General features: G+C 73.3%; 207 protein-coding genes, 4 tRNA genes and 1 riboswitch. Of the genes, 79 read left to right on the top strand and 132 right to left on the bottom strand.

Annotated elements, in window-relative coordinates:
- Positions 1-224 precede the first annotated feature (224 nt).
- Entirely contained in the window at positions 225-434 is a 210-nt protein-coding gene (locus K0V08_RS01290) for a hypothetical protein (protein WP_043560700.1), read from the bottom strand.
- A gap of 128 nt (positions 435-562) precedes the next feature.
- On the opposite strand from K0V08_RS01290, the gene K0V08_RS01285 reads away from it, so the two are divergent.
- On the top strand, positions 563-1,723 hold the full coding sequence (locus tag K0V08_RS01285) for a type II CAAX endopeptidase family protein (protein WP_079532467.1): 1,161 nt from the start codon (positions 563-565) through the stop codon (positions 1,721-1,723).
- Here the strand turns inward: K0V08_RS01285 and K0V08_RS01280 are convergent.
- The 4 genes from K0V08_RS01280 to K0V08_RS01265 all read right to left on the bottom strand — a co-directional run bounded on the left by K0V08_RS01280 (position 1,605) and on the right by K0V08_RS01265 (position 3,948).
- On the bottom strand, positions 1,605-2,294 hold the full coding sequence (locus K0V08_RS01280; RefSeq protein WP_079532464.1) for a GNAT family N-acetyltransferase: 690 nt from the start codon (positions 2,292-2,294) through the stop codon (positions 1,605-1,607). The two genes, K0V08_RS01285 and K0V08_RS01280, sit on opposite strands and share 119 nt — an antisense overlap.
- 53 nt (positions 2,295-2,347) lie before the next feature.
- A complete protein-coding gene (locus K0V08_RS01275) occupies positions 2,348-3,034 on the bottom strand; it encodes a uracil-DNA glycosylase (RefSeq protein WP_079532461.1) in 687 nt (228 codons plus the stop codon).
- Positions 3,035-3,044: 10 nt separating this feature from the next.
- On the bottom strand, positions 3,045-3,767 hold the full coding sequence (locus K0V08_RS01270) for a Type 1 glutamine amidotransferase-like domain-containing protein (protein ID WP_079532459.1): 723 nt from the start codon (positions 3,765-3,767) through the stop codon (positions 3,045-3,047).
- 105 nt (positions 3,768-3,872) lie between these two features.
- A tRNA-Glu gene (locus K0V08_RS01265) sits at positions 3,873-3,948 on the bottom strand.
- 169 nt (positions 3,949-4,117) lie between these two features.
- Here K0V08_RS01265 and K0V08_RS01260 point away from each other — a divergent pair.
- From K0V08_RS01260 to K0V08_RS01250, 3 genes are all read left to right on the top strand, one after another.
- Positions 4,118-4,756, top strand: coding sequence for an MBL fold metallo-hydrolase (locus tag K0V08_RS01260; protein ID WP_079532456.1), 639 nt, complete (start codon positions 4,118-4,120; stop codon positions 4,754-4,756).
- Between the two features lie 42 nt (positions 4,757-4,798).
- Positions 4,799-5,218, top strand: coding sequence for a DUF3592 domain-containing protein (locus K0V08_RS01255; protein ID WP_079532453.1), 420 nt, complete (start codon positions 4,799-4,801; stop codon positions 5,216-5,218).
- A gap of 238 nt (positions 5,219-5,456) precedes the next feature.
- Positions 5,457-6,560, top strand: a complete 1,104-nt coding sequence (locus tag K0V08_RS01250) for a TerC family protein (protein WP_079532451.1) — start codon at positions 5,457-5,459, stop codon at positions 6,558-6,560.
- 68 nt (positions 6,561-6,628) lie between these two features.
- Here K0V08_RS01250 and K0V08_RS01245 read toward each other — a convergent pair whose 3' ends face one another.
- On the bottom strand, positions 6,629-7,426 hold the full coding sequence (locus K0V08_RS01245) for an SDR family NAD(P)-dependent oxidoreductase (RefSeq protein ID WP_012037801.1): 798 nt from the start codon (positions 7,424-7,426) through the stop codon (positions 6,629-6,631).
- Between the two features lie 55 nt (positions 7,427-7,481).
- Between K0V08_RS01245 and K0V08_RS01240 the strand changes: the two genes are divergently transcribed.
- The 3 genes from K0V08_RS01240 to K0V08_RS01230 all read left to right on the top strand — a co-directional run bounded on the left by K0V08_RS01240 (position 7,482) and on the right by K0V08_RS01230 (position 10,340).
- Positions 7,482-8,096: a TetR/AcrR family transcriptional regulator gene (locus K0V08_RS01240; RefSeq protein ID WP_079532448.1), complete on the top strand. Its 615-nt coding sequence runs from the start codon at positions 7,482-7,484 to the stop codon at positions 8,094-8,096.
- A gap of 67 nt (positions 8,097-8,163) precedes the next feature.
- Positions 8,164-9,174, top strand: a complete 1,011-nt coding sequence (locus tag K0V08_RS01235; protein ID WP_079532445.1) for an aldo/keto reductase family protein — start codon at positions 8,164-8,166, stop codon at positions 9,172-9,174.
- Positions 9,175-9,329: 155 nt separating this feature from the next.
- The gene (locus K0V08_RS01230) at positions 9,330-10,340 is read left to right on the top strand and encodes an aldo/keto reductase family protein (RefSeq protein WP_079532443.1); all 1,011 of its coding nucleotides are present in this window, start codon (positions 9,330-9,332) and stop codon (positions 10,338-10,340) included.
- Between the two features lie 140 nt (positions 10,341-10,480).
- On the opposite strand, the gene K0V08_RS01225 is transcribed toward K0V08_RS01230, so the two are convergent.
- The 7 genes from K0V08_RS01225 to K0V08_RS01195 all read right to left on the bottom strand — a co-directional run bounded on the left by K0V08_RS01225 (position 10,481) and on the right by K0V08_RS01195 (position 16,934).
- Positions 10,481-10,552, bottom strand: a tRNA-Gln gene (locus K0V08_RS01225).
- 88 nt (positions 10,553-10,640) lie between these two features.
- On the bottom strand, positions 10,641-11,591 hold the full coding sequence (locus K0V08_RS01220; RefSeq protein ID WP_079532441.1) for an NAD(P)/FAD-dependent oxidoreductase: 951 nt from the start codon (positions 11,589-11,591) through the stop codon (positions 10,641-10,643).
- Complete coding sequence (gene gltX / locus K0V08_RS01215; protein WP_079532436.1) at positions 11,584-13,104, bottom strand: glutamate--tRNA ligase; 1,521 nt, start codon at positions 13,102-13,104, stop codon at positions 11,584-11,586. The genes K0V08_RS01220 and gltX overlap by 8 nt, the downstream gene beginning before the upstream one ends.
- Positions 13,105-13,117: 13 nt before the next feature.
- Complete coding sequence (locus K0V08_RS01210; protein ID WP_079532432.1) at positions 13,118-13,876, bottom strand: hypothetical protein; 759 nt, start codon at positions 13,874-13,876, stop codon at positions 13,118-13,120.
- Between the two features lie 2 nt (positions 13,877-13,878).
- A complete protein-coding gene (locus K0V08_RS01205; protein WP_079532429.1) occupies positions 13,879-14,652 on the bottom strand; it encodes a fumarylacetoacetate hydrolase family protein in 774 nt (257 codons plus the stop codon).
- Between the two features lie 57 nt (positions 14,653-14,709).
- On the bottom strand, positions 14,710-15,858 hold the full coding sequence (locus K0V08_RS01200; RefSeq protein ID WP_169716120.1) for a branched-chain amino acid aminotransferase: 1,149 nt from the start codon (positions 15,856-15,858) through the stop codon (positions 14,710-14,712).
- Between the two features lie 8 nt (positions 15,859-15,866).
- Positions 15,867-16,934: a 3-isopropylmalate dehydrogenase gene (locus tag K0V08_RS01195; RefSeq protein WP_079532427.1), complete on the bottom strand. Its 1,068-nt coding sequence runs from the start codon at positions 16,932-16,934 to the stop codon at positions 15,867-15,869.
- Positions 16,935-17,046: 112 nt separating this feature from the next.
- On the opposite strand from K0V08_RS01195, the gene K0V08_RS01190 reads away from it, so the two are divergent.
- Positions 17,047-17,301 carry a DUF6458 family protein gene (locus tag K0V08_RS01190; protein ID WP_012037789.1) on the top strand — a complete coding sequence of 85 codons (255 nt, stop codon included), beginning with the start codon at positions 17,047-17,049 and terminating at the stop codon, positions 17,299-17,301.
- A gap of 77 nt (positions 17,302-17,378) precedes the next feature.
- Here K0V08_RS01190 and K0V08_RS01185 read toward each other — a convergent pair whose 3' ends face one another.
- A complete protein-coding gene (locus K0V08_RS01185; RefSeq protein WP_079532424.1) occupies positions 17,379-18,920 on the bottom strand; it encodes an MFS transporter in 1,542 nt (513 codons plus the stop codon).
- 121 nt (positions 18,921-19,041) lie between these two features.
- Here K0V08_RS01185 and K0V08_RS01180 point away from each other — a divergent pair, with 121 nt between their 5' ends.
- Complete coding sequence (locus K0V08_RS01180; RefSeq protein ID WP_079532423.1) at positions 19,042-19,659, top strand: TetR/AcrR family transcriptional regulator; 618 nt, start codon at positions 19,042-19,044, stop codon at positions 19,657-19,659.
- A gap of 78 nt (positions 19,660-19,737) precedes the next feature.
- On the opposite strand, the gene serA is transcribed toward K0V08_RS01180, so the two are convergent.
- The gene (gene serA / locus K0V08_RS01175) at positions 19,738-21,327 is read right to left on the bottom strand and encodes a phosphoglycerate dehydrogenase (RefSeq protein ID WP_012037786.1); all 1,590 of its coding nucleotides are present in this window, start codon (positions 21,325-21,327) and stop codon (positions 19,738-19,740) included.
- A gap of 65 nt (positions 21,328-21,392) precedes the next feature.
- On the opposite strand from serA, the gene K0V08_RS01170 reads away from it, so the two are divergent.
- Positions 21,393-21,794 (top strand): DoxX family protein, encoded by a 402-nt coding sequence (locus K0V08_RS01170; protein WP_012037785.1) that lies wholly within the window; start codon positions 21,393-21,395, stop codon positions 21,792-21,794.
- Positions 21,795-21,803: 9 nt separating this feature from the next.
- Here the strand turns inward: K0V08_RS01170 and K0V08_RS01165 are convergent, their stop codons facing one another.
- The 15 genes from K0V08_RS01165 to K0V08_RS01095 form a co-directional block, all read right to left on the bottom strand.
- Complete coding sequence (locus tag K0V08_RS01165) at positions 21,804-22,172, bottom strand: hypothetical protein (RefSeq protein WP_012037784.1); 369 nt, start codon at positions 22,170-22,172, stop codon at positions 21,804-21,806.
- Positions 22,169-22,702, bottom strand: a complete 534-nt coding sequence (locus tag K0V08_RS01160; RefSeq protein WP_079532422.1) for a hypothetical protein — start codon at positions 22,700-22,702, stop codon at positions 22,169-22,171. The genes K0V08_RS01165 and K0V08_RS01160 overlap by 4 nt, the downstream gene beginning before the upstream one ends.
- A gap of 134 nt (positions 22,703-22,836) precedes the next feature.
- The gene (gene ilvC / locus K0V08_RS01155) at positions 22,837-23,862 is read right to left on the bottom strand and encodes a ketol-acid reductoisomerase (protein WP_012298794.1); all 1,026 of its coding nucleotides are present in this window, start codon (positions 23,860-23,862) and stop codon (positions 22,837-22,839) included.
- Between the two features lie 168 nt (positions 23,863-24,030).
- Positions 24,031-24,540 carry an acetolactate synthase small subunit gene (ilvN, locus tag K0V08_RS01150; RefSeq protein ID WP_012037781.1) on the bottom strand — a complete coding sequence of 170 codons (510 nt, stop codon included), beginning with the start codon at positions 24,538-24,540 and terminating at the stop codon, positions 24,031-24,033.
- Positions 24,537-26,372, bottom strand: a complete 1,836-nt coding sequence (locus tag K0V08_RS01145) for an acetolactate synthase large subunit (RefSeq protein ID WP_172401791.1) — start codon at positions 26,370-26,372, stop codon at positions 24,537-24,539. Before K0V08_RS01145 ends, ilvN begins: the two co-directional genes overlap by 4 nt.
- Before the next feature lie 44 nt (positions 26,373-26,416).
- Positions 26,417-28,111 (bottom strand): dihydroxy-acid dehydratase, encoded by a 1,695-nt coding sequence (gene ilvD / locus K0V08_RS01140; protein ID WP_012037779.1) that lies wholly within the window; start codon positions 28,109-28,111, stop codon positions 26,417-26,419.
- Positions 28,112-28,176: 65 nt separating this feature from the next.
- Positions 28,177-28,749 carry a monovalent cation/H(+) antiporter subunit G gene (mnhG, locus tag K0V08_RS01135; RefSeq protein WP_012037778.1) on the bottom strand — a complete coding sequence of 191 codons (573 nt, stop codon included), beginning with the start codon at positions 28,747-28,749 and terminating at the stop codon, positions 28,177-28,179.
- Complete coding sequence (locus K0V08_RS01130; protein ID WP_012037777.1) at positions 28,746-29,021, bottom strand: MrpF/PhaF family protein; 276 nt, start codon at positions 29,019-29,021, stop codon at positions 28,746-28,748. Before K0V08_RS01130 ends, mnhG begins: the two co-directional genes overlap by 4 nt.
- Positions 29,018-29,692, bottom strand: coding sequence for a Na+/H+ antiporter subunit E (locus K0V08_RS01125; protein WP_012037776.1), 675 nt, complete (start codon positions 29,690-29,692; stop codon positions 29,018-29,020). Before K0V08_RS01125 ends, K0V08_RS01130 begins: the two co-directional genes overlap by 4 nt.
- Positions 29,689-31,281 carry a Na+/H+ antiporter subunit D gene (locus K0V08_RS01120; RefSeq protein ID WP_079532421.1) on the bottom strand — a complete coding sequence of 531 codons (1,593 nt, stop codon included), beginning with the start codon at positions 31,279-31,281 and terminating at the stop codon, positions 29,689-29,691. Before K0V08_RS01120 ends, K0V08_RS01125 begins: the two co-directional genes overlap by 4 nt.
- On the bottom strand, positions 31,278-31,838 hold the full coding sequence (locus K0V08_RS01115) for a Na(+)/H(+) antiporter subunit C (protein ID WP_012037774.1): 561 nt from the start codon (positions 31,836-31,838) through the stop codon (positions 31,278-31,280). Before K0V08_RS01115 ends, K0V08_RS01120 begins: the two co-directional genes overlap by 4 nt.
- Entirely contained in the window at positions 31,835-34,843 is a 3,009-nt protein-coding gene (locus tag K0V08_RS01110; protein ID WP_086503491.1) for a Na+/H+ antiporter subunit A, read from the bottom strand. The genes K0V08_RS01115 and K0V08_RS01110 overlap by 4 nt, the downstream gene beginning before the upstream one ends.
- Before the next feature lie 73 nt (positions 34,844-34,916).
- Complete coding sequence (gene otsB / locus K0V08_RS01105; protein WP_079532419.1) at positions 34,917-35,744, bottom strand: trehalose-phosphatase; 828 nt, start codon at positions 35,742-35,744, stop codon at positions 34,917-34,919.
- A gap of 5 nt (positions 35,745-35,749) precedes the next feature.
- Positions 35,750-37,345, bottom strand: coding sequence for an alpha,alpha-trehalose-phosphate synthase (UDP-forming) (locus K0V08_RS01100; RefSeq protein WP_012037771.1), 1,596 nt, complete (start codon positions 37,343-37,345; stop codon positions 35,750-35,752).
- A 100-nt stretch (positions 37,346-37,445) separates the two neighbouring features.
- A complete protein-coding gene (locus K0V08_RS01095) occupies positions 37,446-38,270 on the bottom strand; it encodes a fructosamine kinase family protein (protein ID WP_079532417.1) in 825 nt (274 codons plus the stop codon).
- 148 nt (positions 38,271-38,418) lie between these two features.
- Here K0V08_RS01095 and K0V08_RS01090 point away from each other — a divergent pair, with 148 nt between their 5' ends.
- Positions 38,419-39,294 carry a sugar phosphate isomerase/epimerase family protein gene (locus K0V08_RS01090; protein WP_079532414.1) on the top strand — a complete coding sequence of 292 codons (876 nt, stop codon included), beginning with the start codon at positions 38,419-38,421 and terminating at the stop codon, positions 39,292-39,294.
- Between the two features lie 174 nt (positions 39,295-39,468).
- The gene (locus K0V08_RS01085; protein WP_012037768.1) at positions 39,469-39,771 is read left to right on the top strand and encodes a putative quinol monooxygenase; all 303 of its coding nucleotides are present in this window, start codon (positions 39,469-39,471) and stop codon (positions 39,769-39,771) included.
- Between the two features lie 74 nt (positions 39,772-39,845).
- On the opposite strand, the gene K0V08_RS01080 is transcribed toward K0V08_RS01085, so the two are convergent.
- The 5 genes from K0V08_RS01080 to K0V08_RS01060 all read right to left on the bottom strand — a co-directional run bounded on the left by K0V08_RS01080 (position 39,846) and on the right by K0V08_RS01060 (position 47,978).
- Positions 39,846-41,156, bottom strand: a complete 1,311-nt coding sequence (locus K0V08_RS01080; RefSeq protein WP_169716121.1) for a hypothetical protein — start codon at positions 41,154-41,156, stop codon at positions 39,846-39,848.
- A gap of 119 nt (positions 41,157-41,275) precedes the next feature.
- Complete coding sequence (locus tag K0V08_RS01075; protein ID WP_079532408.1) at positions 41,276-43,171, bottom strand: YhgE/Pip domain-containing protein; 1,896 nt, start codon at positions 43,169-43,171, stop codon at positions 41,276-41,278.
- The gene (locus tag K0V08_RS01070; protein WP_079532405.1) at positions 43,168-46,116 is read right to left on the bottom strand and encodes an MMPL family transporter; all 2,949 of its coding nucleotides are present in this window, start codon (positions 46,114-46,116) and stop codon (positions 43,168-43,170) included. The genes K0V08_RS01075 and K0V08_RS01070 overlap by 4 nt, the downstream gene beginning before the upstream one ends.
- Before the next feature lie 46 nt (positions 46,117-46,162).
- On the bottom strand, positions 46,163-46,741 hold the full coding sequence (locus tag K0V08_RS01065) for a TetR/AcrR family transcriptional regulator (protein ID WP_079532403.1): 579 nt from the start codon (positions 46,739-46,741) through the stop codon (positions 46,163-46,165).
- An 82-nt stretch (positions 46,742-46,823) separates the two neighbouring features.
- Positions 46,824-47,978 (bottom strand): SLC13 family permease, encoded by a 1,155-nt coding sequence (locus K0V08_RS01060; RefSeq protein ID WP_079532401.1) that lies wholly within the window; start codon positions 47,976-47,978, stop codon positions 46,824-46,826.
- Between the two features lie 162 nt (positions 47,979-48,140).
- Between K0V08_RS01060 and K0V08_RS01055 the strand changes: the two genes are divergently transcribed.
- Positions 48,141-48,329, top strand: coding sequence for a hypothetical protein (locus tag K0V08_RS01055; protein ID WP_043560687.1), 189 nt, complete (start codon positions 48,141-48,143; stop codon positions 48,327-48,329).
- Positions 48,330-48,392: 63 nt separating this feature from the next.
- On the opposite strand, the gene K0V08_RS01050 is transcribed toward K0V08_RS01055, so the two are convergent.
- The gene (locus tag K0V08_RS01050) at positions 48,393-49,622 is read right to left on the bottom strand and encodes a mechanosensitive ion channel family protein (RefSeq protein ID WP_079532400.1); all 1,230 of its coding nucleotides are present in this window, start codon (positions 49,620-49,622) and stop codon (positions 48,393-48,395) included.
- A gap of 212 nt (positions 49,623-49,834) precedes the next feature.
- Between K0V08_RS01050 and K0V08_RS01045 the strand changes: the two genes are divergently transcribed.
- On the top strand, positions 49,835-50,482 hold the full coding sequence (locus tag K0V08_RS01045) for a hypothetical protein (RefSeq protein ID WP_079533706.1): 648 nt from the start codon (positions 49,835-49,837) through the stop codon (positions 50,480-50,482).
- Between the two features lie 31 nt (positions 50,483-50,513).
- Here K0V08_RS01045 and K0V08_RS01040 read toward each other — a convergent pair whose 3' ends face one another.
- Positions 50,514-51,896 carry a glucose-6-phosphate dehydrogenase gene (locus K0V08_RS01040; protein WP_079532399.1) on the bottom strand — a complete coding sequence of 461 codons (1,383 nt, stop codon included), beginning with the start codon at positions 51,894-51,896 and terminating at the stop codon, positions 50,514-50,516.
- A gap of 57 nt (positions 51,897-51,953) precedes the next feature.
- Here K0V08_RS01040 and K0V08_RS01035 point away from each other — a divergent pair, with 57 nt between their 5' ends.
- Complete coding sequence (locus K0V08_RS01035; protein WP_079532398.1) at positions 51,954-53,822, top strand: glycoside hydrolase family 15 protein; 1,869 nt, start codon at positions 51,954-51,956, stop codon at positions 53,820-53,822.
- A gap of 49 nt (positions 53,823-53,871) precedes the next feature.
- Here K0V08_RS01035 and K0V08_RS01030 read toward each other — a convergent pair whose 3' ends face one another.
- Both K0V08_RS01030 and K0V08_RS01025 read right to left on the bottom strand, forming a co-directional pair.
- Positions 53,872-54,705, bottom strand: a complete 834-nt coding sequence (locus K0V08_RS01030; RefSeq protein ID WP_079532396.1) for an alpha/beta fold hydrolase — start codon at positions 54,703-54,705, stop codon at positions 53,872-53,874.
- A 104-nt stretch (positions 54,706-54,809) separates the two neighbouring features.
- Positions 54,810-54,986, bottom strand: a complete 177-nt coding sequence (locus K0V08_RS01025) for a hypothetical protein (protein WP_167604165.1) — start codon at positions 54,984-54,986, stop codon at positions 54,810-54,812.
- A 187-nt stretch (positions 54,987-55,173) separates the two neighbouring features.
- On the opposite strand from K0V08_RS01025, the gene K0V08_RS01020 reads away from it, so the two are divergent.
- Together K0V08_RS01020 and K0V08_RS01015 are read left to right on the top strand one after the other, a co-directional pair.
- Positions 55,174-55,596 carry a MarR family winged helix-turn-helix transcriptional regulator gene (locus K0V08_RS01020; protein WP_043587762.1) on the top strand — a complete coding sequence of 141 codons (423 nt, stop codon included), beginning with the start codon at positions 55,174-55,176 and terminating at the stop codon, positions 55,594-55,596.
- Positions 55,593-56,921 (top strand): MFS transporter, encoded by a 1,329-nt coding sequence (locus K0V08_RS01015; protein ID WP_079532393.1) that lies wholly within the window; start codon positions 55,593-55,595, stop codon positions 56,919-56,921. Before K0V08_RS01020 ends, K0V08_RS01015 begins: the two co-directional genes overlap by 4 nt.
- A gap of 48 nt (positions 56,922-56,969) precedes the next feature.
- On the opposite strand, the gene K0V08_RS01010 is transcribed toward K0V08_RS01015, so the two are convergent.
- The gene (locus K0V08_RS01010; protein ID WP_079532391.1) at positions 56,970-57,545 is read right to left on the bottom strand and encodes a hypothetical protein; all 576 of its coding nucleotides are present in this window, start codon (positions 57,543-57,545) and stop codon (positions 56,970-56,972) included.
- Between the two features lie 96 nt (positions 57,546-57,641).
- Here K0V08_RS01010 and K0V08_RS01005 point away from each other — a divergent pair, with 96 nt between their 5' ends.
- Entirely contained in the window at positions 57,642-59,174 is a 1,533-nt protein-coding gene (locus K0V08_RS01005) for an amino acid permease (RefSeq protein ID WP_012037753.1), read from the top strand.
- Between the two features lie 10 nt (positions 59,175-59,184).
- On the opposite strand, the gene K0V08_RS01000 is transcribed toward K0V08_RS01005, so the two are convergent.
- From K0V08_RS01000 to K0V08_RS00980, 5 genes are all read right to left on the bottom strand, one after another.
- Positions 59,185-59,565 (bottom strand): hypothetical protein, encoded by a 381-nt coding sequence (locus tag K0V08_RS01000; protein WP_079532388.1) that lies wholly within the window; start codon positions 59,563-59,565, stop codon positions 59,185-59,187.
- A 107-nt stretch (positions 59,566-59,672) separates the two neighbouring features.
- Positions 59,673-60,500 (bottom strand): HNH endonuclease family protein, encoded by an 828-nt coding sequence (locus K0V08_RS00995; RefSeq protein WP_079532386.1) that lies wholly within the window; start codon positions 60,498-60,500, stop codon positions 59,673-59,675.
- Between the two features lie 147 nt (positions 60,501-60,647).
- Positions 60,648-60,878 (bottom strand): hypothetical protein, encoded by a 231-nt coding sequence (locus tag K0V08_RS00990; RefSeq protein ID WP_012037750.1) that lies wholly within the window; start codon positions 60,876-60,878, stop codon positions 60,648-60,650.
- Positions 60,879-61,002: 124 nt separating this feature from the next.
- Positions 61,003-61,497 carry a CarD family transcriptional regulator gene (locus K0V08_RS00985; protein ID WP_012298114.1) on the bottom strand — a complete coding sequence of 165 codons (495 nt, stop codon included), beginning with the start codon at positions 61,495-61,497 and terminating at the stop codon, positions 61,003-61,005.
- Positions 61,498-61,769: 272 nt separating this feature from the next.
- Positions 61,770-61,845, bottom strand: a tRNA-Lys gene (locus tag K0V08_RS00980).
- A 153-nt stretch (positions 61,846-61,998) separates the two neighbouring features.
- On the opposite strand from K0V08_RS00980, the gene bcp reads away from it, so the two are divergent.
- Positions 61,999-62,478, top strand: coding sequence for a thioredoxin-dependent thiol peroxidase (gene bcp / locus K0V08_RS00975; RefSeq protein ID WP_079532384.1), 480 nt, complete (start codon positions 61,999-62,001; stop codon positions 62,476-62,478).
- Positions 62,479-62,508: 30 nt separating this feature from the next.
- Here the strand turns inward: bcp and K0V08_RS00970 are convergent, their stop codons facing one another.
- The gene (locus K0V08_RS00970) at positions 62,509-62,940 is read right to left on the bottom strand and encodes a hypothetical protein (protein WP_079532379.1); all 432 of its coding nucleotides are present in this window, start codon (positions 62,938-62,940) and stop codon (positions 62,509-62,511) included.
- 245 nt (positions 62,941-63,185) lie between these two features.
- Between K0V08_RS00970 and K0V08_RS00965 the strand changes: the two genes are divergently transcribed.
- On the top strand, positions 63,186-63,434 hold the full coding sequence (locus K0V08_RS00965) for a WhiB family transcriptional regulator (protein ID WP_012037746.1): 249 nt from the start codon (positions 63,186-63,188) through the stop codon (positions 63,432-63,434).
- Between the two features lie 93 nt (positions 63,435-63,527).
- On the opposite strand, the gene K0V08_RS00960 is transcribed toward K0V08_RS00965, so the two are convergent.
- The 4 genes from K0V08_RS00960 to K0V08_RS00945 all read right to left on the bottom strand — a co-directional run bounded on the left by K0V08_RS00960 (position 63,528) and on the right by K0V08_RS00945 (position 67,960).
- Complete coding sequence (locus K0V08_RS00960; protein WP_012037745.1) at positions 63,528-65,033, bottom strand: sensor histidine kinase; 1,506 nt, start codon at positions 65,031-65,033, stop codon at positions 63,528-63,530.
- Positions 65,034-65,042: 9 nt separating this feature from the next.
- Entirely contained in the window at positions 65,043-66,650 is a 1,608-nt protein-coding gene (locus tag K0V08_RS00955; protein ID WP_227325189.1) for a CpaE/TadZ family protein, read from the bottom strand.
- On the bottom strand, positions 66,647-67,285 hold the full coding sequence (locus K0V08_RS00950) for an SAF domain-containing protein (protein WP_012037743.1): 639 nt from the start codon (positions 67,283-67,285) through the stop codon (positions 66,647-66,649). The genes K0V08_RS00955 and K0V08_RS00950 overlap by 4 nt, the downstream gene beginning before the upstream one ends.
- A 69-nt stretch (positions 67,286-67,354) precedes the next feature.
- Positions 67,355-67,960, bottom strand: a complete 606-nt coding sequence (locus K0V08_RS00945) for a hypothetical protein (protein WP_012037742.1) — start codon at positions 67,958-67,960, stop codon at positions 67,355-67,357.
- 382 nt (positions 67,961-68,342) lie between these two features.
- Between K0V08_RS00945 and K0V08_RS00940 the strand changes: the two genes are divergently transcribed.
- Complete coding sequence (locus K0V08_RS00940) at positions 68,343-68,753, top strand: Rv3235 family protein (RefSeq protein WP_227325188.1); 411 nt, start codon at positions 68,343-68,345, stop codon at positions 68,751-68,753.
- Between the two features lie 127 nt (positions 68,754-68,880).
- On the opposite strand, the gene secA is transcribed toward K0V08_RS00940, so the two are convergent.
- The 6 genes from secA to mtrA form a co-directional block, all read right to left on the bottom strand.
- Positions 68,881-71,706 carry a preprotein translocase subunit SecA gene (secA, locus tag K0V08_RS00935; RefSeq protein ID WP_012037740.1) on the bottom strand — a complete coding sequence of 942 codons (2,826 nt, stop codon included), beginning with the start codon at positions 71,704-71,706 and terminating at the stop codon, positions 68,881-68,883.
- 200 nt (positions 71,707-71,906) lie between these two features.
- Positions 71,907-72,596 carry a ribosome hibernation-promoting factor, HPF/YfiA family gene (hpf, locus tag K0V08_RS00930; RefSeq protein WP_012037739.1) on the bottom strand — a complete coding sequence of 230 codons (690 nt, stop codon included), beginning with the start codon at positions 72,594-72,596 and terminating at the stop codon, positions 71,907-71,909.
- A gap of 154 nt (positions 72,597-72,750) precedes the next feature.
- Positions 72,751-73,563 (bottom strand): ComF family protein, encoded by an 813-nt coding sequence (locus K0V08_RS00925; RefSeq protein WP_227325187.1) that lies wholly within the window; start codon positions 73,561-73,563, stop codon positions 72,751-72,753.
- A gap of 61 nt (positions 73,564-73,624) precedes the next feature.
- Positions 73,625-75,352: a lipoprotein LpqB gene (lpqB, locus tag K0V08_RS00920; RefSeq protein ID WP_079532373.1), complete on the bottom strand. Its 1,728-nt coding sequence runs from the start codon at positions 75,350-75,352 to the stop codon at positions 73,625-73,627.
- Complete coding sequence (gene mtrB / locus K0V08_RS00915) at positions 75,336-76,970, bottom strand: MtrAB system histidine kinase MtrB (protein ID WP_012037736.1); 1,635 nt, start codon at positions 76,968-76,970, stop codon at positions 75,336-75,338. Before mtrB ends, lpqB begins: the two co-directional genes overlap by 17 nt.
- A 4-nt stretch (positions 76,971-76,974) precedes the next feature.
- Complete coding sequence (gene mtrA, locus K0V08_RS00910) at positions 76,975-77,655, bottom strand: MtrAB system response regulator MtrA (RefSeq protein ID WP_012037735.1); 681 nt, start codon at positions 77,653-77,655, stop codon at positions 76,975-76,977.
- A 111-nt stretch (positions 77,656-77,766) separates the two neighbouring features.
- On the opposite strand from mtrA, the gene K0V08_RS00905 reads away from it, so the two are divergent.
- The 5 genes from K0V08_RS00905 to K0V08_RS00885 are packed head-to-tail and all read left to right on the top strand — an operon-like array spanning position 77,767 to position 83,168.
- A complete protein-coding gene (locus K0V08_RS00905; RefSeq protein ID WP_079532370.1) occupies positions 77,767-78,963 on the top strand; it encodes a DUF7847 domain-containing protein in 1,197 nt (398 codons plus the stop codon).
- Positions 78,960-79,646: a DUF4129 domain-containing protein gene (locus tag K0V08_RS00900; protein WP_079532368.1), complete on the top strand. Its 687-nt coding sequence runs from the start codon at positions 78,960-78,962 to the stop codon at positions 79,644-79,646. The genes K0V08_RS00905 and K0V08_RS00900 overlap by 4 nt, the downstream gene beginning before the upstream one ends.
- The gene (locus K0V08_RS00895) at positions 79,643-80,896 is read left to right on the top strand and encodes a DUF4350 domain-containing protein (protein WP_079532365.1); all 1,254 of its coding nucleotides are present in this window, start codon (positions 79,643-79,645) and stop codon (positions 80,894-80,896) included. Before K0V08_RS00900 ends, K0V08_RS00895 begins: the two co-directional genes overlap by 4 nt.
- Positions 80,893-81,846 carry an AAA family ATPase gene (locus K0V08_RS00890; protein ID WP_079532363.1) on the top strand — a complete coding sequence of 318 codons (954 nt, stop codon included), beginning with the start codon at positions 80,893-80,895 and terminating at the stop codon, positions 81,844-81,846. Before K0V08_RS00895 ends, K0V08_RS00890 begins: the two co-directional genes overlap by 4 nt.
- 14 nt (positions 81,847-81,860) lie before the next feature.
- Positions 81,861-83,168 carry a DUF58 domain-containing protein gene (locus K0V08_RS00885; RefSeq protein ID WP_079532360.1) on the top strand — a complete coding sequence of 436 codons (1,308 nt, stop codon included), beginning with the start codon at positions 81,861-81,863 and terminating at the stop codon, positions 83,166-83,168.
- A gap of 22 nt (positions 83,169-83,190) precedes the next feature.
- Here the strand turns inward: K0V08_RS00885 and K0V08_RS00880 are convergent, their stop codons facing one another.
- Positions 83,191-83,832 (bottom strand): TetR/AcrR family transcriptional regulator, encoded by a 642-nt coding sequence (locus K0V08_RS00880; RefSeq protein ID WP_079532357.1) that lies wholly within the window; start codon positions 83,830-83,832, stop codon positions 83,191-83,193.
- 216 nt (positions 83,833-84,048) lie between these two features.
- On the opposite strand from K0V08_RS00880, the gene K0V08_RS00875 reads away from it, so the two are divergent.
- Complete coding sequence (locus K0V08_RS00875; protein WP_228511094.1) at positions 84,049-85,224, top strand: MFS transporter; 1,176 nt, start codon at positions 84,049-84,051, stop codon at positions 85,222-85,224.
- A 53-nt stretch (positions 85,225-85,277) separates the two neighbouring features.
- Positions 85,278-87,764: a beta-glucosidase family protein gene (locus K0V08_RS00870; protein WP_079532352.1), complete on the top strand. Its 2,487-nt coding sequence runs from the start codon at positions 85,278-85,280 to the stop codon at positions 87,762-87,764.
- Positions 87,765-87,817: 53 nt separating this feature from the next.
- On the opposite strand, the gene K0V08_RS00865 is transcribed toward K0V08_RS00870, so the two are convergent.
- Positions 87,818-88,813: a stage II sporulation protein M gene (locus K0V08_RS00865; protein ID WP_012037726.1), complete on the bottom strand. Its 996-nt coding sequence runs from the start codon at positions 88,811-88,813 to the stop codon at positions 87,818-87,820.
- A gap of 16 nt (positions 88,814-88,829) precedes the next feature.
- Between K0V08_RS00865 and K0V08_RS00860 the strand changes: the two genes are divergently transcribed.
- Positions 88,830-89,699, top strand: coding sequence for an RDD family protein (locus K0V08_RS00860; protein WP_079532349.1), 870 nt, complete (start codon positions 88,830-88,832; stop codon positions 89,697-89,699).
- 95 nt (positions 89,700-89,794) lie between these two features.
- On the opposite strand, the gene ahcY is transcribed toward K0V08_RS00860, so the two are convergent.
- The 6 genes from ahcY to K0V08_RS00830 all read right to left on the bottom strand — a co-directional run bounded on the left by ahcY (position 89,795) and on the right by K0V08_RS00830 (position 96,129).
- The gene (gene ahcY, locus K0V08_RS00855; RefSeq protein ID WP_079532346.1) at positions 89,795-91,279 is read right to left on the bottom strand and encodes an adenosylhomocysteinase; all 1,485 of its coding nucleotides are present in this window, start codon (positions 91,277-91,279) and stop codon (positions 89,795-89,797) included.
- Positions 91,280-91,341: 62 nt separating this feature from the next.
- On the bottom strand, positions 91,342-93,801 hold the full coding sequence (locus tag K0V08_RS00850) for a heavy metal translocating P-type ATPase (RefSeq protein WP_079532344.1): 2,460 nt from the start codon (positions 93,799-93,801) through the stop codon (positions 91,342-91,344).
- A gap of 1 nt (position 93,802) precedes the next feature.
- Complete coding sequence (locus K0V08_RS00845; RefSeq protein WP_012037722.1) at positions 93,803-94,018, bottom strand: heavy-metal-associated domain-containing protein; 216 nt, start codon at positions 94,016-94,018, stop codon at positions 93,803-93,805.
- A gap of 43 nt (positions 94,019-94,061) precedes the next feature.
- Complete coding sequence (locus tag K0V08_RS00840; RefSeq protein WP_015489737.1) at positions 94,062-94,343, bottom strand: metal-sensitive transcriptional regulator; 282 nt, start codon at positions 94,341-94,343, stop codon at positions 94,062-94,064.
- 140 nt (positions 94,344-94,483) lie between these two features.
- Positions 94,484-95,911, bottom strand: coding sequence for a phosphomannomutase/phosphoglucomutase (locus K0V08_RS00835; protein ID WP_012037720.1), 1,428 nt, complete (start codon positions 95,909-95,911; stop codon positions 94,484-94,486).
- A gap of 2 nt (positions 95,912-95,913) precedes the next feature.
- Positions 95,914-96,129 (bottom strand): DUF3499 family protein, encoded by a 216-nt coding sequence (locus K0V08_RS00830; RefSeq protein WP_012037719.1) that lies wholly within the window; start codon positions 96,127-96,129, stop codon positions 95,914-95,916.
- A 45-nt stretch (positions 96,130-96,174) separates the two neighbouring features.
- Here K0V08_RS00830 and K0V08_RS00825 point away from each other — a divergent pair, with 45 nt between their 5' ends.
- Complete coding sequence (locus K0V08_RS00825) at positions 96,175-96,618, top strand: metallopeptidase family protein (protein WP_012037718.1); 444 nt, start codon at positions 96,175-96,177, stop codon at positions 96,616-96,618.
- Between the two features lie 86 nt (positions 96,619-96,704).
- Here K0V08_RS00825 and K0V08_RS00820 read toward each other — a convergent pair whose 3' ends face one another.
- The 5 genes from K0V08_RS00820 to manA all read right to left on the bottom strand — a co-directional run bounded on the left by K0V08_RS00820 (position 96,705) and on the right by manA (position 104,142).
- Positions 96,705-98,222, bottom strand: coding sequence for a DUF5719 family protein (locus K0V08_RS00820; RefSeq protein WP_079532341.1), 1,518 nt, complete (start codon positions 98,220-98,222; stop codon positions 96,705-96,707).
- Positions 98,209-101,286, bottom strand: a complete 3,078-nt coding sequence (locus K0V08_RS00815) for a glycosyltransferase family 2 protein (protein WP_079532338.1) — start codon at positions 101,284-101,286, stop codon at positions 98,209-98,211. Before K0V08_RS00815 ends, K0V08_RS00820 begins: the two co-directional genes overlap by 14 nt.
- A gap of 93 nt (positions 101,287-101,379) precedes the next feature.
- Positions 101,380-101,697, bottom strand: a complete 318-nt coding sequence (locus K0V08_RS00810; protein WP_079532336.1) for a WhiB family transcriptional regulator — start codon at positions 101,695-101,697, stop codon at positions 101,380-101,382.
- A gap of 149 nt (positions 101,698-101,846) precedes the next feature.
- On the bottom strand, positions 101,847-102,815 hold the full coding sequence (gene galE, locus K0V08_RS00805) for a UDP-glucose 4-epimerase GalE (RefSeq protein WP_079532333.1): 969 nt from the start codon (positions 102,813-102,815) through the stop codon (positions 101,847-101,849).
- A 34-nt stretch (positions 102,816-102,849) separates the two neighbouring features.
- Entirely contained in the window at positions 102,850-104,142 is a 1,293-nt protein-coding gene (gene manA, locus K0V08_RS00800; RefSeq protein WP_079532331.1) for a mannose-6-phosphate isomerase, class I, read from the bottom strand.
- A 165-nt stretch (positions 104,143-104,307) separates the two neighbouring features.
- On the opposite strand from manA, the gene K0V08_RS00795 reads away from it, so the two are divergent.
- The 3 genes from K0V08_RS00795 (at position 104,308) to K0V08_RS00785 (ending at position 108,374) form a co-directional block, all read left to right on the top strand.
- Positions 104,308-105,486, top strand: coding sequence for an acyl-CoA dehydrogenase family protein (locus K0V08_RS00795; RefSeq protein WP_079532328.1), 1,179 nt, complete (start codon positions 104,308-104,310; stop codon positions 105,484-105,486).
- Between the two features lie 101 nt (positions 105,487-105,587).
- On the top strand, positions 105,588-107,033 hold the full coding sequence (locus K0V08_RS00790) for an O-antigen ligase family protein (protein ID WP_227325178.1): 1,446 nt from the start codon (positions 105,588-105,590) through the stop codon (positions 107,031-107,033).
- 48 nt (positions 107,034-107,081) lie between these two features.
- On the top strand, positions 107,082-108,374 hold the full coding sequence (locus K0V08_RS00785; RefSeq protein WP_079532324.1) for an O-antigen ligase family protein: 1,293 nt from the start codon (positions 107,082-107,084) through the stop codon (positions 108,372-108,374).
- Between the two features lie 27 nt (positions 108,375-108,401).
- On the opposite strand, the gene K0V08_RS00780 is transcribed toward K0V08_RS00785, so the two are convergent.
- The 7 genes from K0V08_RS00780 to K0V08_RS00750 all read right to left on the bottom strand — a co-directional run bounded on the left by K0V08_RS00780 (position 108,402) and on the right by K0V08_RS00750 (position 118,467).
- Positions 108,402-108,872 carry a GtrA family protein gene (locus K0V08_RS00780; RefSeq protein ID WP_079532321.1) on the bottom strand — a complete coding sequence of 157 codons (471 nt, stop codon included), beginning with the start codon at positions 108,870-108,872 and terminating at the stop codon, positions 108,402-108,404.
- Positions 108,873-109,031: 159 nt separating this feature from the next.
- Positions 109,032-110,861 (bottom strand): hypothetical protein, encoded by a 1,830-nt coding sequence (locus K0V08_RS00775; RefSeq protein WP_079533702.1) that lies wholly within the window; start codon positions 110,859-110,861, stop codon positions 109,032-109,034.
- Positions 110,862-111,005: 144 nt separating this feature from the next.
- Positions 111,006-113,024, bottom strand: coding sequence for a glycosyltransferase (locus K0V08_RS00770; RefSeq protein ID WP_012037707.1), 2,019 nt, complete (start codon positions 113,022-113,024; stop codon positions 111,006-111,008).
- Complete coding sequence (gene glf / locus K0V08_RS00765; RefSeq protein ID WP_012037706.1) at positions 113,024-114,187, bottom strand: UDP-galactopyranose mutase; 1,164 nt, start codon at positions 114,185-114,187, stop codon at positions 113,024-113,026. The genes K0V08_RS00770 and glf overlap by 1 nt, the downstream gene beginning before the upstream one ends.
- A 67-nt stretch (positions 114,188-114,254) precedes the next feature.
- Complete coding sequence (locus tag K0V08_RS00760) at positions 114,255-115,103, bottom strand: glycosyltransferase (protein ID WP_079532318.1); 849 nt, start codon at positions 115,101-115,103, stop codon at positions 114,255-114,257.
- Between the two features lie 191 nt (positions 115,104-115,294).
- On the bottom strand, positions 115,295-116,257 hold the full coding sequence (locus tag K0V08_RS00755; RefSeq protein WP_079532315.1) for a glycosyltransferase: 963 nt from the start codon (positions 116,255-116,257) through the stop codon (positions 115,295-115,297).
- Positions 116,254-118,467, bottom strand: a complete 2,214-nt coding sequence (locus tag K0V08_RS00750; protein WP_012037703.1) for a hypothetical protein — start codon at positions 118,465-118,467, stop codon at positions 116,254-116,256. Before K0V08_RS00750 ends, K0V08_RS00755 begins: the two co-directional genes overlap by 4 nt.
- Before the next feature lie 272 nt (positions 118,468-118,739).
- On the opposite strand from K0V08_RS00750, the gene K0V08_RS00745 reads away from it, so the two are divergent.
- From K0V08_RS00745 to K0V08_RS00735, 3 genes are read left to right on the top strand one after another with little or no spacing between them, the layout of a single operon-like run.
- The gene (locus K0V08_RS00745) at positions 118,740-119,594 is read left to right on the top strand and encodes a glycosyltransferase family 2 protein (protein ID WP_079533700.1); all 855 of its coding nucleotides are present in this window, start codon (positions 118,740-118,742) and stop codon (positions 119,592-119,594) included.
- Positions 119,591-120,622 carry a glycosyltransferase gene (locus K0V08_RS00740; RefSeq protein ID WP_079532313.1) on the top strand — a complete coding sequence of 344 codons (1,032 nt, stop codon included), beginning with the start codon at positions 119,591-119,593 and terminating at the stop codon, positions 120,620-120,622. Before K0V08_RS00745 ends, K0V08_RS00740 begins: the two co-directional genes overlap by 4 nt.
- Complete coding sequence (locus tag K0V08_RS00735) at positions 120,619-121,596, top strand: NAD-dependent epimerase/dehydratase family protein (RefSeq protein WP_012037700.1); 978 nt, start codon at positions 120,619-120,621, stop codon at positions 121,594-121,596. Before K0V08_RS00740 ends, K0V08_RS00735 begins: the two co-directional genes overlap by 4 nt.
- Positions 121,597-121,644: 48 nt before the next feature.
- Here the strand turns inward: K0V08_RS00735 and rfbA are convergent, their stop codons facing one another.
- The 3 genes from rfbA to K0V08_RS00720 are packed head-to-tail and all read right to left on the bottom strand — an operon-like array spanning position 121,645 to position 123,595.
- The gene (gene rfbA, locus K0V08_RS00730) at positions 121,645-122,508 is read right to left on the bottom strand and encodes a glucose-1-phosphate thymidylyltransferase RfbA (protein WP_012037699.1); all 864 of its coding nucleotides are present in this window, start codon (positions 122,506-122,508) and stop codon (positions 121,645-121,647) included.
- 3 nt (positions 122,509-122,511) lie between these two features.
- The gene (locus K0V08_RS00725; RefSeq protein ID WP_012037698.1) at positions 122,512-123,117 is read right to left on the bottom strand and encodes a dTDP-4-dehydrorhamnose 3,5-epimerase family protein; all 606 of its coding nucleotides are present in this window, start codon (positions 123,115-123,117) and stop codon (positions 122,512-122,514) included.
- Positions 123,118-123,142: 25 nt separating this feature from the next.
- Positions 123,143-123,595, bottom strand: a complete 453-nt coding sequence (locus tag K0V08_RS00720) for a GtrA family protein (RefSeq protein WP_012037697.1) — start codon at positions 123,593-123,595, stop codon at positions 123,143-123,145.
- A 180-nt stretch (positions 123,596-123,775) separates the two neighbouring features.
- Between K0V08_RS00720 and rfbB the strand changes: the two genes are divergently transcribed.
- The 5 genes from rfbB (at position 123,776) to K0V08_RS00695 (ending at position 128,542) form a co-directional block, all read left to right on the top strand.
- Positions 123,776-124,765: a dTDP-glucose 4,6-dehydratase gene (gene rfbB / locus K0V08_RS00715; RefSeq protein ID WP_079532310.1), complete on the top strand. Its 990-nt coding sequence runs from the start codon at positions 123,776-123,778 to the stop codon at positions 124,763-124,765.
- Positions 124,762-125,616 (top strand): dTDP-4-dehydrorhamnose reductase, encoded by an 855-nt coding sequence (gene rfbD / locus K0V08_RS00710; RefSeq protein ID WP_079532308.1) that lies wholly within the window; start codon positions 124,762-124,764, stop codon positions 125,614-125,616. The genes rfbB and rfbD overlap by 4 nt, the downstream gene beginning before the upstream one ends.
- Positions 125,617-125,711: 95 nt before the next feature.
- Complete coding sequence (locus K0V08_RS00705) at positions 125,712-126,581, top strand: ABC transporter permease (RefSeq protein WP_079533698.1); 870 nt, start codon at positions 125,712-125,714, stop codon at positions 126,579-126,581.
- Entirely contained in the window at positions 126,565-127,311 is a 747-nt protein-coding gene (locus K0V08_RS00700) for an ABC transporter ATP-binding protein (protein WP_079532305.1), read from the top strand. The genes K0V08_RS00705 and K0V08_RS00700 overlap by 17 nt, the downstream gene beginning before the upstream one ends.
- Positions 127,312-127,402: 91 nt before the next feature.
- Entirely contained in the window at positions 127,403-128,542 is a 1,140-nt protein-coding gene (locus K0V08_RS00695) for a glycosyltransferase family 4 protein (RefSeq protein ID WP_079532303.1), read from the top strand.
- 15 nt (positions 128,543-128,557) lie between these two features.
- Here the strand turns inward: K0V08_RS00695 and K0V08_RS00690 are convergent, their stop codons facing one another.
- Genes K0V08_RS00690 through K0V08_RS00680 form a run of 3 tightly spaced genes read right to left on the bottom strand, consistent with a single transcriptional unit; the run spans position 128,558 to position 131,611 of the window.
- Complete coding sequence (locus tag K0V08_RS00690) at positions 128,558-129,907, bottom strand: LCP family protein (protein ID WP_079532300.1); 1,350 nt, start codon at positions 129,905-129,907, stop codon at positions 128,558-128,560.
- Positions 129,904-130,428, bottom strand: a complete 525-nt coding sequence (gene purE / locus K0V08_RS00685) for a 5-(carboxyamino)imidazole ribonucleotide mutase (RefSeq protein ID WP_012037690.1) — start codon at positions 130,426-130,428, stop codon at positions 129,904-129,906. The genes K0V08_RS00690 and purE overlap by 4 nt, the downstream gene beginning before the upstream one ends.
- Positions 130,429-130,483: 55 nt before the next feature.
- A complete protein-coding gene (locus K0V08_RS00680; protein WP_167435194.1) occupies positions 130,484-131,611 on the bottom strand; it encodes a 5-(carboxyamino)imidazole ribonucleotide synthase in 1,128 nt (375 codons plus the stop codon).
- Between the two features lie 136 nt (positions 131,612-131,747).
- Between K0V08_RS00680 and K0V08_RS00675 the strand changes: the two genes are divergently transcribed.
- Positions 131,748-132,266, top strand: a complete 519-nt coding sequence (locus K0V08_RS00675) for a GtrA family protein (protein WP_012037688.1) — start codon at positions 131,748-131,750, stop codon at positions 132,264-132,266.
- A 19-nt stretch (positions 132,267-132,285) separates the two neighbouring features.
- Here K0V08_RS00675 and K0V08_RS00670 read toward each other — a convergent pair whose 3' ends face one another.
- Entirely contained in the window at positions 132,286-133,080 is a 795-nt protein-coding gene (locus K0V08_RS00670; protein WP_012037687.1) for a PH domain-containing protein, read from the bottom strand.
- Between the two features lie 3 nt (positions 133,081-133,083).
- Entirely contained in the window at positions 133,084-133,866 is a 783-nt protein-coding gene (locus K0V08_RS00665) for a biotin--[acetyl-CoA-carboxylase] ligase (RefSeq protein ID WP_079532295.1), read from the bottom strand.
- 149 nt (positions 133,867-134,015) lie between these two features.
- On the opposite strand from K0V08_RS00665, the gene K0V08_RS00660 reads away from it, so the two are divergent.
- Together K0V08_RS00660 and K0V08_RS00655 are read left to right on the top strand one after the other, a co-directional pair.
- Complete coding sequence (locus K0V08_RS00660; RefSeq protein WP_043560653.1) at positions 134,016-135,587, top strand: acyl-CoA carboxylase subunit beta; 1,572 nt, start codon at positions 134,016-134,018, stop codon at positions 135,585-135,587.
- A complete protein-coding gene (locus K0V08_RS00655) occupies positions 135,584-135,817 on the top strand; it encodes an acyl-CoA carboxylase subunit epsilon (protein ID WP_012037684.1) in 234 nt (77 codons plus the stop codon). Before K0V08_RS00660 ends, K0V08_RS00655 begins: the two co-directional genes overlap by 4 nt.
- Before the next feature lie 287 nt (positions 135,818-136,104).
- Here the strand turns inward: K0V08_RS00655 and K0V08_RS00650 are convergent, their stop codons facing one another.
- The 4 genes from K0V08_RS00650 to K0V08_RS00635 all read right to left on the bottom strand — a co-directional run bounded on the left by K0V08_RS00650 (position 136,105) and on the right by K0V08_RS00635 (position 140,511).
- Entirely contained in the window at positions 136,105-137,127 is a 1,023-nt protein-coding gene (locus K0V08_RS00650; RefSeq protein ID WP_012037683.1) for a hypothetical protein, read from the bottom strand.
- Positions 137,124-138,425, bottom strand: a complete 1,302-nt coding sequence (locus K0V08_RS00645; protein WP_227335139.1) for a sensor histidine kinase — start codon at positions 138,423-138,425, stop codon at positions 137,124-137,126. Before K0V08_RS00645 ends, K0V08_RS00650 begins: the two co-directional genes overlap by 4 nt.
- 34 nt (positions 138,426-138,459) lie before the next feature.
- A complete protein-coding gene (locus K0V08_RS00640) occupies positions 138,460-139,164 on the bottom strand; it encodes a response regulator transcription factor (protein ID WP_012037681.1) in 705 nt (234 codons plus the stop codon).
- A 99-nt stretch (positions 139,165-139,263) separates the two neighbouring features.
- On the bottom strand, positions 139,264-140,511 hold the full coding sequence (locus K0V08_RS00635) for a class I SAM-dependent RNA methyltransferase (protein WP_043560649.1): 1,248 nt from the start codon (positions 140,509-140,511) through the stop codon (positions 139,264-139,266).
- Positions 140,512-140,734: 223 nt separating this feature from the next.
- On the opposite strand from K0V08_RS00635, the gene K0V08_RS00630 reads away from it, so the two are divergent.
- A complete protein-coding gene (locus K0V08_RS00630; protein ID WP_079532291.1) occupies positions 140,735-141,406 on the top strand; it encodes a Maf family protein in 672 nt (223 codons plus the stop codon).
- Positions 141,407-141,427: 21 nt separating this feature from the next.
- On the opposite strand, the gene K0V08_RS00625 is transcribed toward K0V08_RS00630, so the two are convergent.
- A complete protein-coding gene (locus K0V08_RS00625; protein WP_079532288.1) occupies positions 141,428-141,955 on the bottom strand; it encodes a hypothetical protein in 528 nt (175 codons plus the stop codon).
- A 122-nt stretch (positions 141,956-142,077) separates the two neighbouring features.
- Between K0V08_RS00625 and K0V08_RS00620 the strand changes: the two genes are divergently transcribed.
- Positions 142,078-143,847, top strand: coding sequence for an acetyl/propionyl/methylcrotonyl-CoA carboxylase subunit alpha (locus K0V08_RS00620; protein WP_079532285.1), 1,770 nt, complete (start codon positions 142,078-142,080; stop codon positions 143,845-143,847).
- A 78-nt stretch (positions 143,848-143,925) separates the two neighbouring features.
- On the opposite strand, the gene K0V08_RS00615 is transcribed toward K0V08_RS00620, so the two are convergent.
- On the bottom strand, positions 143,926-145,368 hold the full coding sequence (locus tag K0V08_RS00615) for an NAD(P)H-quinone dehydrogenase (protein WP_012037676.1): 1,443 nt from the start codon (positions 145,366-145,368) through the stop codon (positions 143,926-143,928).
- A gap of 90 nt (positions 145,369-145,458) precedes the next feature.
- Here K0V08_RS00615 and K0V08_RS00610 point away from each other — a divergent pair, with 90 nt between their 5' ends.
- The 4 genes from K0V08_RS00610 (at position 145,459) to K0V08_RS00595 (ending at position 149,707) form a co-directional block, all read left to right on the top strand.
- Positions 145,459-146,286 (top strand): purine-nucleoside phosphorylase, encoded by an 828-nt coding sequence (locus tag K0V08_RS00610; RefSeq protein WP_012037675.1) that lies wholly within the window; start codon positions 145,459-145,461, stop codon positions 146,284-146,286.
- Complete coding sequence (locus K0V08_RS00605; RefSeq protein WP_079532282.1) at positions 146,283-147,986, top strand: phospho-sugar mutase; 1,704 nt, start codon at positions 146,283-146,285, stop codon at positions 147,984-147,986. The genes K0V08_RS00610 and K0V08_RS00605 overlap by 4 nt, the downstream gene beginning before the upstream one ends.
- A gap of 87 nt (positions 147,987-148,073) precedes the next feature.
- Positions 148,074-148,700, top strand: coding sequence for a MerR family transcriptional regulator (locus K0V08_RS00600; protein ID WP_012037673.1), 627 nt, complete (start codon positions 148,074-148,076; stop codon positions 148,698-148,700).
- Positions 148,697-149,707, top strand: a complete 1,011-nt coding sequence (locus K0V08_RS00595) for a hypothetical protein (RefSeq protein WP_079532279.1) — start codon at positions 148,697-148,699, stop codon at positions 149,705-149,707. The genes K0V08_RS00600 and K0V08_RS00595 overlap by 4 nt, the downstream gene beginning before the upstream one ends.
- Here K0V08_RS00595 and K0V08_RS00590 read toward each other — a convergent pair.
- The 3 genes from K0V08_RS00590 to K0V08_RS00580 all read right to left on the bottom strand — a co-directional run bounded on the left by K0V08_RS00590 (position 149,656) and on the right by K0V08_RS00580 (position 151,561).
- A complete protein-coding gene (locus K0V08_RS00590; RefSeq protein WP_012037671.1) occupies positions 149,656-149,928 on the bottom strand; it encodes a PTS sugar transporter subunit IIB in 273 nt (90 codons plus the stop codon). The two genes, K0V08_RS00595 and K0V08_RS00590, sit on opposite strands and share 52 nt — an antisense overlap.
- A complete protein-coding gene (locus K0V08_RS00585) occupies positions 149,925-150,374 on the bottom strand; it encodes a PTS sugar transporter subunit IIA (RefSeq protein WP_012037670.1) in 450 nt (149 codons plus the stop codon). The genes K0V08_RS00590 and K0V08_RS00585 overlap by 4 nt, the downstream gene beginning before the upstream one ends.
- Before the next feature lie 68 nt (positions 150,375-150,442).
- Complete coding sequence (locus K0V08_RS00580; RefSeq protein ID WP_079532276.1) at positions 150,443-151,561, bottom strand: adenosine deaminase; 1,119 nt, start codon at positions 151,559-151,561, stop codon at positions 150,443-150,445.
- A gap of 102 nt (positions 151,562-151,663) precedes the next feature.
- Here K0V08_RS00580 and uriH point away from each other — a divergent pair, with 102 nt between their 5' ends.
- A complete protein-coding gene (gene uriH, locus K0V08_RS00575) occupies positions 151,664-152,599 on the top strand; it encodes a uridine-preferring nucleoside hydrolase UriH (protein ID WP_079532273.1) in 936 nt (311 codons plus the stop codon).
- 55 nt (positions 152,600-152,654) lie between these two features.
- Here uriH and K0V08_RS00570 read toward each other — a convergent pair whose 3' ends face one another.
- The 8 genes from K0V08_RS00570 to K0V08_RS00535 form a co-directional block, all read right to left on the bottom strand.
- Positions 152,655-153,953: a thymidine phosphorylase gene (locus K0V08_RS00570; RefSeq protein WP_079532269.1), complete on the bottom strand. Its 1,299-nt coding sequence runs from the start codon at positions 153,951-153,953 to the stop codon at positions 152,655-152,657.
- Entirely contained in the window at positions 153,950-154,381 is a 432-nt protein-coding gene (locus tag K0V08_RS00565) for a cytidine deaminase (protein ID WP_079532266.1), read from the bottom strand. The genes K0V08_RS00570 and K0V08_RS00565 overlap by 4 nt, the downstream gene beginning before the upstream one ends.
- Positions 154,378-155,682, bottom strand: coding sequence for an ABC transporter permease (locus K0V08_RS00560; protein ID WP_079532263.1), 1,305 nt, complete (start codon positions 155,680-155,682; stop codon positions 154,378-154,380). Before K0V08_RS00560 ends, K0V08_RS00565 begins: the two co-directional genes overlap by 4 nt.
- Positions 155,679-157,055, bottom strand: a complete 1,377-nt coding sequence (locus tag K0V08_RS00555) for an ABC transporter permease (RefSeq protein ID WP_172405419.1) — start codon at positions 157,053-157,055, stop codon at positions 155,679-155,681. Before K0V08_RS00555 ends, K0V08_RS00560 begins: the two co-directional genes overlap by 4 nt.
- Positions 157,052-158,593 (bottom strand): ABC transporter ATP-binding protein, encoded by a 1,542-nt coding sequence (locus K0V08_RS00550; protein WP_079532260.1) that lies wholly within the window; start codon positions 158,591-158,593, stop codon positions 157,052-157,054. Before K0V08_RS00550 ends, K0V08_RS00555 begins: the two co-directional genes overlap by 4 nt.
- Positions 158,594-158,674: 81 nt before the next feature.
- Positions 158,675-159,769 carry a BMP family lipoprotein gene (locus tag K0V08_RS00545; RefSeq protein WP_012037662.1) on the bottom strand — a complete coding sequence of 365 codons (1,095 nt, stop codon included), beginning with the start codon at positions 159,767-159,769 and terminating at the stop codon, positions 158,675-158,677.
- A gap of 150 nt (positions 159,770-159,919) precedes the next feature.
- Positions 159,920-160,996, bottom strand: a complete 1,077-nt coding sequence (locus K0V08_RS00540) for a BMP family lipoprotein (RefSeq protein WP_079532256.1) — start codon at positions 160,994-160,996, stop codon at positions 159,920-159,922.
- Between the two features lie 74 nt (positions 160,997-161,070).
- Positions 161,071-162,192 (bottom strand): mannose-1-phosphate guanylyltransferase, encoded by a 1,122-nt coding sequence (locus K0V08_RS00535; RefSeq protein WP_079532253.1) that lies wholly within the window; start codon positions 162,190-162,192, stop codon positions 161,071-161,073.
- A gap of 117 nt (positions 162,193-162,309) precedes the next feature.
- On the opposite strand from K0V08_RS00535, the gene K0V08_RS00530 reads away from it, so the two are divergent.
- From K0V08_RS00530 to K0V08_RS00510, 5 genes are all read left to right on the top strand, one after another.
- Positions 162,310-163,485, top strand: a complete 1,176-nt coding sequence (locus K0V08_RS00530; RefSeq protein WP_043560645.1) for a glycosyltransferase family 4 protein — start codon at positions 162,310-162,312, stop codon at positions 163,483-163,485.
- 140 nt (positions 163,486-163,625) lie between these two features.
- Positions 163,626-164,060: a succinate dehydrogenase, cytochrome b556 subunit gene (gene sdhC / locus K0V08_RS00525; RefSeq protein ID WP_012037658.1), complete on the top strand. Its 435-nt coding sequence runs from the start codon at positions 163,626-163,628 to the stop codon at positions 164,058-164,060.
- 2 nt (positions 164,061-164,062) lie between these two features.
- A complete protein-coding gene (locus K0V08_RS00520) occupies positions 164,063-164,527 on the top strand; it encodes a succinate dehydrogenase hydrophobic membrane anchor subunit (protein WP_012037657.1) in 465 nt (154 codons plus the stop codon).
- 32 nt (positions 164,528-164,559) lie between these two features.
- The gene (gene sdhA / locus K0V08_RS00515) at positions 164,560-166,383 is read left to right on the top strand and encodes a succinate dehydrogenase flavoprotein subunit (protein ID WP_012037656.1); all 1,824 of its coding nucleotides are present in this window, start codon (positions 164,560-164,562) and stop codon (positions 166,381-166,383) included.
- A gap of 57 nt (positions 166,384-166,440) precedes the next feature.
- Positions 166,441-167,202 carry a succinate dehydrogenase iron-sulfur subunit gene (locus tag K0V08_RS00510; RefSeq protein ID WP_012037655.1) on the top strand — a complete coding sequence of 254 codons (762 nt, stop codon included), beginning with the start codon at positions 166,441-166,443 and terminating at the stop codon, positions 167,200-167,202.
- Positions 167,203-167,290: 88 nt separating this feature from the next.
- Here K0V08_RS00510 and ptsP read toward each other — a convergent pair whose 3' ends face one another.
- Positions 167,291-168,895, bottom strand: a complete 1,605-nt coding sequence (gene ptsP, locus K0V08_RS00505; RefSeq protein ID WP_174240205.1) for a phosphoenolpyruvate--protein phosphotransferase — start codon at positions 168,893-168,895, stop codon at positions 167,291-167,293.
- Between the two features lie 175 nt (positions 168,896-169,070).
- Between ptsP and K0V08_RS00500 the strand changes: the two genes are divergently transcribed.
- From K0V08_RS00500 to K0V08_RS00440, 13 genes are all read left to right on the top strand, one after another.
- Positions 169,071-170,180 (top strand): YihY/virulence factor BrkB family protein, encoded by a 1,110-nt coding sequence (locus K0V08_RS00500; protein ID WP_079532246.1) that lies wholly within the window; start codon positions 169,071-169,073, stop codon positions 170,178-170,180.
- Positions 170,181-170,190: 10 nt separating this feature from the next.
- Positions 170,191-171,036, top strand: a complete 846-nt coding sequence (locus K0V08_RS00495) for an exodeoxyribonuclease III (RefSeq protein WP_079532242.1) — start codon at positions 170,191-170,193, stop codon at positions 171,034-171,036.
- 92 nt (positions 171,037-171,128) lie between these two features.
- Positions 171,129-172,142, top strand: coding sequence for a tryptophan--tRNA ligase (trpS, locus tag K0V08_RS00490; protein ID WP_079532240.1), 1,014 nt, complete (start codon positions 171,129-171,131; stop codon positions 172,140-172,142).
- A complete protein-coding gene (locus tag K0V08_RS00485) occupies positions 172,139-172,903 on the top strand; it encodes an HAD family hydrolase (RefSeq protein WP_079532236.1) in 765 nt (254 codons plus the stop codon). Before trpS ends, K0V08_RS00485 begins: the two co-directional genes overlap by 4 nt.
- Before the next feature lie 65 nt (positions 172,904-172,968).
- Positions 172,969-173,113: riboswitch (FMN riboswitch) on the top strand.
- 70 nt (positions 173,114-173,183) lie between these two features.
- Entirely contained in the window at positions 173,184-174,254 is a 1,071-nt protein-coding gene (gene ribD / locus K0V08_RS00480) for a bifunctional diaminohydroxyphosphoribosylaminopyrimidine deaminase/5-amino-6-(5-phosphoribosylamino)uracil reductase RibD (protein WP_079532232.1), read from the top strand.
- Positions 174,254-174,904 (top strand): riboflavin synthase, encoded by a 651-nt coding sequence (locus K0V08_RS00475; protein WP_079532230.1) that lies wholly within the window; start codon positions 174,254-174,256, stop codon positions 174,902-174,904. Before ribD ends, K0V08_RS00475 begins: the two co-directional genes overlap by 1 nt.
- Positions 174,901-176,235 (top strand): bifunctional 3,4-dihydroxy-2-butanone-4-phosphate synthase/GTP cyclohydrolase II, encoded by a 1,335-nt coding sequence (locus K0V08_RS00470; protein ID WP_012037647.1) that lies wholly within the window; start codon positions 174,901-174,903, stop codon positions 176,233-176,235. The genes K0V08_RS00475 and K0V08_RS00470 overlap by 4 nt, the downstream gene beginning before the upstream one ends.
- Entirely contained in the window at positions 176,232-176,714 is a 483-nt protein-coding gene (gene ribH, locus K0V08_RS00465) for a 6,7-dimethyl-8-ribityllumazine synthase (RefSeq protein WP_079532226.1), read from the top strand. The genes K0V08_RS00470 and ribH overlap by 4 nt, the downstream gene beginning before the upstream one ends.
- Positions 176,715-176,815: 101 nt before the next feature.
- Positions 176,816-177,676: an ATP-binding cassette domain-containing protein gene (locus K0V08_RS00460; protein WP_079532223.1), complete on the top strand. Its 861-nt coding sequence runs from the start codon at positions 176,816-176,818 to the stop codon at positions 177,674-177,676.
- On the top strand, positions 177,673-178,500 hold the full coding sequence (locus K0V08_RS00455) for an ABC transporter ATP-binding protein (protein ID WP_079532220.1): 828 nt from the start codon (positions 177,673-177,675) through the stop codon (positions 178,498-178,500). Before K0V08_RS00460 ends, K0V08_RS00455 begins: the two co-directional genes overlap by 4 nt.
- A complete protein-coding gene (locus K0V08_RS00450) occupies positions 178,497-179,921 on the top strand; it encodes an MFS transporter (protein ID WP_079532218.1) in 1,425 nt (474 codons plus the stop codon). The genes K0V08_RS00455 and K0V08_RS00450 overlap by 4 nt, the downstream gene beginning before the upstream one ends.
- Positions 179,911-181,452 carry an ABC transporter substrate-binding protein gene (locus K0V08_RS00445; protein WP_079532215.1) on the top strand — a complete coding sequence of 514 codons (1,542 nt, stop codon included), beginning with the start codon at positions 179,911-179,913 and terminating at the stop codon, positions 181,450-181,452. The genes K0V08_RS00450 and K0V08_RS00445 overlap by 11 nt, the downstream gene beginning before the upstream one ends.
- Entirely contained in the window at positions 181,452-183,245 is a 1,794-nt protein-coding gene (locus K0V08_RS00440) for an ABC transporter permease subunit (protein ID WP_079532212.1), read from the top strand. Before K0V08_RS00445 ends, K0V08_RS00440 begins: the two co-directional genes overlap by 1 nt.
- Here K0V08_RS00440 and K0V08_RS00435 read toward each other — a convergent pair.
- Entirely contained in the window at positions 183,242-183,538 is a 297-nt protein-coding gene (locus K0V08_RS00435; protein WP_012037640.1) for a hypothetical protein, read from the bottom strand. The genes K0V08_RS00440 and K0V08_RS00435 overlap by 4 nt on opposite strands.
- 216 nt (positions 183,539-183,754) lie before the next feature.
- Between K0V08_RS00435 and K0V08_RS00430 the strand changes: the two genes are divergently transcribed.
- Together K0V08_RS00430 and K0V08_RS00425 are read left to right on the top strand one after the other, a co-directional pair.
- Positions 183,755-185,170 carry an MFS transporter gene (locus K0V08_RS00430; protein WP_079532210.1) on the top strand — a complete coding sequence of 472 codons (1,416 nt, stop codon included), beginning with the start codon at positions 183,755-183,757 and terminating at the stop codon, positions 185,168-185,170.
- Positions 185,171-185,275: 105 nt separating this feature from the next.
- Positions 185,276-186,682, top strand: a complete 1,407-nt coding sequence (locus K0V08_RS00425; RefSeq protein WP_079532207.1) for an MFS transporter — start codon at positions 185,276-185,278, stop codon at positions 186,680-186,682.
- A 46-nt stretch (positions 186,683-186,728) separates the two neighbouring features.
- Here the strand turns inward: K0V08_RS00425 and K0V08_RS00420 are convergent, their stop codons facing one another.
- On the bottom strand, positions 186,729-187,445 hold the full coding sequence (locus tag K0V08_RS00420) for a hypothetical protein (protein ID WP_227267107.1): 717 nt from the start codon (positions 187,443-187,445) through the stop codon (positions 186,729-186,731).
- Positions 187,446-187,552: 107 nt separating this feature from the next.
- On the opposite strand from K0V08_RS00420, the gene K0V08_RS00415 reads away from it, so the two are divergent.
- Both K0V08_RS00415 and K0V08_RS00410 read left to right on the top strand, forming a co-directional pair.
- Positions 187,553-188,107 (top strand): MOSC domain-containing protein, encoded by a 555-nt coding sequence (locus K0V08_RS00415; RefSeq protein WP_079532204.1) that lies wholly within the window; start codon positions 187,553-187,555, stop codon positions 188,105-188,107.
- An 11-nt stretch (positions 188,108-188,118) separates the two neighbouring features.
- The gene (locus K0V08_RS00410; protein WP_227267106.1) at positions 188,119-188,316 is read left to right on the top strand and encodes a hypothetical protein; all 198 of its coding nucleotides are present in this window, start codon (positions 188,119-188,121) and stop codon (positions 188,314-188,316) included.
- Positions 188,317-188,326: 10 nt separating this feature from the next.
- Here K0V08_RS00410 and K0V08_RS00405 read toward each other — a convergent pair whose 3' ends face one another.
- The 7 genes from K0V08_RS00405 to K0V08_RS00375 all read right to left on the bottom strand — a co-directional run bounded on the left by K0V08_RS00405 (position 188,327) and on the right by K0V08_RS00375 (position 196,142).
- On the bottom strand, positions 188,327-189,466 hold the full coding sequence (locus K0V08_RS00405; protein ID WP_079532201.1) for a LacI family DNA-binding transcriptional regulator: 1,140 nt from the start codon (positions 189,464-189,466) through the stop codon (positions 188,327-188,329).
- A gap of 102 nt (positions 189,467-189,568) precedes the next feature.
- Positions 189,569-191,437: a glycoside hydrolase family 3 protein gene (locus tag K0V08_RS00400; RefSeq protein WP_079532197.1), complete on the bottom strand. Its 1,869-nt coding sequence runs from the start codon at positions 191,435-191,437 to the stop codon at positions 189,569-189,571.
- Between the two features lie 32 nt (positions 191,438-191,469).
- Positions 191,470-192,381, bottom strand: coding sequence for a carbohydrate ABC transporter permease (locus K0V08_RS00395; protein ID WP_012037632.1), 912 nt, complete (start codon positions 192,379-192,381; stop codon positions 191,470-191,472).
- Between the two features lie 11 nt (positions 192,382-192,392).
- Positions 192,393-193,334 carry a carbohydrate ABC transporter permease gene (locus tag K0V08_RS00390; protein WP_094182708.1) on the bottom strand — a complete coding sequence of 314 codons (942 nt, stop codon included), beginning with the start codon at positions 193,332-193,334 and terminating at the stop codon, positions 192,393-192,395.
- A 3-nt stretch (positions 193,335-193,337) separates the two neighbouring features.
- Entirely contained in the window at positions 193,338-194,606 is a 1,269-nt protein-coding gene (locus tag K0V08_RS00385; RefSeq protein ID WP_079532194.1) for an extracellular solute-binding protein, read from the bottom strand.
- Between the two features lie 136 nt (positions 194,607-194,742).
- Entirely contained in the window at positions 194,743-195,312 is a 570-nt protein-coding gene (locus K0V08_RS00380) for a hypothetical protein (protein ID WP_079532192.1), read from the bottom strand.
- Positions 195,313-195,317: 5 nt separating this feature from the next.
- Positions 195,318-196,142 (bottom strand): ribokinase, encoded by an 825-nt coding sequence (locus tag K0V08_RS00375; RefSeq protein WP_172405418.1) that lies wholly within the window; start codon positions 196,140-196,142, stop codon positions 195,318-195,320.
- A gap of 148 nt (positions 196,143-196,290) precedes the next feature.
- Here K0V08_RS00375 and K0V08_RS00370 point away from each other — a divergent pair, with 148 nt between their 5' ends.
- On the top strand, positions 196,291-197,640 hold the full coding sequence (locus K0V08_RS00370) for an MFS transporter (protein ID WP_079532187.1): 1,350 nt from the start codon (positions 196,291-196,293) through the stop codon (positions 197,638-197,640).
- Here the strand turns inward: K0V08_RS00370 and K0V08_RS00365 are convergent.
- Genes K0V08_RS00365 through K0V08_RS00355 form a run of 3 tightly spaced genes read right to left on the bottom strand, consistent with a single transcriptional unit; the run spans position 197,603 to position 200,198 of the window.
- Positions 197,603-198,445: an ABC transporter permease gene (locus K0V08_RS00365; protein WP_012037626.1), complete on the bottom strand. Its 843-nt coding sequence runs from the start codon at positions 198,443-198,445 to the stop codon at positions 197,603-197,605. The genes K0V08_RS00370 and K0V08_RS00365 overlap by 38 nt on opposite strands.
- Positions 198,442-199,275, bottom strand: a complete 834-nt coding sequence (locus K0V08_RS00360) for an ABC transporter permease (protein ID WP_079532184.1) — start codon at positions 199,273-199,275, stop codon at positions 198,442-198,444. The genes K0V08_RS00365 and K0V08_RS00360 overlap by 4 nt, the downstream gene beginning before the upstream one ends.
- Positions 199,272-200,198, bottom strand: a complete 927-nt coding sequence (locus K0V08_RS00355) for an ABC transporter ATP-binding protein (RefSeq protein ID WP_079532182.1) — start codon at positions 200,196-200,198, stop codon at positions 199,272-199,274. Before K0V08_RS00355 ends, K0V08_RS00360 begins: the two co-directional genes overlap by 4 nt.
- A 204-nt stretch (positions 200,199-200,402) precedes the next feature.
- Here K0V08_RS00355 and K0V08_RS00350 point away from each other — a divergent pair, with 204 nt between their 5' ends.
- Positions 200,403-202,322: an ABC transporter ATP-binding protein gene (locus tag K0V08_RS00350; RefSeq protein ID WP_079532179.1), complete on the top strand. Its 1,920-nt coding sequence runs from the start codon at positions 200,403-200,405 to the stop codon at positions 202,320-202,322.
- 83 nt (positions 202,323-202,405) lie between these two features.
- Here the strand turns inward: K0V08_RS00350 and K0V08_RS00345 are convergent, their stop codons facing one another.
- From K0V08_RS00345 to K0V08_RS16145, 14 genes are all read right to left on the bottom strand, one after another.
- The gene (locus K0V08_RS00345) at positions 202,406-202,774 is read right to left on the bottom strand and encodes a DUF2834 domain-containing protein (RefSeq protein ID WP_079532177.1); all 369 of its coding nucleotides are present in this window, start codon (positions 202,772-202,774) and stop codon (positions 202,406-202,408) included.
- A gap of 133 nt (positions 202,775-202,907) precedes the next feature.
- Positions 202,908-203,255: a DUF2834 domain-containing protein gene (locus tag K0V08_RS00340; protein ID WP_012037621.1), complete on the bottom strand. Its 348-nt coding sequence runs from the start codon at positions 203,253-203,255 to the stop codon at positions 202,908-202,910.
- A 66-nt stretch (positions 203,256-203,321) separates the two neighbouring features.
- Positions 203,322-204,122, bottom strand: a complete 801-nt coding sequence (locus K0V08_RS00335) for a TrmH family RNA methyltransferase (protein ID WP_012037620.1) — start codon at positions 204,120-204,122, stop codon at positions 203,322-203,324.
- On the bottom strand, positions 204,122-205,597 hold the full coding sequence (locus tag K0V08_RS00330) for an NAD-dependent succinate-semialdehyde dehydrogenase (protein WP_079532174.1): 1,476 nt from the start codon (positions 205,595-205,597) through the stop codon (positions 204,122-204,124). Before K0V08_RS00330 ends, K0V08_RS00335 begins: the two co-directional genes overlap by 1 nt.
- Before the next feature lie 78 nt (positions 205,598-205,675).
- On the bottom strand, positions 205,676-206,266 hold the full coding sequence (locus K0V08_RS00325; RefSeq protein WP_079532171.1) for an isochorismatase family protein: 591 nt from the start codon (positions 206,264-206,266) through the stop codon (positions 205,676-205,678).
- Between the two features lie 64 nt (positions 206,267-206,330).
- On the bottom strand, positions 206,331-207,812 hold the full coding sequence (gene dacB / locus K0V08_RS00320) for a D-alanyl-D-alanine carboxypeptidase/D-alanyl-D-alanine endopeptidase (RefSeq protein WP_227325152.1): 1,482 nt from the start codon (positions 207,810-207,812) through the stop codon (positions 206,331-206,333).
- 140 nt (positions 207,813-207,952) lie between these two features.
- A tRNA-Thr gene (locus tag K0V08_RS00315) sits at positions 207,953-208,028 on the bottom strand.
- A 120-nt stretch (positions 208,029-208,148) separates the two neighbouring features.
- The gene (locus tag K0V08_RS00310) at positions 208,149-209,726 is read right to left on the bottom strand and encodes an alpha/beta hydrolase (RefSeq protein WP_079532168.1); all 1,578 of its coding nucleotides are present in this window, start codon (positions 209,724-209,726) and stop codon (positions 208,149-208,151) included.
- Positions 209,723-210,967, bottom strand: coding sequence for a DNA polymerase III subunit delta' (locus K0V08_RS00305; RefSeq protein ID WP_370527938.1), 1,245 nt, complete (start codon positions 210,965-210,967; stop codon positions 209,723-209,725). The genes K0V08_RS00310 and K0V08_RS00305 overlap by 4 nt, the downstream gene beginning before the upstream one ends.
- Positions 210,964-211,599: a dTMP kinase gene (gene tmk, locus K0V08_RS00300; RefSeq protein WP_079532165.1), complete on the bottom strand. Its 636-nt coding sequence runs from the start codon at positions 211,597-211,599 to the stop codon at positions 210,964-210,966. Before tmk ends, K0V08_RS00305 begins: the two co-directional genes overlap by 4 nt.
- Positions 211,596-214,550, bottom strand: a complete 2,955-nt coding sequence (topA, locus tag K0V08_RS00295) for a type I DNA topoisomerase (protein ID WP_079532163.1) — start codon at positions 214,548-214,550, stop codon at positions 211,596-211,598. Before topA ends, tmk begins: the two co-directional genes overlap by 4 nt.
- A gap of 341 nt (positions 214,551-214,891) precedes the next feature.
- Positions 214,892-215,251, bottom strand: coding sequence for an Rv3654c family TadE-like protein (locus K0V08_RS00290; protein WP_012037612.1), 360 nt, complete (start codon positions 215,249-215,251; stop codon positions 214,892-214,894).
- On the bottom strand, positions 215,241-215,642 hold the full coding sequence (locus K0V08_RS00285) for a TadE family type IV pilus minor pilin (protein WP_079532160.1): 402 nt from the start codon (positions 215,640-215,642) through the stop codon (positions 215,241-215,243). The genes K0V08_RS00290 and K0V08_RS00285 overlap by 11 nt, the downstream gene beginning before the upstream one ends.
- A complete protein-coding gene (locus K0V08_RS16145) occupies positions 215,639-215,905 on the bottom strand; it encodes a DUF4244 domain-containing protein (RefSeq protein ID WP_079533688.1) in 267 nt (88 codons plus the stop codon). The genes K0V08_RS00285 and K0V08_RS16145 overlap by 4 nt, the downstream gene beginning before the upstream one ends.
- Before the next feature lie 99 nt (positions 215,906-216,004).
- On the opposite strand from K0V08_RS16145, the gene K0V08_RS00275 reads away from it, so the two are divergent.
- Positions 216,005-216,145: a hypothetical protein gene (locus K0V08_RS00275; protein WP_153259845.1), complete on the top strand. Its 141-nt coding sequence runs from the start codon at positions 216,005-216,007 to the stop codon at positions 216,143-216,145.
- Positions 216,146-216,189: 44 nt separating this feature from the next.
- Here the strand turns inward: K0V08_RS00275 and K0V08_RS00270 are convergent, their stop codons facing one another.
- Both K0V08_RS00270 and K0V08_RS00265 read right to left on the bottom strand, forming a co-directional pair.
- Positions 216,190-217,215, bottom strand: coding sequence for a type II secretion system F family protein (locus tag K0V08_RS00270; RefSeq protein ID WP_012037609.1), 1,026 nt, complete (start codon positions 217,213-217,215; stop codon positions 216,190-216,192).
- Complete coding sequence (locus tag K0V08_RS00265; protein ID WP_043560634.1) at positions 217,212-218,480, bottom strand: TadA family conjugal transfer-associated ATPase; 1,269 nt, start codon at positions 218,478-218,480, stop codon at positions 217,212-217,214. Before K0V08_RS00265 ends, K0V08_RS00270 begins: the two co-directional genes overlap by 4 nt.
- A gap of 337 nt (positions 218,481-218,817) precedes the next feature.
- Between K0V08_RS00265 and acs the strand changes: the two genes are divergently transcribed.
- Positions 218,818-220,857, top strand: a complete 2,040-nt coding sequence (acs, locus tag K0V08_RS00260) for an acetate--CoA ligase (protein ID WP_086503574.1) — start codon at positions 218,818-218,820, stop codon at positions 220,855-220,857.
- A gap of 81 nt (positions 220,858-220,938) precedes the next feature.
- On the opposite strand, the gene K0V08_RS00255 is transcribed toward acs, so the two are convergent.
- Both K0V08_RS00255 and K0V08_RS00250 read right to left on the bottom strand, forming a co-directional pair.
- Positions 220,939-221,403, bottom strand: coding sequence for a RidA family protein (locus K0V08_RS00255; RefSeq protein ID WP_045529137.1), 465 nt, complete (start codon positions 221,401-221,403; stop codon positions 220,939-220,941).
- Entirely contained in the window at positions 221,403-221,585 is a 183-nt protein-coding gene (locus tag K0V08_RS00250) for a Sp36 family protein (RefSeq protein ID WP_012297657.1), read from the bottom strand. Before K0V08_RS00250 ends, K0V08_RS00255 begins: the two co-directional genes overlap by 1 nt.
- Positions 221,586-221,690: 105 nt before the next feature.
- Between K0V08_RS00250 and K0V08_RS00245 the strand changes: the two genes are divergently transcribed.
- Together K0V08_RS00245 and K0V08_RS00240 are read left to right on the top strand one after the other, a co-directional pair.
- A complete protein-coding gene (locus K0V08_RS00245) occupies positions 221,691-224,231 on the top strand; it encodes a transglycosylase domain-containing protein (protein WP_079532157.1) in 2,541 nt (846 codons plus the stop codon).
- A complete protein-coding gene (locus K0V08_RS00240; protein ID WP_079532155.1) occupies positions 224,231-225,175 on the top strand; it encodes a metallophosphoesterase in 945 nt (314 codons plus the stop codon). The genes K0V08_RS00245 and K0V08_RS00240 overlap by 1 nt, the downstream gene beginning before the upstream one ends.
- Positions 225,176-225,238: the final 63 nt, after the last annotated feature.

Below are 225,238 nucleotides of genomic sequence, written 5' to 3'. Positions count from 1 at the left end.
TGAGCACTAACTGTAGCGAAAGAGTCGAGAGTGGCTGCGTGTCGCTCTGACAGGCCCTATTCGCCCGGCAGGACGAAGTGATTTGCGCCATGCGAAGGCGCGTCAAGCCGCGCTGTCAATTGCTCATCGAGACGCGCGTCGCCGCATTCCATCCGCCGGTGCCGCACGAGAGTCACGTCACCTTGACGCGAAGTGTCGCGATGCGTTTTCGGCGTCTGTGCCGCTCACGACTCGCGCGCCTCCGTCGTCTTCCCGGGCCGCACCGACGCCGTGTCCGCCACGTCGATGCGCGTCACGCCGCCATCCTGCTCGGTCACGTCGACGCGCGGCGCCGCGTCCGAATCCACCGCCTTCGGGGCCGTCGTCAGCTGCTCGCGCCGCTTCTCCGCGAAGTCCGGGTCGCGGTCCTCGTCGTGCTCCTGGTCCTGCTGCATGGGTGCGCCTCTCGTCCCGACCACCGTACGCGGGCGGGCGACCGCCCCGCCGCACCCTCCGCCCTCCGCCGCGCGCCCTCCGCCGCCGGGTGGATCCCCGGCCGCCCGCCCCCGCGTACCGTGGCGGCATGAGCGCACAGGAGCCCACGACCCCCGACCTGCCCCCGGCAACCGGTATCCCGATCGCGCCGCCCGTCGTCCCCGGCGCTCCTCCCGCCGCCGGCGGGGCCGGAGCACCCGGCGCGACGCCCGGCGCGTTCCCGCCCGAGCTCCCGCCGCTCCCCGAGCGCCCGCCCGTCCCGTACCACCACGGCCTCCGCGACACGGGCGGCCCCTGGCGCGGGATCCTCGCGCTCGTGCTGTTCGGCGTCGCCTTCCTCGTGCTCTCCCTCGTCTTCGGCGGCGCCGCGATCCTCATCGAGATCCTCACGGGCCGGATGGACCCGTCCGACGAGGCATCCCTCACGACCATGACGCCGATCGTCCTGCTCGCCACGAACCTGTCGCTCGCCGCCCTGATCCCCGTCTCGATGCTCCTGCAGCGCTGGCTGTTCGGCGTCCGGATGGGCGCGATGTCCTCCATCGCCGGCTGGTTCCGCTGGCGTTGGCTCGGCCGGGTCGCGCTCGTGATGGTGCCCGTCTTCCTCGTCTACATCGGCGTCACGTTCGCGCTCGACCCCTCGGGCGAGGTCCGGTTCGACGGCGAGGTCTGGCTCTACCTGGCCATCGTCCTGCTCACCACCCCGCTGCAGTCGGCGGGCGAGGAGTACGGGTTCCGCGGCCTCGTCCAGCGCTCCGTCGGATCCTGGTTCCGCAGCACCCGCGTCGCCCTCGTCGTCGGCGCGGTGATCTCCAGCTCGCTCTTCGCCCTCGCCCACCTCGCCGAGGACCCGTGGCTCATCGCCTACTACTTCGTCTTCGGCCTGTCGGCGCCCCTCTCGGCGCGGCACACGGGCGGCCTCGAGGCGCCCGTCCTCATCCACGCGCTCAACAACACGCTCCTGTTCATCCCCACGGTGATCCTCGGCCAGATGTCCCAGAGCTTCGACCGCAGCGCCGGCACCGGCGGACCGTTCATGCTCCTGCCCATGGCCGTCGTGCTGGGATCCGCGCTGCTCACCGGCTGGTGGGCCCGCCGTCACCGCGTGGAGACGGTCGCGCCCCGCCCGCTCACCGCGAAGGAGGAGCGGCGGGAGCGGGAGCGGGCGTGGTGGGAGCAGGAGCGGCAGCGCCAGGCGTCGCTCGCCGCATGGTCCGCGCCCACAGGCCCGGCTGCGCCGTCGGCTTGAGCGTCAGCTGCATCGTGACGGTGCCGAGCCAGCGCCCGAACTTCCAGCCTACGCGGCCCATCCGGCCGCTCTCCGTGAAGCCCAGCGAGGCGTGCAGCCGGATCGACGCGTCCGCGCCCTGGTCGGCGATGACCGCGATGACCTCGCGGATCCCGGCCTCGCGGCACGCGTCGACGAGCGCCTCCAGCAGCGCGCGGCCGAGGCCCTTGCCCGTGGACGCCGCGCCCAGGTAGATCGAGTCCTCGACCGTCGTCCGCGACGACCGCCGGTTGCCGACGGGCTCGACGAGCGCGTAGCCGAGCACCTGCCCCGACGGCGAGACGGCGACGAGGAACGGCATCCCCATCCGCTCGAGCTGGCCGAACCGGCCGCGCCACCTGGCGAGCGTCATCCGCGTCTCGTCGAAGGTGACGGTGCTGTTCATCACGTAGTGGTTGTAGACCTCGCGGATGTCCGGGAGGTCGTCGGCCGTCGCGCGCCGGATCTCGTAGGAGAACACGGGCAGCGGCGGCGCGGGCTTCCGGAGGTGGGCGGGCAGGCGGCGCCGCCGCTGGTATTCCTCCTCGAGCATGCCGCGATCCTACGGGGACGGCCGCGCGCGCGGACGACTCCCGCGGGACCGGCTCAGAGCCGCCAGTCGACGGGGTCGGCGCCCTGCTCGGCGAGGAGCGCGTCCGCCCGGCTGAACGGCTTCGAGCCGAAGAACCCGCGCGACGCCGACAGCGGGCTCGGGTGCACGGAGGTGATCGACGGCACGGGGGCGAGCAGCGGCGCGAGCGATCCCGCGTCCTTGCCCCAGAGGATCGCGACGAGGGGGCCGCCGCGCGTCGCCAGGCCGCGGATCGCGCACTCGGTCACGGCCTCCCAGCCTTTGCCGCGGTGCGACGCGGGCGCGCCCGGCCGCACGGTGAGCACGCGGTTGAGCAGCAGCACGCCGCTGCGGGTCCACGCGGTGAGGTCGCCGTGCGCGGGGGTCGGGATGCCGAGGTCGTCGCGCAGCTCACGGTGGATGTTGACGAGGCTCCGCGGCACGGGCCGCACGTCGGGCTCGACCGAGAAGGACAGGCCGACGGGGTGGCCGGGCGTGGGGTACGGATCCTGCCCGACGATGAGCACGCGCACGTCGGCGAGCGGCTGCTGGAACGCGCGCAGCACGCGGTCGCCCGCGGGGAGGTAGGGGCGGCCGGCGGCGACCTCGGCGCGCAGCCACTCCCCCATCCGCGCGATGTCGTCGGCGACGGGAGCGAGGACCTCGGCCCAGCCGGCGTCCATGAGGCCGCGCTCGACGAGGGCGGGCAGGGTCAGCGCCACGGGCGGAGGATCATGACGCGCCGGCGGAGCTGACGGTGACGCCCGTCTCCGAGCCGATGACCGACCAGACGCTGCCGCGGCCCTCGACGACCAGCTGGCCCTCGCCCACGATGAGCACGGTGCCCTCGTCGATGGCGACGCCGCCCTCGACGAGCCCGGCCTCGGTCGCGGCGATGAGGCGGGTGAGGGTGCCCCACTGGGCGGCGTGCACGTCGACCGAGACGTCGATGAGGCCGATGCCCTGCTCCACGGTGACCTCGTCGAGGTCCTCGCTGGCGGACTCCTGCACGACCTCGACGTCGCCGATGCGCCAGCCGCCGACGATGGCGGTCTCGGCGGCGACCGCCGCGCCCGCGGAGAAGCCGAGGTACGGGACCCCGGCGGTGACCTGGCGGCGGATCTCGCCGAAGACCGGCTCGAGCGCCTGGCGGTACGCGGGGGTCAGCCCGCCGCCGACGACGATGCCGTCGACGTCCTGCAGCTGCGCGACCTGGATGGATCCGCCCTCGGGCGCCAGCACCGCGACCGGCTCGCACGCGCCCGCGGCACGGAGAGCTGCGGCGTACTGGTCGAACCACTCGGCGCCCAGCCCGTCGTGCACGAGGACCACGGCGATGCGGGCCGGCTCCAACCGGGCGGCATCCGTCGCCCTCGTCGTCGCCTCGGACAGGAACCGCGCGAGGAGGGGGGTGTCGTCATCCGACAGGCCGCCTCCGACCAGGTGCACACTCACCCCTCGACGGTACAGGGCCGAGCCGTGCGCCCGGGCCCCGCGGGCGACGCGGGCAAGAAGAAAGCCCGGCACCTCCGTGAGGAGGAGCCGGGCCGGATGATGCGGTGGTGACCCCAACCGGATTCGAACCGGTGTTACCGCCGTGAGAGGGCGGTGTCCTAGGCCGCTAAACGATGGGGCCGTTTTTGCAACTCGTCGAGTATGCCACAGCGCGCACAGCCCGACCAAATCGAGCCCCGACCGGGCCGGATCCGCCCGCGGGCATGCCGATCGCGCGCCCTCGATCGCCCCCGGACGACGCCCCCGCGCGCCGGTTTGCCCCTGCCGCCCGGACGGTGTTGGCTCCTCTCATGCGATTGACGAAGCTCGAGCACGCCGCCCTGGTCCTGGAACTCTCGGGGCGCAAGCTCTTCATCGACCCGGGCTCCTTCACCACCCCCATCACGGAGGCGATGAACGCCGACGCCATCGTCATCACGCACGAGCACGCGGATCACTGGACCCCGGAGCAGCTCAAGCGGATCCTCGACAAGAACGAGGGCGTGCCCATCTACGCGCCGTCCGGGGTCGCGGCCGCGGTCGGCGACTTCGACGTGACCGTGGTCGAGGCCGGCGACACCATCGAGGCCGGCCCCTTCACGCTGCGCTTCTTCGGCGGCACGCACGCCGTGATCCACGAGTCCATCCCCGTGGTCGACAACCTCGGTGTGCTCGTCAACGACACGCTCTACTACGCGGGCGACTCGTTCACGATCCCGGAGGGCGTCGAGGTCGACCTGCTCGCCGCTCCCGCGGGCGCGCCGTGGATGAAGATCAGCGAGTCCATCGACTACGTGCTCGCGGTCGGGCCCCGCCGCGCGTTCCCCACCCACGAGATGGTGCTCTCCACCGCGGGCAAGGCCATGTCGAACGGGCGCCTGCAGTGGGCGACCGAGCAGGGCGGCGGCGAGTTCCACGCCCTCGAGCCCGGCGATAGCATCGACCTCTAGGCCCTGTTCGGGCTCTCGACGAGCGGACGCGGGGTCATCGGCATGGACGGTCTCGCCGCGGCGTCGCTCATCATCGAGTTCCTCACGTGGATCGCGCTCGTCCCCGGCGTCCTCCTGTACGTCGCCGGGCTGTCGATCCGCCTGCTGGGCCGGCGCTGGACGGCGACCGAGGGCCTGGTCGCGGAGGGGTCCGCGCGCGAGGACGGCGCAGCACCCGGGCGCGTCCTCCGCTGGTTCGACGGCGACGGCGACGTGCACGAGGCGCCCGCCGACACCCCGGAGACCCACGACCTCGCCGCCGGATCCGACGTGCGCGTCTGGTTCTCGCCGCGCTCCCCGTGGCGCGTCCGCACGCACGCACCGGAGCTCGACGGCCGCGCGCTGCGCGTGACCGGGCTCGTGCTCATCGGCATCGGCGCCCTGGCGGCCGTCGCGGGGATCGTGCTGCTCTTCCTCGAGTAGCGCGCCTGCCCGCGGTCGCCGCGCCTGGGGATCCGCCCGCGCGGTCCAGGGCGCTCCATGCGGCCGTATAGAGTGTTCCCTCGAAGGGGAGTACTCCCATCCGGCGGTCGTGTCGTCAATACGGTCGGACCACTCCGACCCGTACGACCGGTTCCGCGAGCAGCAGCTCGCGGGGTGGAGGAGACCTTCAGTACCCCACCGGACCCGTCAGCGGTCCGAGTACTGGAGAACCCCCGAAATGGATGTCCCCTTCTGGCTCTGGGCCGCGACCATCGCGGCCGTCCTCGGCTTGCTCGTCTTCGACTTCTTCGCGCACGTGCGGAAGGCGCACGAGCCGACGCTCAAGGAGTCCGCGACCTGGTCGGTCGTCTACATCGTCATCGCGCTCGTCTTCGGCGTCGGCGTCGGCGTCTTCTCGAACTGGACCTTCGGCGGCGAGTACTTCGCCGGCTACGTGACGGAGAAGGCGCTGAGCGTCGACAACCTCTTCGTCTTCCTCATCATCATGTCGAGCTTCGCCGTGCCGCGGGCCTTCCAGCAGAAGGTGCTGCTCGTCGGCATCGCGATAGCGCTCGTGATGCGCGGCATCTTCATCGCGATGGGCTCCGCGATCATCGACAACTTCTCCTGGGTCTTCTACCTCTTCGGCGCCCTGCTGCTCGTCATGGCCTACAAGCAGATGAAGGAGACGCACGACGAGGACGAGTCCGACTCGAAGCTCATCCGCGTGCTCCGCCGCTTCATCCCCACATCGGACCACTACGACGGCGACAAGCTGACGACGCGCGTCGACGGCAAGAAGCTCTTCACCCCGATGTTCCTGGTGATGCTCGCCATCGGCCTCACCGACGTGCTCTTCGCGCTCGACTCCATCCCCGCGATCTTCGGCCTGACGCAGGAGGCCTACATCGTCTTCACCGCCAACGCCTTCGCGCTGCTCGGCCTCCGCCAGCTGTACTTCCTGATCTCGGGCCTCCTCGAGCGCCTGATCTACCTCTCGCAGGGCCTCGCGGTCATCCTCGGCTTCATCGCGGTGAAGCTCGTGCTGCACGCGATGCACGTGAACGAGGTGCCCTTCATCAACGGCGGCGAGCCGATGCTGTGGGCGCCCGAGATCCCGATCTGGTTCTCGCTGTCGTTCATCCTCCTCACCATCACGGTGGCCACCGTCGCGAGCCTCGCGAAGACGAAGCGCGACGCGTCCGCCGTCGAGGGCACGGATTCCGCGGCCTCCGTCGCGGGCGAGAACGCCCCGGCCGACGCGGACGACGACGCGGCCCGCGGCTCCGGCCGCAGCGTCGAGGCGACCCGCGACGCGGATGCGGACGCCCCGCGCCGCTAGCGCTCCCCCGCACCACCACGACGCCCGCTACGGGATCCGGGGGCGGGCGTCGTCGTGCGCGGAGCGGGTCAGGCGAGGCGCGTGCTCGCGATCCCGCCGTCGACGTCGAGCCGTGCGCCGTGGACGAACGCCGCCTCGTCCGAGACGAGGAAGCGCACCGCGAACGCGATGTCGACCGGACGCACGGGCACGCCGGCGACGGTGCCCGCGGTCATCGCGGCGAGCACGTCCGCGTCGGCCGCGTTCCCCGGCGTCGAGGTCGCGCCGGGCGCCACCGAGTTCACACGCACGCCCCGCGGCCCGTACTCCGCCGCCCACGTGCGCGTCATCTGCTCGATCGCCGCCTTGGACGCCGTGTAGGCGGCACCGAACGGGATGCCCACTCGGGACATCCACGAGCCGACGTCCACGATCGCGCCCGTCCCGCGCTCGGCCATGGCGGGCGCGAGCTCGGCGACGAGCACGTGCGGCGCGCGGACGTTGACGGCGAGGATCCCGTCGAGGTCGTCGTCGGCGAGGCCGGCGGTCGCGCCCACCGGGTAGACGCCGGCGTTGTTCACGAGGATGTCGACGCGGCCGCCGAGGGCCGCGGCGGCGTCGCGGGCGAAGGCGCGGATGCCGTCGTACCCGCCGCCGAGGTCGGCGGGCACCGCGTGGGCGGTGCCGCCCGCTGCGGTGATGGCGGCGACGACGGCGCGCGCCCGGTCGGCGTCGCGGCCGCTGACGACGACCTCGGCGCCGGATGCGGCGAGTACGCGGGCGACGGCCTCGCCGATGCCGCTGGTGGATCCGGTGATGACGGCCGTGCGGCCGGCGAGCCGGGTGTCGGGGACGAGGGACTGGAGGACTTCTTCGTTGGACTGCATGGTCCAATTGATAGCACGCGTTGGACCGATCAGTCCACAACGGTAGGATCGGGGCATGGCCGAGCCGAGGATCACCGAGCGCGGCCGCCGCACCCGCCAGCGGATCATCGAGGCGACGGGCGAGCAGATCCTCGCCACCGGCATCGGCGGCACGACCCTCGACGACGTGCGCGCGGCGACCCTCACGAGCAAGAGCCAGCTGTTCCACTACTTCCCCGGCGGCAAGATCGAGCTCGTGCGGGAGGTCGCCGAGTGGGAGGGCCGCCAGCTCCTCGAGGCGCAGGAGCCGCACATCCACGACCTGGGCAGCTGGGAATCGTGGGAGGCGTGGCGCACGGGTCTCGTCGACTACTACATCGGCCGCGGGCGGTGGGCGTGCCCCATCGGGTCGCTCGCCACGCAGGCCGCGGCCGTCGACGCGGAGCTCGAGCGCACGATCGCCGCGTCCATGCGGGCATGGCGCGCGTTCCTCGCCCGCGGCGTCGAGCGGATGCGGGAGGCGGGTCTCGTCGCCGCGAGCGCGGATCCCGAGCGCATCGCCACCGTGATCCTCGCGGCCATCCAGGGCGGCCTGGTGCTCAGCCAGCCGGAGCGCTCGGCGTGGCCGCTGGAGGCGGCGCTCGACACGGCGCTCGCGCCCCTGCACGTGATCCGCTCCCCCGCCGCCTGACCGCGCCCCCGGCCGCGTCGCACACTTTCGTGCGGAGGGGCGGAGGTGCCCGGCGTACGGTCGGGGCATGGAATTCAGATACCTCGGCAACTCCGGCTTCAAGATCTCCGAGATCACCTACGGCAACTGGCTCACCCACGGATCGCAGGTGGAGAACGACACCGCGACCGCGTGCGTGAAGGCCGCGCTCGAGGCGGGGATCACCACCTTCGACACCGCCGACGTCTACGCCAACACCAAGGCGGAGACCGTCCTCGGCGAGGCGCTCAAGGACGAGCGACGCGCCTCGATCGAGATCTTCACGAAGGTCTTCGGCCCCACGGGTCCCAAGGGCCACAACGACGTGGGGCTCTCGCGGAAGCACATCATGGACTCGGTCGACGCGTCGCTCACGCGCCTCCAGACCGACTACATCGACCTCTACCAGGCCCACCGGTTCGACTACGAGACCCCCCTCGAGGAGACGATGCAGGCGTTCGCCGACGTCGTCCGCCAGGGCAAGGCCCTCTACATCGGCGTGAGCGAGTGGACGAGCGAGCAGCTGCGCGCCGGCCACGCGCTCGCCACCGAGCTGGGCTTCCAGCTGATCTCGAACCAGCCGCAGTACTCGGCGCTCTGGCGCGTCATCGAGGAGGAGGTCGTCCCCACCTCGAAGGACCTCGGCATCTCGCAGATCGTGTGGTCCCCCATCGCGCAGGGCGTGCTGACGGGCAAGTACAAGCCCGGCCAGGAGCTGCCGTCGGGATCCCGCGCGACCGACGACAAGGGCGGCGCGAACATGATCAAGCGCTTCATGAACGACGACACGCTGACCCGCGTGCAGGAGCTGCAGCCCGTCGCCGACGAGCTCGACCTCTCGCTCGCGCAGCTCGCCGTCGCGTGGGTGCTCCAGAACGAGAACGTCGCGTCCGCGATCATCGGCGCCTCCCGTCCCGAGCAGGTGCACGAGAACGTCAAGGCGTCCGGTGTGAAGATCCCCGCCGAGCTCCTCACCCGCATCGACGACGCCCTCGGCGACATCGTCGAGAAGGACCCGCGCAAGACCGAGGACAGCTCGCCGAAGACCCGCGAGGCCTGATCGGCTCTCCCTCCGCACCACCGCGCGGCCCCGCCCGAGACCATCGGGCGGGGCCGCGCGAGACCATCGGGCGGGGCCGCGCGTCCATCTCCCGGTCACCCCGCGGACAGAACCCGCCCGGGGCTCCCCCAGCGCCCGCGGCGTAGGCTCGGAGGATGGAATTCCGCTACCTAGGCAACTCAGGCTTCAAGATCTCCGAGATCACGTACGGCAACTGGCTGACCCACGGGTCGCAGGTCGAGAACGACACCGCCACGCAGTGCGTGCAGGCGGCCCTCGAGGCCGGCATCACCACGTTCGACACGGCCGACGGCTACGCGAACACCGTCGCCGAGAAGGTGCTCGGCGACGCGCTCAAGGGCGAGAACCGCGACGGGCTCGAGATCTTCACGAAGGTCTACTTCCCGACCGGCGCCAAGGGCCACAACGACACCGGCCTCTCGCGCAAGCACATCATGGCGTCGATCGACGGCTCGCTCGAGCGCCTCCAGACCGACCACGTGGACCTCTACCAGGCCCACCGCTACGACTACGAGACCCCGCTCGAGGAGACGATGCAGGCCTTCGCCGACGTCGTCCGCCAGGGCAAGGCGCTCTACATCGGCGTCAGCGAGTGGACCCCCGAGCAGCTCCGCGAGGCGCACGGCCTCTCCCGCGAGCTGGGCTTCCAGCTCATCTCGAACCAGCCGCAGTACTCGGCCCTCTGGCGCGTCATCGAGGAGGAGGTCGTCCCCACGTCCGCCGAGCTCGGCATCTCGCAGATCGTGTGGTCCCCCATCGCCCAGGGCGTCCTCACCGGCAAGTACAAGCCGGGCCAGGACCTGCCGCAGGGCTCGCGCGCCACGGACGACAAGGGCGGCGCCGACATGATCAAGCGCTACATGAACGACGACGTCCTCAACCGCGTGCAGGAGCTGCAGCCCGTCGCCGACGAGCTGGACCTGTCGCTGGCCCAGCTCGCCGTCGCGTGGGTGCTCCAGAACGAGAACGTCGCCTCCGCGATCATCGGCGCCTCGCGCCCCGAGCAGGTCCACGAGAACGTCAAGGCGTCGGGCGTGAAGATCCCGGCCGAGCTCCTCACCCGCGTCGACGACGCCCTCGGCGACGTCGTGGAGAAGGACCCGTCGAAGACGAGCGACAGCTCGCCGAAGGGGCGCCTCGCCTGACCAGCGACCACCTGAACGAAGACGACGGCCCCGCTCGAGCAGATGCTCGGGCGGGGCCGTCGTCGTCTCCTCGGAGATGCGCAGGAGGGAAAAGGAAAAGGCCCGGATAACCGGGCCTGTCATTTCCTGCTATTTCAGTGCTGGGGTACCTGGACTCGAACCAAGAACAAAAGAATCAGAATCTTCCGTGTTGCCAATTACACCATACCCCAAGGCCCCGATGCGCGATCGGGCCTCGTCGAGTGTAGCCCATCGGCCGGATCCGCGCCAAACCGGCGCCCGCCCGACGGGCCCCACGCGTCAGATCCGCGGCAGCAGGTCCCGGTTGATCGCGCTCGCAGCGCGGGCGCCGAAGCCGGCCGCGATGATCAGCTGCTGCGGACCCGGCTGCGAGCTGTCGCCTGCCGCGTAGACGCCCGCGTGGGAGGTGCGGCCCTCGGCGTCGACGGCGATGTGGCCGTCGTCGTCCGTGTCGAGGTCGAGCCCCGAGAGGAAGTCGAGCGCGGTCGAGTAGCGCGGGCGCACGAAGCCGCCGGAGCGCGGGACGACGGAGCCGTCCTGCATCCGGATGCCGGTGACGACCGCGCGCTCGCCCTCGATGTCGGCGACGGGGCGGCGGTCGACACGGATCCCGAGGGACGCGAGCCCGCGCTCCCCCGCCTCGTCGATCTCGGCGACGCCGTTCGTGAAGACGATGATGTCGCGCGACCACTGCGAGAGCAGCAGCGCGCGCTCCACGAGGTCGTCGGTCTCGCCGATGAGGAAGAGCGGCTCGTCGCGCTTCTCGTAGCCGTCGCACTCCATGCAGCTGTGCACGGCGGTGCCGTAGTACGCGCGGATGCTCGGGAGGTCGGGCAGCGTCTCCACGAGGCCCGTGGCGATGAGGATCCGGCGCGCGTGCACCTCGCGGTCGGGCGCGCGTCGCACGCCCTTCGCGCGGATGGTGAACCCACCCTCCGCGGGCTCCGCGGACTGCACGACGGCGAGCTGGAACTCGCCCTCGTCGTACCCCTCGACCTCGACCTGGCCGAGCTTGCGGAGCTCGAGCGGGGAGATCCCGTCGCGGGTGACGAAGCCGTGCGACATGAGCGTCGCGGCGTTGCGCGGGCGGCTGCTGTCGAGCACGAGGGTGCGGCGGCGGGCGCGCACCAGGTTGAGCGCGGCGGACAGGCCGGCGGGCCCGGCGCCGATGACGACGACGTCGTAGGAGTCGCCGGTCGCGGTGGATCCCGCGCCCGCGTCGTCAGGCACCGAGCATCCCCGCGAGGCGGTCGAGGCGCGCGATGGTCTCGTCCTTGCCGAGGAGCACCATCGACTCGAACAGCGGCGGCGAGATGCGGCGCCCGGAGACGGCGACGCGCAGCGGCCCGTAGGCGAGGCGCGGCTTCATGCCCATGCCGGTGATGAGGGTGTTCTGCAGCACCTCCTGCACCAGGTCGATGTCCCACTGCGTGTGCGGGACGCCCGCGAGCGCGCCCCGCGAGGCGGCGAGCACCTCGGGGGCGTCGTCCTTCAGCGCCTGGACCGCAGCGTCGTCGTAGGGCAGCGCATCCGCCGTCGTGAAGAGGAAGGAGAGGAGGTCGGGGGCCTCGCCGAGGAGCTGCATGCGCTCCTGCACGAGCGGAGCGGCCGCCTCGAGCATCCGCTGCTCGTCGTGCGTGAGCTCGGCGCCGACGACGTCCGCCGCCTGGAGGTACGGCACGAGGCGCTGGGCGAAGTCGTCGAGCGCGAGCAGGCGGATGTGGTCGCCGTTCAGCGACTCCGCCTTCTTGAGGTCGAAGCGAGCGGGCGCGGGCGTGACGTCGGCGACGTCGAATGCCGTGACCATCTCCATCCGCGAGAACACGTCGCGGTCGTGCGTGAGCGACCAGCCGAGCAGCGCCAGGTAGTTGATGAGGCCCTCGGGGATGAAGCCGCGGTCGCGGTGGTGGAACAGGTTCGACTCGGGGTCGCGCTTGGAGAGCTTCTTGTTGCCCTCCCCCATCACGTAGGGCAGGTGGCCGAAGCGCGGGATGGCGTCGGCCACGCCGATGTCGATGAGCGCGTGGTACAGCGCGATCTGCCGGGGCGTGGACGAGAGGAGGTCCTCGCCGCGGAGCACGTGCGTGATCCCCATGAGGGCGTCGTCGACCGGGTTCACGAGCGTGTAGAGCGGGGCGCCGTTGGGGCGCACGAGCACGAAGTCGGGGAAGGATCCCGCGGGGAACGTGACCGTGCCGCGCACGAGGTCGTCGAACGAGAGGTCGGTGTCCGGCACGCGGAGGCGGAGGGCGGGCGAGCGGCCCTCGTCGCGGAACGCCTGGCGCTCGGCCTCGGTGAGGTCGCGCTCGAAGTTGTCGTAGCCCATCTTCGGGTCGCGGCCGGCGGCGCGGTTGCGCGCCTCGATCTCCTCGGCCGTCGCGTAGCTCTCGTAGAGGTGGCCGGACTCGGTGAGCTTCCGGATCACGTCGAGGTAGAGGTCGGTGCGCTGCGACTGGCGGTACGGCGCGTGCGGTCCGCCGACGCCCTCGCCCTCGTCCCAGTCGATCTCGAGCCAGCGCAGCGCCTCGATGAGCTGCTCGTAGCTCTCCTCGCTGTCGCGCGCGGCGTCGGTGTCCTCGACGCGGAAGACGAGCTTGCCGCCAGTGTGGCGCGCGTAGGCCCAGTTGAAGAGCGCCGTGCGGATGAGCCCCACGTGCGGCGTCCCGGTCGGGGACGGGCAGAACCGGACGCGGACGTCGGTGCCGGTGGCGGTGGTCACGGGGTGCGCGGTTGTCTCAGTCATCCTGGATCCGATTCTAGGGCTCGGTGCCCGCAGCCCCCGCGGCGCCGTCGGCGCAGTACGGCTCGAGGAGGTCCCACCGGTCGTACTGGTCGCCGGGCGGCACGCCGCACTCGAGGAGGACGGCGCCGGCCGACCGCGTCGGGTCGAGCCCCTCGAGCGTGCCGGATCCGCGGAAGCTCCCGTCGCAGCCCGTGACCGTCACGTGCGCGGACTGCGCGGAGCCGAGGTACCCGATCACGTAGCGGGCCTCGCGGTCGAGCACGGGATCGAACGAGGTGATCTGCAGCGGCCGCCCGAACCGAGGCCCCACGAGGTCGCGGTCGCGGAGGTCGGCACCGAGGAACGCGGCCCAGGTGTCCGGCGGGGCGAGGCTGTCGGCCACGGGGGTCGCGGATCCGTCCCTCTCGTCGAGCTCCAGGCGGAGCGCCGGGCGCAGCGCGATGTCGTTCCGCGTGACGCGCTGGGTCGTGGATCCGAGGCCGGGCTGCTCCCCCGCGCTCGGGATCCGCACCTGCATCACGCGCACGGCGAGCAGCTCGTCGGCGGGTCCCGCCTGCGGCTCCGCCCAGTCGATCGAGAGGTCGGCGGGCGTGCAGCCGGACGGCAGGCCGAGCTCCGCGGCGCCCGGGGTGGGCGACGTGGTCGGCGCCGGGGCCAGCGAGGGGGACGGCGTCTCCAGCCCGTAGTCGGACACGTCGTAGACGCAGCCCGAGAGCAGCGCCACCGCCGCGGCCGCCAGCGCGAGGCGCGCGGGACGGCCGGGGCGGATCATGGTCAGGCGCGGACGTGCGCGGGGTTGGAGAGCGTGCCGATCCCCTCGATCGACACCTCGACGACCTGGCCGTCGGTGAAGGGGCCGACGCCCGCGGGCGTGCCCGTGAGGATCACGTCGCCGGGCAGCAGGGTCCAGACGCGCGAGGCGAACGCGATGAGCTCGGGGACGGTGTGCACCATCTCGCTCGTGCGGCCGGACTGGCGCAGCTCCCCGTCGACGCGCGTCTCGATGAGCGCGTCCTCGAACGAGCCCTCGGTCTCGATGACCGGACCGAGCGGGCAGAACGTGTCGTAGCCCTTGGCGCGGGCCCACTGGCTCTCGGAGTGCTGGATGTCGCGGGCGGTGACGTCGTTGCCGATCGTGTAGCCGAAGATCGAGCGCGCCGCGTCCTCCACGGACACGTCGCGCGTGATCCGGCCGATGACGACGGCGAGCTCGCCCTCGTGCTCGACCCGCTCGCTGTCGGCGGGGAGGCGGATCGCGTCGTCCGGACCGATGACCGAGGTGTTGGGCTTCAGGAAGATGAGCGGCGTGCTGGGCGCCTCGCTGCCGTGCTCGGCCGCGTGCGCCGCGTAGTTGCGGCCGACCGCGACGACCTTGGATCGCGGGATCACCGGTGCCAGCAGCCGGGCGTCGGCGAGCGGAACGCGCTCCCCCGTGGTCTGGTAGCCGCTGAACATGGGGTCGCCGGTGAGGACGACCAGGTGGCCCTCCTCCTCGTCGAGGATGCCGAAGCGGGGGTCGTCACCGGTACTGAAACGCGCGATCTTCACGAGACACGACCCTAGCCGTGCCGACGGGGCGCGACCGCCGGCACGAGCCGCCGAGCGCTACGCGTCGAGGCGGGTGAGCCAGCCGTGGCGGTCCGGGATGCGGCCGTACTGGATGTCGGTGAGCTCCTGGCGCAGCGACATCGTCAGCTCGCCCGCGGGAGCGTCGATGTCGCCGACGTCGAGGCCCTCGCCCATCAGGCGGCCGATGGGCGTGATGACCGCCGCTGTGCCGCACGCGAACACCTCGGTGATCTCGCCGGATGCGACGCCGTCGACCCACTCCGACAGCTCCACGCGCCGCTTCTCGACCGTGAGGCCGCGGTCGCGCGCGAGCTCCAGGATCGAGTCGCGCGTGATGCCCTCGAGGATGCTCTCCGAGTCGGGCGTGACGAGGCGGCCGTCCTTGTAGACCAGCACGATGTTCATGCCGCCGAGCTCCTCGAGGTAGCGGCCCTCCTCGGAGTCGAGGAAGAGCACCTGCGCGCAGCCGTGCGACGCGGCCTCGGCCTGCGGGAGGAGCGACGCGGCGTAGTTGCCGCCGCACTTCGCGGCGCCCGTGCCGCCCTTGCCGGCGCGGGAGTACTGCGTGGACAGCCAGATGGACACGGGCGCGACGCCACCCGTGAAGTACGCGCCCGCGGGGCTGGCGATGACGTAGTAGCCCACGCGCTGGGCGGCGCGGACGCCGAGGAAGCTCTCGTTCGCGATCATGAACGGCCGGAGGTACAGGCTCTGCTCGGGCGCCGACGGCACCCAGTCGAGGTCGGCGCGGACCAGCTGGCGCACCGACTCGACGAAGTCCTCCGTGGGCAGCTCGGGTAGCGCGAGGCGGCGGGCCGAGCGCTGGAGGCGGGCGGCGTTGCGGTCGGGGCGGAAGGTCCACACGGATCCGTCGGCGTGGCGGTACGCCTTCATGCCCTCGAAGATCTCCTGGCCGTAGTGGAGGACGCTCGCGGCGGGATCCAGCTGGAGCGGCCCGTACGGGACCACGCGGGCGTCGTGCCAGCCGGCGTCGAGCGTCCAGTCGATCTGGACCATGTGGTCCGTGAAGTGCTTGCCGAAGCCCGGGTCGGCGAGGATCGCCTCCCGCTCGGCGTCGGCGCGGGCGGTCTCCGAGGGGGTCTGCTCGAAGGACATGGGGAAGGCGGTGCCGGTGGTGGTGGAGGCGGTGCTGCTCGTGGAGGCTGTGCTGCTGGTGGAGCTCATGGGGTCCTTCAGTGGTTCGTGGAGAGGGCGCGGATGACGGCGTCGCCGACCTCCGCGGTGGATCGGGGTACGGGGTCGCCCGCGGCGCGCGCGGCGAGGTCGGCCGAGACCGCGGCCGTGACGCGCGCGGCGGCCTCGGGGAGGCCCAGGTGGTCGAGCAGGAGCGCGACCGAGAGGATCGCCGCGGTCGGGTCGGCCTTCTGCTGGCCGGCGATGTCGGGGGCGGATCCGTGCACCGGCTCGAACATGCTCGGGAACGCGCCCGTGGGGTTGACGTTGCCCGACGCGGCGAGGCCGATGCCGCCCGAGATCGCGGCCGCCAGGTCGGTGATGATGTCGCCGAACAGGTTGTCGGAGACGATCACGTCGAAGCGGGACGGGTCGGTGACCAGGAAGATCATGGTCGCGTCGACGTGCAGGTAGTCGACCGTCACGTCCGGGTGCTCGGCGGCGACGCGGTCGACGGTGCGCTGCCAGAGGGATCCGGCGAAGGTCAGCACGTTGGTCTTGTGCACGAGCGTGACGCGCTTGCGCTCGCGCTTCGAGGCCAGGTCGAACGCGAACCGCACGGTGCGCTCGACGCCGTGCGCCGTGTTCACGGACACCTCGGTCGCGATCTCGTGCTCGGTGCCGCGGCGGAGGACGCCGCCGTTGCCCGCGTACGGTCCCTCGGTGCCCTCGCGGACGACGACGAAGTCGACCTCGCCGGGCGACGCGAGCGGGGAGGTCACACCGGGCAGCAGGGTCGTCGGCCGCAGGTTGATGTAGTGGTCGAACGCGAAGCGCAGCTTGAGCAGCAGGCCGCGCTCGATGATGCCGCCCGCGAGGCGCGCGTCGCGGGGGTCGCCGCCGACCGCGCCGAGGAGGATCGCGTCGTGCTGCGCGAGGGCCGCCAGATCGGAGTCCGTGAGGATCTCCCCGGTCTCGAGGAAGTGGCCGGCGCCGAACGGGTACTGCGTGGTGTCGAGCGACACGTCCGCGGGCACCGCCTCCCGGAGCACGCGGAGGGCCTCGTGGACGACCTCCGGGCCGATGCCGTCCCCTGGGACGACGGCGAGCGAGATGGTGCGGGGCATGGATCCTCCCGGGACTCGTGGGTTTCCGGACAGGCTACCTGTCCGTCGCGGGGCACCGGCGCTACTTTGAAGGCGTCCGACTACCCGGCGGGCACGACCCAAGGAGCACCGCATGAGCATCGGCCTCGGAATCTTCCTCGTGGTCGTCGGCGCGATACTCGCGTTCGCCGTCGACCTCACCGTCCCGGGCGTCGACCTCCAGCTCGTCGGCTACATCCTCATGGGCGGCGGCGCGCTGGTCATCATCATCGGCGTCGCGCTCCTCGCCCGCCGCCGCACGGCCGTCAGCGAGACGCGCACGCGCATCGACCCCGCGACCGGTCAGCGCATCACGCGCAGCGAGCGCTCCGACGACAACGTCGTCTGATCCGCTCCCCCCGCGCTCATCGGGCCCGTCACCTCGCGAGGTGACGGGCCCGACGCATGTGACGGGTCGGGTCGGGTTCAGTCGTGCGAGCTGGCGCGGCGGAGGCTCGTGAGCGAGATGACGATCGCGCCGACCATGAGCAGGGCGCCGATGATCGAGGTGGTCACCACGCCGCCGTCGAAGGCCGCGTGCGCCGACTCCAGCAGCGCCGATCCCACGTCGGCCGGCACGCGCTCGGCGACCGACACCGCTCCCCCGAGCGTCTCCCGGGCCGCGGAGGCGTCCCCCTCCGAGAGGCCGGCGGGGAGGACGAGCCCGGTGCGGTAGCTGGCCGTGAGGATGCTGCCGAGCACGGCCGTGCCGAGCACCGCGCCCACCTCGTACGCAGTCTCCGACACCGCGGACGCCGCCCCCGCCTTCGCCGGCGGGACGGCCGCGATGATCAGGTCGTTGGAGATGGTCTGCGACGCGCCGATGCCCGCGCCCAGCAGGCAGAACGCGAAGACCAGCAGCCCGACGGATGCGCCCTTGCCCGTGACCGCGAGGACCACGTAGGCGACGGCCGAGAACGCCAGCGCGATCGCGACCACGCGCGACGGGCGGGCCCGCGCCACGATCGGCACGATCACGAGCCCCGAGACGATGACGACCACGGATCCGGGGATGAGCGCGAAGCCCGCCGCCAGCGGGTCGAGGCCCGCGACGAGCTGCAGGTGCTGCGTCACGAAGAAGAGGAAGCCGACGAGCGAGACGACGCTCAGCAGGTTGACGAGCACCGCGCCCGTGAAGACCGGCTCGCGGAACAGCGCGACGTCGAGCATCGGGTTCCGGGCGCGCGACATGCGACGCACGAAGAGGATGCCGGCGACCACGCCCACGACGGGGGCGGCGATCGCGAGAGGCGTGACGCCCTCGGTGGCGAACGTCTTGATGGCGTAGACGATGGGCGCGACGGTCGCGAGCGACAGCAGGATGGCGACCCCGTCGATCGGGCCCGGCGCCGGGTCCTTCGACTCGGGGACGAGCACGGGTGTGAGGATCAGCAGCGGCAGCAGCACGGGCACCGCGACGAGGAAGACGGATCCCCACCAGAAGTGCTCGAGCAGCACGCCGCCGACGAGCGGGCCGAGCGCGGATCCGCCGGAGAAGCCCGACGCCCAGATGGCGATCGCGAGGCGGCGCTGCTTCCGGTCGGTGAAGATCGAGCGGAGGAGCGACAGCGTGGACGGCATGAGCATCGCGCCGAAGAAGCCGAGGGCGGCGCGTGCGGCGATGAGCTGCGAGGCGTCGGTGGCGAAGGCGGCGAGGGCCGAGACGACGCCGAAGCCGGCCGCGCCGATCATGAGCAGGCGCCGGCGGCCGTAGCGGTCGCCCATGTTGCCCATCGCGACGAGGAGCCCGGCGAGCACGAGCGGGTAGGCGTCGATGATCCAGAGCTGCGCCGCGCCCGACGGCTCGAGGTCGCGCGCGATGGACGGCATCGCGAAGCTCAGCACCGTGTTGTCGATGGAGACGAGCAGCACCGGGAGCATCAGCACGACGAGCGCGGCCCACTGGCGTCGCCCGGCGCGGCCGGTGGCGGCGATCACGGGGACGGATGCGGTGCGGGGCGTGGACATGACGGTGCTTCCTGACGTCGGGAGGCGACGGCGCGAATGGCGCGGACGGGGCCGCGAGCGCGACCGGGATCACTGTACCGTCCGGTCGGTACAGCGGGCAACCCGCCGCTACGCTGGATCCATGCCCGCCTCATCGCCCGACGACCCCGCGCCCGCGCCCGACGGCGCACCCGACCCGGCGGCGTCCTCCCCCGGCACCGCGCGCGACCGCATCCTCGACGCCTTCGAGGAGCTGCTCGTGCAGCAGGGCGAGCGCGGCACGACGCTCGAGTCCGTCGCCGCGGCGGCCGGCGTCTCCAAGGGCGGGCTGCTCTACCACTTCGGCGGCAAGGAGGCGCTCGTCGACGGGCTGCTCGCGCGCATGTCCGCGCTGGCGCAGGCGGACGTCGCGCGGCTCCGGGCGGCCGAGCGCGGTCCGGTGGACCTGTGGATCCGCAGCTCGCTGTCCACGGCCACGCCGTTCGACCGCGCCTACGTCGCGACCTCCCGCCTCGCGCAGGGCAACCACCCGCGCGCCCGCGACACGCTCACGCACCTGCAGGACGAGTGGGCCGCCGTCATCCTCGAGGCCGTGGGCGACCCGGCCGTCGCGCGCGCCGTGCTCCTCATCGGCGACGGCCTGTACTACAACAGCGCGCTCCAGCCGTGGCTCGGCGGATCCGCGCCCGCCGACTCCGCGCTCGACGAGCTCATCCGCGTGGTCGATGACCTCGTGCGGCTCCGCTCGACGCGCGGCTGAGGCGGCCGATCGGCCCCGGACGCGCCGCGAGGGCGGCCGACGCAGCAGCCGCCCTCGCGGTGGTCGATCCGACGGGGATCAGTCGGCGATGTCGATCTCGCGCAGCGACGTGGCCTGGATGGCCTGCCGCACGTTCTCGAGCACGCCGTCCGGCACGGGCGAGTCGACGCTGAGCACGCTGAGCGCCCGGCCGCCGGCCTCCTGGCGGGCGATCTGCATGCCGGCGATGTTGACCTCGGCGTCGCCGAACTCCTTGCCGTAGACCGCGACGATGCCGGGGCGGTCCTCGTACTTCATGACGATGAGGTGGCGGCTGAACGGCACCTCGACGTCGTAGCCGTCGATCTCGACGAGCTTCTCGATCTGCTTCGTGCCCGTGAGAGTGCCCGACACCGACACCTGCGTGCCGTCGGACAGCGCGCCGCGGATGCTCAGCACGTTGCGGTACTCCTCCGAGACGGCGTCCGTGATGAGGCGCACCTCGAGCCCGCGCTGCTCGGCGAGCAGCGGCGCGTTGACGTAGGAGACGTTCTCGCTCACGACGTTGGTGAAGACGCCCTTGAGCGCCGCGAGCTTCAGCACGCTGACGTCGTATCCGGCGAGCTCGCCGCGCACGACCACGTCGATGCTCGTGAGCGCCTCGTGGGCGAGCCCCGAGAACACCTGGCCGAGCTTCTCCATGAGCGGGATGCCGGGGCGCACGTACGGGTCGATGACCCCGCCCGCGACGTTCACGGCGTCCGGCACGAGCTCGCCGCCGAGCGCGAGGCGCACGCTCCTTGCGACCGAGACGCCCGCCTTCTCCTGGGCCTCGTCCGTGGAGGCGCCGAGGTGCGGCGTGACGATGATGTTGTCGAGATCCAGCAGCGGGGATCCGGTGGGCGGCTCGCTGACGAACACGTCGAGGCCGGCGCCGGCGATGCGCTTCGACTTGAGCGCCGTGTAGAGCGCGTCCTCGTCGATGATCCCGCCGCGGCTGGCGTTGACGATGCGCAGGGACGGCTTCGCGAGCGCGAACTGCTCGGTGCCGATGAGGCCCGTGGTGTCCGGCGTCTTGGGGATGTGGATGGTGATGAAGTCGGAGACGCGCATCAGCTCGTCGAGCGGGAGGAGCTGCACGCCGAGCTGCTGCGCGCGAGCCGGCGTGACGTAGGGGTCGTACGCGACGAGCGTGGCGCCGAAGCCCGCGAGGCGCTGCGCGACGAGCGTGCCGATGCGTCCGAGGCCGACGATGCCGATGGTCTTCTCGTAGAGCTCCACTCCCGTGAAGGACGAGCGCTTCCAGAGGCCCTGCTTGAGCGACGCGCTCGCGTCCGGGATGAACCGGGCGAGCGAGAGGATGTGGCCGATCGCGAGCTCGGCGGCCGAGATGACGTTCGAGGTCGGCGCGTTCACGACCATGATGCCCGCGGTGGTCGCGGCCTTGATGTCGACGTTGTCGAGGCCGACGCCCGCGCGGGCGACCACCTGCAGGCGCGGGGCCGCGGCGATGGCCTCCGCGTCGATCTTCGTCGCGGAGCGGACGAGCACGGCGTCCGCCTCCGCGAGGGCCGCGAGCAGGGCCGGGCGGTCGGTGCCGTCGACGGATCGGACGTCGAAGTCGGGCCCCAGGGCGTCGACGGTGGCGGGCGAGAGTTCTTCGGCGATGAGCACGACGGGCTTGGTCAATTCAGGCGGTCCTTCGGGCGGGGGCGGCTGGGACCCTCACATGCTAGTGGCCCCAGAATGGGCGGATGAGCGATGAGACGTGGGCTGCGATCCAGCTCGCCGTGCGGATCCTGCTGGCCCTCGTCTTCGTCGGGATGGGCGTCAACCACTTCGTGCCGAGGGCCGCCACGGCGATGGCGGCGATCATCCCGCCCTCGTTCCGGCGGCCCGGCGTGCCCTCCCCGCTGGTGCTGGTGTGGTTCACGGGGCTCTGCGAGATCGCGGGCGGGATCGGCCTGCTGATCGAGCCCGTGCGCCTCGCCGCCGGCGTCGCGCTGGCGGTCTTCCTGGTCGCGGTCTTCCCGGCGAACGCGTTCGCGGCCCGGCACCCGGAGCGCTTCGGCCGCATCGCGATCCCGCTGGTGCCGCGCCTCGTGGCGCAGGTGGTGCTGATCGCCCTCGTGCTGTTCGCCGGCTGGCCGCTCTAGCCGCCGACGCTAGAGGAGCGGCAGCAGGGCCGCGAGGCCGACCGTGAGCGCGCTCGCGGCGGCGAGGCCCGCGAGCATGACGAGGACGCGCGCGGCGACGGGGCGTCCGCGCGTGGCGAGCGCCGCGAGGACGAACGCGACGACCGGCACGAGGATCGCGCCGACGAGCGTCGCGAGGGTGCCGGGTCGGAGGGAGCCGCCGAACGCCGTCGCGATGTCGCGGAAGGCCGTGTACTGGTCGACGGCCTGCCACACGAGGATCCCGTGGGCGACCGCGCCGAGGATCCCCACGACCCAGCCGGCGCGCGTGGGCCGGCCGCGGCGCGTCCGCGCGGCGGCTGTCGCGGTCACGCCGCCGGGCGCCTGCTCGGCGCTCATCGCGTCACCAGCCAGGGCCAGGGGAAGAGGACGACGGCGCCCGCGGCCAGCGCGAGCATGCGGCGGCCGACGCGCATGCCGCGCAGGGCGGCGACCACGGCGGCCACCCACAGCGGCGGCGCGAGCACCGTGAGGGCCTCGGTCGCCTGCGCGACGCCGACCTGGAAGGCGGATCCGGCGCTCGACGGGTTGTCGCGGACGACGAAGAACCAGGCGATGGCCTCGAGCACCGCGACGGCGCCGAAGAAGGCGAGCCCCACCACCTCGGGCGAGGCGTCGGGCGCGGCGACGGCGTCGTCGTCCATCGCGAGGGCGTGCGGCTCGTCGGATCCGGCTGTCGCGGATCCGGACGCGGCGGCCCGGCGCGCGGCCGTCGCCCCGAGGGCCGACGTGCGGCCCGTGGCGGCCGAGGGGTCGGCGTCGGGGCGGCGGCGCGGCACCGCGCGCTGCGGCTCGGGCGAGCGGGCGAGCGTGGGATCCGCCTCCTCGCCGGCCCAGCTGAGGGCGTCGTCGTCGGGGGTGCGGGGCATCCCCCGATGGTACGTGCTCCGATCCGGACGCCCGCCGCACGCTCCTCGGTCCGGGGACAGCCCCGGCCCGAGGACGCACGGACGCCCGGTCGCGCGAGGCGACCGGGCGTCCGGTGGTGCGGGTGGGGCGACGGCTAGCGGGCGACCGAGCCGTCCGTGTAGTCGTCGTCGGCCTTGTTCCACGCGAAGAGCTTGCGCAGCTCGCGGCCGGTGGACTCGATCGGGTGCTCCTCGCCCTTCTTGCGGAGCTCGAGGAACTCGGGCGCGCCGGCGTCCTGGTCCTTGATGAAGCGGTCGGCGAACGCGCCGGACTGGATGTCCGCGAGGACGGCCTTCATGTTCTCCTTGACGTCCGGCGAGATGACGCGCGGGCCAGAGACGTAGTCGCCGTACTCCGCCGTGTCGGAGATGCTCCAGCGCTGCTTCGCGATGCCGCCCTCCCACATGAGGTCGACGATGAGCTTGAGCTCGTGCAGCACCTCGAAATACGCGATCTGCGGCTGGTAGCCCGCCTCGATCAGCGTCTCGAAGCCGTACTGGACCAGCTGCGAGGTGCCGCCGCAGAGCACGGCCTGCTCGCCGAAGAGGTCGGTCTCGGTCTCCTCGGTGAAGGTGGTGCGGATGCCGCCGGCGCGGAGGCCGCCGATGCCCTTGGCGTACGACCACGCGAGGTCCCACGCCTTGCCCGACGCGTCGACCTCGACGGCGACGATGACGGGGACGCCGCGGCCGGCCTCGAATTCGCGACGCACGGTGTGGCCGGGGCCCTTGGGGGCGACGAGGACGACGTCGACGCCCTCGGGCGCCTCGATGTAGCCGAAGCGGATGTTGAAGCCGTGCGCGAAGACGAGCGTCTTGCCCTCGGTGAGGTTGTCGCGGACGCTGTCGGCGTAGAGGCCGCGCTGGTGCTGGTCGGGCGCGAGGATGACGATGACGTCGGCCCACGCGGACGCGTCGGACGGGGTCTTCACCGTGAAGCCCTGCTCCTCCGCCTTCGCGCGGCTGGTCGAGCCCTCCTTGAGGCCGATGACGACCTCGACGCCGGAGTCGCGGAGGTTCAGCGCGTGCGCGTGGCCCTGCGAGCCGTAGCCGATGACGGCGACCTTGCGACCCTGGATGAGCGAGAGGTCGGCGTCCTTGTCGTAGACGATGTCAGTCACGTGATGGATCTCCTTGTTCTGTCGTCCCCGCGAGGGGCGATGGGCGGTCGTGCCTGGCTGCTCCGCGCTCGGGCGGGGCGTGGTCGTGCGGGCGGGTACGTGCGTGGGTGGCGGGCGCGATGCGCGGGGAGCCTAGCGGCTGCGTCCCTCGGACCGCCGGGGTCGGCGCTAGGCGGTGCGGAAGACGCGGTCGGTGATGGACTTGGATCCGCGCCCCATGGCGAGGAGACCCGACTGCGCGAGCTCCTTGATGCCGAAGGGCTCGAGCACGCGGAGGAGCGCCTGCACCTTGCCCGAGTCGCCCGTGACCTCGATGATCAGCGCGTCGGTGGCCACGTCGACCACGCGGGCGCGGAAGAGGTTCACGGCCTCGAGCACCTGCGAGCGGGTCGTGTTGTCGACGCGCACCTTCACGAGCAGGTGCTCGCGCTCGACCGCCTGCCCGGGGTCGAGCTCCACGATCTTGATGACGTTGATCAGCTTGTTCAGCTGCTTCGTCACCTGCTCGAGTGGCAGGGCCTCGACGTCCACGACGACCGTGATGCGCGAGAGGCCCTCGATCTCGCTCGCGCCGACCGCGAGGGACTCGATGTTGAAGCCGCGGCGGGCGAACAGCCCCGCGACGCGGGTGAGGAGTCCGGGCTTGTCCTCCACGAGGAGGCTCAGGATGTGGCTCACTTCTCGGTCCTGCCTGTCTCCGCGAGGTCGTCGTCCCAGTCCGGCGCGTGGTCCCTGGCGTACTGCACGGCGCTGTTGCTGAGGCCCTGCGGCACCATAGGCCACACCATCGCGTCGCGACTGACCACGAAGTCGATGACGACGGGGCGGTCGTTGGTCGCGAGCGCCAGGCGGATCGCGTCGTCCACCTCCTCCGGCTTCGTCACGCGGATCCCGAGGGCGCCGTACGCGTCGGCCATCTTCACGAAGTCGGGCACCATGCGGGTGCCTCCGCCCGTGTTGAGGTCGGTGTTCGAGTAGCGGCCCTCGTAGAACAGGGTCTGCCACTGGCGCACCATGCCGAGCGACGAGTTGTTGATGATCGCGACCTTGATCGGGATGTCGTTGATCGTGCAGGTGGCGAGCTCCTGGTTGGTCATCTGGAAGCAGCCGTCGCCGTCGATGGCCCACACGTGCCGGTCCGGCTGTGCGACCTTGGCGCCCATCGCGGCGGGCACCGAGTAGCCCATGGTGCCGGCGCCGCCGGAGTTGAGCCACGAGTTGGGGCGCTCGTACTTGATGAACTGCGCGGCCCACATCTGGTGCTGTCCGACGCCGGAGGCGAAGACGCCCTCCGGGCCGGTGATCTCGCCGATGCGCTGGATGACGTACTGCGGAGCGAGCTGTCCGTCGGCGGGCTCGGTGTAGCCGAGCGGGAACTCCTCGCGGAGGCCGTCGAGGTAGGTCCACCAGTCGGCGATGTCCTGCTCGACCTGGGACGCGGCCGTGGCCTCGCGGAACGCGACCACGAGGTCGGCGATGACGTCCTTCGCGTCGCCCACGATCGGGACGTCGGCGATGCGGATCTTGGAGATCTCGGCCGGGTCGACGTCCACGTGCACGACCTTGGCGTTCGGCGCGAACAGCGACGCCTTTCCGGTGACCCGGTCGTCGAAGCGCGCGCCGAGCGAGACGAGCAGGTCGGACTCCTGCAGCGCGAGGACCGCGGGGACCGTGCCGTGCATCCCGGGCATGCCGAGCTGCTGCGGGTGGGAGTCGGGGAACGCGCCGCGCGCCATGAGCGTCGTGACGACGGGGGCGCCGACCGCCTCGGCCAGCGCGAGCAGCTCCTCGTGCGCCTTCGCGCGGATCACGCCGCCGCCGACGTAGAGGACGGGCTTCTTCGCCTCGACGAGCAGCTGCGCGGCGGCCTGGATCTGCTTGCCGTGCGCCTTGACGACGGGGCGGTAGCCGGGCAGGTCGATCTTCGGCGGCCAGTGGAACGGCGCCTCGAGCTGCTGCGCGTCCTTGGTGATGTCGACGAGCACCGGACCCGGGCGACCCGTGGAGGCGATGTGGTACGCCGACGCGATGGTCGACGGGATGTCCTCGGGCCGCGTCACCAGGAAGCTGTGCTTCGTGATGGGCATCGTGATGCCCACGATGTCGGCCTCCTGGAAGGCGTCGGTGCCCATGAGGGTCGAGAAGACCTGGCCCGTGATGGCGAGGAGCGGCACCGAGTCCATGTAGGCGTCCGCGATTGCGGTGACGAGGTTCGTGGCACCGGGGCCGGAGGTGGCGATGCAGACGCCGGTGCGTCCGCTCGAGGACGCGTAGCCCTCGGCGGCGTGGCCGGCGCCCTGCTCGTGGCGGACGAGGATGTGGCGCAGCTTCGTCGAGTCCATGAGCGGGTCGTAGGTGGGGAGGATGGCGCCGCCGGGGAGGCCGAAGATGTCGTCGACCCCGAGGAGCTCGAGCGTGCGGACGACGGCCTCGGCGCCCGTGAGGATCTCGTCGCCCTGGTGGGCGGTCGGCGCCTGCGGCGTGGGGGGCGGGGTGGGCAGAGCTGGCATGTGTGCGCGATTCCTGGCAGAGGGAGCGGAAGGTGAGGAGGGGGTCATCCCGTGATCGCGCCCTCGGCGGCCGAGTGCACGAGCTTGGCGTACTTGGCGAGGACCCCGCGCGTGTAGCGCGGCGGGAGAGGTGCCCACCCCTCACGGCGGGCGGCGAGCTCGGCCTCGTCGACCAGTAGGTCGAGCGTGCGAGCGGCGATGTCGACACGGATCCGGTCTCCATCGCGCACGAAGGCGACGGGACCTGCGTCCACCGCTTCGGGAGCCATGTGGCCGATGCACAGTCCGGTTGTGCCGCCTGAGAATCGACCGTCCGTCAAGAGTAGTACATCCTTGCCGAGGCCGGCTCCCTTGATGGCGCCCGTGATGGCGAGCATCTCGCGCATGCCGGGGCCGCCCTTGGGGCCCTCGTAGCGGATGACGATGACGTCGCCCTTCGAGATGAGTCCCTCGGTGAGCGCGTCCATCGCGGCGCGCTCGCGCTCGAAGACGCGGGCGGGGCCCTCGAACACGTCGAGGTCGAAGCCGGCCGTCTTCACGACCGCGCCCTCGGGGGCGAGGGAGCCGTGCAGGACGCTGATGCCGCCGGTGGCGTGGATCGGGTCGTCCATCTTCCGGATGACCGTGCCGTCGAGCTCCGCGAGGTCCATCGCCTCGAGGTTCTCGCGCATGGTGCGGCCGGTGACGGTCATGACGTCGCCGTGCAGGAGGCCCGCGTCGAGCAGGGCCTTCATGACGACGGGGACGCCGCCGACGCGGTCGACGTCGTTCATGACGAAGCGGCCGAACGGCTTGAGGTCACCGAGGTGCGGCACGCGGTCGGCGATGCGGTTGAAGTCGGACAGCTGCAGGTCGACCTCGGCCTCGCGCGCGATGGCGAGGAGGTGGAGGACCGCGTTGGTGGATCCGCCGAACGCCATGACCACGGAGATGGCGTTCTCGAACGCCTCCTTCGTCATGATGTCGCGCGCGGTGATGCCCTCCGCGATGAGGTTGACGACGGCCTCGCCCGACCGGTGCGCGAAGTAGTCGCGGCGGCGGTCGGCGCTCGGCGGGGCGGCGGATCCGGGGAGGCTCATGCCGAGGGCCTCGGCCACGCTCGCCATGGTGTTCGCTGTGTACATGCCGCCGCATGCGCCCTCGCCCGGGCAGATGGCCTTCTCGATGCGGGTCAGGTCCTCCTGGCTCATCGTGCCGGCCTTGCAGGCGCCGACCGCCTCGAAGGCGTCGATGATGGTGACCTCCTTCTCGGTGCCGTCCGAGAGCTTGACCCAGCCGGGGGCGATGGATCCCGCGTAGAGGAACACCGAGGAGAGGTCGAGGCGGGCCGCGGCCATGAGCATGCCGGGGAGCGACTTGTCGCAGCCGGCCAGGAGCACGGATCCGTCGAGGCGCTCGGCCATCATGACGGTCTCGACGCTGTCGGCGATGACCTCGCGCGAGACGAGCGAGAAGTGCATGCCCTCGTGGCCCATCGAGATGCCGTCGCTGACGGAGATGGTGCCGAACTGGAGCGGGTAGCCGCCGCCCGCGTGCACGCCCTCCTTGGCGCCCTGCGCGAGGCGGTCGAGGCTGAGGTTGCAGGGGGTGATCTCGCTCCAGGAGCTCGCGACGCCGATCTGGGGCTTCGCCCAGTCCTCGTCGCCCATCCCGACGGCGCGGAGCATGCCGCGTGCTGCGGTGGCCTCGATCCCGTCGGTGACGTCGCGGCTCCGGGGCTTCATGTCGATCTCAGGCATGGCATGAGTTTATGTCCTGCCGTGGAGCAGTCCCGGCGCCTGGGGGCGGGCGCACCCGGGTGTCGTCAGCCGAAGCCCGGGGGCAGGCGGCCCGCGCCCGCGTCGCCGTCGTGGCCCGGGTCGGCGGGCGTCGGCGCGGCCACGGGCGACTCCGCGTCGCGCGGCCCGGCGCCGCCCGCGACGTGGCCGGCCTCCTCGGCGGCGATGTTCTCGGCGGATCCCACGGGGAGCGTGGACGCGTCCACCTCGTCGGCGGCGCGCAGCTCGTCGTGCGCCCGGTCGATCGCCTCCTCGAGCTCGTCGACGAGGAGGTCCTCGCGCAGGAAGTGGCGGAGGCGGTAGCCCGCGCGGCCGACCATGTGCGCGGAGATCGGCGCCGTGAGCATCTGGAAGAGGAGCACGGGGACGAGCATCACGGCCGTGCTGAGGCTCTGCGACTGCAGGGCCAGCGCGAGGAGCACGAGGATCACGCCGAGGATCTGCGGCTTCGTGGCCGCGTGCATGCGGGCGAGGGGATCCGGGAAGCGGAGGAGGCCGACGCCCGCCGCGACGGAGAGCACGCCGCCCAGGATGAGGAGCACGAGGCTCACGACGTCGAGGGCGTCGGCCAGCGGACCGGACGCGAGGATGTCGTTCACGAGGGATCCTGCTTCGAGACGTAGCGGGCGACGGCGACCGTGGCGAGGAACGCGGTCATGGCGAGCACGAGCATCACGGGCACGGTGCGGGTGTGGCCGTTGAAGATCATCTCGGCGCCGAGCACGCAGATGAGCGTGGTGAGCAGCACGTCGGACGCGATGATCCGGTCGAGGATGCTCGGGCCGCGCACGATGCGCACGAGCGCCATGGCGGCGGTCGAGAAGAAGAGGGCGCCGACGACGACCCAGCCGACCTGCATCACGATGCTCATGAGAGCTCCTCCCCCGTGGTCGAGATGAGCCCCGCGTCGAGGTCGCGGTCGCGCACCAGCTCGTGCGCGCGCTGCCTGCGGGTCTGCAGCAGCGGCTCGCGGCCGGACTCGCGCCGCTCGCGGTTGACGCGCCACACGTCGTCGGCGGTGCCGAGGGTGAAGACGATCCGGCTCTCGACCTGCAGCGTCGTCTCCCGCACGCGCTCGACGTCCTCCGGGGTGGAGGTGCCGAGGGCGTGCAGGTACAGGATCGAGCGCTCCCGGTCGGCCTCGACCACGATGGATCCCGGCACGAGCGACACGAGCTCGGCCGTGAGCGTCATGACGAAGTCGCTGCGGGTGTGCAGGTGCACCGCGATGACCGAGTTGACCGGCACGCGGCGCCAGTCGAACGCCATGGCGGCGACCTGGAACGACGCGCGCACGAGGTCGACCGCGAAGTGCCCGAGGAGGATCGCGGCCCAGCGGATGTCGAACCGGCCGGACAGCTCCACGGGCGGCAGGTAGAACACGCGCGTCACGAGGAGCGCCAGCACGATGCCGGTGACCACCGAGATGACGGTGACGTGGCCCCAGAGCAGGAGCCAGAGGATCACGAGCCAGACGAGCAGCGGCAGCTGGACGAGGAGCGACAGCCGCTCCGCGCGGGCCCTGGCGCGACGCGGGGTCATCGGATGCCTCCCGGGAACACGGTCTCGACGTAGCCGAGCTCACCCGAGCCGTTGCCGGATCCGGGGCCGGTGAGGCTCTCGCCCGCGCGCTCGGCGAGGGCGTACACGGGACCCGCGAAGACGGTGAGCGCGACGCTGACGACGACCATGCCGGCCGTCGCGCCCGTCATGAGCACGGGCGTCTTCCGCACGGTGGTCGTCGCCTCGCCGCCCGGCCGCTCGGAGAGCTGGTCGAGCAGGGGCGACTCGTAGTCCTCGACCTCCTCGGCGCCGCGCCAGAACGCCATGTTCCAGACACGCGCGAGGGCGTAGAGGGTGAGCAGGCTCGTGGCCGCGCCCGCCGCGATGACCGCGTAGGTGAGCCAGCCGCCGACCTCGGCGCCCGAGTCGAACAGCGCGACCTTGCCGATGAAGCCCGAGAACGGCGGGATGCCGCCGAGGTTGAGCGCGGGGATGAAGAACAGGATCGCCATGACGGGCGCGGCCTTCAGCAGCCCGCCGAGCTTGTTGATGGAGGTGCTGCCGCCCGTGCGTTCGATGAGCCCGGAGGCGAGGAAGAGCGTCGTCTGCACGACGATGTGGTGGATCACGTAGTAGATGGTCGCCGTCATGCCGGCCACGGTGTTGAGCGCGATGCCGAAGATCATGTAGCCGATGTGGCTCACGAGCGTGAACGAGAGCAGCCTCTTGATGTCCGCCTGCGCCACCGCGCCGAGGATGCCGATCACCATCGTCAGCGCGGCCACGACCATGAGCGCCGTGGAGAGCTGGTCGGTGGGGAACATGACCGTCTCGGTGCGGAGGATCGCGTAGACGCCGACCTTGGTGAGGAGCCCCGCGAAGACCGCGGTCACGGGAGCGGGCGCCGTCGGGTAGGAGTCCGGCAGCCAGAACGACAGCGGGAAGACGGCCGCCTTGATGCCGAACGCGACCAGCAGCATGATGTGCAGGATCAGCTGCACGTCCGGCGGGATCTCGTCGAGCCGCACCGAGATCTGCGCGATGTTGACCGTGCCGAGGGCGCCGTAGATCATCGCGATGGACGCGAGGAACAGCATCGACGAGACGAGGCTGACGACGATGTACGTGACGCCCGCGCGGATCCGCGCCTCGGTGCCGCCGAGCGTGAGCAGCACGTAGCTCGCCACGAGCAGGATCTCGAAGCCGACGTAGAGGTTGAAGAGGTCGCCCGCCACGAACGCGTTGAAGACGCCGGCCGCGAGGATCAGGTAGGTCGGGTTGTAGATGGAGACCGGCGTCTCGCCGTCGCCGTCCTCGAGGCCCTGGCCGATCGAGAACATGAGGACCGCGAGCAGCACGATCGACGAGATCAGCAGCATGAGCGCCGAGAGCCGGTCGACCACGAGCACGATGCCGAACGGCGCGGCCCACCCGCCGACCTCCACGGACTGGCCGCCCTGCTGGTCCACCAGCACGAGCAGCACGCCGCTGATCACGACGACGGCCAGGAGCGCGAGCACGGACACCGCCACCTGGAGGCGGCGCTGGCGCGCGGCGACGAGGGCGGCGGCCGCGCCCAGCAGGGGCACGAGCACGACCAGCGGGATGAGGGTCTGGAAGATCGTCATCGGTCGTCCCCCCTCTCCCTCTCGGCGCGCTGCGTGCGGAAGTCGCGGTCGTCGTCGTCGTCGGCGGAGTCGTCGATGGCTTCTTCCAGGTCGGATCGGTTGTCGCGGAGCTTCCGGGCGGAGGCGATCGCGGCCTCGGCGTTGGTGCCGAACTCGGTGTCGTCGTCGTCGGGGACGGTGGGCTCCTCGCCGAGGCCCGTGCGGGGGCCGCGCATCGCGAGGTCGTCCTCGTCGTCCGTGACCACGTCGGCGTTCGCCAGCCGCCAGGAGCGGTAGATGAGCGCCATGAGGAAGGCCGAGACGCCGAAGGTGATGACGATGGCCGTGAGGATGAGGGCCTGCGGCAGCGGGTCGGCGTACTCCGACGGATCCACTTCGGGATCGTAGATGGGCGCGAGGCCCACGCGGCCGGACATGATCAGGATGAGGATGTTGGTGGCGTTGCCCACCAGCAGGAATCCGAGGAGCACGCGCGTCATGCTGCGCTCGAGCATGAGGTAGATGCCCGTGGCGTACAGCGCGGCCATGATCACGATGAGGGTGACGGAGACGCTCACACGCTCACCCCCTGCTCGGTCTCCATGCCGTCCGCTCCCTGCTCGACCGTCCGGTCGCTCTCCTCCTGGCGGTCGACCTCCGCGCCGAGGCTGCGGAGCACGTCGAGCGTGAGGCCGACGACGACGAGGTAGACGCCGACGTCGAAGAAGGTGCTCGTGACGAACTCCACGTGGCCGACGAAGGGCACCTCGGTGTCGATCCACGTGGAGGTGAGGGCGTCGGCGCCGAAGACGAGGGGGACGATCGCCGTGCCGACCGCGAAGACGAGGCCCGTGCCGAGGACGCGTCCGGCGTCGACCGGGGCCGCGGCGCCGAGCTCGTAGCGGCCGCCCGCGAGGTAGCGCGCCACGAGCGCCATGCCCGCGAGGAGCCCGCCCGCGAATCCGCCGCCCGGCAGGTTGTGGCCGGAGAAGAGCAGGTACACGGACACGACGATGAGGCTGTGGAAGAGGAGCCGGACGACGACCTCGAGGAGGATCGACCGGTTCTGCGGCGCGAGCGTGCGGCCGGCGAGCAGCCAGGGGCTGCGCTCGGTGCGCCGCTCGTCCTTGACCGCGGTCCGCGCCTCCGTGCGCGGACCGCCGACGCCCTGCTCGACCTCGAGCGGCGCCGTCGCGGGCGCGGAGTCGTGGCGTCCCGTCAGCCGCGCGATGAGGCTCCGACGCGACGGCGACGTCAGCCGCGGCAGCGAGTCGGTGCGCCGGTTGAGGAAGATGAGGCTCGCGACGCCGGTGGCCGCGACGATGAGCACCGAGATCTCGCCCATGGTGTCCCAGCCGCGGAGGTCCACCAGCGTGACGTTGACGACGTTGCTGCCGTGGCCCTGCTCGTAGGCGAGGCGGGGGAACTCGAGCGAGATGGGCGACGCGACCCGCGCGCCGAGCGCGACGACCGCGACCGTCGACATGAGGACCGCGACCGCGATGCCGATGGACGCGCGCCAGATCGGGTGCACCGAGCGGTTCCGCTCCCCCAGCCGCACGGGCAGGCGGCGGAGCACGAGGACGAAGGCGACCAGCGTGATCGTCTCGATGAGCACCTGCGTGAGCGCGAGGTCGGGCGCGCCGTGCAGGGCGAAGAGCGCCGCCATGCCGTAGCCCGTGACGCCGACGAGGACGACGGCCTGGAAGCGCTTCCCGGCGCGGGCCGCGGCGATGGCGGCGACGATCATCACGATGCCGATCACGGGCTGCGCGGGGTGGTCGAACGGCACCGCGGTGGTGGGCCACGACCGGTTGAGCGCGAGCGCCGACCCGACCGAGCCGATGAGCACGAGCAGGATCACGCCGAGGTAGAACGGCAGGGATCCGCGCTGGGTCGTGGCCGTGGTGCGCGCGGCGACCCGGTCGATGAGGCGCATCGACGCCCAGTAGATGCGGGCCGCGTCGATCCAGGACGGCACGCGCGACTGCAGCGCGAAGACCCCGTCGCGCAGGCGGAACATGGTGAGGCCCACGACGAGCGTGCCCGCGGAGATGAGGAGCGCGGGCTCGATCCCGTGCCAGAGCGCCAGGTGGTACGTGTGGTCGAGCTCGCCCGCGGCGCCCGCGCTCACGGCCGGCAGTGTGTCGGCGTAGCCGGCGATCCACCCGTCGACGGACGAGGCGAGGAAGCCGAGCACGAGGCCGGTCGCGGCCAGCACGGCCGGCGGCACGAGGAAGTCGAGGTGCTCGTGCACGGGCTGGACCTCGTCCACCCCGCGCTTGGGGGCGAACGCGCCCCACATGAAGCGCGCGCTGTACGCGACCGTGAGGCAGGAGCCGACCGAGACGCCGACGAGCGCGACCCAGCCGAGCCCGCCGCCGAGCTCCGCGTCGGTGAGGAGCGCCGTGAGCACCGCCTCCTTGGCGACGAAGCCGAGGAAGGGCGGGAGCCCGGCCATCGACGCGAGCGCCAGGGCCGCGATGACCGCGAGCACCGGGGCCTTCCGGCCGAGCCCGCTGATCTTGCGCAGGTCGCGCGTGCCGGCGCGGTGGTCCACGACGCCGACCACGAGGAAGAGGGTCGCCTTGAACAGCGCGTGCGCGAGCAGCAGCGCGACGCCCGCGAGCGCCGCGTCCCGCGTGCCGTACCCGACCACGACGGTGAGGAAGCCGAGCTGGCTGACCGTGCCGTACGCGAGGACGAGCTTGAGGTCCATCTGCTTGAGGGCGCGCCAGCCGCCGACGAGCATCGTCGCGACGCCGAGCGAGACGAGAAGCACGCGCCAACCGGGCACGTCGGCGTAGCCGGGCGCGAGGCGGGCGACGAGGTAGATGCCGGCCTTCACCATGGCGGCGGCATGCAGGTACGCGCTCACCGGGGTCGGCGCGGCCATCGCGGCGGGCAGCCAGAAGTGGAAGGGCACGAGGGCCGACTTGGAGAGCGCGCCGAGGAGGATCAGCACGACGGCGACGGGGATGAGCTGGCCCCCGGGGGGATCCGCCACGAGCGCGGCGAGGCTCGTGGTGCCGCCGGCGACCGACAGGATCACGAGGCCGACGAGCATGGCGAGCCCGCCCGCCGTGGTGACGAGGAGCGCCTGCAGCGCGGCGCCGCGGCTCGCCTTCTTGCCCGTGTAGTGCCCGATGAGGAGGTAGGAGAGGACGCTCGTGGCCTCCCAGAAGGTGAAGAGGACGAACACGTCGTCGGCGAGGACGAGGCCGAACATGACGCCCGCGAACGCGACGAGCAGCCCGGCGAACCGGCCGAGCCCCTCCTCGCTGGAGCGGAAGTAGCGGGCGCAGTAGAGGAGCACGAGGGCGCCGACGCCCGTGACGACGAGCGCCAGGAGCCACGACAGCGCGTCCATCCGCATGTCGAGCGTGATGCCGAGCGACGGGATCCACTCCACGCGCTCGACGACCTCGTGGTCGGGGAGGACCGCGGGGGCCTGCGCGACCGTGTAGACGAAGGCGGCGGCCGGCACGAGGGCGGCGACGACGAAGGCGCGCACCCCCATGACGCGGGCGAGGAGCGGGATGGCGACGGAGGCGACCAGGAACACCGCGAGGAGGACGATCACGTGCGGTCTCCTCTCACGAGTCGGCTATTTCCCCAGTCTACCTGAGCCCTACCTGAGAGACCGGGCGCGCGCCTCAGTCGGGATGGACGACCGGCTCGGCGCGGAGGTCCGCGAGCACCTGCAGCACGCGCGCGACATCGTGCGGGCCGTCGACGCGGAAGTCCGCCGCCGTCGCGCCCGTGCCGCTTTTGAGCCCGAGGTCGCCCGCCTGGAGCGCGGCGAACGCGTCCTCGTCGGTGACGTCGTCGCCCGCGTAGAAGACGGCCGTCGCCTCCGCGTAGCGGCGCAGGTGCTCGACCGCCTCGCCCTTGGTGGCGTGGCGGACGCTGAACTCCAGCACGTCCTTGCCCGATCGCACCTTGAGGCCCTCGACCTCGGCCTGCGCCTCCTGCGTGGCGACGAGGTGTGCGATGCGGCTGTGCCTCTCGGTGGCGAGGCGCGTGTGGAGGGCGAAGCCCGCCGGCTTCTCCTCGATCCACACCTCGTCGAGCGAGTCGGCGACCTGGCCGAGCACGTCGGAGAGCACGCCGCGCTGCGCGAGCTCGCCCTCGTCGAGCGTGAGCTCGATGTCGTCGGTGTCGAGGCGGATCTCCACCCCGTGCGACCCGACGAGCAGCACGTCGTCCGGGAGATCCGCCACGGCCTCGAGGCTGCGCAGCGCGCGACCCGAGACGAGCGCGACGCGCGTCTCCGGCAGTGCCAGCAGCGCGAGCACCGCAGCGCGGGCCTCGGGGACCGCGCGCGCCTTCTCGGGATCGTCGACCTCGGGCGCGAGCGTGCCGTCGAAGTCGAGCGCGACGAGCAGGCGCGGCGTGCGCGCGAGCTCGGTGAGGGCCTCGAACAGGCGGCCGGGGAAGCCGCGGCCGCCCTTGGCCTGGATGTCGGTGATCAGCTCGGCCACGCGCGCTACCAGCCCTCGTCCATGAGGGGCTCGACGACCTCTTCGTCGGGGCCCTCGTGGATCGAGGCGGCGTGCGTGCGCCCGAGGTCGGCGAGGAACGAGCTCGACCAGGCCGCCACGTCGTTCTCGAACACGCGCTTGCGGAGCGACCGCATGCGCTTGCGCTGCTCCGCCTTCGGCATGTCGATGGCGCGGAGGATCGCCTCCTTGAGGCCCTCGATGTCGTGCGGGTTCACGAGGAGCGCGGCCTTCAGCTCGTCCGCGGCGCCCGCGAACTCGCTGAGCACGAGCACGCCCTCGTTGGAGTGCTTGGTGGCCACGTACTCCTTGGCGACCAGGTTCATCCCGTCGCGGAGCGCGGTGACGAGCATGACGTCGGCCGCGAGGCAGAGCGCCACCATCTCCTCCTTCGGGTACCCGTGGTGCAGGTAGCTGATGGCCGTGTGGCTGATGGACCCGTAGTCGCCGTTGATCCGCCCGACCGTGAGCTCGATCTCGTCGCGCAGCTGCTTGTACGTCTCCACCCGCTCGCGGCTCGGGCTCGCGACCTGCACGAGCGTGGCGTCCTCGACCGAGACGCGTCCCTCGGCGAGGAGCTCGCCGAACGCCTTCAGGCGGTGGCCGATGCCCTTCGTGTAGTCCAGCCGGTCGACGCCCAGCAGGATCGTCTTCGGGTCGCCGAGGTCGGCGCGGATCTGGCGGGCGCGCTCCTGGATGGCCGGGTCCTTGGCCATCTCCTCGTAGCTGCGCGCGTCGATCGAGATCGGGTAGTGCTTCGCGACGACCTGGCGGGTGCGGAGCTCGCGCACGGGCTTCGACGGCTTGGTGCCGGGGACGGTGAGCGGGATGCCGCCGCGCACGGGCACGTCGACGGTGGATCCGCGGGTCGTGTACCCGAAGAGCCGGCGGACCGCGCGCGTGAAGTTGCCCGCGTCGGCCACGCGCTGGAAGCCGATGACGTCCGCGCCGAGCAGCCCCTCGATGATCTGCGTGCGCCACGGCAGCTGCGAGTAGATGCCGTAGGGCGGGAACGGGATGTGGTTGAAGAAGCCGATGGTGAGGTCCGGGCGCTGCTCGCGCAGCATCTTCGGCACGAGCTGCAGCTGGTAGTCCTGCACCCACACCGTGGCGCCGGGCGCGGCGGCCTTCGCGGCCGCGTCGGCGAAGCGCTGGTTCACCTTCACGTAGGTGTCCCACCACTCGCGGTGGTAGCTCGGCTGCGCGATGACGTCGTGGTACAGCGGCCACAGCGTGTCGTTCGAGAAGCCCTCGTAGTACTCGGCGAGGTCCTGCTCGGTGAGGGTGACGGGGATGATCGAGATGCCGTCGTCGACGAAGGGCTCCACGTCGTGGTCGGCGATGCCCGGCCAGCCGACCCACGCGCCCTCGTTGGCGCGCATCACGGGCTCGAGCGCCGTGACCAGTCCGCCCGGCGAGTGCCGCCAGGACGTGGTGCCGTCGGCGGCGACGACGCGGTCGACGGGGAGGCGGTTGGACACGACGACGAGGTCGTACGCGCCGGGCTCGACGTCGGCGCCGTCGTGCGCGGCGGCCGTGGTCGGCTCGGTCGCGGAGGGCGTGGATGAGGGTGGCGGAGTCACGGTTCCCGTCTCGGTTGCGCAGAGCTCTGTGGTACCTGCTCGGTGGATCGAGGCTACCAGCCTCACCCCGGCCTGACCGGGGGTCGCGCGTCCGCCGGCGTCACATCCGGAGCACCGCCCGGGCCGCGTCGTGCAGCGCGTCGCCGTACGCCGGGCCGTGGGAGGCGGCGTGGACGGCGAGCGGATGCAGCTGGTGCAGCGGCACGCGGGCGCGCCACCCGGCGGCGAGGGATCCGGTGCCCGCGTACGCGCCCATGACGTCGTCGAGGCCGGGGCAGCCGAAGAGCGCGAGCATCGCGAGGTCGGTCTCGCGATGGCCGCCGTGCGCGGCCGGGTCGATGAGGACCGCGCCGGCGTCCGTCCACTGCACGTTGCCCGACCAGAGGTCGCCGTGGATCCGGGCGGGCGGCGCATCGTCGTCGAACCGGCCGTCGGCGACGAGGTCGCACGCGCGCTCCACGTCGGCGGCCCGGGCGGAGGCGACGTTCCCCGCGTCGACCGCCAGGCGGAGGTACGGCAGCACGCGCTCGCGGGCGTACCAGGCACCCCAGCCCTCCCCCGCGTCGCCCTCCTCGGCGGGCGCGTCGCCCACCGACAGCGGCTGCCGCCCGATGAAGGCCGGCCCGTCGAGCCCGGCGGGCGGCGACCCGAACGCGGGCGCGCCGGCGTCGTGCGTGACGGCGAGCGCCGCGCCGAGCGCGCGGGCGGCCTGGCGCGTCGGCCGGGCGGGCACGAGGCGCTCGAGGTCGATGCGGCCCGGCGCGACGTCGATCACCCGCACGACGCGCGCTCCCCCGCCGGGCTCCGCCTCGGCGAGCCACGCGAGCCCGGCCGCCTCGGCCTCGAAGAAGCCGCGCGGCGCATCCGGCCGCTCCTTCCGGAACGCCTCCGCGTCACCGTGCCCGTCCGATCCCGCAGCCGCCATGCCCGCTCCCTCGCCTCGCGGGCGGCGCCCCGGCCGCCCTCCCGTCGCATCCAGCATGCCGACCGCCGCTGTCCGCGTCGCGCACCCGACACGCGCCGGACCGTCCGCGTATCCCCGGGGCACAGGGGCGGCGGGTAGGGTCGCCGACGTGATCCGAGTAGGCATGAGCACCACCTGCGTGTACCCCCAGCCCGTCGAGAACGCCTTCGTCATGGCCAAGCGCGCCGGCTTCGACGGCGTCGAGATCATGGTGACGAACGACGAGGTCACCCAGGACGCCGACGCCCTCCGCGCCATGTCGGAGAAGCACGGCCTGCCGATCCTCTCCATCCACGCGCCCGTGCTGCTGCTCACGCACTTCGTGTGGGGCCGCGACCCGAAGGTGAAGCTGGAGCGCTCGGCCGGGCTCGCCCGGGCGGTAGGGGCCCCTGCCGTGGTGGTGCACCCGCCGTTCCGCTGGCAGGCCGGCTACGCCGAGTCGTTCCTCGAGATCGTGCGCTCGATCCAGACGGAGACGGGCGTCGAGATCGCGGTCGAGAACATGTTCCCCTGGCAGGTCGCCGGCCGCAGCATGAAGGCGTACGCACCCGGCTGGGATCCGCGGGACATGGACTGCGACGCCACCACGCTCGACTTCTCCCACGCCTCGCTCTCCGGCCAGGACGCGCTCGAGATGGCCAAGGCCCTCGGCCCGCGCCTGCGCCACGTGCACCTGTGCGATGGATCCGGCTCGCAGGACGACGGCCGCATCCTCGACGAGCATCTCCTCCCCGGCCGCGGGACGCAGCCCGTCGCCGAGACGCTCCGCTGGCTCGCCGAGCAGGGCTGGCAGGGCGGCGTCGTCGCCGAGGTCAACACCCGGAAGGCCAAGACCGAGGAGCAGCGCCTGGCCATGCTCATCGAGACGCGCGAGTTCGCGCAGCGGCAGCTCCGGCTCGACATCGCGCCCGAGAAGACGCCCGACGCGCCGCCCGCGGTGTCCGGGTACCAGCGGCTCCGCACCGCGCTCCGTCGCGACCGGTGATCCGCCGGACGTCCCGATCGGGCGTCCGCGTCCCCCGCCCGTGCCGACACGCCCGCGCGTGCAGGGCGGGACTGCCGTCCAGCCGCGCGCGGTTGGATGGAGGAGGGGAACGTCCCCGCACATGATCGACGTCGCGCCGGGCCCCGCCCGCCCGACGTCGGGACCGGAGACACCATGAGCACCACCGTGCACCTCGAGATCCAGGTCGACGAGAGCCGACTGGCCGACGTCGCCGACGTCCTCGCCGAGACCCTGCAGGCCACGCGCGCCTTCGCGGGCAACGAGGGCCTGGAGGTCCTCGTCGACGACGCCGACCCCGCCCGCATGGTCGTCGTGGAGCAGTGGGCGTCCACCGCCGACCACGACGCGTACGTCGCCTGGCGCGCCACGCCGGAGGGCGCCGCGCGCCTCGGCGAGGTGCTGGCCGCGCCGCCCGTCACCCGCGTGTTCAGCGGGCGCATCGCGCTCGCGCTGTAGCGGCGCGCACGACGCACGACGAGGGCCGCCCGGCATCCGGGCGGCCCTCGTCGTCCGGGGGATGGATCCCGCGGTCAGCGCCCGCTGAGGTCGTAGGGGCGCTGGTGCGGATCCACCGTGGCGAGGTAGCCGCCGTCGGCGAGCGCGGACGGCACGGCGATGGTGCCGCGCACCGTCGCCGTCGTGCCGGAGACGTCGATCTCGAGGACGGATCCCGTGCCCGCGCGGGACAGGAACAGCTCGGAACCGTCGTCGGACGCAGCGAGGAACCGTGCGGCGGAGCCCGCACCCGGCGACTGCCCGAGCGCCGGCAGCCGCACCGACGTGACCGCGCCGTCGTACAGGCCGGCGCCGCCGCGGGCGACGAGGGACAGCGTGTCCACGCCGCCGGCCGTCACGACCGCGGCCGCGTAGCCGGGCGTGACGACCGCGCGCGTCGACGCGCCGGAGCCGAGCGCGACGCTCGCGACGCCCGCGCCGTGCATCGACGACGACGTCAGCAGCGTGGGCGCCCCCGGCCCCGTGCCGGTCTGCGTGCCCACGGCCGTCTCGCCGTCGGGCGCCATGCGCGGGCGGTAGCTCTGCACGGCGGGCTCGGGGTAGGCCCGGGAGACGGAGGTGCCGAAGCCGCCGCGGGTGAGCGGCACCGTCTCGATCCCGTCGTGCAGCGTCGAGCCGATCACCGTGCCGCGCGCGTCCGCCACCGGGCCGTGCGGGTACGCGCCGAGCGGGGTCGTCGCCACGGGCGCCGGCGCGGTGTCGCCGCCGAGGATCGCCGACACGTCGTAGGAGTCGAGGCGCCCGCCCGCGGTCACGACGAGCCGGAGCGGCGATCCGACGAGGAACGTCTCCATCTCCTCGGTGCCGCGCTCCCCCGTCGTGGCGAGGGTCACCTCGCTCGTGCGGATGGTCGCGGTGCGCGCCAGCTGCCTGCGGGTGTCGACGATCGTGACCTGCTGCGTGGTGGATCCGTCGATGTCCGAGCCGACCGCGACGAAGCGGTGACCGGGGTCGTCCGAGATCCATCCGGCCCGCGTCCACGCGCCGGCGACCGCGGGGATCGGCGTGGATGAGGCGATGCGCGGGACGCCCGACGATCCGATGTCGACCACGTCGAGCCGCGGCCCGGCCTCGCCGACGAAGGCCACGCGGCCGTGGCCCATCTGGATCACGCCCGCGTGCGTGCCGAGGACGGCGCCGGGCAGCGCGCCCGTGATGCGCCCGGTCGAGGCGTCGGCGACCGAGACGGCGCGCGCGGTGGGGTCGGCCACGAGCAGCCAGCGGGCGCGTGGGGCGGCCTCCGCTGCGGGGGCGGGCGCCGCGAGCGAGCCCGCGAGGAGGCCGAGGGCGGCGACGCCGGCGGCGAGGAGGGAGGGGATGCGCATGGTGCCCGCTTTCTGAGAATGGTTCTCAGCAGAGTACGGGCACAGCAGCGCGCTCGGGACACGCTGTGCATGACCCGCCCGGCGACCGGCCGTCGAGGCGCGGCCGCCGGGGCGCATCGTCAGACGGCGACGGCGACCGAGGACGGCGCCGTGCCGGGAACGAGCCCGAGGCTCTTCGCCCGGCGCGAGCGCCGCGTCACGAGGTACGACACGGCGAGGCTGAGCAGCAGGAACACCGCGAGCACGCCCGCCGAGCCCCATGCCACGCCCGGGGCGCCGCCGGCGATGATCGCCTGCATGCCCGACGCCGCGTAGGTGAGCGGCAGGAACGGGCTGATCGCCTGGAACGGCGCGGCGACGAGCTGCAGCGGGATCACGCCGCCCATCGCCGCGGCCTGGATGGCCAGCAGGATCAGCGACGCCACGAGCCCCGCGCGCCCGAACGCCTGCCGGAGCAGGTAGTGGATCGCCGTGAAGGCCGCCGCGGTCACGGCGGCGAACCCGAGGGTGGCCGGCAGCAGCGCGAGGGACAGCCCGAGCGCGGCGTGCACGAGGGCGACGAGCAGCACCACCTGGGCGAGCGCGATGAGGGCGGCGCGCGCGAGCACGCGCCCCATCACGCGGCCGGTCGCGGCCGAGGACGCGAGCAGGCGACGAGCGGCCGGGCGCAGCACGAGGAAGGTCGCGAACGCGCCGAGCCAGAGGCCGATCGGCACGAAGATCGCGGCGATCGCGTCGCCCGGGCTGCCGATCTCGTTCTCGCGCTCGACGGTGAGGCCGACCGGATCCGCTACGACGCCCGACGCCTGGGACGCCTGGTCGGCGTCGAGCGACGGGATCTGCTCCGCGCCCTGCGTGAGCCCGGTGCCGAGCTCGGTCGCGCCGGACGCCAGCCCGTCGGCGCCCGTGGCGAGGTCGCCCGCGCCCGTCGCCGCCGCCGTCGTGCCGGTGCGCAGCTGGCCGAGGCCGTCGCTCAGCTGACGGGCGCCGGTGACGAGGGCCCCGCCGTTGGCCGCGAGCTGCGAGGCGCCGGACGCGCTCTGGCCGATGCCCTGCTGCACGCCCTGGATCCCTGCCGCCGCCTGCGTCGCGAGGGCCTGCCCCTGCGCCGCGTACTGGTCGAGCCCCTGCTCGAGCGGCTCGAGCTGCGCCGCGATGGGCGCGCTCTGCGGGTTCGCGGCGAGCTGCTGCCGGAGCCCGGCCACCTGCGCCGCGATCTGGCCGGCCCCGCCCGCGTACTGCCCGACGCCGTCGGAGACCTGCGAGAGGCCGGCGGCCCCGGTCTGCAGCCGGTCGAGCCCGGAGGAGAGCTGCGAGACGCCGCCCGTGTACGTGCCGAGGCCGTCCGCGAGCTTCGACGCACCCTGCTGCGACTGCCCGACGCCGTCGCCGAGCTGCGTGATCCCGTCGCCGAGCGTCGTCGCCCCCGCGGAGAGCTGCGTGGCCCCGTCGGCCAGCTTGTCGGCGCCGGCACCGGCATCGGTGAGCGAGCCCTCGAGGCCGCCGAACGTCGTGTAGATGCCGGAGACGAACTGCGAGGTGATCGCGTTGCCGAACACGCTCGTCATGCCGACGCCGACGGCCTGCGTGGCCGCGCCCGTCAGGTAGCCGTGCGCGTCGTCCGTCTTCACGCTGATCTCGGCGCGCTTCGGGGCGTCCGTCGACAGCGACACGATCGAGGACGAGAAGTCCTTCGGCACCGTGAGCACCGCGTAGACCTCGCCATCGTCGAGCATCCTCTGGGCCTCGTCGGCGTTGGTGATGGTCCAGTCGAAGGCCTGGTTGTCGTCGCTGGTCAGCTGCGTGACGAGCAGGCGGCCGGCGAGCACGGGCGACTCGGTGCCGTCCGCCGCCTTCTGCTGCACGATCTCGTCCTGGTTGACGATGGCGGCGGGCACCCGCTCGACGCCCTTCGCGACGTCCGAGAGCGAGCCGATGAAGAGGCCGGCGACCGCGAGGGGCACTATCGCGACGAGGGCGACGGCGAGCCGTCTGCGTGCGGAGCGTGTGGTCATCGGCGGGTCTCCTTGCCGGTCGTGACGGGCTGGTCGATGTCGGGGCGCTCGACGGCGTCGGGAGCGGGAGCGGGCGCGTCGTCCGCGGAGAGGCGGAGGCGCAGGGTGGGCCTGCCGGGGATCCCGTGCTCGTCCGGGAACCACGGCGCGCCCAGCAGGACGGTCGTGCTCTCGTGGACGAGCGCGGGCAGGGCGGCGAGGAACGCGCGCTCGGCGGCGGCGTCCGGGAACGGATCCACCACGTCGAGCACGAGCACGGGCGCACGACCCGCGGCGGCGACGGCGGTCAGGGCGATGGCGCGCTCGAGCGGCAGGAGCGATCCCACGGGGTCGTCGGCGCCGATGCGCCGGGCTCCCGCGGCGTCGGCCGCCTGGTCGATCCGGCCGAGCCACTCGGCCTGGCGCGCCCGGGCGCCCGGGCGGCGTCCCATCGGCTCGGACAGATCGATGCGCTCGGCCAGCAGGTCGCCCACGGTGACGCCGGAGTCGACCCGGTCGACGCGGCCGAGGTCGGCCATCGCGACGCTCGTGAGCACGCGGCCCGCCTCGGAGGCCAGCGGGTGGCCGGCGACGTGCGCGCGACCGGACAGGGGCGCGAGCCGGGCTCCCAGCGTGGCGCCGAGGAGGCGTCGGTCGGCCACCGCGCCCTCGACGAGCACGAGGGATCCGGCGGGTGCGCTCAGGTCGACGGGCTGGAGCCTGCGCCCCGGCACGCCCACGACGAGCCGCTCGGCCGCGACGGCGGCACCGGACGCGTGGGCCCAGTCGACGTCGTCCTGGTGCTCGCGGAGGCCCTCGCCCTCGATGTCGACGTCCGGGAGGATGCGGTCGAGCCAGCGCGGGATCCACCACGCCCGCTTCCCGAGCAGCGCCATGGCGGCGGGCACCAGGGTCATGCGCACGAGGAACGCGTCGAAGAAGATGCCGACCGCGAGGCCGAGCGCGATGGTCTTGATGACGCCCGCGCCCTCCGGCACGAACGCCGCGAAGACGAAGAACATGATGAGCGCGGCTGCCGTGACGACCCGCGCGGCGCCCGAGAAGCCCGTGACGATCGCGCGCTTGGCGTCCCCGTGGTGCACGAAGTCCTCGCGCATGCCGGAGACGAGGAACACCTCGTAGTCCATGGCGAGGCCGAACAGGATCGCCATGAGCAGGATCGGCATGAAGCTGAGGATCGGGCCGGGCGTCACGCCGAGCGCGTCCGCGAAGAGGCCCTGCTGGAAGATCAGCACGACGGTGCCGAACGACACGACGACGCTCAGCAGGAAGCCGATCGCGGCCTTCACGGGCACGAAGATCGAGCGGAACACGATCATCAGCAGGAGGATCGACAGCCCCACCACCACGATGCCGAACGGCACGAGCGCCTGGTCGAGCCGCTGCGAGATGTCGTTCTGCACGGCCGTGGTGCCCGTGACGGAGACGCGCGTGTCGTAGCGGTCGTGCAGGCCGGGCGCGAGGTCGCGGATCGACTGCATGAGGGCCGTGGTCTCCGCCGACTCGGGCGGGCTGTCCGGCACGACCTGGATGATCGCGGTGTCCACCGACGGGTTCGGCGTGCCGGTGCCGACGAAGGCCACGTCGTCGAGCCCGCGGATCTCGTCGCCGATCTTCCCGAGCACCCCGATCGGGTCGGTGGTCTGCGTGATGTCGACCAGCACGACGAGCGGGCCGTTGTGGCCGGGGCCGAACGCGTCCGAGACGGTGTCGTACGCGACGCGGCTGGTCGATCCGGCGGGCTCGGTCGCCCCGCTCGGCAGCCCCAGCTGCAGCTGCGACGCGGGCACGGCGAGGAGACCGGCGATGCCGACGACGATCACGACGGGGATGATCGGCACCTTCGTGACGATCTTGACCCAGCGAGCGCCGAGCGTGCGCTGCGTCCCCTCGGCCTGGGCCTTCGCGCGGCGGGCGGCCCGCGAGCCCTCCTTCGGCCGGAGCCGCTCCCCCGCGAAGCCGAGCATCGCGGGCAGCAGCGTCGTCGCGACGCCCATCGCGAGCAGCACCGCGAACGCCGCGCCGAGGCCCATCACCGTGAGGAACGGGATCTGCACCACGAGCAGCCCGAGCAGCGCGATGATCACCGTCACACCCGCGAAGATCACGGCGCTGCCGGCGGTGGCCACCGCGGTCGCCGCCGAGCGCTCGACGGGCATGCCGTTCGCGAGCTGCGTGCGGTGCCGCATCAGGATGAAGAGGGCGTAGTCGATGCCGACCGCGAGGCCGATCATCACGGCGAGCAGCGGCGACGCGCTCGACACCGTGACGAACCTCGAGGCGGCCATGAGCGCGCCCGCCGAGGCCGCGACGCCGACGAGCGCGCCGATGAGCGGCAGGCCGGCCGCGAGCATCGACCCGAACGTGAGCACGAGCACGAGTCCCGCGAACAGCACGCCGAACGCCTCGGTCACGGTGACGCCGTAGTGCACGTCCTGGAACACCTGGCCGCCGAACGAGACCGTCAGCCCCGCGTCCTCCGCCGCCTGCGCCGACTCCTTCAGCGCGTCGAGCGTCGCGGTCGTCACCTGGTCGCTCTGGCCGGAGAACTGCACGGTCGTGATCGCCACGGTGCCGTCGTCGGAGACCGCGTCGGTCGCGTACTCGGAGAACGGGGACAGCGCCGTCGCGACGCCCTGCACCTCGCCCGCCGCCGTCGCGGTGGCCTCGATGGCGGCCTTCGGGCCGTCGTCGGTGACCTTCTCGCCGGCCGGTGCCTCGGTCACGATCTGCGCGCTCGCGCCCGCGGCCTGCGGGAACACGGCGGCGAGCCGGTCGATGGCCTCCTGCGACTCGGTGCCCGGGATCGAGAACGACTCCTGGGTCTTGCCGCCGAGCGCGAGGCCGCCGCCCAGCAGGATGCCGAGGACGAGGATCCACGCGGCGACGACGCGCCACGGGTGGAGGAACGAGATCCGGCCGAGCCGGTACAGAAGCGTGGCCATGGGCTGGTGGCTCTCCTTGCGTGGGACGTGCGGGGGCGGAGCGGGATCAGGCGGAGCGGGTGCCGAGGGGGGCGAGGAGCTCCCCCACGACCACGACGAGAGCAGCCCTGATCTCGTCGTCGGGCAGCGGCTCGTTGGTGGACCAGTCGTCGCTCGCGGCGAGGATGTACGCCGCGCCGCCGAGCGCCACGCCGAAGCGCAGCTGGTCGAGCGTGCTGTCGAGCGCGCCCGCGGTCTCGCCGAGCGCGCGCACGAGGTCGTTGGCCCGCTCGATGACGGCGAGGTGCCCGAGCGAGCGGCCCTGCGTGATGAAGAGGGCTACCTCGTGCCGGTGCAGCAGGAGGAAGTCGATGAAGCGCTCGACGAACTGGCGCCGCGCCTCCTCGTCCCCGCGGATGGAGTCGGCGCGGACGATGATCTCGGCGAGCGCGTCGATCGTCGACTCGAGGAGGGCGTCGAGCAAGGCCTCCTTGGAGGCGAAGTGGTAGAGCACGCTCGACTTCGAGTAGCCCGCCTCGTCCGCGATCTGCTGCAGCGAGGTCGCCTGGAACCCGTCACGGGCGAAGCGCGCCGCGGCGATGGTGCGGAGCTCGTCGCCGGCGGAGGCGCGGGGGGATCGGGTCACGCGGAGAGCCTATGTCGACCGATCGGTCAGTCCCTGCACGATCGGTCAGACTGCCAGCGGCCTGACAGGTCCCGGGGCCTGATCAGCGCGTGAGGACGAAGGCGAGCATCGCGAGGCCGACCGTGAGGGGGGCGACCACGAGCCCCAGCAGCATGTAGCGCGACCACTTGATGTGAACGCCCATGCTCACGAGCCGCTCGTGCCAGAGCAGGGTCGCGAGCGAGGCCCACGGCGTGATCAGCGGGCCCGCGTTGACGCCCACGAGGATCGCGACGAGGCGCTCCGGGGATCCGGCGACGGGCTCGAGCGCGAGGTACGCCGGCAGGTTGTCGACGGCGTTGGCGCTGAGCGTCGCGACGCCCGCCAGCCGGAACAGCGCGGCCGCGTCCTGTCCTTGGCCCGAGATCGCGGCCATGACGGCGGTGAGCCCGAGCGACTGCGCGGCCTCCATCACGATGAAGAGGCCAGAGGCGAACACCACGAGCTGCCACGGCAGGAGCCCGAGCCGCAGCACGCGCGGGCGGCGGACGGCCGTGAGGATCGCGAGCACCACGGCCGCGGCGAGCGCGGGGATCCAGACCTCGACGCCGGAGACGAGCGCCGGCACGAGCAGCCCCACCACCACGGCGCTGCCCACGAGCAGCACGCGGTCGGTCGGCGCGGTCGGCGGCCCGACCTCGTAGAGCGTGAAGAGGTCCTTGCGGTGGATCACGAGGATCGCGAGCACGGGCACCGCGATGGCCACGAGCGCGGGCGCGACCGTGAGCGCCGCGAACCCGGCCGGGCCGAGGCCGCCGAGCTCGTGCTCCGCGAGCAGGTTCGTCAGGTTGGAGACGGGCAGCAGCAGCGACGCGGTGTTCGCGAGCCACACCGTCGTGAGCGCGAACGGGAGCGGCGGCAGCCCGCAGTGCCGGGCGAGCACGACGACCACGGGAGTGAGCAGCACCGCGGTCGTGTCGAGCGACAAGAAGATCGTGCAGAGGCAGGCGAGCACGACGGTGGCGAGCCAGAGCGCCCACGTGCGTCCGCGCCCGAGGCCCGCGGCGCGCTCGGCGATCCAGGTGAAGAGCCCCGCCTCGCTGGCCAGCTCGGTGACCACCGTGATGGCGACCACGAAGAGGAGGATCGGCCAGACCCGCTCGTAGAGGACGCCGAGGTCGTCGAGCGGGAGTGCTCCGGTGGCCACGGCGACGGCGCCGACGACGAGGAGCACCACCCCGATGAGGGCTGTGCGCACGGGCGCCTCCTGTCTGATCCGCGATCACTGTACTCATCGCCCGCCGGGAGTCCGCACCGCCTGCGGAAAGGGGACGCCGGCCGGGACCGAGCGCTCCCCGGAGGCCGGGCGGCGGACGCGGCGGTCGGATCCCGGTACCGTGGAAGCACACTGGGAGGTGTCATGCGCAAGTACATCCTGAACGGCAGCGTCCTCAGCGCCCTCGTCGGCGGCTGGAGCACCATGCAGACGACCCGTCGGGGTCCGCGCGACTGGAAGCTCGGCCTCATGTGGCTCAGCTGGGGCATCACCGTGGCGATCGCCATCGGCACCGTCATCGAGGACTCTCGCGACGGGCAGATCGGCAACTAGCCGCTCCACCCCGCGACGCGCACGCCCTCAGGGCGTGCGCGTCCTCGTGCGGGTGCGCGCGCGTCAGTCGTGCGTACGCCACCTGTCGCCGTCGACCTCGAGGTCGATGCGCTCGGCGTCCGGCACGGTGGAGATCGGTCCGGTGAACTGGCTCGCGCGCGAGTCGCCCTGCACCGTCCCCGAGAACAGGCCCGTCGGCTCGGCCTCGGCCGCGCGCCGTCCCGCTCGGGGCGCGTCGCCGTGCTCGTCCGGATCCACCATCTGGACGCGCGTGCGCGGCAGCGACTGCGGGCTGTGCTCGTGCAGGAACGCGACGAGGCGCTCGCGCACGAGGCAGCGCAGGTCGAACAGGGTGGGCGCGTCGACGGCCGAGACGAGCACGCGGATCCGCACGTAGCCTCCGACCGCGTCCGTCACCTGCAGCACGGAGACGCGGCCGTCCCAGAGGTCGGTCGTGGCGAGCACCCGGTCGAGCTCCTCGCGCATGCTGGCGGGCGTGGCGCGCCAGTCGAGGTCGAGCTCCACCGCGCCGAGCAGCTCCGACTTGGTGCGGGTCCAGTTCTGGAACGGCGTGGTCGTGAAGTAGGTGGACGGCAGCACCATCCGCCGGTCGTCCCAGATGTGGACGACCACGTACGTCAGGGTGATCTCCTCCACGCGGCCCCACTCCGTCTCGACGATCACGACGTCGTCCACGCGGATCGCGTCGCTGAAGGCGAGCTGCATCCCGGCGAACACGTTGGCGAGCGTCGACTGCGCGGCGAGGCCGGCGACGATCGACACGAGCCCCGCGGAGGCGAGGACGCTCGCGCCCGCGGCCCGGGCACCCGGGAAGGTCAGCAGGATCGCGCCGATCGCGACGACCACGATCGCCACCACCGTGAGCCGCCGGATGATGAGCACCTGCGTGCGCACCCGGCGCGCGACCCGGTTGTCGGCCACGTCCACGCGGTAGCGGCTGAGCCCGAGGTCCTCGAAGAAGATCGCGAGGGCGCACACCAGCCAGGCGGTGGCGACGATCGTGATCACGTGCAGCAGGTGGTCGAGGCCGTCGCGCACCTCGCCCGGCGCGACCGAGGCACGGAGCGCGATCCAGACGGCGACCACCACGAGCAGCACGCGGAAGGGGCGGCGGGCGCGGGTGACGAGCCGCGCCGCCCACTCCCGCCGGCGGGCGACGACGCGGACGACGAGGGCGACGACGGCGGTGACGAGCAGGGCGGCGGCCACGGCGGCGAGCAGCGTGACGGTCACGGCGACGGCGGGCACGGCGAGCAGGGCGGGCAGGTCCACGGATCCTCCAGGGGGGTCGGGCGGACCGCGCTGTCCCGGGCGTCCAGTCTCGCAGGCGCTCCGCGCTCCACCGGCCGCGCATCGAGGGGCGGACGGGGGCGCGACGCCGGCGCCCCCACCGCGGGAACACCGGCGTGTCGCGGGTCAGCCCGGGCGTGTCGCCCACGATGATGATCGTGATCGCGGCGGTGCGATCGGGGAGGCCGTGGATCATGTTCCGGTGGCGCAGAGGCAAGTCCGTCCCGACCGAGGCCGCGCCCGCGGCGTCCGAGCCGCGGCAGGGCGGACAGGCATCCGTCACCGCGCCGCCCGCGCCCGTGGTCTCGACCGCCACCGGCGAGCTGGCCGCGATCGCCGCACGGCTCCACGGCGGCCCCGTGCGGCCGACGCACGTGCCCGCGCACAAGGCCCTGCCCGAGGAGCCGTCCGCCACCGCGGCGACGAGCGACGCGGACGACGCGCCCGCCGTCGACAGCGAGCCGGACCTCCGCCCGCTCGCCCTCATCGTGCAGGCCGCGCTCGCGCACCACTTCGGGCCCGACGGCGCATGGGCGCTCGTCCGCCGCACGCCCGACACGACGGCCGGCTTCTTCGACGAGCTCATGACCGCGCACATCGCGCGCGACGTGGCGCTCGCGCTGGGCGCCTCACCCGCCGCGGCTGAGCTCCCCCTCGAGGACGCGCGGGCGACGAGATCCGACGGGCGCGACGCGTCCGAGCGCGAGGCCGCCGCCCGGCAGGACGCGGTCGCGCGCGAGCTCGCGGTCTTCGACGAGGATCCGCTCGACGGCTCCCTCGCCGAGCTCGCCGGCGACCCGCGCCGGGTGCCCGCGGCGCTCCGCTCCATGCTCCGCGCCTAGCCGCCCACGACGACCGCACGGACCGGGTGCGTCAGCCCTTCGGCGCCACCTGCGGGCCGTCCCACGGTCCCGCGGATCCGGCCGGGTACTCCTCGAGCGGCACCTCGCCCGCGCGCCACGCGGCGATGACCGGCTCGACGATGCGCCAGCACTCCTCGGCCGTGTCGCCGCGCACCGAGAGCGCCTCGTCCTCCGAGATGATCCCGTCGATGACCTGGCCGTACGGCGGCAGATCGCCCGGGTCGAAGGCCGTGACCAGCTCGGCGCGGTCGATGACGTCCGGGTCGGCCGGGCCGTTCACGTTGAGCTCCAGGTGCAGCTCGTCGGGGGCGATGAGGATGCGGATCCGGTCGGGCTCGTCCGCGCCCCGGAGCCCGGTGGGCACGTGCGGCGCCGGCTGGAAGGTCACGACGATCTCGCGACGGTGGTCCTTGAGCGCCTTGCCGGAGCGCAGGCGGAAGGGCACGCCCGCCCAGCGCCAGTTGGCGATCTCGACGGTCATCTCGGCGAGCGTCTCGGTGCCGCGGGCGGGATCCACGCCCGCCTCGTCGGCGTAGGCGGGCAGCTCGCGCCCCTCGACGTCGCCCGCCGAGTAGCGCGCCCGCCGCGACGACGCCACCGGGTCGCCGCCCCACGGCCGCGTCGCGCGGAGCACGAGCGCCTTCTGGTCGCGGATGTCGCGCGCGTCGGTGGTGGCGGGCGCCTCCATCGCGAAGACGGCCATCACCTGCAGCAGGTGGCTCTGGATCATGTCGGCCAGGGCGCCCGCGCCGTCGTAGTAGCGGGCGCGCCCCTCGAGGGCGAGCTGCTCGTCGTACACGATCTCGACGCTCGCGATGTGCTGCGCGTTCCACACCGGCTCGAGCAGCCGGTTGGCGAAGCGGAGGCCCAGGAGGTTCCGCACGGTCGAGCGGCCGAGGAAGTGGTCCACCCGGTGCGTGCGCTCCTCGGGGACGAGCGTGGCGAGCAGGCGGTTGAGCGCCTGCGCGCTCGCGAGGTCGGTGCCGAACGGCTTCTCGAGCGACAGCGACGTGCCCTCGGGCAGCGTCATGCCGGTCATGGCCTCGCACGCTCTCTCGGTGACGGCCGGCGGCAGCGCGAAGTAGACGGCGGGCGCCGCGTCGCAGGCCGCGAAGAGGCGCTCGAGGTCGGCAGGGGAGGTGACGTCGGAAGCCTGGTAGGTGGTGCCGGCGAGCACGCGGTCGACCGCGGGGCCCTCCGCGCCGAGCGAGGCGAACGAGGTCCGGACGACCTCGCGCCACCGATCGTCGTCCCAGTCCTCCGTGCCCGCGCCGACCAGCTGGAGGTCGAGGTCGGGGCGGTAGGCGAGGAGCTCGCCGAGGCCGGGGAGGAGGAGGCGCGCGGAGAGGTCGCCGCTGGCGCCGAGGACGAGGAGCGTGGAGGTCGCGGGCATGCGGCCAGGCTACGCGCGGCGGCAGGGAGCCGGCAGCGCGCCGTGGGACGATGGCGCATGGCCATGCGCATCGAGGACTACGCACTCATCGGGGACTGCCACACGGGAGCGCTGGTCGCCCGCGACGGATCCATCGACTGGCTGTGCCTCCCCCGCTTCGACTCCGCGTCCATGTTCGGTGCGCTCCTCGGCACCGAGGAGCACGGCGCGTGGAAGCTCGCGCCCGCCTCGCCCGATGCCACCGTCTCCATGCGCACGTACCTCGGCAACACCTTCGTGCTCTGGACCAGGTGGGAGACGCCCGAGGGCGCCGTCGAGGTCACCGACTTCATGTCGATGGGCGACCGCCGGGCGGACGTCGTGCGGCGCGTCCGCGGGATCAGCGGCACAGTCCGCATGCAGGGCGACCTGCGCCTGCGCTTCGGCTACGCGACCGCGCTCCCCTGGATCCGCAAGCTCGACGGCGACGACCCGCGCCTCGTCGCCGTGGCCGGCCCCGACGCCGTCGTCGTGCGCGGCCCCGAGCTCACGGCCACGAACCACCACCACGGCGTCGCGTTCGAGGTGGCGGCCGGCGAGACCGTCGACCTCGCGCTCACCTGGTACCCGTCGCACCGCAGCGAGCCGCCGGCGTTCGACGTGGACGCCGCCCTCGAGCACACGACCGAGTGGTGGGAGTCGTGGGCCAGCTCCATCGAGCACTCCGGCCCGCACCAGGCCGCGGTCCGCCGGTCGCTGCTCGTGCTCCGCGCGCTGACGCACGAGGACACCGGCGGCATCGTCGCGGCGGCGACCACGAGCCTCCCCGAGCAGTTCGGCGGGTCCCGCAACTGGGACTACCGCTACGTGTGGCTCCGCGACGCGTCGCTCACCCTGGAGGTGCTCCTCGCGCACGGCTTCGAGAGCGAGGCCGACGAGTGGCGCACGTGGCTCCTCCGGGCGATCGCCGGGGATCCGGGCGACGTGCAGATCATGTACGGGCTGAGCGGCGAGCGGTACCTCCCCGAGCGCGACCTCGCGAGCCTGCCCGGCTACCACGGCTCCGGCCCGGTGCGCGTCGGCAACGGCGCCTTCGAGCAGTACCAGGCCGACGTGATCGGCGAGGTGATGCTCGCGCTCCAGGCCGCGCGCGACGCGGGCGTCGGCGAGACGGAGTTCTCCTGGCCGCTGCAGCGCGCGCTCATCGGCTTCGTCGAGGACAACTGGGAGCGGCAGGACAGCGGCATCTGGGAGATCCGCGGCGCCGAGCAGCACTTCACCCACTCGCGGGCCATGATCTGGGCGGCCCTCGACTGCGCCGTGCAGGGCGTCGAGCGGCACAGGCTCGACGGCCCGGTGGAGCAGTGGAAGGACCTGCGCGACCGGGTGCGCGACGAGATCCTCGACAGGGGCGTGGATCCCGAGACCGGCGCCTTCCGCCAGCACTACGGCACGACGGCGGTGGACGCCTCGCTCCTGATCCTCGCCCAGGCCGGCTTCTGCGCCTACGACGACCCGCGCATGCTCGCCACCGTGGAGCGGATGGAGCGGACGCTGATGTACGAGGGCTTCCTGCTGCGCTACGACACGAGCGCGGGGGTCGACGGCCTGCCCGCCGGCGAGTACCCGTTCCTCGCCTGCTCGTTCTGGCTCGTCGAGCAGTACGCCCGTTCCGGCCGCCAGGCCGACGGCCGCGCGCTCATGGAGCGGCTCGTGGCCCTCTGCAACGACGTCGGGCTCCTCTCGGAGGAGTACGACCCCGTCGGGCAGCGCCAGGCGGGCAACGTGCCGCAGGCCCTGTCGCACCTCGCGCTCGTGCGGGCGGCGGACGCCCTGGAGGCGGCGGCCGCCGCACATCCGGACGACCTCGACCGCGCGCACCAGGACGGCAACGCCGCGCTCGCGCATGCGGAGGCGGCGCGCGGCGGGTCGGCGACCACGGCCTGATCCGGCGCGCGCACGCCGGGCGGGCCGCACGGGCTACCCGGGCCGGCCGTCAGAGCGCGTCGATGAAGGCGGCCACGGCCGGCAGCGCGTCCGGGTGCCGAGGGGTGTCCGCGTGCGTCGCCCCCGCGAGCTCCACGAGCGGAGCGTCCGGTCGGAGCGCCTTCACGTGGTGCGCGGCGCGGAGCCGCTCGGGATCCCGCGTGCCCGCGACGAGCAGCAGCGGCACAGGGGATCCCGCGACGACTGCGTCGGGCACGCCCGCATCCCGCTCCGACTCGCGCATGTAGGCGGCGAGCGCCCGCGCGTCGTCCGCGAGGAACGCCCCGCGCGTCGCGGAGTCGACCGGATGCCCGCTGTGCCGCTCCCACGCCTCGAGGAAGCCCGGCATGCCGCCGGCCTCCAGCGCGTCGATGCAGCCGGGGAAGAAGACGCGGTCGAAGACGCCGACGCCGCTGCGCGGGGATCCGCCGAGGCTCGACGTCGAGACCAGGCGGTCGGGGTGCGCGGCGGCCAGCGAGAAGCCGACCCGCGCGCCGAGGCTGTAGCCCACGTGGTGCACGACGGAGGCGCCGATCGCGTCGAGCACGGCCACGACGTCGGCGACCATGAGGTCCATCATGTAGGCCGCGGGCTCGTGCGGGGTGTCGCTGCGACCGTGGCCGCGGAGGTCCAGCGTGATCACGGGCCGCGTCGGCGACAGCGCCCGCACCCAACCGAAGCCGCGCCAGATCGCCTGCGACAGGGCGGTGCCGTGCACGAGGACGACCGGTGCGCGTGCCGGGTCGCGGGGATCCCCGTCCGCGGACCGGGCGTCGGCCGGCCGGGCGCCGAAGGTCCGGTAGGCGATGCGCGTGCCGTCGAGGGGGTTGGTCGCGGTGTCCACGGGGATCCAGGCTACGCGGATACCGGGACGCGCCCGGCCGGGTCGTCACCCGTGGAGCGGACGACCCGCGGCCCGCGCGGGCCGCGGGCGCCGGGTCGAGCGGGCTAGGCGCCCTCGCCGTCCTCGTCCGTGTGGTGCGGCGTGTCCTCCTCGGGCTCGAAGTGGTCGTTCCCGCCGTCGTGGCCGGCCGCGACGCCCGTCGCGCCCGCGGGGATCGTGCCGTCGCCGCCGAGCTTCGCGTCGTCGTCGTGCGCGTCGGCCGTGCCGTCGTGGTGGGTCATGTCCGTGCCTCCTCTGGTCGCGCGGCCCGTGCCCGCGTCATCGTGGGTGCGTCGCGGCCGGCGGTGTCCTCCCATCCTGCCCGCACGAGCCGCCGGCGCCCCGGAGCATGTCCGTCCGCGGCGCGCACGCAGGATCCCGTCACGCGGGAAGACGTAGTTAGCGTGCCTAATGAGCTAGCCTAAGCACATGCCCGACGCCCCCGACCTCAGCCAGAGCCTGCGCGCCGGCGTCATGCGGCTCGCCCGCCGCCTGCGGGCCGAGAAGGCCGACCACGAGCTGAGCGACAGCCAGTTCGTCGTGCTCGCCCTGCTCCTCCGCGACGGACCGACGAGCCCCGGCCGACTCGCCGAGATCGAGCGCGTCACCGCCCCGAGCATGAACCGCACGGTCAACTGCCTCGTGGAGTCGGGATACGCCGAGCGCTCGCCCGCGCCCGACGACGGCCGGCGCGTCACGGTCACCGTCACCGACGCCGGCCGCCGGGTCGTGCAGGAGACCCGCCGGCAGCGCAACGCCTGGCTCTCCCTCCGCCTCGACGAGCTGACGGCCGCCGAACGCGCCACGCTCGGCGAGGCGGCCGCCCTCCTCGGCCGCATGGCCGCGTCGTGAGCGCCGTCTTCCGCAGCCTCCGCGCGCCGAACTACCGCATCTGGTTCGCCGGGGCGCTCGTCTCCAACGTCGGCACGTGGATGCAGCGCACCGCCCAGGACTGGATCGTCCTCACCGAGCTCACCCGCTACGACGCGACCGCGGTCGGCATCGTCATGGCGCTGCAGTTCGGCCCCATGCTCCTGCTCTCCCCCTACGCCGGCCTCATCGCCGACCGGTACGACAAGCGCCGCGTGCTGATGATCACCCAGGGCACCATGGCGGTCCTCGGCCTCGGACTCGGCCTCATCGTGCTCTCCGGCCGCGCGGAGCTCTGGCACGTCTACCTCTTCGCGCTCCTGCTCGGCATCGCCTCCGCGCTCGACGCGCCCGCCCGCCAGTCCTTCGTCTCCGAGCTCGTCTCCGACGACGACCTCTCGAACGCCGTCGCGCTCAACTCGGCGTCCTTCAGCGCGGCGCGCATGATCGGCCCGGCCGTCGCGGGCGTGCTCATCGCGGGCGTCGGGACCGGCTGGGTGTTCCTCATCAACGCCGTGAGCTTCATCGCCGTGCTGTTCGCGCTCACCCGCCTCCGCGTCGGCGAGCTCCGCCGCCCCGAGCGCGTCGCCCGGTCCCGCGGGCAGCTGCGCGAGGGCTTCCGCTACATCGGCGGCCGTCCCGACATCATGGTGATCCTCGTGATCGTCTTCCTCGTCGGTGCCTTCGGCTACAACTTCCCGATCTTCACCTCCACCATGGCGAGCGTCGAGTTCGGCAAGGGCGCGACCGAGTTCGGGCTGCTCTCCTCGAGCCTCGCCGTGGGATCCGTCGCGGGAGCCCTGCTGTCGGCCCGCCGCGAGCGGCCCCGCATCCGCCTGGTGTTCGTGGGCGCCGCGCTCTTCGGCATCGCGACCGGCCTGGCCGCGATAGCTCCGACGTACCTGCTCTTCGCGCTGGCCCTGGTGCTGGTGGGCGTCGTCTCGCAGACCCTCATGACGAGCGCCAACAGCACCGTGCAGCTGACGGTCGAGCCGCGCATGCGGGGCCGCGTGATGGCCGTCTACATGGCGATCTTCGTCGGCGGCACCCCGCTCGGCGCGCCGATCGTCGGCTGGGTGGCGAACACGTGGGGGCCGCGCGCCGCCGTCATGGTGGGCGCGGCGAGCGGCATCGTCGCCGCCCTCATCGCGATCGCCTGGCTCGTGCTGCACCGGCACCTGCGCGTCTCGTACCGGATCCACCGCACGCCGCACCTCGTCATCACGCACGACGGCGACGGACGCGACCGCCGCGAGGACGCGCGCGAGGACATCGAGGCGGACGAGGCGGTCGCGCGCCGCACCTGACGCGGGCGCTCGCGAGCGCACGCGCGACAGGCGTCGACGGCGCACGACTCAGGGCGCGGGCGAGGGCGAGGGCGTCGCGGCCTGCGGCACGTAGCCCACGTCGTCGAGGCAGTAGTCGAGGAACGCGCTGGTCGCGCGGAGGTACTGACCGGTGTCGAGCGACGCCCCGTCCGTGTCGGTGCCCGAGCGCAGCGCCTCCAGCTCGTCCACGATCGTCGAGAAGGAGGCGACGAGCGGCTTCATGTTCTCCGGTGCCATGCCGGCGAGCGCGGCGTCGCCCTGCTTGACGCGGTCGAGGAGGGTCGGATCCACCGCCTTCCCGTCGCCGAGCGCCTGGACGAGCTTGGTGGAGTCGGGCAGCACCTGGGCGAGCGTCGAGCACGTGGCGAGCTCGTCCTCGGTCGGCGGGCCGGGGGCGCGCATCACGGTCGGCTCGGGGGGCGCGGTGCCGCCGGGCGCGGCCCCCGCTCCTGCGTCCGCGGACGCTCCGGCGTCGGGCGCCGTGGTCTGGGGGGCGGGCTGTCCGGGTCCTGTCGTGCACCCGGCGAGCGCGAGCGCCCCCGCCACCGCGATGACGGGCGCCCACCCTCGGATCCGCCGTGCGGGACTGTGCATTCGGGCCATGCGGGCCTCCTCGGCGCTTATCACAGGTGATCTGCCCCACGGAAGTCGATCGACGCGGGTGTCAGGGCGAATGCCCCGGAGCACTACCGTATTCGGATGACACGAAGCGAGAGCGACCGCAGCACCGTCACGCCCGATCCGGATTTCGTGGCGCAGGACTTCAGCCACGAGCAGGAGGGCTACCAGCACGGGTTGAAACCCCGCCAGCTCCAGATGATCGCCATCGGCGGCGCGATCGGCACCGGCCTCTTCCTCGGAGCCGGCGGCCGGCTGGCCTCGGCGGGCCCCGCCCTCGCGATCGTCTTCCTCATCTGCGGCGTCTTCGCCTTCTTCATCCTCCGTGCCCTCGGCGAGCTGGTCCTGCACCGCCCGAGCTCCGGGTCCTTCATCTCCTACGCCCGCGAGTTCTACGGCGAGAAGTTCGCCTACGCCGCCGGCTGGATGTACTTCCTCAACTGGGCGACCACCGCCATCGTCGACGTGACCGCCGTGGCGCTCTACATGCACTACTGGTCGGCGTTCACCGCGGCTCCGCAGTGGCTCCTCGCCCTCATCGCCCTCGCCATCGTCCTGGCGCTCAACCTCGTCGCCGTCAAGGTCTTCGGCGAGATGGAGTTCTGGTTCGCGCTGGTCAAGGTCGCCGCGCTCGTGGTCTTCCTCATCGTCGGCATCGTGTGGCTCGCCTGGAGCTTCCCCGTCACGGTCGGCGGCGCCGAGGTGCAGACCGGGTGGACCGTCCTCCAGCAGAACGGCGGCGTCTTCCCGCAGGGCCTCGTCCCCGTGGTGCTGGTCGTGCAGGGCGTCGTCTTCGCCTACGCCGCGATCGAGCTCGTCGGCACCGCGAGCGGCGAGACGCAGGACGTCGAGAAGGTCATCCCCCGCGCCATCAACTCCGTCGTCTTCCGCATCGCGATCTTCTACGTCGGCTCCATCGTGCTGCTCTCGCTCCTGCTCCCCTACACGGCGTACAGCGCCGACCAGAGCCCGTTCGTCACCTTCTTCTCCAGCCTCGGATCGCCCGAGGTGGGTGCCATCGCCGGTTCCGTCATGAACTTCGTCGTGCTCACGGCCGCGATGTCCAGCCTCAACGCGGGCCTCTACAGCACGGGCCGCGTGCTCCACTCGATGGGCATGAACGGGTCGGCGCCCAAGTTCACGACCGTCATGTCGAAGGGCGGCGTGCCCTTCGGCGGGATCCTCCTCACCGGCTCCATCACACTCCTCGGCGTCGGCCTCAACGCGGTCGTCCCCGACCAGGCCTTCGAGATCGTCCTCAACGTCGCGGCGCTCGGCATCGTGGCCGGATGGGCGACCATCATCCTGTGCCAGATGCGCCTGCGCACCTGGGCGAAGCAGGGCAAGGCGAAGGAGCCCACGTTCCGGCTCCCGGGCGCGCCCGTCACCTCGTGGCTCACGCTCGCGTTCCTCGTGAGCGTCCTCGTGCTGATGGCGATCGACTGGCCCATCGGCACCCTCACGGTCGCGTCGCTCGTGATCATCATCCCGCTGCTGGTCGTGGGCTGGTACCTGCAGCGGGACCGGATCCTCGAGATCGCGCGCGTGCGCGAGGGCATCACCGGCCCGTTCCCCGTGACCGGGCGCGACGCGGCCGACCAGCGGAAGCGCTGACCGGCGGCCCTCAGTCCGACCCGACGCCGCCGTCCCCCGCCTCGGGGGCGGCGGCGTCCTCGTCCGACCGGGTGGAGGGCTGCGCCGGATCCGGCCTCAGCCGCCGCCCGAACGCCAGCAGCTCGGCGTCGTGCTGCATGACCCACGCGACCGCGACGTTCAGGCTGTCCCTCCGCTGGACCCACACCCGCAACCCGTCGGCGCCCAGGCCGCAGGCGTAGACCTCGTAGGAGAACGGCGCCTCGAGGTCGTCCCGATGGCGCAGCACCCAGCCGAGAGCCGGCCCGCCGCCCACGCGGACGAGCCACGCGCCGCGCACGGGGTGGGCGTGCGGATGCGTCGGCACCGGGCTGATCGCGCCGGTGGCGTCGCCGCTCTGCTTGCTCCACATGCGGATCCTCTCGGGTTCGCCCGGCCCGGGCCCCGCGCCCGCGCCGACGCCCGGCCGCGTCGAGCCGAGCGTACGCGCGCGCACCGACGCCGACCGATCGGGGCTCCTCACGAGCAGGCCCCGAGGACGCGGTCGATGGCGTCCCGGTCCGCGTCGTCGATCGACATGCCGTACCTGCTCACGACGAAGGCGAAGCGGGTGACGTAGAGGCACCGGTAGGCCGCGTCGGGCGGCAGCCACGTCCCCGGCCCCTGGTCCGACTTGTCCTGGTTGGTGGGGCCGTCCACCGCCTGCAGCTCGTCGAAGTCGGTCGCGAGGCGCTCGCGTCGCTCGTCGGACCACGACCACGCCCCGTGCTGCCACGCCCAGGACAGCGGCACGAGGTGGTCGATCTGCACGGCAGCGCTCGTGCGCGGACCGCGCGCGAAGTCGATGCCGTGCCCCGTGTACACGTCGTCGAGGTGCCCCGCGACCACCGTGCAGCCCGGGTCGGACGGCGCGAAGGCGACGCGGGCGAGGTCCCGGACGAGCACGTCGTCACGCTGGTCGCAGCCGTTCCCGTCGGTGTCCGCCCAGGCCGGCCCGAAGGCGTCGCGGTCGTACCGCGGGTGCCGCCCGCGCCCGTCCGCCTGGACGGCGTCGGCCATCCTGCGCGCGGACTCCACGTCGATGCGGCCGTCCCGCACGAGCCCTGCGCCGGCGAGCGCGCGGACCACGGCGCCGTCAGGGACATCCGCGCTGAGATGCCCGACTCCCGAGTCGGGTCCGAAGGCCGCCTCGCGCGCTCCCACGACCACGGCGGCGAGCACGATGATGACAGCCGCGGTCGCGAGGAGCGCGCGAACCGCCTGTCGCCTGCCGCGCACGAGCCGCACGAGCACAGGCTGGCCGGAAGCTCGCCTTCTGCGTCCGCTCCGCCGTCCTCCATGACCCATCGCGCCCCCGTCCCGCGGTCATGGATACACCAGCGGGGCGGTTGCCCTCCCGCCGCCGAGCGGACGGTGGGCGATGGGCACGACGCCGGCGCGGGGAGGAGGAGGTGCCGTAGGCCCCGTACGCTGCCGACAGCGGACGGATCCGGCTCAGATCAGCGCGCGCGCCGCCTCGGCCAGGTGGAGGACGGTGCCCAGGGACGAGGGTCCCGGCGTGTTCTGCCCGGCGGTCGCCAGGCGCACGAGCGCGAACGCGATGACGGCGATGACGATGACGGCGGCGATCACGTAGATCCAGATGCGGAGCCCGCCGCGCGCGGGCTGGAGGGGGTTCTGCTCGAGGGGGCCGTCGTGGTCGGGTCGTTCCGGGTGATCGCGCATGGTCGCACCCTACGCCGGTCGGCACGCCGATCGACGGGTGCCCGGACGCGCCGACGGGCGGTCCCCCATCGTCGAGGGACCGCCCGTCGGCGGTGCTGCGCCTCGCGGAGCGCGGCAGGAGGGGTCAGGCGGAGATGCTCTGCGCCAGGACGCCGTCGAGGACGACGGACGCCTCCTCGTCGGTGGACTTCTGCGCGAGCGCGAGCTCCGAGACCAGGATCTGGCGGGCCTTCGCGAGCATGCGCTTCTCACCGGCCGAGACCCCGGAGTCCTGGTCGCGGCGCCACAGGTCGCGGACGACCTCGCTGACGCGACGCACGTCGCCCGAGCCCATCTTCTCGGTGTTGGCCTTGAACCGACGAGACCAGTTGCCCGCCTCCTCCTCGACGTCGCCGCGGAGCACGTCGAACACGGCCTCCACGCCGGAGCTGTCGATGACGTCGCGCAGACCGACGAGCTCGGCGTTGTCGACGGGCACGTCGATGACCAGCTCGCTCTGGTGGATCTGGAGGGTGATGTACTTCTTGTCGACCCCCTTGATGGTGCGGGTCTTGACCGCGGTGATCGTGGCTGCGCCGTGGTGGGGGTACACGACGGTCTCCCCTACTTCGAAAATCATGTAGTGCTGTCCTTCGATCCCTCGAGATGTATGCCGGAGATGTCGCGCACGCGCATGCACAGCCGCGTGGGCGCCGACGTCCCGCGCCTCGGCGCACGCCATGGGCGCGACCGTGGTGCGTGGCCGGTGCACCGAGATCACCGGCCGCCGCGGTGCTCCGCTAGGGGCGTCCGCGGTGATGGTCCGACCGGTATTCTCTCACGGTTCTCCCGCGTCCACGGACGCGCATGATGCATCTGCCGCGGTGTCGAGCTGCGCCGACTCGGAGCGTGTGGTGCACCCCCTCGGACTTGAACCGAGAACCCACTGATTAAGAGTCAGTTGCTCTGCCAATTGAGCTAGAGGTGCAGGTGAGGACCCTGTCGTGCGGGGTACCGGACCGAGAGATGACACTAGCACCACGTGCGCGGCGGACGCGAATCGGCACCGTGGAGCGCCTGGTCGAGCACCGGGCGCGCGGCCCTACCATTGACGAGGACACCCGCGAACGAGAGGCCCCCCATGACCGAGACCACCCGCCTCGAGAAGGGGCAGCCTGCCCCCGACTTCACCCTCCCCGACCAGGACGGCACGCCCGTCACCCTCTCGGACCTCCGCGGCCAGGACGTCATCGTGTACTTCTATCCCGCGGCAGGGACCCCCGGGTGCACCACGCAGGCGTGCGACTTCCGCGACAGCATGGACTCCCTCCAGGGCGCCGGCTACCGCGTGCTCGGCATCTCCAAGGACCCCCAGGAGGACCTCGCCCGATTCCGCGAGGAGCAGGGCCTCGGCTTCACGCTCCTGTCCGACCCCGACCTCGAGGTCCACCGCGCCTACGCCGCGTACGGGGAGAAGTCGCTCTACGGCAAGAAGGTCACCGGCGTGATCCGCTCCACCGTCGTCGTGGACGGCGAGGGACGCGTCGCCCTCCCGCTCTACAACGTCAAGGCGACCGGGCACGTCGCGTCGCTGCGGAAGAAGCTCGGCGTCGACGCCTGACGCACGGGCGCCGGGGCGGTACGGGTCGGCTCAGTCGCGACGGCGCGTGGCGAGGAGCACCGACCTCGTGAACAGCAGCACGAGCACGAGCACGGACGGCACGATGAGGCCCCACCCGAGATCCTGACGCGCGTCGGCACCCTGCAGGCTGCCCGCGCCGACGGCGATCTGCAGCACCTGCCACGTGACAGCCGCCGGCCGCACCCAGCTCCGACCCCGGAGGATCCCGCGCACGACGGACGCCAGGAACACGGCGGCGAGCGCGGCGAGGGCGATGAGCGCGACGGCGCTGGCCACGGACGACGGCGTCGAGGTGAGCAGGTCGACGACGAGGAGGGCCGTGACCCCCGCCATGCCCAGGGCCTCGAGCGCGATGAGCGCCGTGAGGAGGACCACGGCGGGAGATCGACGGGGCGCATCCGCGGCCTCGCGCGGATCCAGGGCATCACCGGTTCCGGTCACAGCACGTTCCCATACAAAGCTATTGATTGATCGTTGGCTCTATGCGACGATATTCGAGGTCGAGTTCGTTCACAGGGTGGTGAGCAGATCCGGAACCGAGCTTACAAGGGGCGCATCCCCGAAGCTGAGCATCTCACGAGGAGGGGCCACGTGCCCCGTCCCGATGCGGTTCCCGGACGCCTCGCCCCACCCCCATCCCGCGGCAGATCTGCCGTGCAACGAGTACCGACCCGAGGAGCATCCCTATGGACTGGCGTGACAAGGCAGCCTGCCTGACTGTGGACCCCGAGCTGTTCTTCCCCGTGGGGAACACCGGACCCGCCGTCGACCAGATCGACAAGGCCAAGGCCGTGTGCGGCCGCTGCTCCGTCACCGAGATGTGCCTGCAGTACGCCCTCGAGACCGGGCAGGACTCGGGCGTCTGGGGCGGGCTCAGCGAGGACGAGCGCCGTGCCCTCAAGCGCCGCGCCGCACGCGCCCGCCGCGCCAGCTGACGCACGCACGACGCACCACCGACGAGAGCCGGGCCGCCCACGGGCAGCCCGGCTCTCGTCGTCCCGGGTCGGCCGACCGGCCGGGGTTCCGCGTCAGGACGCCGTGACAGGCGAGAGCCAGCGCAACGGCACCTCGATGGTCACCTCGGTGCCGCTGCCCATGAGCGTGTGCCAGTCGATCGTGCCGCCGAGCTCGCCCTGGATGAGCGTCCGCACGATCTGCGTCCCGAGCCCCGTCCCGACCTTGCCCTCGGGCAGCCCCACGCCGTCATCGCGGACGCTGACCGTGAGCGTCTCCTCGGTGCGCGCCGCCTCGATGGCCACCTCACCCGAGCGCCCGGCCAGGCCGTGCTCGACCGCGTTGGTCACGAGCTCGGTGAGCGCGAGGGCGAGCGGCGTCGCGTAGGCGCTCGGCAGCACGCCGAAGCTGCCCACGATCTTCGGATGCACCCGCGTGTTGTGCGCGGAGGCGACCTCGGCGATGAGCAGCAGGACGCGGTCGAACACCGCGTCGAAGTCGACGTTCTGGTTGAGCCCCTCGCTGAGCGTGTCGTGCACCACGGCGATGGCGCCCACCCGGCGCTGCGCGTGGCCGAGCGCCTCGCGCGCCTCCTCCGTGTGCGACCGGCGGGCCTGGATCCGCAGCAGGCTCGCGACCGTCTGCAGGTTGTTCTTGACCCGGTGGTGGATCTCGCGGATCGTCGCGTCCTTGGTGATCAGCTCGCGCTCCTGGTGGCGCAGCTCCGTCACGTCGCGGCAGAGGACGACGGCGCCGACCCGCTCGCCGTGGCTGCGGATCGGGATCGCACGGAGCGACACGGTGACGCCGCGCGACTCGATGTCCGTCCGCCATGGAGCCCGGCCGGCCACGATGAGCGGCAGCGACTCGTCGACGGTCAGCCGCTTGCCGGTGAGGAGGCTGGACGTCGCGTCCGCGAGGGACTCCCCCTCCAGCTCCTCGGAGAAGCCCATGCGGTTGAACGCGCTCAGGGCGTTGGGGCTCGCGAAGGTCGTGATGCCGTCCACGTCGAGGCGCAGAAGGCCGTCGGACGCGCGAGGCGCTCCGCGTCGGGGACCGGTCGGCGAGCCGAGGTCGGGGAAGTCGCCGTCGGCGATCATCGCGAAGAGGTCGTTGGCGCACTCGTTGAACGTCAGCTCCTGGCGGCTCGGAGTCCGCGTCTCGCTGAGGTTGGTGTGGCGCGTGATCACGGCGATGGGGGTGTCCGTGACCTCGGGGCTGCCCTGTGCCAGGCGACGCAGCACCGGCACCGCCCGCACGCGGGTCGGCGTCTCCTCGTACCAGTCCGGCGCGGACGAGTCGATGATGCGGGCGGTCTCGTGCGCGTCGGTGACCTGCTTGCGCCACTCCGCCTTGATGGGCTGGCCGACGAAGTCGCGGTAGAACAGCGTGGCCGAGCTCGACGGCCGGGCGTGCGCGACAGCGACGAAGCTGCCGCTCACGGTCGGTACCCACAGCACGATGTCCGCGAACGCCAGGTCGGCGAGGAGCTGCCAGTCGCCGACGAGGAGGTGCAACCACTCGACGTCCGCGTCGGAGGACAGACCCTGGGCATGCACGAGATCGCTGAGCGTGGACACGGCTACAGCCTATGCGGGCCGGGCGCGCTCCTCCCCCGGACGATCGACGCCTCGACGCCTCGAGCCGGCCTCTCGACGCACCCGCCGCGGCGCGTCCTCGGGAGGCAGGAGCGTCGTGCGGGTGAACCGCGACCACTCGACGAGCGCCGGCGACCGCGGCGCGATGTCGCGGAGCGTGGCGCCGGCGAGCACCGCGGCGTCGAGCGACTCCCGATCCTCGGGGACGTACGCCGCGGCCTCCACGCTCCCGAACCGGAAGAGGGTGCGCCGCACCTGGCCCGCTGCATCCCAGCCACCGGCGCTCGGACGGACGCGGTTGACGAGCACCGAGACCCGCGACGGGTCGACGATCTCGAGGAGCTGCACGTACGCGCGGAAGAAGCGCGAGAGGCCGACCGTGTCCGCGGAGACGACGGCGACGACGTGGTCCGCGCCGCGCAGCACGGCATGCGTCGCGGCGTTGCGGCGGGGAGCGAACATGTCGCTCGAGATCTCCTCGTCGTCCTCCAGGTTGAACGAGGCGTCGACCACCGTGTAGTCGCGCCAGCCACGGCACGCCTGCAGCACGGCGGAGACCCGCCCCTCCGCGAGCTCCGGCCACCTGTCCGGGCGCGAGATGCCCGTGAGGACGGAGAACCCCGGCGCCCGGGTGGACGGGTGGTGCTGCGCGATCCGCTCCAGCTCCTCCACGCTGAGGCTGTCCGCCGCCGCGAGGCGGCAGGCGGCGGCGAAGCCCGGCGCCTCGTCCAGGAGTCCGAGGGTGGCAGCGACCGTGCCGCCGTGGACGTCGGCGTCGACCAGCACGGCCGATCGACCCGCCGCCGCGACCTCGCCCGCGATGGCCAGCGCGGTCGTGGTCCGCCCCGGCGCTCCCTGCGGACCCCAGACCGCGATCACCCGGCCGACCGGTGCCCGCACACCCGCGGCCTGGTCGTCCGCATCCTCCTTGCGGAGCACGGGAGCCGGCACGCGCGGGCGGCGGACGAGCCCGAGACGGCCTCGCAGCGATCGCCCTCGACGGTCCCGCTCGGCGTGCGTGCGCGAGCTCCACCCGGAGCGCGAGGAGCCGTCGGCTCCGAGCCGGCCGCCGAGCCGATCAGGGCTGCCATCGGGACCGCGTGCCGACCGTCGACTGCCCGCGTCCGCCAGCCTCGCCCGATCGGACGAATCGCCCGAGCCGACGCGCTCGGGAGGGTCGATCTCCAGGTGCGCGGCGACGGCGTCCGCGCGTCGGACGCCGGACGCCATCCCGCCGGACGCCCCGAGCGGGCGCACCGAGAGCAGCAGCTCCTCGATCTCGCGCCAGGTGGCTCCTTCGTCCACGACCTCGTGGTGTCCGAGCGACTGCGCATTGCGACGGTCGGCCTCGCTCGACGCCACCGCGACCGCTCGCGCGCCCCGTTCGTCGAGCGCCGTGAGCACGTCGCGGTCGAGCGTATTCGTGGATGCGGCGATGACCAGGTGCAGGGGGTCGGCCGTCGTCGCCCGGACGGCTGCGATCACGTCCGCCGCGCCCGCGACGCGAGCGAGGACCGTGTGACCGGACTCGACGACGTCGCGCAGGAGCGCGTCCTCCACGCGAGGCGGGAGGGCGAGGATGAGGGAGGCCACGCTCACGCCCCCGCATCGCCGACGGGCACGAGCGTCATCTGGTCGCGTGCATCGGTGGAGGAGAGGACCGCTGCCACGTCCTCCCGCGGCACCGTCAGCTGCACCTGGGTGTGGTCCTGGTCCGCCACGAAGCCCTCGGGTCGGATGACCTGGGCCACGGTCGCCCCCGAGACGATGACGCGCGGCGCGTCGTAGGCGTTCGTGCCCGAGCCCTTCGCGGCGGCCGCCCAGATGTCGACCACGGTGCCCGGTGCGACGAGGTGGTCGGCGCCCGCGGACGTGGGGATGACGACCGATGCGGTGGTGCGCGCGTCCGCGGAGGAGAGCGACGACCGTGGGATCAGCTCGCCCGCGCCCACGAAGCGGGTGACGACGAGCCCGTCGGCGGAGTCCGGGGAGACGTAGAGGTCGGCGGCGCCGTCGATTCGGACGCGCACCGGCACCAGGTCCGAGGCATGGACGGTGGTCCCCGCGTCGAGGGCGGAGCCCGCGGCCATGACGACCACCGAGGAGTCCGCGGAGCGCAGGAGCGCCACCACTCCGCCGGTCGACACGAGGACCATCACCAGCCCGACGATGAAGCGGGGATCCGACCAGACGGGACGGCGCGCCGGACGCGCGGGACGAGGGGTGGGAGGCATGCCGGTCAATGTCGGGGACGACGCGCGGACGCGTCGCGCGTTGTCCACATGCTGCCGCGACGCGGACGATCAGACGCGGACGAGGACGATCCCCGCGAGAGGCACCAGCCGGTACCCGGAGACGGCCGACTCCCGGCGCGCGGTGCCCGCCTCATGGACCGCGACGTCGACGTGGTCGCGGGCGACGCGGTCCAGCGTGCCGCCGACCACGGCGTCACGGAGCCGCAGCTCGACACGCGCACGACGCCGACAGAGGTCGCGGAGGACGAACGACAGCCCGATCCGGTCGACGATGCCGCGCTCGGGTGGGAGCTCCGACACGGGCGCGAGGCTCGATCGGACCTGCTCGCGGTCCAGGGCGAGCGCGTGGATGGAGGCGAGCGGGAGGATGCAGGCCCGCTCCTCGCGCGACGGGGCATCGCCCGGGATGGTCAGCTCCCCCGACATCCAGTCGCGTCCGAGCACCTTGGCCCGGAGGTCGATCCACGTGCCGTCCGACAGCGACAGGCGCAGCGGCCGCGCCTGATCGGCCGAGGTGAGAGCCCTCAGGCGGTCGCGCATGACGGTGCGCGCGACGCGGGTGCGCTCCTCCTCGGCGCGCTGATCCCGCTCCTCGGCGAGCCGCGCCGTCTCCCACTGGCCCTCGAGATCGTCGAAGAGGTTCTCCCACCTCATCGGTCGCCGGACCCCCGCAGGCGGAGGGAGCGGGGTGACGGGGAGGACTCGTACATCCGGGTCACCTTGGGTCCCTTCCTTGAGATCCGCTCTCAGTTCTCCACATCTTGTGCGCTGAACGTGCGCCGAGCCTCTCGCACTGTCACAGTTGACCAGTCATCGTGGTCCCCCGATCGGGGGGGGAGCACCGGGATGGGAGTGACGCATGAGTGAAGCAGTGCCACGGGAGGATCTCCCTGACCGCCGGAGCACCGTCGCCGGGAACGCCAAGGGCACCCCGACCCGTCGGTCCGGTGCTCGGAAGCCCTCATCAGCGCCCGCGCAGGCGTCGAGCGCAGTCGCCGGGTCGACGCCCGCGACTTCGACCGCGACCACCGCCACCGTGCGGGGTACGGTCCGCAAGCGCTTCGACGTCGACGACTTCTTCGGGCGCCAGCCCTGCAGCAGCCAGGACCTCCCCCCGTCGGGTCCGTTGCTCGAGAACCTCACGCGGTGCGTGATCGAGATCCTCGCCGGAGCCCGGGAGCTGGACCAGATCGCCCGATGGGTCAGCGATGACGTCTACCGCCACCTCCTCAAGCGCGTGGTCCTCAGCGCTCGCGCCCGCCGCGCGAAGGGCCAGTCGGTGACCCGGCCGGTGTTCACCATCGGCACGGTCACGTCGTTCTCCCCCCGAGACGGCGTCATCGAAGCGGTCATCGTGGTCCACGGTCGGGCACGAGCCCGCGCCGTCGCGATCCGGCTCGAGGGCCTCGACCGCCGCTGGCGGGCGACGGCCATCAACGTCCTCTAGCGACCTCGTCGTCCTCCGGCGACCCACGCACGACGAAGGGCGCGCCTCCCGCGGGAGGCGCGCCCTTCGTCGTGCGTGGGTCCGACATCGCCCCGGGCCAACAGGAGACCTGTCGGCCCGGTACGACCTACTTGCGCCGGTCGGCCTTGCGGCGCTCCTCGCGGTTCTGCGGGGCGGATGACGAGGCGCCGGTCGGCTGGCCGAAGGCGCCGCGGGCGGGCGGGCCCTGCGGGGTCTCCGGCTCGTCCTCGCCGACCAGGACGGCGTCCTCCGCCTGCTGGTCCTTCTGGGCCTTCGCGGTGGCCGCCTTCTCGATCTGGCCGCGCTGGTTGCGGACCTCGACGCCGCCGTCGTCCGTGGGAGCGGTGTACCGGAGCTTGTCCGCCGTCGCCTGGTTCGCGGCGAGTCCCTTGGCCTGGATGCGCGGGCCCACGGACTCGGCGTCCGCCGGGGCCTGCACCTCGACCTCGAGGTTGAACAGGAACCCGACGGTCTCCTCGCGGATGGCGCCCATCATCTGCTGGAAGAGCGCGAAGCCCTCGCGCTGGTACTCGACAAGCGGGTCGCGCTGGGCCATGGCGCGGAGGCCGATGCCGTCCTTGAGGTAGTCCATCTCGTAGAGGTGCTCGCGCCAGCGACGGTCGATGACCGAGAGCACCACGCGGCGCTCGAGCTCGCGCATGGCGGCCCCGCCGAGCTGCTCCTCGCGCTTCGAGTACGCGAGCTTGGCGTCGGAGAGGATCTCGCGGCGGACGAAGTCGCGGTTGACGCGGCCCTTGCTCCCGGCCTCCGTGATGACCTCGTCGATGGTGATGGAGATCGGGTACAGCGTCTTGAGCTCGGTCCAGAGCGCGTCGAAGTCCCAGTCGTCGCCGTTGCCCTCGCCGATGTGGGAGTCGAGCACGTCGTCGATGACGGCCTCGAGGAAGCGCTGCGAGCGCTCCTGGAGGTCATCGCCCTCGAGGATGTGGCGGCGGTCGCCGTAGATGGCCTCGCGCTGGCGATTGAGGACATCGTCGTACTTCAGGACGTTCTTGCGGATCTCGGCGTTGCGCGCCTCGACCTGGCCCTGGGCGCTCCGGATGGCGCGGCTCACGACCTTGGACTCGATGGCCACGTCGTCCGGGACGCTGTCGCGGCCCATGAGGCTGGCTGCGGCGCCGTTGTTGAACAGGCGCATGAGGTCGTCGGTGAGCGACAGGTAGAAGCGGCTCTCGCCGGGGTCGCCCTGGCGGCCGGAGCGCCCGCGGAGCTGGTTGTCGATGCGGCGCGACTCGTGGCGCTCGGTGCCGAGGACGTAGAGGCCGCCGGCCTCGATGACCTTCGCGGCCTCCTCGTCGACCTCGGCCTTGACGTCCGCGAACACGTCGTCCCACTCGGTCTCGTACTGCTCGGGGGTCTCGACGGGGCTCAGCCCGCGCGCGTTCATGGCGGCGACGGCGAGGAACTCCGCGTTGCCGCCGAGCATGATGTCGGTGCCGCGGCCGGCCATGTTGGTGGCCACGGTGACGGATCCGAGGCGCCCGGCCTGGGCGACGATGGCGGCCTCACGCGCGTGGTTCTTCGCGTTCAGGACCTCGTGGCGGACGCCCTTCTTGGCGAGGAGCTTGGAGAGGTACTCGCTCTTCTCGACGCTCGTGGTGCCGACGAGGACGGGCTGGCCGGCCGCGTGGCGCTCGGCGATGTCCTCGACGACCTGCTCGAACTTCGCCTTCTCGTTCTTGTAGATGAGGTCGGACTGGTCCTTGCGCTGCATGGGCCGGTTCGTGGGGATCGGGACGACGCCGAGCTTGTAGGTGCTCATGAACTCGGCGGCCTCGGTCTCGGCCGTGCCGGTCATGCCGGAGAGCTTCTTGTAGAGGCGGAAGTAGTTCTGCAGCGTGACGGTGGCGAGGGTCTGGTTCTCGGCCTTGACCGCGACGCCCTCCTTCGCCTCGATGGCCTGGTGGATGCCCTCGTTGTAGCGGCGGCCCATGAGGATGCGGCCCGTGTGCTCGTCGACGATGAGCACCTCGCCGTTCATGACGACGTAGTCCTTGTCCTTCTTGAACAGGGCCTTGGCCTTGATCGAGTTGTTGAGGAACGAGATGAGCGGGGTGTTCGCGGACTCGTAGAGGTTGTCGATGCCGAGGTGGTCCTCGACCTTCTCGATGCCCGCCTCGAGGACGCCGACCGTGCGCTTCTTCTCGTCGACCTCGTAGTCGACCTCGGGGACGAGGCGCTTGGCCACGGTCGCGAACTCCGTGAACCAGCGGTTCGCGTCGCCCGCGGACGGGCCCGAGATGATGAGCGGCGTGCGGGCCTCGTCGATGAGGATGGAGTCGACCTCGTCCACCACGGCGAAGAAGTGGCCGCGCTGGACCATGTCGGACGCCTGCCACGCCATGTTGTCGCGCAGGTAGTCGAAGCCGAACTCGTTGTTCGTGCCGTACGTGATGTCGGCGGCGTACTGCTCGCGGCGCTGCTGCGGGGTCTGGCCCGCGAGGATCACGCCCGTGGTCATGCCGAGGGCGCGGAACACGCGGCCCATGAGCTCGCTCTGGTAGCTGGCGAGGTAGTCGTTGACCGTGATGACGTGCACGCCGCGCGATGCGATGGCGTTGAGGTAGGCCGGCAGGGTGGCGACCAGGGTCTTGCCCTCGCCCGTCTTCATCTCGGCGATGTTGCCGAGGTGGAGGGCCGCGCCGCCCATGATCTGGACGTCGAAGTGGCGGAGGCCGAGCGTACGGCGGGACGCCTCGCGGACCGCGGCGAAGGCCTCGGGGAGGAGGTCGTCGAGGGACTCGCCGTTGGCGTGGCGCTCGCGCAGCTCGACGGTCTCGTTCTTCAGCTCCTCGTCGGTGAGGTGCGTGAAGTCCTCCTCGAGCTGGTTCACCGCCTTCGCGTAGTTCTGCAGCTTGCGGAGCGTGCGCCCCTCGCCGACGCGAAGGACCTTCTCGAGTACTGAGGCCATCGGTGTCTCCCTGCGTAGATGGGCGGGCGCCGGATGACGACGACCGCCGTGACGGCGCGCGGATGTCGCCGCCGACGAGCTTCGCCATAGTACCGGCTCGTCCGCTGCCGTTCCCGGGAGCGCCCTGACCTGTGCCGCCTGCGGCACGCACGAGGCCCCGCGCGCCGGAGCGCGCGGGGCCTCGTGCGTGGGCGTGCGGATCAGCGGCGGAGCGACCGGGATCCCGCGCCCGCGCCCGCGAGCTCCTGCTCGCCGTCGGCCAGGCCGATGACGCCGTAGTCCCAGCCCTTGCGACGGTAGACGACGCTCGGGCGGTCGGTCTCCGCGTCGATGAAGAGGAAGAAGTCGTGGCCGACGAGCTCCATGTGCTCGAGGGCCTGGTCGACCGTCATGGACTGCGAGGGGAAGACCTTGGTGCGGATGACCACGGGGCAGTAGTCGTCCTCGTCGACGGGCTGGTCGACGGGCGCCACGCTCTTCCCGTTGACCCGCTCGATGAGCTCGGCGTCGGCGGGGTCGAGGTCGATCTGCGCGAAGCCGTCGGTCGCGGCCTCCTGCAGGGAGACGGGTCGGTGGTTGCCGCGATGGATCTTCTTCTTGTCCTTGGCGCGGCGCAGCCGTTCGAGCATGCGCCCGAGGGCGAGGTCGAAGGCCGCGAACTTGTCGGCGGCGCTGCTCTCGGCGCGGATGACGGGGCCGGGCCCCACGAGCGTGATCTCCACGCGGTCGTCGCCTGCGGACCCGCCGGACTTCTCGCTGTGCCGCGAGACCTTGATGTCGAGAGAGATGGACTTCTCGGCGAGCTGGACGATCTTGTCGGCCTTCTCGGTGGCGTACACGCGGAATCGATCGGTGATCTCCGCGTTGCGGCCGGTGATGTTGATGTCCATGACGTACCTCCAGATCATGACGCGTCGCCCGCTGGAAGAGGGCGATCACTTTCACGCCTTTCGGGCGAGCCTAGACCTCGGGCTCCTCGCAGCGCGAGGCATCCGGCGGGTGGACCGCGGGCGCATCGGACATGCACAGGGAGCGACGGGTCGGTCAACGGGCGAGGGCGGGCTGCACCCCGCCGCGCGAGCGGGCGGGGACGGCCGTGAGGACCGCGCACGCGACGACCTCCCCGCCCGCCGCCCGGATGGCGCGGCAGGTCTCGCGGAGGGTGGCGCCGGTGGTGAGGACGTCGTCGACGACGAGGATCCGGCGGCCGGCGAGGTCGATCCGCGCCGCGAGGCAGCCGTCGACGTTGGCCGCGCGGGCGGCGACCCCGAGGCCCGCCTGGTCGGCGGGGCGTCGGGTGAAGCGGAGCGGGTGGCACCGCAGCCCGGGGACGCCGTGCGCACGCAGCGGGCGCATGCCGGCGCGGGCGAGCAGGACCTCGACGGGCGCGTAGCCGCGCCGGCGCAGGGAGGCGGCCGGCGTGGGGACGGGGATCACGTCGAGGGGACGCGCGGCGGTGGTGCCGGCGGCTCCGTGCTCCGCGGCGACGACGGCCGCGCGGACGGCCCGGATGAGGGTGGGCGCCAGCGCCCGCGCGGCGTCGGTGCGGCCCTCCTCCTTGAGGGCGGACAGGAGCCGCGGCCAGGGCGGCGCGTACGCGCTCCCGCAGCCCACCGGCACGACGCGGGCGGGCACGCGACCGCAGGGGGCGGGGACGGCGGGCAGCGCGAGCCGGCGCACGAGGGGCGGGCAGGGGATCGCGGCCCGACAGGCCGGGCACACGGCGCGATCGGGGGCGCCGCACCCCGCGCAGGTCACCGGGGCGACGACCGCGAGGGCGTCGAGCAGGGCGGCGCGGACCGCGGGCGGGACGCGGGAGGGCAGGGCGAGGGCGGGATGGGCGGGCACGGGGATCACGCGCGGAGGGTCGCACGCGGCGGGTGCCGGGTGGGCGGGCGGGACGGATCGGTGGAGGGGGTCAGCGCTTCGTCGCGACGAAGGAGACGCCGGTGGCCGTCTGCTGCCACGTGCTGCCCCGCGGCGTGAGCAGGGCGCCCGCGCTCGTGAGGACCCGCAGCCCGCTCTCGTCGTTGGCGCCCGTGATGGAGACGCCGTCGGCCGCGGAGCCCATGTCCTTCGACGGACCGCCGACCTGGTGCAGCTCCACCTGGCGCTCGCCGTCGGGCGCGAGGGTCAGGGTCGCGACGTCGAGCTCGTCGACCCACGTGGCATCGAGCGGGGTGCCGGGCGACGCCAGCAGCTCGAGCGGAGTCGTCGTCAGGGAGATCGGGACGCCGCCGTCGCGCACGATCGACGCCACGAGCAGCTGCGGCCCGGCGCCCGTCTCGAGCTGCACGAGGACGCGCGCGCCGTCGCGCGCGACCTCGAGGGAGACGACGCGGCCGGTGGCGGTCCAGCTCACGGCGACAGGGTGGCCGACGCCGTCGGGGCCCCAAGCGACGAGCCCGCGCGGATCCGATGCCGGCGTGGACCAGACGTAGCCCTGCGCGTCGAGCGAGGGCGCGACGAGGCCGGGGCGCGTGTCGAGGAGGACCGCGTCGCGGTCGCCGTCGCCCACCGACCACACGCCGGACGCGTTCCGCACCGCCGCCTGCCGGCCGTCCGCGCTCAGCGTCGCCGCATCGGCGGCGAGGGCCGTCACGCGCGTGCCCAGGGTGCCGAGCGGGGCGACCTCTCCCCCGCCGAGGTAGCCGAACTGGCCCTGGGCGAGGACGAGCGGGCGCGACTCCGCCTGCGGGTCCTTGACCGGACCGCGTCCGCCGAGGTCCGCGACGGTGAGCGGCGTGCCGTCGACCAGCATCTGCACGTCGAGCACGGACGGGATGTTGGACAGGCTCTGCCGCAGCTGCAGCTTCATCCGCTGCTGGGTGATGCCGTCGGCGGCGCGCGCCTCCGTCGAGAGGTCGACCTGCGGGGTGCCGCCCGCGGTCGTGACGGCCGAGGACGCCAGCTGCGTGCCCTCGGGGAACGCCGTGACGACGGCGGGCTGGGACAGCCAGGGCGACGGGCCCTGGAGGAGCGACTTGACGATCCGCGTGCTCACGCTCTGGGACGCGCGCGTGACGAAGAACCGGAGGTCGGGCACGAGGAACGAGAACGTGGGGTCGAAGAAGTAGAGGGCGTGCGCGCTGAAGATCTCGCGGAAGTAGGTGGAGCGCAGGGCGATGCCGTCGGGCGCCTTCGCGATGCGCCACTCGCCGCGCTCCTGCACGAGCTGGAAGGACAGGCGCGTCTCCTGGTCGCTGCCGACCTCGCGGTAGTGGCCCTGCCCGTCGACCGTCGCGATGGTCGTGACGGAGTAGCTGTACGTGCCGTCGACCTCCTCCGAGGTGCTGGCCTGGCCCTCCCAGACGACGACGCTCGCGAAGGGATCCCAGCGCGACGCGAAGTCCGTGGAGAGGAACTGGCGCGCGACGCCGTACTGGTCGGCGGAGCTCGTGGCGGCGTCGACGAACCCGGCGATCACGTCGTCCGGGCCGTCGCCCGCCTGCGGGCCGTCCGGCTGGTAGCTGACGCCGGACTCGTCCGTGACGGTCGCGGGGTCGCCCTCGGAGACGGGTCCGCCCGACGGGATGGAGACGCAGCCGGAGAGGAGGACGGCGCACGCGGCGACCAGCGCGACGGCGGCCGCACGGGCGGAGCGGCGGGGCGCGCGGCGCGGGCGGGGATCAGGTGCTGGGGACACGGGCGTCCTCCTCGTCGGCGCGGTCGTCCGCGGGGTCGTCGGGCGGCAGCGCGACGGGCGAGCTGTCGAGGGGGACGTCGGGGCGCCGGGGCAGGGTCAGGCGGAAGCAGGATCCCTCGCCGGGCCGCGACCACAGCTGCAGCCAGCCGTGGTGCAGGTTCGTGTCCTCCAGGGAGATGGCGAGGCCGAGGCCGGTGCCGCCCGTGGTGCGCTGGCGCGACGGATCCGCGCGCCAGAAGCGGTCGAAGACGTGGCCCATCTCCTCGTGCGTCATGCCGACGCCGTAGTCGCGGACGGCGAGCGCGACGGCGTCCCGGTCGCTGTCGACCGTGATGACGATGGGCCGGCCCTCGCCGTGGTCGACGGCGTTGCCGACGAGGTTCGTGACGATGCGGCGAACGCGGCGTGCGTCCATCTCCGCGTCGAAGTAGCCGCCGGGGGCGACCAGCCGGAGCTCGGAGCCCTTCTGCGCGGCGAGGCCCTCGAACTCCTCGATGGAGTCCTCGACGAGCCGGACGAGGTTGGTCGGCTCGGTCACGAGGTCCACCGCGCCCGCGTCGAAGCGGCTGATCTCCAGCAGGTCGGCGAGCAGCGTCTCGAACCGCTCCACCTGCGTGTGCAGCAGCTCGGCGCTCCGGGCGGCCGGCGGGCTGAAGTCCTCGCGGAGGTCGTAGAGCACGCCGCCCGCGAGCCGGATCGTGGTGAGCGGCGTCCGCAGCTCGTGCGAGACGTCGGAGACGAAGCGCTGCTGCAGCTGCGAGAGGTCGGCGAGCTGCGTGATCTGCGACTGCAGCGAGTCCGCCATGCCGTTGAAGGAGCGCGCGAGCGTCGCGATCACGTCCTCGCCCTTCACCGGCAGGCGCTCCTCGAGCTGCCCGGCGGCGAGCTTCTGGCTCGTGTCGGCGGCGACGCGGATGGGCGCGACGACGAGCCGCACCACGAGCCACGCGATCGCCCCGATGAGCACGATGAGGAAGAGGAACGCCAGGAGGATCGTGCCCGCCACGAAGTCGAGGGTCTGCTGGATGTCGCCGAGGTCGTAGACGAGGTACAGCTCGTAGCGGCCGGCCGAGGGGATGTCGATGCTCGAGCCGACGACGATGCCGGGGCTCGTGGCGCCCTGGTCGCCCACCGGGATCGCCACGGACTGCCACTGCTGCGTGCCCGTGCCCTCGCCGACCGCGCGCCGGAGGTCGGCGCTCAGGAGGCTGTCGACGTAGTCGGCGGTGGACGCGTTCTGCAGCACGTTGCGCGCCTCCGTGCCGGGCGTGCGGCGGAAGGCGAAGTCGGAGAGGTTGATGGCGCTGCCGCGGAGCTCGTCGAACACCTGCGTGCGCAGCTGCTCGAGCTCGGTCTGGTCGGAGGCGTCCGAGGAGGTGAACTGCTCCTGCATCCGGCTGGTGGCGCTGTTGGACTGCTGGAGAACGGTGTCGAGCCGCTGGCGGAAGAGGTCGCTCGAGATGCTCTGCGTCATGAGCACGCCGATGAGGAGCACCGTGACGCCCGAGAGCGCGACCGTGATGAGGACGGTGCGGAACTGGAGGGACACCGACCAGATCCGGGTGAGGCGGCGCGGCCACGACCTCCAGTCGACGAGCCACACGGGCAGCGGGCGCATGGGGCTAGGCCGCGGCCCCCGCGCGATAGCCGACGCCGCGCACGGTCATGACGATGCGCGGGTTGTCCGGGTCGTCCTCGACCTTCGCGCGCAGGCGCTGCACGTGGACGTTGACGAGGCGCGTGTCCGCCTTGTACTGGTAGCCCCAGACCTGCTCGAGCAGCATCTCGCGCGTGAACACCTGCTGCGGCCGGCTGGCGAGCGCGTGCAGGAGGTCGAACTCGAGGGGCGTGAGGTTGATCCGCTCCTCGCCGCGGCGCACCTCGTGGCCCTCGACGTCGACCACGAGGTCGCCGACCTGGAGGAGCCCGGGCGACGCGGCGGCCGCGGGGCGCAGGCGCGTGCGGATGCGGGCGACGAGCTCCTTGGGGTTGAAGGGCTTGACGATGTAGTCGTCGGCGCCGGACTCGAGGCCCTTGACGACGTCGGCCGTGTCGGACTTCGCCGTGAGCATGATGATGGGGACGCCGGACTCGGCGCGGATGAGGTCGCACACCTGGATGCCGTCGAGGCCCGGGAGCATGAGGTCGAGGAGCACCAGGTCGGGCTTCGCGTCGTGGAACGCGGCGAGCGCCTGGCCGCCGTCCCCGCAGAAGGAGGGCTCGAAGCCCTCGGTGCGCAGGACGATGCCGATCATCTCGGCGAGCGCGGTGTCGTCGTCGACCACCAGGATCCGTGCTGTCATCTGAAGGTGTTCCCTGCCTCGTAGGCCCCCAGGGTAGCCGGTGGATCCAGCGGATCGGCCGGGCACCTCCGGCGCGGGACTTCGCGCGCGGCCTGTGGGAGGCTGGCGGGCGTGACCGATGACCAGAGCTGGCAGGCCCCTCAGACCCCCGGCTCACCCCCGGCGCCGCCGTCCGCACCCCCGCCCGGTGCCGGGTTCCCGCCGCCGCCCGGGTGGGGCGCCGCGCCCGGCTGGACCCCGCCGCCGAAGCCCGGCCTGCTACCGCTGCGGCCGATGGGCCTCGGCGCGATCCTCGCGGGCTCGTTCCAGACGCTGCGCCGGAACCCCGGCGCCACGGTCGGCAGCGCGCTGCTGATCCAGGGGCTCGTCAGCGTGGTGACCCTCGTGATCGTCGGCGGCGTGACCGCGTTCGTCGTCACGCGCGTCCTCTCGGCCCGCGAGGCGGACCAGGGGCCGCTCATCGCGGGCGGCGTGGCGGCCGTGGCGATCGCCGCCATCGTCACGATCGTGCTGTCGATCGTCGCGTCGGCGTTCCTCCAGGGCGTCGTCGCGAGCGAGGTGGCGCGCGGCACGCTCGGCGAGCGGCTGCGGATGCGCGCGCTGTGGCGGCTCGCCCGCCCGCGGATCGTGCCCCTCGTGCTGTGGAGCCTGTCCCTCACGGCCGCGTGGACGCTCGTCTTCGCGGTGCTCGCGGGCATCGTCGCGCTGCTGGTGCTCGCCGGGGGCGCCGGCATCGCCGCCGGGATCCTGGTGGGTGTCCTCGGCGTGATGGGCCTCGTGGTCGTCGCGGCCTGGGTCTCCACGCGCCTCGCCCTCGTGCCGAGCGCCATCGTGATCGAGCGGCTCCGGCCGCTGGCGGCGGCCCGTCGGTCGTGGTCGCTCACGATCGGCTCGTTCTGGCGCGTGCTCGGGATCCTGCTGCTGACCGCGGTGATCGTGTCCGCGGCCACGAACGTGGTGACGGTGCCGCTGACGCTGCTGACCTCCATCCTGCAGACGGTGCTCTTCCCGAACGGGGAGCTCGACTTCCAGACGTTCGACGCGTCCGTCGTCTTCTACATCGGCGCGCAGCTGCTCTCGCTCGTGGTGAGCGTGGTGGTGGGGAGCATCGGCGCGGTCGTCACGTCGGCGAACGCGGCCATCCTCTACATCGACCTGCGGATGCGGCGCGAGGGGCTCGACCTCGAGCTCGCGCGCTTCGCCGAGGAGCGCGCGGCCGGCGCGGAGTCGGCGACCGGGGCGGGCGCGCGGGACCCGTTCGCGGCGCCCGGGGCCGCTGCGACCGACGCCGGTCCGGGACGCGCGTGATCGGCTCCCCCCTCGTCGCCGCGGTCGCGCGTGCGGCCTCGGTGCCGCTGGATCCCGATGCAGACGACGCGCGCCGGCTGCTGCTCGACGAGCTCGCGAAGCCCGAGTACGAGGCGGCCCGGCCGAACGCCGTCGACCTCGCGGCGCAGGCCGTGGGCGACTGGATCGCCGGGCTCCTCGACGGGGCGGGCGGCGGTCTCGCCGACCTCGCGCCCGTGGTGATCGGGGCGCTCGTCCTCGCCGTCGTCGTGGTGGCGTTCCTCGTCTTCGGGGCTCCGCGCCGGGACCGCAGGCGGGCGGCCGCGCGCGGCGACGGGCTGTTCGGATCCGACGACCGGCGCTCGGCCGAGGAGCTGCGGCGCGCGGCCGAGGCGTCGAAGCGGGCGGGCGACCTCGCGGCGGCCGCGTCAGACCTGTTCCGGGCGATCGCGCGCGAGCAGGCCGAGCGCACGATCGTGGCCGTGGATCCGGGCACCACGGCCCGCGGGTTCGCCCGCCGCGCGGGGTCCGCGCACCCGGATCACGCGGCCCGCCTCGTCGTGGCCGCCGACGACTTCGACGCCGTCCGGTACCTCGGCCGACCGGGGACCGAGGAGATGCTCGACCGGCTCTCCGCGCTCGACCGCGACCTGCGCACGGCCGTGCCCGTGCTGCACGAGCCCGTGGGCGCGGGTCCCCGATGAGCGCGCCCGCGCGCGCGCCGGCCGCCGCCGCCGTCGCGACGACCGAGACCCAGACGCCCCGCCAGGCGCTCCGCCGGGGCGGGACGTGGATCGCGCTGGCCGCCCTCGCCCTCGTCGTCGCGCTGGCCTCGCTCGCGGTCTCCGGCGGAGCGCGTCAGGGCGACGCGCTCGCGCCCGACAACCCGGCGCCCGGCGGGACGCAGGCGCTCGCCCGCGCGCTCGAGGGCCAGGGCGTGGAGGTCACGCTCGCCTCGACGCTCGCCGAGGCCCGGGCCGCCGTCGGGGACGGCGACGACGCGACGCTCGTGCTCGGCGCGACCTCCGACCGCCTCGACGACGGACGGCTCGCCGAGGTCGGACGCCTCTCCACGCGGACTGTCCTGCTGGCGCCCGACTTCCGCACGCTGCAGGCCATCGCGCCCGACATCGCGGCCGGCGGCGCGGCCGAGTCCGGCGACCGGGACCTCGACTCCGCGTGCGCGCTGCCGGCCGCGCGGGCCGCGGGATCCGTGCCCGACGACGCGCCCGTGTTCCGGTACCTCGGCGACGACGCGTCGGATGCGGTCGCGTGCTTCCCCGACGACACCGGGGATGCGTTCGCGCTCCTCCAGGTGCCCGCGACGCTCGCGGCCGGCGGCACGGTGACCGCGCTCGGGGCGGATCCGATCCTCACGAACGACCGCATCGCCGAGCAGGGATCCGCCGCGCTCGCGCTAGGCGTGCTCGGCGAGCGGCCACGGCTCATCTGGTACACGCCGTCGCCCGACGACGCCGCGACCGACGCGCCGCCCACCCTCGGCGAGCTGACGCCCGGGTGGGTGACCCCGGCGATCCTGCTGCTGGGCGCCGCCGCGATCGCCGCCGCCGTGTGGCGCGGCCGCCGCTTCGGCCCGCTCGTGGTCGAGCGGCTGCCCGTCGTGGTGCGCGCCGACGAGACCGCGGAGGGCCGCGCCCGGCTCTACCAGCGGGCGGATGCGCGCGGCCACGCCCTCGACGCGCTGCGCGTCGGCACCGTCGACCGGATCGCCTCGACGCTCGCGCTCGGCCGCCTCGCCTCCGTCGACGACGTCGTCGCCGCGTCCGCCGCCGCGCTCCGCGAGGACCCGGCCGGGATCCGCGCCCTGCTCCTCGACGACGACCCCCGCACCGACCGCGAGCTCGTCGCCCTCGCCGGGCGCCTCGCCGACCTCGAGCGCCGGGTCGCCCGCGCCGCAGACCCCACCGACCCGACCAGGAGAATGGATCCATGACCGACGACCTCCGCACCAGCCTGCTCGCCGTCCGGACCGAGGTCGGGAAGGCCGTCGTCGGGCAGGACGGCGCCGTGACCGGCATGATCATCGCCCTCCTCGCCCGCGGCCACGTGCTCCTCGAGGGCGTGCCCGGCGTCGCGAAGACCCTCCTCGTCCGCGCGCTCAGCGAGGCCCTCCGCCTCGACACCGCGCGCGTGCAGTTCACGCCCGACCTCATGCCGGGCGACATCACCGGATCCCTCGTCTACGACTCCCGCGAGGGCGCGTTCTCGTTCCGGCGCGGGCCGGTGTTCACGAGCATCCTGCTGGCCGACGAGATCAACCGCACGCCGCCCAAGACGCAGTCCGCGCTGCTGGAGGCGATGGAGGAGCGGCAGGTCACCGTCGACGGCGAGAGCCATGCGCTGCCGGATCCCTTCCTCGTCGCGGCCACCCAGAACCCCGTCGAGTACGAGGGCACCTACACGCTGCCCGAGGCCCAGCTCGACCGCTTCCTGCTGAAGCTCGTGCTCGACCTGCCGGAGCGCGAGGCCGAGGTCGAGGTGCTGCGCCGGCACTCGACGGGCTTCGACCCGCGCGACCTCCGGGCCGCGGGCGTGCAGCCGGTGCTCGACGCCGACGGCCTCCGCCGGGCGCAGGCGGCCGTGCGGGAGGTGCGCGTGGGCGCCGACGTGCTCGCCTACATGGTCGACCTCGCGCGCGCCACCCGCCGCTCGCCGTCGGTGCAGCTCGGCGTGTCGCCGCGCGGATCCACGAGCCTCCTGGCCGCGAGCCGCGCGTGGGCGTGGCTGAGCGGCTTCGACGCCGTGACGCCCGACCACGTGCAGGAGATGGTGCTGCCCGTCCTCCGCCACCGCATCGCGCTGCGGCCCGAGGCGGAGCTCGAGGGCGTCTCCGTCGACGCCGTGCTCCGCGGCGTCATGGCGCAGGTGCAGGTGCCGATCTAGTGGCGCGCCGCTAGATGGCCCTCACCGGCCGCACGGTCGCGCTCCTCCTCCTGGGGATCGCGCCGCTCGTCGCGCTCGGCGACGGGTCGGACGCGGCCTACGCGCTCCTCGCGGGCTGGATCCTCCTGGTCGCCCTGCTCGTGGCGACCGACCTCGCCCTGGCCGCGAGCCCCCGGGCGGTCGCGCTCGAGCGGAGCCTGCCCGCCAGGATCCGCCTCGACGAGACCGGCGAGAGCGTGCTGCTCGTGACCAACCGCGGATCCCGGACGCTGCGCGGCGTGGTCCGCGACGCCTGGCAGCCGTCCGCGGGCGCGTCCTCCACGCGTGACCGGGTGCGGATCCCCGCCGGCGAGCGCCGCGCGATCCGCCTCTCCCTCACGCCCACGCGACGCGGCGAGCGCCGCACCGAGCGCGTGACGATCCGCTCGGCCGGCCCGCTCGGCCTCGCCGCGCGCCAGGCGACGCTCCTCTCCCCCGGTGCCGTCCGCGTGCTGCCGCCGTTCCGCTCGCGCCGCCACCTGCCCTCGCGCCTCGCCCGCATGCGCGAGCTCGACGGCCGCACGGCCCTCATGGTGCGCGGCCAGGGCACCGAGTTCGACAGCCTGCGCGACTACGTGCGCGGCGACGACGTGCGGTCGATCGACTGGCGCGCGACAGCCCGCCGGCAGGACGTGGTCGTGCGCACCTGGCGGCCCGAGCGCGACCGCCGCGTGGTGCTGGTGCTCGACACGGGGCGCACGGCCGCAGGCCGGATCAGCGACGAGACCCGGCTCGACACCGCGTTCGAGGCGTCGCTGCTGCTCGCGGCGCTCGCCACGCGCTCGGGCGACCGGGTGGACATGGTCGCGCACGACCGCCGCGTCCGCGCGCGCGTGCGGGCGGGCGCAGGCGGCGACGTGGTCTCGCGCATGGTCGACGCGCTCGCGCCCGTGGATCCCGAGCTGCTCGAGACGGACTGGACCGCCGTGCCCGCGCTCGTGCGCCGCATCGTGTCGCAGCGCTCGCTCGTGGTGCTGCTCACGGCCATCGACTCCCCCGGCAGCTCGCGGGCGCTGCTGCAGGTGCTGCCGCAGCTGACGCGGACGCAGCACGTGCTGGTGGCCGCGGTGGTGGATCCCGGGCTCGCCGAGCGCGCCGCCGACCGCTCGGGCCGCGCCGCCGTCTACCGCGCGGCCGCCGCCGAGCGCGCGCTGCTCGACGTGGCGCGCGTGGAGGCGGCGGTGCGGCGGCTCGGGGCGGACGTGGTCACGGGCGCGCCCGCCGACCTGCCGCCCGCGTTGGCCGACCGCTACATCCGGTTGAAGGCGACCGGGCGGCTCTGAGGCGGGCTGCCGGCCCCTGCGCTCACGCGGTAGCGGTCGCCGCGGCCGGATCCGCTGACGGCAGCGGGAGCACCCCGCCGCTGAGCGCGCGGATCACCCGCTCGAGCGCGTCGCGCATGTCGATCTCCGGCCGGTAGCTCCACTGCAGCTGGAGGCCGTCGCTGACGGCGACGGCGACGCGCGCGAAGGAGTCGGGGTCGAGGCCCGCGGGCAGCTCGACGCCGAGGGCGCGCACCTGCGCGGCGACGGATCCGACCACGCGGTCGTACCGGTCGGCGATGTAGGAGTGCGCCGGGTGCTCGGCGCCTGCGGCGTCGACGACGAGGCGCGAGTACAGCGCGACGAGTCCTGGCGTGTCGGCGTTGTGCGAGCTCGCGCGCAGGAGCATGCCGACCATGTCCGCGGGATCCCCGTCGGGCACCGCCTCGCGGTAGTCGGCAGCGGAGTGGGCGTCGCGCTCCTCGAGCACGGCGGCGATGAGCGCCTCGCGCGAGTCGAAGTAGTGCAGGACGCCGGCCTTGCTGATCCCGACGGCGTCGGCGATCTCCTGCAGCGACGACGCGGAGTAGCCGCGCTCGGCGATGAGGGCGAGAGCCGCCTCGAGTATCTCGCGGCGCCGGGCCGCTCCCTTGGCGTACCGGCGCGGCCCCTCGTCGACTGCCATGGCTCGACCCTAGCGATCCGCGAGGGCCCTAAATACCTACCGCAGGTCGGTTTCTCGTGCTACCGTCATGCCGATCCCGCCGACGAGGGCGGGCAGGAACCTGGAGGCACCGTGGCCGAGGCAGTCCGAGATCAGCACACCGAGGGCGCGTCGAGCGCCCCCAGCGGACGGGCGGACGGTGCACGCCCACCCGGGTCCCGCCGCGCCGAGATCGGGATGCCCATCGCGCTCCTCGGCCTATTCGTGGCGCTGCTGCCGCCGATCATCGTGTCGCTCGCGCTCAAGGTCGCCGAGGTCGCACCGGACGACACGGCCGGCACCCTCAGCCTGGTCCTCGGCCTCGGCGCGCTCGTCGCCCTCGTCGTGAACCCGCTCGCCGGTCGCCTCTCCGATCGCACGCCCGGCCGCTTCGGCATGCGCCGCCCGTGGATCATCGGCGGCGTCGTCCTCGGCTACGGCGCGCTCATCCTCCTCACGCAGGCCACGACCGTGCTCGCGCTCGTGGGCGCCTGGATGCTCGTGCAGGGCGCGTTCAACGCCGCCATCGCCGCGCTCATCGCCGTCATGGCCGACTCCGCCCGCCCGCGCAACCGCGGCCGGGTCGCGGCGGCCATCGGCGTCGCGCAGAACGGCTCGCTCGTGGTCGGCACCTTCATCGTGCAGCTGTTCACGACCACGACGCAGCAGGTGCTCGTGCCCGGCGCGATCGGCGTCGCCGTGGTCCTCGTCTTCGCGCTGGCCTTCCGCGACCGCGTGCTCACCGAGCGCCCGACCTCCCGCCTCAGCCTGAAGGAGCTGCTCGGATCCTTCGTGTTCGACCCGCGCCGCAACCCCGACTTCGGCTGGGCCTGGCTCATGCGCTTCCTGCTCACGGCCAGCGCCGTGACCGCCACGAACTACCTCGCCTTCTACCTCATCGACGACCTCGGGGTCGCGCAGGCCGACGTCGCGAACGCCGTCTTCGTCGCGACGCTCTTCAACGTGATCGGCGTCGTCTCCACCACGTTCGTGGCCGGCTGGCTGAGCGACCGGCTGGGCCGCCGCAAGGTCTTCGTGGCCGCCGCCGCGCTCGTCGCGGTGATCGGCCTCGTGATCCTCGCCCTCGCGCCCAGCCTCGCCGTCGTCTACGTCGCGCAGCTCGTCATCGGCGCGGGCATCGGCTCCTTCTACGCGGTCGACCTCGCGCTCATCACCGACGTGCTGCCGAGCGACGCCGACAACGGCAAGGACCTCGGCGTCGTCAACATCGCGCAGGCGCTGCCGCAGTCCCTCGTGCCGACGGCCGCGAGCGGCGTGGTGGGGATCGCCGGCTACCCCGGCCTCTTCCTCGCGGGCGCCGCCGCCGGCCTCCTCGGCGCGGTCGCCGCGTTCCGCGTGAAGGGCGTCCGATGACCGCGCAGCACGAGCAGGATCGACCAGACGCCGACGTCACCCGAGGAGCAGCCATGGACCCGCACGAGAAGACCCCGAACGACACCACCCCGCTCGACCCCGCCACCGCCCGCCTCGAGGAGCTGGCCGCGCGCCTCACCCTCGAGCAGAAGGTGCAGCTGATCACCGGCCGCGACTTCTGGACCACCTGGCCCGTGGAGGGCATCGGCCTCCGCCGCATGCTCGTCTCCGACGGCCCCAGCGGCGTGCGCGGCGAGGTCTGGGACGAGCGCTCCCCGTCGCTCAACCTGCCGTCGGCGTCCGCGCTGTCCTCCAGCTGGGACACCGGGATCGCCGCCCGCTACGGCCGCGCCTCCGCGGTCGAGGCGCGCCGCAAGGGCGTCGACGTCGTGCTCGGCCCGACCATCAACCTGCACCGCTCCCCCTACGGCGGGCGGCACTTCGAGGCGTTCAGCGAGGATCCGCTCCTCACCGCCGACCTCGCCGCCGCCTACGTGCGGGGCGTCCAGGAGAACGGCGTCGGCGCGACCCCCAAGCACTACGTCGCCAACGAGTACGAGACCGACCGCTTCACGGCCGACAGCGTCGTGTCCGAGCGGGCGCTGCGCGAGCTGTACCTCGCCGCGTTCGAGAAGGCCGTCGTCGAGTCGCGCGCGTGGCTCGTGATGAGCTCCTACAACTCGATCAACGGGGTCACGTCGACCGAGAACGACCTGCTCGAGACGCCGCTCAACTCGGAGTGGGGATTCGACGGCGTGGTCGTCAGCGACTGGACGGGCGTCCGCAGCGTCGACGCCGCGCGCGCCTCGCAGGACCTCGAGATGCCGGGCCCCGTCGGCGCGTGGGGCGACCCGCTCCTCGACGCCGTGCGCGACGGCCGCGTGCTCGAGTCCGACATCGACCGCAAGGTGATCCGCCTGCTGCGCCTCGCCGCCCGCGTCGGCGCGCTCGAGGGCTTCGACGCCGTCGCGCCCGAGCCCGTCCAGGTCGAGGACGGCGTCGCGTTCGCGCGCGCGGCCGCCGCGGCCGGCACCGTGCTCGTCCGCAACGAGGACGCGGCCCTGCCGCTCGACGCGTCCGCGCTCCGCAGCGTCGCCGTCATCGGGCACAACGCCGTGGAGGCGCGGACGCAGGGCGGCGGCAGCGCGACCGTCATCCCGGAGCACGTGGTCACGCCGCTGGACGGGATCCGCGCTGCCCTCGGCGACGGGGTAGACGTGCGGTACGCGCGCGGCGCGGTCGTGCAGAAGGGGATCCAGGAGCTGCCGCTCGCGGAGATCGTCAACCCCCGCACGGGCTCCCCTGGCGCCCTCGTGCGCTTCCTCGACGCCGACGGCGGCGAGATGTTCACGGAGGACCGCCGGGCGACGACGCTCATGTACTTCGGCGGCGACGCGCCCACGGGCACGGCGGCCGTCATCGAGATCACGACGCGCTGGACGCCGACGGAGACGGGCGAGGTGCTCGTCGGCTTCAGCGCCACCGGCCGCGGCCGCGTCTACGCCGACGGCGCGCTCCTGCGCGAGGACGGCGCCGCGCCCGTGGGCATGGACCTCGGCGCGAGCCTCCTCTCGCCGCCCTCGATCTCGGCGCCCGTCGCCGCGACCGCCGGGCAGCCGATGGACCTCACGGTCGAGTTCGAGCTGACCAGCGCGCCCGGCGGCCTCGCCGGGATCCTCGGGATCACGGTGGGCATCGAGGCAGACGAGTCCGAGCCCGAGCGACTGCTGGACGAGGCCGTCGAGGCCGCGACCGGCGCGGACGTCGCGATCGTCGTCGTCGGCACCAACGCCCAGGTCGAGTCGGAGGGCTTCGACCGCGACTCGCTCGCGCTCCCCGGCCACCAGGACGAGCTGGTGCGCCGCGTCGCCGCCGCGAACCCCCGCACGATCGTGGTCGTCAACTCCGGATCCCCCGTGCTCCTCCCCTGGCGCGAGGACGTGCAGGCGCTGCTCCTCGCCTGGTTCGGCGGCCAGGAGTTCGGCGGCGCCCTCGCCGACGTGCTGTTCGGCGCCGTCGAGCCGGGCGGCCGGCTCCCCACGACCTGGCCAGCGACCGAGGAGGACGTCCCCGTCCGCTCCGTCACGCCGGTCGACGGCAAGGTGATCTACGACGAGGGGATCCACGTCGGCTACCGCGCGTGGCTCCGTTCGGGCGCGACCCCGGCCTACGCGTTCGGGCACGGCCTCGGCTACACGACGCACGCGATCGACGACCTCCGAGTCGCCGATGGCGGCGCGGGCGGGATCACCGCGACCGTCACCGTGACCAACACGGGCGACCGCGCCGGCAAGCAGGTCGTGCAGGCCTATCTGTCGCGCGCGGGATCCGCCGTCGACCGGCCGGTGCGCTGGCTCGCGGGCTTCGCGTCCGTGGAGCTCGCGGCCGGCGCGTCCGCCGAGGTCGACGTCGCGATCGGCGCGCGGACCTTCGCGCACTGGGACGGCGGCTGGCAGCGCGAGCCCGGCGCGTTCCGCCTGCACGTCGGCACCTCCGTGACGGCGACGCCGCTGGAGGCCGAGGTCGACCCGGCGGCCTGACCGGCACCACCCGCACGACCCGCGAGGCGGGCGGTCGACGGATCCGGACGGGCTCAGCCCGCGACGATCCGCCGGCCGCCCGCCTCGAACTCGTCGAGGTCGCCCGTCGCGCCCGCGCGCACGGCCCGGCCGCCGACGACCACCATGTAGAAGAGGAACGCCGCGAGCGCGGCCGCCCCGATCGCGATCTTCAGCGGCACGGGCCAGGGCTGCGGCGTGACGAAGCCCTCGATGATCCCGGAGACGAGCAGCACGAGCACGAGCCCCATCGCCACCGTGATGAGCGCGCGCCCGTCCTCGGCGAGCGCCTGGCCGCGCGTGCGGGCGCCGGGCGCGATCCACGCCCACGAGATGCGCAGGCCCGCGGCGGCCGCGACGAAGATCGCCGTCAGCTCGAGCAGACCGTGCGGGAGGATGTAGGAGAAGAACGTGCCGCCCTCGCCGTAGGAGAACATCACCGCGGTCGTCGTCCCGAGGCCCTGCGCGTTCTGCAGGATCACGTACGGCACCCACAGCCCCGTGATCCCGAAGGCAACGCACTGCGCGGCGATCCACGCGTTGTTCGTCCAGACCTGGCCCGTGAACGACGCGGCCGGGTTCTCGCTGTAGTAGTCGATGAAGTCGTCCTCGACGTACTTGCGGAGGTCGGCGTCGCTGCCGAGGCTCGCGATCATCGAGGGGTCGCGGAGGATCCACGTGGCGTAGAGCGCGACGATCGCCACCGTGACGAGGGCGACCGCGAGCGTCAGCCAGCGGATCCGGTACAGGGCCGCCGGCAGGTCCACGGCGAAGAACGCGGGGATGCGCGACGCGACGTTCGTGCTCTGCCCGGTGAAGCGCATGCGCGCCCGCGAGAGCCCCACCGAGAGCCGGTCGCCCTGCGCGGTGGATCCGGCCGCCGCCTGGATCGCGGACAGCTCGGCCGCGCCCGCCTGGTACCGGTCGACGAGCTCGTCGGCGTCGGGTCCGGTGAGCCGGCGCCGGCCGGCGAGGCGGGCGAGCCGGTCCCAGTCGTCCCGGTGGGCGGCGGTGTAGGCGTCGAGGTCCATCTGCTTGACTATATGCATGGCGGCAGCCGACGCGCACGACCCGATGCTCTCGGACGGTCCCGACGCGCTCGTGGTCGGCGAGGCCGTCGCCCTCGACGTCCGTCCCGCGGGCTTCGTGCTGCGGGCCGCCGGGGCCGCCATCGACGTGATCGCGTCCCTGGTCGTCGGCCTCCTGCTCGTGCTCCTCATCGGCCGGCTCTCGGGCGCTGGCCTCCTCGACGACGCCTCCAGCGCCGCGTGCGCCATCGCCGCCGTCGTGCTCGCCATCGTCGTCCTGCCCGTGGTCGTCGAGGTCGCGTCGCGCGGCCGGTCGCTCGGGCGCTGGGCCGTCGGCGCGCGCATCGTGCGGGCGGACGGCGGCGGCATCGGGCTCCGGCACGCGGTGGCCCGGGCGCTCGTCGGGATCCTCGAGATCTACCTCACGCTCGGCGGCCTCGCCGCGCTGGTGGGCCTCCTGAGCCCACGCGCCCAGCGGCTCGGCGACCTCGTGGCCGGCACCCGCTCGCAGCACGAGCGCGTGCCCGCGTATCCCGCTCCCCTGCCGCCCGTGCCGCCGCACCTCGTCGCGTGGGCGTCCGAGGCGGACGTCGGCCGCCTGCCGGACGCGCTCGGCCGTCCCCTGGCGCGCTTCCTCACGCAGCGCGAGGCCATGACGCCGGCCTCCCGCGCGCGGCTCGCCGCGGAGCTCGCGAACGAGGCCGCGGTGCACGTGTCGCCGCTGCCCGCCGCGGATCCCGAATCGTTCGTCACTGCCGTAGGCGCCGTCCGCCGCGAGCGCGAGCACCGGGCTCTGATGCTGGAGCGCGACCGCATGGCGTCGCTCGAGCCGATCCTCGCGGGGCTGCCGCACGGGTTCCCGGCCCGCGGCGGATCCACGCCCGACTGACCCGGCGCGCGCGACGCCGCCGCCCGGCGCCCGCACGCGACGACGCCGCCCGCCCCTGCTGAGGGGACGGACGGCGCCGGCGTGAGCTGCGCGGATCAGTACCGGTAGTGGTCCACCTTGTAGGGCCCCTCGACCGGCACGCCGATGTAGGCGGCCTGCTCGGGACGGAGCTCCGTGAGCTCCACGCCGAGCGCGTCGAGGTGCAGGCGCGCCACCTTCTCGTCGAGGTGCTTCGGCAGCACGTACACGCCGATCGGGTACTGCTCGTTCCGCACCCACAGCTCGATCTGCGCGAGCACCTGGTTCGTGAACGAGTTGCTCATCACGAACGACGGGTGGCCGGTGGCGTTGCCCAGGTTCATCAGGCGGCCCTCGGAGAGCACGAGCACGCTGCGGCCCGACGGCAGGCGCCACTCGTGCACCTGCGGCTTGATCTCGACCTTCTCCACGCCCGGGAGACGCTCGAGGCCGGCCATGTCGATCTCGTTGTCGAAGTGGCCGACGTTGGCGATGACGCTCAAGTGCTTCATGCGCTGGATGTCGTCCACGCGCACGACGTCGACGTTGCCCGTGCCGGTGACGAGGATGTCGACCGTCTCGATGACGGACGAGAGCTTCGCGACCTGGTAGCCGTCCATCGCGGCCTGGAGCGCGCAGATCGGGTCGACCTCGGAGACGATGACGCGCGCGCCCTGTCCGCGCAGCGCCTCGGCCGCGCCCTTGCCCACGTCGCCGTAGCCGACGACGAACGCGACCTTGCCGCCGATGAGCACGTCGGTGGCGCGGTTCAGGCCGTCGGGCAGGGAGTGCCGGATGCCGTACTTGTTGTCGAACTTGCTCTTGGTGACCGAGTCGTTGACGTTGATCGCCGGGAACAGCAGCTCGCCGTCGCGCGCCAGCTCGTACAGGCGGTGGACGCCCGTGGTGGTCTCCTCGGTGACGCCCTGGATGTCGGCGGCGCGGCGGGTCCAGCGGTCCGAGGACGCGGCGAGGCTGCGGCGCAGCGTGTCGAGGATCACGCGGTACTCGTGGCTGGCGTCCTCGGGCGTCTCGGGCACGACCCCGGCGAGCTCGTACTCGCGGCCCTTGTGCACCAGGAGGGAGGCGTCGCCGCCGTCGTCGAGGATCATGTTCGGGCCCGTCCAGTCGGCGTCAGCGGCCTCGGCCTCGCCGGACCAGTCGAAGATCTGCTCGGTGCACCACCAGTACTCCTCGAGCGTCTCGCCCTTCCAGGCGAAGACGGGCACGCCCGCGGGCGCCTCCGGGGTGCCTGCGCCGACCGCGACGGCGGCCGCGGCCTCGTCCTGCGTGGAGAAGATGTTGCAGCTCGCCCAGCGCACCTGCGCGCCGAGGGCGGTGAGGGTCTCGATGAGCACTGCCGTCTGCACGGTCATGTGGATGGATCCGGCGATGCGCGCGCCCGCGAGCGGCTGCGACGCGCCGAACTCCTCGCGGAGGGCCATGAGGCCGGGCATCTCGTTCTCGGCGAGGCGGATCTGGTGGCGTCCGGACTCCGCGAGGGAGAGGTCGGCGACGCGGAAGGGCAGAGCGGTGGACGTGGCTTCCGGGAGCAGGGTCATGCCTCCAGTCTCGCATCCGACGCGTGACGCCCGGCCGTGGATGACGACCGGGCGCCCGCCCGCTACCGGAAGGACCGCAGGCGCAGGCTGTTCGTGACGACGAACACCGACGACAGCGCCATCGCGAGCCCGGCCACGAGCGGGTTGAGGAGGCCGGCCATCGCGACCGGGATCGCGGCCGCGTTGTACGCGAAGGCCCAGAACAGGTTGCCGCGGATCGTGCCGAGCGTGCGCCGCGCGAGCCGGACGGCGTCGGCGACGAGCACGAGGTCGCCGCGGACGATCGTGATGTCGCCCGCCTCGATGGCCGCGTCCGTGCCCGTGCCCATCGCGATCCCGAGGTCGGCCTGCGCGAGGGCGGCGGCGTCGTTCACTCCGTCGCCGACCATCGCGACGACGCGCCCCTCGGCCTGCAGGCGGCGCACCGCGTCGAGCTTGCCCTCGGGGAGGACGCCCGCGATCACCTCGTCGATGCCGACCTCGGCGGCGACGCGGTGCGCGGCGCCCGCGGTGTCGCCGGTCAGGAGCACGGGACGGAGGCCGAGGGCGCGGATGCGGCGGATGGCCTCGGCGCTCGTGGGCTTGACGGTGTCCGCGACCGCGAGGATCCCGCGGACGGCACCGTCCCACGCGACCGCGATCACGGTGGATCCTTCCGCCTCGGCCCCGCGCAACGCCTCGGCGAGCGACGCGTCCGGCTCGGCGGCCCACTGCTCCGCGAGCCACGACGGCCGGCCGACCGCGACCGCGCGGCCGTCCACCACGCCGTGGACGCCGAGTCCCGCGGTCGCGACGAAGCCCTTGACGGCGGGGACGGATCCGGCACCCGCCGCCTCGACGACGGCCCGCGCCACCGGGTGCTCCGACCGCGCCTCGAGGGCGGCGGCCACGCGAACGAGCTCATCGGCGTCGACGCCCGCCGCGGCCACGGCCCGCACGAGCGACATGACGCCGGTGGTGACGGTGCCGGTCTTGTCGAGCAGCACGGTGTCGATGCGCCGGGTCGACTCCAGGACCTCGGGGCCGGTGATGAGGATCCCGAGCTGGGCGCCGCGGCCCGTGCCCACGAGGAGCGCGGTCGGCGTCGCGAGTCCGAGGGCGCACGGGCATGCGATGATCAGGGTCGCCACGGCCGCGGTGAACGCGGCCTCGGGCGGGAAGCCGAGCAGCAGCCAGCCGACGAGCGTGCCGACGGCGAGCACGAGCACGACGGGCACGAAGACGGCCGAGACCCGGTCGGCGAGGCGCTGGATCCGCGCCTTCCCCGTCTGCGCCTCCTCCACGAGCGCGGCCATGCGGGCGAGACGGGTCTCCTCGCCCACGCGCGTGGCGCGCACGAGCAGGCGGCCTCCGGCGTTGAGGGTCGCGCCCGTGACGTCGTCGCCGGGGCCGACCTCGACGGGCAGCGACTCGCCCGTGAGGAGCGAGCGGTCGACCGCGCTGGATCCGTCGACGACCACGCCGTCGGTCGCGATCCGCTCGCCCGGCCGCACGACGAACTCCTCGCCGGCGCGCAGGTCGCGGATGGGGATGCGAGCCTCGACGCCGTCGCGCACGACCGCAACGTCCTTCGCGGCGAGGTCGAGGAGCGCGGCGAGGGCGGCGCCGGACGCGCGGGCGGCACGCGCCTCCAGGTAGCGGCCGCCGAGCAGGAAGACCGTGACGGCCGCGGCGACCTCGAGGTAGACGTCGCCGGATCCGCCGCCGGGCTCCGTGACGAGGCTCAAGGTCATGCGCATGCCCGGTCGGCCCGCGTCGCCGAGGAAGAGCGCGTAGAGCGACCAGAGGAACGCGGCGGCGACGCCGATGCTCACGAGCGTGTCCATGCCGACGCCGCCGTGGCGCGCGCTGACGGCCGCGGACCGGTGGAACGGCCACGCGCCCCAGACCGCGACGGGCGCGGCGAGCGCGAGCGACAGCCACTGCCAGTTCGGGAACTGGAGCGCGGGGACCATCGCCATGAGGAACACGGGGACGGTGAGCGCCGCGGAGACCACGAGCCGCTGCCGGAGCGCGAGCTCATCGGCGTCGGGGCGGCGGGCGGCGACGGCGTCGCGGGCGGGCGGATCCTCCGGGGCGGGCGCGGGTGCGGGATCCGGGGCGGCGGCGGGCGCGTCCGGGCGGACGGGGGGAGCCGCGACCGCGACGGGCGCGCGCTCCGCGGATGCGGATGCGGCGGCAGCAGCAGCAGCAGCGGATCCGGACACGCCGTCCGCCGGCGCGCTCCCCCACCCGGCCCGCTCGGACGCGCGGTACCCCGTGCGCTCGATGGTGCGGATGGCGTCCTCGACGCTCGTGCCCGTGGGCAGCTGCACGCGAGCCCGATGGGTGGCGTAGTTGACGGCGGCCTCGACCCCGGGCATCCGGCCGAGCTTCCGCTCGATGCGCATCGCGCACGACGCGCACGTCATGCCCTGCACGTCGAGGTCGACGCGCGTGAGCACCGGGCCGCCGTCGGACGCCGATGCGGGGGCGGCATCGGCGGCCGGAGCGGGCGCGGATCCGGATGCGGGGTCGGTCACGTCAGAGCCCCGCGACGTACCCGGCCTCGTCGACCGCGGCGCGCACGGCCTCGGGGTCGAGCGGCTGGTCGCTCTCCACGGTGACGGTGGATTCGCCGCCCACGACGAGGTCGACGGCCACGGACGCGACACCCGGCAGCTCGCCGACCTCCTCGGTGACGCTCGCGACGCAGTGCTCGCAGGTCATGCCGGTGACGGGGAAGGTCGTGGTGGTCATGGGGTCTCCTTCGTGTCGTGCGATGTGGATGGGCGCCGGCGGATCAGGACCGGACGAGCCGCGCGATGGCCGCGGAGGCCTCGCGGACCTTGTCGTCCGCGACCTGGCCGCCCTCGCGCGCCGCCTCCGCGAGGCAGTGGGCGAGGTGGTCGTCGAGCAGCTTCAGCGCGACGGTCTCCATGGCGCGGGTGACGGCCGAGACCTGCGTGAGCACGTCGATGCAGTACGTGTCGGACTCGACCATGCGCTCGATCCCGCGCACCTGCCCCTCCGCGCGCCGCAGCCGCTTGAGGATGTCGTCCTTGCCCTCGCTGTACCCGACCATGGCGGCCACCTCCCGTTCCGTCCATGGTACCCCCGAGGGGTATGGCTGCATACCCCCTGGGGGTGTGGATCGGGCGGGGCGGACACGACGACGCCGCGCCCCTCGGGAGGGACGCGGCGTCGTGGTGGTGCGGACGGGGATCAGGCCCCGCGGATCAGCCCCAGGAGCTCGTCGCGGAGGGCGGCCATCTTCGCCTCGGTCGACGCCTCGACGTTCAGGCGCAGGAGCGGCTCGGTGTTCGACGGGCGGACGCTGAACCACCAGAAGGATCCGTCGTCGCCGACCGGGCCGTCGACCGTGAGGCCGTCGAGCTCGTCGAACTCGCCGCGGCCGCGGAAGGCCTCGACGATGCGCTCGTAGGCGGCGGGCACGTCGTCGACCGTGCTGTTGATCTCGCCCGACAGCGCGTACGGCGTGTAGCGCGCGGAGAGGTCGGACATGAGGCCGTCGGTCTGGCCGAACTCCGCGAGCAGGTGCATCGCGGCGAGCATGCCGTTGTCGGCGCCCCAGAAGTCGCGGAAGTAGTAGTGCGCGGAGTGCTCGCCGCCGAAGACGGCGCCGGTGGCGGCCATCTGGTCCTTGATGAGCGAGTGGCCGACGCGCGTGCGGACCGCCGTGGCGCCCGCCGCCTCGATGGTCTCGGGGACGATGCGCGAGGTGATGAGGTTGTGCAGCACCGTGACGTCCTCGTCCGGCGACTGCGCCTTCACGCGCGAGATCTCGCGGAGCGCCACGATGGCGGCGACGGCGCTGGGCGTGACCGCCTGGCCCTTCTCGTCCACGACGAAGCAGCGGTCCGCGTCGCCGTCGAATGCGAGGCCGAGGTCGGCGCCGTGCTCGACGACCGCCTTCTGCAGGTCGACGAGGTTCGCCGGCTCGAGCGGGTTCGCCTCGTGGTTGGGGAAGGTGCCGTCGAGCTCGAAGTACAGCGGGATGATCTCGATGGGCAGCTCGGGCAGGCCGGCCGCGGTGCCGAGCACGGCCGGGACGGTCATGCCCCCCATGCCGTTGCCCGCGTCGACCACGACGCGCAGCGGGCGGATGCCGGACAGGTCGACGAGCTGGCGCAGGTAGCCCGCGTAGTCGGCGAGCACGTCGCGCTCGCGCACCTGGCCCGCGGGCTCCACCGCGGCGATGCCGTCGGCCAGGAATCCGATGGCGCGGTCGCGGATGGCGCCGAGGCCCGTGTCGAGGCTGATGCCCTGGGCGCCCGCGCGGGAGAACTTGAGGCCGTTGTAGGTGGCGGGGTTGTGGCTCGCGGTGAACATGACCGCGGGGGCGTCGAGGGATCCCGACGCGAAGTAGGTCTCGTCCGTGGAGCACAGCCCGATGAGGAGGACGTTCCCGCCGCGGGCCGTCGCGCCCCGGGCGAACGCCTGCGCGAAGGACGGCGAGGAGTCGCGCATGTCGTGCCCCACGACGATCTCGCCCCCTGCCGCGCCGAGCTCGTCGACGAAGCCCGCACCGAGGGCCGTCACCAGCTCCTCGGTGAGCTGGCTCCCGACGAGACCTCGCACGTCGTAGGTCTTCACGATGGCGGTCAGCGTCTCGGCGGGAGTCGTCGTCATGCTCAGGAACCTACCTCACCGAGCACCCCGTGCCGGACGATCTGCCAGCCCTGCGGGGCCGAGAGACGGGCGGCGTGGCGGTCGCAGAGGTCGTAGCTGTGCGGCTCGGAGTCGTGGCTGAGGGGACCGAGGACGGCCATGGAGTCCGCGTAGACGTAGGTGAGGGTGGTCGTGGCGCCGCCGGTGCAGCCGACGCGGGAGCAGGGCCTGTTCGTCATGTCGGGCCCACACTACCGCCGACCCCGGGCGGTACGATGGGGGCCATGCCACGATCGCGCCGCCGGGGAGGCCACGTCTCCATCCGGGGCTCCTGGCGGGATCGGCACGGCCGCGGCCTCCGCTCCCCCGTCACCGGCCCGGAGCTGCCCGTGCTGCGCACGCGCGCCGACCTCTTCGACCAGACCATCGCGTCCGCCGCCGAGTACCTCCGCGGCCTCTGGCCCGACGAGCTCGACCGCGTCTCGTTCGAGGTCGCCGCGCTGCCCGCCCGCAACAGCGAGCGGGACGGCATCGACCGCTGGAGCGTGCTCCCCGACGAGCGCCGCGTCATCTTCTACCGGCTCCCCATCGAGCGCCTGGCGCACCTGCACGAGGAGGACGAGTACCACCAGCGGGCGCTCGTCGAGGGCTGCGTCTACCGCGCGGTCGCCGAGCTGCTCGGCAAGGACCCGTGGGACCTCGCCCCCGACAGGTACGACCCGCACTGACCGCGGATCCCGAACGGGCGTCAGGCGTCCGCCCGGTGTCAGCGCCTCCCGGTGTCAGCGCCTCCCGGTGTCAGGGCCTCCCGGCGTCAGGGGTGGACGCGCAGCGGGTCCGCGGCCGGGAGCACCGGCACGACGGGCAGCGCCGCGGATCGCCCGGGCTCGGCGAGGGTCACCGTCGCGGTGAGGCCGGCGGAGCCCTCGAGCAGGTAGGTGCGCCCGGCCTCCACGGCGGCCGACACCTCGGATCCGGCCGGGACGTCGAGCGAGACGGCCGCCGAGCCGTCGGTCGGGCGCGCCGTGACGGACGCCGCCTGGTCGCCGGCGTTCCGCAGGTGGAGGAGCGGCGCCGGGCCCGCGGGAACCGACACGAGCGCGTCGCGCGAGAGCGCCCCCGCGGACGGGAGCCAGGCGAAGTCGGTCGCGCCGCTCTCCGCCGCGCCGGACACGCTGCGCACGGCCGCCGTGACCGGCGCGGAGCTCTGCACGGTGACCGAGTAGCGGCCGTCGGGGAGGGCGGAGACGGGCACGTCGATCGTGCGGCCCGCGTCGGCCTGCAGGGTGAACGTGGTCCCCGTGCCGTCCGTGCCCTCCTCGGGGGCGACGCTGACGCTGACGTCGGCGTCCTGGGATCCGGGGACCACGATGCGCACGGCCGTCACGAGGTCGGGGTCGGCGCCGCCGTCCGAGCCGGCCCCGGCGGCGGCCCCTCCCTCGTCGGCGGGAGGCGCCTCCTCGCCCTCGACGGGCGCGACGGGCGCCGCCTGCGAGTCGATGCGGAGGCCGGTCATGGTGAGCGCGGTGGACGGGGCGGCGGCCGGGCCGATCCAGTCGACGCCGCCCGCGAGGAGCCCGCGGACCGTGCTCTGCTCGAGCCGGGCGACGACCTGGCCACCGCGGCTCTGGACGTGCACGGCCGGGGAGGAGAGGTCGGGGGCGAGGCCGGCGAGGCTGAGCACGCGGCGGCCTCCTGCCGGCACGGAGATGCCGCTGGCCCCGGGTGCGCTGACGGCGCCCTCCTCGCCCGTGATGGCGAGGTCGACGGTGGAGGAGACGCCGGACGGGTTGTCCAGCACGACGAATGTGGTGCGGCCGGTGGTCGTCGCGCCGCCCACGAGCCACGCGTCTGCGGTGGCCTCGGAGCACGACGTGGCGGCGAGCCCCGCGAGGTCGGACGCCGTCGCGATCTCGGACGCCGCGCCCGCGAGGTCGGTCGGGGCGTCGTCTACGGCGCCCGCCACGGCGAGCACGGACGGCGCGCTCGACGCCCCGCCCTGCACCTCGGGGGCCTGGATGCGCGAGGTGCGGACGGCCGGCGCGGCGTCCGTCGCCCCGGTCGCGGCGGATCCGCTCGTCACGGCGGCGGTCCCCACGGCGACCGCGGTGGTCGAGGACGTCGCATCCGCTGCGGGGGGACGGAGGAGCGAGCCGGGGCAGACGCGCTGCTGGTCGGTCACGACGGGGGTCACGAGCACCGAGGGGGCGCTCGCGTCACCCGCGGCGGGCGGGAGCAGCAGCGCGCCGGTCACCACGACACCGAGCACGGCGACGCCGACGATCCCGGTGGTCACGCGCGTCGCGATGCGCACGGCGTCACGCCTGGCCATCTGTCCTCCTGCGGTCGTCGTCGGTGCCGCGGGGGCGGTCGTCGTCCCGGTCGGCGTCCGGCGCGGGCACGACGTCGTCGCGCTCCCCGTCGTCGCCGGCGCGACGCTCCCCCGCCTGGCGGATGTCGCCGAAGGACGCGGTCTCCACGGCCTCGCCGGTCGGCTCGTCGATGTACGCGGGGGTGCCGCGGTCGTCGTGCGCGGGCCGCGGCTCCTCGGCGTCGGCCGGGCGCGCGTCGGAGGCGGCGACGGGCTCGCGGTAGGCCGGCAGCGGACGACTGCGCGCCGCGAGGCCGCCCGTGGGGATCGCCAGGAGCAGGGTGAGCGCGAACACGAGCGCCTGCGCCGCGAGCACGCCCGCGCGCCCCGGGTCGTCGAGGTTGCCGGGCCCCGCGACCTGGGCCACGAGGTCGTCGCTGCCCACGAAGCGCCAGAGGAGCCCCGCCTCGGTCTGCCCGACGGCCGTGAAGACCGGGTCGTCGTCGAGGGCGGAGCGCGCGCGGTCGTGCACGGCGGCCTCCGCGTCGCCCGCTGGCGCCTCGAGGAGCACGTAGCTGACCCCGAGCGCGCGGAGCTCGTCGGTGGCGTCGAGGCCGGAGCGGGAGGACACGTTGCCCGCCAGCTCGGCGACGCGCGTCTGCGTGTCGGTCAGCGGGCCGATGGTCGAGTCGACCGTGGAGACCTGCTCGAGCGTCCGGCCGGCGCCGCGTTCGACGTCGGCGGAGAGCGAGCCGTCGTCCGCGGCGCGGAGCACGAGCGTGCCGACGGCGGGATCCGTGGCGGCCTCCGCGACCACGAGGCCGGGGAGCGAGGTGTCGGTGGTGGCGCGCACGGCGGTGGATCCGGCGACCGCGGCCGAGACGAGCGGCAGGGCGAGCACGACGAGGGTCACGGCGGCCACGAGCCCCGGCGCGAGCGACCGGCGGCCGAGCGTCGCGAAGCCCAGCACGAGGGCTCCGGTGAGGCCGAGCCACAGGAGGCTGAGGCCGGATCCGGGCCAGACCGCGACGACGTCGGATCCGGTCGACTGCACCACCGTCCGCGCGGCGAGCACCGCGGTCGCGAAGCCGAGCACCGTCACGCCGAGCGCGAGGGCCGCGCGGTGCGATCCGCGGAGGAAGAGCGCGGCGATGGCGCCCAGCACGAGCGGCGCGACCAGCACCGCGACCACGAGGAGCGGGACGGCGGCGGGGAGTCCGGCGCCCAGACCGTCGACGAACGCGGACCAGCCGCCGAGGCCGGCGGTCGGGAAGCCCAGCGCGAGGCCGGGGACGTCTGCGGGCGTGAAGCCGGCGGGCACGGCGGGGTCGGCGGCGAGGGCGAGCGGCTGCCCCTGCATCACGCGGTGGACGACGAGGGGCGCGACGAGGGCGAGCAGCGGCACCGGGATCGTGACGAGCCGCCCGGCGCGGCGTCCGGCCCTCACCGTTGCGACGAGCCAGAGCACGAGCACGGCGGGCACGAGCGACGGGGCGGATGCGCCGACGGCGGCCATCAGGATCCCCGCCACGGCGGACGCGGACCACGAGCGCGGCGCCCGCAGCACCGCGAGCGCGAGCCACGGGAGGAGCAGGTGCGCGAGCACGGCCGGCAGGCGGCCCTCGCCCAGCGCGATGAGAAGGGTGGGCGCGAGGGTCCAGACGAGGGCGGCGAGCGCGCGCAGCCAGGCGTTGCGCGTCAGCTGCGCGGCGCACAGCCAGGCGGCGAGCGCGGCGAGCGGCAGGGCGGCCACGAACAGGCCGAGGACGGCGAGCGACGGCTCCCACGCGGTGACGCTGCCGAGCACGGCGAGCACGTAGGCGAAGGGATCGGAGGGGGCGACGGGGCCCGCGCCGGATCCGCGGACCCCGATGCCGACCTGCGCCCACAGCGCGCCGGCGCTCGGGCCGAGCGGCAGGAGCTGGCCGCCGACGAGGGCGGTGCCGGTGAGCCGCGGCAGCCACATGACGGCGGAGAGGAGGAGCGCGGCGAGCACGGTCCAGCCGCCGCCGGTGGCGAGGAACTCGACGCCGTCGGAGACGCCCATGTGCTCGACGCGGTACTGCTCCCGGGCCAGCGACCGGCGGCGACGGCCGACCGCGAGCGGCTGGCGCAGGGATGCGATGCTCGACCACGGCGCCGTCCGGCGGGATGCGAGCCGGCGGCGGCTGGCACGGATCCGTCCGGGCGCGACGGCGACCCGCACGGCCGCGCCGATCTCGCCGGGCGCCGCGGTGGGCCGCTTGCGGAGCATCTGGAGCAGCGCGCGCAGGATGGCGAGCGGAACCAGCGAGAGCCAGTGGAACGGGACGGCGGCCGGCGGCGCGTAGACGAGGCGACGGTGCAGCTGCGCCTGCCTGCGCAGGCGACGGCGCCGACGACGCGGCGTGCGCTTGCCCAGGAAGGCGGTGCCGGGGGCGGCGTCGCCCGCGGAGGCGACGCGCGCGGCCGGGACGACCACGACGCGGTGGCCGGCGAGTCGCGCGCGGACGCAGAGGTCGAGCGCGTCGTCGATGACGGGCAGCGCCTCGTCGAACCCGCCGAGCTCGTCCCAGAGGCGGTGCCGCACGAGCATGCCGCCCGCGGCGACGCCGAGGACGTCGCTCATGTCGTCGTACTGCGCCTGGTCGAGCTCGACGTCGACGACGGGCACGGCCGCGCCGAGCGTCGTGAGCGTCGTCCCGAGCTCGTGGATGTAGCCGGGGTGGTCCCACTCCATGAGCTTCGGGCCAGCGACCGCGACGCTCGGCGACGCCTCGATGGCGGCGAGCAGGCGCTCGAGCGCATCGGGCGCTGGCGCGTTGTCGGCCGAGAGCAGCCAGAGCAGCTCGTGGTCGCCCTCGGGTGCGGGGATCACCCGGACGGCCTGGTCTACGGCCTGCCCGAAGGTCATCCGCGCCGGGGCCTGCACCATGCGCGTGGGGTCGGCCGCCGCGAGCAGGGCGGCGGATCCGTCGCGGGACCCGAGGTCGACCGCGACCACCTGGTCGGGGCGGCGCGTCTGCGCCGCGAGGGCCTGGAGGGTCCGGTCGAGGAACTGCGCGCCCTCGTGGGCGACGAGGATCGCGGTTACTCGTGGCTGCATGACAGGGGAGACCCTACGTGGTGCGTGGTGGGGATCCGCCGCAGCGGGACGGCGCGCCGGAAGCCGGGGGCCGCGATGGCGCGGACGGCCGGGTCAGACCGCGCGCTTGCGGAGCTTGCGGCGCTCGCGCTCCGAGAGGCCGCCCCAGATGCCGAAGCGCTCGTCGTTCTCGAGCGCGTACTCGAGGCACTCGCTGCGCACCTCGCACGATCCGCAGATCTTCTTGGCGTCGCGGGTGGATCCGCCCTTCTCGGGGAAGAACGCCTCGGGGTCGGTCTGCGCGCAGAGCGAGTCGGCCTGCCATGCGAGCGGGTTGCCGTCATCGACGGCGCGGACACCGGGGACCCCGAGTCGGACGGGGTCGACGAACCAGTCGTCGGGGACTCCGGCGTGGTGCTCAGGTAGTGCCATGTCACGATCTCCCCACGCGGCCGGGGCGCCCGGCCGGCCCCAGCTCATCGTCATAATTACACCGGTGTAACTCGCTCGCGTCAAGCTGCGGAGGGTAAACCCTCAGCCGCTCCTCGAGGGTTGCGACGCGCCGCGGCTCGCTGCCGGCGCTAGGCCGTGGCGCCAGCCTGGCGGGCGTCCCAGGCGCTCGTGACCATGTCGTCCAGGGAGTGGCGCATGGACCAGTCGATGTCGCGCGCGGCGAGCTCGCCCGAGGCCACGATGCGCGCCGGGTCGCCGGGGCGGCGGTCGCGCACCTCCGGCTCGAAGTCGATGCCCGTGGCCCGCGCGATGGCAGTCATGATCTCGCGGACGCTCACGCCCGCGCCGCTGCCGAGGCAGTACACGGGCTCGACCGGCTCGCCGGCCTCGAGGCGGCGGGCCGCCGCGACGTGGGAGGCAGCGAGGTCGACGACGTGGATGTAGTCGCGCACGCACGTGCCGTCCGGCGTCGGGTAGTCACCGCCGTTGATCCGCGGCGTGCGGCCGTCGAGCAGAGCGTCGAACACGAGCGGGAAGAGGTTGTGCGGGCTGGTGTCGAAGTAGCCCTCGTCGCCGGATCCCACGACGTTGAAGTAGCGGAGCGACGCGTGCCGGAGGCCCTTCGCGATCCCCTGGTCGCGCAGGAGCCACTCGCCGATGAGCTTCGACTCGCCGTACGGCGACTCGGGGGCCTTGGGCGTGCGCTCGTCGACCAGGTCGACGTCGGGCGTCCCGTACACGGCCGCGGACGACGAGAAGACGATGCTGTCGACGCCGGCGCGCTCCATCTCCTCGAGCAGGACGGCCGTCGCGGTCACGTTCTGCTCGTACGTGTGCAGCGGGCGCTGGACGGAGACGCCCGCGTACTTGTAGCCGGCCACGTGCACGACGCCCTCGATGTCACCGGATCCGAGGACGCGGGCCAGCAGCTCGCGGTCGAGCACGGACCCCCGGTGGAAGGGCACGCCGTCGGGCACGAACGACGCGTGACCGCTCGAGAGGTCGTCCAGGACGACCGTGTCGATGCCCGCCCGCGCGAACGCGGAGACGATGTGCGAACCGATGTAGCCGGCGCCGCCGGTGACCAACCATGTCATGCGGCAACCCTATCGACGGCGCTCCTGGCCTCGGTCACGCGTCGTCGTCCGCGGAGGCGGGCGCCGGGGTCGTCGCGAGGAACGCCTCGCCCTCCCCCGTGACGACGAGCCTGCCCTCGTCGGGCGTGACGAAGACGGCGTCGCCGCGGCGCATCACGACGGTCGAGGCCTCGCCGCGGAGCGTCACCTCGCCCGCGGTGCAGAGGACGATGGCCGGCCCGTCGACGTCGACGACGCTCGCGCCCGCGTCGCCGTCGACCGTGTCGCGCGTCGCCGGGGAGACGTGCGCCAGCAGGAAGTCGGGCACGTCGGGCCGGTACAGCTCGACGCCGGGTGCCGCGTGCTCGGGCTCGAGGTACGGCACGGGCAGCGCCTGGAACTCGAGCACGTCGAGGAGCTCGGGCACGTCCACGTGCTTCGGCGTGAGGCCGCCGCGCAGGACGTTGTCGGACGCCGCCATGAGCTCGATCCCGAGGCCGTGCAGGTACGCGTGGATGTTGCCCGCGGGCAGGTAGAGGGCCTCGCCGCGGCGGAGCGTCACGCGGTTGAGGAGGAGCGACGTGACGATGCCGGGGTCTCCCGGGTAGGCCGCGGCCAGCTCCCGCACGGTGCGCATCTCGGTCGAGAACTCGCGGCACTGCCGGTCGGAGGAGAGGCTCGCGAGCAGCGTGACGCGGTCGACGAGGCGGCGCACCTCGGATCCGCCGCCCATGAGGAAGGCGAACGTGTCGCGCAGCACGTCCGCCTCGGAGCCCGTGAGGCGCGACAGCACCGTGCGGATCACGGCCGGGTCGGAGTCGGGCCCCGACGCGTCGAGCGTGAGCAGCAGCGTGAATGCCTCCCGCACCTCGGCGAGCGGGCGGAAGCCGCAGAGCGCGTGGAACTCGTCGCTGAGCGCGAAGATCAGTTCGGGCTTGTGCAGCGGGTCCTTGTAGTTCCGGTGCGGCGCGTCGATCGGGATGCCGCGGTCCTCCTCGTCGCGGAAGCCGCGGCGCGCGCGGTGGAGGTCCGGGTGCGCCTGCAGCGAGAGCGGGCCGTCGGCCGCGAGCACCTTGAGGAGGAACGGGAGGCCGGGGCCGTCGCCCGGGCGGAGGCCCTGGGCGAGCGGACCGAGCGTGGTCGCGGGGTCCGCGTGGATCCACTCGGACAGCGTCCGCGCGCCGCCGACCGTCGACGGGTCGACCACGCGGGTGGGCGAGCCGTCGTGCGCCCCGAGCCAGAGCTCCGCCTCCGGGCCGCCGGACGCCTCGCGGCCGAGCAGCTCGGCGATGGCGGTGCGGGAACCCCAGGCGTAGTCGCGTGGGGTGTTGGCGAGGGCAGTGAACACGTCGGGATCCTGTCGGGCTTGGCGGCTACCTACAACGCCCGAGGGCGCGCGTCCTGTCCGGACGCGACCAAAGTACCAACCGATGGGGCCGCCGCCCGGACGCCGACCTAGGCTCGGCCGCAGGCGCCCGTCCCCGAGGGCGCCGACGAACCGCAATGGAGCATCGTGTCCCTCACCCCCCTCATCGGCGACTTCTACGGCTACGAGACCCGGCTCGGCGACCGGGAGAAGGAGTCCCTCGCCGACCTCCGCGCCTACCTCGAGGCCGAGGTCAAGCCCCACGTCAACGGGCTATGGGCCCGCGCCGAGTTCCCCCGCCACGTCGTCGCCGGCCTCGCCGAGCGCGGCCTCTTCGGCATGCCGTTCCCCGAGACGCGCCCGTTCGAGAACTCGGCCGTCTACCGCGGCTGGGCCGCGCTGGAGCTCGGCCGCGTCGACGCGAGCATCGCGACCCTCGTCGGCATGCAGAGCGGGCTCGTGATGGGCAGCGTCGCCGTCGCCGGATCCCCCGAGCAGCGCGCCGAGTGGCTGCCCCGCTTCGCGTCCGGCGAGATCCTCGGCTCCTTCGGCCTCACCGAGCCGCTGTCCGGATCCGACTCCGCCCGCGGCCTCCGCACGGTCGCCACGCGCCGCGGCGACGAGTGGAGCATCACGGGATCCAAGCGCTGGATCGGCAACGGCACCATCAGCGACTTCACCGTCATCTGGGCCAAGGACGCCGACGACGGCCAGGTGAAGGGCTTCCTCGTCCCGAACGACTCCCCCGGCTTCCGCGCCACCCGGATCGAGGACAAGCAGGCGCTGCGCATCGTGCAGAACGCGGACATCGAGCTCGACGGCGTCATCGTGCCCGAGCGGAACCGCCTCCAGAACGGCACGTCGTTCGCGGACACGGCCGCGGTGCTGCGCCTCACGCGCGCCGAGGTCGCGTGGGCCGCCATCGGCATCTCCATCGGCGCGTACGAGGCGGCGGTCGCCTACACGGGCGAGCGCGAGCAGTTCGGCAAGCCGCTCGGCGCGCACCAGCTCATCCAGGACCTCCTCGTCCGCAGCCTCGGCAACATCACGGCGTCGATCGGGCTGGTGACGCGCGCGTCCGAGATGGTCGACGAGGGCACGCAGTCGGACGAGCACTCGGCGCTGGCCAAGGCGTACGCCACCAGCCGGATGCGCGAGACCGTCGCCTGGTGCCGCGAGGCCTTCGGCGGCAACGGCATCGTGCTCGACTACGACGTCGCCCGCTTCTTCGCCGACGCCGAGGCCATCTACTCCTACGAGGGCACCCGCGAGATGAACACGCTCATCGTCGGCCGCGCGATCACGGGGCACGCGGCCTTCGTCTGATGGACAGCGGGGGCGCATGGAGCCCCGGCGTCCGGGGCCCAGGCTCCGCCGCTCCCCTCAAGCGGCGGGACCCGGGCCTCGGGCCGGATACCCTGATGGGCATGCCCACCGCCAGCCGCCGAGCCCTCCGGAGCTTCGCGACCTTCGTCCTCGTCACCACGTTCGCCGGTGACATGTGGCGCGACAGCCTCAGCTGGTGGGGCTTCGGGGCGATCGCGCTCGGCGTGCTGATCACGTGCATCACGCTGCTCGCGCGCTCGCGCCCCCTCCCGCGCGTGCGCGTGCTGCCGATCCCGCTGCTCGCGTTCACGGGCGTCGCGGTGCTCTCCATCGCGTGGTCGCAGTACCGGCCGGAGTCGGCGCTCGGCGTGCTCATCCAGCTGTCGACGTCCATCGCGGCGCTGACGCTCGTCGTGCTGCTGTCGTGGTCCGAGATCGTGCAGGGCCTCGGACGCGCGCTCCGCATCATCCTCGGGCTGTCGCTCGCCTTCGAGCTGTTCGTGGCCGTCGTGGTGCGCGGGCCGGTCATGCCGTTCTTCACCGACTACGGGCCCCGCGCGCCCGCCGCGTTCGCCTGGACCCGCGGGGAGCTCCTCAGCGGCGGCCGGATCCAGGGCGTCGTCGGCAACGCGAACCTGCTCGCCATGGTCGCGCTGCTCGGCCTCATCGTGTTCTCGCTGCAGTACGCGGCGCGCACGGTCCGCCGCCGCGACGCCGGGATCTGGATCCTCGTCGCCCTCCTCACCCTGACCCTCACCGGCAGCTCCACGGTCCTGGTCGCGCTCATCATGACCGCCATCGTCGCCGCCCTCGCCCTCGTCGCCCGACGCGTCGGCATCCGCGGGCGCCTCGTGCTGGCGGGCGGCGTCGCCGTGGCCGCCGTGGTCGGCGCGGGCGTCGTCGCCACGCGCACGGCCGAGGTGTTCGAGCTCCTCGGCCGCTCCCCCGACCTCACCGGCCGGTTCCAGATCTGGGAGTCGGTGCTGGGTCTCGCGCAGCAGCACCCCGTCGTCGGCTGGGGCTGGATCGGGTACTGGGCGCCGTGGGTCCACCCCTTCCAGGGCCTCGCCGTCCGCAGCGGCGTCACCTACCTGCAGGCCCACGACGCGTACCTCGACGTGCTGCTGCAGGTGGGCGCGATCGGGCTCCTGGCCTTCGCCGCGTTCGTCGTCACCACCTACGTGCGCTCCTGGTGGGCCGCCATCGACCGCCCGCAGCACCGCCGCGACCGCGTCGAGCCGTACTCCACCCTCGCGCTCGCGCCGCTCCTGCTGATGACCGCGCTGGTCGTGCAGAGCCTCGCGGAGAGCCGGCTGCTGTACGAGGGCAACTGGCTGCTGCTCGTCGTCATCGCGATCGCCACGAAGTCCGGCATGGTCGCGCGCGAGGACGTCCCGGGTCCCGACGACGCGCGCCGCCGTCCGGTCCGGCCCGCGGCGCCGTCGGCCACCGTGGTCCCCTCGCCCGCCCCGGTCGACGCCCCGGCCGCCGCGGCCGTGCCCTCCGCCTCGGCCCCGTCCGCCGCCGCCGACCCCCGCGTCGCCTGATCCGCGCGGCCGCCCGGTGCCCCGCCTACCGCCCGTGATGGCCGACGCATGACCCGTCCCGCCCGCCTGCCGCTCCCGGAGCGCCTGCCCGACCTGCTCGGCTCGGCGCGCTTCTCCGCCGCGCTCACGCACTGCATCCTCGGCACGGCCGTCCTGTCGCACGCGCTCAGGTCCACCGTGGGCTGGGCCGGGCTCATCGCGATCGTCACCACGCTCGTGGCCATGGCCGCGGGATCCCTCGCGGCGAAGCGCGGCGACTGGGAGTGGCGGGGCCTCCTGCCCATCTCGCTGCTCGTCCTGGTGGGCTGGTGCGCGGCGACGCTCCTCTGGACGGCGTACCAGCCGGACGCGGTCGGCGGCGTGCTCTACCTCGCGGCGTCCGCGTTCCTCGCGGTGTACGTCGGCGTCGTCCGCGACCTCATCCAGATCGTGCGGGCGGCCGGGGACGTGCTACGGCTGGTACTGGTGTCGTCCCTCGCCCTCGAGGTGCTCGCGGGGCTGCTCATCGACGGCCCCATCCCGTTCCTCGGGATCCGCGGCGCCCTCGAGCGCCTCGGCCCCATCCAGGGGCTGCTCGGCGAGCGCAACGCCCTGGGCATCGTCGCCCTGGTCGCGGCCGTGACCTTCGCGGTGGAGCTCATGACCCGGTCCGTCTCGCGCGGTCGCGGCGTCTTCTCGCTGGTCGTCGCGCTCCTCGTGGCGTCGCTGACGCGGTCGTCGGTGATCCTCGGCACGTTCCTCGTGCTCGCCGTCGCCGCCCTCGCGATCCTCGGCCTCCGCCACCTCGCGCGGCAGGCACGGCCCCTGGCCAACAGCGCAGTCCTCGTGCTCGCCGCCGGTGTCGCGGTGCTGGTCGTGGCGTTCCGCTCCCCCGTGCTGCAGGTGCTGCAGGCGCGGCCCGACTACCTGCAGCGCGTCGCGCTCTGGCGCGAGATGCTGCGCCTCATCGACCTCAACACCATCGAGGGCTGGGGCTTCGTGGGCTTCTGGCGCCGGGACGCGTACCCGTACACGGCCCTCGACCTCGTCAGCCGGGGCGCGCAGGAGACCGGCCGGAACGCCTACCTCGACCTCTACCTGCAAGCCGGGCTCGTCGGGCTCGCGCTGTTCGCGGCGTTCTGCGCCCTCGCGCTCGGCCGGTCCTGGGTTCTCGCGACCACCAAGCGCGGCGTCGGCTACGTCTGGACGGCACTCGTGCTCGTCGTCCTCGTGGTCGCGTCGCTCGCCGAGAGCGTCACGATCGTGGAGTGGGGCTGGGTCCTGCTCGTGATCTGCGCCGTCAAGGCCGCGCAGGGCCGCAGCTGGCGGCACGGGCTCCCGGAGCAGCACCGACCCGGCTGAGGCCCGGGCCGCGGCCGGGCGTCGGGATCAGCGCACCGCCTCGTCGCGCGGCCGGCGGAACGAGAAGAACTTGTGGCCGGTGTAGCTCGCCACGGTGATGACGATGGTCACGAGCACCTGCGCGACGATCGGCTGGAGCGGCGTCGTCTCCACGACCAGCGGCAGCAGGAGCATGTTCGCGAACAGGGGCATGAGGTTCACCAGCGTGTAGCGGGAGAAGTCCGGGAGCAAGTTGCCGCTCACCCGGAAGACGAGCTTGCGGTGCAGGGTGAACGCGATGGGGAGCTGCACCGCCCACGCGATGACGAGCACGAGCGGGTACGGGATCGTGTGGCCCCACAGCAGGTAGAAGAGCGCGAACCACGCCGTGCCGAGCACGGTGTTGAAGCCGCCGACCAGCAGGAACGCGACGCGCTCGTCCTTGATCAGCCGGAGCAGGATCCCCGGGGGCGGGGTCTCCTCGCGGGGGGCGTCGACGTCGTGCGCGTGCTGTTCCATGGGCTCTCCTCGCCACGCCGGGCGCTCGAGCGGGCAGCCGGCGGGCCGCGCCGTGGTCGTCCGGTGCGGCCCCACTGTATCCGGTGGGCCCTCCGTACCCGCCGCTCCGCCGGTGGCCCGGCGGGCGGGCGGACGGCGGCGGGCTCGGCCGGTCGCGGGTCAGTACGCGGCGCCCACCGGGATGCGGGCCAGCGCCGCGGCGCCCATCGTGGTGATGGTCGGCGACGACGTGCCCGCGAGGGCGACGAGCCGCGCCCAGCTCGAGACCGGCCGGGCCTGGCCGCCCTGCAGGACGTACACGCTGGGGTCGGCCGCGCTCTTCACGAGCACGGACCCCGTCACGGTGGCCCCCGTCGCGTCGAGGGTGCGGCAGGTGGTGGGCACGAGGTCCGTCACGGGGAGGCCCGTCGACCCGGGGTTCGCCAGGGCGACGATGCTGCCCTGGGTGGCGAGGTAGGACGTGCCGCCGCAGCGCACCAGCAGCGACAGGTTCGCCGCGGATCGGGCGTAGCCGTCGAGGGTGCCCTGGGTCACGGTGCTGTAGGCCTGGCCGAGGCCGAGCTCGCGCGTGACGGCGAAGTCCGGCACGCCCACCTTGCGGTTCAGGCCGTCGACGACGTAGACGTCCGCGCTGCTCGCCGACTTCACGAGCGTGCCGGGCTCCAGCGCCACGTGGCCCGTGGAGTACCGCGCGCCGACCTGGGAGCGCATCTGCGCGACGAAGGCGGACGCGCCGCCGTTGAGCGCCACGAGCGCCGACCAGCTGGACACCGGGTACTTGACGCCGCTGTCGAGGAGGTACGCCGTGCCGTCGCCCGGCAGCGTGAAGAACGCGCTCATGGCGCCGGCCTGCGGGACCGCGCGGAGCTGGCCCGGGTCGAGCGGGACGGCGGCCGAGCAGCTGTAGCCGTACGACGCGACCAGGTCGCAGGAGGAGAACGCGTGCTGCCTGTCGCCCTGCACCAGGCTGATGGTGCCGTCGGACGGGTCGCGCACGAGCTCGGATGCGGGGATGCCCGTGGCGAGCGCGTCGAGGTACGAGCGGCCGACCGTGCTGATCCCCCCGAGCGCGGAGAGCGCCTGGTAGACGGCGAAGTCGGTGACCGGGTGCTTCTGACCGCCGCTGACGAGGTAGACGCTGTCGTCGGTCGCCACCTTGACGAAGGAGGACACGGGTCCGTCGCTCGTGCTGCCGAACCAGTCGGTGTAGAGGCGCCAGAAGTTGCGGTTGCCGTAGGAGGAGCACGAGTCGCCGCTGCCGTAGAGGTTCCGCAGCGCGGCGGCGTTGGGCTGGTACGGCGTGTAGATGTAGAGCCCGGCCGTGGCCTGGTTGCGGATCGTGACCTGCGAGGATCCGCAGTCCGCGTTCGGGTGCCAGAGGATGCGGTTGCTGCGCCCGGCCTGGTAGTTCCAGCGCGTCGGCGTGGACTGGTACACCTTGAACTGGTGCGCCGCGTTGTAGACCTGGTTGAAGAAGCCGTAGTAGAGGGAGTCGCACGCGGCGGTGTCCGGGCAGCCGTAGCCCGTGGCGCTGCGGAACTGGCGGTCGGTCGGCGTGCTGTCGGTGACGAGGCCCTGCTCCTTCTCCAGGAGCACGAGGAGCGCGGCCTGGCTGACCCCGCACGCGCGGCCGACCCAGTACACGATGTCGGCGCCGCTGAGGCGCGACGCCTGGAGGCTCGAGCAGCGGCTGTCCGCGGCGCGCGCGGGCGTGCTCTCCACGTAGTTCCTGAGGCACACGTAGCCGGAGGCGCAGCTCGGGACGCGCGCCTGCAGGAAGGACTGGATGTCGCCCTGCGACATCGCGTCGCCGTCGTAGAACTTGGCGTCGCTGATGATCATGCCGGGGTCGAAGTCCGCGCCGGACGCCGCCTGCGCGGGATCGGCGGATCCTCCGATGGTGCCCGTGCCGACGAGCCCCACGCCGAGGGCGACGGCCCAGACGGCCAGGCAGGCGATCAGCCGTGAGCGTCGGCGCGCGCGCCGCATCGTGTCCACCCCGTTGTCGAACAAATGCGTCCCCCTGCGTCCCCGTGCCGTGAGATGCGATTCTCACACACGAAGGGGCGTCCGCCGCACCGTGGTGCGGATCGGACGCCCTCGGCGCTCAGCGGACGCCGGATCCGCGGCTGGCTACTTCTTCCGGCGGCCGGCCGGCGGCTGGTCGACGCCGAACGTGCGGGCCCAGGTCTCCGGGCTCGTGACCGTGGGCAGGGCCGCGCGGTACGCGGCCTTGAGCTGCGGCCAGCGGGCGAGGATGCGCCAGCGGAGCACGATGCTCGTCCACAGCATGCGGCGGAAGAGCACGGGATCCCGGCGGTGCAGGAGCGCCGCCGACCCCTCCGCGTTGGAGACGAGCACGCTGTCGAACGAGGGGACGACCCACCAGCGGGCGTCCTCGAACGCCAGGTGCGCCTCCGGCCCGCGGGTCGCGGCCTGGCTGAGCGGGGAGAACGCGTGGCGGGCCACGGTCCGGGCCAGCCACACCATGCGGGCGATGCCCGCGGGGGCTCCTCCCCCGCGTCGACGCTGCGGCTTGTCCGGCGCGACGATCTCGGGCAGGGCGGCACGGTCCTTGATCGGGACGCCGTCGGTGAACCCCTGCGCCAGCTCGCGGGTGCGGGCGAGGCGCGTGACCATGTCCTCGTGCAGGCCGCGCGGCCCGCGGAGGATGTTCCGGTACGCCTCGTGGCGGGCGGCGAGCGCGAAGTACTGCATCGACACCAGGTGGCGGACGTCCGTGGCCAGGTTGGCCGTGAGGAACCGGCCCCCGCGCTCATACGGCGAGTGCAGCAGCGCCGCGATGAGGCGGTTGCGCGCGTGGAAGAAGGCCTGCCAGTCCTGCGAGTCGTCCTTGTCGACCCAGGACACGTGCCAGACGGCCGCTCCCGGGAGCGTGACGGTCGGCACGCCGACCTCCTTGGCGCGCAGCGCGTACTCGGCGTCGTCCCACTTGATGAAGACGGGCAGCGACAGGCCGACCTGCTTGATCGTGGAGACGGGGATGAGGCACATCCACCAGCCGTTGTACTCGGCGTCGACGCGGCGGTGCATCCACCTGGTCTGGCGGAGGTTCGACGCGCTGAAGTCGTGGCGCGTGGGCGTGACGGGACCCCACATGAAGTTCCACATGTCGAAGCCCTCGGCGTACGCGTGGAGCTTGCTCTTGTCGTACATGTCGAACATGTGGCCGCCTACGATCGTGGGCGTCCTGGCGTAGTCCGCGAACTTCACGGCGCGGCGGATGCTCTCCGGCTCGAGCGTGATGTCGTCGTCCATGACGAGGACGTAGTCGCTCGCGCCCTCCTTCAGCGTCTCGTACATGCCGCGGGAGAAGCCGCCGGATCCGCCGAGGTTGGCCTGGTCGATGACGCGGAGCTTCTCGCCGAGCAGCTCCTGCGCCCGCGGGAACGCCGGCTGGTCGGCCACCTTCTGGGTGCCCTGGTCGGTGACGTACACGTGGTCGAGGAGCGCTGCCACATCCGGCTTCTCGCCGATGTCGGTGAGGAGCTTGACGCAGTACTCGGCGCGGTTGAGCGTGGTGATGGCGATGCTCACCGAGCCGGCGGCGCCCGCGGTGGGAGCGGATCCGGCCGGGGCGTACCAGCCGGCCTCGACGAGAGCGAAGTCCGCCTCCTCGCCCATCAGGTCGAACCAGTACCAGCCGCCGTCCGCGAAGTACGTGAACGGGAGCTCGAAGCGGGAGGTGGTGGATCCGGTGACGGCCGCGCCGTCGACCTTCTGGATCACGCCGCGGGCGTTCGAGCGGTAGACGATGACCTGGCCCTCGCCGCTCGTCTCGACCTCGAGCACGACGCCGTCGAGCGTGGTGCTCGCGCGCCAGTAGGAGGCGGGGAACGCGTTGAAGTAGGTGCCGAACGACACCTTCCTGCGGTGGGGCACCTGGAAGCCGCGGTCGCCGCGGATGGCGCTGATGATGCCCATGTCGCTGAGGCGGACGACGGCGTTGTGCGTGTCCGAGTCGACCACGCGCAGCGGCGAGCGCCGGCGCTTCTCGGGTGCGACCGGGATGCTCGTCCAGTAGTCGGCGTCCACGTACAGCGGGACGATGTCCGGGTCGTGCTCGGACGGCAGGATGACGCGCTGGATGAGGTCGAGCCCGGCGGGTGCGCCCGCGAGGTCGGCGGCCATCAGGAGGCGTCCTTCGCGAGCACGGGCTTGAGCTTGTTCTCGTACATCGAGAGCGCCGCGCCGATCGCCATGTGCATGTCGAGGTACTGGTAGGTCCCGAGGCGGCCCCCGAAGAACACGCCCTCCTCCTGCTTGGCGAGCTCGCGGTACTTCAGCAGGCCCTCGCGGTCGGCCGCGGTGTTGACCGGGTAGTACGGCTCGTCCTCGCCCTCGGCGAAGCGCGAGTACTCGCGCATGATGACCGTCTTGTCCGCCGGGGCGTCGCGCTCCGGGTGGAAGTGGCGGAACTCGTGGATGCGCGTGAACGGCACGTCGGAGTCGGCGTAGTTCATGACGGGGGTGCCCTGGAAGTCGCCGACCGGGAGCACCTCGCGCTCGAAGTCGAGCGTGCGCCACGACAGCGCGCCCTCCGAGTAGTCGAAGTAGCGGTCGATGGCGCCCGTGTAGACGACGGGGACCTTCCCGACGACCGATGCCCGGTTGACCTCCTGGGTCTCGTCGAAGAAGTCGGTCTCGAGGCGGACCTCGATGTTCGGGTGGTCGGCCATGCGCTCGAGCCACGCGGTGTAGCCCTCGACGGGCAGACCCTCGTGCGTGTCGTTGAAGTAGCGGTTGTCGTAGGTGTAGCGCACGGGCAGGCGGCTGATGACCTCGGCCGGCAGGTCCGTGGGATCCGTCTGCCACTGCTTCGCCGTGTAGTCGCGGATGAAGGCCTCGTAGAGCGGGCGCCCGATGAGGGAGACGCCCTTCTCCTCGAGGTTCTTCGCCTCCCCCGCGTCGAGCTCGGACGCCTGCTCGGCGATGAGGTCGCGGGCGGCCTGCGGCCCGTGCGCGGAGCGGAAGAACTGGTTGATGGTGCCGAGGTTGATCGGCAGCGGGAAGACCTCTCCCTTGTGCTCCGTGTAGACGCGGTGCACGTAGGGCGTGAAGTCCGTGAAGCGGTTGACGTACTCCCACACGGTCTCGTTCGAGGTGTGGAACAGGTGCGCGCCGTAGCGGTGCACCTCGATGCCGGTCTCGGGGTCCTTCTCGCTGTACGCGTTGCCGCCGATGTGGTCGCGGCGGTCGATGACGAGGACCTTGAGGCCCAGCTCCTCGGCGACGCGCTCCGCGATCGTGAGTCCGAAGAAACCGGACCCGACCACTACGAGATCAGGGCTCATGGCACATTCCTTTGCTGGGGTGGCGCCCGACGGGCGCTCGACGGGACTGGTCAAGGGTAACGGGGGATCAGGCGCGGCCCTGCGGGACCGTCCGGTCGCGCGTGATCAGGCGACGGTACAGCCCGCGGCGCACGGCCTCGGGGATGAGGCGGTAGCTGCCGCGGACGAGGACGTTGCGCAGGGCCTGCGAAAGGGACGTGAAGCGGCGACGGCGGAACTCGCGCTGCAGCCGGAGCTCGGCGACGAGCTGTGCGACGCCGCCGCGGCGGGCGTAGGCGCCCGCGCTCACGCGGTACATCACGAGCGGGTCCGGGAGGTTCTCGACGCGCGCGCCCGACTGGATCATGCGCGCGAAGAGGTAATAGTCCTCCATCAGGCCGAGCGGGAGGTAGCCGCCCGCGCGCTTCACCGCCTGTCGCCGGTACACGACGGTGGGGTGGTTGAACGGGTCGTGGAAGCGCGCGTAGCGGGAGATGGCGTCGGCGCCGACCGGCGGGGTGCGGCGGCCGGCGATCGTGCCGACCTCGTCCGCGAACTCGTACATGCCGGTGCCGACCAGGTCGAGGCCGTCCGAGATGAGCGCGAGCTGGCGGGCGAAGCGCTCGGGGAGGCTGATGTCGTCGGCGTCCATCCGGGCCACGACGTCGTGCGCGCAGGCCTCGAGCCCGCGCTCGAGCGCGTAGGCGAGGCCCATGTTGCGCGCCAGCTCGACCGTGACGACGGGGACGGGCGACGCCTCCGCGAGCTCCGCCATGGTGCGGGCGAGCTCCGCGGACACCGGCCCGTCGCGGACGACGACGACCTCGTCCGGCCGGAGCGTCTGGTCGTCGACGCTGCTCCGGAACGCCCGGCGGAGGAAGTCGGGACGGTCGCCGCGGTACACGGGGAGGAGGAGCGAGAAGGCCTCGGTGGGCACGGGTCCTCCATCATGTTCCGTGCTGCGTGCGCAGCGGGGCCGTCGGTGCCTGGCGGGCGGCCGGGCGGGCCGCGGCGCGTCGAGCACCAGAGTCTACCGGGAGCCCGGCGGGGATCCCGGCGGCTGTGCGGCCCGGCGGACGGGCGTCGGACGGCGGGCCGCCGATGCCGGGCGATGCGGTGCGGGAGCGCTCAGGAGCGACCGGCACCCGCCTCGATGCGGCGCACGCCCTCGGTGATGCCGCCGAGGCCGGCGAGGACCTCCGCGGCCGGGCGGGGACGGCGTCCCAGGCCCTGGCGGATCCCGTCGACCAGGCCGCGGATCAGCAGCGGCCGATCCGCGGATCGCGCGATCGTCCGCGCCCAGCCGACGAGCGCCGCGCCCGCGTAGAGCACGCGCTCCGCTGGCGCGAGGGCGCGGGAGAGCCGCAGCATCCAGATCTTGTTGCGCACCTCGAAGACGAAGCGCGCGCCGGGATCCACGTCGGTCGACCCGAACGTGCGGGTGCGGTGCTCGACCGTGCTGCCGTGCACGAGGTACCCGCGGCCCCGGCGCAGGAGGCGCGCCGAGTACTCGAAGTCGTCGTTCCAGAGGAAGTAGTCGGCCATGGGCAGCCCGTGGGCGCGGATGGCGTCGACCTCGATCATCATCGACACGAAGGACGCCGTGCGGACGGGCGTGCAGCCGTGCCGTGCGGCGCGCTCGACGCTGGCGCGGGTCGCCGAGGGACGGGTGCGCGGGGTGTTCATGGGGTGCGGGCGGCCGTCCGTCCAGCGCACGGCGGACGCGAGGACGACCGTGCCGCGCGGGGCGGCGGCGCGCGCCCGCAGCAGCTCCTCGAGCGCGGGGGGATCCGGGACGGTGTCGTCGTCCATCAGCCACACCAGCTCGGCGTCGTGGGCCGACAGCGCGCGCTCGATGCCCGCGGTGAACCCGCCGGCGCCCCCGGTGTTCGTCGGCAGCGTCGTGAGCGCGACCTCCGGGAACCGCGCGCGGATGACGTCCGCCGATCCGTCCGTCGACGCGTTGTCGATGACGACCACGTCGTGCAGCGGAACCGTCTGCGCGGCAAGCGCGGCCAGCGTCTCGACGACGAGCTCCCGCCGGTTCCAGGCGACGACGACCGCGACGACGCGCGGCGGCAGCCCGGTCATCGTGCGGTCACCCGGCGGCGGCGCACGACGAGGCGGCCGATCGCCCACGCCGCGGTGAGGAGGATCACGAGGGCGGCGGACCCGACCTGCACCTGCCAGCCCGGGCTCCAGAACGACACCGTGACGGTCTTGCCGACGTCCGCCGCGGAGACGTCCACGCCGAGCAGGAAGCCGTCGACCGGCTTCGCGCGCAGCTCGGCGCCCGACACCTGGTAGCCCGGCCACGGGATGAGGGCGAGGGCGACCGTGCCGCCGTCCGCGGGGGCGGCGTCGACGCGGAAGGTGGATCCCATCGGGTCGTCGTGCAGCAGCGTCACCCGCGTGCCGTCCGACTCCCACGCGATGCCGCCCGCGCCCTTGAGCGGGGTGTCGCGGACGATCGTGCGCGTGGTGGGCGTGTCCTCGACGACGCTCCAGCCGGACGGGACGTCCTCCCAGTCGCTGCGCGCGACGGTCTTCGCCGGGTCGCTCCCCCGCTGGGCCTTGATCACCTGGACGGTGCTCGCGCCGATGAGGTCGACCAGGTCGACGCCGGTGTCGGATCCCCTCACCGGCTGGAACAGGCGCTCGTACAGCGCGCCGCAGGTGAGCCCGTTGAACTGCATGCAGACCTTGTTGCCGTAGCCCGGGTAGTAGACGGAGGAGTAGGCGTTCTGGACCGGCTTGCCCGTGACGTACCAGGAGTTGCCGAGGAGGGTCTCCGCGTAGTCGGTGGTCTGCGGGAACCCGACCACGAGGATGTCGCCCTCCGCGCGCGGGAGCTGCGTGCTGTAGGCGCTGACGTCCGCGGGGAGGTCGTACGTCTCCAGCGGCGACTTGGGCGAGCGGTAGTGCTGCGGCACGAGGAGCGCGACGGTGCCGACGATCGCGACGACGGCCATGGCGGCGGACCGGGACCTGCCCGTGGCGCGGGCCCGGTCGGCGACGCGGCCGAGCACGGCGGGCCCGCGACGCGGTCGCCAGCCGACGGCCAGCCCGTAGACGAGGAGGACGAGCGCGCCGACGAGCGCCACGGCCACGATCGCGGGCTTGAGCGCGCGCGGATCCTGCGTCAGGAGCAGCGCCCCGTTGACGGCGACGATGGCCCACGCGGCGTAGAGGTGGCGCCGCGTGAGCACGCGGCGCATGCTGCGCGAGAAGCCGAGCGCGAGGACGAGGACGATGACGGTCGTGAGGTACGGGACGATGCGCACCGGGTAGCGGAGCGGCCCGATCTCCGAGGGCGCGAGGACGCCCGCGATCGCCGCGACGCCGATGATGAGGATCGACGGCCTCCCCCGCAGCAGCGCCCAGAGCCGGCGCCAGTCGATGAGCACGAGCAGCGGGACGAGCCAGGAGATGTAGGTGATGGGGGCGCCCGGGATGGTGCCGTTGTAGTAGTCCATGAACGGACTGCCCATGGGCATCCCCGAGATGGCCAGGTCGCTGAGGTCGACCGTGAGGAAGCCGTCGTTGCCGATCGAGTTGGAGCGCCCTGACACGGAGGAGGTGAGCACCCCGGGCAGGTGCACCAGGATCGCGAAGAGCCCGGCGATCACCGAGAGCCCGAGGGCCCGCAGCACCTCAGGACGACGGCGGCGGATGAGCGCCTCGACGAGCAGCGCCCCGAGCGCCGCCGCCAGCATGAGCGTGGCGGCCGCGTAGCCGATGCCCACCACGGTGACGGCGGCGAGGACGGCGCCCACGGGGTTGGCGCGGGCGCGCACGACGCGCCGCGACAGGCCGACGGCGAGGGGCCAGAACGCCCAGGCCATGAGGCCGTTGACCCAGGAGGGGGCGTCGAAGTAGAGGGTGAAGCCGGCCAGCGGCACCGCCGTGGCCACGACCGCGGCCCAGGGGCGGGTCACGCCGTAGGCGCGCGCCAGGACGTAGAGGCCCGCGGACGCGATGGCGAGGCACACGAGCTTGACGATGGTCGAGTACAGGGCCGCGTTCGACATGAGCTGCGAGCCGAGGCCGACCGCCCAGAGGAACGGGCTGTAGATGCCCCACGCACCCTCGGCCTGGTAGTTGCCGGACTGCCACACCGTCGGGTTCAGCAGGGACCAGTTGCCGTCGAGGATCCGGCGGCCGATCTCGAACCACTGGCCGTAGGCCCCTGCCTCCGTGTCGTTCACGAAGTAGTAGCCCGTGAAGAAAAGCATCGGGATGATCGCGCCGACCACCGTGGCGGCGACGGCGGCGATCGGCCACAGGAGCTTGCTGCGCATGGGGAGAGGAGTCCGTTCGTCGTGTGCCGCCCGGGCCGGCTGGGTCGGCGCGGGCGGGACTCACCCTAACGCCTGGCTCCTCCCGGCCCCGTGAGCACCGCCCGGTGCGCACCGCGGCCTCCCGGGTCGCGGGCGGGCGCCGTGAGAGGATGGCCCCCGTCCGCACGCGCACCGCGGTCGCCCACGGTCTCCGTCGCACGTCGCACGATGACGTGCACCGGGTGGGCCTCGACCCGGGCGCGTCCCCTCCTGCCTCGCCGAAGGAGAGCCACGTGCCCCCACGCGTCTCGATCGTCATCCCCGCATACAACAACGCCGACTACCTCGCCGAGACGGTCGACTCCGTGCTGGCGCAGACGTTCACCGACTTCGAGGTCGTGATCGCGGACCACTCCTCCACCGACGGGACGTGGGACGTCATGCAGCGCTACGCCGACGAGCCGCGCGTCCGCCTGCTCCGCACCGAGGCGGGCGGCGGGGCCCTCCGCAACTGGAACCGCGTGAGCCAGGAGGCCGGCGGCGAGCTCATCAAGCTGGTCTGCGGCGACGACCTCCTCTACCCCACGATCCTCGAGCGCCAGGTGGCCGAGCTCGACGCCTCGCCGTCCGTCGTGCTCGTCGCCTCCCCGCGGGACATCGTCGACGCGGACAGCCGCCCCATCGTGCGCGACCACGGCGTCTCCGGATCCCGCATCGCCATCTCGGGCGCCGCGGCCGTCCGCCGCACCATCCGCTCGGGCACCAACATCTTCGGCGAGCCGGGCTGCGTGCTCATGCGCCGGGCCGACCTCGAGGCCGTGGGCTGGTGGGACTCGCGCTGGCCGTACCTCATCGACGAGACCACGTACGCGAAGGTGCTGCTCCGCGGCGACTTCGCATCCGTGGGGCCGAAGGCGCTCGCGGGGTTCCGGATCTCCGACTCGCAGTGGAGCGTGCGCCTCGCGGGCGAGCAGGCCAGCGCCGCGGCCGGGTTCCACCGCTGGGTGCTCGAGGCCCACCCCGGCGTCGTCAGCAGGGCCGACGTCCTGCTCGGCGACCTGATGGCCCGGGCCAAGGCGCTCTCCCGCCGGCTCGTGTACCTCTACCTCGGGCGGCGCATGTCGCGCTCGGCCGGGAGCGCCGCGTGACCGCCGTCGAGCCGCGGGACGCGGGCGAGACCGTGCTCCCCCCGGACCACTCCGTCTCCGTCGTCATCCCCGTGTACCAGGGCGAGCTCACGCTCGAGGCGCTGCTCGCCGAGATCGAGCCGTTCACCGCGCCGCAGATCAGCCGCGACGGCCACAGCTACGCCGTCACCGAGGTCCTCCTCGTCTTCGACAACGGGCGCGACGGGTCCCCCCGCGTCATCCGCGAGCTGCGGCGACTGCACCCCTTCGTCCGCCCGATCTGGCTGAGCCGCAACTTCGGGCAGCACGCCGCGACCCTCGCGGGCATGGCCTCGTCGGGCGGGGACTGGATCGTCACGCTCGACGAGGACGGCCAGCACGACCCGGGCTTCATCCCCGACATGCTCGACGTCGCCATGCGCGACCTCGCGTCGGTCGTCTACGCGAAGCCCACCAACACGCCCTCGCACGGGCTCCTCCGCAACGTCGCCTCCCGCGGCGCGAAGGTCGTCCTCAACGCCATGTCGTCGGACCAGGACGCCGAGCAGTTCCAGAGCTACCGGCTGATGCTCGGCTCCGTCGGCCGGAGCGTCGCCGCGTACGCGGGGTCGGGCGTCTACCTCGACATCGCGCTCGGCTGGGTCGCGAACCGGGTCTCGACGTGCGACATCACGCTGCGCGACGAGGGCGAGCGGCAGTCGGGCTACTCGCCCCGCCGCCTCTTCTCGCACTTCTGGCGGATGGTGCTCTCCAGCGGCACCCGGGGCCTGCGCGCCGTGAGCGTCCTCGGGGCGCTCTTCCTCGTCGTCGCGCTGATCTTCGTGATCGTCATCGTCGTCAGCCGCCTCACCGACAACTCGGTGCCGGCGGGCTGGGCCTCGACCATCGTCACGATCCTGGCGTCGAGCGGCATCATCCTGTTCTCCCTGGGGATCATCGCGGAGTACGTCGGCGTCGCGGTCGGCATGGCGCAGGGCCGACCCGCGTACCTGATCGTGCGCGACCCCCTCGACGGCCCGCATGGCCGTCCGCCGCGCGGGCACGTATGACGGCCGCCGTCCCCGTCTGGGTCATCGGCGCCCGGGGCCTCCTCGGTGCGTCGCTGCTCGACGCCCTGACGGCGGATCCCCGCTGGGCGCCCGTCACCGCCGAGCCCCTGCCCTGGTCGACCTCGGACGAGGGCGTCATGCGCCGGGCGGCGCGCACCGAGGCGGAGCGGCTCCTCGCGGCGGGCCGCGCGGCCGGTCGCTGGGCCGTCATGTGGTGCGCGGGCGCCGCGGTCACCGGCAGCACGCGCGCGCAGCTGGATCACGAGCTCGGGCAGCTCGAGGCGGTGCTGGACGAGATCGCCCTGGCCGCCGCGGCCGACCCGGCGCCCGGCGGCGCGCTGTTCTACTCGTCGTCCGCGGGCGGCGTCTACGCGGGCGCGGCGAGCCCGCCGTTCACGGAGGCGACGGAGCCCCGGCCGCTCGCGCCCTACGGGGAGGCGAAGCTCCGCGCGGAGGGCCTCGTGCGCGCGTTCGGCGAGCGCGCCGGCGTGCGCACCCTCATCGGGCGCATCGCGAACCTCTACGGGCCGCGCCAGGCGGTCGGCAAGCCGCAGGGCCTCATCACGCAGCTGGCGAGGGCGAACCTCTCCCCCACCCCGGCCTCGATCTACGTGCCGCTCGAGACGGTGCGCGACTACCTGTACGCCGACGACTGCGCCGGCCTCGTTCGGGACGCGGCCGCCCGCCTGCTCGGCCTGCCGGCGGACACCCACGTGGTGAAGATCCTCGCGTCGGGGCAGCCGGTCACCATCAGCGCGCTGCTCGGGCACTTCACGGCCCTCGGCAAGGCGCGGCCCCACGTGATGCTCGGCCTGTCGCCCCTCGCGGGCTACCAGGCGGTGGACCTGCGCCTCGCGAGCGTCGTGTGGCCCGACCTCGACGAGCGCGACACGATGCCGCTGCCCGCCGGGATCCACATCACGGCGCAGGCCCTCATCTCCGGCATGCAGTCCGGCGCCCTCACCACGCGTTGACGCGAGAGGCGCTGACCCGCGACGCGCGGACGCGCGTCGTGCCGGCCGCTACGCGTCGAGCAGCGTGACGAGGTAGCGGCCGTACCCGCTCTTGATGAGGGGTCGCGCGAGCTCCTCGAGGGCGTCGCGGTCGATCCAGCCGGCGCGGTACGCGATCTCCTCGATGCAGCCGATCTTGAAGCCCTGGCGGTCCTCGATGACCTTCACGTACTCGGAGGCCTGCATCATGCTCTCGAACGTGCCGGTGTCGAGCCACGCGGTGCCCCGGTCGAGCACCTGCACGTGGAGGCGGCCCGCCTGGAGGTAGTGGTCGTTGACGGCCGTGATCTCGAGCTCGCCGCGCTCGCTGGGCTGGATGCCCTTGGCGATCTCGACCACGTCGTTGTCGAAGAAGTAGAGGCCGGGCACCGCGTACGCGCTCTTCGGCTGCGCGGGCTTCTCCTCGATGGAGACGGCCGTGAAGTCGCCGTCGAACTCCACGACGCCGTAGGCCGTCGGATCCGCCACGTGGTACGCGAAGATCAGCGCGCCGTCGATCTCGGTGTTCTTCCGCAGGCTCGTGCCGAGGCCGGCGCCGTGGAAGATGTTGTCGCCGAGGACGAGCGCGACCGAGTCGTCGCCGATGAACTCCTCGCCGATGACGAAGGCCTGCGCGAGGCCGTCGGGCGAGGGCTGCACGGCGTACTCGATGCGCATGCCGAGGTGCGAGCCGTCGCCGAGCAGCGCCCGGAACTGGTCGTTGTACTCGGGCGTCGTGATGATGAGCACCTCGCGGATGTCCGCCATCATCAGCGTCGACAGGGGGTAGTAGATCATCGGCTTGTCGTAGATCGGCATCAGCTGCTTGCTGATGCCCTTCGTGATCGGCCAGAGCCGGGTGCCGGAGCCGCCGGCCAGGATGATGCCCTTCATGGGTCAGCTCACCTTCTGCGAGTCGTGGAAGGCGCGCATGTCCGACCAGGTGGGGAGGAGTCCGGCGGCCGCCGCCTCGGCGAGCGTCGGGGCCTCGAGGTCCTTCGGGGAGAGGAGCGCCTCGCCGGCCTCCTCGGGGAACACGAGCCCGAGCTCGGGGTCGAGCGGCGTGATCCCGTGCTCGGCGCCGGGGTTGTAGACGTCGCTCACGAGGTAGGTGACGGCCGCGTCGTCGGTGAGCGCGACGAAGCAGTGGCCGAGGCCCTCGGAGATGTAGACGGCCTTGTGCGTCTCGGTGTCGAGCCGCACGCTGTCCCACTGCCCGAAGGTCGGGGATCCGACGCGGATGTCGATGACGAAGTCGAGCACGGCGCCGGAGACGGCCTTCACGTACTTGGCCTGGCCGCGCGGCACGTCGGCGAAGTGCACGCCGCGGACGACGCCGCGCTTGGAGACGCTCATGTTGGCCTGGCGCAGGTCCAGCCGGTGTCCGACGACCCGCTCGAGCTCGTCGAACCGGTACCACTCGAGGAACACGCCCCGGTCGTCGGCGCGCTGGACGGGGGTGATCTCGTAGCCGTCGGGCACGGCGAGCTCTCGGATCTGCACGGGTCGGAGTCTAGCAACGGGCCGTTCAGCGGCCGGAGCCGCCCTCGCCGGGCGGCCGGCGGAAGGAGAACCAGCGGTGCCCGACGTAGCTGATGAGCGTGATCACGACCACGATGAGCGCCTGCGCGATCAGGCGCGGGACGCCGAGCGCGACGAGCACCGGCAGCGAGACGGCGTTGAGCGTGATGGACACGGCGTACACGGACACGAAGCGCGCGAGGTCGCGCAGCACGTGGCCGCGGACGCGGAACACGAGCCGCCGGTAGAGGGCGAACGCCACGAGCACGGCCACGGCGTAGCTCCCGGCGAGCGGCACGAGGGATCCGAGCAGCGGCAGCCCCGCCGCATCGAGCGACCGGCCCGCGGTGGCGGCGAGTCCCGCGAAGAGGAGGAACGCGAAGGCGGTGTTGAAGCCGCCGACGAGGAGGAACGCCACGCGCTCGTCGCGGAGGAGCGCGCGGATGCGGGAGGCGGCCATCCCCGCATCCTGCCCGCTAGCCCCCGGGATCCGCCGTGCGGCCCGCGCCTCCCCCGCACGGGGACGTGGCCGCGCGGGCCGTCGCCGGTACACTCGCATGCGGTCCGCCCCCGAACAGCAGCGGACTCTCCCTCGACGCCGGCCCACCCGCCCGGCGTCTCGACGACAGGACGTATCCCCATGAGGATCCTCGTGACCGGCGGCGCCGGCTTCATCGGCTCCAACTTCGTGCGCCACGCGCTCCAGGACCACTACGCCGGGCTCGAGGGCGCCGACGTCGTCGTGCTCGACGCGCTCACCTACTCGGGCAACCCCGAGAACCTCGCGCCCGTCAGCGACTCCCCGCGCTACACGTTCGTCCACGGCGACATCCGCGACGACGCGGTCCTCGACGAGTGGATCCCGCAGGTCGACGCGGTCGTGCACTTCGCGGCCGAGAGCCACGTCGACCGCTCCGTCCGCGACGCGAGCATCTTCGTGGAGACCAACGTGCTCGGCACGCAGAAGCTCCTCGACGCCGCGCTCCGCCACGACCTGAAGCGCTTCGTGCACGTCTCCACAGACGAGGTCTACGGATCCATCGCCGAGGGCTCGTGGGACGAGGAGCGGCCGCTCGAGCCCAACTCGCCCTACTCCGCGTCGAAGGCCGGCAGCGACCTGCTCGCCCGCTCGTACCACCGCACGCACGGGCTGAACGTGTCCATCACGCGCTGCTCGAACAACTACGGGCCGTACCACTTCCCCGAGAAGGTCATCCCGCTGTTCGTCACGAACCTCATCGACGACCGGCACGTCCCGCTCTACGGCGAGGGCCTCAACATCCGCGACTGGCTGCACGTCGACGACCACTGCCGCGGCATCGCGCTGGTGCTCGTCCAGGGCGCGCCCGGCGAGATCTACAACATCGGCGGCGGCACCGAGCTCACCAACCGCGAGCTCACGCAGCTGCTGCTCGACGCGACCGGCCGCGACTGGTCGTACGTCGACCGCGTCGAGGACCGCAAGGGCCACGACCTGCGCTACTCCGTCGACATCTCCAAGATCCAGCGCGAGCTCGGCTACTCCCCGCAGGTCCCGTTCGAGCAGGGCCTCGCCGACGTCGTGCAGTGGTACCGCGACAACCGCTCGTGGTGGGAGCCGCTGAAGCAGCGCGCCGAGCTGCCCGCGTGAGCCGGATCCTCGTCACCGGCGCCCGCGGGATGCTCGGGCAGGACCTCCTCCCGGCCCTCGCCCGCCACGACGTGACCGCGCCCGCGCGCTCCGAGCTCGACATCGCCGACGAGGCCGCGGTCCGCGCGGCCGTCGCCGGGCACGACGTGGTCGTGAACCTCGCGGCGTACACCGCGGTCGACGCGGCCGAGGAGCACGAGGAGGAGGCCCGCGCCGTCAACGCGACGGGCGCCGGCGTCCTCGCGCGGGCCGCCGCCCGGGAGGGCGCCCGCATCGTGCACGTGTCCACCGACTACGTGTTCGACGGCTCCGCCGACGCGCCGTACCCGGAGGACGCCCCGCACGCTCCCGTCTCCGCCTACGGCCGCACCAAGGCCGAGGGCGAGCGGCTCGTGCTCGCGGGCCACCCGGCGGGCGCGAGCGTCGTGCGCACCGCCTGGCTGTACGGCGCGGGGGGCCCGAGCTTCCCGTCGACCATGCTGCGGCTCGCGGGGACGCACGAGACGGTGTCCGTCGTCGACGACCAGCGCGGGCAGCCGACGTGGACGGTCGACCTGGCGGCGCGCCTCGTCGAGCTCGTCGAGGCCGGCGCTCCCGCGGGCGTGTTCCACGGGACGTCGTCGGGCGTCGCCACCTGGTACGACCTGGCGCGGGCCGTCTTCGCCGAGGCGGGACTCGATCCCGAGCGCGTGCGGCCCACCGACAGCGCGTCCTTCGTGCGGCCGGCGCCCCGCCCCGCGTACTCCGTGCTCGGCCACGACGGCTGGGCGCGCGTGGGGCTCGCCCCGCTGCGGGACTGGCGGGAGGCGCTGTCCGACGCCGCCGCCCACGGCGTCCTCCGGGCACCCTGACGGCTACACTCGTGTCCGGTCCGATCCCGGACGCCGTCCCCGTCCCCGCTCCGCGCCCCGCGCGGACCCCACGCAGTCCGAAGGGCACCACCGACGTGTCGAGCATGACGAGTTCCGAGGCGCGGGAGTTCTCGAGGCCCGGCACGGGCGCGGGCCTCCTCGACGTCTACCGTCGCCGCTACCTCCTCTCCCTGCTCGTGCGCAAGGAGGTGCAGGTCAGGTACCGCGGCTCGGTGCTCGGATGGCTGTGGTCGTACGTGAAGCCGGCGGCGCAGTTCGCGGTGTTCTTCATCGCGATGGGCGTGTTCCTGCGGCTCAACCAGAACCAGGTCAACTACCCGATCTACCTGTTCTCGGGCATCATCCTCATCAACTTCTACACGGAGGCGTTCTCCAACTCGACGAAGTCCCTCGTCGACAACGGGGCGCTGATCAAGAAGATCTACCTGCCGCGGGAGCTGTTCCCGGTGTCGAGCACCTTCGTGGCGCTCGTGAACTTCCTGCCGCAGCTGGTGATCCTGCTGGTGGTCTGCCTCTTCGTGGGGTGGGCGCCGACGCCGGTGCAGGTCCTGGGGATCCTGCTGGGCGTCGCCATCATCGGCACCCTGGCCATCGGCCTCGGCATGCTGTTCGGCGCCGCCAACGTCTCGTTCCGCGACTCCCAGAACTTCGTCGAGCTCATCGTCATGGTGGTCGTGTGGGCCTCCCCGGTGCTCTACCCCTTCGCCCAGGTCCGCGACGTGCTGCCGGACTGGCTGCTCGTGGTCTACCAGCTGAACCCGGTCACGGCCGCGGTCGAGCTCTTCCACGCGGGCTTCTGGTACCCGACCACCGGCGGCACGGGCGACCTGCCCGAGAACCTGTGGATGTACGGCTTCATCGCCCTCGGCGTCTCGCTCCTGAGCCTCCTGCTCGGGCAGCTCGTCTTCAAGAAGCTGGAGGGGCGCTTTGCCCAGGACCTCTGAGTCGGACGCGCTCCCGCGCATCATCGTGGAGAACGTGCGGAAGTCGTTCCTGCTGCGCCACACGCACTCCATCAAGGAGACGGTGATCGCCGCCGTCCGCCGCAAGCCGCTCGCCAGCACCTTCGACGCGCTGGAGGACGTCAGCTTCTCCGTGCGTCCCGGCGAGTCCGTCGCGCTGCTCGGGTTCAACGGCTCCGGCAAGTCCACGCTCCTGAAGCTCATCTCGGGCGTCTACCAGCCGGACAGCGGCGAGGTGCTCGCCCGCGGGCGCATCGCGGGCCTCATCGAGGTGGGCGCGGGCTTCCACCCCGACCTGTCCGGGCGCGAGAACATCTACCTGAACGCGGCGATCCTCGGCATGGAGCAGCACGAGATCGATGCGCGCTTCGACCAGATCGTCGAGTTCAGCGAGATCGAGAAGTTCATCGACACCGAGGTCAAGCACTACTCCTCGGGCATGTTCCTGCGGCTCGCGTTCTCGGTCGCGATCCACACCGAGGTCGACATCCTCCTGGTCGACGAGATCCTCTCCGTCGGCGACGAGCCGTTCCAGCGCAAGTGCCTCGCGAAGATCCGCGAGCTGCACGACCAGGGCAAGACCCTCGTGGTCGTGAGCCACGACCTCGACATGGTGTCGGACCTGTGCGAGCGCGGGATCCTCATCCAGTCCGGGAAGGTCGCGTTCGACGGCCCGTCCAAGGACGCCGTCGAGCGGATGCGCCGGAGCTGACCCCGCCGGGCGCTCCTCCCGGATCCCCGAGGCGCCCGCCGGTACGATGGTCCTCCCGCGGGCCGACCCGACACCCGCGCGATGGAGGACCGTGACCACCACGCTGCGCGTGATCATCGACCAGCTGACCGGCCCCACGCCCGGCGGCATCGGCCGCTACGCCGAGGACCTGACGAGCGCGATCGTCGCGTCGACGCCGAGCGGCTGCGAGGTCGAGGGCGTCGTCTCCGCTGTCACGCCCGAGCAGACGGCCGACCTCGAGCGGCGCCTGCCCGGCCTCGCCCGCATCACGCGCGTCCCGCTCCCCCGCCGCGAGCTGTCCCGCGCCTGGCAGCTGGGCCTCCCGACGCCCGGCACTACCGGCATGGTCCACGCGCCCGGCCTCCTCGCTCCGCTGCGCCGCCACGACCGCGTCAACACGAACGACCAGATCGTCGCCACCATCCACGACGTCAACGCGTGGACGCACCCGGAGAGCATGACGAGCGCATCCGTCGCCTGGACGAAGGCCATGGCCAAGCGCGCGCGGAAGCACGCCGACGCCGTCGTGGTCCCGTCGCACGCGCTGGCCGAGGAGCTCGCGCGCTACGTCGACCTGGGCGACCGGGTGCGGGTGATCGGCGGGGCCGTGAGCCCGCGCATCGTCCTGCCGGAGGATCCCGACGCCCGCGCCGCCGAGCTCGACCTGCCCGCCGAGTACCTGCTCACCGTCGGCAGCCTCGAGCCGCGCAAGGGCGTCCAGGCGCTCGTGCAGGCGCTCGTGCGCCCGGAGACCGGCGACCTGCCGCTCCTCATCGTCGGCCCCGCGACGTGGGGCGACGTCGAGCTCGCGCAGGTGGCGGACGAGGCGGGCGTCGACCCGTCGCGCGTGCGCAGCCTCGGATCCCTCACGGACGCCGACCTGGCCGTCGCGCTCGACCGCGCCACGGTGTTCGTGCACCCGAGCCTGTCGGAGGGCTTCGGCCTGCCGGTCGTGGAGGCGCTGTCCTTCGGCACGCCCGTCGTGCACTCGGACGCGCCGGCGCTCCTCGAGGTCGCGGCCGACGCGGGCGTCGTGGTGCCGCGCGAGGATCCCGACGGCTACCCGCTGCGCCTCGCCGAGGCCATCGGCGGCCTGCTCTCCGACACGGCGGCGCGCGAGCGCCTGGCCGTCGTCGGGCAGGACCGCGCACGTGCCTTCAGCTGGCGTGACTCCGCTGAGAAGGTCTGGCAGCTGCACGCCGACCTGTAGGCGCGCGTCCCGGGATCAGCCCGCTGAGCCGTTCGCGAACTGCTGCTGGATCGCCTGGCGGATGGCCGGGAAGTCGGGCTTCTGCGAGTCGAACCTCGGCGGCACGATCTCCAGGTCGTCGATGGGCTGGTCCTTCGTCTTCAGCGCGAGCTGCGTGAAGTAGCCGAGCATGCCGCGCGGGATGTCGGTCCTGACCACCTGCTGGCCGGCCTGCGCGATCGCGTCGAACTTGGTGAGCACGTTGGCCGGGTCGAACTGCTTGAGCACCGCCTGCTGCACCTCGCGCTGGCGCGACATCCGGTCGTAGTCGGTGGTCTGGTAGCGGGATCGCGCGTACCAGAGCGCGTGGTAGCCGTCGAGCTTCTGCTGGCCCGGCTCGATCCACTCGGGGATGGGCACCGGCCGGAACTTGTCGTCGTGCCCCGAGCCCATGCCGATGCGGCGCTTCACGTCGATGTCGATGCCGCCGAGCGCGTCCACCATCTCGGAGAAGCCCTGCATGTCGATGAGCGCGTAGTACTGGATCGTGAGCCCCGTGACGCCCTGCACGGCCTCGCGCATCGCCTCGATGCCGGGGAGGCTGCCCTTCTCCTTCGCGTCGGGGTAGAGGTCCTGCTTGTAGACCTCGACCTCGGTGTAGATGGAGTTGAGCATGCAGGCGTCCACGTCGCAGCGCTGGTAGCCGTTCGGGTAGCGCTTCTGGAGCGGCGAGCCGTCGGAGAACGGCACCTTCTCCATGTCGCGTGGCAGGCCGACCATGGTGGCGCGCCCGGTGTCGGCGTCGATGCTGACGACGGTGATGCTGTCGGGGCGCAGGCCCGCGCGGTCGCTGCCCGCGTCGCCGCCGAGCAGCATGATGTTGTACCGGCCGTCGACCGGGGCCTCGGTGGCGTAGTCGCCGAAGATACCGCCCAGGGCGCCGCGGCCGACGCCCACGATGTAGGCGGCGTAGCCCGCGGATCCGGCCGTGCCGACCAGGAGCAGCACCGACAGCGCCGCGATGACCGGGCGGGCCCGGGGCGCGACGCGGACGATGCGCGCGAGCCGCAGGGTGTCGAGCGAGAGCACGACCCACAGCACGGCGTACGCCGCCAGCAGCGCCTGCAGCACCACGAGCAGCCACTCCTGGGACACGACCTGGATGAGCGCGCCGCGCGCGAACAGCGCGAGGCCGCCGCCCACGACGGCGAGCGCCCACACGGCGAGCGTGGAGGCGAGGCCGACGCGGCCGAGGCGGCGGTTCCCCGCGAGGACCTGGGCGGATCCGGGGATGAGGACGTTCAGCACCACGAGCCACCAGGCCCGGGTGGTCATGATGCGCGGCGACCGGCTGTCCGGGTGCCGGATGGGCTGCGTCAGGCTCACGTGCGCGACGACACCTTCTGCTGCAGCGCGGCGTTCTTGCGCTCCACGAGCTCGGCGAGCTCGGCCCGGTGGCGCGCGAGGGCATCCGCGATGCGGTCGTCGGACGTGGAGAGGATGCGCGCGGCGAGGAGCCCCGCGTTCTCGGCGCCGCCGATGGAGACGGTGGCGACGGGGACGCCCGCGGGCATCTGCACGATCGACAGCAGCGAGTCCATGCCGTCGAGGGTCGACAGGGGCACGGGCACGCCGATGACGGGCAGGGTCGTGACGGAGGCGATCATCCCGGGGAGGTGGGCGGCGCCGCCCGCACCCGCGATGATCACGCGGATGCCCCGCTCGCGCGCGGTCTGCCCGTAGGCGATCATGCGCTCGGGCGTGCGATGCGCCGAGAGCACCTCGACCTCGTGGGCGATGCCCAGGGCGTCGAGCGCGCGGGACGCCTTCTCCATCACGTTCCAGTCGGAGTCGGAGCCCATGACGAGGCCGACGAGTGCAGGGGTGTCGGGATTCACGGGCTCCATGCTAGGTGCCCGGTCCTGCGCGCCCGCCGCGCCACGCAGCCCGCCAGCGGCGCGGTCAGCCCCGGAAGAACGCCGCGGCCGCGCGCGCCCGGTACGCGGTCTCGTCGAGGTCGTCGCCCACCACCGTGACGTGCCCCACCTTGCGGCCGGGTCGCGGGTCCTTGCCGTAGAAGTGGAAGCGCGCGTCGGGCTGGTCGGCGAGCGCCCGCGGGTAGCGGTCGGCGACGGTGCCGCTCTCCGGCCCGCCCAGGACGTTGATCATGACGGACCACGGCGCGAGCGGCCGGGTGGATCCGAGCGGCAGGTCGAGCACCGCGCGCAGGTGCTGCTCGAACTGGCCGGTGACCGCGCCGTCCATCGACCAGTGGCCGGTGTTGTGCGGGCGCATGGCCAGCTCGTTGACGAGCAGGCGCCCGTCGACGGTCTCGAACAGCTCGACCGCGAGCACGCCCGTGACGCCGAGCCCCTCCGCGATCCCGCGCGCCATCTCCTCCGCCGCCTCGCGCAGCCGGGCGCTCGCGCCGTGCGCGGGCGCGATGACCTCGGCGCACACGCCGTCGCGCTGGATCGACTCGACGACGGGCCACGCGGCGATGTCGCCCGAGGGCCGCCGGGCGACGGACTGCGCGAGCTCGCGCGCGTAGTCGACGAGCTCCTCCGCGAGCAGCGCGTCGCCCGTGCCGAGCGCGTCGAACCAGTCGCCCGCCTCGTCGGCGGAGCGCACCACCCGCACGCCCTTGCCGTCGTATCCGCCGCGCGGCGTCTTCACGACCGCGACGCCGCCGTTGTCGGCGAGGAACTCTGCGAGCGCCTCCCGGTCGGCGACGCGCGCCCACACGGGCACCGGGACGCCCAGCTGCTCGAGCCGCTCCCGCATGAGCAGCTTGTCCTGCGCGACGAGCAGGGCGTCCGGGCCCGGGTGCACCGCCACGCCCTCGGCGACGAGCGCGCGGAGGACGTGCTGCGGCACGTGCTCGTGGTCGAACGTGATCACGTCGACGTCCCGGGCGAAGGCACGGACGACGTCGAGGTCGCGGTAGTCGCCGACCGCCGTGGCGGCGAGACCGGCGGACATGCCGTCGGCCTCGGCGAGCACGCGGATCCCGATGCCGAGCTCCACGGCGGGAGCGATCATCATCCGGGCGAGCTGGCCGCCTCCGACGACTCCTACGGTGGGCGTCATGGTGTCCTCCTGGTGCAGGTGCGTGGGCCCGCGGGCGCCAGCGGGCGGCCTCGGGACGGTCGGTGGGCGGGACCAGCCGGTAACATCGTCCGTCACGCCACCCGACATCCTCCCCCATCCAGGACGGACCCCGCCCATGTCCCCCCGTCGCTCCCTCGCCTCGCTCGGCGTGCAGATCGCGCAGTTCGGGCTCGTCGGCGGCGCGGGCTTCCTGGTCGACCTCGCGGTCTTCAACCTGCTCCGCGCCACCGTCTTCCACCCCGACGCCGTCGAGGCCGGGCCGCTGCTCGCCAAGGTCGCCTCCACCGTCGTCGCCATCGCCGTCAACTGGGTGGGCAACCGCTACTGGACCTTCGGCAAGCAGCGCACCACGCGCCGCGGCCGGGAGGCGCTCGAGTTCCTGGCGGTGAGCCTCCTCGGCATGGTCATCGGGCTCGCGTGCCTGTACGTCTCGCACTACGTGCTGGGGCTCACGTCGCCGCTCGCGGACAACGTCTCGGCCAACGTCATCGGCCTCGGGCTCGGATCCGCCGTGCGCTTCGTGCTCTACCGCCAGTGGGTCTACTCCCCCGCTCGGCGCCATGCGGCACCGCAGGTCCCCGTCGCGTCCGGGACCGCGCGCACGGAGGACGCGGACCGGGTCGCGGTCTCCTAGGCGCCCGACCTGCGACGGGTCAGCCGCGCTGCCACGGCTGCGTGTCGTCCGGCCACACCGAACGGGGCTCGTCCTGCTGCCGCCACGCCGGGTCGCCGGGCCGCCCGCGACGCGACTCTTCCTGCCGGCGGCGCTCGGCCACCATGTTGGCGTTCTCCTCCATGAGGTCCTGGAGCGCCTGGACGACGAGCACCGCAGACGGCACGTCCCGGAGCACGACGGGCGACTCGAGGCCGGCGTTGATGGAGACGTGGCCGCTGCGGTGCAGGTGCTGCAGCGGGCCGCGCCGGAGGGTCACGTCGTACCCGCGGGAGTGGAGCAGCTCCTGCCGGGTGCGGACGAAGAAGCCGTGCGACACGATGAGGCGCCTGGTCGTGACCGTGTACCGGCGGTTCAGCCAGACCAGCACGGGCAGCAGCGTGACGAACACCGCGACGCCGGCGAGGGACACGAGCAGCAGCGCGTTCTCCCACGGCTCCGGGAACCAGCCGCCGAAGTACCCGCCCGTGAGGCAGATCGCGAGCAGCAGCAGCACGGGGAGCGTGAGGGCACGGCCGTGCGGGCGGAGGCGGACGAGCACGCGCTCGGGGTCGGCGGCGACCACCTGCTGCTGCGGCGAGGCAGGCGGGGCGGCGGGGCGGCCGAGGCGCGGATCCACGTCGTGCGACGAGGTCAGGCGACCCGCCTCGTCCTCGGCGACGCGACGGCGCTCCTCCTTCTCGGCCTTGCGGCGGGCCCGGCGTCCGCCGCGGACGGGGAGCGCCCGCCCGCCCTCTCCGGGTGCGTACCGCTGCGTGTCACCCGTGTGCGCCATGCCTCATTGATACCGCAGATGCGTCACGTCGCCGGCGGCGACAGACGTGACGGCCCGATCCCCGGCGGACTCGACGGTGAGCCGCCCGTCGTCGTCGACCCCGGTCGCGCGCCCGAGGAGCTCGCCGCCGCCCGGCAGCTCGACGCGGACGTCGCGGCCGATGGTGGCGCAGGTGCGGGTCAACTCGTCGACGAGGCCCGCTGCGCGCGCATCGCCGTCGGCGGCCGCCCAGGCCAGGTACCGGGTGCGGAACGCCCGGAGGTAGGCGGCCAGGATCGCGTCCACGTCCGGGTCGGGCACGCCCGCCAGCCGGAGCGACGTGGAGGTGGGCGTCGGCAGCTCCGCCTCCTCGAGCGTCAGGTTGAGGCCGGTGCCCACCAGCATGCGGCCGGGGGCGACCAGCTCGCCGAGGATCCCGGACACCTTGCGCCCGTCCACGTGCACGTCGTTCGGCCACTTGAGCGTCACCTCGGCGGGCGACGGCACGACGTCGCGCAGGGTCGCGACGAGCGCGAGCCCGGCCACGAGCGGCAGCCAGCCGGGGTCGAGGTCCGCTCGCCCGGGGACGCAGAGCACGCTCACCGCGAGGGTGCGCCCGGGCGGCGCCACCCAGACGCGGCCGCGGCGGCCGCGCCCCGCCGTCTGGTCGAGCGTGAGCACGACGGATCCGTCCGGCCACGCGGCCGGATCCGCGGACGCCCGCCGGGAGAGCTCGTCGTTGGTCGAGCCGACCGAGTCCAGGGCGAGGAGGCGCGGGGCGGCGAGGCGGCTGAGCGGGAGGTCCATGCCGTCACCGTACCGAGCGGATCAGGAGGTGATCGCACCCCGGACCCGCCGTCTTCTGTGCGTGGTCCACAAGAGCGGGGCGCGCACCCGCCGGTACAGTGAGGCGGGTGACTGCACACGAGCCAGACGAGGACGCCGGCGCCCCGGACATGTACACGACCGCAGGCAAGCTCGCCGACCTGAAGAGGCGCTACCACGAGGCCGTCACCGCGAGCGGCGAGGCCGCCATCGAGAAGCAGCACGCGCGCGGCAAGATGACCGCCCGCGAGCGCATCGACCAGCTGCTCGACCACGGGTCGTTCGTCGAGCTCGACGAGTTCGTCCGCCACCGCACCCACGCGTTCGGCATGGACGCGAAGCGGCCATACGGCGACTCGGTCGTCACGGGCACGGGCACGATCAACGGCCGCCAGGTCGCCGTCTACTCGCAGGACTTCACGATCTTCGGCGGATCCCTCGGCGAGGTCGCGGGCGAGAAGATCATCAAGGTCATGGAGCTCGCCATCAAGACGGGCGTGCCCATCATCGGCATCCTCGACTCCGGCGGCGCCCGCATCCAGGAGGGCGTGGTCGCGCTCGGCAAGTACGGCGAGATCTTCCGCCTCAACACGCGCGCGTCGGGCGTGATCCCGCAGATCTCGCTGATCATGGGCCCGGCCGCGGGCGGCGCCGTGTACTCCCCCGCGCTCACCGACTTCGTGATCATGGTCGACAAGACCAGCCACATGTTCGTCACCGGCCCGGACGTCATCAAGACCGTCACGGGCGAGGAGGTCGGCTTCGAGGAGCTCGGCGGCGCCCTCACCCACAACAAGGTCTCGGGCGTCGCGCACTACCTCGCGAGCGACGAGGACGACGCGCTCGACTACGCGCGCACGCTCCTCGGGTTCCTGCCGGACAACAACCTCGCCGAGCTGCCGGAGTTCCCCCGCACGGTCGACCTCGAGATGACGGCGCGCGACCACGAGCTCGACACGATCATCCCGGACAGCCCGAACCAGCCCTACGACATGAAGACGATCATCGAGCGCATCGTCGACGACGGCGAGTTCCTGGAGACGCAGCCGCTGTTCGCGCCGAACATCATCGTCGGGTTCGCGCGAGTCGAGGGCCGCTCCGTGGGCATCGTCGCCAACCAGCCGAACGCGATGGCGGGCACGCTCAACATCGAGGCGGGCGAGAAGGCCAGCCGCTTCGTGCGGTTCTGCGACGCGTTCTCCATCCCGATCCTCACGCTCGTCGACGTGCCCGGGTACCTCCCCGGCACCGAGCAGGAGTGGACGGGCGTCATCCGCCGCGGGGCGAAGCTGCTGTACGCGTACGCCGAGGCGACCGTGCCGCTCGTCACCGTCATCACGCGCAAGGCGTACGGCGGCGCGTACATCGTCATGGGATCCAAGCAGCTGGGCGCCGACATCAACCTCGCGTGGCCGACGGCCGAGATCGCGGTGATGGGCGGCCAGGGCGCCGTCAACATCCTCTACCGCGGCGAGATCAAGGGCGCCGAGCAGGCCGGCGAGGACGTCGCGGCAGTCCGCACCCGGCTGGCGAACGAGTACACGTACAACGTCGCGAGCCCGTTCCTCGCGGCGGAGCGCGGCGAGCTCGACAACGTCATCCAGCCGGCGGCCACGCGTGCGTCGGTCGTCAAGGCCCTGCGGGCGCTGCGCACCAAGCGCGCGAGCCTGCCGCCCAAGAAGCACGGGAACATCCCGCTGTGAGCGACGCGCACGGGTCGGCGGACGCCGCGCTCGGCGGCTTCCGCGTCCTCGGCGGTTCCCCCACCGAGGAGGAGCTCGCCGCCGCCACGGCGGTCATCGCGGCGCTGGCGGCGCAGCCCGCCGCCGAGCAGCCCGTGCGCCGCGCGCCGGACGCGTGGCAGCGATCGCAGCGCAGCGTCCGCGGCACGCTGGTGCCGGGTCCCGGTCGCTGGCGCGGCTTCTCGGGCTGACCGGTCGCCCGCCCGCGGGGTGCGTGCGCCGCACGCCGTGTCCTCCCAAATGACGACTTGGCCGGTCCCTCCCGCTGCGTGAGACTCGTCGTGCTGGGGGGCCCGCATCGCGGGTCAGTCAACACGGCGTCGTCCATCTGTGGTGAGCAGACGACGCCGGGGGGCGGATCATCCCGATGCTCGGGTCATCGGGGTGACCGGAGAGGCGCGGGGGCGGACGGTGCAGGCACCGGCCCCCGCGCCTCTCAGCATCACCGACCGGTCACGCCGACCGGCCTCGGATCGGTTCAGATGCGCGGGCGCGGGATCTCCAGCCACAGGTCGACCTCGTCGTCCAGGTCGTCGCTGCCCAGGAGGCTCGCGCTGCCGTCGCCCGCCACGCTGAGGCCGACGACGGTGATCGCCGTGTCGGATCCCTCGGGCACCGTCCGGGCGATGATCTTGTCCGCCCGCGTGTCCCGCACGGCCTCGGCGAGCCGGTCGAGCACCACGTCGCGCGTGGCGTCGTCGAGGTCGTCGATGCCGCCCTCGTCGAGGAGCGTGACGACGGTGCCGCGGCGCCGGGCGAGCATGACCTGCTCGCGGACGGCGTCGTTGAGGAGAGTGCGCCCGCGGATCTCATCGCGGATCGCGCCCTCCAGGTAGAGGCACTCCTGCCGCTCCTCCGGGGACAGGTCGCCGCCCGTCTCCACGATGCGGCGGAGCATGGGGACGGCCATCCGGCTCGTCTGGCGGAGCCGGAACTGCCGCTCGTAGAGGTGCGCCTCCTGCGCGGCCTGCCAGTCCGCCGCCTCGCGCTCGGCGCGGTGGAACTGCCGGGCGTCGCGCGCGGCCTTGGCGAGGGCGTGCGCGAGGACGTGCGAGACGGCCACCCACAGCGCGCTGCCCGTGACGCCGTATGCGACGAGCCCGGCCGGCCCGCCCCAGAGCACGGTCTGCACCGCCAGGATGACGATGCCCGCCCAGGCGAAGCCCTGCCGGCGGCGGGCGGACGTGATGGTCATCAGGGTGCCGACGGCGGCGACGTGCCAGGTCGTGAAGGGCGCGAGCGGCCCGGGCGAGAGCTGGCTGGTCACCAGGACCGGCACGACCGTCGCGACGGCGAGGTTGAACGACGCGAGCCAGACGGGCATGACCGTGGGGCTCGTGGGCCACAGGCTCATGAGCGTGGCGACGAGGTAGAGCGCCACGGCGACGAGCGTGACGGCCGGATCCGCGGGGGCGGCGATCGCGACGAGCGCGAGCACCACGTGGTACGCCGAGAAGAGGGCGGCGAGGCCCAGCACGATCGAGCGCGGGACGACGATCACCGGTCGCCCCTCTCGCGATCCGGGCGCTCGGTCGGAGCCGCGTCGAGGTCCCCGGGGAGGATGGGTGCCTCGGGCGCGGCGGCGTCGGACGGGGCGGGCCAGCGGATCCGCACGGCCGTGCCCTCCCCCGGCGCCGAGTCGATGGTGACGAGCCCGCCGGCCTGCGCCACGCGCTCCTTGATGGACACGCGGAGCCCCAGGCGCTCAGTGGGGATGCGGCGCTGGTCGAACCCGACGCCGTCGTCGACGACGTCGATCGCCACGCCCTCGTCACCGTGGCCGGAGATGACGAGCGTCCGGGTGATGGTCTCGGCCGAGGTGCCGGCGTGCTGGAGGCTGTTCATCATCGCCTGCACCGCCGCGGAGTAGATCGCCTCGGCGGTGGCCACCGGGACCGTGCGCGCGCCGAGGTCGCGCGTCTCGAGGACGAACGGCGCGGAGAGCGCGGAGGCGGCGTCGACGATGCGCTTCGCGACGGCGCGCAGGGGCACCGAGGCGTCGTCGTCCGTGCCCTGCTCCGCCGCGGCCAGGTGCCCCATCGCGTTGGCGGCCATCGTGGCGGCGAGCTTCCTGGCCGCCGGATCCGCGGTGCGGGCCGCCGAGAGCAGCGTGGTGAGCACGCTGTCGTGCACGATCGCGTCGACCTGCACGCGCTCCACCTCCGTGGCATGCTGGCGCACCGCGTGCGAGTAGCGCGTCAGCGCGGTGCCCTGGGCCCAGTCGACCCCGAGGGCCGCCTGTCGGAGCACCGTGACGATCATCAGGACCGAGCCGCCGAGGATGATCGAGTAGAGGACCTGCAGGAACGAGTCGAGCGGCGTGATCACGCCGTGGCGCACCGCCACCTCGAGGAAGCCGAGCCCGAGCGGCACGGCGACCGTGTAGATCACCGCGATCCAGAGGCGGAAGGCCATCGCGGCGCACGTGGTCGCGACCGTGAGCTCCTGGTACAGGAACGGCTGCGGGATGGTCGAGAGGGTCTCGGGGACGATCGCGAACGGCCACGTCGCGAGCGCGAGGACGAAGACCAGGGCGACGGTCGCGTGCGCGGGCACGACCCCGCGGCGGATCACGCCGGCGACGCACGTCCAGACGAGGCCGCCGAAGAACACCACGAGGAAGGCGATGCTCCAGGCCGGGCGCATGGCGTCCAGCTGCCCGTTGACGACCTGCAGCGACTGCAGGGCGAAGAGCAGACCGAACGCGCTGGCGCCGCGGGCGAGGATCGTCTCGATGCGGGCGAGGCTGATGGGGTTGTCGGGGGTCCGCGGCGGGGCGCCGGCGAGGGCGCGCGTCACGGGGGCCGCGGAGCGCGGCGCGCTGGCCGGAGGCCTAGCGGCCATCGCCGCCGTCCTGGTCCAGTCCCGGGAGGATGCCGTCTTCCACGGCGCGGCGGAGCAGGTCGACCTTCGTGGGGGCGGGGCGGCCGACCTCGACGTACTTCACGCGGATCCGGTCGAGGTACTCGCGCGCCGTGCTGTTCGCGATGCCCAGCTGCTGCGCGACGAGCTTGAGCGGCAGGCCGGAGGCGTAGAGGTGGAGCACGTCGCGCTCGCGCCGGCCGAGCTGGGCCTTCGCGAAGTCGCGGTCCGCGTCGATGGCGGTCGCCCACTCCAGGTTGTTGAGCACGTCGCCGCGTGCGACGGTGGCGACGGCCGCCATGACGGTCTGCGTGGCCGACGACTTGGGGATCACCCCGGCGGCACCGGCGGCCAGCGCCTCGCGGACGCTCGCGACGCGGTCGGCGATGCTGTGGACGAGCACCGCGGCACCCGTGCCCTGCGCGGCCTTGACGTTGTCGGTGACGGAGGATCCGTCCCCCAGCGAGAGGTCGAGGACGACCACGTCGCACTCCCGGCCGACCAGGCCCTCGACGAGCTCGCGGGCGTTCGCGGCCGCGAGGATGAACTCGAACCCGGCGTCGAGGCACGCGGCCTTGAGGCCGAGCCGCACCGACTCGTGGTCGTCGACGACGGCGACGCGGACGGGCGGACGGCCTTCGGTCACCTGATCGGATCCCTGCGTGGTCTCGGTCATCCGGATCCCCCTCGTCGCGTGGTGCCGTCGAGCTCCGACGATCGCCTCGCCCACTGTATCGCCCGGCTGCCGCGCCCCCTCGGCGGCGGATGCCCGATGTCAGGAGGCGGCGGGCACCAGCACGGCCACGCTCTCGACGTGGTGGGTGTGCGGGAAGAGGTCGAACGAACGCACCGAGCGGAGCTCGTAGCCGCGCTCGGCGAACAGCGCCACGTCGCGGGCCAACGCGACGGGATCGCACGCCACGTAGACGACCTGAGCCGGGCGCAGCTCGGCGAGCGCGTCGACGACGGGCTTCTTGGCGCCGGCGCGCGGCGGGTCGAGCACGACGGTCGCCGCCTGCAGGCGACGGCGCTCGGCGGGGCTCGCCTCGCGGACGAGGTTCTGCAGGTAGCGGTCGACGCGCGCCGTGAGCGACGCGGCGCCCACCCACTCCGCCAGGTTGTCGCCGGCGAACTCGGTCGCGACCTCGTCGCTCTCCACGCTCGTGATCCGCACGGTGTCGCCGAAGCGGTCGCCCACAGCGGCGGCCAGCAGGCCGACACCGCCGTAGAGGTCGAGGTTCGCGGCGCGCGGGTCGAAGAGGGCCTCGTCGACGGAGGACTGCACGGCGTCGTAGAGCGTCTCGGCCGCGCGGCGGTGCACCTGCCAGAAGCCGCCCGCCTCGAGCTTGAACTCGCGGTCGTGGACGCGCTCGGTGATGGTGTCGCGGCGCTGCGCCTTGCCGTCGATGAGGAGCATGCGCACGTGGCCGTCGGAGGGGGCGACGAGGTCGATCCCCTCGACGCCGGGGAAGCGCTGCCCGAAGGGCGCCGCGCCGTTGACGCCGGCGGTGGCGAGCGGCAGCGTCTCCACGGGGATCACCCGGTGCGAGCGCGAGGCGTACGGGCCGACCAGGCCGTCGTCGGCCACGTGCAGGCTGACGCGCGTGCGCCAGCCGAGCCCGTCGGACTCATCGTCGCCGGGGAGCGCCTGCACCTTGACGTCCATGTCGACGTGCGCCATGCGGGAGAGCGAGTCGACCACGACCTGCCGCTTGAGCTCGCGCTGGTGGGCGAGGCGGATGTGGCCGAGCTCGGCGCCGCCGACGCGGTCCTCGGGGGCGCGGTCGACGGAGGCCTCGGCCCAGACGTGCGGGCGGCGGTGCGGCGACGCGTCGAGCACCTCGACCGTGTCGGCGCGCCAGAACGACTTCTTGGAGTCCTCGGTGATGCGCGCCCGCACCCGCTCGCCGGGGATCGCGTCCGAGACGAAGATCACCCGGCCGTCGTGCCTGGCCACGGAGACCCCTCCGTGCGCCATGTTCGTCACGTCCACCTCGACCTCGCGGCCCACCTGCTCACCCATCCCGCAACCCTGACACACGCGGGAGCGGCACGGACACACACGACAGCGGACCGCGCCCCTGACACACGCGGGAGCGGCACGGACACACACACGACAGCGGACCGCGCCCCTGACACACGCGGGAGCGGCACGGACACACACACGACAGCGGACCGCGCCCCTGACACACGCGGGGGTGTCCCCGGGACGCGCGGACGCCGCACGGGCATGCCACCATGTCGGCGTGACCACGCGCCTCCACCTCGCCTCCACCTCCCCCGCCCGCCTGGCCCTCCTGCGCTCCGCCGGCATCGAGCCCGTCGTGCTGCCCTCCGACGTCGACGAGCCCGCCGCGGTCGCGGCCGCCGAGGCGGGCCAGGGTCCGCTCGGCGCCGAGGCCATGGTGCAGCTGCTCGCGCGCGCCAAGGCCGAGGCGGTCGTCGGGCAGCTCGTCGCGGGTGCGCCGCTCACGGGCCTCGTGCTCGGCGGTGACTCGGCCTTCGAGATCGACGACGTCGTGCACGGCAAGCCGCACACCGTGGAGCGCGCCACCGAGCGCTGGCGGGCGCAGCGCGGCAGGGAGGGGCGGCTGCACTCCGGGCACTGGCTGATCGAGGTGGCCGACGGCCGCATCGTGCGCGGCATCGGGCGCGCGGCCGTCGCGGACGTGCGATTCCGCGCCGACATCACGGACGCGGAGATCGACGCCTACGTCGCCACGGGCGAGCCGCTGCTCGTCGCCGGGTCGTTCACCATCGACAGCCTGGGCGCCGCCTTCATCGAGCGGATCCAGGGCGACCCGAGCACGGTCGTCGGCCTGTCGCTGCCCACCCTCCGCGGGCTCGTCCGCGAGCTCGGTACGGAGTGGACGGACCTCTGGAACCGTCAGGGCGCCGTGGCGGCCCGCCTCCTCTGACGCGCTCGGTGCCGGCGGGCGTCAGCCGATCCCGAGGACCTCGATGCGGTCGGCGAGGTACGCGTCGAGCGACCGCGTCTCGTGCGCGGCCGGCCCCCACTGCACGCGGATCTCGCGGCCGCGCAGGCTGAGGGGCCCGGATCCGCGCGCGAGCGACGCCGCGTCGAGCGCGATCGGCTCCCAGTCGTAGTCCACCGCGTCGCCCTCCTCGAAGGCGCGGACGGCCTGGCGCCTCGCCTCCTTGCGCGCCTCGACGCCCGAGTCGAGGCCCTGGGATCGCGTCGGCTCCACGGCACGCGTGATGCTGCCGGTGCGACGCAGGGATCCGTCGGCCGAGAGCAGCAGGACGCCGAGCCGCCAGGCGCGACCCACCGGCACCATGGCCGGCTGCCGCTTGATGGGCCCGAACGAGCGCTTGGCGCGCACCTCGGCGAGCGCCTCGTCGGGCGCGCGACGGGCCCGCAGCTCGGCGACCGTGGCCCTCAGCAGCTCCACGAGGTCGGCCGCGGCCGCTCGCGCGTCGTCGTCGCCGGTGCCGGGTGCGGTCATGCGTCGATCATGCCAGGGGCGCGACGCGACCGGCCGGTTGTGGGCACGCGTACCCGGCGGCCCCTCATGTTTGTGCGGACCCTCCGAAGCCGCGCGCATCCCAGACCCTAGGCTGGGGTCTCATGACGCGTGTGAACAAGGTCCTCATCGCCAACCGGGGCGAGATCGCCGTCCGCATCATCCGGGCGGCGAGGGATGCGGGGATCGGCTCGGTCGCCGTCTACGCCGACCAGGACCGCGACGCCCTGCACGTCACGCTCGCCGACGAGGCCTACGCCCTCGACGGTCAGACGAGCGCCGACACCTACCTCGTCATCGCCAAGCTCCTCTCCATCGCCCGCCGCTCCGGCGCCGACGCCGTGCACCCGGGCTATGGCTTCCTCGCCGAGAACGCCGACTTCGCCCAGCAGGTCATCGACGCCGGGCTCACGTGGATCGGCCCCTCGCCGAGCGCCATCCAGCAGCTCGGCGACAAGACCACGGCCCGGCACGTGGCCGAGCGCGTGGGCGCGCCGCTCGCCCCCGGCACGCTCAACCCCGTGTCCGGCGCCGACGAGGTGCTCGACTTCGTCGACGTGCACGGCCTGCCCGTCGCGATCAAGGCGGCGTTCGGCGGCGGCGGCCGCGGCCTCAAGGTGGCCCGCACCCGCGAGGAGGTGCCGGAGCTCTTCGAGTCCGCCACCCGCGAGGCCGTCGCGGCGTTCGGCCGCGGCGAGTGCTTCGTCGAGAAGTACCTCGACCGCCCGCGCCACGTCGAGACGCAGTGCCTGGCCGACTCCGCCGGCACCGTCGTCGTGATCTCCACCCGCGACTGCTCGCTGCAGCGCCGCCACCAGAAGCTCGTGGAGGAGGCGCCCGCGCCGTTCCTCACCGACGAGCAGAACGCCCAGCTCTACGCCGCGTCCAAGGCGATCCTCCGCGAGGTCGGCTACGTCGGCGCCGGCACGTGCGAGTTCCTCGTGGCGCAGGACGGCACCATCTCCTTCCTCGAGGTCAACACCCGCCTCCAGGTCGAGCACCCGGTCTCCGAGGAGGTCACGGGCATCGACCTCGTGCGCGAGCAATTCCGCATCGCCGCGGGCGGCCTCATCGACTACGACGACCCGGCGCCGCGCGGCCACTCGTTCGAGTTCCGCATCAACGGCGAGGATCCGGGCCGCGGCTTCTTCCCCGCGCCCGGCCCCGTGCACGTGTTCCAGGCGCCCGGCGGCCCCGGCGTCCGCGTCGACTCCGGCGTGCGGGCCGGCGACGTGGTCTCGGGCGCGTTCGACTCGCTGCTCGCGAAACTCATCGTCACGGGATCCAGCCGCGAGGACGCCCTCGAGCGCTCGCGCCGCGCCCTCGACGAGTTCGAGGTGCAGGGGCTGCCCACCGTGCTCCCCTTCCACCGCGCGATCGTGCACGACGCGGCCTTCGCCCCGGCGGACGGCGCGCCCTTCTCCGTCTACACGCGCTGGATCGAGACCGAGTTCGACAACACCATCGAGCCGTGGTCCGGCGCCCTCGAGGACGCCGCCGAGGCGCCCGCCCGGCACACGGTCGTGGTCGAGGTCGGCGGCAAGCGCATCGAGGTGAGCCTCCCCGAGGACCTCGCGCCCGCAGCAGGCGCGTCCTCGTCCCGCCGCGCGGCCGCCGCCCCGGCCCGGCGCAAGCAGGCCGGCTCCGTCGACACCTCGGGCGGCGGATCCGTCACCTCGCCCATGCAGGCGACCGTCGTCAAGCTCGCGGTCGAGGAGGGCCAGCAGGTCGTCAAGGGCGACCTCCTCGTCGTCCTCGAGGCGATGAAGATGGAGCAGCCGCTCACGGCGCACACCGCGGGCACCGTCTCCGGGATCGCCGCCGAGGTGGGCCAGACCGTCCCGTCGGGGCACCGCCTGCTCGACATCGTCTGATCCGGCCCCACGCGACGACGGCCGGTCCCCTCGGGGGCCGGCCGTCGTCGCGTGGGGCCGAGCGATGCGGCCGGCGGGTCAGAGGACGATGTGCATCGCGCGCGCCGCGTCGGAGATGCTGCCCGAGAGCGACGGGTAGACCGTGAACGCGCGGGCGACGTCGTCGACCGTGAGCCGGTGCTCCACGGCGAGGGCGAGCGGGAAGATCAGCTCGCTCGCCTTGGGGGCGACGATGACGCCGCCGATGACCGTGCCGGAGCCGGTGCGCGCGAACAGCTTGACGAAGCCGTCCTTCACGTTCTGCATCTTCGCGCGGGGGTTGGACGCGAGCGGCAGCTTGTAGATGTCGCCCTGCGCGAGCCCCTCCTCGATCTGCTTCTGCGACCAGCCGACCGTCGCGATCTCCGGCTGCGTGAAGATGTTCGAGGTCACGTTGCGGAGCTCGGTGGGGCTGACCGCGTCGCCCATCGCGTGGTAGACGGCCGTGCGGCCCTGCATCGACGCGACCGAGGCGAGCGGCAGGAACGTGGTGCAGTCGCCCGCCGCGTAGACGCTCGGCACCGAGGTGCGCGCGACGCGGTTGACGCGGATGTGGCCGGAGTCGCTCATCTGCACGCCCGCCTCCTCGAGGCCGATCCCCGCGGTGTTGGGCACGGATCCGACCGCCATGAGGCAGTGGCTGCCCTCGACGACGCGGCCGTCGCTGAGCGTCGCGACCACGCCGTCGCCCTTGCGGACGACCGACTCGGCGCGCGACTTCGACAGCACGGTCATGCCGTTGCGGGTGAAGACGTCCTCGATCACGCGGGCGGCGTCGGCGTCCTCGCCCGGCAGCACCTGGTCGCGGGAGGAGATGAGCGTGACCTTGGCGCCGAGCGCGGTGTAGGCCGAGGCGAACTCGGCGCCCGTGACGCCGGATCCCACGACGATGAGGTGCTCGGGAACGCAGTCCATCGTGTAGAGCTGCGTCCAGGTGAGGATCCGCTCGCCGTCCGGCTTCGCGGTGTCGAGGATGCGGGGGCTCGCGCCCGTGGAGATGACCGTGGTGTCCGCGTCGATCTCGTCGAAGTCGGTGCCTCGGCCGCCCCCGCGCCCGGTGGAGACGATGATGCGGTTCGGCCCGTCGAGCCGGCCCTCGCCCTGCACGATGCGGACGCCGGCGCGGATGAGGCTCGACTTCATGTCCTCGGACTGCTGGCGCGCGAGCCGGAGCAGGCGGTCGTTGACGGCCTGGAGGTTGACCGCGACCTCGGGGCGCACGGGCCGACGGGTCGCCTCGCCGCGGGAGAAGAACTGGACGCCGAGGTCCGCGGCCTCGCCGAGCGCGTTGGTGGCCTCCGCGGTGGCGATGAGGGTCTTCGAGGGGACGACGTCGGTCATCACGGCCGAGCCGCCGACGCCCACGCGCTCCACCAGCGTCACCTCCGCGCCGAGCTGCGCTCCGGCGATGGCGGCCTCGTAGCCGCCGGGACCCCCTCCGAGGACGGCGATCCGCTGGTTGGCCTCGAACTCGTATCCCATGCGCACATCATCCCGCAGGCCCGCGGCCCGCGCGAACCCGGCCGTCGTGGCGGCCGGGGCCGCCCGCGCCCGCGCATTTAGGATCGGGGCATGACGTACAGCAACCCCCTCGAGTCGCCCGACGCCGACCCCCAGGAGATCGCGCGGCAGGCGGCCGGGCAGATCGCCGAGCTCACGGGCGTCGAGCGCCACGACATCGCCCTCACGCTCGGCAGCGGATGGGGGAAGGCGGCGGACCTCATCGGCGAGACCACCGCGACGATCCCCGCGACGGAGGTCGTCGGCTTCTCGAAGCCCGCGCTCGAGGGCCACGTCGGCTCGCTCCGCAGCGTCCTGCTGCCGTCCGGCCGCCGTGCCCTCGTGATCGGCGCGCGCACCCACTACTACGAGGGCCACGGCGTCCGCCGGGTCGTGCACAGCGTGCGCACCGCGGCCGCGACCGGCGCGAGGACCATGATCCTCACCAACGGCGCGGGCGGCATCAAGGAGCACTGGACCCCGGGCACGCCCGTCCTCATCAGCGACCACATCAACCTCACCGCCGACTCGCCGCTCGAGGGCGCGACCTTCATCGACCTCACAGACCTCTACTCGGCCAGGCTCCGGGCGATCGCCCACGAGGTCGAGCCCGACCTCGACGAGGGCGTCTACTGCCAGTTCCGCGGCCCGCACTACGAGACGCCGGCAGAGGTGCAGATGGCGAAGGCGATCGGCGGCCACATCGTCGGCATGTCCACCGCCCTCGAGGCCATCGCCGCGCGCGAGGCCGGCATGGAGGTGCTCGGCATGTCGCTCATCACGAACCTCGCGGCCGGGATCCAGAAGACCCCGCTCAGCCACGAGGAGGTCATCGAGGCCGGCCGCGCCGCCGAGGGCCGCATCGGCGGCATGCTGGCGCGCATCGTGGGCGCCCTGTGAGCCGCGAGGAGACCGCGGCGCTGGTCGCGGCCGCGCGCGCCTGGCAGGCGCAGGACCCGGATCCCGTCACCCGCGCCGAGGTCGACGAGCTGCTCGCCCTCGTCGACGGCACCGCTGCCGGGGCCTCCGCGGCCGACCGGGAGCAGGCGGCAGCAGGGATCCGCGACCGCTTCCAGACGCGCCTCCAGTTCGGCACCGCCGGGCTCCGCGGCGAGCTGGGCGCGGGCCCGAACCGGATGAACCGCGTGCTCGTGTCGCAGGCCGCCGCCGGCTTCGCCGACTACCTCCGCAGCCGCAGCCCGCGGCCCAGCATCGTCATCGGCTACGACGGGCGCCACAACTCGCGGGTCTTCGCCGAGGACACCGCGCGGATCATGGCCGGTGCAGGCGTCCGCACGGTGCTGCTCCCCCGGGCCCTGCCCACGCCCGTCCTCGCCTACGCGGTGAAGCACCTCGCCGTGAGCGCGGGCGTCATGGTCACGGCGTCGCACAACCCGGCGCGCGACAACGGCTACAAGGTCTACCTCGGCGACGAGGACCACGGCGCGCAGATCGTCAGCCCGGCCGACCGCGACATCGCGGCCTTCATCCACAAGGCCGCGGGCGAGCGCACCGTGCAGCAGCTGCCGGTGGCGGACGACTACGAGATCGCGCCCGAGACGTTGATCGACTCCTACGTCGAGGAGACCGCCGACCTGTTCGCCGCCCCGCTCGCCCCCCTGAAGTGGGTCTACACGCCGCTGCACGGAGTCGGATGGGAGACCGCGGCGCGCGTATTCGACGCGGTCGGCGTCGACGCGCCCGTCGTCGTCGCCGCGCAGGCGGATCCCGATCCCGACTTCCCCACGGTCGACTTCCCGAACCCCGAGGAGCCGGGCGCGCTCGACCTCGCGTTCGAGGCGGCCGTGCGGTCCGACGCCGAGCTCATCATCGCCAACGACCCCGACGCCGACCGGCTCGCGGTCGCCATCGCGGATGAGCACGGCGCCTGGCGCCGCCTCTCCGGCAACGAGGTCGGCATGCTGCTCGGCCTCGGCATCGCCGAGCGCTACGCGGCGGACGGCAACACGGGCACGTTCGCCTCGTCCCTCGTCTCCTCCCCCGCGCTCGAGGTCGTCGCCCGGGAGCTGGGCTTCGGCTACCGCGAGACGCTCACGGGCTTCAAGTGGATCAGCCGCGTGCCGGATCTCGTCTACGGCTACGAGGAGGCGCTCGGCTACCTGGTCGCGCCCTGGATCACGAGCGACAAGGACGGCATCTCCGCCGCCGTCGCCGTGCTCCACGGCGTGATGCTGCTCAAGTCGCGCGGGCAGACCATCGACGACTACGACCGCGAGTTCGCCGAGCGGTTCGGCTCCTTCGCGAGCGACCAGATCTCCGTGCGCGTCACCGACCTCGCCGTCATCCCGCGCATCATGGCGAAGCTCCGGCAGTCGCCGCCGACCTCGATCGGATCCCGTCGCGTCGAGCGCATGGACGACCTCGCCGAGGGCACGGCCGACCTGCCGCCGAGCGACGTGCTCCGCTTCCACCTGGGCGACGGCGCGCGGCTCATCGTGCGTCCGAGCGGCACGGAGCCGAAGATCAAGGTCTACCTCGACGCGCAGAGCACCGAGGGCACCGTGGCCGAGCGCCGAGACGCCGCGCGCGCCGTCGTGGCCGACCTGGCGCAGGCCGTGCCGCTCCTCCTCGAGGTCTGAGGCGGGGATCCGCGGGCCGTCCGGCGGCCCGTGATCTCCGTGTGACGTTCACTGGTAGTGGAGCTATCAGTGCGCTAGCCTCGCGGCATGCGCATCACCGAGCTGGCCGAGACCACGGGCGTCCCGCCGGCCACCGTCAAGTACTACGTCCGCGAGGGCCTGCTGCCCGCGGGCACCCGTGTCCGCGACAACCGCACCGACTACGACGACGAGCACGCGCGGCGGATCCGGCTGATCCGCGCGCTCATCGACGTCGGGCGGCTGCCCGTCGCCCGGGCCCGCGAGGTCCTGGCCGTGCTCGACGACGACGACCGCCGCGTGCAGGACGTCTTCGCGGTCGCGCAGGACGCCCTCACGCCCGGCCCGCCGGCGACGGAGCCGCCCGCGTCCGACGCGCTCGCCCGGATCGACGCGGTCACCGAGGAGGCCGGCTGGTGTGTCCTGGACGGGCACGCCGGCCGTGCGCAGGCAGCGCGGGCGGTCGACGCCTTCGCCCGCTCCGGGCACCCGGTCGAGGACGCCTACCTCGCGCGCTATGCCGAGGCCGCGGGCGTGCAGGCCCAGGCCGACCTCGCCGGGGTGAGCGCCCGGCCCGACCGCACGGCGATGGCCGAGCTCATGGTCGTCGGCACCGTGCTCGGCGACGAGCTGGCCGCCGGGCTCCGGCGGATCGCGCAGGCCACCATCGCGATGCCGACGGAGGCCGCGTCGTGATCCGCCGCGCGTTCGGGTGGCACCGGCCCCTCATGGCGGTCGCCGCGCTCATGGCCGTCGTCGCGGCGGCGTGCCTCGTGGGCGGCCTGGTCGACGACCGCGTGGTCACGGGCGCGCCCGTCTGGGACAAGCCCGCCAAGTTCTCGCTGTCGATCCTCGTCTACGCCGTCTCGTGGGCGTGGCTCATCGCACGGCTCCCGCGCTTCCGACGGCAGGCGCACGTCGTGGGGACCGTGGTCGCGGTGGCGCTGGTCATCGAGCAGGCGGTCATCGTGGGCGCGGCGGCGGCCGGGACGACGAGCCACTTCAACGTCACGACCCCGCTGGCGACCGCCCTCTGGGGCGTCATGGCGGCCTCCGTCACCGTGCTGTACCTGTGCGCCTTCCTCACGAGCCTGGCCGTGCTGCGCCTGCGGCTGCCCGACCCGGCGCTGACGCTCGGGATCCGGGCAGGCGCCCTCATCGCGCTGGTCGGCATCGGCCTCGCGTACCTCATGACCTCTCCCACCGCGGCCCAGCTCGCCGACTTCCACGGCGTGGCCGGCGCGCACACCGTGGGCGCGGCGGACGGCGGCCCCGGGCTCCCCGTGCTCGGCTGGAGCACCACCTCGGGCGACCTGCGGATCCCGCACTTCGTCGGGATGCACGCGCTGCAGCTGCTGCCCGTCGCGGCGCTGCTCCTCGGGCTGGCGGCGCGGCGGATCCCGGCCCTGGCGCCGGACCGGGTGCGCGTCCGGCTGACGGCGATCGCCGCCGTCGCGTACCTCGCGGCGGTCGCGCTCGTCACCGCGCAGGCGCTCGCGGGGCAGCCGATCACCGGCCCGTCGCCCGCGGTGATCGCGGCCGGAGCGGCGATCGCCGGGGCATCGCTCCTCGCGGCCGGGATCGTCATCGCCCGCGGTGGCCCGGTCCCCACCTCGGCGGCGGACGCGGCATCGGCTCCCGCCGGGGCGGATCAGCCCAGCGCGGCGTCGAGCTTGGCGGAGATCTCCTCGAGGTCGAAGTAGTTCTCGATCACCACCACGTCGGCGTACGTCTGCCCGATGCGGTCCACGAGCTCCGGGGACGTGAGGATCACCTGCGCGTCCTCGCCGAGGGAGGCGACGCTCGCGAGGTCGGCCGCGGTCACGTCCGCCTCGATGCCGAGGCGTGCGAGCGCCCGCTCCGCGTTGACCTTGAGGATGCCGGACGTGCCGATCCCCACGCCGCAGATCGCGACGACCTTCATGCGCTCTCCTCGCCGGCCATGATGCGCCGGACCTCGTCGACGGTGGTGGCGGCGCGCAGCCGCGGGATGGCGGTGGCGTCGTTGAAGATGTTGGCCATGTCGGCGACCGAAGACACGTGCCGGTCGACCGTCGTGACCGCGAGGCCGACGATGACGTCGACGGGGTCGTTGTGCGCGTGCCCGAACGCCACCGGCTCGGTGAGCGTGACGACCGCCAGGCCGTCCGCGAGCGTCTCCGGACCGGGCCGTGCGTGCGCGAGCGCGAGCCCCGGGGCGATGACGACGTAGGCGCCGAACTCCTCGACCACGCGGATCATGGCCTCCCCGTACTCCGCGGTGGCCGCCCCCGATCGCACGAGCGCGTCGCCGACCAGGCGCACGGCGGCGCGCCAGTCGGCGGCGTCGGCGCCGAGGGTGACGGCGTCGTCCGGGAGCGGTGGGAGCACGGGGTGCGACCTCTCTGTCGAAGCGGGCGGGCGGGTGGTGCGGGACGCGAGGCCGTGCCGGGCCGGCGCTACAGGCGCGCGAACCCGTCGGAGATGATGTCGGCGAGCGCCTCGCGCTCCTCCAGCGGCAGGAAGGCCGCCGCGGCCGCGTTGAGCTGGAAGACCTCGTGGTCGTCGAGGTCGTAGGCGAACGCGTCCGTGAGGAGCGCCAGCTCGCGGCTGATGCTGGTGCCGCTCATCAGGCGGTTGTCCGTGTTGACCGTGACGGCGAAGCCGAGCTGGTAGAGCAGGTCGAAGGGGTGGTCGACCATCGCGTCGCCCCACGCTGCGATGGCGCCGGTCTGCAGGTTCGACGACGGGCTGAGCTCGAGCGGGATGCCGCGGTCCTTGATCCACTGCGCGAGCGTGCCGAGGGTGACGAAGACGTCCTCGCCCTCCTCGCTGTCGACCTCGATGTCCTCGGCGATGCGCACGCCGTGGCCGAGGCGCAGGGCCCGGCCGTCGAGGAGCGCGCCGCGGATGGACTCGAGGCCGTCGGCCTCGCCCGCGTGCACGGTGCGGGGCATCCACTCGCGCGCCAGCAGGTCGAACGCCCCCTGCATGCGGGACGGCGGGAAGCCCGCCTCGGGCCCGGCGATGTCGAAGCCCACGACGCCGCGGTCGCGGTGGCGGACGGCGAGCTCCGCGATCTCGGTGCCGCGGTCGAGGTGGCGCATGGCGCTGACGAGCTGGCCGACGCGGATGGATCCGCCCGCCTCCTCGACGCCGCGCACGGCCTCCTCGATGCCGGACTGCACGGCCTCGACCGCCTGGTCGAGCGACAGCCCGCGGGTGAGGTGCTGCTCCGGCGCCCAGCGGATCTCGCCGTAGACGACGCCGTCGTCCGCCAGGTCCTCGACGAACTCGCGGGCGACGCGCGCGAGGTGCTCCTCCGTCTGCATGGCGGCGATGGTGACGTCGAAGGTCTTCAGGTACTCCACGAGCGATCCCGAGTCGGCGCTGGTGCGGAACCACTCGCCGAGCGCCTCGGCACCCGCGGCGGGCAGCTCGAGGCCGATCTCGTCGGCGATCTCGACGATCGTCCCGGGGCGGAGGCCGCCGTCGAGGTGGTCGTGCAGGGAGACCTTGGGGAGGTCGCGGAACGACCCTCCGCCGGGCAGCGTGGAGTCCTCGGGAGCGATCGTCATGGGACGAATCTACTAGCCTCGACGCGGCCCACGCCGAGGTAGTAGGCACACGAACGATCGGTGCGCGAGACGTCGGCGGCCGAGACCCGAGCCGGAGGACCCATGCCCACCAAGATCCTGATCGACTGCGACCCGGGGCACGACGACGCCCTCGCCCTGATGCTCGCGCACGGGAGCCCCGAGGTGGAGCTCGTCGGCATCACCACCGTGGCGGGGAACCAGACGCTCGAGAAGGTGACGCGGAACGCGCTCGCGGTCGCGACCGTCGCGGGGATCCACGGCGTGCCGGTCGCCGCGGGCTGCGCGCGTCCGCTCGTGCGGCCCGTGATGACGGCGCCCGAGATCCACGGCGAGTCCGGGCTCGACGGGCCCGAGCTGCCGGAGCCGACCGTGGCGCTGGATCCGCGGCACGCGGTGGACCTCATCATCGAGACGGTCATGGCGCACGCGCCCGGCGAGATCACGCTGGTGCCGCTCGGCGCGCTGACGAACATCGCGCTGGCCGTGCGCCGGGAGCCGCGCATCGTCGAGCGCGTGAAGGAGGTCGTGCTCATGGGCGGCGGCTACCACCACGGCAACCGCACGGCCGTCGCGGAGTTCAACGTCGCGGTGGACCCCGAGGCCGCGCACATCGTGTTCGGAGAGGCGTGGCCCGTGACGATGGTCGGCCTCGACCTCACCTACCAGGCGACGGCGACCCCCGAGGTCATGGCGCGCATCGCCGCCCTCGGCACGCCGGCCGCGCGGTTCGTCGTCGACTCGATGGAGTCGTACGGCCGGGCGTACCACGACCGCCAGGACTTCCCGAGCCCGCCCGTGCACGACCCGTGCGCCGTCGCGCGCGTGATCGACCCGCGCCTCGTGAGCGTCCGGCGCGCGCCGATCTCCGTGGAGCTGACGGGCACGCACACGACCGGGATGACCGTCGCGGACCTGCGCCGGCCGGCTCCCGCCGACTGCACGACGCAGGTCGCCGTCGAGCTCGACCACGCCGGGTTCTGGGACGTGGTCGTCGACGCGCTCCAGCGCATCGGCTGAGGCCCGATGCGGCCCGCGCCCGGCCGTCGTCCCTCGACGGCGGCCGGGCGGCGGATCAGCCCTCGGCGGTGATGCGCTCCCGCACGAGCGGGCCGCGCGCGACGTGCTCCTCCGGATCGCCGACGCGGTACGCGCCCTCGAGCGACTCCAGCGCGCGGGCGAACCGCTCGGGCTCGTCGGTGGAGAGCGTGAACAGCGGGTCGCCGCGGCGGACGCGGTCCCCCGGCTTGGCGTGCAGGTCGACGCCCGCGGCGTGCTGCACGGCGTCGCCCTGGCGCGCGCGTCCGGCGCCGAGGCGCCAGGCGGCGATGCCGAACGGGAGGGCGTCCTGCTGCACGAGCACGCCGTCGCGCTCGGCGGTGACCACATGGGTCTCGCGCGCCATGGGCATCGCGGCATCCGGATCCCCGCCCTGCGCGCGCACGGTGGCGCGCCACGAGTCCATGGCCCGGCCGTCGCGGAGGGCGACGTCGACGTCGGCGTCGGGGATCCCGACCGCGGCGAGCATCTCCCGCGCGAGCGCCAGCGTGAGCTCCACGACGTCGGCGGGGCCGCCGCCCGCGAGCACCTCGACGGACTCGCGCACCTCGTTGGCGTTGCCGATGGCGAGCCCGAGGGGCACGTCCATGTCGGTGAGGAGCGCGGTGGTCCGCACCCCGGCGTCGGTGCCGAGCTCGACCATGGTGCGCGCGAGCTCGCGCGACCGGTCGATGTCGGTCATGAAGGCGCCGGAACCGAACTTCACGTCGAGCACGAGCGCGCCCGTGCCCTCGGCGATCTTCTTGCTCATGATGCTGGAGGCGATGAGCGGGATCGCCTCGACCGTGCCCGTGGTGTCGCGCAGCGCGTAGAGGCGCTTGTCGGCGGGGGCGAGGCCGCTGCCGGCCGCGCAGATCACGCCGCCGTGGTCCTGCATCTGGCGCACCATCTCCTCCGTCGAGAGGTCGGCGCGCCAGCCGGGGATCGACTCGAGCTTGTCGAGCGTGCCGCCCGTGTGGCCGAGGCCGCGGCCCGAGAGCTGCGGCACCGCGACGCCGTAGGAGGCGACCAGCGGCATGAGCGGGAGGGTGATCTTGTCGCCCACGCCGCCCGTGGAGTGCTTGTCGACCGTGGGCTTGCCGAGCTGCGAGAAGTCGAGCGTCTCGCCGCTCGCGATCATCGCGAGCGTGAGGTCGCGGATCTCGGTGCGGTCCATGCCGCGCAGGAGGATCGCCATCGCGAGCGCGGCCATCTGCTCGTCCGCGACGTAGCGGTCGGTGTACGCCGCCACGAGCCAGTCGATCTCGGCGGTCGAGAGGCGTCCGCCGTCGCGCTTGGTGCGGATCAGGTCGACGACGTCGAACGCGCCGCTCACGAGCGGTCCCCGTACGCGTTCAGCGTGCTCGGGCCGAACGCGTCCGGCAGGACCTCGTCGATCGTGCGGATCCCGGACACGGTCTCCAGGAGCATGCCCGGCACCGCGTGCTCGAACAGCAGCTGCCGGCAGCGCCCGCACGGCATGAGGATGTTCCCGTCGCCGTCCACGCACGTGAAGGCGACGAGCTGACCGCCGCCCGTGAGGTGCAGGACCGAGACGAGCGCGCACTCGGCGCAGAGGGTCAGGCCGTAGGACGCGTTCTCCACGTTGCAGCCGGTGATGACGCGGCCGTCCGTGGCGATGGCCGCGACGCCCACGGGGAAGCGGGAGTACGGCACGTACGCGCGGCCCATGGCCTCGTGCGCCGCCTCGCGCAGGGATCCCCAGTCGATGCCGCCCGACCCGCCGGGCTCCACGGCGCTCACGACTTCACGTAGGGCTTGCCGGCGGCGGCGGGTCCGCGCACCTGCCCCACGAGGCCCGCGACGGCGGCGATGGTCACGACGTACGGCAGCATCAGCATGAACTCGCTCGGCACCGGCGACCCGATGACGCCGAGGACGTTCTGCAGGTTGCTGGCGAAGCCGAACAGGAGGGCCGCGAGCGTGGCGCGCAGCGGATCCCACCGGCCGAAGATGACCGCGGCCAGCGCGATGAACCCGGCGCCCGCCGTCATCTCCTTGTTGAACGCGCCGACGGACCCGAGCGTGAAGAACGCGCCGCCCAGGCCCGCGATGGCACCCGCGAGGGAGACGTTCCAGAACCGGGTCGCGGAGACCTTGATGCCCACGGTGTCGGCGGCCTGCGGGTGCTCGCCCACCGCGCGGAGGCGGAGACCCCAGCGCGTGTGGAAGAGGCAGTACCAGACGAGGAACACGGCCACGTACATGACGTAGACGATGATCGTCTGCCGGAACAGCACGGGACCGATGATCGGGATCTGGCCGAGGATCGGGATGTCGATGCGGTCGAAGCGCGGCGGCGAGTTGAGGCGCCCCGGGTCGGCGGACAGCACCTGCGAGAAGAGGAAGCTCGTGAGGCCCGTGACCAGCACGTTGAGCACGACGCCGACGATGACCTGGTCGACCAGGTACTTGATCGCGAAGGCCGCGAGCACGAACGAGACCAACATGCCGGCGACCATCGCGGACGCCAGGCCGATGAGCGGCTGCCCCGTGAGGGAGGCCACCACCGCGGACACGAACGCGCCCGCCAGCAGCTGGCCCTCGATCGCGACGTTGACGACGCCGACGCGCTCCGAGAGCACGCCGCCGAGCGCGCCGAAGATGAGCGGCACCGACAGGGCGACCGTGCCCACCAGGAGGCCGGGCACCGGGATCGTCTGGCCCGCGGACGCCCAGGTCAGGAACGCGACGAGGAACAGGATCGCGAACACGACGGTGAACCAGAGCGGCACCTTCGCCGACCGGCGCACCAGCACGGCGGACACCACCGTGAGCGCGGCGAGGACCACGGTGACGGCGACCCCGGTGGCGGCGGTCGGCAGCACGAGCGGCGCGAGCTGGATGAGGTCCGTCCCCGTGGAGAGGCCGAACGTGCTCGACCCCTCGCGTCCGAGCAGCACGAACAGGACGAGGGCGATCACGGTGAAGACGCCGAAGGCGACGGGCGCCTTCCAGCTGGTGGCGACGGCGCGCTCGAGCGCTGCGGCCGCGGGGTCGTGCGGCGCGGGTGACGCCGACTGCGTGGGGGTCGTCGCGGTCATGAGGCGATCGCCGCCTTCCGGGTCCGGGTGGTGCGACGCGCCTGGCCCGGCGCGGGCAGGCGGAAGACCGCCCGCACGAGCGGGGGCGCCGCGATGAACAGGACGATGAGCGACTGGACGACCACGACGATGTCGATGGGCACGCCCTCGGCCGCCTGCATCGAGAAGCCGCCGGCCTTGAACGCGCCGAACAGGATCCCCGCGACGAAGACGCCCCACGGCCGGCTGCGGCCGAGCAGCGCCACCGTGATGGCGTCGAAGCCGATGCCCGCGTCGATCCCCGAGCTGAAGCCCGTCGTGACCGTGCCGAGCACCTGGCTGGCCCCCGCGAGGCCCGCGAGGCCGCCGGAGATGAGCATGGCGTAGAGGTACGAGTTCTTGACGTCGATGCCGGCCACCCGCGCGGCGCTCGGGTTCTCGCCCACCGCGCGGAAGCGGAAGCCGAGGCCCGAGCGGTTGAGGAGGTACCAGACGATCACCGTCGCGACGACGACCACGAGGAAGCCCGCATGCAGCGAGTAGCCGTCGCCGAGGAGGGCCGGGAAGATCGCGTTCTCGGCCATCGCCGGGGTCTTCGGGTTGTTCGAGCCGGGCGCCTGCAGCAGGCCGGGCGTCCGGAGCAGGTACGAGAGCAGGTAGAACGCGACGTAGTTGAGCATGATCGTGACGATCACCTCGTGCGCGCCCGTGCGCGCCTTGAGGAGGCCGACGATCCCGCCCCAGACCGCGCCGCCCACGATGCCCGCGGCGACGGCGAGCACCAGGTGGATCACGGGCGGCAGGTCGAAGCCGAAGCCGACCCAGCCGGCGCACGCCGCCGCGATGAGCATCTGGCCGCGGGCGCCGATGTTGAACAGGCCCACGCGGAACGCGAGGGCGACGCCGAGGCCGGCCGCGATGAGCGGGGTCGCGAAGGTCAGCGTCTCGGTGAGCGGCTTGATGCCGTTCGCGAAGCCCGGCCGGCGGAAGTTGTAGATCGACCCCTGGAAGAGCGCGGAGTAGGCGCCGGAGGCGGCGTCCCAGCCCGCGCGGAGCGTGTCGAGCGGTCGGCTGAAGAAGTAGCCTGCCGCCTTCTGCGTCTCCTCGTCCGTGACGGCGATGAGCAGCGCGCCCACGATGAGCGAGAGGACGACCGCGAGGACGGACAGCAGCGCGCTGCCCGACGCGATCTCGCGGAGGACCTGGCCGGCGCGGGATCCCTCGGGTCCGTCGCCGTCGGCGGGAGCGGCCGTCGCCACGGCCTGCACGCCCGCGGGCGCCTCCGAGCGCGTGGGGTCGCCCACCGATCCGGCCTCGCGACCGGATGCGGGCAGCTGCCCCGCGGACGGGTCCTCGGGCGCCTGGCCCTCGGGACGGGTGGTGTCGTCGGTCATGCGCTGCGCCCTCCGGCGGTCGTGGTGGTGGTGACGGACTCGGGGACCTCGCCGGCCATCATCAGGCCGAGCACGTCGCGCGGGGTGTCGCCCGGGACGATCCCGACGATGCCGCCGCGGTACATCACGGCGATGCGGTCGGCGAGCGCCGCCACCTCGTCGAGCTCCGTGGAGACGACGATGACGGGCAGGCCGCGGTCGCGGGTCTCGACGACGCGCGTGTGCACGAACTCGATGGAGCCGACGTCGAGGCCGCGCGTGGGCTGCGCCGCGACGAAGAGGCGGAGGTCGCGGCTGAGCTCGCGCGCGAGCACGACCTTCTGCGCGTTGCCGCCGGAGAGCCGGCCGACGTGCGTGTCGATGCCCTGCGTGCGGATGTCGAACTCGCGGACGCGGTCGCGCGCGAACTCGTCGAGGTAGCCGAGCTTCAGGGATCCCGCGACGACGAACGGCGGGCTGTCGGAGCGGTCGAGCATGAGGTTCTCGGCGATGGTGAACTCGCCGACGAGCCCGTCCTCGTTGCGGTCCTCGGGCACGAAGCCGACGCCGGCGTCGAGCACGCGGCGGACGGAGCGGCCGGTGAGGCGCGTGCCGTCGAGCTCGATGGTGCCGGACACGCGGGGCTGGAGCCCGAGGATCGCCTCGGTCAGCTCGGTCTGGCCGTTGCCCTGCACGCCCGCGATGGCGAGGATCTCCCCCGCGTGCACCTCGAAGCTCACGCCGTCGACGACGACCTGGCCGGACGCGTCGATCACGGTGAGGTCGCGCACCACGAGCGCGGCGTCGCCGGGCGTCGCGGGCTCCTTCTGCACGGTGAGCGACACGCTCCGGCCGACCATGAGGGACGCGAGCTCCGCGTTGCTGGCGGTGGGCTCGGCCTCGCCGACCACCTTGCCGAGCCGGATCACCGTGATGCGGTCCGCGACCTCGCGCACCTCCCGCAGCTTGTGGGTGATGAAGACGATGCCCGTGCCGGCGTCCCGGAGCTGCTTCATGATGACCATGAGCTCGTCGGTCTCCTGCGGCGTGAGCACGGCGGTCGGCTCGTCGAACACGAGCACCTCCGCGTCGCGCGACAGGGCCTTGATGATCTCGACGCGCTGCTGGACGCCGACGGGCAGGTCGGCGACGAGCGCGTCCGGATCGACGTCGAAGCCGAAGCGGGCGGAGATCTCGCGCACCTTCGCGCGGGCGCCGGCCAGGTCGAGCCGGCCGCCGAGCTTCGTCTCCTCGTGCCCGAGCATGACGTTCTCCGCGACCGTGAAGACGGGGATGAGCATGAAGTGCTGGTGCACCATGCCGATGCCGGCCGCCATGGCGTCGCCGGGTCCGGCGAAGCGCGCCACCCGGTCGTCGAGGAGGATCTCGCCCTCCTCCGCCTGGTACAGGCCGTAGAGGACGTTCATCAGCGTGGACTTGCCGGCGCCGTTCTCGCCCAGGAGGCAGTGGATCTCGCCCGGGTGGACGACGAGGTCGATGTGGTCGTTGGCCACCAGCGCGCCGAAGCGCTTGGTGATGCCCCGCAGTTCGAGCTTCATCGGATCAATCTGTTCGGTGGGTGTGGTGAGCACGCGGCGGGGGGACCGGCGACTGCCGATCCCCCCGCGGTGCGTTCGATGCTACTTCGTCAGCGACGACGGCGACTCGACGGTGATCGAGCCGTCGATGATGCCGGCCTTGATGGTGTCGAGCTCGCCCGACAGGTCCGACGGGACCTCCGACTCGTAGTCGTGGAACGGGGCGATGTCCACGCCGCCGTTCTCGAGGGTGCCCACGTAGGGCGTCGCGTCGAACTTGTCGTCGGCTGCCGTCTTCACGACGTCCTCGACACCCGCGTCGATGCCCTTGAGCACCGAGGTGAGGAAGAGGTCCTTGAGGTCGGGCGCCGTCTCGTACGCGTCGGAGTCGACGCCCACCATGACGACCTTCTTGTCGCTGGAGTCGCGGATGGCCTCGCCGGCGCTGAGGAAGATCGGGCCGCCGACGGGCATGATGACGTCCGCGCCCTGGTCGATGAGGGTCTGCGCGCTGGTCTTCGCGGCGGGGTTCGCCTCGAAGCCGCCCGTGAAGGAGCCGGTCTGGCTGGCGACATCCCAACCGATGGCCTTGACGTCCTTGCCCTTCTGCTCGTTGAAGTACTTCACGCCGTCGACGAAGCCGTCCATGAAGATCGTGACGGTCGGGATCTGCAGGCCGCCGAAGGTGCCGACCGTGCCGGTCTTCGAGTAGGCCGCTGCCGCGTAGCCCGCGAGGAACGCGGCCTCGCTGGTGTTGAAGGTGATGGGCTTGACGTTCGGGGCGTCGATCGAGGCGTCGTCGATGATCGAGTACTCGATGTCCGGGTTGGCGGCCGCAGCCTCCTTGGTGGCGTCTGCCAGCAGGAAGCCGACCGTGAGGATCAGGCCGCAGCCCTGGTCGGCGAGGTTGGTGAGGTTCGGCGCGAAGTCGGTCTCCGCCGCGGACTCGACCGGCTTGGCGGCCGGGAGGCCGAGGTCGGCGACGGCCTTGTTCATGCCCTCGTAGCCGAGCTGGTTGAACGACTTGTCGTCGAACCCGCCGGAGTCGGAGACCATGCAGGTGAGCAGGTCGCTCTTCGCGGCGTCGCCGGTGCCTCCCGCGGTCGACTCGGGAGCGGCGCCGCAGCCCGCGAGGATCGCGGTGATGCCGACGGCGGCGAGACCGCCGAGGGCGGCCTTTCGGGTGGTGATGGTCACTGTGGCCTCCAGGTGCAGCCCGGGTCAGCCGGGCGATGTGCGTTCATGTTACCCATGCACGGGAATGCATCCCGTGCCCCGATCGGGCCCCGGGGCGCAAGCGTTACCGATCCGGGACGGCCCCGAAACACCGCGGCAACACGGGCCCTGCTAGGGCGTCGAGACCGACTTCACCTGCACGTCGCCGGAGACGATGCGGGCCTTCAGCGCGTCGAGCTCGGACTGCAGCTCGGGCGACACCGAGGCGGCGAGGTCGTGGTACCCGGCGAGGCCCACGCCGCCGTTCGCGAGCGTGCCCACGTACGGCTCCGAGGTGAAGGCGCCCTTCTGATCGTCGGCCACGATGTCGACGACGGCCTGGCCCGTGTCCTTGAGCACGCTCGTCAGCAGGAGCGGGCGGTACTCGGCGGGGAGCGTGTCGTAGCCGTCGTTGTCGACCCAGATCAGCTTGCCGCTGCCGTGGGCGAGGATCGCGGACGCCGCGCCCTCCCCCACCTGGCCGGCCACAGGCATGATGACGTCGGCGCCCTGGTCGAGCAGGTTCTGCGTGGTGGTCTGGCCCTTCGATACGTCCTCGAAGTCGCCGGTGAAGGTGCCGTCCTGCGCGGCGGCGTCCCAGCCGAGCGCCTGGACGCTCGTGCCGTGCGCCTGGTTGTACGCGGCCACGCCGTCGACGAAGCCGTCCATGAAGAGGGTGACGGGCGGCTGGTTGCCGCCGCCGAAGGTGCCGACCTTGCCCGTCTCGCTCACGCCCGCCGAGAGGTAGCCCGCGAGGTACGAGGCCTGCGCCGTGTCGAAGACGAGCGGCTTCACGTTCGGGGCGTCGACGACCTCGTCGACGATCGAGAAGTGCACGTCCGGGTTCTCCGCCGCGGCGGCCGACGTGGCCTCCGCCAGCTCGTACCCGACGGTGAGGATGAAGCCGCAGCCCGTGCCCACCGCCTGCTCGACGTTCGGGGCGAGGTCGGTCTCCGACGTCGAGACGAGCACGTCGGCCTGGATCCCCAGCTCCTTCTCCGCCCGCTGGAGCCCCTCCCAGCTCGACTGGTTGAAGGAGCGGTCCTGCAGGCCGCCGGAGTTGGTCACCATGCGGGCGCAGTAGTCGCTCGCGGATGCGGATCCGGTGGCGCCGGGCTCAGGGGCCGCACCGCACCCGGCGAGGGCGGCGGCGGCGAGGAGGGCGATGGGCAGGATGGCGGCGCGGACGGCGCGGCGGGTGCGGGGCATCCCCGGAATCTAACGGCGCCGCTCCCGGCCCCTTCCGGCCGCGGAGAGCGCCCGAGGGGTTCGTTACCCCTTCGTTACAGGACGTCCGTCCCACCGCTGAGCTTGAGCGCGTCCACCACGCTCTTCACGCGCTGCGCGTTCTCCTTGGTGGTCACGAGCAGGGCGTCCGGGGTGTCCACCACGACGATGTCGCGCACGCCGATGAGGCTGATCACGCGCTTGCTGTTGGCCACCACGATGCCGCTCGACGCGTCGGACAGGACGCGCGCGTCCTCGCCGAGGATCACGAGGTCCGACTTGCGACCGCTCGAGTGCATCTTGGCGACGGAGGCGAAGTCGCCCACGTCGTCCCAGGTGAAGCGGCCGGGGATCACGGCGAGCGCGCCCCGGGCCGCGGCGGGCTCGGCGACCGCGTAGTCGATCGCGATCTTCTTCAGGTTCGGCCACACGCGGTCGACGACGAGGCCGCGGTCGGCGGTGTCCCACGCCTCGGCGAGCTCGAGCACGCCCTTCAGCAGCTCGGGCTCGGTGCGGCCGAGCTCCTCGAGCAGGCGGTCGGCGCGCGCGATGAACATGCCCGCATTCCAGAGGTGCGTGCCGCCCTTCACGTAGCCGCGGGCGACGCCGATGCTCGGCTTCTCCACGAACGACGCGACCTCGAGGGCGTGCGGGGCGTCGGGGATGCTGAGCGCCTTGCCCGTGTGGATGTAGCCGAAGCCGGTCGCCGGCTCCGTCGGCGTGATGCCGATGGTCGTGATGTAGCCCGCGTCGGCGGCGATGACGGCCTCGCGCACGGTGTCGCGGAAGCGGTCCGGGTCGGCGATGACGTGGTCGGCCGCGAACGAGCCGATGATGACTCCCGGCTCGCGGCGCTGGAGGATCGCCGCCGCGAGCGCGATCGCGGCGGTGCTGTCGCGCCCCTCGCTCTCGAGGACCACGTTCGGGTCGGTGAGCTCGGGGAGCTGGGCCTCGACGGCGGCGCGGTGGGCGCGGCCGGTGACCACCATGATCCGGTCCTCGCCGGAAAGCGGCGCGAGCCGCTCCCACGTGTCGCGGAGGAGCGTGCGGCCGGAACCGGTGAGGTCGTGGAGGAACTTCGGGGCGTCCGCGCGGGACAGCGGCCAGAGGCGGGAGCCCACGCCACCCGCGGGGATCACGCTGTGGAAACGGGAGATCGCGCTCGTCTGCTCGGTCATGCGCCCACACTATCGGCACCCTGGGAAACAGCCGGATGCGCCGAGTTCACGCGACGGCAACGGGGCGTTCACGACAGGACGGCGGCGCGGTCGGCACCGGTGCCTAGCGTCGGGGGCATGCGCGTAGCCGTCGTCAGCGAGAGCTTCCTCCCCACCGTCAACGGCGTCACCACGAGCGTCTGCCGGGTGCTCGAGCACCTCAGGGACCGCGGGCACCAGGCCATCGTGATCGCCCCGGACGCCGGCGCCCCGTCCGAGTTCGCGGGCTTCCCCGTCCACGGCGTGCCCGCCATCGCCTACCGGCAGTTCCCGGTCGGGATCCCCAGCCCCCAGGTGCTGCGCCTCCTGACCGACTTCGCGCCGGACGTGCTGCACGCCGCGTCGCCCCTCTTCCTCGGCGCGCAGGCCATCGCGGCCGCGACGCGCATCGACACCCCATCCGTCGCCATCTTCCAGACCGACGTCGCGGGCTACGCGCGCCGGAACCGGCTGGCGGCCACCGCGCCGTACGTGTGGCGGCTCGTGCGGTGGATCCACCAGGGCGCCGACCTGACCCTCGCGCCCTCGAGCGCCGCGGCCTCCGACCTCGCGGCGGCGGGCGTCGAGCGCGTCGCCCGCTGGGGGCGCGGCGTCGACCTCGACCGCTACCACCCCCGCAACCGCGCCATGGAGGACGCGGTCGCGCTCCGGCACCGCGTCGCGCCGGGCGGCGAGACGATCGTCGGCTACGTGGGGCGCATCGCCCCCGAGAAGCAGCTCGAGCGGCTCCAGGCCCTCCGCGGGATCCGCGGCGTGCGCTTCCTCATCGCGGGCGACGGCCCGAGCCAGGCGTCCGCCCGCCGCGCGCTCGCGGGCATGCCCGTCACGTGGCTCGGCCGCGTGGGCGGCCGCGAGCTCGCCGCCGCGTACGCCGCCATGGACGTGTTCGTGCACACCGGCACCGAGGAGACGTTCGGCCAGACGGTGCAGGAGGCGCACGCGTCCGGCCTGCCGGTGGTCGCCCCGCACGCGGGTGGCCCGATCGACCTCGTCGACCACGGGACGGACGGCTTCCTCTTCGATCCCGCGTCCCCCCGGGACGCGCACCTGCGACGACTCGTGGACGAGCTCGTGGCCAGCGAGCCGATGCGCCTGCGGATGGGCGAGGCGGGCCGCCGCGCCGTCCTCGGCCGGTCGTGGGCCACCATCGGCGACGAGCTCATCGGGCACTACGGCCGCGCCGTGTCGGCCCGCCGCTCGGCGCTCCAGGCGGCGGACGTCGCCGGCGCCGGCCCCGTCCCGCTCCTCGCCTGACGCGGTCGCCGGCACCCCCTGACGCTTAGGGTGCCCTAACGGGTGACCGCCCTGACCCGCCCGTAGACTCGTCGGCGACGCGCAATGTCGGCGCGAAGGCGCTCCGCCCACGGGGCACCAGCATCAGGGAGGGTCGTTCCGTGTCCATCAAGACGGCAGGAACCCGCGAACCGCACATCTCGCGCGCACCGAAGGTCCCCGCGGGGACGCTGTACCGGGGCCGCGAGGGCATGTGGTCATGGGTGCTGCACCGCATCACCGGCGTGTCCATCTTCTTCTTCCTCCTCGTGCACGTGCTCGACACGAGCCTCATCCGCGTGAGCCCCGAGGCGTACAACGCGGTGATCGGCACCTACAAGAACCCGATCATGGGCATCGGCGAGGTCGCCCTCGTCGGCGCCATCGGGTTCCACGCGCTCAACGGGCTGCGGATCATCCTCATCGACTTCTGGCGCTTCGGCGCCAAGCACCAGCGCCTCATGTTCTACGTGGTGATCGGCCTGTGGGTCGTGCTCATGGCCGGCTTCGTGCCGCGCCACCTCATCAACGTGTTCAGCGAAGCGGGATGGATCTGATCATGAGCGACATCGCACAGCAGGTCAGCGTCGAGCGCCCCCGCCAGCCGCGCCAGCCCCGCAAGCAGGGCGGCGTGAACTGGGAGAAGTGGGGCTGGATGTACATGCGCGCCTCGGGCGTCGTGCTCGTCGTGCTCATCTTCGGCCACCTCTACGTCAACCTCATCCAGGGCGAGGGCATCAAGGCCATCGACTTCGCGTTCGTCGGCGGCAAGCTGTCCGACCCGTTCTGGAAGGTGTGGGACATCGCGCTGCTCTGGCTCGCGGTCATCCACGGCGCCAACGGCATGCGCACCCTCGTGAACGACTACGCCGCGTCACCGCGCACCCGCACGATCCTCAAGGGCGCGCTCGTCACGTCCACGGTGGTCCTGCTCGTGCTCGGCACGCTCGTGGTCTTCACGTTCGACCCGTGCCCCGCCGGTCAGCCCGCCGACCTGCTGCCCTCCTTCTGCGGCGACCTCTAGCCGCTCCCCCTCCCGCCTCGAGAAAGAAGCCCGTGACCACTGACACCGCGACCCCCGGTTCCGAGCCCTCCGCGAGCACCATCGTGGACGGCGTCCACTACCACCAGTTCGACATCGTCATCGTGGGCGCGGGCGGCGCCGGCATGCGCGCGGCGATCGAGGCGGGACCGCAGGCGAACACGGCCGTCATCTCCAAGCTCTACCCGACGCGCTCCCACACGGGCGCGGCGCAGGGCGGCATGGCCGCAGCCCTCGCCAACGTCGAGGAGGACAGCTGGGAGTGGCACACCTTCGACACCGTCAAGGGCGGCGACTACCTCGTCGACCAGGACGCGGCGGAGATCCTCGCCAAGGAGGCCATCGACGCGGTCATCGACCTCGAGAACATGGGCCTCCCCTTCAACCGCACGCCGGACGGCAAGATCGACCAGCGCCGGTTCGGCGGCCACACGGCCGACCACGGCAAGAGCCCCGTCCGCCGCTCCTGCTACGCGGCCGACCGCACGGGCCACATGATCCTGCAGACGCTGTACCAGAACTGCGTCAAGTTCGGCATCAACTTCTACAACGAGTTCTACGTGCTGGACCTCGTCATGGCGGAGGTCGACGGGAAGCAGCAGCCCGCGGGCGTCGTGGCCCTCGAGCTGTCGACCGGCGAGATCCACGTCTTCCAGTCGAAGGCCGTGATCTTCGCGACCGGCGGCTTCGGCAAGATCTACAAGACGACCTCGAACGCGCACACGCTCACGGGCGACGGCGTCGGGATCATCTGGCGCAAGGGCCTGCCGCTCGAGGACATGGAGTTCTTCCAGTTCCACCCGACCGGCCTCGCCGGCCTCGGCATCCTCCTGTCGGAGGCGGCCCGCGGTGAGGGCGCGATCCTCCGCAACAGCGAGGGCGAGCGCTTCATGGAGCGGTACGCCCCCACCATCAAGGACCTGGCTCCCCGCGACATCGTGGCGCGGTGCATGGCCACGGAGATCCGCGAGGGCCGCGGCGCGGGACCGAACAAGGACTACGTCTACCTCGACATCACGCACCTCGAGCCCGCCGTCATCGACGCGAAGCTCCCTGACATCACGGAGTTCGCGCGCACGTACCTCGGCGTCGAGCCCTACACGGAGCCCGTGCCCGTGCTGCCGACCGCGCACTACGCGATGGGCGGCATCCCCACGAACATCAAGGCCGAGGTCCTCTCCGACAACACGACCGTCGTGCCGGGCCTCTACGCGGCCGGCGAGTGCGCGTGCGTCTCGGTGCACGGTTCCAACCGCCTCGGCACCAACTCGCTCCTCGACATCAACGTCTTCGGCAAGCGCGCGGGCAACTACGCCGCCGAGTACGTCAAGACGGTCGACTTCACGCCGCTGCCCGCCGACGCGGCCGACTTCGTGAAGGGCCTCGTCGAGGGCGCGCGCAACTCCAACGGCACCGAGCGGATCTCGACGCTGCGTCGCGAGCTGCAGGAGTCCATGGACCGCAACGCCCAGGTGTTCCGCACCGAGGACACGCTGATCGAGGTCACCAAGGTGATCGCCGACCTGCGCGAGCGGTACACGAACATCCAGGTGCAGGACAAGGGCCAACGCTTCAACACGGACCTGCTCGAGGCCATCGAGCTCGGCTTCCTGCTCGACCTCGCGGAGGTCGTCGTGTACTCGGCGATGTACCGCAAGGAGAGCCGCGGCGGCCACTTCCGCGAGGACTACCCCACGCGCGACGACGAGAACTACATGGTCCACACCATGGCGTACCTCACCGGCGACGCCCACAGCACGGACGCTGGCGACCACATCAAGCTGAGCACCAAGCCCGTGGTCATCACGAACTACCAGCCGATGGAGCGGAAGTACTGACCCTCGGGTCAGGGCCGCCGCACATCACCGCACCACCTACGGAATAGGACCTCACACGTGAGCACCGCAACCCTGGACGCACCTCCCGCGGGAGAGGCCTCGGCCATCCCCACCTTCACGGTGACCCTCATCATCCGCCGGTACCTGCCGGGCCAGGACGCCGAGCCCCGGTGGGAGGACTTCGACGTCGAGGTCTACCCGACCGACCGCATCCTCGACGCGCTGCACAAGATCAAGTGGGAGCAGGACGGGTCGCTGACCTTCCGCCGCTCCTGCGCGCACGGCGTGTGCGGATCCGACGCGATGCGCATCAACGGCCGCAACCGCCTGGCCTGCAAGACGCTCATCAAGGACCTCGACATCTCGCAGCCCATCTACGTGGAGGCCATCAAGGGCCTGCCGCTGGAGAAGGACCTCGTCGTCGACATGGAGCCGTTCTTCGAGTCGTTCCGCGACGTGCAGCCCTTCCTCATCTCCAACACGAAGCCGGAGAAGGGCAAGGAGCGGATCCAGTCGGCGGCCGAGCGCGCCCGCTTCGACGACACCACGAAGTGCATCCTCTGCGCCGCGTGCACGTCGTCGTGCCCCGTCTTCTGGACGGACGGCCAGTACTTCGGCCCCGCCGCCATCGTCAACGCGCACCGCTTCATCTTCGACTCGCGCGACGAGTCGAACGTGCGCCTCGACATCCTCAACGACAAGGAGGGCGTGTGGCGCTGCCGCACGACCTTCAACTGCTCCGAGGCGTGCCCGCGCGGCATCCAGGTGACGCAGGCGATCGCCGAGGTCAAGCAGGCGATCATGCGCGGCAAGGCGTAGCGCCTCCGCTCCCCCGGACCACCAAGGCCCCGCAGCTCCCATGAGCTGCGGGGCCTTCCGTATGCGCGGGCGGGGTCAGCGCGCGGGTCTACCGGGCGACGAGGATCCGCTCGGCGGCCGCGCGCGCCTCGGCGGCGGTGCGCGCCGTGAGGACCGCATCGGCGGCCGCGCGCGCCTCGTCGAGGGTGCGGCGGCCGAGCTCGAGGCGGACGTCGGCGAGCGCGGCAGGCGTCATGGACAGGCTCGTGGCACCGAGGCCGACGAGCACCACCGCGAGCAGCGGATCCGCCGCCGCCTCGCCGCAGATGCCGACGGGCGTGCCGGACGCGCGGCCCGCGTCGCCGAGCGTGCGGACGAGGCGGAGGACAGCCGGGTGCCACGGGTCCTGGTAGCTCGCGACCGAGCCGAGCAGACGGTCGGCGGCCATCGTGTACTGCGTGAGGTCGTTCGTGCCGACGCTCACGAAGTCGGCGACCTCGACGACCTGGTCGGCGAGGAGCGCGAGCGATGGCACCTCGGCCATGACGCCGACCGTGCGGAGGCCGAGCTCGCGGCCGAGCTCCACGAAGTACGCGGCCTCCTCCGCGTCGGCGACCATGGGCGCCATGACCCAGAGGTCGGCGTCGGTGGCCGCGTCCGCGGCCGCGAGGGCGGTGAGCTGGTCGCGGAGGATCGACTCGTTCGCCCGCAGCGCGCGGAGGCCCCGGAGGCCCAGCGCGGGGTTCTCCTCGTCGGCGTCGGTGAGGAAGGCGAGGGGCTTGTCGGCGCCGGCGTCGAGCGCCCGGACGACGACCTTGCGGCCCGGGAACACCTCGAGGAGCGCGGTGTACTGCACGGTCTGCGCGGCGACGGACGGCGCCTCGGCGGCGTCGAGGAAGAGGAACTCGGTGCGGAAGAGGCCGACGCCCTCGGCGCCGAGCTCGACCGCGCGCGCGGCCTCCGCGGGCGACCCGAGGTTGGCGAGGAGCGGGACGGGCGTGCCGTCGGCCAGGGCGCCGTCGGTGATCGGGGCGGCGAGGGCCTCCTCGCGGGCGCGGATCCGGCGGACGGCGTCCTCGCGCTCGGCGTCGGACGGGTGCGCGATCACGAGCCCCGCGGCCGCGTCGACGACGACCTCGTCGCCCTCCGCGAGGTCGGCGGCACCCGTCGCGCCGACGATGGCGGGGATGGAGCGGCTGCGGGCGAGGATCGCGGTGTGGCTGGTGGGCCCGCCGTCGGTGGTGACGAGGGCGAGCACGCGGTCGAGCTCGAGGAGCGCGGTGTCGGCGGGCGCGAGGTCGCGCGCGACGAGGACGAAGGGCGCGTCCGCGGTGGGGATCCCGGGCGCGGGCACGCCGCGGAGCCGGGCGATGACGCGCTGGGCGACGTCGGCGAGGTCCGCCGCGCGCTCGGCCATGTACCCGCCCATGCCCGTGAGGAGCTCCTGGAAGGTCGCGAACGCCTCGAAGACGGCGCGCTCGCCCGAGCGGCCCTGGCCGACGAGGCGGCCGACCGAGTCGAGGAGCGCGGGGTCGCGCGCCATGAGCGACTGGGCGTCGAGCACGTCCTTGGCGTCGCCCCCGGCGCGGGCGCCGCGCGCCGCCAGGTCGTCGGCGGTGGCGGAGAGCGCGTCGGCGACGCGGGCGACCTCGGCGTCGGCGTCGCCCGTGAAGGCCTCGGTGCCGGGCTCGGGCAGCGGGTCGGGCATCCGCATCACGGGCCCGGTGGCCACTCCGTGTCCTACTCCGATGCCGGTGATGCGCACAGGGACTCCCTCGCTCGGGTGCGTGACGCGCGGACGGACGGCCCAGCGCGGGTGGCCGTCCGGTCGGGGTGCCGGAACGGCCCGTCCACGCTATCAGGGGGCCGACGGCCCGTATCCTCGGGGGATGACCGCCCCCGACGGCCGCGGACGCCCCGCATCCCCCGCTCCCGCCCCGGACTCCGCGGGACCGCCCGCGCCCACCGGCATCCCCGCCCTGTTCGCGCGCGTGATGGAGCTCAAGCCCGTGCGCGTGCTCCTCGCCTACGGGGCGGCGGGAGGACCGATCCTCGCGGCCGGCATGTCGTACCAGGCGGTGTTCGCGGTGTTCGCGGCGCTGGCCGTCGGGTTCTCCGTGGCGGGATCCGTGCTCGCGGACAACCCCGCGCTCCTCGACTCGCTGATCACGCTGATCCAGGGCGCGGTGCCCGGGCTGTTCGGCGAGGGCGGTGCCATCAAGGACCCGCAGGCGCTGCTCGCCTCGGACGCCGTGCGCGCGACCGGGATCATCGGATCCATCGGCCTGCTCGTCACCGCGCTCGGCTGGCTCGCCTCGACGCGCGACTCCGTGCGCCGGATCTTCGAGCTGCCGCCGCCCACCACGTTCTTCCTGCTCCTCAAGGTCAAGGACCTCGGGCTCGCGCTGGTCTTCGCGCTCGCGATGCTGCTGTCCGCGGCGCTCTCGGTGGTCAGCACCGGGCTCCTCGGCTTCGTGTTCGGGCTGATGCAGGTCGGCGAGGACTCCCTCCTCGCGATCGTCGTCGGCCGCACCGTCGGCCTCGCGCTCGTGCTCGCGCTCGACACGGCCGTGCTCGCGGGCGCCTACCGGATCCTCTCGGGCGTCCGGATCCCGCGGCCGCAGCTCCTGCAGGGCGCGCTGCTCGGCGGCGTCGCCATGGGCGTGCTCAAGGTGCTCGGCACGGCGCTCCTCGGCGGGGCCAGCCGGAATCCGCTGCTCGCGTCGTTCGCGGTGATCATCGGCCTCCTGATCTGGTTCAACCTCATCTGCCAGGTCATCCTCATCTGCGCGTCGTGGATCGCCGTGAGCATGGCGGACAAGGGCATCGACGCCCGCGACCTCACCCCCGAGCAGCTCGAGAAGGAGCGGCTCGCGAAGCTCGACGAGGCCCGCCGGATCCTCGAGGAGGAGGAGCGCGCCCGAGCCCGCGAGAGGTACGAGGGGTCGCGCGGGCTGACCCGGGTCCTGCTCCGGCTGCGGGGAGAGCACCGCCGTTAGGATCGTCTCCATGCCCTCGAACCTCCGCGTCGCGTCCATCAACACGAACGGCATCCGGGCCGCGTTCCGCAAGGGCATGGGCGACTGGCTCGCCACGCGCGACGTCGACATCCTCGCCATCCAGGAGGTCCGCGCCGAGACGAGCGACATCGAGGGCCTCCTCGGACCCGAGTGGAACGTGCTGCACGACGCCGCGACCGCCAAGGGCCGCGCGGGCGTCGCCATCGCGAGCCGCCGCCGCGCGGAGATCCACCGGGTCGCCATCGGCGAGGAGGACTTCGACAGCGCGGGCCGCTGGCTCGAGGCCGACTACGACGTGGACGGCACCATCGTCACGGTCGTGAGCGCCTACGTGCACTCCGGCGAGGTCGGCACCGCCAAGCAGGACGAGAAGTGGCGGTTCCTCGACGGCATGGAGCGCCGCCTGCCCGAGATCGCCGCGCACTCGGAGCTCGCCGTCGTCGTCGGCGACCTCAACGTCGGCCACCGCGAGCTCGACATCCGCAACTGGAAGGGCAACGTGAAGCGCGCCGGCTTCCTGCCGCGCGAGCGGGCCTACCTCGACCGGATCCTCGGCGCGCAGGGCGAGGAGATCACGGGCGTCGACGGATCCACCGGCCCCGGCCTCGGCTGGGTCGACGTGGGACGCCGGCAGGCCGGCGAGGTCGACGGCCCCTACACGTGGTGGAGCTGGCGCGGCAAGGCGTTCGACAACGACACCGGCTGGCGCATCGACTACCAGCTCGCGACGCCGGCCCTCGCCGAGAAGGTCGTGGGCTACGCGGTCGACCGGGCCGAGGCGTACGACCAGCGATGGTCGGACCACACGCCCGTGGTCGTCGACTACGCGATCTGACCCTCGCCCCGCCCCGCGTCCCCCTCCCCCTCCCCTCCGCGCCGCACCGGCGCCCCGCGAGCGCCCCGCGCTCCCCTCACGAAGGCATCGCCATGACCGCACGTCCCGTCCTCTTCTCCGGCATGCAGCCGTCCGCCGACTCGCTGCAGATCGGCAACTACATCGGCGCGCTCCTGCAGTGGAAGGAGATGCAGACCACGCACGACGCCGTGTTCTGCGTCGTCGACCTGCACGCCATCACGGTGCCGCAGGAGCCCGCGGCGCTGCGGGCGAGCACCCGGCGCACCGCCGCGCAGTACATCGCGGCGGGCATCGACCCGGCCGTCTCGACGCTGTTCGTGCAGTCGCACGTGTCGGCGCACACCGAGCTCGCGTGGATCCTCAACACCCTCACCGGGTTCGGCGAGGCCAGCCGCATGACCCAGTTCAAGGACAAGTCGCAGAAGCAGGGCGCCGACGGCACGACGCTCGGCCTCTTCGCGTACCCGACGCTCATGGCGGCCGACATCCTGCTGTACGGCTCCGAGGTCGTGCCGGTGGGCGACGACCAGAAGCAGCACGTGGAGCTCACGCGCGACCTCGCGAAGCGCTTCAACGGGCGCTTCGGCGACGTCTTCACGATCCCGGAGCCGATGATCCAGAAGGACACGGCGCGCATCTACGACCTGCAGGACCCGACCTCGAAGATGAGCAAGTCCTCCGCCTCCGACGCGGGCGTGGTGTGGCTGCTGGACGAGCCCGCGAAGACGGCCAAGAAGATCCGCTCGGCCGTCACCGACACGGAGCGCGAGATCCGCTTCGACCGCGGGGAGAAGCCCGGCGTCTCCAACCTGCTGACGATCCTCTCGGCGTTCGAGGGCACGGCCGTGCCGGCGCTCGAGGAGCGCTACGCGGGCCGCGGCTACGGCGACCTGAAGAAGGACGTGGCCGAGACCGTCACGAGCGTGTTCGAGCCGATCCGCGCGCGGACGCTCGAGCTGCTGGACGACCCGGCGGAGCTCGACCGCGTGCTCGCCGGCAACGCCGCGCGCGCCGAGGAGCGGGCCGACGCCATGCTGGCGCGCGTCTACGACGCCGTCGGACTCGTGCGACGCGCCGGCCGATGACCCTCCGGCTGGTCCTGCTCGACCTCGACGACACGCTGGTGGACCACCGCGGGGCCGTGGCCGACGGGATCACCGCACACCTCGCCGCGCGCGGGCACCTCGACGGCTCCGACGCCGGCGAGCGCGACCGCGCCGTCGCGCTGTGGGTCGCCCTCGAGGAGGAGCACTACCACCGGTACCTCTCGGGCGAGCTCGACTACCAGGGCCAGCGGCGGGCGCGCGTCCGAGGGTTCCTGGCCGCGTGGGGATCCGCCGAGGCCGCCGACCTCGCCGACTCCCTCGCGGAGGACGACGCCGCGACGGACGCCTGGTTCGGCGGCTACCTCGCCGGGTACGAGGCGTCGTGGCGCGCGCTGCCCGGTGCCGTGGAGGCGCTCGACGAGATCGCGCGTCGGCACCCGGGCGTGCGGTTCGGCGTCGTGACGAACGGCGAGCGCAGCCAGCAGGAGCCCAAGATCGCCGCCGCCGGGCTCACCGCGCGCCTCTCCCCCGTGATCTGCTCCGGCGACCTCGGCTTCACGAAGCCCGACCCGCGCATCTTCCTGCTCGCGTGCGCGGAGGCGGGCGTGGATCCGGCCGACGCCGTGATGGTGGGCGACCGGCTCCGCACGGACGCGCTCGGCGGGGTCGACGCGGGGCTCGCCGGCGGCGTCTGGTTCGACGCCCTCGGGGACGGGGACGCTCCCCTGCCCGCCGGCGTCGTGCGGATCACGGCGCTCGCGGACCTCGCCGACGCCGTGGACCTCGTCGGCGTCCGCTGACGGCGTAGGTCGCGGAGCGTCACGGGCCCCGGCCCCGCAGCCGCGTGGGCTAATCTCGACCCATACACGTGCTCCGGGGTCGGTGGAAATCCGAGCCGGCGGTGACAGTCCGCGAACGGACGATGCGCGACCGGGTCCCCGGGAGCCTCGTCCGCCGATCCGGTGGGATTCCGGGACCGACGGTTAGAGTCCGGATGGGAGGCGCACGCGGCGTCGGCGAGCCTGCCGGCGTCGAGGTCTCGTCGACCGCGCCCGGAGTCCGTCCACGGACGAGGACACCATGCACGACGACCCGACGGCACCGCACGCGGCCAGCCAGCCCGCGGCCGACGCACCCGCGCTCGAGCGCGCCATGCGCCGCGGCCTCGAGCTCGCCGACGAGGGTCCCGCGTGGGGCCCGAACCCGCGCGTCGGCTGCGTGATCCTCGACGACCGCGGCCGCGTCATCGCCGAGGGCCGCCATCGCGGCGCCGGATCCGCGCACGCCGAGGTCGACGCGCTGCGGCAGCTGCCCGCGGGCGGGGCACGCGGATCCACCGCCGTCGTCACGCTCGAGCCCTGCAACCACACCGGGCGCACCGGGCCGTGCGCGGCCGCCCTGATCGAGGCGGGCGTCGCGCGCGTCGCCTACGCGGTCGCCGACCCGGGCGTCGAGTCCTCCGGCGGCGCGGCCCGGCTGCGCGCCGCGGGCATCGAGGTCATCGACGGCGTGCTCGCCGACGAGGCCGCCGCGTTCCTGCGCGTGTGGCTCGGATCCGCCCGGCTCGGCCGCCCCTTCGTCACCGCGAAGTGGGCCTCCAGCCTCGACGGCCGCATCGCCGCCGCCGACGGCACGAGCCGCTGGATCACGGGGCCCGCCGCCCGGGAGGACGTGCACCGCCGCCGCGCCGAGGCCGACGCGATCCTCGTGGGCACCGGCACCGTGCTCGCCGACGACCCCGCGCTCACCGCGCGCCGGCCCGACGGGATCCCGTACCCGCACCAGCCCGCGCCCGTCGTGCTCGGCGACCGCGCGATCCCCGACGACGCGGCCGTGCACCGCCACCCGCGCCGGCTCATCCGGATCACGGGCCACGACCCCGCCGCCGCGATCGCGGAGCTCGGACGCCGGGGGATCCGGCACGTGTTCGTGGAGGGCGGCCCCACGATCGTCTCCGCGCTGGTCGCCGCCGGGCTCGTGGACGAGGTGGTCGCCTACCTCGCGCCCGTGCTCCTCGGCGGCCCCCGCACCGCGACCGGCGACCTCGGCGTCGAGAGCATGCCCGCCGCCCACCGACTCACCCTCATCAGCACGACGCGGCTCGGGGACGACATCCTCGTGACCGCGCGACCCACCACGGAAGGCCAGTGATGTTCACAGGGATCATCGAGGAGCGCGGACGCGTCCTCGCGCTCGACGCCGAGGGCGACTCCGCCCGGATCACGGTGGAGGCGCCGCTCGCGGTGTCCGACGCCCGGCACGGCGACTCCATCAGCGTCGACGGCGTGTGCCTCACGGTCGTCGCGCAGACGCCCGACGGCTTCACCGCCGACGTCATGCGGCAGACGCTCGTGATGAGCTCGCTGGGACGCCTCGGCGTGGGCGACCGCGTGAACCTGGAGCGCGCCGCACGCGTGGGCGACCGGCTCGGCGGGCACATCGTGCAGGGCCACGTCGACGGCACCGGGCGCCTGCTCGCGACCACGCCGGGCGAGGCGTGGCGGATCCTCCGCTTCTCGCTGCCCGCCGAGCTGTCGCCGCTCGTGGTGGACCGCGGATCCATCACGGTGCAGGGCGTGAGCCTCACGGTGAGCGCCGTCAGCCCCACCGACACGGCGGATTCGGACGCGTGGTTCGAGGTGTCGCTCATCCCGGAGACGCTCACGGCGACGACGCTCGGCGCGCTCGAGCTCGGCGACGAGGTCAACCTGGAGACGGACGTGCTCGCGCGGCACGTGCAGCGGATGCTCGCGCTCGACGCGCGGGACGCCGGCGCCGGCACCGAGGAGGCCCGCGCGTGAGCCTCGCCGACATCCCCGCCGCGCTGCAGGAGCTGCGCGCCGGCCGGCCCGTGATCGTCGTCGACGACGAGGGCCGCGAGAACGAGGGCGACGTGCTGCTCGCCGCCGAGTCCGCATCGCCCGAGTGGATCGCCTGGCTGGTGCGGCACTCGTCGGGCTTCATCTGCGCGCCCATGACCAACGAGATCGCCGACCGGCTGGAGCTGCCGCTCATGGTCGCCGACAACCGGGATCCGCGCGGCACCGCGTACACGGTCTCGGTCGACGCGGCCGACCGGCTATCGACCGGCATCAGCGCGTCCGACCGCGCGCACACCCTGCGCGTGCTCGCCGACCTCGGCAGCGTGCCGACGAGCCTGCACCGGCCCGGCCACATCCTGCCGCTGCGCGCGGTGGACGGCGGCGTGCGCGAGCGCGACGGCCACACCGAGGCCGCGGTCGACCTGCTCACGCTCGCGGGCCTCACGCCCGTCGGCGCGATCAGCGAGATCGTGCAGGACGACGGCGAGATGATGCGCCTCCCCGGCCTCCTCGCCCTCGGCGAGCGCGAGGGCGTGCTGGTCGTCACGATCGAGGCGCTCAAGGCGCACCTCGAGGAGTTCCACTGCGACCGGCCGCTCGAGCCGGCCGTCGCGATCCCCGAGGCGTCGCGCGTGATCTTCGAGGTCGAGACCACCGTCCCCACCACGCACGGCTCCGTGAAGCTCCGTGCCTACCGGGACCGCACGACGGGCGCCGACCACGTGGCGATCGTGGCGGGCGAGCCCCGCGCGCACGGGACGCTCGTGCGCGTGCACTCGGAGTGCCTGACGGGCGAGGCGCTCGGATCCCTCAAGTGCGAGTGCGGGCCGCAGCTCGACGCCGCGCTCGACGAGATCCAGCGCGACGGCGGCGTGGTCGTGTACCTGCGCGGGCACGAGGGGCGCGGCATCGGCCTCATCAACAAGCTGCGCGCGTACCGGCTGCAGGAGGACGGCTTCGACACGCTCGACGCCAACGTCGCCCTCGGCCTGCCGGCGGACGCGCGCGACTACGGCGCGGCCTCGGCGATCCTGCAGGAGATGGGGATCGAGGACGTGCGCCTGCTCACGAACAACCCCGAGAAGGTGCGGCAGCTCGAGGCGCACGGCGTGGAGGTCACCGAGCGCGTGCCGCTCGTCGTCGGCGTCAACGACGTGAACGCCGGCTACCTCGAGACGAAGCGCGACCGCATGGGGCACCGCATGGTGCTCGACACCGACATGCACATCGGATCCGACGCCTACCCGGACGCCGAGGCGCCCGACGGCCTGACCACCACGACCGCATCACCCCAGGAGGAGACCGCATGAGCGGACACGGAGCACCCGACATCGACCCGACCGCGCTCGACGGGAGCGGCCTCCGGGTCACGGTCGTCGCCGGACGCTGGCACGACGAGATCAGCGCGGGCCTGCTCGCGGGCGCGCGGCGCGTGCTCGACGCGGCGGGCGTGACCACCACGGTGATCCGCGTGCCCGGCAGCTTCGAGCTGCCCGTGGTCGCGCGCGCGGCGCTCGACGCGGGGGCCGATGCGGTCGTCGCGCTCGGCGTGATCATCCGCGGCGGCACCCCGCACTTCGAGTACGTGTCCGACGCGGCGACCTCGGGCCTCACGCAGGCGTCGCTGCTCGCGGGCAAGCCGATCGGCTTCGGGCTGCTCACGCTCGACGACGAGCAGCAGGGCATCGACCGCGCCGGGCTCCCGGGGTCGAAGGAGGACAAGGGCGCCGAGGCGGCCGAGGCCGCGGTGACCACGGCGCTGCTGCTGAAGGGGATCCGCGGGGCCTGACCTCTACTCCGCTCGGTTTTGATATCGAGAACGGGTATCAGTAAGGTCGTCGGGAGCGCCGCCGGACCGCCCGGCACCGTGCGCGGACGGACGGGGGCCAGGTGCATCCCGCCCTCGACGTCCGCTCCCTCTCGATCGCGATCGACCGCGTGCCGCTCGTGCACGACGTCGACCTGCGGGTCGGGGCCGGCGAGCGGGTCGCGCTCGTGGGCGCGTCCGGATCGGGCAAGTCGCTCACGGCGCGGGCCGTGCTCGGGACGGTCCCGCCCGGATCCCGTGTGCGCGGCGGCGTCGAGCTCGGCGGCCGTGCGGTCGGGCCGGCCACGCCACGTCAGCGCCTCGGCCGCGTCGCCGCCGTGCAGCAGGACTCGCTCGCCGCGCTGAACCCGCTCGTCACGGTGGGCGCGCAGCTCGTCGCGGCGCTGCGCGCGAGCCGGGCCCGCGGATCCGCCGCGGACGGCCGGCTCCTCACCCGCGGCGACGCCCGGCGCGAGGTGGTCGCGCTCCTCGCCGAGGTGGGCATCGAGGATCCCGACGGCACGCTCCCCGCCTTCGCCGCCGAGCTCTCGGGCGGTCAGCGCCAGCGCGTCTGCCTCGCGCTCGCGCTCCTCTGCCGCGCCGACCTCCTGCTGGCCGACGAGCCGACGACCGCGCTCGACGTCGTGACGCAGGCGCGCGTGGTCGACGTGATCCGCCGCCGCCTGGACGCGACCGGCCAGGCGCTCCTCTTCATCACACACGACCTCGCGGTGGCCGCGGCGCTGTGCGACCGGGTCGTCGTGCTCGAGGCCGGCCGCGTGGTCGAGGCCGGGTCGATGCGCGAGCTCGTGCGGCGACCGCGGCACGCGTACAGCCGGGCGCTCGTGGCGGCGGCGTCGCGGCGGGCGGGCGGCGGATCCGCGGATCGCGTCGCGGCGGCGGCCTCCGTGTCGGCCCCGCTCGGCGCGGTGGCGGCCCGATGACCGACGCGCTCGCCGCCACCGGGATCACGCACCGGTACCCGCCGCGCCGCGACACCGCCGCGCGGCGCGCCGCCCGGGCCGCGCGCGCATCCGGCGCCCCCGGCCCCGCGCCCGCGCTCGACGACGTGTCGTTCCGCATCGCGCCGGGCGAGACGGTCGGGATCGTGGGCCGCTCCGGATCCGGCAAGTCGACGCTCCTGCGCGTGCTGCTCGCCCTCGAGGCGCCGACCTCGGGCGCCGTCGCGCTGGGCGACCGTGGGGTCACGCCCGGCCGCACGTCCGCCCTGCGCTGGTACCGGCGGCGCGTGCAGGCGGTGCCGCAGGATCCGGGCGCGAGCCTCGAGCCGCGCATGACCGTGCGGCAGCTGATCCGCGAGCCGCTCCGCCGCCTCGACGTGCCGGGCGACCACGCCGCGATCGTCGCCCGCGCCCTCGACGACGTCGGGCTCGCCGCGTCGCTCGCCGATCGCCGGCCCCGGGAGCTGTCGGGCGGCCAGGCGCAGCGCGTCGCGTTGGCCCGGGCCATCGCGACCTCGCCGGGGATCCTCCTGGCCGACGAGCCCGTGAGCGGGGTCGACCTGCCGCTGCGGGACCGGATCATCGAGCTGCTCGGCGACCTCGTGCGCGAGCGTGGCCTGGGGCTCGTGCTCGTGTCGCACGACCTCGACGCCGTCGCACGGCTCTGCGGGCGCAGCGTGGTGCTCGCGGGCGGGCGGATCGTGGAGGAGGGGCCGACCGGGCGCCTGCTCGCCGACCCCGCGCATCCGGCCACGCGCGAGCTCGCCGACGCCGTGCCGCGGCTGCCGGGAGCGCTCACCGCATGACCGCGTCCCACCCGTCCGGACCCGCGGGCCCGGGCACCACCGCGCCTCCCGCCGCCGTCCTCCTCTCCAGCCAGCTCGTGTTCAACCTCGGCTTCTACGCGGTCGTGCCGTTCCTCGCGGTCGTGATGCGCGACGACCTCGGGCTCGGCGCCCTCGCGATCGGCCTGGTGCTCGGAGCCCGCACCTTCAGCCAGCAGGGCCTGTTCCTCCTCGGCGGGATGCTCGCCGACCGCTTCGGCCCGCGCACCCTCATCGCCGCGGGCTGCGTCGTGCGCGTGTCCGGCTACCTGGGGCTCGCTCTGGCCGCCGGCCTGCCCGGCTTCCTGGTCGGCGCGATCCTCACGGGGCTCGGCGGCGCGCTGTTCAGCCCGGCGCTGCAGAGCCTCGTGGCGGCCGCCGACGCGCGGTCCCGTCCCACCCGGCGGCCCGGGCGCCCGTCGCTGTTCGCGGCGCTCGTGCTGGTGGGCGAGATCGGCGCGGCCGTGGGTCCGCTCGCGGGCGCCGCCCTGCTCGGGCTGGGATTCTCGGCGACCGTGCTCGTGGGCGCGGCGCTGTTCGCGGCCGTCGGGGCGGCGCTGTGGTGCGTGATCCCGGCGGACGCGGGGCGGGCCATCGCGGCATCCCGCGGGGAGCCGCGCGCGGGATCCGAGCCCGTCGGCGGTGCTGCCGCCGTGCCCGCCGCCTCCGCCGACCGCTGGGCCGCCGTCCGCGACCGCCGCTTCCTCGCGTTCTCCGCCCTCTTCGCCGTTGACCTCGTGGCCTACAACCAGCTCTACCTGGGGCTGCCGCTCGAGCTCGCGCGCGCAGGTGCGGGGAATGCGGCGGTCGGATCCGCGTTCCTCGCCGTCTCGCTGCTCACGATCGCGCTGCAGTGGCCCGCCGCCCTCCTCGCGAAGCGGCTCGGCCCCGGTCGCGCGCTCGCCCTCGGATTCGGCACCACCGCGACGGGGTTCGCGGCGCTCGCGCTCGCGTCCGTGGCGCCGCCGGCCGCCGGTGCCGCGCTCGTGCCCGCCGCCGTCCTCGTCGTCTGCCTCACGCTCGGCCACATGACCGCGGGCCCCGTGACCATGGAGCTCGTGCCGTCGTTCGCCGCCGGCCGCCCGACCGCGTCGTTCTACGGCCTGCTCGCCAGCTGCGGCGGCGTGGCCGTGCTCGTCGCCGGCGGCGTGGTCGGATCCCTCCTCGACGCCTGGCCCGCGGTCGCCTGGGGGATCCTCGCGGTGCTGCCCGTCGCGGCCGCCGTCGGGCTACCCCGGCTGCTGCCCGGACCTATCCCCTCGCACGACGCGCACGACGCGCACGCAGCCGGCCGCGCCGCGTCCCCGCGCGCCACGCCCGCTCCCCCGACCACCACCCCCGATGCCCCGCGCATCGCCGTCGATGCCCCGCGCATCCCCGAGACAGGACCCCATGCCCGCTAGACGCCCCCGCCCCGCCCGCTCCGCCGCCCTCATCGCCCTCGCCGCCGCATCTGCGCTCGCCCTCAGCGGCTGCTTCGCCGCGGGCCCGGGATCCGCCACAGGAGGCGGGCAGGATGGCGACGCCCGCATCCGGCTCGCCATGCTGCAGCCGCCGCGCTCCGGCCTCACGCCGCTCAGCGACGACGCCTTCAAGCTCGCGCGCTGGAGCACGGCCGAGACGCTCGTGACCCTCGACGACCTCGGCGCCGCGCAGCCGCTGCTCGCCACCGGCTGGACCCGCGTCGACGACCTCACGTGGGCCTTCGACATCCGCCCCGACGTGCCCTTCCACGACGGGACGACCCTCACGGCCGCGCAGGCCGCCGCCTCGCTCACCGCCGCGGCGACGGCGAGCCCGAAGCCGCGGATCCTCGACGGGGTCGACCTCACGGCCACCTCGGACGGCGACCGCGTCCTCGTGCGCACCGCGACGCCCGACCCGCTCGTGCCGCAGCGCATGTCGAGCCCGCAGCTCGCGATCCTCGCGGCCTCCGCGTACGGCGCCGACGGCACGGTCTCTCCCGTAGGCACCGGCACGGGCCCGTTCCGCCTCACCGCGGTCGACGGCACCTCGTCCGCCACGCTCGACCGGTTCGACGGCTACTGGGGCGGCCGCGCCGCGTCCGCCGGCATCGACGTGCGCTTCGTGCCCGACGGCACCGCGCGCGCCGCCGCGCTCCGCACCGGGACGGCCGACGTGGTCGAGGCGATCCCCGTCGGCCAGGCCGCGCAGGTGGATCCGCAGCTCCTGCACGAGGTCGCGATGCCGCGCACGAACACGCTCTACCTCAACACGCGGACGGGGCCCTTCGCGGATCCGGCCGTGCGCGCCGCCGCCGAGGCCGCGGTCGACCGCGCCGCCCTCGTCTCCGGCGTGTACGAGGGACGGGCCGACGCGGCGACCGGGCTCCTCGGACCCGCGCTGCCCTGGGCCGCCGACCTCCGCGACGGCGCCTCCTACCGCGACGCGCTGGCGGGCCGGGCGACGCCCGCGCAGGTCGACGGCGTGCCGATCACGCTCGGCACCTTCACCGACCGGGCCGAGCTCCCGGAGGTCGCCGTGCAGCTCGAGCAGCAGCTCGAGGCCGCCGGCTTCGACGTGACACAGGACGTGCGCGAGTACCAGTACATCGAGGCCGACGCGCTGGCGGGGAGATTCGACGCCTTCATCCTGTCGCGCGCCACCGTGCTCGACTCGGGCGACCCCGCCGCGTACCTCTACAGCGACTTCGCCTGCCAGGGCTCGTTCAACATCTCGCAGGAGTGCGACCCCGCGGTCGACCAGGCCCTCGCCGAGGCGTCCGCGCTGCCGGCCGGGCCCGAGCGCCGCGCCGCGATCATGCGGGTCGAGGCGCTCGTGCTGGCCGACGACGCCGCGGTGCCGCTCCTGCACGAGCGCGTGATCCAGGGCGAGGCCGCCGGGGTCACGGGCGCCGTGCGCGATCCCCGCGAGCGCGCGCTCATCACGGTCGACACGCGCGTCGAGCGCTGATGGGCCGCGCGCGCGACGGGCTCGTCGTCGGGGCGTCCCGCGTCGTCGCGATCGGCGGCGTCGTGGCGCTCGTCGGCGCGCTGCCGTGGCTCTCCGGCCGCTCGCCCGAGTACACGATCCTCCGCGCGCGCTACGCCGACCTCGAGGCCACCCCGGAGGCGCTCGCGGCGGTGCGCGCGCAGCTCGGCCTCGACCGCGGGCCGCTCGCCGTCTCGCTCGACTGGCTCGCGGGCGTCCTCCGCGGCGACCTCGGCACGTCGTGGATCTCCGGCCGCCCGGTCCTTCCCGGCACCCTCGACGCGCTCGGCGTCTCCCTCACGCTGATGGCGTTCGCGATCGCGGTCGCCGTAGTGGTCGCGGCGCTCCTCTGCGCGCCCGCCCTCCGAGACGCGACGCGCGGGCGCCTGGCACGCGGATCCGGCGCCCTGGCCGCCATGCTCACCGCGCTCCCCGAGTTCCTGCTCGCGACCTCGCTCCTCGTGGTGGTCGCCGTCTGGCTGCGCTGGGCGCCGCCGTCCGGATGGGACGGGCCGGCGAACGCCGTGCTCCCGGCTCTCGCCCTCGGGATCCCCGCGGGCGGGCTCATCGGACGCCTCCTCGCCGACGCGATCCGGTCCGCGTCGGCCGAGCGCTGGGTCGCCACGTGGGCGATGGCGGGCCTGCCGCCCGCGCGCACGACCCTCGCGGTGCTGCGCCGCGCGCTGCCGTCGGTGCTCGGGCAGATCGGGCTCGTGCTCGTCGGCCTCACGGGCGGCGCGGTCGCGGTCGAGCAGGTGTTCGCGATCCCCGGCATCGGCCGCGCGACCCTGGGCGCGGCCAGCAGCCAGGACGTGCCGGCGCTGCAGGCGGGCGTGCTCGCCCTGCTCGCGGTCGCCGTCGCCGCGGGCGCGCTCGCCGACCTCGCCCGTCGCGCGCTCCTCGGGCCCGCCCTCCGCCTCGGATCCCTGCCCGTGCCCGACGCGCGCGTCCCCGCCCGGCCCCGCGACGCCGTCGTCCCCGCCGTCGCGGCCGGTCTCCTCGCGCTCATCGTCGTGGCGGGCCTCGCGCGGGATCCCCTCGCCACCACCGCGGGCCGCCTCGCCCCGCCCTCGTGGGCGCTCCCCTTCGGCGCCGATGCGAGCGGCCGCGACCTCCTCGGCCGGGTCGGCCACGGCGCCGTCACGACGCTCGGCACCGCGCTCGTCGTCGTGATCGCCTGCTGCGCCATCGGGCTCGCGCTCGGGCTCCTGCCGCGCGCCGCGATCGGGCCGATCGAGGTGGCGAACGCGGCGCCGCCGATCCTCGCCGGGATCGTGGTGGCGGCGATCCAGGGCCCGTCGAGCGCGGGCGCCGCCATCGCGGTGGCGGCCGTCGGCTGGGCGCCTCTCGCCGCGCACGCCGGGGCGCTGATGCAGGAGGCGCGCGCGCAGCCGCACGTGCGGATCCTGCCGGTGCTCGGCGTCGGACGCGCGCGGATCCTCGTCATGCACCTCCTGCCCGCGGTCGTCGGCCCGGTGGTGCGGAACGCGCTGCTGCGCCTGCCCGGCATCGCCCTGACGCTCGCCGCGCTCGGCTTCCTCGGGCTCGGCAGCGCCCCGCCGACGCCCGAGTGGGGCCTGATCCTCAGCGAGGGCAGCGCCTACGCGGAGCGCGCGCCGTGGGCCGTGGGCGCGCCCGCCCTCGCGCTCGTGCTCGCCGCGGTGCTCGCGGTGTCGCTCTCGGCGCACGACCTGACGGGCCTCCTGCGGCGGCGGCGTGGATCCACCGCGGACGCGCGCCCGGCCGACGCTCCGGCGATCGCGAAGGCGGGCTAGCGCCGGGCGTCCGGCTCCGGCTCCTCCGACGGCCGCGGCTCGACGGCGACGCCGCCGTCCTCGTCCCACGCAGGCGCCGCCGCCTGATCCTCCTCGGTGGGCTCCTCGGCGAGGCGGGCGCGCTCCTCGAGCTCCTGGTGCGTCCACCGACGCAGCTGCAGCACGACGAGCACGACCACCGCGACGCAGGGGATCGCGAGGTACCAGAAGCCGGTCGCGAACGCGACGAGCGCCCCCGCCCCGCAGAGCTGGGCGAGCCCCGGCAGGACAGCGCGGCCGGTCTCGTGCTCCATGGGGCTCCTCGCGGTCGGCGGCGTCCCGGGTTCCGCCGGTCCGTCCCCGACCTACCGACCGCGCACAGCTTCTCCTCAGGGGCGTAAACTCAGCTCGGCCATCACGAGTGGCCCCCTCGACTCCGCCGCACCCGGCGCCCGCGCCCGACCGGCGCGCCCGCCCCATCCGCGCGCCCCTGCCGCTCACGCCGCACCAGCCGAAAGCCGTCTCCACGCATGTCCACGACCCCCGCGGCCCGCACCGCCGCCCCGTCCACCGCCACCCCGCCCGCGGGCAACTCGCGCTCGCGCGTCATCATCGCGAGCCTCATCGGCACGTCGATCGAGTTCTACGACTTCTACGTCTACGCGACCGCGGCGGTGCTCGTCTTCCCCGCGCTCTTCTTCGCGAACGACGACCCGACCGTCGCGCAGCTCGCGTCGTTCGCGGTGTTCGGCGTCGCGTTCATCGCCCGGCCCATCGGATCCATCCTCTTCGGGCACTTCGGCGACCGCGTCGGCCGCAAGGGCACGCTCGTCGCCTCGCTGCTCACCATGGGCATCGCGACCGTGCTGATCGGCTGCCTCCCCACCGCGCTGACGCCCGGCTGGGAGGTCGCGGCCCCCGCGCTCCTCGTGATCATGCGCTTCGGCCAGGGCCTCGGCCTCGGCGGCGAGTGGAGCGGCGCCGCCCTCCTCGCGACCGAGAACGCGCCCGCGGGCAAGCGCGCCATCTACGGCACGTTCCCGCAGCTCGGCGCGCCCATCGGCTTCATCGTCGCCAACGGCGTCTTCCTCGCGCTGAGCCTCGGCCTCACCCCCGAGCAGTTCCAGGCGTGGGGCTGGCGCGTGCCGTTCCTCGCGAGCGCCGTGCTCGTGATCGTGGGGCTCTACGTGCGCCTCAAGCTCATCGAGACGCCGGCGTTCCAGAAGGTCGTCGACTCCGGCGAGGTCGCGAAGCTGCCCGTCGCGCGCGTGTTCGTCACGAGCTGGCGCCCGCTGATCCTCGGCACCTTCATCATGCTGGCGACCTACACGCTCTTCTACCTGATGACGACGTTCACGCTCACCTACGGCACCACCGCGCGCGACGCGGCCACCGCCGAGGCCGCCGCGACCGCAGCAGGCAAGCCCTTCAACCCGGACACGTTCGCGGCGGGCCTCGGCTACGCGCGCAACGACTTCCTGCTCATGCTCATCGTGGGCGTCGTGTTCTTCGGCATATTCACGATGGTCTCGGGACCGCTCGCGGAGAAGTACGGCCGCCGCAAGATGCTCATCGCGACGACCCTCGGGATCCTCGTCTTCGGCCTGCTCTTCGTCCCGCTGTTCTCGGGCGGCTTCGTCGGCACCATGGCGCTCCTCATCATCGGCTTCACGCTCATGGGCCTCACCTTCGGCCCGATGGGCGCGGTGCTGCCGGAGCTGTTCCCGACCAACGTGCGCTACACGGGATCCGCGATCAGCTACAACGTCGCGAGCATCCTCGGCGCCGCGGTGGCTCCCTTCATCGCGGTGGCGCTCTGGCAGCTGCTCGACGGGAACGTGCTGCTGGTCGGCGTGTACCTGAGCGCGATGGCGGCGATCACGCTGGTGGCGCTCGTCATCAGCCGCGAGACGCGCGACGCGGACTACGCGGGGAACGTCAGTTGACACGCGTCATGTGAACGGCCGGCCCGGAGGGGCGGGGAGCGCCGGTACCGTCGGCGCGCCACGATCCGTGGCGTCTCCCCGTGCCTGAAGTCGGAAGCCACCGCCATGACCGCTGCCTCCACCGTCTCCCCGCCCGGCGTCGCCCCGGCCAACCCGCGTTCGCGCGTGCTGGTCGCGAGCCTCATCGGCACGTCCATCGAGTTCTTCGACTTCTACGTCTACGCCACGGCCGCCGTGCTGGTGTTCCCCGCGCTGTTCTTCGCGAACTCGGATCCCGCGGTCGCGCAGCTCCAGTCGCTCGCCGTGTTCGGCGTCGCGTTCTTCGCCCGGCCCGTCGGGTCGGTGCTCTTCGGCCACTTCGGCGACCGGTTCGGCCGCACGCGCACCCTCGTCGCATCGCTGCTCACGATGGGCATCGCCACCGTGCTCATCGGATCCCTGCCGAGCGGCCTCACGCCGGGCTGGGAGATCGCGGCCCCCGCGGCCCTCGCCGTGCTCCGCTTCATCCAGGGCCTCGGCCTCGGCGGCGAGTGGGGCGGCGCGGCGCTGCTCGCGACCGAGAACGCGCCCGCGGGCAAGCGGGCCATCTACGGCACGTTCCCGCAGCTCGGCGCGCCCATCGGCTTCTTCCTGTCGACCGGCCTGTTCCTGGTGCTCTCGCTCACGCTCTCCCCCGCCGACCTGCAGTCATGGGGCTGGCGCGTGCCGTTCCTCGCCAGCGCCGTGCTGGTGCTCGTGGGCCTCTACGTGCGCGTGAAGCTCGTGGAGGCGCCGGAGTTCCAGGCGGTGCTCGACCGCGGCGAGACGTCCCGGCTGCCGCTCGGCCGCACCATCCGCACCGGCTGGCGCGGGCTGCTCCTCGGCGCCCTCGCGCTCCTCGCCATCTTCACGCTCTTCTACCTCATGACCACGTTCACGGTCACCTACGGCACGTCGCCCCGCACCGCGGAGGCCGCGCAGGCCGCCGCCAGCGCAGTGGGCAAGCCCTTCGACGCGGCCTCGTTCCACGCCGGCCTCGGCTACGCCCGCACCGACTTCCTGCTCATGCTCCTCGTCGGCGTCGCGTTCTTCGCGGTCACCATCGTGGTCTCGGGCGCGCTCGCCCAGCGGCGCGGCGCGCGTCCGATCGTGGCCGTGAGCGCCGCCGGCATGGTCGTCTTCGGCCTGCTGATGGATCCCCTGCTCGCCGCGGGCCTGCCCGGCACGCTCATGTTCGTGATTCTCGGCTTCGCCCTCATCGGCATCGGGTACGGCGCCGTCGGATCCCTGCTGCCCGGCATGTTCGCCCCCGACGTCCGCTACACGGGCGCGTCCCTCGCGTTCAGCCTCGCGGGCATCATCGGCGGCGCCGTCGCGCCGTTCATCGCGACGTGGCTCTGGGACATCGGCGGCGGCGGCGTGATGCTCGTCGGCGTCTACCTCAGCGTCGCCTCCGCGATCTCGCTCGTGGCGCTCCTCGTGCTGCGCGAGCACGGCGCGGCGCGCGCTGCGGTCGGAGCCGACGCGGCCTGATCCCGGGCGGCCTCACCCCGCGCGGGGCGGCGGCGGACCGGCAGGCTCACCATGCCCGGCGGATCGCCTCCGCCCGTTCGCGCATCGCGGCGGACCGGCCGTGGATCACGAGCCCGAGCGCGAATGCGGCCGACGCCACGAGCGCCACGGTCGGCAGCGCGATGAGCAGCGGGGCCACCGGGATCAGCAGGTACGCGGCTCCGCCCGCGCCCAGCAGCAGCCCGGCGATCGGGCCGAGCACCGCGTACGCCCCCGTGGCCGCCGCCATGACCGCGAGCGCGACGCGGGCGAGCGGCTCGAGCAGCCGTCCGCGCAGCACGACCACCGCGAGCACCACGAGGGCCGCGGCCCGGACGAGGTCGAGCGCCGTCGTCAGCGTGATGAGGCCGGTCGACCGGAGCTCGTCGAGGGAGGCCGCCTCGGCGAAGGGCCGCATCGCCGCCTGCGCCGCCGCGATCCCCACGACGACGGCCGCATGCACGAGCACCGCGACCCCGGCGACGCGCGATGGCCGGAGGAGCCCCGGCTCCCCGCGCACGCCGCGGGCGAGCACCACGGCGGCGACCATCGTGAGCACGAGGCCGAGTACGTCGACGACGGGGCCCCTCAGCACGATCGTGGACTCCATGTCGGGCGTCGGCTGGATCCGGAAGCGGCCCAGCAGCCCGGGCTGCAGCAGCAGCGCGCCCGCAGAGGCGAGGCCCGCGACCAGGGTCGTGCGCCGGGATCCGCTCATGGCCGTCGCGTGCATGGTCTCCCCCATCGGCGTCGATGCTCAGAACCTAGCGGGCCGCGTGTCTCCGTGGGGGCCTCGCGCGGATCCCTCCGGAGGGCTCGCCGGATCCGCGACGCGCCGATATCGTCGCACCCATGCAGCCGTCTCCCGCCGCCCGGGTCGTCGCCGTCGCGCGCGACGACGCCCACCGCTTCTCCAAGCCCGTCCGCACGTCGATCACGCTCCTCGCCGGCCTCGGCGTCGAGGGCGACGCACACCTCGGCACCACCGTCCAGCACCTCTCGCGCAAGCGCCGCGACCCGGACGCGCCGAACCTCCGCCAGGTGCACCTCGTCCACGCCGAACTGCACGACGAGCTGGTGGAGAAGGGCTACCGGGTCGGACCGGGCGACCTCGGCGAGAACGTCACGACCGCGGGCGTCCCGCTCCTCGACCTCCCCACCGGCACGCGCCTCCACCTCGGCGAGGACGCCGTGGTCGAGCTGACCGGCCTGCGGAACCCCTGCATCCAGATCGACAAGCTCGGCACGGGCGCCATGAAGGCGGTGCTCGACCGCGACGCCGACGGGAACGTCGTGCGGAAGTCCGGCGTCATGGGCGTCGTGATCACCGGCGGCGAGGTCCGGCCCGACGACGCCGTGCGCGTGGAACTGCCCGCGGGCGAGCAGCGCGCGCTGCAGCCCGTCTGATGGTCGCGGACATGCGGATCCTCGCGGCGACCCTGGCGGGGTTCGGCGCGCTCGTCGTCGCGGTGGCGCTGGGCGCCGTGATGGGCGGCATCGCGGGCGAGGAGCCGGCGGGCATCGCGATCTCGTGGGCGTTCGCCGCGGCCGGTGCCGCGATCCTGCTGGTGGCGCTCGTCGTCGAGGTCATGCGCCGCCGGGCGCTGCGCCGCTAGGAGCGCGGCCTCAGCCCCGGCAGCCGCAGCTCTCGCGCACCACGAGCTTCGTGCCGAGCCGCAGCGTCACGGGCTCGGGGGGCGGCTGGCCGGTCGTGGTGTCGATGAGGATGCGGGCCGCCGCGCGCCCCATCGCCTCCATGGGCTGCCGCACGGTCGTGAGCCGCGGCGTCGCGAGGAGCCCCGCGAGGATCCCGTCGAAGCCCGTGACCACGACGTCCCCCGGCACGTCGACGCCCTCCGTGCGCAGCAGGTCGACGAGAGCGAGCGCCAGCTGGTCGCTCGCGCACACGAGCGCGCGCGGCAGCCGCCCCGCCCGGAGCGCCTCGATCACCCCGCCGAAGCCGGATCCCTCGCCGAGCACCGTGTCGTCGAGCACCTCGTCGTCGGCCGTGACCCCGAGCTCCGCGAGCGCGTCGCGGTAGCTCTGGAAGCGCTCCCGGTAGTCGCCGACGCTCGTGGCGCCCACGAACCCGAGGTCGGTGATCCCGTGCTCGACCACGAGGTGCCGCACGAGCTCGCGCGCTCCGCCGGCGTTGTCGGACGTGACGCGGTGGTGCCCGTCGTCCGCCGGCGGGTAGCTGAAGAGCACGATCGGCATGGCGAGCGAGACCCGCTTCAGCGAGGCGGCCGCCGACGGGCCCGGGAAGATCGCGAGCCCGTCGACCCGGCCCGCCGACTCCGCGACGGCGGTGGTGGTGTCGCTGCCGCGGCTGAGCATCACCGGGCGGTCGTGGGCGCGGCACTCGAGCTCGAAGCCGCGGCGCACCTCGTCGACGTAGAGCGGGAACGCGCGCGGGTCCGCCGCGATCTCGCCGGCGTCGTCCCAGGGGATGAAGGTGCGGCCGGGCGCGTACGGCGTCGCGACGGCCGCGGTCTCGACGGATGCGTCGGGATCCGCGGGCTCGCGCTGGAGCGGCCGGTCGATGAGGAGGTCGAACGAGTGCAGCCCGAGCGCGCCCGTGCGGCCTCGGGCGAGGCCGCGTGCGGACGCGCTCGGCATGTAGCCGAGCTCGCGCGCCGTCTCGAGCACCCGCTCGCGCGTGGCGGCGCTGATCTGGTCGGGTCGGCTGAACGCGAACGACACCGTCGCGATGGAGACCTTCGCGCGTTCTGCGACGTCGTAGACCGTGGGGCGCCGGGGGCTCATGCGACCGTCCTCTCTCCTGGAAGCGTAGCGAGGCAGGTGCGCACGACCGCGACCCGGCGCCACCCGGGGCGGGCACGGGCGCGGTCGCGAGCGCCGGCGCGGTCAGCGGATCCGCAGGCCGTGGTGCAGCGGGTACACCGGGTCGGCCGTGTCCGACGGCACGTCCGTCCGCGAGGCGCGCACGGCGTCCATCGAGCGCGGGATCTCCACCGGCAGCCGCCCCTCGGGCGCGATCCGTCCCGTGAGCGCGGCGAGCACGGCCGTGTCCGAGCTGCCGTAGTCGACCGCGAGCGCCGCGGCGAACGGCACGAGCGGCGTCATGATCGCCGGCCGGTCGAGGTTCACGACCACCACGAGCGGGCAGCGGTCGGCGATCCGCCGGAGCCGGTGCACGAGCCCGGGCGGGAACTCCAGCGAGCCCTGGTGGAACCACGCCTCGAGGAAGAGGTCCGAGCGCGGCTCGAAGGGCGCGCCGAGCCGCACGATCGCGAGGTCGGCGTCGTCGGGCCCGTCCGCGGGATCCGCCCAGCCGTCCAGCGCCTCGGGCCGCATGCCCTCGACGTGCACGCGCATCCGGGGACCGTCGACGGGCAGCGGCAGCGGCAGCGTGGGCCGGCCGTCGCGCTCCCGGTTCTCGAGCACGGTGACCGACGCGGCCTGCGCGCGGAAGCCGAGCTCGCGGAGGTCCGCGCGGCCGACGACGCGCTCGGCCTCGTCCTCGTCGACGTAGGGGTCGTCGAAGAGGCCGAGCCGGAACTTCACGAGCAGGAGGCGCCGCACCGACTCGTCGATGCGCGCCTCGGTGACGCGGCCGTCGGCCACGAGGTCGAGCAGCACGTCGACGCACTCCTCGCCGCCGAACTGGTCGCAGCCGGCCTGGATGATCCGCTCCATCCGCTCGTGCGGCGTCAGCTCCTCCACGCCCCACGCGCGCGCGGGCAGCACCTGGTCGCCGACGTGGTTGTCGTTCACGAGCTCCCAGTCGGTGACCACGACGCCGTCGTAGCCGAGCTCCTCGCGCAGCAGCCCGGTGATGACCTGCCGGTTGAAGCCGAAGCCCACGGGCTCGATCTCCTCGCCGTCGCGCACGAGGCCCTCGGGCATCCCGTAGTACGGCATCATCGCGGCGGTCCCGCGCGCGATCGCCTCGCGGAAGGGCGCGAGGTGGTACTCGAACATGCCGCCCGGGTAGACCTGCTCGCGGCCGTACGGGAAGTGCGCGTCCTCGCCGTCCTTCTGCGGGCCGCCGCCCGGGAAGTGCTTGGTGGTGCAGGCGACGCTCGTGGATCCGAGCTCGTCGCCCTGGAAGCCCTCGAGGTACGCGGCCGTGAACTCGGCGACGCGGTCGGCGTCGTGCCCGAGCGTCTGCGCCTGACGGCCCCAGCGCGGCTCGGTGGCGAGGTCGATCTGCGGGTGCAGCGCGGCGCGGATCCCGACGGCCACGTACTCCTGCCGCGCGGCGTCGGCGAACGCGCGGATCGCGTCCACGTCGTCGAGCGCCGCGAGGCCGAGCGCCTCCGGCCACTGCGAGAACGGGCCGGCCGAGAAGGCGACGCCCGCGTTCTCCACGAAGGCGTGGCGCGGATCCGTGCTGACGGTCACGGGGATCCCGTGCGGCGTCGACTCCGCGAGCTCCTGCAGCCGGTTGTTCCAGCGCGCGGCCTGCCGGGCCGTGCGGATCTCGTGCACGTTGAAGTGGTTCATGGCCTTGCCGACCACGACCTCGGTCGTGCCGGACTTCGAGATCGCGCCCGGCTCCTCCTTCAGCTCGCCGTCGGCGCCGACCTCGATCACGGTCTGGAACATGAGGCCGGCCTTCTCGGCGAGGCTCAGGCGCCCGACGAGGTCGGCCGTGCGCTCCTCGGGGGCCAGCCGCGGATCCTCGTAGGGCGCCATCACCCCGTCGCCGTCGAGGTCGCGGAACCGGGTGCCGTCGGGGGCGGTGAGGAGCGTGCGCGGGGCGCGGGGCATGGGGGTCTCCATCGGTCGGAGGCGGGAGGTGGTCACTTGAGGCCGGCGGTCGCGACGCCCTGGATGAAGTAGCGCTGCAGGAACACGAACAGGGCGAGGATCGGCGCGATGACCAGCACGGATCCCGCGAGCAGCAGGCCGTAGTCGGTCGCGTTCTGCCCGGTCGAGTACAGCGACAGCGCGATCGGCAGCGTGTACATGCCCTCGGTCTGCGCCGCGACGAGCGGCCAGAGGAAGTTGTTCCACGAGGCGAGGAACGTGAGGATCCCGAGGGTGGCGAGCGGCGGCCCGCACAACGGCATCACGATGCGGGAGAAGATGCGGAACTCCCCCGCGCCGTCGAGCCGTGCGGCCTCGATGAGCGCCTCGGGGATCCCGAGCATGAACTGCCGCATGAGGAAGACCCCGATGGGCGCCGTGATGAACGGGAGGATCAGCGCCGCGTACGTGTTCACGAGGCCGAGCCCCGAGACCATGACGAACAGCGGCACGAACGTGACGACGCCTGGGACCATGAGCGTCACCATCACGGTGAGGAACAGGATGCGCTTGCCCGGGAACTCCATCTTCGCCAGCGCGTAACCCACCATCGAGCAGAACACGAGGTTGCCGAGCACGGTGACGAGCGCGACGACGAGGCTGTTGGAGAAGAACGTGCCGAAGTCGAGCGGCCCGAACCACTGCGCGAAGTTGTCGGCGACGGGATCCTGCGGCCACCACGTCGGCGGTCGCTGCAGGATCTCGCCCTGCGTCTTCACGGAGCCGAGCGCCATCCAGATGAACGGGAGGAGCCAGACGCAGAGGACGGCCGCGAGCACGACGTAGACGATCGCGCGGGTGCGGCGGCCACGGTCGGTGCGACGCCGACGCCGACGGCGGGGCGGGGTGCCGGTCGCGGCCTCGGCGACGACGGGGGCTGCGGGGGCGGATGCGGTGGTGGTCATGCGCGTGCCTTTCAGTCCTTAGACCGCAGCAGCCGGAACTGCAGCAGGCTGAGCAGGGCGATGGCGAGGAAGAGGACGTAGCTCGCCGCGGAGGCGAGGCCGTACTCGCCGAAGCCGAACTGCCGGTACGTGTAGTACGCGACGGACAGCGTGGAGTCGAGGGGGCCGCCGCGCGTCATCACGAACGCCTCCTCGAAGAACTGCAGGAACCCGACCGAGATGAGCACGGATCCGAGCAGCAGGGTCGGGCGCAAGAGCGGCAGCGTGACCGAGATCAGCCGGCGCCAGGGGCTCGCGCCGTCCATGACGGCCGCCTCCTGCACCTCCTCGGGCACGGCCTGGAGGCCCGCCAGGAAGATGATCATGAGCGTGCCGACGTTGCGCCACACCGCCATCACGACGAGCGAGGGCAGCGCCCACGTCGTGTCGCTCAGCCAGTTGGGGCCGGTGATCCCCACCACCGCGAGCGCCGAGTTGAGCAGCCCGTCCGGCAGCAGGATGTAGCGCCACACGACCGAGACCGCGACGATGCTCGTCACGACCGGCGCGTAGAAGCCGACGCGGAAGAACGACACGATGCGACCCCGGCCCGAGTTGAGCGCGAGGGCCAGCGCGAGCGCGATCACCATCGTGACCGGGATCCCGACGACCACGAAGAAGGCCGTGACGCCGATGGAGCGGAGGAACGTGGCGTCGGTGAAGAGCTTCGCGTACTGGTCGAGGCCCGTGAAGTCCACTGCGAACGGGGAGCGGATGTCGGTCGCGCGGAAGTCCGTGAACGACATGGCGAACGAGCTCACCAGCGGCACGAGCATGAAGACCGCGAAGACGGCGACGAACGGGAGGCAGAAGCCCCAGGCGACGATCGCCTGACGGCGGCGCTGCCGGGCGACGAGCGGGGACCGCGTGCGGCCGGGACGGGTCCCGGCCGCACGCGTGGCGGTGATGGCCAACGGCTACTCCGCCGAGCCGATGGAGTCGGCGTCCGACTGCAGCTTGGCGAGCGCGTCGGGCACCGATGAGGTGCCGCGGCGGATCTGCTCGAGCGCCGAGTCCGCGGCGGATCCGACCTTCACCCAGTTCGTGCTCACGGGCACCGACTTCGCGGTCTTCAGCTGCTCGCCGAACGCGGCGAGGGTGGGGTCGGACTGGAGCGCCGGGTCCTGCCAGGCGGACTGCGACGCGGGCAGGTCGCCCGTGGCGGCGTACCAGGCAGCCTGCGTGTCCGGCTGGCCGAGCCAGCGGGCGAGCTTCCACGCGGCGTCCTGGTTCTTCGCCTGGTCGAAGACGACGAGGTTCGCGCCGCCGCTGAACGATGCCGAGGTCTCCTTCGCCGGCAGCACCGCGGTGGTGAACTTCGAGGCGAAGTCCGCGCCGCCGACGGCCTTCAGCTGGCCGATCTCGAAGGGGCCCTCGATGAGCATGGGCGTGGATCCGTCGACGAACGAGGCCTCCTGCGCGCCGGACGAGACGTCGACGTCGGGGTCGGCGATGCCGTCGGCGAAGAAGCTGCCGTAGTACTCGTACGCCTCCCGCATCTCGGGGGTGTCGAGGGTCCACTTCGCGCCGTCGGCGATCTCGGCGCCGTTCGACCACGGCATCCAGAGCGTGCCCTGGAACGCGTCGTTGCCGGCGGGGAGGCGGATGCCGTGCGCGGAGCCGGCCTTCGACTGCATGTCGGACGCCATCTGCTTGAGCTCGTCCCAGGTGGTGGGGGCCTTGGTCCAGCCGGCCTTCGCCGCGAGGTCGGTGCGGTAGTAGAGCACGCGGGTGTCGACGTACCAGGGGATGCCCGCGGCGCGGTCCTTGACGGAGTTCGTGGCGAGGGAGCCGGGGAAGGAGTCGCTCGCGTCGACGTCGGTCGGCACGGTGGTGAGCGCGTCGGCGAAGTCGGCCATCCAGGTGGTGCCCATCATCGCGATGTCGGGGGTGGTGCCGCCGGCGATGGCGGTCTGGAACTTGTTGTGCGCGGCGTCCCACGGGATCGCCGTGACGTCGACCTCGACGTCCGGGTTGGCGTCCTCGAAGGTCTTCAGGAACGCGGGGAGGGCCTCGCCCTCCGCGCCCATCGCCCACATGGTCACCTTGCCCTTCGCGGGCTCGGAGCCGAGCGTTGTCGCGGCCGCCGGACCGGATCCCTCGTCGGCGGATCGGCCGCAGCCGGTCAGCGCGACCGTGGCCGCCAGCACGGTCGCGACCGCGCCGAGACGCATGGATGTCTTCACGTGTTCCTCCTTGAACGAATCGCCCGCGTCGCGAGCCGGTGAGTTACTTATGCGCATAAGTAGCGCAGCGCGTCGAGCATCTCATGGACCCCGTGCAGGGGGCAAGCGCGGGATGCGGCGGCCGGCGAGCGAGCGGTCAGGCGGGGATCGCGCCGACACCCGGACATGCCTGCGGAGCGCCGATGTGCGGCCCGTCACCGGCCGCGGCCTCTGCGCGCGCCGAGCGCTCGCGATGATCCACCCACACCATCACGCTGCTGTCGACGCGGTCGAAGATCTGGACGCTCACCTCCAGCTCGCCGACGTGCCACCGCACGGGACTGGGCTGATCGTCGAATACCGGGCAGGAGGGACCGAACACGGCGGCGAGGGCCGCGACGAGGGCGTCGTGGTCGCGCCGGACGAGCGGATCCCGCGGGCCGCCGTGCCGCGCCAGGTGGAAGCCGACGCTCGCCACCTCGCCCGCGTGGATGCCGAACGAGAGGTGGTGGACGGCTTCAGGCCCGCCGGTCAGGGCGCGGAGGTCCGAGCCGGGGGCGTGCGCGTCGACCTCGCCCGTCGGATGCATGTCGAGGGCGGCGAGCATCCGCTCCGCGACCGCCACATCGGCCGACCAGGGCGGCGTGGCGAGGGAGCGGACAAATGCGAGGACGGCAGCGGTCGCCTCGTCCGGATCCGGATCCGGATCCGGCGCAGCGTCACCCACGGGGGTCAGTCGTCCGCCGGCTGCGCGCCCTGCCGCTGCACGACGACCGCGGCCGCGTCGGCGGCGACGACCAGGGCGCCCTCTCGGTCGGCGCCCGCGGCGAGCGCCGAGGCCAGCGCCCCGCAGAACGCGTCGCCCGCACCGGTGGTGTCGACGACGCGGGAGACGTGGGACGCGGGGACCTCGACGTCGCCCCACACGGCGCCCTCGGCGCCCAGCGTGACGAGCAGCGACGCCGGTGCGGGCGTGCCCGACTCTCGGAGGAGCCCGGCCTCGTGCTCGTTGACGACGACGGGATCCGCGAGCGCGAGCACGTCGGCGGGCAGCGCCGCGAAGGGCGCGAGGTTCAGCACGACGCGGGCGCCGGCGGCGTGCGCGCGGCGGACGCCCGCGGCCACGGTGTCGAGGGGCAGCTCGAGCGAGGCGAGGAGGACGTCGCCCGTGGCGAGCGCGTCGAGCGGATCCAGGTGGGCGTCGGTGACGCGGGCGTTGGCGCCGGGCGCGACGATGATCGTGTTCTCGCCGTCGTCGTCCACCGCGATGATCGCGAGGCCCGTCGTGGCGTCATCCACGGTGACGAGGCCGGACACGTCGATGCCGCGGTCGGCGAGGCGCGCGCGGTAGGCGGATCCGTCGGCGTCGTCGCCCACGGCCCCCACCATCGCGACCTCGCCGCCGGCGTCCGCCGCCGCGACCGCCTGGTTCGCGCCCTTGCCGCCCCAGAGCCGCTCGGGGTCGGATCCGATGAGCGTCTCCCCCGGCTGCGGGTGCCGCGGGACGCGCACCACCTGGTCGACGTTGAGCGATCCGAGCACCATGACGCGGCCCATGGGCACCTGCTTCCCCCGGCCCGTGGCCGGCCGCGCCCGGGTGGCGCTCTCGGCCAGGGTACCGAGCGGATCCGCCCGCCCGGCACGGCCCGGGCACCGCGGCGCCTGCCGCTACCGTGGGGAGGAGACGACCGATCGGAGGCCGCCTGTGCCCGAGCCCGGCCCCCACGAGCGCGGCCCCCGTCGCCCCCTCCTCATCTCCCGCTCGTTCACGCTCATCTGGCTCGCGCAGGCGCTCTCCGCCTTCGGCGAGTACGTGCTCGCGGCGACCGTGACCGTGTGGCTCGCCACGGGCCTCGCCCCGGGCGACCCGGCCCTGCCGCTCTACATCGGCGCGGTCATCGGCGCGACGAGCCTTCCGCGCCTCGTGCTCGCGCCGATCGCGGGCGTGCTCGTCGACCGCTGGCCCGCCCGCCGCGTGATGGTCGCGGCCGACCTCGCGCGCGTCGCGCTGCTCGTGCCGCTCATGGTGATCGCCGTCACCGGTCCGACGCCCCTGGTGATCGCCGCCGTGATCGCGACGCAGCTGGTCATCGGCTGTGTGTCGCAGCTCTTCGACCCGGCGCGCGCCGCGCTCGTGCAGGTCGTCGTCCCGGCCGATCGCCGAGCCGCCGCCGCGGGACGCTCGCTGCTCGCGAGCACGGGCGTCGGGATCCTCTCCGGCCTGACGGGCCCGGCCGTCTACGCGCTGCTCGGGCCGGAACCTGCGCTCGTGATGGACGCCGTGTCGTTCCTCGCGTCGGCGGCGCTGGTGCTCGCGGTGCGCGAGCGCGGGGCCACGGCCGCTGACGCCGGGTCGCGGGCCGCGGAAGGCGACGCGCACGCGCACGCGCACGGCACGGTCGCCTCAGCGGGTGCCCGATTGCGCGTCGAGCTCGCCGCCGGGATCCGCATCGTGCGGGCGTCGCCGCGCCTCCGGGTCCTCGTGGCCGGCCTCGCCGCCTACGGCCTGACCCTCGGCGTCAACAACGCGACCCTCGCCCTCCTCGCCCTCACCACGATGGGCCTGACGGCGGCGGAGTACGGCGTGGTCACGGCGATGTTCGCGGTCGGCGGCCTCGTCGGCGCCCTGACTGCGCCCGCGCTCGTCACCGCCATCCGCCCCGAGCGCGCGGTCCCGGCCGCCCTCGTCGCGCTCGGCGCGACCTACGCCGCGTACTCGACCGTGCGCGCGTTCCTGCCGGCGGCGATCCTCATGGGGATCGCGGGCCTCGTCTTCGCGGTCTTCCTCGTCTCGCAGGGCCCGATCCTGCAGGCGGAGGCACCCGTCGGGACCATGGGCCGGGTCTCGTCGCTCACGTCGACGGTGCTGGCCGCGTCGTCGCTCCTGGCGACCGTCGTGACGGCGCAGGTGCTCGCCCTCCTGCCGCCGTCCGCGCAGCCGTCCGCCTACCCGGTCGCGGTCGCCACGGCCGCCGTCGTCATGGGCTCCGCCGGCCTCGCGCTCGTCGCGGGCGGCCTCAGTCGAGGAAGAGGACCCGCAGCCGCCGCGTCGTGAAGACCAGGCCGATCGCCGTCATCACGGCGAAGTAGAGCACGTGGCCGACGACCGCGAACGAGAGCGCGCCCGTCGTGAACCCGCGCACGAGCTCCACCGCGTGCCAGAGCGGCAGCGCCTGGATCACCGTCTGGACCCACGCCGGGTACACCGACAGCGGGTAGAAGGTCGCGGAGAACAGGAACATCGGCAGCAGGACGAAGTTGATCCAGTCCATCTGCTGGAACGTCTTCATGTAGCTCGTCACGGCCATGCCGAAGCTCGCGAACGCCAGCGCGATGAGCACCACGGACGGCAGCGCGAGGATCGCCCACCACGACAGGTTGAGGCCGAGCACCTGCATCACGATGAGGAAGCCCGATGAGTAGACGACGCCGCGGAGCAGCGCCAGCGAGATCTCGCCGAAGGCGACGTCGAGCGGCCCGAGCGAGGTCGCGAGCATGCCCTGGTACAGCTTCGAGTGGTTCATCTTGAAGAAGACGTTCCAGGTGGAGTCGTACACGGCGCCGTTCATCGCGGAGACCGCGAGGAGCGCGGGCGCGATGTAGGCGGCGTACGGTACGGGCTGGCCGGTGCTCGTGGTCACGTCGCCCACGAGCGAGCCGAGGCCGATCCCCATGGCGAGCAGGTAGAAGACGGGCTCGAAGAAGCCGGACAGGACGACGGTCCAGTTGGTGCTGCGGGTGGCGAGCAGGCCGCGGGAGAGCACCGAGCGGGCGTTGCCGGCGTAGAGCGAGCGCGGGCCGCCGCGGCTGCGACGCGCGGCGGGCGCGGGCGCGGTGGCGGGTGCGGTGGATCCGGTCATGCGCGCAGCCTCCTCGTCGCGACGCGGCGCGACAGCGTCCAGCCGACCGCGAGCCAGAGCAGCAGGTAGGCGACGTGGACGACCGTGAGCCAGAGCGGCTCCTGCATGCCGTAGGTCGCGACCCGGCCGAGCTCGGTGCCGTGCCAGAGCGGCGAGATCCAGCCGATCCACTGCAGCCAGACGGGGAACTGCGTGAGCGGGAAGAACGTGCCCGAGAACAGGGAGAGCGGCGTGATGACGAAGCGCATGACCATCGCGATCTGCCCGCTGTCCTGCGTGAGGGTCGCGACGTAGGCCATGAGCATCACGCCGATCGCCATGCCCGTGAGGACGGCGGCGCCGATCGCGAGGAAGCCCGTGCCGAGCGGCACCGCGCCGAACAGGAGCATGAACGCGAAGTAGGCGATGCATGTGGGAGCCATGCGGATCGCGACGCCGATGACCTGGCCGTCGATGATCTGGGCCGGCGTGAGCGGCGACGCGTTCATCGCCTGGAAGACGGGGTTCCACTTGAACCCGCCGAAGATCGGGAAGCTGAACTCCTCGCTCGCGACCGTCATGGCGCTCGTCGCGAGGAGCGCGGGCGCCACGAACACGAGGAAGCTGACGCCGAGGGCCTGGTTCGCGTCCGTGCCGCGGTCGACCACCGTCGCGAGACCCACGCCGAGCGCGTAGAGGTAGACGTAGGGGCTCGCGATTCCGGTCGCGAGCGCCGTGCCGAGGTAGGCGCGGATCCCGAGCAGCCGGTGCTCGGCCGCGTACCAGGCACCGAAGCGGCGGGGGCGTACGCCGGCGGCGACCGCGGCCTGCCGGGTGTCGAGGGCGCTCACTCGACCAGGCTCCGTCCGGTGAGGCGGAGGAAGACGTCCTCGAGGCTGGAGCGCCGCACGAGCGTGGTGATGGGCTTCAGGCCCTGCTCGAGGATCCGGCTGAGCACGGCCTCGCCGTCCGACGCGTAGACGAGCACGCGGTCGGCCAGCACCTCCACACGGTCGCCGTAGCCGGCGATCTCGCGGGATGCGGACTCGTTGCGGTCGGACCCGAAGCGCACCTCGAGCACCTCACGGCTCGAGTGGTCGCGGATCAGGGACGCGGGCGAGCCCTCCGCCATGATGCGGCCCTCGTCGACCACGACGATGCGGTCGCACAGCTGCTCGGCCTCGTCCATGTAGTGCGTCGTGAGCACGAGCGTCGTGCCCTGCTCCTTGAGGCGGAACAGGCGGTCCCAGAGGATGTGGCGGGCCTGCGGGTCGAGGCCGGTGGTCGGCTCGTCGAGCAGCAGGATCCGCGGGTCGCTGATGAGGGCGCGCGCGATCGTGAGGCGCCGCTTCATGCCGCCGGACAGGTCGTCGACCTTCGCGTTCGCGCGGTCGCTCAGCTGCGCGAACTCGAGCAGCTCGTCGGCGCGGGCCGCGACCTGCTTGCGCGGCAGCCCGAAGTAGCGGCCGTAGACGATGAGGTTGTCGCGCGCCTTGAGCTCGAGGTCGAGGTTGTCGGCCTGCGGCACGACGCCCAGCTGCGAGCGGATCTCGGGGCCGTGCGTGTCGGGGTCGAGCCCGAGGATGTCGAGGGAGCCGCCCGTGCGCGAGGAGACCGCGCCGATCATGCGCATGGTCGTGGACTTGCCGGCGCCGTTCGGGCCGAGGAGCCCGAAGGACTCGCCGGGCGCGACCTCGAAGGAGAGGCCGTCGACGGCGACGTGGTCGCCGTACTTCTTCACGAGGCGGTCGGCGGTGATGACGGGGGTGGGCACGAGTCCACAGCCTAGGGATGGCCGGGGGTTTTCTCCATGAGCTGAATCTCTCCGGGCGGATGCGCGGCGGCTGACGCGTAGAGTCGCCACGGCGATGCGACACTCGCGATGCTCCGCTCGTCGGACGCCCGATCACTCGCCGGCCGTCCACTCGGCTGGCCGCGCGCCGCATGACGATCGCACCCACCACCCGGGAGAACACGCATGAGCACCGCCCGTCCCGAGACCGCCGCCGCACCGCGCGCCCGCTCCCGCAACCCGTTCGCCCGCCGCGACTCCGCCGACGACGGCCCCCGCGCCCGCTTCTCGGAGCTGCTGCCGTACATCCTCGAGCAGCGCGGGCTCATGGCGTTCGTAGTGGTGCTCAGCGTGCTCGGTGCGGCCGCGAGCCTCGGCCAGCCGCTCCTCGTGCAGCGGGTCGTCGGCGTCGTGCAGGAGGGCGGCCAGCTGGGCGTCCTCGTCTGGGCGCTCGTCGGCCTGGTCGTCGTGTCCGGCGTGCTCTCCGGCTACCAGCACTACCTGCTGCAGCGGATGGGCGAGGGCGTCGTGCTCTCGTCGCGCCGCACGCTCGTGCGCCGGATCCTCCGCCTCCCCATCTCCGAGTTCGACACGCGCCGCACGGGCGACCTCGTCTCGCGCGTCGGAAGCGACACCACGCTCCTGCGCGCAGTGCTCACGCAGGGCCTCGTCGAGGCGATCGGCGGCGCGGTCACGTTCCTCGGCGCCATCATCGCGATGCTCATCATCGATCCCGTGCTCCTCAGCCTCACCGTGCTCGTGGTCGCCGTCTCGGTCGTCGCGGTCGTGGGGCTGTCCGGGCGGATCCGCGTCGCCAGCCAGCGCGCGCAGCGCAAGGTCGGCGACCTGGCCGCGAGCGTCGAGCGGGCCATCGGCGCGATCCGCACGGTCCGCGCCAGCAACGCCACCGACCGCGAGATCCGCGCCATCGAGACCGACGCCGAGGGCGCGTGGGAGATGGGCATCAAGGTCGCCAAGGCGTCGGCCGTGGTCGTGCCGATCGCCGGCATCGCGCTGCAGGCGTCGTTCCTCGTGGTGGTGGGTGTGGGCGGCTACCGCGTCGCGGCCGGGGCCATCACGGTCGGCGACCTCGTGGCCTTCATCCTGTTCCTCTTCCTCATGATCATGCCGCTCGGCCAGGCCTTCGGCGCCGTGACCGCGGTCAACCAGGCGCTCGGCGCGCTCGGCCGGATCCAGGAGATCGTGAAGCTGCCCGTCGAGACCGACGGCGACGCCGACCTCGCCGGACGCCTCCGCGACGGCCTGCCCGCGGCGGACGACCGCACGGACGCGCCCGCCGTCGAGCTCGTGGACGTGCGGTTCGCGTACCCGGTGGCGGCGGAAGCTGACGGGGCCGCGGATCCCACGGACGCCTCCTCCCCGGCGGACGCCGCGGACGCCGCACCCGGCGCCGACCGCACGGGCGGCGGCGTCCTCCAGGGCATCAGCTTCCGCGCCGAGCGGGGCACGCGGATCGCGCTGGTCGGCCCGTCCGGCGCCGGCAAGAGCACGATCCTCGCCCTCATCGAGCGCTTCTACGACCCCACCTCCGGGGTCGTGCGCGTCGGCGGCCGCGACATCCGCACGCTCGACCGCGAGGACCTCCGCCGCCAGATCGGCTACGTCGAGCAGGACGCCCCCGTGCTCGCCGGCACGCTCCGCGAGAACCTCACCCTGACCGCCTTCGACGCGACCGACGAGGACTGCATCCAGGTGCTGCACGCCGTGAACCTCACCGAGGTGCTCGCGCGCAACGAGCTCGGCCTCGACGCGCCCGTGGGCGAGGACGGCATCATGCTCTCCGGCGGCGAGCGGCAGCGCCTCGCGATCGCGCGCACGCTGCTCTCCGCCCCGCCGATCCTGCTGCTCGACGAGTCGACCTCCAGCCTGGACGGCCTCAACGAGCAGCTGCTCCGCAAGGCGATCGACGCGGTCGCCGAGCACCGCACCCTCATCGTGATCGCGCACCGCCTGTCGACCGTCGTCGACAGCGACCTCATCGTCGTCGTCGAGAAGGGCCGAGTCGTCGGCACCGGCACGCACGCGGAGCTCGTCGTCTCGACGCCGCTCTACCGCGACCTCGCGAAGCACCAGCTGCTCGTCTAGCGGACGCCCACGGCGGGCGCGGCGGGCGACGGCGGGCGACGGCGCGGCGGATGCGCGGTGCCGCTCCGCGCGCGTGGCGGCGCTCAGACCGGCGGCGTCGGCTCCGCCCGCTCCGGCGCGCTCAGGTGCATCTCGCGCGCCGCGAGGAAGACCGGCAGGGCGACCGCGAACGCCACGAGCGGGGCGAGCAGCACGTAGATCCAGACCCGGCGCATCCGGAGCCGTCGCCCCTCGACGACGATGAAGACGACGCTCGCGACCGCCGCGATCAGCAGGTCCCACGAGAGCGACGAGACCGACGGACCGCCGGCGGACAGGTCGGCGAGGAAGTCGCGGCCCTCCGTGACCACGCGGATGTTCGCCGACCACGTGAGCACGAGGCCGGCTGCCGCGAGCACCAGGTAGACGACGGCGAGGCGCGTGGGGCGCCGGCGTGCGGGACGCGTGCTCATGGGACCCCATCTCATCGGTGAGGCCAGGCTAGGCGGTGGCCCGCCGGTCCGCGCGAGCCGCGCGGAATCGGTCACGGGGCGGCACATCGCGCTGCGTGCTCGAGGAGGGAGCGGCCCGCGCTGCCCGCGGCGATCAGCCGGGCGAACCCTCCGTGCGCACCCGCATCTCCCGCACGCCGAGGAACAGCGGGAGGGCGAACGCGAGCGCGACGAGCGGGATGAGCACCACGAAGATCCACGCGAACCGGATGCCGAGGCGGCGCCCCTCCACGAGGATGAACACGACGGCCGCGATGGCGGCGATGAGCACGTCGGCCGTGAGCGAGGACACCGACGGGCCGCTGCCGAACCAGTCGCCCAGGTAGTCGCGCCCGGACGTGATGGCGGTGATGTTGTAGGTCCACGTCACCACGACGCCGGCCAGCGCCAGCACGAGGTGCACGACGGCGAGCGGGGTGGGTCGGCGCCAGCGGTAGGTCATGTCGGTCTCCTCAGGTCGGTGCGACATCATGAGGATAGCGGCAGTGTCGTGTGGCCGCTGGCGGCGTCAGGTCAGCGCGTAGAGCGCGACCGCGCTGGCGGCCGCGACGTTGAGCGAGTCGATGCCGTGGGCCATGGGGATCCGCACGACGGTGTCCGCCGAGCTGATCGCCTCCGCCGAGAGCCCGGGCCCCTCCGACCCGAGCACGATGGCGAGCCGCGCGTGCTCCTCGGCACGGAAGTCCCGGATCGAGACGGCGTCAGGCGTCAGCGCGAGCGCCGCGACGTGGAAGCCGGCGTCGGCGAGGGCGGCCCGCGTCTCCGGCCACTCCCCCGTGCGCGTCCACGGAACCTGCAGCACGGTGCCCATGCTGACGCGGATGGCGCGGCGGTAGAACGGATCCGTGCAGCGCGGCGTGACGAGCACCGCATCTGCCCCGATGGCCCCGACCGAGCGGAAGATCGCGCCGACGTTCGTGGGGTCCACGACGTCCTCGAGCACGACCACCCGCCGCGCGTCCGCGAGCAGCGACGCGACCGTGGGCAACGCGGGCCGGTCCAGCGACGCGACGACGCCGCGGTGCAGCACGTAGCCGGTGAGCTCCGCGAGCAGCTCGCCCGGCCCGGTGAAGACCGGCACGTCCCGGTCGCCCACCAGCGCGAGCGCCTCGTCGACCGTGCCGCCGAGCGCGAGCACGGACCGCGGCGCGTGCCCGGCCCGGAGCGCCCGCTCGAGCACCAGCGCGGATTCCGCCAGGTAGATCCCGTGGCCCGCGCCCGCGGCCTTGCGGAGCGCGACGTCGGTGCGGTGGCTGTAGTCGGCGAGCCGCGGATCCGCGAGGTCCTCGATCGGGACGACGTGCGCCACTACGACGCGAAGGGGTGGGGCGTGAGCGTGTACTTCGTGTTCAGGTACTCGTGGATCCCCTCGAGCCCGCCCTCGCGGCCGAGCCCCGACTGCTTCACGCCGCCGAACGGCGCGGCCGCATTGGAGATGACGCCCATGTTGAGGCCCGTCATGCCCGTCTCGAGCCGCTCGATCATACGCTGGCCGCGCGCGAGGTCGCGCGTGAAGACGTAGGACACGAGGCCGAACTCGGTGTCGTTGGCGAGGCGCACCGCGTCGTCCTCGTCGTCGAAGGGCACGATCGCGACCACCGGCCCGAAGATCTCCTCGCGCAGGATGTCGCTGCCCTCGGCGACGCCCGTGATGAGGGTCGGCGGGTAGAAGTGGCCGGCGCCGTCCCGCGGCTCGCCGCCCGCGCGCACGGTAGCGCCGCGCTCGACGGCGTCGCGCACCAGGCGGTCGGCCTTGTCGACCGCGCGGCCGTCGATGAGCGGGCCGACCGTGACGCCCTCCTCGGTGCCGCGGCCGATCCGCATGGCGTCGATGCGCTCCTGCAGCCGGTCGGCGAACGCGTCCGCGATCGACGCCTCGACGATGAAGCGGTTCGCCGCCGTGCACGCCTGCCCGACGTTGCGGAACTTCGCCGCCATGGCGCCCTCCACGGCCTTGTCGATGTCGGCGTCGGCGAAGACCACGAACGGCGCGTTGCCGCCTAGCTCGAGCGAGACGCGCAGCACGTTCTGCGCCGCCTGCGCGCCGAGCTGGCGTCCGACGGGCGTGGATCCGGTGAAGCTCAGCTTACGCAGCCGCGGGTCGGAGATGAGCGGGCCGGTGACGTCGGCGGCCCGGGTGGTGGGGATCACGTTGAGGACGCCCGCGGGCAGCCCCGCCTCCGCCAGCAGCTCGGCGAATCGGAGCGTGGTGAGCGGCGTGAGGTCGGCCGGCTTGATCACGACGGTGCAGCCCGCCGCGAGCGCCGGCGCGATCTTGCGGGTCGCCATCGCGAGCGGGAAGTTCCAGGGCGTGATGAGGAGCACCGGTCCGACCGGGTGCTGCGACACGATCATGCGGCCGGTGCCCTCGGGGTTGGTGCCGTAGCGGCCCGTGATGCGCACGGCCTCCTCGGAGAACCAACGGAGGAACTCGCCGCCGTAGGTCACCTCGCCGAGAGACTCGGCCAGCGGCTTGCCCATCTCGAGCGTCATGAGGAGCGCGAACTCGTCCTTGCGCTCCTGGAGGAGGTCGAACGCGCGGCGGAGGATCTCGCCCCGGGCGCGCGGCACGGTCGCCGCCCACGCCGCCTGCGCGTCCACCGCCGCGTCGAGGGCACGCGCGCCGTCCGCGGGGCTCGCGTCGGCCACCCGCGCGAGGACGGCGTCGGTCGCGGGATCCCGGACCTCGAACGTCGCGCCGCCCTCGGCCTCGACCCGCTCGCCCCCGATGAGCAGGGTGGTGGGCGTGCCCGACAGGAGGTCGGTCTCGGTGGATGCGGTCATGCTGTCCTCGCTTCTTCCGTGCGGTGTGGTGCTGATGCTCGTGCCCGTGGTGCCGCGGCCCGTGGTGCCGCCGGCCGTCTAGTCGGCCGTGCCCGCGACGATCTCGGCCCCGGCGTCGCGGAGGCGGTCGAGGGCGGCCGCGCTGGTGGCCGGCGCCACGCCCGCGACGAGGTCGGCGAGGATCCGCACCCGCTTGCCCTGGTGCACCGCGTCGAGCGCCGAGGCGAGCACGCAGTAGTCGGTCGCGAGGCCGACGACGTCGATGTCCGTGATGTCGTGCAGCGCCAGCAGGTCCGCCAGCGGCACGCCGTCCTCCGTCGTGCCCTCGAAGATCGAGTAGGCGGGCGCGCCCTGGCCCTTGCGGAGGTGGAAGTCGACGGCGGTGACGTCGAGGTCGGGGTGGTACTCGGCGCCGTGGGTGCCCTGCACGCAGTGCGAGGGCCACGTGGTCGAGAAGTCGGGGACGACGCCGGCCGCGGCGAAGTGCCCGCCGTTGTCGCCCGTCGCCTCGTGCCAGTCGCGCGACGCGAGGACGTGGTCGTACCGGTACGGCTCCGCGGCGAGGAGCCGGGTGATACCCCGTGCGACGTCGCCGCCGCCGTCGACGCCGAGCGCGCCGCCCTCCGTGAAGTCGTTCTGCACGTCGATGATGAACAGAGCACGGCTCATGCGCCGCTCCTTCCCCGGGCCGGGCCCGGTGCCGTGGATCCGCCGCCCGGGACCGGGCCGCGCGTCACTCGTCCCCCAGGTCCGCCCCGCAGCGGTACGTGCCCGCGGCCAGCGCGTCCAAGGCGATCTTCGCGTCGCCCGTCACGTTCCCGATGGCGTAGAAGGCGAAGGTCAGCTTCGTGCCGTCGGCCGCGTCGACGATGCCGGCGAGCGTGTATCCGGTGTCGATCCAGCCGGTCTTGGCCACGATGTGTCCCCGGGCCACGGCGCTGTCGCCGGTGAAGCGGCCCGCCAGGGTGCCGGTACGGCCCGCGACAGGGAGCCCGTCGTGCAGGTAGCCGAGGGCCTGCTGGCGCTGGTCCACCTGGATCATCAGCTGCGCGAGAAGCGACGGCGGGACGCGGTTCTCGGGGCTGAGGCCCTGGCCGTCGACGATCGTGAGCGTGGAGGTGTCGAGCCCGTACGCCTGAAGCGCCTTCGGGATCCCCGTCGCCAGCGACTGCTGCGTGTTGCCCGCGCCGACCTGGATGCTCACGAGCCGCGCGAGCGACTCCGCGAGCACGTTGTCGGAGTTGATGAGCGCGGTCTGGATGAGCGAGGAGACCGGCTGCGACTCGACCTCGCCGAGCACGGCGGCGCCGGCCGGTGCCGTGCCCTGCGTGACGTCGGCGGATCCGCCCAGCATGGAGCGGAACGTGCTGCCGACGCGCGCCAGCGGATCCTCGCTGCGGGCGGAGACCACGGCGACGGGATCCGCGCGGTCGGCGTCGAGCTGCAGCGGCGTCATGAAGCTGGAGTACCCCGCCTTCCGCTCGGAGGCGGCCCACGACGGGATCCATGGGTCGCCGGAGAAGAGCGAGGTGTCGAGCACGATGCGGGTGATGGGCGTGCCTGCCGTCGCGGGATCCGCGGCCCACGCCGCGCGCACCTGCTGCGCGAGGTCGCTGAGGCGCGGCGCCCCCGGGTAGACGGAGCTGCCGGAGGTGAGACGCGACAGCGTCGGGTCCCCGCCGCCCACGAGCACGACGGTGCCGGGCTCGGACCCGCGGACCACCGTGGTGGCGATGCGCCGGTCGGGGCCGAGCGCCGCGAGGGCCGCGGCGGAGGTGATGACCTTCATGACGCTCGCCGTGCGCTCGGGGGTGCTGCCGTTCCGGTCGAACAGCACGCGGCCGGTCGCGGCGTCGCGGACCTGGCCCTCGAACGTGGCGAGGCGCGGATCCTGCGCGAGGGACGAGATGGAGCACATGCGGAGGTCGCGCGCGGCCTGGTCGGCGGGCGCGGGACGCGGCGGCGCCTGGGTGGGGGTGGGGCTCGGCGTGGGCGTCGGCTCGGCGGTGGTGGCGACGCTCGCGGAGGCGCTGCCCGCGCGACCGGTCAGAGCGCCTGCGCCCACGGCGCCGGCGGCGAGCAGGGCGACCACCGCGACCGCGGCCGTCAGGGAGCGGGTGCGACGGCGGTCGCGCGTGCGGGCTCGGGACGTGGGCGCGTCCCGGTCGGTGCGGTCGGCGCGCGCGCGGTCGGGGCCGTCGGCAGGGGATCGCATGGGGCCATGTTAGACGGCGCACCCGAGGAGCCGTCCGGCCGCCGGGGCTCCGGGGACGCACGCGAGGAGAGCGCCCTGTGGGGGACGAGCGACCCGGCTCCGCTGCCCTCGGGAGAGAGCGCGACGAGCGGGAGGGATGGTGGAGCCGCCTGTCAGAATCGAACTGACGACCTTCTCATTACGAGTGAGATGCTCTACCGACTGAGCTAAGGCGGCCCGGCCCGGACTCAGCGAGTACCAGGCACGAGTAGAGAGCATACCGGATCCCGGAAGCCGCTCCCGCACACCGGCAGCGCGGGCCTCGCCCAGCCCCGTCCGAGGTCCGCCGGCGCAGCGTCAGCCGCAGGTCGTGCCTACAGCGGGCGGATCCCCGCCGAGCAGGTAGCCGTCCACCGCGGACACGATGCACGGATCCCGTTCGTCGTAGGCGATGTGCCCCTCCCCCTCGTAGGTGAGGAGCACGCCGGACGAGAGCTGGCCCGCGAGCGCCTCTGCCCACGTGTACGGCGTCGCGGGATCGCCCGTGGTGCCGACGACGACGATGGGCGCCGCGCCCTCCGCCGACACGGGCGCCGGGGTGTCCCGGGCGGGATAGGGCCAGTTGCCGCACAGCGGGTCGGGCTCCCCGTCGCGGGAGGTGTCGTCATCCGCCAGCTCGCCGGCGGCGGCGCGGAGCTCCGCCGCCTCCGTCGCGAGCACCGCGGGATCCCGCTCCACCGGGTAGTCGATGCACTGGATCGCGAGGAAGGCCTCGTAGAAGTTGCCGGAGTAGGTGCCGTCCGGCTTCCGGCCGAAGTAGGAGTCGGCGAGCGCGAAGGCGGTGGTGGACTCGCCGCGGAGCGCCTCGGTGAACGCGGTCGTGAGCGCCGGCCACTGCTGCTCGCTGTAGAGCGCGGAGTCGATGGCGCTGCGCATGACCTGCCTGTCGAGCTCCCGCCCGTCGCGAGCGCGCAGCGGGCTCTGCTCGAGCCGGTCGAGCAGGGTCGCGACCATCTGCTCGCCCTCGTCGACGGATCCGCGGAACGGGCACCCCTGCCCCGCCAGGCACGCGGGCATGTACGACTCGAACGAGGTGCGGAATCCCGTCGTCTGCGCGAGCACCACGTCGAACGAGCTCGCGGAGGGGTCCGTCGCGCCGTCGAGCACCATCCGGCCGACGTGCCCGGGGAAGTCCTGCGCGTACTGCGCGCCGATGCTCGTGCCGTACGAGTAGCCGAGGTAGTTCAGCTGCCGGTCGCCCACCAGGGCCCGGAGCATGTCCAGGTCGTGCACGGTGCTCTGGGTGTCGATGAACTGCAGCAGCGGGCCGGACCGGGCGGCGCAGGACTCCGCGAACGACTTCGACGCCTGCACCAGCTCCTCGTCGTGCGCGGGGGTGCCGGGCGGCGCCTCGGTCTCGCCGTAGAGGAAGGAGTCGAGCTGGGTGTCGTCGACGCAGTCGACGGCGGTGGACGCCCCGACGCCGCGGGGGTCCCAGCCGACGATGTCGTACGCGTCCTGCAGATCGCGCGAGACCGCGTAGTCGACGCTGGCCTTCACGAAGTCGACGCCGGACGCACCCGGGCCACCCGGGTTGACGAATAGCGAGCCGCGCGGGCCGTCGGCACCGCGGGCGGTGTGCCGCACGAGGGCGAGCTGGATGTCGGTGGCCGGATCCGGGGCCGACCAGTCGAGCGGAGCCGTCGCGGTCGCGCACTGGGCGCCGTCCTCGCACGGGGACCACGTGAGGGCCTGCTCGTAGTAGCGGGCCAGGTCGGGCGCGACCTCCTCCGTCGTGGGGCTCGAGGTCGAGCTGCGCGGCTCGGGCACGGGGATGAGGCCGCAGCCGCTCAGGGCGACGGCCGCGGCGAGGAGGACCGCGCCCAGCGCTCCAGGGCGGCGGACGGCGGTGGCGCGCACCCTCCGGCGCGTCATGCGCGACCCGCCGCGCGCGTGCGGGTGATGGAGACGAGCATCGCCTCCAGGGCGAGCGCCGGCGACACGTTGCCGTCGATCCGGCGGCGCGCGACGCCGACCGCGTCGAGGACCGCGAGCGACGCCGCCGCGGATCCGGCCTCCGCGGCCTCCGCGATCCGCGGGGCGATCGCCGCATTGACCTGGGGTAGGTCCGCCCCCAGCTGATGCAGGAGCACGTCGCGGTGCAGGGACATGAGGTCGACGAGGATCCGGTCGATGCCGTCACGGAGGCTCCGCGTGGCCCGCCGCTTCTGGTCCTCCTCGAGCTGCCGGATCTGCGATCGCAGCTGCGGCGGGATGGACCCGCCCTCCTGCACGCCGAGCGACCGGAGCGCGCGCTCGCGCTCGTCCGCGTCGCGCTGCACCGTGAAGGCCTTGGCGTCCTGGCCGGCGAGCTCGAGCATCGCGGCGGCCGCGCGCACGGCGTCGCCGACCGAGCGGATGCCGAGCGCGAGCTCCAGGGTGCGGCTGCGGCGCTCGCGCGCCTCGGCGTCGGTGGCGAGCCGGTGCGCCATGCCGATGTGGCTCTGCGCCTCGCGGGCCGCGCGCGTGGCCGTGGCCGCGTCGACCCCGTCGCGTCGCTGGATCAGCGCGGCCACGTCCTCGACGGACGGGATGCGCAGCCGGACGCTGCGCACACGGGAGCGGATGGTCGGGATCAGGTCGGCCTCGCTGGGCGCGCACAGGATCCAGATGGTGCGCTCCGGCGGCTCCTCGAGCGCCTTCAGCAGGAGGTTCGACGTGCGCTCGGTCATCCGGTCGGCGTCCTCGACGACCATGACGCGGTAGCGGCCGACCGACGGCGAGTACTGCGACGACGTGACGAGCGCGCGCACCTCGTCGATGGCGATGATGACCCGCTCGGTCGCGAGCACGCCGAGGTCGGGGTGGCTGCGGGCGGCGACCTGGCGCGCGGTCGCCGCGTCGCCCTCCGGCGTGCCGTCGCTGAGCAGCGCGGTCGCGAAGGCGTAGGCGAGGTTGGAGCGCCCGGATCCGGGGGGACCCGTGATGAGCCACGAGTGCGCGAGCGCGGTGCCGGCGGCGTCACGTGCCGTGGCCCGCGGGCTGCTCGCCGCGGCGAGGAGCGCGACCGCCTCGGACTGGCCGGCGAGCTCGTCCCAGATCGCCCGCCCGTCGGGGCTCGGGGATGACCCGTCCGCCGGCGCGGCAACCACCCGGTCCGTCGTCGCGTCGCTCACGCCGAGGCTCCCGCCGCGATCAGCGCCTGCGCCCTGGTCCGGATTGCCGCGGCGATCTCCTCGCGCGGGCGCGCGGCGTCGACGACCAGGAAGCGCTCCGGCTCCGCGCCCGCGAGCCCGAGGAACGCCTGGCGCACGCGCTCGTGGAAGTCGGCGCGCTCGGACTCGAGGCGGTCGAAGCGCGTGCGCGCGGCATCGAGGCGGACCCGGGCGGCGGCCTGGTCGAGGTCGAGCAGCACGGTCAGGTCCGGCAGGAGCCCCTGCGCCGCCCAGAGCGAGAGCTCGCGGATCTCGCCGGCATCCAGCACACGACCCGCCCCCTGGTACGCGACGGACGAGTCGAGGTAGCGGTCCTGCAGGACGACGGCGCCCCGCTCGAGGGCCGGCCGGACGACCGTCTCGACATGGTGCGCGCGGTCGGCCGCGTACAGGAGCGCCTCGGCGCGCGGCGCGATGTGGCCGCGACGGTGCAGCACGATCTCGCGGATCTCCACCCCGAGCTCGCTGCCCCCCGGCTCGCGGGTGACGACGACCTCGTGGCCCTCGTCCTCCAGCCACCCCCGGAGGAGCGCCGACTGCGTGGACTTCCCCACGCCGTCGCCGCCCTCCAGGGTGATGAAGACGCCGGTCACGTCGCGTCGGACGCCGTCGCCGCGGCAGCGGCCGCCTTGTTGGCGGCCCTCGTCGCCGCCGCCTTCGTGGCGGCGGCCGACCGCGCGGCGGTCGTCTTCGCGGTGGTCGTCTTGGTGGTGGTCGTCTTGGCGGTGCCGGTCTTCGCCGCGGTCGACTTCGCTGCCGTCGTCTTCGCCTTCGCGGGTGCCTTGGCCTTCGCCTTGGCCGGCGCCTTGGCCTTGGTCTTCGGCTTCGCCGGCCCCTTGGCGCGCTTGTCGGCGAGCAGCTCGACAGCACGGTCGAAGTCGATGTCCTCGACGGACTCGCTCTTCGGGATCGTCGCGTTGGTCTCGCCGTCCGTGACGTACGGGCCGAAGCGCCCGTCCTTCACCTTGATGCCCTTGCCGCTCACGGGATCCGCGTCGAACTCCTTCAGCGCGCTCGACGGGCGCCGGGCGCCGTACTTGGGCTGCGCGAACACCTCGAGCGCGCCGGGAAGGTCGATCTCGAAGATCTGCTCCTCGCTCGTGAGCGAGCGCGAGTCCGTGCCCTTCTTCAGGTACGGGCCGTACTTGCCGTTCTGCGCGGTGATGGGCGTGGCCGTCTCCGGGTCCTCGCCGACGACGCGGGGGAGGTCGAGCAGGCGCAGCGCCGTCTCGAGGTCGACCGTGGCGAGGTCCATCGACTTGAAGATGGAGGCGGTGCGCGGCTTGACGGCCGGCGCCTTCTTCGCCGCCGGCTTCTTGGCGGGCGCCTTCTTCGCCGGTGCAGCCGTGCTCGCCGCCGACGCGCTCTCGAGCACCTCGCCGGTCGCCGGGTCGACGCCGCCACCCGGGGCGGCGGGCGCCTCCTCGGGCTCGGGATCGAGCTCGGTGACGTACGGCCCGTAGCGACCGTCCTTCGCGACGACCTGCTTGCCGTTCTCGGGGTTGATGCCGATGACCCGGTCGGTGACGACAGGCGCGTCGATGAGCTCGCGGGCCTTGGCCGCCGTCAGCTCGTCCGGCGCGAGGTCCTCGGGCAGGTTGACGCGGCGGGGCGTCGCGTCCGCGGCGGCACCCTCCTCGTGCACTTCCAGGTAGGGCCCGTACTTGCCGATGCGCAGCGTGATGTCGTCCGCGATGCGCAGCGAGTTGATCTCCTTGGCGTCGATCTCGCCGAGGTTGTCGATGGTGGGGCGGAGCCCCTTGTGCGCGTCGTTGCCGTAGTAGAAGCCCTTCAGCCAGTCGACGCGCTCGGCCGAGCCCTCCGCGATGCGGTCGAGGTCGTCCTCCATGCCCGCGGTGAAGTCGTACTGCACGAGCTCGGTGAAGAACTCCTCGAGCAGCCGCACCACGGAGAAGGCGATCCAGTTCGGGACGAGCGCCGTGCCGCGCGGCGTGACGTAGCCGCGGTCGACGATCGTCGAGATGATGGCGGCATAGGTCGACGGACGACCGATCCCCAGCTCCTCGAGCGTCTTGACGAGGCTCGCCTCCGTGTAGCGCGGCGGCGGGCTGGTCTCGTGGCCCTTCGCGTCGACGTCGACGAGGCGCAGGTCCTGGCCCTTCTTGAGGTCGGGCAGCTTGGCCTCGCGCGGCTCGGCCGCGCCGTGGCGCTCCTCGTCGCGGCTCTCCTCGTACGCGGCCAGGAACCCGCGGAACGTGATGACCGTGCCTGAGGCGGCGAACTCGGCCACCTCGCCGGCGGACGTGGGGCCCGCGGCGATGACGACCGACGCGGTGGATCCCTTCGCGTCGGCCATCTGCGACGCGATGGTGCGCTTCCAGATGAGGTCGTAGAGCTTGTGGTCGTTGCCCCGCAGCGTGGATGCGAGCTGCTGCGGCGTGCGGAAGGTCTCCCCGGCGGGGCGGACGGCCTCGTGGGCCTCCTGCGCGTTCTTGCTCTTGCCCGCGTAGAGGCGCGGCTTGTCCGGCACGGTCTCGGGCCCGTAGAGCTCCGCTGCCTGCTTGCGCGCCGCGTTGATCGCCTGCTGCGAGAGCGAGGGCGAGTCGGTGCGCATGTAGGTGATGTAGCCGTTCTCGTAGAGCGACTGCGCGACGCTCATGGTCTGCCGCGCGGAGAAGCGGAGCTTGCGCGCCGCCTCCTGCTGCAGCGTCGACGTGGTGAAGGGCGCGGCGGGGCGACGCGTGTAGGGCTTCGATTCGACGCTCTGCACCTTCAGCGGCACGGACGGGTCGCGGAGCGCCTCGGCGAGCGCTTCCGCGCTGCTCGCGTCGAGCGGACGCGAGTCGTTCTTGAGGGCGCCCTTGTCGTCGAAGTCGCGGCCGGTGGCGATGCGTGCACCGTCGATGCGGACGAGGCGGGCGTCGAACGGCAGCTGCTGGTCGACCGGCGAGAGCGATGCCGTCAGATCCCAGTACGAGGCGGTGACGAAGGCCAGCCGCTCGCGCTCGCGGTCCACGACCAGCCGGGTGGCGGCGGACTGCACGCGGCCCGCGGACAGGCCGGGACCCACCTTGCGCCAGAGCACGGGCGACACTTCGTAGCCATAGAGGCGGTCGAGGATGCGCCGCGTCTCCTGCGCGTCCACGAGGGCCGTGTCGATGTCGCGCGTGCTGTCACGGGCCCGCTCGATGGCCTCCTTGGTGATTTCGTGGAACACCATGCGCTTGACCGGGACCTTCGGCTTCAGCACCTGGAGCAGGTGCCAAGCGATGGCCTCGCCCTCGCGGTCCTCATCCGTCGCGAGGAAGAGCTCGTCGGCGTCCTTGAGCGCCCGCTTGAGGTCGGCGACCGTCTTCTTCTTCTGGTCGCTGACGACGTAGTACGGCTCGAAGCCGTTCTCCACGTCGACGGAGAACTTGCCGAGCGTGCCCTTCTTCAGCTCGGGCGGCAGGTTCTTGGGCTCGATGAGGTCGCGGATGTGGCCGACGGAGGCCTGCACCTCGTAGCCGCTGCCCAGGTACTGGGCGATCGTCTTGGCCTTGGCCGGCGACTCGACGATGACCAACTTCTTCGTGCCGGGCACGTGACTCCTTATATATGCGTTCATGGGGGCCGGTGGCCGGCCCGGTGTCCGGGATGCGTGCCCGCTCGGATCGGATCCGATCCGGGGCGACGTGCGGCGGGGTCCCCGACAAGGCACACCATACACACGCGCACCGACCGGGCACCTAATCGCGGTGCCTCCCGGATCAGACGCGTCCAGGCGGCGCAGCGGCCGGGCCGGAGCGCCCCACGCGGACGTGGACGCGGACGCCCGATGGAGGCCCGACCGCTCTCGCGGGCCGCCCGCGAGCCGCTCTCGACCAGCGCGCCCTGGCTCCGGCGGGAGGGCGAGGACGCCCCGGACGACCGGGCTGACGCTGGTCATCCCGACGCCCGGGACGGCGGTTGACCGGCTCGCGCGCGCGCCGTGACCCGGAGGCCCGTCGGGCCGTCGCGACGCTCTGCCACCACGACCGCCGTCGTGCCCGTGATCTCGCAGCCCGTGAGCGTCGCCCCGGCGGCGACCACGACCTCCTCGGCCGCCGAGCAGGGCGAGCCGACCGCGAACCCCGCGGCGACGTCCGCCGCGGCGAGCGCCCCGGAGTCCGCGGCGCCCGCCGCGGCCGCCCTCTCCACCAGCACGGACGAGACGGCGACCGTGGCCAGCGCGAGCGCGGTGACCGCGCCGAGCACGCCGACCGCGACCACGGTGCCCGAGCCGATGTCGCCGTCACGGGGCACCCGGATCCTCCTGCCATGCACAGCCCCGCGCCGACACGCGGAGCCCCGCAGCACCAGCGGGCGAGAAGCGGCTGGGCGCCGTGAGCCGGACGCAGACGGCGTGACCCGACCGATCCACCGCCATCGACGCTCCCCCTGCAGCGCCCTCGACGCGCGCCGCAGCCGTGCCCGCGTCCTCCCCGCGCCCGACGCTCCGTGCCGCTTCCTCCGCCGCGGATGTCAGCACGACCTGCTGGCCGACCGTCTGCACCGCGCCCAGGCACAGCCCGAGGACCAGCACGACCGCGGGCAGCACGACCGCCAGCTCCGCGGCCGCCGCCCCGCGATCCGGGACCGGCCAGGCGCGCGGATCGCCGTGCGGACAGCCCCCCGCCGAGGTGGACCGGATCACCGGTCGTAGGTCAGGGCGCGCCGCACGAGGTCGAGGAGCATGCCGCGGACCTCGTCGCTCTGAAGGATGACCACGAGCAGGCCGGCGAACGCCACCGCCGCCATGGTCGCGATGGCGTACTCGGCGGTGGCCGCGCCCCCATCGCCCGCTGCGCCGCAGAGGAGCGCACGCCGCGCCGCACGAGCGACTCGGGCGGAACGCGACGGCGCGAGCCTCGGAGCCGCCGTGACCACCTCCCCACCGCAGGCCCCCGCACAGCTCATGACCCGCCCCGGTGGACGCGACGGAGCGACGGGCGCCGCGGCCAGCGGCCAGACGGCGCGGCCCTCCGGCGCCACCGCGGCTCCCGTCATCCCGGCTCCATGCCCCACCTCCACGCCGCGCACGCCGATCGGGTGCGCCCGCTCCTCGACTCGTCCCATGTCCTCGCCCTCTCCTTCTGGCGGGCGATGCCCGCCGCCCTGTCCCTGCCGACCATCGGCCGGGACGCCACCATGCCCTGAACGACCTGCTCCGCCCATGGCGGGATCCGCGATGGTGGATGCCCTCATCCGCGGCCGAGTGTTGAGGACACGACGGCCAGCAGCATCGGCACCACGCCTACCGCCAGGAACGCCGGGAGGATGCACACGCCCAGCGGCAGCATGAGCCGCGCCGCCAGACGCGCCGCCGCCCGCTCCGCCCAGGTGGCGGCGTCCCTGCGGATCCGCTCCGCCTCGCTCCCGAGGAGCACGGCCACGGGAGCACCGGTGCGGGCGGCCGCGTCGACGACCGACCCGACGGCGTCGAGGTCGTCGCCAGCGCGCAGTCCGGCGCGCTCGCACGCACGTCGGACGACCGCGACCGCACGAGGCACGGACGCCCCACCGGACATGGCCATCGCCACCAGGTCGAGGACGAGGCCAGGTGCCGGCTCCCGCGGAAGGGCCCGGCTCACCAGGCGGCGGTTCCACCGCCACCCGATCGCCACGAGCGAGGAGCCCACCACGAGGCACACGAGCCCGGGCACTGTGGTGACGAGGACGCGGAGCGGATCGAACCCGAGCCCTGCCGCCAGGAGCAGGCCGGCGCCCGGCATGAGGAGCACGGTGCGGCTGGTCGCCACCGGTCCGGCGAGCGCCGTACCCGCGTCGCGGCGCACCCGGACGATGTCGACGAGGGAGTCGGCGAGCCGGTCGAGGGACCGCGCGAGCGGCGCTCCCGTGCGATCCGCGACCTCGAGCCCCGCGGCGAGCGCGCACCACGATCGCGCGGTGCCTCCGCCAGCCGCCTCGACCGCCGTGGCCGCCGCCACGACGCGGTCGGCGAGCGGAGCCGATCCGGCACCCGCGGCCACGCGACGGACCAGGGCGGGCACCGCGCGCTCGCCGCGCCGGGCGCGCCCGCCTGGCGGCGCCAGCTGCGACCACGCGCGCTCCAGGTGCAGCCCCGCGCCGAGCAGCACCGCGAGGCGTCTCACGAACGCGGCGACCTCCTCGGCCTCCTCGACGACCGCCTCGTCGCGCGAGCCCCGCAGACGCGGATGCAGCCGCCGACGCAGCCCCGGGCGGACGGGGTGCGCGCGCCGGATCATGCGCGACCCCCGCGCGCATCCGATGCCGACGCCGACGCCGCCACGGCGGGCCGCGCCACCGGACCCGCGCCGGGATCCCAGCGCACCGGCACGACCCGGAGGCGGCCGTCGTCGCCCGTCGCCAGGCGTCCGGCAGCGGTCACCCGACGCCCCCGCGGCGTCCGGGCGAGGTGGACGACCAGGCCGATCGCGCTCACCGCCTGGCGCGCGGTCGTGACCGCGTCCATGCCGGCGAGCGCGCCCAGAGCCTCGAGCCGGGCCGGCACGTCCGCGACGCCGTTGGCGTGCAGGGTGCCCGCGCCTCCGTCGTGCCCGGTGTTGAGCGCTCCGAGCAGGTCCCTGATCTCGCTGCCCCGGCACTCCCCCACCACCAGCCGGTCCGGCCGCATCCTCAGCGCCTCCCGCACCAGGCGCGGCAGGGACAGCTCCCCGGCCCCCTCGATGTTCGCCTGCCTGGCCTCGAGCGACACGACGTGCGCATGACGCACCCGCAGCTCGGCGACGTCCTCGACGAGCACGATGCGCTCCCGCGGATCCGCCCGGGCGAGCAGCGCGCCGAGCAGGGTCGTCTTCCCGCTGCCGCCGGCCCCGGTGATCAGGAGGTTCGTGCGCCGTCGCACCGCCTCCTCGAGCAGAGCGCGGCATCCGGGCGGGAACGCCCCCGCCGCGTCGAGCGCGTCGAGCGTCGGCCTCGCCCGCGAGGGGAGCCGGATGGAGAGCAGCGTGCCGCGCGTCGACACGGGTGGCAGCACCGCGTGGATGCGCATCCCGTCACCCAGCCTCACGTCAACGCACGGCGCCGCCTCGTCCAGATGCCGCCCACCCTCCGCGGCCAGCCGCACGGCCAGCGCCCGCACGGACGGCTCACCACCGAGGTCGACGTCGGGTCGGCGCTCGGGGCCGGATCCGCGGTCGACCCAGACCTCGCCGTCGCCGTTGACGAACACGTCCGTCGCCCGGGGATCCTGCGCCAGATGCGCGAGGGGACCGAGCGCGGACGGGACCCGACGCAGGGGCGGGTGCGACGCGGGCTCGACGACGCCGTCCGCCGGGAGACGGAGGACCCCGCCGACCCCCGGCCCCCGGGCGTCGGACGACGCGACGCCCCGACCAGCGACGTCGGGCGTCCGGGCCCGTGGGACGAAGGCCGCGGGGGCGACGACGAGCGGACGATCGCCCGGCCCCGCGCCGCCCGCGGACCGGTGCCGCGAGTCCTCCCCCGGGAGGACGCCTCGACCCACGACGGATGCCTGCCACTCGACCATGCGCGGAAACGTAGGCGCGGCCGCTCGCCGTCATGACGGGCCGGCACGAGCCGGTGAGGAGTCGTCATCGCGACACGTTGGGGAGGAAGAGGGGCGGCGCCCATCGGGGGAACGGGCGCCGCCACGTGACGAAGGATCGGGGGAATCCTGGATCCGCCACACGCCGGGCTTGGCCCGACGGCATGAGCATACGCCGCGAGCCTCCCCCCATGGGAGGGTCATGCGTGTTCTGGCCGTTCCCCCACCGGACTCCCGGGCAGCGGGTCGCCGCATCCACCCCTGTCGGCCGCGGTGGCGAACGGCCCACCCGCTAACGTGGGTCGCGGAGAGGATGACGATGACGATGTCCACGAACCCCCGATCGACCCAGCCCGGAGCCTCGAGCCCCGCCGCGCCCGACCAGGACGAGGAGGGGACGACCATCCCCTCGCGCCCGGCGACGACGGCGGAGCCGGGGCCCGTCCACCCGCCGTCGGAGGCGTTCCGCGCCACCCGCGTGGCCGACGAGTCCCTCGCCGCGTCCGCCGCCGCCGACCGTCTCGGCTTCTGGGCCGACCGGGCCCGCGAGCTCCTGACCTGGGAGACGCCGTTCGAGACGGTCCTCGACTGGTCGGACGCCCCCGTCGCCCGCTGGTTCCCGGAGGGCCGGCTCAACGTGGCCTACAACTGCCTCGACCGGCACGTGCTCGCCGGCCACGGAGACCGCGTCGCGCTGCACTGGGAGGGCGAGCCGGGCGACACCCGCGACCTCACGTACGCCGAGCTCACCGCGGAGGTCAAGCGCGCCGCGAACGCCCTCGGCGACCTGGGCGTCGTCGCGGGTGACCGCGTCGCGATCTACCTGCCGATGATCCCGGAGGCGGTGATCGCGATGCTGGCCGTCGCGCGCATCGGCGCCGTCCACTCCGTCGTGTTCGGCGGCTTCAGCGCCGAGAGCCTGCGCGCGCGCATCGACGACGCGGCAGCCCGCGTCGTCATCACCGCGGACGGCGGCTGGCGCAAGGGCAAGGTCTTCCCGCTCAAGCCCGCCGTGGATGCCGCGCTGGTCGGATCGGCCGGATCCGTCGAGCACGTCCTCGTCGTCAGGCGCGGCGAGAACGAGGTCGACTGGGACGAGAGCCGCGACCTCTGGTGGCACGAGCGCGTCGCGGCGGCGGACCCGGAGCACGAGGCGGAGGCGTTCGAGGCCGAGCACCCCCTCTTCATCCTCTACACGAGCGGCACGACCGGGAAGCCGAAGGGCATCCTGCACACCTCGGGCGGCTACCTCACGCAAGCCGCGTACACGCACCGCAACGTCTTCGACCTGCACCCCGAGACCGACGTCTACTGGTGCACGGCGGACGTCGGCTGGATCACCGGCCACAGCTACGTCGTCTACGGCCCGCTCGCGAACGGCGCCACGCAGGTCGTCTACGAGGGCACGCCGGACACCCCGGAGCCCGGCCGCTGGTGGGACATCGTCGAGAAGCACGGCGTCACGATCCTGTACGCGGCGCCCACCGCGATCCGCTCCTTCATGAAGACCGGCCGCGAGATCCCGGACGCGCGCGACCTCTCCTCCATCCGTCTGCTCGGCTCGGTCGGCGAGCCCATCAACCCGGAGGCGTGGCGCTGGTACCGCGACGTCATCGGCGGCGGCGACGTCCCCGTGGTCGACACGTGGTGGCAGACGGAGACCGGCGGCATCATGATCTCCGCGCTCCCCGGCATCACCGCGACGAAGCCGGGATCCGCGCAGTCGCCCATCCCCGGCATCGAGGTCGCCGTGGTCGACGACCAGGGCGAGCCCGTGTCCCGCGGCGAGAGCGGCCTCCTGGTCGTGACCGAGCCCTGGCCCGGCATGCTCCGCGGCATCTGGGGCGACCCGGAGCGCTACCGCGAGACCTACTGGGACCGCTTCGGCGACCGCTACTTCGCGGGCGACGGCGCCAGGCTCGACGAGGACGGCGACATCTGGCTGCTCGGCCGGGTGGACGACGTGATGAACGTCTCCGGCCACCGCCTGTCGACCGCGGAGATCGAGTCCTCCCTCGTCGCGCACCCGTACGTCGCCGAGGCTGCGGTCGTCGGCGCGTCCGACGAGGCGACCGGCCAGGCGGTCGTGGCCTTCGTGATCCTCCGCTCGGCCGAGGCGATCGCGCTCGGCGACGAGGACCCGAACGAGGTCCTCCGGAAGCACGTCTCCGACCAGATCGGCGCCATCGCGAAGCCGCGTCGCGTGTTCGTGGTGCATGAGCTGCCGAAGACGCGCTCGGGCAAGATCATGCGCCGGCTGCTGCGCGACGTGGCGGAGGGCCGGGCGATCGGCGACACCACCACGCTGGCGGACACACAGGTGATGCAGGTCATCTCGGACCGCATGAGCGCGGGCTGATCCGACGTCACGCCGGGACGAGAGGAGGGCCGGGTGCGATGCGCACCCGGCCCTCCCCATGTCCGCCGCGGCGGACGACGACTACTCGACGAGCGCCACCACGAGCTCGACCTCGACGGGCGAGCCGAGCGGCAGCTCCGCGACGCCCACGGCGGAGCGCGCGTGGATCCCCGCGTCGCCGAGGATCTCCCCCAGCACCTCGCTCGCGCCGTTGATGACGCCGGGCTGCCCGGTGAAGCCCTCGGCCGAGGCGACGAAGCCCGTGACCTTGATCACGCGCGCGATGCGGTCCACGCCGCCGGCCGCATCCGCCGCGGCCGCGAGCCCGTTCAGAGCGCAGGTGCGGGCGTGCGCCTTGGCGTCCTCGGCCGACACCTCGGCGCCGACCTTGCCGGTCGCGGCGAGCGCACCGTCGACGAAGGGCAGCTGGCCGCTCGTGTAGACGAGGCCGCCGTGCACGACGGCGGGGACGTAGGCGGCGACGGGCGCCGCGACCGCGGGCAGCTCGATGCCGAGCTCGGCCAGCCGATCGGAGATCGCGCCCATCAGGCGCCGTGCTCCGCGCCGGCGACCGGGCGCTTCATGTACGCGACGAGCCCACCTTCGGGGCCGGTGACGACCTGCACGAGCTCCCAGCCCTGGGATCCCCAGGTGTTGAGGATGGCGGCGGTGTTGTGGATCATCAGCGGCGTGGTGAGGTACTCCCACTGCGCGGGCGTTGCGGTCATCTCGGCTCCTTGCCGGTCGGGTCGGGGTGCATGACGGGACGGGCGCGGGCGGCCGGCGCACAGGTCTCACGGGTTCCCATACACCCTTCCCGTACTCTGGAGTCTATGTCTGCTTCCAAGAACACGCCCGGCCGCGTCGCCGCCGCGCTCACGGGCGTCCTCGGCATGAGCGCCGTGGCCGGCGTGCTGGTCGCGGCGATGGTCACCCCGGCCATCGCCGTCACGAGCCTCGCGGCCAACAACACGATCGGCCTCTTCGAGGACCTGCCGGACTACCTGCAGATCGACAACCTCGCCCAGAAGACCGAGCTGTACGCCACGCAGGGCGGCCAGCCGGTCAAGTTCGCCGAGTTCTACGCGCAGAACCGCCAGGAGGTGAGCTGGGACGAGGTCTCCGACAACGCGAAGGCCGCGGCCGTCGACACGGAGGATCCCCGCTTCTACGAGCACGGCGGCGTCGACGTGCAGTCCACGTTCCGCGCGCTCGCCCAGAACGTCATCGGCGGCGGCGTCGAGTCGGGCGCGAGCACCATCACCATGCAGTACGTGAAGAACGTGCTCGTGCAGAAGGCGGAGACGCTCGCCGAGACGGATCCGGACGCCGGCAAGAAGGCGTACGCGGAGGCGACGCAGGAGTCGACCGCCCGCAAGCTCAAGGAGATGCGGCTCGCGATCGGCCTGGAGAAGAAGTTCTCGAAGAACGACATCCTGCTCGGCTACCTCAACATCGCGAACTACGGCGGCAGCGTCTACGGCATCCAGTCGGCCGCGAAGTACTACTACGGCGTGGACGCGAAGGACCTCAGCATCGCCCAGGCCGCGAGCCTCGTCGCCACGGTCAACTACCCCACCGCCCTGCGGATCGACGAGCCCGGCAACATCAAGGCCAACCAGGAGCGCCGCGACGTCCTCATCGACAACATGCTCAAGCACCACAGCATCACGCAGGAGCAGCACGACGAGGCGATCGCCACCGCCGTCACGCCGGCGATCACGCCCTCGGTGAGCGGCTGCAACGCGGCACAGCCCGCGAGCGCCGCCTACTTCTGCGACGCGGTGAAGTACACGGTCGAGAACTCGAAGGAGTTCGGCGCGAACCCCGACGAGGCCCGCCGGAACCTCAACCGCAACGGCTACAAGATCTACACGACGCTCAACCTCGACCTGCAGGCCAAGGCCACGGACGACATGCGCAAGCAGATCCCCACCACGATGAACAGCATCAACGTCGGATCCGCGATGACCAGCGTCGAGGCGAAGACCGGCCGCGTGATCGCGATGGTGCAGAACACCGACTACGGCAACGGCGACCAGCGCGGCGTCACGAGCGTGAACTACAACACCGACCAGAACTACGGCGGCTCCGGCGGCTTCCAGGTGGGGTCGACGTACAAGCTCGTCACCCTGCTCGAATGGCTGAAGGAAGGGCACTCGGTGAACGAGGTCGTCAACTCCTCGAAGGGCACCTGGAGCGGACGCGACTTCCAGGACTCCTGCACCGGAGGCAACCTCGGCTCCGACGTCCTCAAGGTCACCAACGACGGGGCGGCCCCGGGCCCGAACCGCACGGTCATGTCCGGCACGGCGAACTCCACGAACACGGCCTTCATGGCCATGGCGAGCGAGCTCGACATGTGCGGCATCGGCCAGACCGCCAAGGACATCGGCATCCACCAGGCTGTGCCTGGCAAGCCGCTCTCCAACTACGTGTCCGACATCATCGGCTCGGGCGGCAACAACATCGCCCCTCTCACGATGGCCCAGGCCTACGCGACCGTCGCCAACAACGGCACGACGTGCGACTCGATCATGATCGACAAGGTGGTCCTCCCGGACGACACCGAGATCGCGCCCCCGTCGGCGAACTGCCGCGAGACCGTCAGCCAGGACGTCGCGCACACCGCCGCCTACGCGCTCGCGGGCGTCATGGGCGCCACTGGTGCCGCAGCCAACACGAACGACGGCACGCCCCTCATCGGCAAGACAGGTACCACGGACAAGGCGAAGGACACCTGGTTCTTGGGATCCAGCACCGAGGTCACGACGGCCATCTGGGTCGGCAGCGCCTCGGGCCAGCAGATCCAGCAGCGCATCACCAAGCTCCCGAGCGGGCAGCTGATGTCCACCGCGCGCTTCGCCGTCTGGAAGCCGTTCATGCAGGCGGTCAACGCGGTCTACAAGGGGTCGGCGTTCCCCGGCCCGGCAGCGGACCTCACGCGCACGCCGACGGTCCAGGTGCCGGACGTGTCGGGCATGTCGCCCGCCGACGCCCAGTCGGCCATCGAGGGCGCGGGCCTGACCTTCGCCCAGGGCGGCGCGCGGTCCTCCGCGAACGTTCCCGCCGGGCAGGTCGCCGGATCCGACCCGGGCGCCGGCGCCAACGCCGCCCGCGGATCCACTGTCACGGTGTTCATCAGCAGCGGGCCCGACCAGAGCCAGCAGCAGGGCACCCCGGGCACCGTGCCCAACGTGCAGGGCCAGGACATGACGGGCGCCCGCCAGACGCTCCGCTCGGCCGGCTTCGACGTCACCATGGCGCAGGAGCAGGTGCAGGACAACTCGCAGATCGGGAAGGCGACCCGCACGGATCCCGCCGCCGGTCAACAGAGCAGCGGTCCCGTGACGCTGTACATCGGACGCAGCTGATGAGCGTCGTCGGCACGATCACGCGCACCGTCGGCGGGGTCGCCGCTGCGGGCGCCGCGGTCTTCGCGTACGCGTCCTTCTACGAGCGACGCCGGTTCACCCTGCGCGAGGTCACGGTTCCGGTGCTGCCCGTCGGCGCGGACCCCATCCGGGTGCTCCACCTGTCGGACATGCACATGGCGCCGTGGCAGCACAAGAAGCAGCGGTGGGTGCGCGAGCTCGCGGAGCTGAAGCCCGACCTCGTCGTCGACACAGGCGACAACACGGGCCACGAGCAGGGCATCGTCGCGGTCGAGGAGACGCTCGAGGCCTTCCGCGGGATCCCCGGTGTCTTCGTGCACGGCTCGAACGACTACTACGGGCCGATGATGAAGAACCCGTTCAAGTACTTCACCGCCAACACGCACGCCACGCAGCGGCCCGCCGACCTCGACCTCCCCCGCCTCGAGCGGCTCTACGCGTCGCTCGGCTGGGTCGACCTCAACAACGCGGCCGGCGCGATCGAGGTCAACGGCACGCTGCTCGAGTTCTTCGGCGTGGACGACCCGCACCGCGACTTCGACCACCTCGAGGCGCTCCCCGGAGCTCTCGACGCGCTGCGCGAGGACGGGGAGGCCTACCAGGGCGCCTCGGATGCGCCGGTCGTCTCGATCGGCGTCGCGCACGCGCCCTATCGCCGGGTGCTCGACTCGTTCGTCACCAACGGCGCCCGCATGATCTTCGCCGGGCACACGCACGGCGGCCAGGTCTGCGTGCCCGGCTACGGCGCGCTCGTCACCAACTGCGACATCCCGCGCCGCCAGGTGAAGGGCCTCAGCGTCTGGCCGCACGCCGACCGGGCGTCGTTCCTCAACGTGAGCGCGGGCCTCGGCACGTCGATCTACGCACCCGTGCGCTTCGCCTGCTTCCCCGAGGCGACGCTGCTCACGCTCACCGCGGTCTGACCGCCCGCGGCGTACTCCGGACCCGTGAACATCGGGTATCGTAGATCCCGGCCCTCGGGCCAT

Source organism: Clavibacter michiganensis (assembly GCF_021216655.1).
GTDB lineage: Bacteria > Actinomycetota > Actinomycetes > Actinomycetales > Microbacteriaceae > Clavibacter > Clavibacter michiganensis.
This window is presented reverse-complemented; position numbering and strand designations above follow the sequence as displayed.

What these genes read in the sequence shown, in the direction of transcription:
- K0V08_RS01290 (WP_043560700.1), bottom strand. Translation starts at nt 434, where the DNA reads ATGCAGCAGGACCAGGAGCACGACGAGGACCGCGACCCGGACTTCGCG.
- K0V08_RS01285 (WP_079532467.1), top strand. Translation starts at nt 563, where the DNA reads ATGAGCGCACAGGAGCCCACGACCCCCGACCTGCCCCCGGCAACCGGT.
- K0V08_RS01280 (WP_079532464.1), bottom strand. Translation starts at nt 2,294, where the DNA reads ATGCTCGAGGAGGAATACCAGCGGCGGCGCCGCCTGCCCGCCCACCTC.
- K0V08_RS01260 (WP_079532456.1), top strand. Translation starts at nt 4,118, where the DNA reads ATGCGATTGACGAAGCTCGAGCACGCCGCCCTGGTCCTGGAACTCTCG.
- K0V08_RS01255 (WP_079532453.1), top strand. Translation starts at nt 4,799, where the DNA reads ATGGACGGTCTCGCCGCGGCGTCGCTCATCATCGAGTTCCTCACGTGG.
- K0V08_RS01250 (WP_079532451.1), top strand. Translation starts at nt 5,457, where the DNA reads ATGGATGTCCCCTTCTGGCTCTGGGCCGCGACCATCGCGGCCGTCCTC.
- K0V08_RS01245 (WP_012037801.1), bottom strand. Translation starts at nt 7,426, where the DNA reads ATGCAGTCCAACGAAGAAGTCCTCCAGTCCCTCGTCCCCGACACCCGG.
- K0V08_RS01240 (WP_079532448.1), top strand. Translation starts at nt 7,482, where the DNA reads ATGGCCGAGCCGAGGATCACCGAGCGCGGCCGCCGCACCCGCCAGCGG.
- K0V08_RS01235 (WP_079532445.1), top strand. Translation starts at nt 8,164, where the DNA reads ATGGAATTCAGATACCTCGGCAACTCCGGCTTCAAGATCTCCGAGATC.
- K0V08_RS01230 (WP_079532443.1), top strand. Translation starts at nt 9,330, where the DNA reads ATGGAATTCCGCTACCTAGGCAACTCAGGCTTCAAGATCTCCGAGATC.
- gltX (WP_079532436.1), bottom strand. Translation starts at nt 13,104, where the DNA reads ATGACTGAGACAACCGCGCACCCCGTGACCACCGCCACCGGCACCGAC.
- K0V08_RS01210 (WP_079532432.1), bottom strand. Translation starts at nt 13,876, where the DNA reads ATGATCCGCCCCGGCCGTCCCGCGCGCCTCGCGCTGGCGGCCGCGGCG.
- K0V08_RS01200 (WP_169716120.1), bottom strand. Translation starts at nt 15,858, where the DNA reads ATGAGCTCCACCAGCAGCACAGCCTCCACGAGCAGCACCGCCTCCACC.
- K0V08_RS01195 (WP_079532427.1), bottom strand. Translation starts at nt 16,934, where the DNA reads ATGCCCCGCACCATCTCGCTCGCCGTCGTCCCAGGGGACGGCATCGGC.
- K0V08_RS01190 (WP_012037789.1), top strand. Translation starts at nt 17,047, where the DNA reads ATGAGCATCGGCCTCGGAATCTTCCTCGTGGTCGTCGGCGCGATACTC.
- K0V08_RS01185 (WP_079532424.1), bottom strand. Translation starts at nt 18,920, where the DNA reads ATGTCCACGCCCCGCACCGCATCCGTCCCCGTGATCGCCGCCACCGGC.
- K0V08_RS01180 (WP_079532423.1), top strand. Translation starts at nt 19,042, where the DNA reads ATGCCCGCCTCATCGCCCGACGACCCCGCGCCCGCGCCCGACGGCGCA.
- K0V08_RS01170 (WP_012037785.1), top strand. Translation starts at nt 21,393, where the DNA reads ATGAGCGATGAGACGTGGGCTGCGATCCAGCTCGCCGTGCGGATCCTG.
- K0V08_RS01165 (WP_012037784.1), bottom strand. Translation starts at nt 22,172, where the DNA reads ATGAGCGCCGAGCAGGCGCCCGGCGGCGTGACCGCGACAGCCGCCGCG.
- K0V08_RS01160 (WP_079532422.1), bottom strand. Translation starts at nt 22,702, where the DNA reads ATGCCCCGCACCCCCGACGACGACGCCCTCAGCTGGGCCGGCGAGGAG.
- K0V08_RS01145 (WP_172401791.1), bottom strand. Translation starts at nt 26,372, where the DNA reads ATGCCAGCTCTGCCCACCCCGCCCCCCACGCCGCAGGCGCCGACCGCC.
- ilvD (WP_012037779.1), bottom strand. Translation starts at nt 28,111, where the DNA reads ATGCCTGAGATCGACATGAAGCCCCGGAGCCGCGACGTCACCGACGGG.
- K0V08_RS01130 (WP_012037777.1), bottom strand. Translation starts at nt 29,021, where the DNA reads ATGAGCATCGTGATGCAGGTCGGCTGGGTCGTCGTCGGCGCCCTCTTC.
- K0V08_RS01125 (WP_012037776.1), bottom strand. Translation starts at nt 29,692, where the DNA reads ATGACCCCGCGTCGCGCCAGGGCCCGCGCGGAGCGGCTGTCGCTCCTC.
- K0V08_RS01120 (WP_079532421.1), bottom strand. Translation starts at nt 31,281, where the DNA reads ATGACGATCTTCCAGACCCTCATCCCGCTGGTCGTGCTCGTGCCCCTG.
- K0V08_RS01095 (WP_079532417.1), bottom strand. Translation starts at nt 38,270, where the DNA reads ATGGCGGCTGCGGGATCGGACGGGCACGGTGACGCGGAGGCGTTCCGG.
- K0V08_RS01085 (WP_012037768.1), top strand. Translation starts at nt 39,469, where the DNA reads ATGAGCACCACCGTGCACCTCGAGATCCAGGTCGACGAGAGCCGACTG.
- K0V08_RS01080 (WP_169716121.1), bottom strand. Translation starts at nt 41,156, where the DNA reads ATGCGCATCCCCTCCCTCCTCGCCGCCGGCGTCGCCGCCCTCGGCCTC.
- K0V08_RS01075 (WP_079532408.1), bottom strand. Translation starts at nt 43,171, where the DNA reads ATGACCACACGCTCCGCACGCAGACGGCTCGCCGTCGCCCTCGTCGCG.
- K0V08_RS01070 (WP_079532405.1), bottom strand. Translation starts at nt 46,116, where the DNA reads ATGGCCACGCTTCTGTACCGGCTCGGCCGGATCTCGTTCCTCCACCCG.
- K0V08_RS01055 (WP_043560687.1), top strand. Translation starts at nt 48,141, where the DNA reads ATGCGCAAGTACATCCTGAACGGCAGCGTCCTCAGCGCCCTCGTCGGC.
- K0V08_RS01045 (WP_079533706.1), top strand. Translation starts at nt 49,835, where the DNA reads ATGTTCCGGTGGCGCAGAGGCAAGTCCGTCCCGACCGAGGCCGCGCCC.
- K0V08_RS01040 (WP_079532399.1), bottom strand. Translation starts at nt 51,896, where the DNA reads ATGCCCGCGACCTCCACGCTCCTCGTCCTCGGCGCCAGCGGCGACCTC.
- K0V08_RS01035 (WP_079532398.1), top strand. Translation starts at nt 51,954, where the DNA reads ATGGCCATGCGCATCGAGGACTACGCACTCATCGGGGACTGCCACACG.
- K0V08_RS01025 (WP_167604165.1), bottom strand. Translation starts at nt 54,986, where the DNA reads ATGACCCACCACGACGGCACGGCCGACGCGCACGACGACGACGCGAAG.
- K0V08_RS01020 (WP_043587762.1), top strand. Translation starts at nt 55,174, where the DNA reads ATGCCCGACGCCCCCGACCTCAGCCAGAGCCTGCGCGCCGGCGTCATG.
- K0V08_RS01010 (WP_079532391.1), bottom strand. Translation starts at nt 57,545, where the DNA reads ATGGCCCGAATGCACAGTCCCGCACGGCGGATCCGAGGGTGGGCGCCC.
- K0V08_RS01005 (WP_012037753.1), top strand. Translation starts at nt 57,642, where the DNA reads ATGACACGAAGCGAGAGCGACCGCAGCACCGTCACGCCCGATCCGGAT.
- K0V08_RS01000 (WP_079532388.1), bottom strand. Translation starts at nt 59,565, where the DNA reads ATGTGGAGCAAGCAGAGCGGCGACGCCACCGGCGCGATCAGCCCGGTG.
- K0V08_RS00995 (WP_079532386.1), bottom strand. Translation starts at nt 60,500, where the DNA reads ATGGGTCATGGAGGACGGCGGAGCGGACGCAGAAGGCGAGCTTCCGGC.
- K0V08_RS00990 (WP_012037750.1), bottom strand. Translation starts at nt 60,878, where the DNA reads ATGCGCGATCACCCGGAACGACCCGACCACGACGGCCCCCTCGAGCAG.
- K0V08_RS00985 (WP_012298114.1), bottom strand. Translation starts at nt 61,497, where the DNA reads ATGATTTTCGAAGTAGGGGAGACCGTCGTGTACCCCCACCACGGCGCA.
- bcp (WP_079532384.1), top strand. Translation starts at nt 61,999, where the DNA reads ATGACCGAGACCACCCGCCTCGAGAAGGGGCAGCCTGCCCCCGACTTC.
- K0V08_RS00965 (WP_012037746.1), top strand. Translation starts at nt 63,186, where the DNA reads ATGGACTGGCGTGACAAGGCAGCCTGCCTGACTGTGGACCCCGAGCTG.
- K0V08_RS00950 (WP_012037743.1), bottom strand. Translation starts at nt 67,285, where the DNA reads ATGCCTCCCACCCCTCGTCCCGCGCGTCCGGCGCGCCGTCCCGTCTGG.
- K0V08_RS00945 (WP_012037742.1), bottom strand. Translation starts at nt 67,960, where the DNA reads ATGAGGTGGGAGAACCTCTTCGACGATCTCGAGGGCCAGTGGGAGACG.
- secA (WP_012037740.1), bottom strand. Translation starts at nt 71,706, where the DNA reads ATGGCCTCAGTACTCGAGAAGGTCCTTCGCGTCGGCGAGGGGCGCACG.
- hpf (WP_012037739.1), bottom strand. Translation starts at nt 72,596, where the DNA reads ATGGACATCAACATCACCGGCCGCAACGCGGAGATCACCGATCGATTC.
- mtrB (WP_012037736.1), bottom strand. Translation starts at nt 76,970, where the DNA reads ATGCGCCCGCTGCCCGTGTGGCTCGTCGACTGGAGGTCGTGGCCGCGC.
- mtrA (WP_012037735.1), bottom strand. Translation starts at nt 77,655, where the DNA reads ATGACAGCACGGATCCTGGTGGTCGACGACGACACCGCGCTCGCCGAG.
- K0V08_RS00895 (WP_079532365.1), top strand. Translation starts at nt 79,643, where the DNA reads ATGAGCGCGCCCGCGCGCGCGCCGGCCGCCGCCGCCGTCGCGACGACC.
- K0V08_RS00890 (WP_079532363.1), top strand. Translation starts at nt 80,893, where the DNA reads ATGACCGACGACCTCCGCACCAGCCTGCTCGCCGTCCGGACCGAGGTC.
- K0V08_RS00885 (WP_079532360.1), top strand. Translation starts at nt 81,861, where the DNA reads ATGGCCCTCACCGGCCGCACGGTCGCGCTCCTCCTCCTGGGGATCGCG.
- K0V08_RS00880 (WP_079532357.1), bottom strand. Translation starts at nt 83,832, where the DNA reads ATGGCAGTCGACGAGGGGCCGCGCCGGTACGCCAAGGGAGCGGCCCGG.
- K0V08_RS00875 (WP_228511094.1), top strand. Translation starts at nt 84,049, where the DNA reads ATGCCCATCGCGCTCCTCGGCCTATTCGTGGCGCTGCTGCCGCCGATC.
- K0V08_RS00870 (WP_079532352.1), top strand. Translation starts at nt 85,278, where the DNA reads ATGGACCCGCACGAGAAGACCCCGAACGACACCACCCCGCTCGACCCC.
- K0V08_RS00865 (WP_012037726.1), bottom strand. Translation starts at nt 88,813, where the DNA reads ATGGACCTCGACGCCTACACCGCCGCCCACCGGGACGACTGGGACCGG.
- K0V08_RS00860 (WP_079532349.1), top strand. Translation starts at nt 88,830, where the DNA reads ATGGCGGCAGCCGACGCGCACGACCCGATGCTCTCGGACGGTCCCGAC.
- ahcY (WP_079532346.1), bottom strand. Translation starts at nt 91,279, where the DNA reads ATGACCCTGCTCCCGGAAGCCACGTCCACCGCTCTGCCCTTCCGCGTC.
- K0V08_RS00845 (WP_012037722.1), bottom strand. Translation starts at nt 94,018, where the DNA reads ATGACCACCACGACCTTCCCCGTCACCGGCATGACCTGCGAGCACTGC.
- K0V08_RS00840 (WP_015489737.1), bottom strand. Translation starts at nt 94,343, where the DNA reads ATGGTCGGGTACAGCGAGGGCAAGGACGACATCCTCAAGCGGCTGCGG.
- K0V08_RS00835 (WP_012037720.1), bottom strand. Translation starts at nt 95,911, where the DNA reads ATGACGACGACTCCCGCCGAGACGCTGACCGCCATCGTGAAGACCTAC.
- K0V08_RS00830 (WP_012037719.1), bottom strand. Translation starts at nt 96,129, where the DNA reads ATGACGAACAGGCCCTGCTCCCGCGTCGGCTGCACCGGCGGCGCCACG.
- K0V08_RS00825 (WP_012037718.1), top strand. Translation starts at nt 96,175, where the DNA reads ATGCCACGATCGCGCCGCCGGGGAGGCCACGTCTCCATCCGGGGCTCC.
- K0V08_RS00820 (WP_079532341.1), bottom strand. Translation starts at nt 98,222, where the DNA reads ATGGCCAGGCGTGACGCCGTGCGCATCGCGACGCGCGTGACCACCGGG.
- K0V08_RS00815 (WP_079532338.1), bottom strand. Translation starts at nt 101,286, where the DNA reads ATGCAGCCACGAGTAACCGCGATCCTCGTCGCCCACGAGGGCGCGCAG.
- K0V08_RS00810 (WP_079532336.1), bottom strand. Translation starts at nt 101,697, where the DNA reads ATGGCACTACCTGAGCACCACGCCGGAGTCCCCGACGACTGGTTCGTC.
- galE (WP_079532333.1), bottom strand. Translation starts at nt 102,815, where the DNA reads ATGACATGGTTGGTCACCGGCGGCGCCGGCTACATCGGTTCGCACATC.
- K0V08_RS00790 (WP_227325178.1), top strand. Translation starts at nt 105,588, where the DNA reads ATGCCCACCGCCAGCCGCCGAGCCCTCCGGAGCTTCGCGACCTTCGTC.
- K0V08_RS00785 (WP_079532324.1), top strand. Translation starts at nt 107,082, where the DNA reads ATGACCCGTCCCGCCCGCCTGCCGCTCCCGGAGCGCCTGCCCGACCTG.
- K0V08_RS00780 (WP_079532321.1), bottom strand. Translation starts at nt 108,872, where the DNA reads ATGGAACAGCACGCGCACGACGTCGACGCCCCCCGCGAGGAGACCCCG.
- K0V08_RS00775 (WP_079533702.1), bottom strand. Translation starts at nt 110,861, where the DNA reads ATGCGGCGCGCGCGCCGACGCTCACGGCTGATCGCCTGCCTGGCCGTC.
- K0V08_RS00770 (WP_012037707.1), bottom strand. Translation starts at nt 113,024, where the DNA reads ATGGCCGCCGACCTCGCGGGCGCACCCGCCGGGCTCGACCTCATCCAG.
- glf (WP_012037706.1), bottom strand. Translation starts at nt 114,187, where the DNA reads ATGAGCCCTGATCTCGTAGTGGTCGGGTCCGGTTTCTTCGGACTCACG.
- K0V08_RS00755 (WP_079532315.1), bottom strand. Translation starts at nt 116,257, where the DNA reads ATGACCGGGCTGCCGCCGCGCGTCGTCGCGGTCGTCGTCGCCTGGAAC.
- K0V08_RS00750 (WP_012037703.1), bottom strand. Translation starts at nt 118,467, where the DNA reads ATGCGCAGCAAGCTCCTGTGGCCGATCGCCGCCGTCGCCGCCACGGTG.
- K0V08_RS00735 (WP_012037700.1), top strand. Translation starts at nt 120,619, where the DNA reads ATGACGGCCGCCGTCCCCGTCTGGGTCATCGGCGCCCGGGGCCTCCTC.
- rfbA (WP_012037699.1), bottom strand. Translation starts at nt 122,508, where the DNA reads ATGAAGGGCATCATCCTGGCCGGCGGCTCCGGCACCCGGCTCTGGCCG.
- K0V08_RS00720 (WP_012037697.1), bottom strand. Translation starts at nt 123,595, where the DNA reads ATGGCCGCCTCCCGCATCCGCGCGCTCCTCCGCGACGAGCGCGTGGCG.
- rfbB (WP_079532310.1), top strand. Translation starts at nt 123,776, where the DNA reads ATGAGGATCCTCGTGACCGGCGGCGCCGGCTTCATCGGCTCCAACTTC.
- purE (WP_012037690.1), bottom strand. Translation starts at nt 130,428, where the DNA reads ATGGAGCCCGTGAATCCCGACACCCCTGCACTCGTCGGCCTCGTCATG.
- K0V08_RS00680 (WP_167435194.1), bottom strand. Translation starts at nt 131,611, where the DNA reads ATGACGCCCACCGTAGGAGTCGTCGGAGGCGGCCAGCTCGCCCGGATG.
- K0V08_RS00675 (WP_012037688.1), top strand. Translation starts at nt 131,748, where the DNA reads ATGTCCCCCCGTCGCTCCCTCGCCTCGCTCGGCGTGCAGATCGCGCAG.
- K0V08_RS00670 (WP_012037687.1), bottom strand. Translation starts at nt 133,080, where the DNA reads ATGGCGCACACGGGTGACACGCAGCGGTACGCACCCGGAGAGGGCGGG.
- K0V08_RS00665 (WP_079532295.1), bottom strand. Translation starts at nt 133,866, where the DNA reads ATGGACCTCCCGCTCAGCCGCCTCGCCGCCCCGCGCCTCCTCGCCCTG.
- K0V08_RS00660 (WP_043560653.1), top strand. Translation starts at nt 134,016, where the DNA reads ATGTACACGACCGCAGGCAAGCTCGCCGACCTGAAGAGGCGCTACCAC.
- K0V08_RS00640 (WP_012037681.1), bottom strand. Translation starts at nt 139,164, where the DNA reads ATGACCGAGACCACGCAGGGATCCGATCAGGTGACCGAAGGCCGTCCG.
- K0V08_RS00635 (WP_043560649.1), bottom strand. Translation starts at nt 140,511, where the DNA reads ATGGGTGAGCAGGTGGGCCGCGAGGTCGAGGTGGACGTGACGAACATG.
- K0V08_RS00625 (WP_079532288.1), bottom strand. Translation starts at nt 141,955, where the DNA reads ATGACCGCACCCGGCACCGGCGACGACGACGCGCGAGCGGCCGCGGCC.
- K0V08_RS00620 (WP_079532285.1), top strand. Translation starts at nt 142,078, where the DNA reads ATGACGCGTGTGAACAAGGTCCTCATCGCCAACCGGGGCGAGATCGCC.
- K0V08_RS00615 (WP_012037676.1), bottom strand. Translation starts at nt 145,368, where the DNA reads ATGGGATACGAGTTCGAGGCCAACCAGCGGATCGCCGTCCTCGGAGGG.
- K0V08_RS00610 (WP_012037675.1), top strand. Translation starts at nt 145,459, where the DNA reads ATGACGTACAGCAACCCCCTCGAGTCGCCCGACGCCGACCCCCAGGAG.
- K0V08_RS00600 (WP_012037673.1), top strand. Translation starts at nt 148,074, where the DNA reads ATGCGCATCACCGAGCTGGCCGAGACCACGGGCGTCCCGCCGGCCACC.
- K0V08_RS00590 (WP_012037671.1), bottom strand. Translation starts at nt 149,928, where the DNA reads ATGAAGGTCGTCGCGATCTGCGGCGTGGGGATCGGCACGTCCGGCATC.
- K0V08_RS00580 (WP_079532276.1), bottom strand. Translation starts at nt 151,561, where the DNA reads ATGACGATCGCTCCCGAGGACTCCACGCTGCCCGGCGGAGGGTCGTTC.
- uriH (WP_079532273.1), top strand. Translation starts at nt 151,664, where the DNA reads ATGCCCACCAAGATCCTGATCGACTGCGACCCGGGGCACGACGACGCC.
- K0V08_RS00560 (WP_079532263.1), bottom strand. Translation starts at nt 155,682, where the DNA reads ATGACCGCGACGACCCCCACGCAGTCGGCGTCACCCGCGCCGCACGAC.
- K0V08_RS00555 (WP_172405419.1), bottom strand. Translation starts at nt 157,055, where the DNA reads ATGACCGACGACACCACCCGTCCCGAGGGCCAGGCGCCCGAGGACCCG.
- K0V08_RS00550 (WP_079532260.1), bottom strand. Translation starts at nt 158,593, where the DNA reads ATGAAGCTCGAACTGCGGGGCATCACCAAGCGCTTCGGCGCGCTGGTG.
- K0V08_RS00540 (WP_079532256.1), bottom strand. Translation starts at nt 160,996, where the DNA reads ATGCCCCGCACCCGCCGCGCCGTCCGCGCCGCCATCCTGCCCATCGCC.
- K0V08_RS00535 (WP_079532253.1), bottom strand. Translation starts at nt 162,192, where the DNA reads ATGACCGAGCAGACGAGCGCGATCTCCCGTTTCCACAGCGTGATCCCC.
- K0V08_RS00530 (WP_043560645.1), top strand. Translation starts at nt 162,310, where the DNA reads ATGCGCGTAGCCGTCGTCAGCGAGAGCTTCCTCCCCACCGTCAACGGC.
- K0V08_RS00520 (WP_012037657.1), top strand. Translation starts at nt 164,063, where the DNA reads ATGAGCGACATCGCACAGCAGGTCAGCGTCGAGCGCCCCCGCCAGCCG.
- ptsP (WP_174240205.1), bottom strand. Translation starts at nt 168,895, where the DNA reads ATGCGGATGCCCGACCCGCTGCCCGAGCCCGGCACCGAGGCCTTCACG.
- K0V08_RS00500 (WP_079532246.1), top strand. Translation starts at nt 169,071, where the DNA reads ATGACCGCCCCCGACGGCCGCGGACGCCCCGCATCCCCCGCTCCCGCC.
- K0V08_RS00495 (WP_079532242.1), top strand. Translation starts at nt 170,191, where the DNA reads ATGCCCTCGAACCTCCGCGTCGCGTCCATCAACACGAACGGCATCCGG.
- trpS (WP_079532240.1), top strand. Translation starts at nt 171,129, where the DNA reads ATGACCGCACGTCCCGTCCTCTTCTCCGGCATGCAGCCGTCCGCCGAC.
- K0V08_RS00485 (WP_079532236.1), top strand. Translation starts at nt 172,139, where the DNA reads ATGACCCTCCGGCTGGTCCTGCTCGACCTCGACGACACGCTGGTGGAC.
- ribD (WP_079532232.1), top strand. Translation starts at nt 173,184, where the DNA reads ATGCACGACGACCCGACGGCACCGCACGCGGCCAGCCAGCCCGCGGCC.
- K0V08_RS00475 (WP_079532230.1), top strand. Translation starts at nt 174,254, where the DNA reads ATGTTCACAGGGATCATCGAGGAGCGCGGACGCGTCCTCGCGCTCGAC.
- ribH (WP_079532226.1), top strand. Translation starts at nt 176,232, where the DNA reads ATGAGCGGACACGGAGCACCCGACATCGACCCGACCGCGCTCGACGGG.
- K0V08_RS00455 (WP_079532220.1), top strand. Translation starts at nt 177,673, where the DNA reads ATGACCGACGCGCTCGCCGCCACCGGGATCACGCACCGGTACCCGCCG.
- K0V08_RS00450 (WP_079532218.1), top strand. Translation starts at nt 178,497, where the DNA reads ATGACCGCGTCCCACCCGTCCGGACCCGCGGGCCCGGGCACCACCGCG.
- K0V08_RS00445 (WP_079532215.1), top strand. Translation starts at nt 179,911, where the DNA reads ATGCCCGCTAGACGCCCCCGCCCCGCCCGCTCCGCCGCCCTCATCGCC.
- K0V08_RS00440 (WP_079532212.1), top strand. Translation starts at nt 181,452, where the DNA reads ATGGGCCGCGCGCGCGACGGGCTCGTCGTCGGGGCGTCCCGCGTCGTC.
- K0V08_RS00435 (WP_012037640.1), bottom strand. Translation starts at nt 183,538, where the DNA reads ATGGAGCACGAGACCGGCCGCGCTGTCCTGCCGGGGCTCGCCCAGCTC.
- K0V08_RS00430 (WP_079532210.1), top strand. Translation starts at nt 183,755, where the DNA reads ATGTCCACGACCCCCGCGGCCCGCACCGCCGCCCCGTCCACCGCCACC.
- K0V08_RS00425 (WP_079532207.1), top strand. Translation starts at nt 185,276, where the DNA reads ATGACCGCTGCCTCCACCGTCTCCCCGCCCGGCGTCGCCCCGGCCAAC.
- K0V08_RS00420 (WP_227267107.1), bottom strand. Translation starts at nt 187,445, where the DNA reads ATGGGGGAGACCATGCACGCGACGGCCATGAGCGGATCCCGGCGCACG.
- K0V08_RS00415 (WP_079532204.1), top strand. Translation starts at nt 187,553, where the DNA reads ATGCAGCCGTCTCCCGCCGCCCGGGTCGTCGCCGTCGCGCGCGACGAC.
- K0V08_RS00410 (WP_227267106.1), top strand. Translation starts at nt 188,119, where the DNA reads ATGCGGATCCTCGCGGCGACCCTGGCGGGGTTCGGCGCGCTCGTCGTC.
- K0V08_RS00405 (WP_079532201.1), bottom strand. Translation starts at nt 189,466, where the DNA reads ATGAGCCCCCGGCGCCCCACGGTCTACGACGTCGCAGAACGCGCGAAG.
- K0V08_RS00400 (WP_079532197.1), bottom strand. Translation starts at nt 191,437, where the DNA reads ATGCCCCGCGCCCCGCGCACGCTCCTCACCGCCCCCGACGGCACCCGG.
- K0V08_RS00395 (WP_012037632.1), bottom strand. Translation starts at nt 192,381, where the DNA reads ATGACCACCACCGCATCCGCCCCCGCAGCCCCCGTCGTCGCCGAGGCC.
- K0V08_RS00375 (WP_172405418.1), bottom strand. Translation starts at nt 196,142, where the DNA reads ATGGGCCGCGTCATGGTGCTCGGATCGCTCAACGTCGACCAGGTGGTG.
- K0V08_RS00365 (WP_012037626.1), bottom strand. Translation starts at nt 198,445, where the DNA reads ATGACCGGATCCACCGCACCCGCCACCGCGCCCGCGCCCGCCGCGCGT.
- K0V08_RS00350 (WP_079532179.1), top strand. Translation starts at nt 200,403, where the DNA reads ATGAGCACCGCCCGTCCCGAGACCGCCGCCGCACCGCGCGCCCGCTCC.
- K0V08_RS00345 (WP_079532177.1), bottom strand. Translation starts at nt 202,774, where the DNA reads ATGAGCACGCGTCCCGCACGCCGGCGCCCCACGCGCCTCGCCGTCGTC.
- K0V08_RS00340 (WP_012037621.1), bottom strand. Translation starts at nt 203,255, where the DNA reads ATGACCTACCGCTGGCGCCGACCCACCCCGCTCGCCGTCGTGCACCTC.
- K0V08_RS00330 (WP_079532174.1), bottom strand. Translation starts at nt 205,597, where the DNA reads ATGACCGCATCCACCGAGACCGACCTCCTGTCGGGCACGCCCACCACC.
- K0V08_RS00325 (WP_079532171.1), bottom strand. Translation starts at nt 206,266, where the DNA reads ATGAGCCGTGCTCTGTTCATCATCGACGTGCAGAACGACTTCACGGAG.
- dacB (WP_227325152.1), bottom strand. Translation starts at nt 207,812, where the DNA reads ATGCGATCCCCTGCCGACGGCCCCGACCGCGCGCGCGCCGACCGCACC.
- K0V08_RS00310 (WP_079532168.1), bottom strand. Translation starts at nt 209,726, where the DNA reads ATGACGCGCCGGAGGGTGCGCGCCACCGCCGTCCGCCGCCCTGGAGCG.
- K0V08_RS16145 (WP_079533688.1), bottom strand. Translation starts at nt 215,905, where the DNA reads ATGAGCTGTGCGGGGGCCTGCGGTGGGGAGGTGGTCACGGCGGCTCCG.
- K0V08_RS00275 (WP_153259845.1), top strand. Translation starts at nt 216,005, where the DNA reads ATGCCCCACCTCCACGCCGCGCACGCCGATCGGGTGCGCCCGCTCCTC.
- K0V08_RS00270 (WP_012037609.1), bottom strand. Translation starts at nt 217,215, where the DNA reads ATGATCCGGCGCGCGCACCCCGTCCGCCCGGGGCTGCGTCGGCGGCTG.
- K0V08_RS00265 (WP_043560634.1), bottom strand. Translation starts at nt 218,480, where the DNA reads ATGGTCGAGTGGCAGGCATCCGTCGTGGGTCGAGGCGTCCTCCCGGGG.
- acs (WP_086503574.1), top strand. Translation starts at nt 218,818, where the DNA reads ATGACGATGTCCACGAACCCCCGATCGACCCAGCCCGGAGCCTCGAGC.
- K0V08_RS00255 (WP_045529137.1), bottom strand. Translation starts at nt 221,403, where the DNA reads ATGGGCGCGATCTCCGATCGGCTGGCCGAGCTCGGCATCGAGCTGCCC.
- K0V08_RS00250 (WP_012297657.1), bottom strand. Translation starts at nt 221,585, where the DNA reads ATGACCGCAACGCCCGCGCAGTGGGAGTACCTCACCACGCCGCTGATG.
- K0V08_RS00245 (WP_079532157.1), top strand. Translation starts at nt 221,691, where the DNA reads ATGTCTGCTTCCAAGAACACGCCCGGCCGCGTCGCCGCCGCGCTCACG.
- K0V08_RS00240 (WP_079532155.1), top strand. Translation starts at nt 224,231, where the DNA reads ATGAGCGTCGTCGGCACGATCACGCGCACCGTCGGCGGGGTCGCCGCT.